General features: G+C 47.8%; 174 protein-coding genes and 1 riboswitch. Of the genes, 87 read left to right on the top strand and 87 right to left on the bottom strand.

Features of this window, described 5'->3' with window-relative positions; all coding sequences use genetic code 11:
• Window positions 1-227: 227 nt before the first annotated feature.
• Complete coding sequence (locus ACJJIN_RS08245) at window positions 228-1,100, bottom strand: M91 family zinc metallopeptidase (RefSeq protein ID WP_413662402.1); 873 nt, start codon at window positions 1,098-1,100, stop codon at window positions 228-230.
• Window positions 1,101-1,644: 544 nt separating this feature from the next.
• On the opposite strand from ACJJIN_RS08245, the gene ACJJIN_RS08240 reads away from it, so the two are divergent.
• The 4 genes from ACJJIN_RS08240 (at window position 1,645) to ACJJIN_RS08225 (ending at window position 5,857) form a co-directional block, all read left to right on the top strand.
• Complete coding sequence (locus tag ACJJIN_RS08240) at window positions 1,645-2,298, top strand: hypothetical protein (RefSeq protein WP_444897662.1); 654 nt, start codon at window positions 1,645-1,647, stop codon at window positions 2,296-2,298.
• 270 nt (window positions 2,299-2,568) lie between these two features.
• Entirely contained in the window at window positions 2,569-3,564 is a 996-nt protein-coding gene (locus ACJJIN_RS08235) for a zinc-dependent alcohol dehydrogenase family protein (RefSeq protein WP_444897661.1), read from the top strand.
• Between the two features lie 250 nt (window positions 3,565-3,814).
• Window positions 3,815-4,771, top strand: coding sequence for an antibiotic biosynthesis monooxygenase (locus tag ACJJIN_RS08230; RefSeq protein ID WP_444897660.1), 957 nt, complete (start codon window positions 3,815-3,817; stop codon window positions 4,769-4,771).
• 138 nt (window positions 4,772-4,909) lie between these two features.
• Window positions 4,910-5,857 carry a DUF5996 family protein gene (locus ACJJIN_RS08225; RefSeq protein WP_444897659.1) on the top strand — a complete coding sequence of 316 codons (948 nt, stop codon included), beginning with the start codon at window positions 4,910-4,912 and terminating at the stop codon, window positions 5,855-5,857.
• Window positions 5,858-5,875: 18 nt separating this feature from the next.
• Here ACJJIN_RS08225 and ACJJIN_RS08220 read toward each other — a convergent pair whose 3' ends face one another.
• From ACJJIN_RS08220 to ACJJIN_RS08205, 4 genes are all read right to left on the bottom strand, one after another.
• The gene (locus ACJJIN_RS08220; RefSeq protein WP_444897658.1) at window positions 5,876-6,355 is read right to left on the bottom strand and encodes a low molecular weight protein-tyrosine-phosphatase; all 480 of its coding nucleotides are present in this window, start codon (window positions 6,353-6,355) and stop codon (window positions 5,876-5,878) included.
• A gap of 41 nt (window positions 6,356-6,396) precedes the next feature.
• Window positions 6,397-7,125, bottom strand: a complete 729-nt coding sequence (locus tag ACJJIN_RS08215; protein ID WP_444897657.1) for a hypothetical protein — start codon at window positions 7,123-7,125, stop codon at window positions 6,397-6,399.
• A 24-nt stretch (window positions 7,126-7,149) separates the two neighbouring features.
• A complete protein-coding gene (locus tag ACJJIN_RS08210) occupies window positions 7,150-7,818 on the bottom strand; it encodes a class I SAM-dependent methyltransferase (protein ID WP_444897656.1) in 669 nt (222 codons plus the stop codon).
• A 212-nt stretch (window positions 7,819-8,030) separates the two neighbouring features.
• A complete protein-coding gene (locus tag ACJJIN_RS08205; RefSeq protein ID WP_444893545.1) occupies window positions 8,031-8,942 on the bottom strand; it encodes a LysR family transcriptional regulator in 912 nt (303 codons plus the stop codon).
• Window positions 8,943-9,048: 106 nt separating this feature from the next.
• Between ACJJIN_RS08205 and ACJJIN_RS08200 the strand changes: the two genes are divergently transcribed.
• Window positions 9,049-9,348 carry a GFA family protein gene (locus tag ACJJIN_RS08200; RefSeq protein WP_444897655.1) on the top strand — a complete coding sequence of 100 codons (300 nt, stop codon included), beginning with the start codon at window positions 9,049-9,051 and terminating at the stop codon, window positions 9,346-9,348.
• Window positions 9,349-9,415: 67 nt separating this feature from the next.
• On the opposite strand, the gene ACJJIN_RS08195 is transcribed toward ACJJIN_RS08200, so the two are convergent.
• The 6 genes from ACJJIN_RS08195 to ACJJIN_RS08170 form a co-directional block, all read right to left on the bottom strand.
• On the bottom strand, window positions 9,416-9,859 hold the full coding sequence (locus ACJJIN_RS08195; RefSeq protein WP_444893547.1) for a YtoQ family protein: 444 nt from the start codon (window positions 9,857-9,859) through the stop codon (window positions 9,416-9,418).
• A 156-nt stretch (window positions 9,860-10,015) separates the two neighbouring features.
• Window positions 10,016-10,483, bottom strand: a complete 468-nt coding sequence (locus tag ACJJIN_RS08190) for a nuclear transport factor 2 family protein (protein ID WP_444897654.1) — start codon at window positions 10,481-10,483, stop codon at window positions 10,016-10,018.
• A 165-nt stretch (window positions 10,484-10,648) separates the two neighbouring features.
• Window positions 10,649-11,530, bottom strand: coding sequence for a phosphotransferase (locus ACJJIN_RS08185; protein ID WP_444897653.1), 882 nt, complete (start codon window positions 11,528-11,530; stop codon window positions 10,649-10,651).
• A gap of 12 nt (window positions 11,531-11,542) precedes the next feature.
• The gene (gene pnuC / locus ACJJIN_RS08180; RefSeq protein ID WP_444897652.1) at window positions 11,543-12,193 is read right to left on the bottom strand and encodes a nicotinamide riboside transporter PnuC; all 651 of its coding nucleotides are present in this window, start codon (window positions 12,191-12,193) and stop codon (window positions 11,543-11,545) included.
• Complete coding sequence (locus tag ACJJIN_RS08175) at window positions 12,186-12,449, bottom strand: hypothetical protein (protein WP_444897651.1); 264 nt, start codon at window positions 12,447-12,449, stop codon at window positions 12,186-12,188. The genes pnuC and ACJJIN_RS08175 overlap by 8 nt, the downstream gene beginning before the upstream one ends.
• A gap of 61 nt (window positions 12,450-12,510) precedes the next feature.
• Window positions 12,511-14,652 (bottom strand): TonB-dependent receptor, encoded by a 2,142-nt coding sequence (locus tag ACJJIN_RS08170; protein ID WP_444897650.1) that lies wholly within the window; start codon window positions 14,650-14,652, stop codon window positions 12,511-12,513.
• Window positions 14,653-14,707: 55 nt separating this feature from the next.
• Window positions 14,708-14,823, bottom strand: a riboswitch (TPP riboswitch).
• A 61-nt stretch (window positions 14,824-14,884) separates the two neighbouring features.
• Here ACJJIN_RS08170 and ACJJIN_RS08165 point away from each other — a divergent pair.
• A complete protein-coding gene (locus ACJJIN_RS08165) occupies window positions 14,885-15,721 on the top strand; it encodes an SDR family NAD(P)-dependent oxidoreductase (RefSeq protein WP_444897649.1) in 837 nt (278 codons plus the stop codon).
• Between the two features lie 407 nt (window positions 15,722-16,128).
• Here the strand turns inward: ACJJIN_RS08165 and trmA are convergent, their stop codons facing one another.
• Window positions 16,129-17,217 (bottom strand): tRNA (uridine(54)-C5)-methyltransferase TrmA, encoded by a 1,089-nt coding sequence (gene trmA, locus ACJJIN_RS08160; protein ID WP_444897648.1) that lies wholly within the window; start codon window positions 17,215-17,217, stop codon window positions 16,129-16,131.
• Window positions 17,218-17,270: 53 nt separating this feature from the next.
• On the opposite strand from trmA, the gene ACJJIN_RS08155 reads away from it, so the two are divergent.
• Complete coding sequence (locus ACJJIN_RS08155; RefSeq protein ID WP_444897647.1) at window positions 17,271-17,675, top strand: secondary thiamine-phosphate synthase enzyme YjbQ; 405 nt, start codon at window positions 17,271-17,273, stop codon at window positions 17,673-17,675.
• A gap of 308 nt (window positions 17,676-17,983) precedes the next feature.
• Here ACJJIN_RS08155 and ACJJIN_RS08150 read toward each other — a convergent pair whose 3' ends face one another.
• From ACJJIN_RS08150 to rimK, 5 genes are read right to left on the bottom strand one after another with little or no spacing between them, the layout of a single operon-like run.
• Window positions 17,984-18,478, bottom strand: coding sequence for a DUF1003 domain-containing protein (locus ACJJIN_RS08150; RefSeq protein ID WP_444897646.1), 495 nt, complete (start codon window positions 18,476-18,478; stop codon window positions 17,984-17,986).
• Complete coding sequence (locus ACJJIN_RS08145; protein WP_444897645.1) at window positions 18,450-18,938, bottom strand: ATP-dependent zinc protease family protein; 489 nt, start codon at window positions 18,936-18,938, stop codon at window positions 18,450-18,452. Before ACJJIN_RS08145 ends, ACJJIN_RS08150 begins: the two co-directional genes overlap by 29 nt.
• Window positions 18,922-19,449, bottom strand: coding sequence for a mechanosensitive ion channel domain-containing protein (locus ACJJIN_RS08140; RefSeq protein WP_444897644.1), 528 nt, complete (start codon window positions 19,447-19,449; stop codon window positions 18,922-18,924). Before ACJJIN_RS08140 ends, ACJJIN_RS08145 begins: the two co-directional genes overlap by 17 nt.
• Window positions 19,450-19,478: 29 nt before the next feature.
• On the bottom strand, window positions 19,479-20,531 hold the full coding sequence (locus ACJJIN_RS08135) for a succinylglutamate desuccinylase/aspartoacylase family protein (protein ID WP_444897643.1): 1,053 nt from the start codon (window positions 20,529-20,531) through the stop codon (window positions 19,479-19,481).
• Window positions 20,531-21,436, bottom strand: a complete 906-nt coding sequence (gene rimK, locus ACJJIN_RS08130; RefSeq protein ID WP_444897642.1) for a 30S ribosomal protein S6--L-glutamate ligase — start codon at window positions 21,434-21,436, stop codon at window positions 20,531-20,533. The genes ACJJIN_RS08135 and rimK overlap by 1 nt, the downstream gene beginning before the upstream one ends.
• A gap of 208 nt (window positions 21,437-21,644) precedes the next feature.
• On the opposite strand from rimK, the gene ACJJIN_RS08125 reads away from it, so the two are divergent.
• Complete coding sequence (locus ACJJIN_RS08125; RefSeq protein WP_444897641.1) at window positions 21,645-22,508, top strand: LysR family transcriptional regulator; 864 nt, start codon at window positions 21,645-21,647, stop codon at window positions 22,506-22,508.
• A 167-nt stretch (window positions 22,509-22,675) separates the two neighbouring features.
• On the opposite strand, the gene ACJJIN_RS08120 is transcribed toward ACJJIN_RS08125, so the two are convergent.
• The 10 genes from ACJJIN_RS08120 to ACJJIN_RS08075 form a co-directional block, all read right to left on the bottom strand.
• Complete coding sequence (locus ACJJIN_RS08120; RefSeq protein WP_444897640.1) at window positions 22,676-23,701, bottom strand: Gfo/Idh/MocA family protein; 1,026 nt, start codon at window positions 23,699-23,701, stop codon at window positions 22,676-22,678.
• A 150-nt stretch (window positions 23,702-23,851) separates the two neighbouring features.
• Window positions 23,852-24,187: a TusE/DsrC/DsvC family sulfur relay protein gene (locus tag ACJJIN_RS08115; RefSeq protein ID WP_444897639.1), complete on the bottom strand. Its 336-nt coding sequence runs from the start codon at window positions 24,185-24,187 to the stop codon at window positions 23,852-23,854.
• Between the two features lie 6 nt (window positions 24,188-24,193).
• Window positions 24,194-24,487, bottom strand: a complete 294-nt coding sequence (gene tusB, locus ACJJIN_RS08110) for a sulfurtransferase complex subunit TusB (RefSeq protein WP_444897638.1) — start codon at window positions 24,485-24,487, stop codon at window positions 24,194-24,196.
• A 1-nt stretch (window position 24,488) separates the two neighbouring features.
• The gene (tusC, locus tag ACJJIN_RS08105; protein ID WP_444897637.1) at window positions 24,489-24,851 is read right to left on the bottom strand and encodes a sulfurtransferase complex subunit TusC; all 363 of its coding nucleotides are present in this window, start codon (window positions 24,849-24,851) and stop codon (window positions 24,489-24,491) included.
• Window positions 24,852-24,853: 2 nt separating this feature from the next.
• The gene (gene tusD, locus ACJJIN_RS08100) at window positions 24,854-25,246 is read right to left on the bottom strand and encodes a sulfurtransferase complex subunit TusD (RefSeq protein ID WP_444897636.1); all 393 of its coding nucleotides are present in this window, start codon (window positions 25,244-25,246) and stop codon (window positions 24,854-24,856) included.
• Between the two features lie 65 nt (window positions 25,247-25,311).
• Window positions 25,312-25,995, bottom strand: a complete 684-nt coding sequence (locus ACJJIN_RS08095; protein WP_444897635.1) for a Bax inhibitor-1/YccA family protein — start codon at window positions 25,993-25,995, stop codon at window positions 25,312-25,314.
• Window positions 25,996-26,234: 239 nt separating this feature from the next.
• Window positions 26,235-28,664 (bottom strand): endonuclease/exonuclease/phosphatase family protein, encoded by a 2,430-nt coding sequence (locus ACJJIN_RS08090; protein ID WP_444897634.1) that lies wholly within the window; start codon window positions 28,662-28,664, stop codon window positions 26,235-26,237.
• Between the two features lie 10 nt (window positions 28,665-28,674).
• Entirely contained in the window at window positions 28,675-29,949 is a 1,275-nt protein-coding gene (locus ACJJIN_RS08085) for a glycosyltransferase (RefSeq protein WP_444897633.1), read from the bottom strand.
• Window positions 29,946-32,189 carry a glucosidase family protein gene (locus tag ACJJIN_RS08080; protein ID WP_444897632.1) on the bottom strand — a complete coding sequence of 748 codons (2,244 nt, stop codon included), beginning with the start codon at window positions 32,187-32,189 and terminating at the stop codon, window positions 29,946-29,948. The genes ACJJIN_RS08085 and ACJJIN_RS08080 overlap by 4 nt, the downstream gene beginning before the upstream one ends.
• On the bottom strand, window positions 32,189-32,896 hold the full coding sequence (locus ACJJIN_RS08075) for a TVP38/TMEM64 family protein (protein ID WP_444897631.1): 708 nt from the start codon (window positions 32,894-32,896) through the stop codon (window positions 32,189-32,191). The genes ACJJIN_RS08080 and ACJJIN_RS08075 overlap by 1 nt, the downstream gene beginning before the upstream one ends.
• Window positions 32,897-33,263: 367 nt before the next feature.
• Here ACJJIN_RS08075 and ACJJIN_RS08070 point away from each other — a divergent pair, with 367 nt between their 5' ends.
• The 7 genes from ACJJIN_RS08070 to ACJJIN_RS08040 all read left to right on the top strand — a co-directional run bounded on the left by ACJJIN_RS08070 (window position 33,264) and on the right by ACJJIN_RS08040 (window position 42,722).
• On the top strand, window positions 33,264-34,586 hold the full coding sequence (locus tag ACJJIN_RS08070; protein WP_444897630.1) for a TolC family protein: 1,323 nt from the start codon (window positions 33,264-33,266) through the stop codon (window positions 34,584-34,586).
• A 3-nt stretch (window positions 34,587-34,589) separates the two neighbouring features.
• Window positions 34,590-35,699, top strand: coding sequence for an efflux RND transporter periplasmic adaptor subunit (locus ACJJIN_RS08065; RefSeq protein WP_444897629.1), 1,110 nt, complete (start codon window positions 34,590-34,592; stop codon window positions 35,697-35,699).
• A gap of 10 nt (window positions 35,700-35,709) precedes the next feature.
• Complete coding sequence (locus tag ACJJIN_RS08060; protein ID WP_444897628.1) at window positions 35,710-39,390, top strand: efflux RND transporter permease subunit; 3,681 nt, start codon at window positions 35,710-35,712, stop codon at window positions 39,388-39,390.
• Between the two features lie 222 nt (window positions 39,391-39,612).
• A complete protein-coding gene (locus ACJJIN_RS08055; protein WP_444897627.1) occupies window positions 39,613-39,879 on the top strand; it encodes a hypothetical protein in 267 nt (88 codons plus the stop codon).
• 193 nt (window positions 39,880-40,072) lie between these two features.
• Entirely contained in the window at window positions 40,073-40,963 is an 891-nt protein-coding gene (locus ACJJIN_RS08050; protein ID WP_444897626.1) for an AEC family transporter, read from the top strand.
• A gap of 138 nt (window positions 40,964-41,101) precedes the next feature.
• On the top strand, window positions 41,102-41,626 hold the full coding sequence (locus ACJJIN_RS08045) for a hypothetical protein (RefSeq protein ID WP_444897625.1): 525 nt from the start codon (window positions 41,102-41,104) through the stop codon (window positions 41,624-41,626).
• Window positions 41,627-41,753: 127 nt separating this feature from the next.
• Window positions 41,754-42,722 (top strand): UDP-glucose 4-epimerase family protein, encoded by a 969-nt coding sequence (locus ACJJIN_RS08040; protein ID WP_444897624.1) that lies wholly within the window; start codon window positions 41,754-41,756, stop codon window positions 42,720-42,722.
• Window positions 42,723-42,752: 30 nt separating this feature from the next.
• Here the strand turns inward: ACJJIN_RS08040 and ACJJIN_RS08035 are convergent, their stop codons facing one another.
• From ACJJIN_RS08035 to ACJJIN_RS08025, 3 genes are all read right to left on the bottom strand, one after another.
• Window positions 42,753-43,304, bottom strand: a complete 552-nt coding sequence (locus ACJJIN_RS08035; protein ID WP_444897623.1) for a hypothetical protein — start codon at window positions 43,302-43,304, stop codon at window positions 42,753-42,755.
• Window positions 43,305-43,578: 274 nt separating this feature from the next.
• The gene (locus ACJJIN_RS08030; protein ID WP_444897622.1) at window positions 43,579-44,244 is read right to left on the bottom strand and encodes a class I SAM-dependent methyltransferase; all 666 of its coding nucleotides are present in this window, start codon (window positions 44,242-44,244) and stop codon (window positions 43,579-43,581) included.
• 649 nt (window positions 44,245-44,893) lie between these two features.
• Window positions 44,894-45,196, bottom strand: a complete 303-nt coding sequence (locus tag ACJJIN_RS08025) for a hypothetical protein (RefSeq protein WP_444897621.1) — start codon at window positions 45,194-45,196, stop codon at window positions 44,894-44,896.
• 455 nt (window positions 45,197-45,651) lie between these two features.
• Here ACJJIN_RS08025 and ACJJIN_RS08020 point away from each other — a divergent pair, with 455 nt between their 5' ends.
• From ACJJIN_RS08020 to ACJJIN_RS07995, 6 genes are all read left to right on the top strand, one after another.
• On the top strand, window positions 45,652-46,017 hold the full coding sequence (locus ACJJIN_RS08020; protein WP_444897620.1) for a hypothetical protein: 366 nt from the start codon (window positions 45,652-45,654) through the stop codon (window positions 46,015-46,017).
• 117 nt (window positions 46,018-46,134) lie between these two features.
• Window positions 46,135-46,278 carry a hypothetical protein gene (locus ACJJIN_RS08015; RefSeq protein ID WP_444897619.1) on the top strand — a complete coding sequence of 48 codons (144 nt, stop codon included), beginning with the start codon at window positions 46,135-46,137 and terminating at the stop codon, window positions 46,276-46,278.
• A 78-nt stretch (window positions 46,279-46,356) separates the two neighbouring features.
• Complete coding sequence (locus ACJJIN_RS08010) at window positions 46,357-46,524, top strand: hypothetical protein (protein ID WP_444897618.1); 168 nt, start codon at window positions 46,357-46,359, stop codon at window positions 46,522-46,524.
• A complete protein-coding gene (locus ACJJIN_RS08005) occupies window positions 46,488-46,751 on the top strand; it encodes a hypothetical protein (protein ID WP_444897617.1) in 264 nt (87 codons plus the stop codon). Before ACJJIN_RS08010 ends, ACJJIN_RS08005 begins: the two co-directional genes overlap by 37 nt.
• Window positions 46,752-48,191: 1,440 nt before the next feature.
• A complete protein-coding gene (locus ACJJIN_RS08000) occupies window positions 48,192-49,691 on the top strand; it encodes a vanadium-dependent haloperoxidase (RefSeq protein ID WP_444897616.1) in 1,500 nt (499 codons plus the stop codon).
• Window positions 49,692-50,189: 498 nt separating this feature from the next.
• The gene (locus ACJJIN_RS07995) at window positions 50,190-51,587 is read left to right on the top strand and encodes a tryptophanase (protein WP_444897615.1); all 1,398 of its coding nucleotides are present in this window, start codon (window positions 50,190-50,192) and stop codon (window positions 51,585-51,587) included.
• A gap of 258 nt (window positions 51,588-51,845) precedes the next feature.
• Here the strand turns inward: ACJJIN_RS07995 and ACJJIN_RS07990 are convergent, their stop codons facing one another.
• A complete protein-coding gene (locus tag ACJJIN_RS07990; protein WP_444897614.1) occupies window positions 51,846-53,585 on the bottom strand; it encodes a beta propeller repeat protein in 1,740 nt (579 codons plus the stop codon).
• 111 nt (window positions 53,586-53,696) lie between these two features.
• On the opposite strand from ACJJIN_RS07990, the gene ACJJIN_RS07985 reads away from it, so the two are divergent.
• Complete coding sequence (locus ACJJIN_RS07985) at window positions 53,697-54,359, top strand: hypothetical protein (RefSeq protein ID WP_444897613.1); 663 nt, start codon at window positions 53,697-53,699, stop codon at window positions 54,357-54,359.
• Window positions 54,356-56,326, top strand: coding sequence for an alpha/beta hydrolase family protein (locus tag ACJJIN_RS07980; protein ID WP_444897612.1), 1,971 nt, complete (start codon window positions 54,356-54,358; stop codon window positions 56,324-56,326). The genes ACJJIN_RS07985 and ACJJIN_RS07980 overlap by 4 nt, the downstream gene beginning before the upstream one ends.
• Before the next feature lie 68 nt (window positions 56,327-56,394).
• Here the strand turns inward: ACJJIN_RS07980 and ACJJIN_RS07975 are convergent, their stop codons facing one another.
• On the bottom strand, window positions 56,395-57,171 hold the full coding sequence (locus ACJJIN_RS07975; RefSeq protein ID WP_444897611.1) for a LytR/AlgR family response regulator transcription factor: 777 nt from the start codon (window positions 57,169-57,171) through the stop codon (window positions 56,395-56,397).
• A gap of 7 nt (window positions 57,172-57,178) precedes the next feature.
• Complete coding sequence (locus ACJJIN_RS07970; protein WP_444897610.1) at window positions 57,179-58,204, bottom strand: sensor histidine kinase; 1,026 nt, start codon at window positions 58,202-58,204, stop codon at window positions 57,179-57,181.
• Between the two features lie 394 nt (window positions 58,205-58,598).
• Here ACJJIN_RS07970 and ACJJIN_RS07965 point away from each other — a divergent pair, with 394 nt between their 5' ends.
• From ACJJIN_RS07965 to ACJJIN_RS07955, 3 genes are all read left to right on the top strand, one after another.
• The gene (locus tag ACJJIN_RS07965; protein ID WP_444897609.1) at window positions 58,599-59,780 is read left to right on the top strand and encodes a haloalkane dehalogenase; all 1,182 of its coding nucleotides are present in this window, start codon (window positions 58,599-58,601) and stop codon (window positions 59,778-59,780) included.
• 7 nt (window positions 59,781-59,787) lie between these two features.
• Window positions 59,788-60,417 carry a hypothetical protein gene (locus ACJJIN_RS07960; protein WP_444897608.1) on the top strand — a complete coding sequence of 210 codons (630 nt, stop codon included), beginning with the start codon at window positions 59,788-59,790 and terminating at the stop codon, window positions 60,415-60,417.
• A gap of 350 nt (window positions 60,418-60,767) precedes the next feature.
• Window positions 60,768-62,537, top strand: a complete 1,770-nt coding sequence (locus tag ACJJIN_RS07955; RefSeq protein ID WP_444897607.1) for a DUF885 domain-containing protein — start codon at window positions 60,768-60,770, stop codon at window positions 62,535-62,537.
• 583 nt (window positions 62,538-63,120) lie between these two features.
• Here ACJJIN_RS07955 and ACJJIN_RS07950 read toward each other — a convergent pair.
• The 6 genes from ACJJIN_RS07950 to ACJJIN_RS07925 form a co-directional block, all read right to left on the bottom strand.
• The gene (locus tag ACJJIN_RS07950; protein ID WP_444897606.1) at window positions 63,121-64,284 is read right to left on the bottom strand and encodes an acyl-CoA dehydrogenase family protein; all 1,164 of its coding nucleotides are present in this window, start codon (window positions 64,282-64,284) and stop codon (window positions 63,121-63,123) included.
• Window positions 64,285-64,295: 11 nt separating this feature from the next.
• Entirely contained in the window at window positions 64,296-66,320 is a 2,025-nt protein-coding gene (locus tag ACJJIN_RS07945; RefSeq protein ID WP_444897605.1) for an acetyl/propionyl/methylcrotonyl-CoA carboxylase subunit alpha, read from the bottom strand.
• Window positions 66,320-67,123, bottom strand: coding sequence for an enoyl-CoA hydratase/isomerase family protein (locus tag ACJJIN_RS07940; protein WP_444897604.1), 804 nt, complete (start codon window positions 67,121-67,123; stop codon window positions 66,320-66,322). The genes ACJJIN_RS07945 and ACJJIN_RS07940 overlap by 1 nt, the downstream gene beginning before the upstream one ends.
• A 9-nt stretch (window positions 67,124-67,132) precedes the next feature.
• Complete coding sequence (locus tag ACJJIN_RS07935) at window positions 67,133-68,299, bottom strand: acyl-CoA dehydrogenase family protein (RefSeq protein WP_444897603.1); 1,167 nt, start codon at window positions 68,297-68,299, stop codon at window positions 67,133-67,135.
• Window positions 68,300-68,380: 81 nt separating this feature from the next.
• On the bottom strand, window positions 68,381-69,988 hold the full coding sequence (locus ACJJIN_RS07930; protein ID WP_444897602.1) for an acyl-CoA carboxylase subunit beta: 1,608 nt from the start codon (window positions 69,986-69,988) through the stop codon (window positions 68,381-68,383).
• On the bottom strand, window positions 69,988-70,881 hold the full coding sequence (locus ACJJIN_RS07925) for an SDR family oxidoreductase (protein ID WP_444897601.1): 894 nt from the start codon (window positions 70,879-70,881) through the stop codon (window positions 69,988-69,990). Before ACJJIN_RS07925 ends, ACJJIN_RS07930 begins: the two co-directional genes overlap by 1 nt.
• A gap of 202 nt (window positions 70,882-71,083) precedes the next feature.
• Between ACJJIN_RS07925 and ACJJIN_RS07920 the strand changes: the two genes are divergently transcribed.
• The gene (locus ACJJIN_RS07920) at window positions 71,084-71,728 is read left to right on the top strand and encodes a TetR/AcrR family transcriptional regulator (RefSeq protein ID WP_444897600.1); all 645 of its coding nucleotides are present in this window, start codon (window positions 71,084-71,086) and stop codon (window positions 71,726-71,728) included.
• Between the two features lie 183 nt (window positions 71,729-71,911).
• Window positions 71,912-74,455, top strand: a complete 2,544-nt coding sequence (locus ACJJIN_RS07915) for a mevalonate kinase (protein WP_444897599.1) — start codon at window positions 71,912-71,914, stop codon at window positions 74,453-74,455.
• On the opposite strand, the gene yciH is transcribed toward ACJJIN_RS07915, so the two are convergent.
• A complete protein-coding gene (yciH, locus tag ACJJIN_RS07910; protein ID WP_282933173.1) occupies window positions 74,452-74,775 on the bottom strand; it encodes a stress response translation initiation inhibitor YciH in 324 nt (107 codons plus the stop codon). The two genes, ACJJIN_RS07915 and yciH, sit on opposite strands and share 4 nt — an antisense overlap.
• A 166-nt stretch (window positions 74,776-74,941) precedes the next feature.
• Here yciH and ACJJIN_RS07905 point away from each other — a divergent pair, with 166 nt between their 5' ends.
• Entirely contained in the window at window positions 74,942-75,775 is an 834-nt protein-coding gene (locus tag ACJJIN_RS07905) for an ion transporter (protein WP_444897598.1), read from the top strand.
• Between the two features lie 63 nt (window positions 75,776-75,838).
• On the opposite strand, the gene ACJJIN_RS07900 is transcribed toward ACJJIN_RS07905, so the two are convergent.
• On the bottom strand, window positions 75,839-76,303 hold the full coding sequence (locus ACJJIN_RS07900) for a PaaI family thioesterase (protein ID WP_444897597.1): 465 nt from the start codon (window positions 76,301-76,303) through the stop codon (window positions 75,839-75,841).
• 110 nt (window positions 76,304-76,413) lie between these two features.
• Here ACJJIN_RS07900 and ACJJIN_RS07895 point away from each other — a divergent pair, with 110 nt between their 5' ends.
• The 3 genes from ACJJIN_RS07895 (at window position 76,414) to ACJJIN_RS07885 (ending at window position 79,047) form a co-directional block, all read left to right on the top strand.
• Window positions 76,414-77,556, top strand: coding sequence for a serine hydrolase domain-containing protein (locus ACJJIN_RS07895; protein ID WP_413665481.1), 1,143 nt, complete (start codon window positions 76,414-76,416; stop codon window positions 77,554-77,556).
• Complete coding sequence (locus tag ACJJIN_RS07890; RefSeq protein WP_444897596.1) at window positions 77,556-77,783, top strand: SlyX family protein; 228 nt, start codon at window positions 77,556-77,558, stop codon at window positions 77,781-77,783. Before ACJJIN_RS07895 ends, ACJJIN_RS07890 begins: the two co-directional genes overlap by 1 nt.
• A 616-nt stretch (window positions 77,784-78,399) precedes the next feature.
• Window positions 78,400-79,047 (top strand): YiaD family glycine zipper/OmpA-like lipoprotein, encoded by a 648-nt coding sequence (locus tag ACJJIN_RS07885; protein WP_444897594.1) that lies wholly within the window; start codon window positions 78,400-78,402, stop codon window positions 79,045-79,047.
• A gap of 172 nt (window positions 79,048-79,219) precedes the next feature.
• Here ACJJIN_RS07885 and ACJJIN_RS07880 read toward each other — a convergent pair whose 3' ends face one another.
• Window positions 79,220-79,576 carry a hypothetical protein gene (locus tag ACJJIN_RS07880; RefSeq protein WP_444897593.1) on the bottom strand — a complete coding sequence of 119 codons (357 nt, stop codon included), beginning with the start codon at window positions 79,574-79,576 and terminating at the stop codon, window positions 79,220-79,222.
• Window positions 79,573-80,148 carry a tetratricopeptide repeat protein gene (locus ACJJIN_RS07875; protein WP_444897592.1) on the bottom strand — a complete coding sequence of 192 codons (576 nt, stop codon included), beginning with the start codon at window positions 80,146-80,148 and terminating at the stop codon, window positions 79,573-79,575. The genes ACJJIN_RS07880 and ACJJIN_RS07875 overlap by 4 nt, the downstream gene beginning before the upstream one ends.
• A 363-nt stretch (window positions 80,149-80,511) precedes the next feature.
• On the opposite strand from ACJJIN_RS07875, the gene ACJJIN_RS07870 reads away from it, so the two are divergent.
• The 10 genes from ACJJIN_RS07870 (at window position 80,512) to gad (ending at window position 115,664) form a co-directional block, all read left to right on the top strand.
• The gene (locus tag ACJJIN_RS07870; protein ID WP_444897591.1) at window positions 80,512-102,651 is read left to right on the top strand and encodes a hypothetical protein; all 22,140 of its coding nucleotides are present in this window, start codon (window positions 80,512-80,514) and stop codon (window positions 102,649-102,651) included.
• 2,013 nt (window positions 102,652-104,664) lie between these two features.
• The gene (locus tag ACJJIN_RS07865) at window positions 104,665-106,407 is read left to right on the top strand and encodes a hypothetical protein (RefSeq protein ID WP_444897590.1); all 1,743 of its coding nucleotides are present in this window, start codon (window positions 104,665-104,667) and stop codon (window positions 106,405-106,407) included.
• A gap of 1,039 nt (window positions 106,408-107,446) precedes the next feature.
• Window positions 107,447-108,469: a GlxA family transcriptional regulator gene (locus tag ACJJIN_RS07860; protein ID WP_444897589.1), complete on the top strand. Its 1,023-nt coding sequence runs from the start codon at window positions 107,447-107,449 to the stop codon at window positions 108,467-108,469.
• A 150-nt stretch (window positions 108,470-108,619) separates the two neighbouring features.
• Window positions 108,620-109,705 carry a PQQ-dependent sugar dehydrogenase gene (locus ACJJIN_RS07855; RefSeq protein WP_444897588.1) on the top strand — a complete coding sequence of 362 codons (1,086 nt, stop codon included), beginning with the start codon at window positions 108,620-108,622 and terminating at the stop codon, window positions 109,703-109,705.
• A gap of 199 nt (window positions 109,706-109,904) precedes the next feature.
• Entirely contained in the window at window positions 109,905-110,369 is a 465-nt protein-coding gene (locus tag ACJJIN_RS07850) for a netrin-like domain-containing protein (RefSeq protein WP_444897587.1), read from the top strand.
• Between the two features lie 309 nt (window positions 110,370-110,678).
• Window positions 110,679-111,245, top strand: coding sequence for a hypothetical protein (locus ACJJIN_RS07845; protein ID WP_444897586.1), 567 nt, complete (start codon window positions 110,679-110,681; stop codon window positions 111,243-111,245).
• 81 nt (window positions 111,246-111,326) lie between these two features.
• Window positions 111,327-111,695: a SpoIIAA family protein gene (locus ACJJIN_RS07840; RefSeq protein WP_413665487.1), complete on the top strand. Its 369-nt coding sequence runs from the start codon at window positions 111,327-111,329 to the stop codon at window positions 111,693-111,695.
• Window positions 111,696-111,731: 36 nt separating this feature from the next.
• On the top strand, window positions 111,732-112,535 hold the full coding sequence (locus tag ACJJIN_RS07835) for a class I SAM-dependent methyltransferase (protein ID WP_444897585.1): 804 nt from the start codon (window positions 111,732-111,734) through the stop codon (window positions 112,533-112,535).
• A gap of 220 nt (window positions 112,536-112,755) precedes the next feature.
• The gene (locus tag ACJJIN_RS07830) at window positions 112,756-114,276 is read left to right on the top strand and encodes an amino acid permease (protein WP_444897584.1); all 1,521 of its coding nucleotides are present in this window, start codon (window positions 112,756-112,758) and stop codon (window positions 114,274-114,276) included.
• A gap of 14 nt (window positions 114,277-114,290) precedes the next feature.
• Window positions 114,291-115,664: a glutamate decarboxylase gene (gad, locus tag ACJJIN_RS07825; RefSeq protein ID WP_444897583.1), complete on the top strand. Its 1,374-nt coding sequence runs from the start codon at window positions 114,291-114,293 to the stop codon at window positions 115,662-115,664.
• A gap of 53 nt (window positions 115,665-115,717) precedes the next feature.
• Here the strand turns inward: gad and ACJJIN_RS07820 are convergent, their stop codons facing one another.
• Together ACJJIN_RS07820 and ACJJIN_RS07815 are read right to left on the bottom strand one after the other, a co-directional pair.
• A complete protein-coding gene (locus ACJJIN_RS07820; RefSeq protein WP_444897582.1) occupies window positions 115,718-117,286 on the bottom strand; it encodes a multicopper oxidase family protein in 1,569 nt (522 codons plus the stop codon).
• Between the two features lie 129 nt (window positions 117,287-117,415).
• Entirely contained in the window at window positions 117,416-118,102 is a 687-nt protein-coding gene (locus ACJJIN_RS07815; RefSeq protein WP_444897581.1) for an alpha/beta fold hydrolase, read from the bottom strand.
• A 369-nt stretch (window positions 118,103-118,471) separates the two neighbouring features.
• Between ACJJIN_RS07815 and ACJJIN_RS07810 the strand changes: the two genes are divergently transcribed.
• Entirely contained in the window at window positions 118,472-120,436 is a 1,965-nt protein-coding gene (locus ACJJIN_RS07810; protein ID WP_444897580.1) for an aconitate hydratase, read from the top strand.
• A 312-nt stretch (window positions 120,437-120,748) separates the two neighbouring features.
• On the opposite strand, the gene ACJJIN_RS07805 is transcribed toward ACJJIN_RS07810, so the two are convergent.
• On the bottom strand, window positions 120,749-121,762 hold the full coding sequence (locus tag ACJJIN_RS07805; protein WP_444897579.1) for an ELM1/GtrOC1 family putative glycosyltransferase: 1,014 nt from the start codon (window positions 121,760-121,762) through the stop codon (window positions 120,749-120,751).
• Window positions 121,763-122,410: 648 nt separating this feature from the next.
• Between ACJJIN_RS07805 and ACJJIN_RS07800 the strand changes: the two genes are divergently transcribed.
• Window positions 122,411-123,160 carry a sporulation protein gene (locus ACJJIN_RS07800; RefSeq protein WP_413665495.1) on the top strand — a complete coding sequence of 250 codons (750 nt, stop codon included), beginning with the start codon at window positions 122,411-122,413 and terminating at the stop codon, window positions 123,158-123,160.
• A 295-nt stretch (window positions 123,161-123,455) separates the two neighbouring features.
• On the opposite strand, the gene ACJJIN_RS07795 is transcribed toward ACJJIN_RS07800, so the two are convergent.
• Entirely contained in the window at window positions 123,456-123,815 is a 360-nt protein-coding gene (locus tag ACJJIN_RS07795) for a winged helix-turn-helix transcriptional regulator (protein ID WP_444897578.1), read from the bottom strand.
• Window positions 123,816-123,925: 110 nt separating this feature from the next.
• Between ACJJIN_RS07795 and ACJJIN_RS07790 the strand changes: the two genes are divergently transcribed.
• Window positions 123,926-124,336, top strand: coding sequence for a GFA family protein (locus ACJJIN_RS07790; RefSeq protein ID WP_444894122.1), 411 nt, complete (start codon window positions 123,926-123,928; stop codon window positions 124,334-124,336).
• A 413-nt stretch (window positions 124,337-124,749) separates the two neighbouring features.
• On the opposite strand, the gene ACJJIN_RS07785 is transcribed toward ACJJIN_RS07790, so the two are convergent.
• Window positions 124,750-125,022: a winged helix-turn-helix transcriptional regulator gene (locus ACJJIN_RS07785; protein WP_444898234.1), complete on the bottom strand. Its 273-nt coding sequence runs from the start codon at window positions 125,020-125,022 to the stop codon at window positions 124,750-124,752.
• 138 nt (window positions 125,023-125,160) lie between these two features.
• Between ACJJIN_RS07785 and ACJJIN_RS07780 the strand changes: the two genes are divergently transcribed.
• On the top strand, window positions 125,161-125,466 hold the full coding sequence (locus ACJJIN_RS07780; protein WP_444897577.1) for a YciI family protein: 306 nt from the start codon (window positions 125,161-125,163) through the stop codon (window positions 125,464-125,466).
• 337 nt (window positions 125,467-125,803) lie between these two features.
• The gene (locus ACJJIN_RS07775; RefSeq protein ID WP_444897576.1) at window positions 125,804-126,097 is read left to right on the top strand and encodes a YciI family protein; all 294 of its coding nucleotides are present in this window, start codon (window positions 125,804-125,806) and stop codon (window positions 126,095-126,097) included.
• Between the two features lie 54 nt (window positions 126,098-126,151).
• On the opposite strand, the gene ACJJIN_RS07770 is transcribed toward ACJJIN_RS07775, so the two are convergent.
• Window positions 126,152-126,886 carry an SDR family oxidoreductase gene (locus tag ACJJIN_RS07770; RefSeq protein ID WP_444897575.1) on the bottom strand — a complete coding sequence of 245 codons (735 nt, stop codon included), beginning with the start codon at window positions 126,884-126,886 and terminating at the stop codon, window positions 126,152-126,154.
• A gap of 108 nt (window positions 126,887-126,994) precedes the next feature.
• Between ACJJIN_RS07770 and ACJJIN_RS07765 the strand changes: the two genes are divergently transcribed.
• Window positions 126,995-127,597: a TetR/AcrR family transcriptional regulator gene (locus ACJJIN_RS07765; protein WP_444897574.1), complete on the top strand. Its 603-nt coding sequence runs from the start codon at window positions 126,995-126,997 to the stop codon at window positions 127,595-127,597.
• A gap of 49 nt (window positions 127,598-127,646) precedes the next feature.
• Here ACJJIN_RS07765 and ACJJIN_RS07760 read toward each other — a convergent pair whose 3' ends face one another.
• Window positions 127,647-128,195 carry a DUF934 domain-containing protein gene (locus ACJJIN_RS07760; RefSeq protein ID WP_444897573.1) on the bottom strand — a complete coding sequence of 183 codons (549 nt, stop codon included), beginning with the start codon at window positions 128,193-128,195 and terminating at the stop codon, window positions 127,647-127,649.
• A complete protein-coding gene (locus ACJJIN_RS07755) occupies window positions 128,179-129,840 on the bottom strand; it encodes a nitrite/sulfite reductase (protein WP_444897572.1) in 1,662 nt (553 codons plus the stop codon). The genes ACJJIN_RS07760 and ACJJIN_RS07755 overlap by 17 nt, the downstream gene beginning before the upstream one ends.
• A gap of 1,510 nt (window positions 129,841-131,350) precedes the next feature.
• On the opposite strand from ACJJIN_RS07755, the gene ACJJIN_RS07750 reads away from it, so the two are divergent.
• Window positions 131,351-132,313: a hypothetical protein gene (locus tag ACJJIN_RS07750; protein ID WP_444897571.1), complete on the top strand. Its 963-nt coding sequence runs from the start codon at window positions 131,351-131,353 to the stop codon at window positions 132,311-132,313.
• A 618-nt stretch (window positions 132,314-132,931) separates the two neighbouring features.
• On the opposite strand, the gene ACJJIN_RS07745 is transcribed toward ACJJIN_RS07750, so the two are convergent.
• Complete coding sequence (locus tag ACJJIN_RS07745; RefSeq protein WP_413665506.1) at window positions 132,932-133,150, bottom strand: DUF2970 domain-containing protein; 219 nt, start codon at window positions 133,148-133,150, stop codon at window positions 132,932-132,934.
• Window positions 133,151-133,154: 4 nt separating this feature from the next.
• A complete protein-coding gene (metH, locus tag ACJJIN_RS07740; RefSeq protein WP_444897570.1) occupies window positions 133,155-136,850 on the bottom strand; it encodes a methionine synthase in 3,696 nt (1,231 codons plus the stop codon).
• Between the two features lie 220 nt (window positions 136,851-137,070).
• Between metH and ACJJIN_RS07735 the strand changes: the two genes are divergently transcribed.
• From ACJJIN_RS07735 to ACJJIN_RS07700, 8 genes are all read left to right on the top strand, one after another.
• Window positions 137,071-137,661, top strand: coding sequence for a TetR/AcrR family transcriptional regulator (locus ACJJIN_RS07735; protein ID WP_444897569.1), 591 nt, complete (start codon window positions 137,071-137,073; stop codon window positions 137,659-137,661).
• A 119-nt stretch (window positions 137,662-137,780) separates the two neighbouring features.
• Window positions 137,781-138,812, top strand: a complete 1,032-nt coding sequence (gene curA / locus ACJJIN_RS07730) for an NADPH-dependent curcumin/dihydrocurcumin reductase (RefSeq protein ID WP_444897568.1) — start codon at window positions 137,781-137,783, stop codon at window positions 138,810-138,812.
• A 33-nt stretch (window positions 138,813-138,845) separates the two neighbouring features.
• Window positions 138,846-139,526: a type 1 glutamine amidotransferase domain-containing protein gene (locus ACJJIN_RS07725; RefSeq protein WP_444897567.1), complete on the top strand. Its 681-nt coding sequence runs from the start codon at window positions 138,846-138,848 to the stop codon at window positions 139,524-139,526.
• A gap of 108 nt (window positions 139,527-139,634) precedes the next feature.
• On the top strand, window positions 139,635-140,225 hold the full coding sequence (gene nfuA / locus ACJJIN_RS07720; RefSeq protein ID WP_282933143.1) for a Fe-S biogenesis protein NfuA: 591 nt from the start codon (window positions 139,635-139,637) through the stop codon (window positions 140,223-140,225).
• Between the two features lie 256 nt (window positions 140,226-140,481).
• Entirely contained in the window at window positions 140,482-141,354 is an 873-nt protein-coding gene (locus ACJJIN_RS07715) for a patatin-like phospholipase family protein (RefSeq protein WP_444897566.1), read from the top strand.
• A 316-nt stretch (window positions 141,355-141,670) separates the two neighbouring features.
• Window positions 141,671-142,540, top strand: coding sequence for a patatin-like phospholipase family protein (locus tag ACJJIN_RS07710; protein WP_444897565.1), 870 nt, complete (start codon window positions 141,671-141,673; stop codon window positions 142,538-142,540).
• A gap of 239 nt (window positions 142,541-142,779) precedes the next feature.
• Entirely contained in the window at window positions 142,780-143,655 is an 876-nt protein-coding gene (locus tag ACJJIN_RS07705) for a patatin-like phospholipase family protein (protein WP_444897564.1), read from the top strand.
• On the top strand, window positions 143,639-144,073 hold the full coding sequence (locus tag ACJJIN_RS07700) for a nuclear transport factor 2 family protein (RefSeq protein WP_413665513.1): 435 nt from the start codon (window positions 143,639-143,641) through the stop codon (window positions 144,071-144,073). Before ACJJIN_RS07705 ends, ACJJIN_RS07700 begins: the two co-directional genes overlap by 17 nt.
• Window positions 144,074-144,106: 33 nt before the next feature.
• Here the strand turns inward: ACJJIN_RS07700 and ACJJIN_RS07695 are convergent, their stop codons facing one another.
• Window positions 144,107-145,102 carry an endo alpha-1,4 polygalactosaminidase gene (locus ACJJIN_RS07695; RefSeq protein ID WP_444897563.1) on the bottom strand — a complete coding sequence of 332 codons (996 nt, stop codon included), beginning with the start codon at window positions 145,100-145,102 and terminating at the stop codon, window positions 144,107-144,109.
• Between the two features lie 202 nt (window positions 145,103-145,304).
• Window positions 145,305-147,869: an ATP-dependent helicase HrpB gene (gene hrpB, locus ACJJIN_RS07690; protein ID WP_444897562.1), complete on the bottom strand. Its 2,565-nt coding sequence runs from the start codon at window positions 147,867-147,869 to the stop codon at window positions 145,305-145,307.
• A 125-nt stretch (window positions 147,870-147,994) separates the two neighbouring features.
• On the opposite strand from hrpB, the gene ACJJIN_RS07685 reads away from it, so the two are divergent.
• Complete coding sequence (locus tag ACJJIN_RS07685; RefSeq protein WP_444897561.1) at window positions 147,995-148,459, top strand: cupin domain-containing protein; 465 nt, start codon at window positions 147,995-147,997, stop codon at window positions 148,457-148,459.
• Window positions 148,460-148,659: 200 nt separating this feature from the next.
• Window positions 148,660-149,610 (top strand): D-alanine--D-alanine ligase family protein, encoded by a 951-nt coding sequence (locus tag ACJJIN_RS07680; protein WP_444897560.1) that lies wholly within the window; start codon window positions 148,660-148,662, stop codon window positions 149,608-149,610.
• Window positions 149,611-149,762: 152 nt separating this feature from the next.
• On the opposite strand, the gene ACJJIN_RS07675 is transcribed toward ACJJIN_RS07680, so the two are convergent.
• On the bottom strand, window positions 149,763-150,881 hold the full coding sequence (locus ACJJIN_RS07675; RefSeq protein ID WP_444897559.1) for a KamA family radical SAM protein: 1,119 nt from the start codon (window positions 150,879-150,881) through the stop codon (window positions 149,763-149,765).
• 996 nt (window positions 150,882-151,877) lie between these two features.
• Between ACJJIN_RS07675 and ACJJIN_RS07670 the strand changes: the two genes are divergently transcribed.
• From ACJJIN_RS07670 to ACJJIN_RS07655, 4 genes are all read left to right on the top strand, one after another.
• A complete protein-coding gene (locus tag ACJJIN_RS07670) occupies window positions 151,878-152,207 on the top strand; it encodes a DMT family transporter (RefSeq protein WP_413665519.1) in 330 nt (109 codons plus the stop codon).
• Window positions 152,208-152,522: 315 nt separating this feature from the next.
• A complete protein-coding gene (locus ACJJIN_RS07665) occupies window positions 152,523-153,029 on the top strand; it encodes a DoxX family protein (RefSeq protein ID WP_444897558.1) in 507 nt (168 codons plus the stop codon).
• A gap of 95 nt (window positions 153,030-153,124) precedes the next feature.
• Window positions 153,125-153,562, top strand: coding sequence for a cupin domain-containing protein (locus ACJJIN_RS07660; protein ID WP_444897557.1), 438 nt, complete (start codon window positions 153,125-153,127; stop codon window positions 153,560-153,562).
• 174 nt (window positions 153,563-153,736) lie between these two features.
• Window positions 153,737-154,483: a putative adhesin gene (locus tag ACJJIN_RS07655; RefSeq protein WP_413665522.1), complete on the top strand. Its 747-nt coding sequence runs from the start codon at window positions 153,737-153,739 to the stop codon at window positions 154,481-154,483.
• A gap of 175 nt (window positions 154,484-154,658) precedes the next feature.
• Here the strand turns inward: ACJJIN_RS07655 and pcp are convergent, their stop codons facing one another.
• Both pcp and ACJJIN_RS07645 read right to left on the bottom strand, forming a co-directional pair.
• The gene (pcp, locus tag ACJJIN_RS07650) at window positions 154,659-155,327 is read right to left on the bottom strand and encodes a pyroglutamyl-peptidase I (protein ID WP_413665523.1); all 669 of its coding nucleotides are present in this window, start codon (window positions 155,325-155,327) and stop codon (window positions 154,659-154,661) included.
• A gap of 95 nt (window positions 155,328-155,422) precedes the next feature.
• Window positions 155,423-155,842: an ester cyclase gene (locus ACJJIN_RS07645; RefSeq protein ID WP_282933128.1), complete on the bottom strand. Its 420-nt coding sequence runs from the start codon at window positions 155,840-155,842 to the stop codon at window positions 155,423-155,425.
• Between the two features lie 273 nt (window positions 155,843-156,115).
• Here ACJJIN_RS07645 and ACJJIN_RS07640 point away from each other — a divergent pair, with 273 nt between their 5' ends.
• From ACJJIN_RS07640 to ACJJIN_RS07630, 3 genes are all read left to right on the top strand, one after another.
• Window positions 156,116-157,483, top strand: a complete 1,368-nt coding sequence (locus tag ACJJIN_RS07640; protein ID WP_444897556.1) for an efflux RND transporter periplasmic adaptor subunit — start codon at window positions 156,116-156,118, stop codon at window positions 157,481-157,483.
• Window positions 157,480-160,605, top strand: a complete 3,126-nt coding sequence (locus ACJJIN_RS07635; protein WP_444897555.1) for an efflux RND transporter permease subunit — start codon at window positions 157,480-157,482, stop codon at window positions 160,603-160,605. The genes ACJJIN_RS07640 and ACJJIN_RS07635 overlap by 4 nt, the downstream gene beginning before the upstream one ends.
• Before the next feature lie 304 nt (window positions 160,606-160,909).
• Window positions 160,910-161,356, top strand: a complete 447-nt coding sequence (locus ACJJIN_RS07630; protein WP_444897554.1) for a GNAT family N-acetyltransferase — start codon at window positions 160,910-160,912, stop codon at window positions 161,354-161,356.
• A 28-nt stretch (window positions 161,357-161,384) separates the two neighbouring features.
• On the opposite strand, the gene ACJJIN_RS07625 is transcribed toward ACJJIN_RS07630, so the two are convergent.
• Window positions 161,385-162,281, bottom strand: a complete 897-nt coding sequence (locus tag ACJJIN_RS07625) for a LysR family transcriptional regulator (RefSeq protein WP_444897553.1) — start codon at window positions 162,279-162,281, stop codon at window positions 161,385-161,387.
• A gap of 117 nt (window positions 162,282-162,398) precedes the next feature.
• Here ACJJIN_RS07625 and ACJJIN_RS07620 point away from each other — a divergent pair, with 117 nt between their 5' ends.
• Both ACJJIN_RS07620 and ACJJIN_RS07615 read left to right on the top strand, forming a co-directional pair.
• Window positions 162,399-163,340, top strand: a complete 942-nt coding sequence (locus tag ACJJIN_RS07620) for a peptidyl-alpha-hydroxyglycine alpha-amidating lyase family protein (protein WP_444897552.1) — start codon at window positions 162,399-162,401, stop codon at window positions 163,338-163,340.
• Between the two features lie 31 nt (window positions 163,341-163,371).
• Window positions 163,372-163,728: a 5-carboxymethyl-2-hydroxymuconate Delta-isomerase gene (locus ACJJIN_RS07615; protein WP_444894103.1), complete on the top strand. Its 357-nt coding sequence runs from the start codon at window positions 163,372-163,374 to the stop codon at window positions 163,726-163,728.
• A 111-nt stretch (window positions 163,729-163,839) separates the two neighbouring features.
• Here the strand turns inward: ACJJIN_RS07615 and ACJJIN_RS07610 are convergent, their stop codons facing one another.
• Entirely contained in the window at window positions 163,840-164,604 is a 765-nt protein-coding gene (locus ACJJIN_RS07610; protein ID WP_444897551.1) for an SDR family NAD(P)-dependent oxidoreductase, read from the bottom strand.
• A gap of 139 nt (window positions 164,605-164,743) precedes the next feature.
• Between ACJJIN_RS07610 and ACJJIN_RS07605 the strand changes: the two genes are divergently transcribed.
• A complete protein-coding gene (locus ACJJIN_RS07605; RefSeq protein ID WP_444897550.1) occupies window positions 164,744-165,664 on the top strand; it encodes a LysR family transcriptional regulator in 921 nt (306 codons plus the stop codon).
• A gap of 244 nt (window positions 165,665-165,908) precedes the next feature.
• Here ACJJIN_RS07605 and ACJJIN_RS07600 read toward each other — a convergent pair whose 3' ends face one another.
• The gene (locus ACJJIN_RS07600) at window positions 165,909-166,607 is read right to left on the bottom strand and encodes a hypothetical protein (RefSeq protein WP_444897549.1); all 699 of its coding nucleotides are present in this window, start codon (window positions 166,605-166,607) and stop codon (window positions 165,909-165,911) included.
• A gap of 170 nt (window positions 166,608-166,777) precedes the next feature.
• On the opposite strand from ACJJIN_RS07600, the gene ACJJIN_RS07595 reads away from it, so the two are divergent.
• A complete protein-coding gene (locus ACJJIN_RS07595; RefSeq protein WP_444897548.1) occupies window positions 166,778-168,091 on the top strand; it encodes a metallophosphoesterase in 1,314 nt (437 codons plus the stop codon).
• Window positions 168,092-168,333: 242 nt separating this feature from the next.
• A complete protein-coding gene (locus ACJJIN_RS07590) occupies window positions 168,334-169,047 on the top strand; it encodes an ion transporter (protein WP_444897547.1) in 714 nt (237 codons plus the stop codon).
• A 54-nt stretch (window positions 169,048-169,101) separates the two neighbouring features.
• On the opposite strand, the gene ACJJIN_RS07585 is transcribed toward ACJJIN_RS07590, so the two are convergent.
• The 3 genes from ACJJIN_RS07585 to ACJJIN_RS07575 form a co-directional block, all read right to left on the bottom strand.
• Complete coding sequence (locus ACJJIN_RS07585; protein ID WP_444897546.1) at window positions 169,102-169,710, bottom strand: OsmC-related (seleno)protein; 609 nt, start codon at window positions 169,708-169,710, stop codon at window positions 169,102-169,104.
• 150 nt (window positions 169,711-169,860) lie between these two features.
• Window positions 169,861-170,316 carry a hypothetical protein gene (locus ACJJIN_RS07580; protein WP_444897545.1) on the bottom strand — a complete coding sequence of 152 codons (456 nt, stop codon included), beginning with the start codon at window positions 170,314-170,316 and terminating at the stop codon, window positions 169,861-169,863.
• Window positions 170,317-170,564: 248 nt separating this feature from the next.
• Window positions 170,565-171,638: a 3-deoxy-7-phosphoheptulonate synthase gene (locus ACJJIN_RS07575; RefSeq protein WP_413665536.1), complete on the bottom strand. Its 1,074-nt coding sequence runs from the start codon at window positions 171,636-171,638 to the stop codon at window positions 170,565-170,567.
• 1,636 nt (window positions 171,639-173,274) lie between these two features.
• On the opposite strand from ACJJIN_RS07575, the gene ACJJIN_RS07570 reads away from it, so the two are divergent.
• Both ACJJIN_RS07570 and ACJJIN_RS07565 read left to right on the top strand, forming a co-directional pair.
• A complete protein-coding gene (locus ACJJIN_RS07570) occupies window positions 173,275-176,847 on the top strand; it encodes a sialate O-acetylesterase (protein WP_444897544.1) in 3,573 nt (1,190 codons plus the stop codon).
• 774 nt (window positions 176,848-177,621) lie between these two features.
• Window positions 177,622-178,923 (top strand): MFS transporter, encoded by a 1,302-nt coding sequence (locus ACJJIN_RS07565; RefSeq protein ID WP_444897543.1) that lies wholly within the window; start codon window positions 177,622-177,624, stop codon window positions 178,921-178,923.
• Window positions 178,924-179,357: 434 nt separating this feature from the next.
• On the opposite strand, the gene ACJJIN_RS07560 is transcribed toward ACJJIN_RS07565, so the two are convergent.
• On the bottom strand, window positions 179,358-179,651 hold the full coding sequence (locus ACJJIN_RS07560) for a hypothetical protein (protein ID WP_444897542.1): 294 nt from the start codon (window positions 179,649-179,651) through the stop codon (window positions 179,358-179,360).
• Window positions 179,612-180,181, bottom strand: coding sequence for a nitrogen fixation protein NifB (locus tag ACJJIN_RS07555; protein ID WP_444897541.1), 570 nt, complete (start codon window positions 180,179-180,181; stop codon window positions 179,612-179,614). Before ACJJIN_RS07555 ends, ACJJIN_RS07560 begins: the two co-directional genes overlap by 40 nt.
• Before the next feature lie 804 nt (window positions 180,182-180,985).
• On the opposite strand from ACJJIN_RS07555, the gene ACJJIN_RS07550 reads away from it, so the two are divergent.
• Window positions 180,986-181,702, top strand: coding sequence for an aspartate/glutamate racemase family protein (locus tag ACJJIN_RS07550; protein WP_444897540.1), 717 nt, complete (start codon window positions 180,986-180,988; stop codon window positions 181,700-181,702).
• 196 nt (window positions 181,703-181,898) lie between these two features.
• Here the strand turns inward: ACJJIN_RS07550 and ACJJIN_RS07545 are convergent, their stop codons facing one another.
• Entirely contained in the window at window positions 181,899-182,795 is an 897-nt protein-coding gene (locus tag ACJJIN_RS07545) for a fatty acid desaturase family protein (protein WP_444897539.1), read from the bottom strand.
• 23 nt (window positions 182,796-182,818) lie between these two features.
• Complete coding sequence (locus ACJJIN_RS07540; protein ID WP_444897538.1) at window positions 182,819-183,622, bottom strand: hypothetical protein; 804 nt, start codon at window positions 183,620-183,622, stop codon at window positions 182,819-182,821.
• Window positions 183,623-184,234: 612 nt separating this feature from the next.
• Here ACJJIN_RS07540 and ACJJIN_RS07535 point away from each other — a divergent pair.
• Window positions 184,235-184,705, top strand: a complete 471-nt coding sequence (locus ACJJIN_RS07535) for a hypothetical protein (RefSeq protein WP_444897537.1) — start codon at window positions 184,235-184,237, stop codon at window positions 184,703-184,705.
• 609 nt (window positions 184,706-185,314) lie between these two features.
• Here ACJJIN_RS07535 and ACJJIN_RS07530 read toward each other — a convergent pair.
• From ACJJIN_RS07530 to ACJJIN_RS07510, 5 genes are all read right to left on the bottom strand, one after another.
• Window positions 185,315-185,764 carry a PaaI family thioesterase gene (locus ACJJIN_RS07530; protein ID WP_444897536.1) on the bottom strand — a complete coding sequence of 150 codons (450 nt, stop codon included), beginning with the start codon at window positions 185,762-185,764 and terminating at the stop codon, window positions 185,315-185,317.
• A 24-nt stretch (window positions 185,765-185,788) separates the two neighbouring features.
• Window positions 185,789-186,718 carry a DMT family transporter gene (locus tag ACJJIN_RS07525; RefSeq protein ID WP_444897535.1) on the bottom strand — a complete coding sequence of 310 codons (930 nt, stop codon included), beginning with the start codon at window positions 186,716-186,718 and terminating at the stop codon, window positions 185,789-185,791.
• An 82-nt stretch (window positions 186,719-186,800) separates the two neighbouring features.
• Entirely contained in the window at window positions 186,801-188,903 is a 2,103-nt protein-coding gene (locus ACJJIN_RS07520; RefSeq protein WP_444897534.1) for a 3-hydroxyacyl-CoA dehydrogenase NAD-binding domain-containing protein, read from the bottom strand.
• 62 nt (window positions 188,904-188,965) lie between these two features.
• Window positions 188,966-190,168 (bottom strand): 3-oxoadipyl-CoA thiolase, encoded by a 1,203-nt coding sequence (locus ACJJIN_RS07515; protein WP_444897533.1) that lies wholly within the window; start codon window positions 190,166-190,168, stop codon window positions 188,966-188,968.
• 55 nt (window positions 190,169-190,223) lie between these two features.
• On the bottom strand, window positions 190,224-192,101 hold the full coding sequence (locus ACJJIN_RS07510; RefSeq protein WP_444897532.1) for an acyl-CoA synthetase: 1,878 nt from the start codon (window positions 192,099-192,101) through the stop codon (window positions 190,224-190,226).
• Between the two features lie 468 nt (window positions 192,102-192,569).
• Between ACJJIN_RS07510 and ACJJIN_RS07505 the strand changes: the two genes are divergently transcribed.
• From ACJJIN_RS07505 to ACJJIN_RS07495, 3 genes are all read left to right on the top strand, one after another.
• Window positions 192,570-193,769 carry an acyl-CoA dehydrogenase family protein gene (locus ACJJIN_RS07505; RefSeq protein ID WP_444897531.1) on the top strand — a complete coding sequence of 400 codons (1,200 nt, stop codon included), beginning with the start codon at window positions 192,570-192,572 and terminating at the stop codon, window positions 193,767-193,769.
• Window positions 193,770-193,796: 27 nt separating this feature from the next.
• Window positions 193,797-194,924 carry an acyl-CoA dehydrogenase family protein gene (locus ACJJIN_RS07500; protein WP_444897530.1) on the top strand — a complete coding sequence of 376 codons (1,128 nt, stop codon included), beginning with the start codon at window positions 193,797-193,799 and terminating at the stop codon, window positions 194,922-194,924.
• Window positions 194,925-194,988: 64 nt separating this feature from the next.
• Window positions 194,989-196,419 carry a coniferyl aldehyde dehydrogenase gene (locus tag ACJJIN_RS07495; protein WP_444897529.1) on the top strand — a complete coding sequence of 477 codons (1,431 nt, stop codon included), beginning with the start codon at window positions 194,989-194,991 and terminating at the stop codon, window positions 196,417-196,419.
• A gap of 35 nt (window positions 196,420-196,454) precedes the next feature.
• On the opposite strand, the gene ACJJIN_RS07490 is transcribed toward ACJJIN_RS07495, so the two are convergent.
• Window positions 196,455-197,255 (bottom strand): IclR family transcriptional regulator, encoded by an 801-nt coding sequence (locus ACJJIN_RS07490; RefSeq protein ID WP_444897528.1) that lies wholly within the window; start codon window positions 197,253-197,255, stop codon window positions 196,455-196,457.
• Between the two features lie 1,534 nt (window positions 197,256-198,789).
• Here ACJJIN_RS07490 and ACJJIN_RS07485 point away from each other — a divergent pair.
• The 3 genes from ACJJIN_RS07485 (at window position 198,790) to ACJJIN_RS07475 (ending at window position 212,023) form a co-directional block, all read left to right on the top strand.
• Window positions 198,790-208,962, top strand: a complete 10,173-nt coding sequence (locus ACJJIN_RS07485) for an RHS repeat-associated core domain-containing protein (protein ID WP_444897527.1) — start codon at window positions 198,790-198,792, stop codon at window positions 208,960-208,962.
• Window positions 208,959-209,435 (top strand): hypothetical protein, encoded by a 477-nt coding sequence (locus ACJJIN_RS07480; RefSeq protein ID WP_444897526.1) that lies wholly within the window; start codon window positions 208,959-208,961, stop codon window positions 209,433-209,435. The genes ACJJIN_RS07485 and ACJJIN_RS07480 overlap by 4 nt, the downstream gene beginning before the upstream one ends.
• A gap of 674 nt (window positions 209,436-210,109) precedes the next feature.
• Entirely contained in the window at window positions 210,110-212,023 is a 1,914-nt protein-coding gene (locus tag ACJJIN_RS07475) for a BamB-related PQQ repeat family beta-propellar protein (RefSeq protein WP_444897525.1), read from the top strand.
• A 235-nt stretch (window positions 212,024-212,258) separates the two neighbouring features.
• Here the strand turns inward: ACJJIN_RS07475 and ACJJIN_RS07470 are convergent, their stop codons facing one another.
• On the bottom strand, window positions 212,259-213,215 hold the full coding sequence (locus tag ACJJIN_RS07470; RefSeq protein WP_444897524.1) for an MBL fold metallo-hydrolase: 957 nt from the start codon (window positions 213,213-213,215) through the stop codon (window positions 212,259-212,261).
• A 192-nt stretch (window positions 213,216-213,407) separates the two neighbouring features.
• Here ACJJIN_RS07470 and ACJJIN_RS07465 point away from each other — a divergent pair, with 192 nt between their 5' ends.
• Window positions 213,408-214,253, top strand: a complete 846-nt coding sequence (locus ACJJIN_RS07465; RefSeq protein ID WP_444897523.1) for an arylamine N-acetyltransferase family protein — start codon at window positions 213,408-213,410, stop codon at window positions 214,251-214,253.
• A complete protein-coding gene (locus ACJJIN_RS07460) occupies window positions 214,250-214,837 on the top strand; it encodes a flavodoxin family protein (protein WP_444897522.1) in 588 nt (195 codons plus the stop codon). The genes ACJJIN_RS07465 and ACJJIN_RS07460 overlap by 4 nt, the downstream gene beginning before the upstream one ends.
• Here the strand turns inward: ACJJIN_RS07460 and ACJJIN_RS07455 are convergent.
• Window positions 214,799-216,127 carry an MFS transporter gene (locus tag ACJJIN_RS07455; RefSeq protein ID WP_444897521.1) on the bottom strand — a complete coding sequence of 443 codons (1,329 nt, stop codon included), beginning with the start codon at window positions 216,125-216,127 and terminating at the stop codon, window positions 214,799-214,801. The genes ACJJIN_RS07460 and ACJJIN_RS07455 overlap by 39 nt on opposite strands.
• Window positions 216,128-216,589: 462 nt before the next feature.
• Here ACJJIN_RS07455 and ACJJIN_RS07450 point away from each other — a divergent pair, with 462 nt between their 5' ends.
• The gene (locus ACJJIN_RS07450) at window positions 216,590-217,195 is read left to right on the top strand and encodes a TMEM175 family protein (protein ID WP_444897520.1); all 606 of its coding nucleotides are present in this window, start codon (window positions 216,590-216,592) and stop codon (window positions 217,193-217,195) included.
• Window positions 217,196-217,244: 49 nt separating this feature from the next.
• On the opposite strand, the gene ACJJIN_RS07445 is transcribed toward ACJJIN_RS07450, so the two are convergent.
• From ACJJIN_RS07445 to ACJJIN_RS07420, 6 genes are all read right to left on the bottom strand, one after another.
• Window positions 217,245-217,667 (bottom strand): GNAT family N-acetyltransferase, encoded by a 423-nt coding sequence (locus ACJJIN_RS07445; protein ID WP_444897519.1) that lies wholly within the window; start codon window positions 217,665-217,667, stop codon window positions 217,245-217,247.
• Window position 217,668: 1 nt separating this feature from the next.
• The gene (locus ACJJIN_RS07440; protein ID WP_444897518.1) at window positions 217,669-218,823 is read right to left on the bottom strand and encodes a JmjC domain-containing protein; all 1,155 of its coding nucleotides are present in this window, start codon (window positions 218,821-218,823) and stop codon (window positions 217,669-217,671) included.
• A gap of 128 nt (window positions 218,824-218,951) precedes the next feature.
• Window positions 218,952-220,325, bottom strand: a complete 1,374-nt coding sequence (gene purB, locus ACJJIN_RS07435; RefSeq protein ID WP_444897517.1) for an adenylosuccinate lyase — start codon at window positions 220,323-220,325, stop codon at window positions 218,952-218,954.
• A 15-nt stretch (window positions 220,326-220,340) separates the two neighbouring features.
• Window positions 220,341-220,979 carry a high frequency lysogenization protein HflD gene (gene hflD / locus ACJJIN_RS07430; RefSeq protein WP_444898233.1) on the bottom strand — a complete coding sequence of 213 codons (639 nt, stop codon included), beginning with the start codon at window positions 220,977-220,979 and terminating at the stop codon, window positions 220,341-220,343.
• Window positions 220,980-220,985: 6 nt separating this feature from the next.
• A complete protein-coding gene (mnmA, locus tag ACJJIN_RS07425) occupies window positions 220,986-222,131 on the bottom strand; it encodes a tRNA 2-thiouridine(34) synthase MnmA (protein WP_444897516.1) in 1,146 nt (381 codons plus the stop codon).
• A 97-nt stretch (window positions 222,132-222,228) separates the two neighbouring features.
• Window positions 222,229-222,831, bottom strand: coding sequence for a pseudouridine synthase (locus tag ACJJIN_RS07420; RefSeq protein ID WP_444897515.1), 603 nt, complete (start codon window positions 222,829-222,831; stop codon window positions 222,229-222,231).
• 149 nt (window positions 222,832-222,980) lie between these two features.
• On the opposite strand from ACJJIN_RS07420, the gene icd reads away from it, so the two are divergent.
• Complete coding sequence (gene icd, locus ACJJIN_RS07415; protein ID WP_020415259.1) at window positions 222,981-224,231, top strand: NADP-dependent isocitrate dehydrogenase; 1,251 nt, start codon at window positions 222,981-222,983, stop codon at window positions 224,229-224,231.
• A 104-nt stretch (window positions 224,232-224,335) separates the two neighbouring features.
• Here the strand turns inward: icd and cspD are convergent, their stop codons facing one another.
• Complete coding sequence (gene cspD / locus ACJJIN_RS07410; RefSeq protein ID WP_444897514.1) at window positions 224,336-224,635, bottom strand: cold shock domain-containing protein CspD; 300 nt, start codon at window positions 224,633-224,635, stop codon at window positions 224,336-224,338.
• 265 nt (window positions 224,636-224,900) lie between these two features.
• On the opposite strand from cspD, the gene clpS reads away from it, so the two are divergent.
• Together clpS and clpA are read left to right on the top strand one after the other, a co-directional pair.
• Window positions 224,901-225,281, top strand: a complete 381-nt coding sequence (clpS, locus tag ACJJIN_RS07405) for an ATP-dependent Clp protease adapter ClpS (protein ID WP_413662224.1) — start codon at window positions 224,901-224,903, stop codon at window positions 225,279-225,281.
• Window positions 225,282-225,415: 134 nt separating this feature from the next.
• Window positions 225,416-227,695 carry an ATP-dependent Clp protease ATP-binding subunit ClpA gene (gene clpA / locus ACJJIN_RS07400; RefSeq protein WP_413662223.1) on the top strand — a complete coding sequence of 760 codons (2,280 nt, stop codon included), beginning with the start codon at window positions 225,416-225,418 and terminating at the stop codon, window positions 227,693-227,695.
• A 96-nt stretch (window positions 227,696-227,791) separates the two neighbouring features.
• Here clpA and infA read toward each other — a convergent pair whose 3' ends face one another.
• The 4 genes from infA to trxB all read right to left on the bottom strand — a co-directional run bounded on the left by infA (window position 227,792) and on the right by trxB (window position 230,576).
• Complete coding sequence (gene infA / locus ACJJIN_RS07395) at window positions 227,792-228,010, bottom strand: translation initiation factor IF-1 (protein ID WP_010130378.1); 219 nt, start codon at window positions 228,008-228,010, stop codon at window positions 227,792-227,794.
• A 125-nt stretch (window positions 228,011-228,135) separates the two neighbouring features.
• On the bottom strand, window positions 228,136-228,855 hold the full coding sequence (locus ACJJIN_RS07390; protein ID WP_413662222.1) for an arginyltransferase: 720 nt from the start codon (window positions 228,853-228,855) through the stop codon (window positions 228,136-228,138).
• Complete coding sequence (aat, locus tag ACJJIN_RS07385; RefSeq protein WP_444894753.1) at window positions 228,848-229,540, bottom strand: leucyl/phenylalanyl-tRNA--protein transferase; 693 nt, start codon at window positions 229,538-229,540, stop codon at window positions 228,848-228,850. Before aat ends, ACJJIN_RS07390 begins: the two co-directional genes overlap by 8 nt.
• A gap of 88 nt (window positions 229,541-229,628) precedes the next feature.
• Window positions 229,629-230,576 (bottom strand): thioredoxin-disulfide reductase, encoded by a 948-nt coding sequence (gene trxB / locus ACJJIN_RS07380; RefSeq protein WP_282933072.1) that lies wholly within the window; start codon window positions 230,574-230,576, stop codon window positions 229,629-229,631.
• Window positions 230,577-230,686: the final 110 nt, after the last annotated feature.

Here is a 230,686-nt window from a genome sequence, read left to right as displayed (position 1 = left end):
GGTGTTCCGTGTGCCTTCCAGACAAAGGGAAGGTGTGATTCTAGCCGCCAAAGCATAACGACATGCTGTGGTCGGATGCAATATGCAAAGCGGGGAAGGCAAGAAACTTACTGCTAGCGATATCTTATAAGTTAATACCGCTAGCAGTAGGTACAGATCATATCTGTCAGTTTGCTTTGGTGGGCCGGCCTCAGGTTTTGGTGCCGGTGAGGCGCATATGCACGAGATTAGTTCAGGTTTCTGATCTGGCCATACTTCATCCGCTGCGCTACGCCATGTTCAGCCCGAATCATATTTTCGTTAATGGCTAGCGGGTCAGTAGGTACATTACCGTCATCGTCACTGAGCCCGACAGTGGCGATCTCCTCACGCAATTCCATGGAGCCACCTACCCAAATCCAGCCGCTAGTTCTGGTTGAGATCAGGTTGTTGCGGTTCGGGATAGTTATATTGTTATAAACAATATTTAGACCGCCATTGGCAATGCGGGCCATGGTTAAGGGGGCATTTTGCTGGCGGAGCACTCTACCCATGGGGGCCTGGCGTTCATCCGCCAGGAAAGTGGAATTAGCACTGCCCGATAGGTATCGCCCACGATTACAGCGGTCAGCGTGAACCAATTCATGGGCCAGGGTGATATAGCTTGGGCAATTCCCCATTGCTACGGTGCCGTTGTTGGCCAGGTTGGCGGTTTGCAGGGCTGTATTGTTCCACATTACTACGCCGCTGGAGCCACTGCTCATCACTTTGGCCATAAAGCCTCTGTCTGGGCTTACTAGTGGGAGGTAGCTCTTAAAGCCGCTCCATACCTGATCCATCAGCCACTGGTCGGGACGAAATCCGAGAGCGTGGTGCTCAGTAATTCTGGTGTCGTGGCGGCTGGTAATTAGTCGGCGTAGCAGAGTGGTGCTGTTTGCCCTCAAACCAGCTGCAGTCAAAATACCAACTCCCTCTGTAATTCGCAGCACATGTCGCCCCCCGGTTCGGTATCGCTCCTGTGTATAGGTAAGCGCGGTACCGACACCGCCGACAAGAGTATTCAGGGCAGCCCTTACTTGTGTGATAAACGTGATATTACTGGAGTCAATGCAGAGTCCCATTGTTATTCTCCCGTCCTGCTCGCAATACGAATTATCGTGGCTGAGAAAAGCTGTGACTTTTTGAAGTTTCTTAAATGGAAATTAATACGTAAGCAGCATAAAGCTAAAGGTATTAATCGATATGATTTTGATAATAGTGTTCTGTACTTGCCTAGAATTTCTGAACTGAAAAGTTCTCTTTGGTCAGGTTGTATGTTTTGTAAGCGAGGCAGGATGAATTCCTGGAAAATTAAATTTTTTTTTGTAATTTTTTTGAAATACATCTTGTAACTATCTAAATGATTATTTTAGGGATGCCTCTGCGACTCTACTCCCAACTGGTACGTTTTGCTATATATTTTATTTTCCATGATGATTATTTTAATAAATTTAAATAATTGCTTGTTGAGCAGTGTTGGAGTGCACTATTTGGTAACTAATGTGCTTGTCTGCTTTTGGGTGCTGCGAATTGCTAAGTTTGGCTTGCATTGTGTGTTTTCTTGGTTCTGCTTGGGTCTCAAGGGGTGTAACCGTGATGTATTAAGGAAGGTATTTGGGGGGAGATGTGGGATTAACTTTTAAATTAGCGCTGGTGTTAGTTGTTCTTGCGGTTTTGATTCTGGTATATGCAACTGTTTCCTATAAAAAATATAAGTGGATAGCGGTTGAGTATCCTGTTGATGATACAAAAAAGGGGAGAAGTGAATTTAACTTCCGATCGCAACTAAGTGTGCCCTACGAGCTGGAGTTGCAGACAGAAAGGGTACTTGATTTTCGCGAGCAAAATTGTCGGTTGGGTATTCAATTTCTTGATAAGGAAAATAGTAAAGATCACCCTGAAGCGCTGGCTATCGATTGGGCAATTTTAGAGGAGGGGGTCGAGGTTGCAGTGGGTAAGAGCGGTGACAAGGCCTCAGGATTTTGGGGGTCAACAATGGGAAGAACACTGCATGTATTCGAAACAATAAAGGGCAGGAATTATACCATTCTAGCTTCTGTGATAGAGCCTGACCCTGCACTTGCTGTTACGGACCCGGTGCTTAAGGTGGTAATTGATCGGATAGAACATAAAAGTGCCGTTATTTACTTCGGCCTGCTTAATTTAACTTCTTTTCTGCTTATTGTTATCGCTGCTGCAATTTGCTTCATTGGACTTACTACTGGGGTGGAAGGAAAGAATACACCGCACTCGAGACACGCTGTGAATACATCCCTGTAAGCTCCTAATCGGCATCCATGCCTCATAGGGTCCCAAGCGCGGTGTATTCTTCCCTTCTCCCTTTTTAGTATCTTCAAGTGGCTGACTTGAAATTGCTAGCTTGAACCACACATAAGTAGATCCAAATGGCGATTTGTAAATGGGTTTGATTTATCAGGAGGAATCTAAATGGCCCCACTGTTAATAAGCGTCAAACTCTAGTGTTCATGGTACATTTTGTACAGCGTGAAGGTCGTTGTTCATAATCAATCGAAAAAAGGATACGGCGATATGTTAAAGGCGGAATATCAAGAGCGCGGACCAGTGCCGCAGGATGTTATTGAGGCGGTGTCCTTTGATACCCCTGAACTTCAAGAGGGGCAGGTGTTGCTGGAGATGCTGGCAGCACCAATTAACCCTTCAGATGTTCTGACCCTGACGGGCGATTATGGGATGTTGCCTCCTCTTCCTGCGGTTGGAGGCAATGAAGGTGTTGCCAAGGTCGTCAAACATGGACCTAATGTTACCGCGCCAGCCATTGGCCAGGTCGTTCTCCTGCCGGTAGGAAGCGGCACCTGGGCTACACATATGGTGGCCAATGCCCAGGGGCTGATTCCGCTCCCGAATAATGTAGACCCTCTACAGCTTTCCATGATAACGATTAATCCGCCAACAGCTTACTTGCTGTTGAGCGAATTTGTAGATCTCAAGGAGGGGGATTGGGTTATTCAGAATGCCGCAAATTCAGGTGTGGGGTCTTATCTGACAACCCTGGCCAAGTTGCGGGGCCTGAAAGTGATCAATGTTGTCCGCCGTGAGTCTTTGATTGAGCCGATGAAGGCCGCAGGCGCTGATGTGGTTCTCGTGGATGGTGAGCACCTGGGTAAGCGAGTGGCTGAGGCTACTGGTGGTGCTGAGATCAAGCTAGGCATTGATGCAGTTGGTGGAATGGCAACTGCTCGCATGGGCGAAGCTCTGTCAAATGGCGCAACCTTAGTGAATTATGGCGCACTTAGCGGGGAACCCTGCGTTATCGCACCGGGGATGATCATCTTTAAAGATATCACCGTGCGCGGGTTCTGGCTGGCCAAGTGGTTTGGCTCCGCATCCCCAGAGCGGCAACAGGAAGTTTTTGGCACTATCACAAAGCTTGTAGCGGAAGGTAAGTTATCTGCACCAGTTCATGGCACATACCCTCTGTCTGAAATCAAAGAGGCGGTACGAATAGCTGCGGCAGGTGGACGTGACGGCAAAGTGCTGGTTGTTAGTGAAAGCCTGACTAGCTGATTGCGCGCGCATTTATTTTTCTAGCGGAAGTGTCACCCAGATAGGCGACACTTCTGCAGATCGCTTCGTCATTCGTACGGAGCGTTACTTCCCAAATGCTACCCTTGATGTCAGTCCTGACATTTCGTCTAAGTTTGTTTGTTGCGATAGTTTTCAGCAAAAGCATTCGTTCGCAAAAATGAACACAAATACATTCTGCTTGAATAATACTTTGATCTCTAGTTCATCCGCCGGAGGCTGTTGCCAGATAATGGAAGAGGGTTCCAGTGCTTGTCTTGTATTGTCTCAAGAGGTGCCAAAGTACCTGGGGGATGAGTATCGATCATGGCATCAGAAGCTGGTGGATGTTGCGCTAGATTGTGATGGGCTGCTCGAGGTGAATTTGTTAGAGCCCGTTTCTAATATCCAAAATGAGTGGGTTCAAATATTTCAATTTGATACGGTTGCTCACCTTGAAACGTTTCTTGGAAATAACTTACTTAAAGACCTAATTGCTTTTTTAGAGAAGAAATTCTCGGTTGAAGTAGTATCTCAAGTTATCGCTGGTGCAGATCAACTAACAGTGCCCGTAACGATTGTGATATCCAAAAAAGTGAAGCCTGAATTTTTTCGCGAATATATGCAGTGGCAGAAAGAGATTGATAAAGCACTTAAAAAATATCCAGGCTTCTTGGGCGCTGGTCTAACTAAGCCAATAAAGGGTATTCAAGAGGAATGGGTTGCAATATTTCGATTTGACTCCAACAAGCATTTAAACAACTGGCTTAATTCTGATGAACATAAGCGATTGGTAAAGCGTGGTGAAGGATTTTTTGAAGATGTAAAAATAAAGCGGATAGGGCATGGCTTTGAGGATTGGTTTTCTCGGGCTCGTGGCCGAGCTCAAGACACTGCGCCCTCGCAGTGGAAAATGGCCATGCTCATTTTATTGATGTTATATCCGATAGTTATGGTTATTACGATGTGGTTGTTACCTTTGGTAGAGAGTTGGCCCTTTGCGACGACTAACTTCTTTATCAACTTATTAATTGTTACGTCGCTTACTTGGGTGGCGATGCCGCTGATAACTAGAGCTTTTAATACTTGGTTGTCTGACAAGTCAGGAAAGCTAACAAAAATCAACACTATCGGAACCCTTATCATTATTGTTCTTTATGGGGTCTCGATAATGCTTGTTGCTTGGCTGTCGAGTCTGAATTTAAGGTAGTCTTTCATGATGATCAAAATAGAGCTGTTTATCTGTTTTTAGTTTTTTTCGGATGGGGTATTTTTAGTGGTCTAAGCTTGGCGGTTAACAGAAGGCACTAGGTATCGAGCGAGTCAAAGGATAGATGGAGCACGTAAAGTGAGCAACTTAAAGAATCGGTCTGAGAGTAAAGACTGGCCAGAGTTACCCTACGCTGAGTCGGTAAATACGATTGCCACCCTGCATATGTGGATGCAGGTTATTGGCAAGATTCGCCTGGTACAAACTCCTTGGATCAATCACTCCTGGCATGTTCCTTTATATATTACCGCCAGAGGGCTGGAGACATCCCTTATCCCATACGGAGGGCGGTCGTTTTCTATTGGCTTTGATTTCTATCATCACGTACTGAAGCTGTTGACCACTGAGGGGGGAGAATGGGTATTACCCTTGGAGTCCCGCACAGTCTCTGATTTCTACTGGGAAGTAATGGCTGCACTCAAGCAGCTAGGTATACCGATTGAGATTAACACCATGCCATCCGAAGTGGCGGACGCGATACCCTTTGAGAGGGATCAGGATAACTACGAGTATGATCCTGAATATGCTCAACAACTATGGCAGGCGTTGGTGCAAATTCATCGGGTTTTCACTGAGTTTCGCAGTCGCTTTATTGGCAAGTGCAGCCCAATTCATTTTTTTTGGGGAAGTTTTGATTTAGCACTTACCCGTTTTTCTGGCAGGGAGGCGCCTCCGCACCCTGGAGGCGTTCCACACTTTCCCGATTGGGTGGCCAGGGAAGCCTACTCTCATGAAGTTAGCAGTGCCGGTTTTTGGCCTGGTGGCGGTGGTGTAGATGGTGCTTGCTTCTATTCATATACTTACCCAGAGCCCCAAGGATTTCCCGAAGCAAGGGTCGCGCCCGCCTCAGCTTACTATTCCAAAGATCTGGGTGAGTTCTTGCTGCCCTATGATGCGGTGAGAGCTTCACGTTCCCCTGATGAGACGCTGTTTGATTTTTTGCAGAGTACTTATGAAGCCGCAGCCGATAAGGGAATGTGGGATAGGTCTGCCTTGGAGGAAAGTTTCCCCCCACAAGCCCGGTAGAATTTGTGGGGGCTTTGCTTACTCTCTGCTTTTAAGCTGCTCGATAAATGCATCAGATGCTTGTTCTATAAGCTGGAGAATATGTTGAAACCCTTCAATACCACCATAGTAAGGATCGGGTACTTCAGCTAAATCACTATCTTGCAACACGGATAAAAATAACCCTAGTTGGGCGCCTGATGAATCAGGCTGTAAGGATTGCAGTGCTTCCAGGTTATCTTTGTCCATCGCAAAGATGTGATCATATTTTGTAAAGTCGGTGGTGGCTACCTGGCGAGCGTAGCTATTTTCAAATGAATAGCCATTTTCTTCACCAATAGCCAAAGTTCGCGGATCTGGTCGCTTACCCGCGTGGTAGCTGATAATGCCCGCAGAGTCGACGGAAACAGGAATATCCGCCTGCTGTGCCTTGGTGCGGAAAACGGCTTCCGCTAAGGGGGAGCGACAAATATTACCGAGGCAGACAAATAATATCGAGAGATCTGAATTGGCTGTCAAAATAGCTCCAAGATACTTCGGGTACATTAAAGAGGCGCATTTCAATCAAAATATCGAATGTTTACACGCTGGCTATCAAGGGTAATAGAAAGTACAGCTTTAGTTTCAATATAAAATGGCTGATTTTCATTTGAAACATAGTTGGGATTAAGCTGCTTTTTTGTGAAAGAGACTGCATTCTCTGTTGTCCAGTAAGCTTGCTCTGGTCCCCAGTTTTCAGGCTTTAGCTCGTATAGTAAGTCCAAAGTATTTTCAGATAGCTTGTAAACCTGTAAGGCATTTTCATTAAAACCGGCGTCCAGGTCTTGTTCGGCAACAAAAAGGTAGCCGCCTTGTGGAGACAGCAAAGGGTAGCCGGCAAGAGAATATTCATGGCCGTTTCTCAGGTCGAGCAAAATATAGGAATGTGCTTCCCAGAGCTGTTGATGAATCAGTAGCAGGTTATCAGTTATTTGCTCAATTGCAGAGTAGGCTATATGTTCTACGGGATTATTAGCGGGAAGGATGTCTGTGTACGTCAGTGATTTTCCGCTATTCAGGGCTATAGTCAGGTGCCCTGGTTGCGTCCGCTGGATATGGTTGACCTGATTACTCAATCCACTTTCGATTGACCGTGCACAGTTTAGAGAATTGTGAATATCAATGCACTCAAATTTATCTTCAAACACACTGAAATGCAGGCCCAGGCAATAAGTGGGAGCTACTGCTAAAGCTGACAAGGGAAGGAATATCAGTGGACTATTCAGCCCCAACTTAAACGAGAACTTCATCCTCATAAGTGCCCTATAGATACTCTAGCCAGTGATTTTGTACCGCGCACTGAATAGTGCTACACACCCGCGAACCTCTATTTTGTACTCCTTAAATCGACTGGCAAGGAATGTATTGAGGTCCTCTTCACAATCCTGAGTATTAGAAAATATTCCTTTCTTATTGTAGATAGCCATTAATTTCTTGGCAGCTCCACTTTTCGGTACTCCTTCAGACAGGATGGTGGAACCAAATACAGTGCCTGATTCCGATAGCAGGGTTGCGACATTGTCTAGCGCAACCAATTTTTCTGACAGCTTGCCGGGGAGGCAGTGAAATAGGTAATTTAAGGAAATTGAATCAAAAACTTCAGTCTCTAAAGTGATTTTATCCAGGACATTGCAGCGGAACTGTGTTGGATTATACCGGGCCACTCTTTGCGCTGAGATATCCAAGCTGTTTTGGTTCAGGTCCATCAGGGCGAGGCGGACTTTGTTGGAGGGGAAATGGCACTTGTCCATAAAGTAGCCCGTTCCAACACCTACATCCAAGTGATTGGAGGATATATTTCGATTGAAGTGCTCTAATATTCCAGGAGTTGGGCACTTCCAAATAAAACGGTTTGATATGCCCAGAACCCACATGTCATAAAGCCAAAGTACGGGTTTGGAATAGACAGCTTGGCCCTGTTCGACCTCTTTAGTGATTGTCACTTCAATCTCCAATGTATGACTCTTGTGCGGCTTTACCAATAAAGGAGAGGGGATGTATCTACAGTGTATTTCGAGAGTATTGTTTTCACTCTCTTCAGCCCCAGTAGCAAGTCGCTTATTATTGTTCTATGGTACCACCTAATGTGGTGCTAAACAGCTGAGTGTTTCACAGAGAATCTCTAATCGCTGCAGAGTTCTTTAGTGGCACATTCTCACTCATCAAACAGGCTAAAGTCATACTCCTGCAAGCGCTCTTGTGCAAAGTTCAAAAACACGTCAATTTTCTTTGAATCTTTTCGCTTTACTTTATAGATAGCACCTACAGTTTTATCTTTTCGCTCCAAGTCAGGGAGTACCTCTACCAGTCGCCCCTTTTTGATATCCCGTTGGCAAAAATAGGAGGGGAGCTTGGCAATGCCATTCCCGTTTAATGCTGCTGCTCGGGTATGGAAGGTTTTATTGGAGATTAAATTTCCATTGAATTGGTAGAACTTCCCATCAATTGACCAGCCATCTTCCAGGCCGTCAAGGCGGGTTAGCATGATGTTGTGTTGGCTGAGCTCGGCAATGGATTTGGGGCAGCCGTGTTCTTCCAGATAGGTCGGCGCGGCAATAAAAATAGGGCGGATACTAAATAGGGGCTGGGCGTAAAACTGGCAATCGGGCAGGGTTTCCCAGACTCGAAAAGCAATGTCGATATCGTCCTCGATTAAATCCAGGTGGTAGGGGCTGAAGATAAGCTCCAAGCTGAAATCGGGGAATGCTTTCTGGAAGTCATTGCAGATATGACTGAATACTTTTAAGCCGAGGGTTTCCGGAAAAGTAATTTTTAATTTTCCTCGGGTGAGCGTTGCCGCCTCTGCAATCTGGTCTTCCAGTTCGGTGAATGAGCTGATTATTTTTTGCCCTTTCTGGTAAGCAATCCTTCCGGCGTCTGTGACAGCGATTGCCCGGGTGGTGCGATTGAGTAATACCTGGCCAAGGGCCTGCTCAAGTTGGGCGAGAGTCTTGCTTACGGTGGGCGTAGACAGGCCCAAGTGCTTGGCAGCTTTGCTTAAGGAACCGTGATCAACAACACTGCAAAAAACGTTGATCAAGTGGTATTTGTCGTACTCTCTGCGCACAGACTGTTTCCTTAAAGCTAAAAGATCTTTTCAATATATCCCCTTTGTTAAATTAAAGTAAATAGTAAACTGCTTCCCCATACTAATCGACCAGGGAGATAAGGCTATGAATCCATTAACTTGTCATTGTGGAGCGATTCATTTCAACAAGCTTATAGATGCCCTGTTTGTACCAGCGGGCCAAAGGGGGCACGCTGATACTGAAGTCGCTATCCATATCAGCGATCCTGAAAAGTCACTGCGCAAATATCACTTTAAAGAGGGGGCTTTACGGGAGAAGGCATTCTGCAAGCACTGCGGTGCGGAAATCTATGCGATCAATCGTAGCGGCGAGGTAGTGCACAACCCGTTAGCAGAGGCAGCCTCTCGGCCGAACTATGCCGGTGTCCTTAATTACGGCTTTTAACTGGCAGCACCTACTGATTGTGCAGTTTTGTCAGTAGATGCCTGCCGGCTTGCTATCCAGAAGCTCTTTAGGCCTGAGTGGTTAAGTACTTCAGGATATCGACAACCTGTGCGGGGGTCTGTGCCCAGGCCTGGGCGGCACCGTCCACCTCCTTGAGTGCGTGCACCAAGGATTCATCGTGAAGTGTGATATAGGACTTGCCTAAGGCTGCACAAAAGCCGGCATCAAATGCGGCGTTCCATTGTTTGTATTTTTCGCCAAATCGAATCACCGCCAAATCACAGTTTTCAATCAGGTGCTTGATTCGGATTGCGTTAACTTTGGCTGATTTGTGATCCCGCCAGAAAGCGTTCTGCTCCTCACCCAGGCCATCACCAGCGGCATCGCTGGCATCGTGATTGGTGACTGCGGAAGAGAAGGAGATATCCAGCCCTTCTTTTTGGCAACCTTCGATAATTTGCGCACGCCAATCGGAGTGGATTTCGCCGGAGAGGTAAACTTTAAGCTTCATTGAGTGGCCCTTTAGAACTGGAGACTAATATGCAATTTAGAGTCACATACTAGCACTTGGAAGCTTTGAAATCCGGTAGTTGTTCTAGTTGGGAGGGGACAGAGAGCGATCAAATGGACACAGGCCCTGTGCGGGCAGGGCCTGTAAGGCACTTTATTATAGGACCTGTTGCTCGAACTGGACGTCTTTGGGGAATTTCTCTGCGGGCAGGCGGGTTGAGTGCAATTGGGCTACTAGCCACTTGCCATCGATTTTCTTAACAATGGCGCTTTCCAACCACACCGCTTCTTTATTGCCATCCTTGGATTTAAAAATGGACTTGGTCCAGTAGTTGATGGTCAGCAGGTTCTCACGCTCTTCAAAATTGATAATGCTGAAGTAGTTGATTCTTTCCAGCTTTGAGGGTTTGGGTTTCATTACGGCGATAAGGTCTTCAATATCCCAGACTTCACCGTGCTCAAGGAGTATAAAATCGTCGCTGACGCCGTCTCGCATAGCCTGGTGGTCCAGGTTTGAAAGCGCAGCAAACAGCCCGTCTATCGTTTTAAAACCCTCGGGTTTCTCTGCCGCTTGTGCGTTGATTGCGATCAAGGTAAGTAGTATTGCAAAAAATGATCTGATCACAGGAGTACCTCTGTGGTTATTTTTGGGGTGTGAAAAAGGGGGGTATTTTAGCCGAGTCGGGCCCTAGTTGAATTACCTCGACAGCAACTTCGAAAGCAACTTGGATTGCGCCGCAGTGACTGAAAGTCGCTTCTTGGGGATTGGGCCTATTCTAGCAGGGATTACTCAGCTGAGGCTGTGAGCCGATAGGCCTTTCAATAACTGTTGGGCTTTTTTCCCGATAAATCTCCCTTGCTCCGGGGACCTTAGGGTTTGGTTACTCCATTGTACCCCGTGCCAGAGAACACAGAGGTAGCCGTAGATCAGCTGCCATAACTCCAAGCGTTGATTGTCTTCAGGTGACACGGTGCGATTAAGATAGCACTCCAGTAATAGATTTTGCTCTCGCTGATTCAAGTTGTGTTCCTCTACCAAAACAGCGAGGTCATAGAATTTATCCCCCATTGCCGCGTATTCCCAGTCGATAGCGTATAGCTTGTCAGAGGGAGCCCAGATCAGGTTGCCGCCGGTTAGATCGTTGTGGCACAGGCAAATTTCGTCGCCCATCCGATAAGCGGCGCCAATTAATTGCGGAAGTTTCTCTTGCAGTGTGTCGAGCAAGTGGAAATAACTGGCTCGCTTGTCGATAAACTGCCTGTAACATGGGATTTTCTCACCGATGTTTAATTGGGCATCAATTGCAGGGGAGCCGTGTATACGGCGCAGCAGATCGGCAAGTTTTTCCAAACTGTGGGCGACATTTTTATCCCAGGAAGTGCCTTCGATATAGCGGGTCACCAAATATCGGTAATGCGAGTCACAGTAAACCAAAGGGGCACAACTGTCGGAATATGTGGCAGCTTGCAGGGCCTGCTGTTCAGCAGCCCTGTCGAGATTGAGCTGATCGCTGATGCTGGAGTTTATCCGCAGCACCATCAGCTGATCGGCGGACTCAACCAGAAAGGCGTTATTGGTTAGCCCCCCAGCCAGGGCCCTGACCACCGTTGGTCGGGCCTTGCTCCAATGATGCCAATCGTTGGGGATGATGTTGCTCAAGTCCTGGCTCATATCAGTTGGTCACTATGCCGCTGCTATTGTTTGAGGAGCGCTATCGGGTTGTTGTTTCTCTTTTCGGAAAATGGCTAACCACTGGAAATAGCCAATCACAACCAGCACCAGGTACAGCATAAACAATACGGCAGTAAGGTAGAGTTCTCTGTCCAGGTAGAGATAGATTGAAGCACCGTCTACAACAATCCAGTAAAGCCAGTTTTCCAGTACCTTCCGGGTAACCATATAGGTGGTGACGATTGCCCCCAGAGTCGTGAATGAATCCAGGTAGGGGAGGGCGGCACTGGTGTTGCGATCCAGCAGGTAGCCGATCAGTAAAGTCAGTATCAGGGTAGCGCCAATAACTATTGAGTGGGTTTTTCCGCTCCAGCGATGGATTTTTAAATCGTCTTGCCGGTTGCGGTGATTTCTCCATTGCCACCAGCCATAAACTGCCATCAGCAGATAGAAAACCTGTAGTGCAGACTCCATTAACAGGCTGACATCCCAAAACAGAAACAAGTAGATCGTCGTACTGACAAAGGCGGCATACCAGCAGCTGATTTTCTCTCTCATGGCCAGAAGTAAATAAGCCAGAGCCAGTATTACAGCGGCTACCTCCCAGAGGGACATGGCCGCAATCGAAGCGCTGATTGCGGTGCTGATATCCTGGTCAAACATGCGCTTCTCCCGGGGCCAGGTCGCCGTCAATAAACTTGCATACAAAAATGGCGCGGCCAAACTGTTCGTAGGATTTGCGCATTTCCAACTTGAGCATATCCATCAGCAGATCGTAATCGCCAAACACCTGAGTACTCATTGTATTGGTGATTACCTTGAGTTCTGGGTGGCTGTTTAACTGTGCGATAAACGCTTGAATAGCCGGGATGTACTCATCCTTTAACGGATACATACTGATTTCGACAGAGAGCTGCATAATTTCCCTCTTGATAGAGAGTTCTGGAGCAGCGAAGCGCTGCCCCAAAGTCACTGAGTGATTAGAAGGTGTAGGTGCCTGTTACCCCGGCAATTCGGGGCTCACCATACTGATAGTAGGGCTCGGGTGCGTAGCCATTAGCCGGGTTGTTGCCATACTGGTTACTGAAGTAAAACCCGCGCACATAGTAATCTTCGTCAGTCAGGTTTCTTCCCCACAGGGCAACATCCCAGTTATCTCCCTGGTAGGTCAGACGAGCATTGACCAGTTCGTAGGCTGTGGATTTTTCGTCGTGGCTGTTTGAGAAGTAGAATTCGTCTTTACCCTCAAGCTCCAATCGCAAGATCAGGTTGGGAAGCAGATCGATTTCTGTACCGGTGAAGAACTGGTAGTTGGGGGCGTGAGCGATATCGCGGCCATCCAGATCAACCGCTGCCAACACTGTTCCTGCGTAGTCATCGCGGGCATCGACGTGGGAACTGCTTTCGTAGTCTTTAAATTCCGCATTCAGCCAGCCAGCAGAGGCGAAAAAGCGCAGGGCTTCGGTAGCCTGATAGTTCAGTTCCACCTCCAAACCAGTAGTACTTCCGCCGGCTGCGTTGGCAAGGTAGTCACTAAACGAGTAGTCGGCAGGGTTAAAGATAGAAACCTTGGCCTGAACGTCATCCCGGTCCTGGTAGAAAGCCGCAACCTGGGCTTGCAAACGATTCTCCAGCCAGCTGCCCTTAATACCTAATTCATAGTTGAGCATATGTTCGGTATCGAACTCGAACATGTCACTGTTGATGTCAGTATTGCTTGTTGATTCTGAGATGATTCTGCCGTTTACACCGCCGGCTTTATAGCCCCGGGAAACCGTAGCGTAGAGCAGGGTGTTGTCGGTGTAATGGTATTGCAGGGAGATATTGCCGCCCCACAGGTTTTCTCCATTATCTGCATCGATGCTATAGGAATCAGAGTAATCGGCCTCGCGTCTTTCCAATCTCAGGCCGGTGATCAAGTTGATCGCTGGGGTGATTTCCGTAGAGAGCTGGCCGTAGATGGCAGAGTTTTCAGTATCAAAAGTGCTGCGGAAGCTCTGGTTGCGATTTAGGTCCTCGCGCTCCGTGCGGCCATAAAGGCCCACAACCCAGTGGCTGCGATCCCAGAATAACTTGGACTCTTCGGTAGAGAGTACGCGAAGGTCAATACTGATATTGTCTTTATCGCGCTGGTAATTATCCGTTGAGCTGTATTCCCAGGAATGAAAGCCGACATAGCTCCAATCCTCATCGTAGCCATATTCAGTATCTGAATCGGCGAGGCTGAGGGTGCCTTCAAGGGTAAAGTTCTCGTTACCAGACCATTGAGCAGTCAATGCGCCGGCAAAGGTTTCCTGGCGATCCCAGCCGGGCTGGTCAGATTGGGTTTCACGGGTATTATAGAGAGAGAAAGCATCGTAGCCGTTATCAACGTCGATATAGAAGAGGGTAACGCCCAGCTTTAAATCGTCGGACGGGGAGTAGGCCAGCTTACCGCGCAGTACAGACTCATCAATATTGCTGGTGTCATCGCGGTTGAGGTACACATTCTCGGTATAGCCGTCGGATTTGCGTTTGCTGGCAGCCAGTCGATAGCCAAGAGCATCGCTCAAAGAACCACTGGTAGCTGCGGACAGACTCTGTCCATTGTACTCACTCAGCTCGGCGGACACCTTGGTGGTCGACTCACTGGTGGGCGCTGCACTGGTCATGTTGATCAGGCCGGCCAGGGCATTAGCGCCGTACACCGTGCCCTGTGGGCCCCGCAGGATTTCCACTTGATCGATATCCAGGGTGCTGGCTGCGAGCCCCAGGCCAGTAAAGTCGATACCGTCGATGATCAGGCCAACTGAGGGGTTTACTGGATCGATAAACTGGCTGCGCTCACCAATGCCGCGAATCTGTACAAATCGTCCCCTGGAGGCGCCAGACGAAAAATTCACATTGGGCGCCATGTTCAAAAGCTGGTCCAGGTTGGCCGCGCCCCGCGCATCGATCGCGCTTTCATCCAGTACGGTAACACTGGAAGGTAGCTCCAAAAGGTTGGTTTCCCGTAGCTGTGCCGTAACCACCACTTCCTCAAGCCCGGTTTCTGCGGTATTAGCGGTGGCGATACCGGCGAACAGGCTGCTGGCAAGGCTGACAGACCAGGCAATAGGGTGGGTGGGAAACTGTTTTTTCATGGTTCTCTCTCGAATAACGGCAGTGAAAGAGACCCGGAGTGCGACGTGGGGAGGTTTTGCTTTGTCTACCTATTCCTACGCCGGTATTAACCGGATCAGGTTCAAGGGTTTGTCACGACAGACCAATTTGATCCCCGGACATCTCAGGCAAGGCCACCCCTTAGGTTTTGCGGGCGCGATGATAGCAGAAACTGGGGTATAAAGTGGTAAAAGCAAGGAAGGGAAAGCGCTTATGGATCAGGTATCTTACTTCAGTGGCAAGACGGCACTGATTACCGGTGGTGCTTCTGGAATCGGTGCGGCCTTGGCCTGTCGACTGGCAGCATTTGGGGCTCAAGTCATTATCGCGGATATCCAGCAGGACCTCGCTACGCAGGTTGTCAGCCAAATACAGGAGTCCGGTGGGAGAGCATCGTTTGTTCACTTGGATGTTCGTAACTATGATCAATTTTTTCAGGTCATTAGTGAAGTATCTCCGTTAGATTTCCTTTTTAACAATGCTGGCGTAGGAGTTGGAGGATATTTTTCCGATCATAATGTTGAAGATTGGAAAGCGGCGATTGATATCAATTTGTTTGGCGTTATTCATGGGCTCCAATGTGGTTTCCAGGCCATGAAGCGCCAGGGCTCTGGCCATATTATCAATACTGCCTCGATGGCGGCTTTAGTTCCGTCGCCAGCAATGGCTGCCTACTCAGCTTCCAAGAGTGCTGTGGTAGCAATATCAAAGGCTATTCGCCCTGAGGCCGAGTCCTGCGGTGTACGAGTGAGTGTTTTGTGTCCCGGGGCAGTATCAACGCCGATTTTGCAGGGAGGTGGCGTCAATGGGCGGATGCCAACTCCCATTCCTCCTCAACAGCAGGCAGAAATGTTCGAGCCTCTGGGGCCAATATCTGCTGATGCTTTTGCAGAAAAGGCTTTGTCTCAAATTGCAAAGAACAAAGAAATCATTGTTGTGCCAGCAAAACTTAAGTTGCTGTGGTGGCTGGAAAGATTGTTTCCCTCTTTGCTGTGTCGCCTTTCCTTTAAACAGATGGAAAAAATACTTCAGCCGTTGGGACTAAAATAATTGTATCTTTGGAAAGGCGGAGTAAATTGGGAAATGATAATTTCCTGTGACCACTGTGGTGAAGTTTGGGAGTTTTCTGCTAAGACCCTGTCGAATATTCAAGGAATAGCACGGGATTTTCCTGAGGGGCGCATTACTGCAAGCTTAGTAAAGGCGCTGAGAAGGGAACTTAAGCTGCCCATGCTCTACAGCAAAAATTTTGCTAATCATTTGACTATGAGAGAGGGGTGCTGTTTTTTCTGCCAGGAGCCCTTGGGGATAGCGGAAACTTTTATAAAACACTGTCGGGGCTGTGGTGCCTTGAATTTGGATCGCAGATTCGCCTAATAGGGAGTAGCTAATTTAGAAGCTCCCAGCGCGCCGAAATAACAGCACGCCGGGGTGGGGTAGAGGAATAACGGAAGCGATTACTTCTTCACCAACAATAAACCTGTTTCAGTATGGTCGGTATAGGGGAACTGATCGAAGAGCGCGAAGCGCTCGATGCGATGGGTTTTGGTCAGCGATTCCAGGTTTTCCAATTGGGTTTCCGGGTTGCAGGAGATGTACAGGATTCTCGGGAAGCGGGCGACCATCGCACAGGTGTCTTCATCCAAGCCCGCTCGGGGGGGATCAACCAGGACGGTGGAGAAGTCGTAGCTATCCAGATCTATATCCTTAAGGCGGCGAAAGGGGCGTACCTTATCGATGGCCTGGGTAAACTCTTCACTGGATAGACGTACGATATCCAGATTGGTGATCTGGTTGTTGGCGATATTCTCCTGGGCCGAATTTACCGATACCTTGGAGATTTCAGTGGCCAGGACCTTGCGGAATTTCTCGCTGAGCGGGATGGTGAAATTGCCATTGCCACAGTAGAGCTCCAGCAGATCGCTATCACTGTCTCCGCAGGCACTTCTCGCCCACTGGATCATGGAACGACAGATCGCTCCATTGGGTTGGGTAAAGCTGCCTTCCACCTGTTTGTACTGGTAAGTTTTCCCATCGATATCCAGTTTTTCGGTAACGAAGTCACGCTCCAAAACCACTTTTTGCTTGCGCGAGCGCCCCAAAATCGGGAATCCCAGCTGTGCCTGGAGTGCTTTGGCTTCCTGCTCCCAGGTCTCATCCAGTTTCTTGTGGTAGATCAGCGTAATCAGCGCATCACCATTCAGCGTGGTAAGAAACTCGGCGGAGAACAGGCGTTTGCGTAGGACTTCGCTATTATTGACAGCAGCCAGCACCTTCGGCATCAACTGGTTCATCAGCTCAGAGCCGACGGTAAACTCATCGATGATAAAGGGCTTCTTGTACTCACCCTGGCGGTACATGGCGTAATTGGCTACACCTCCCTCATGCCACACCTTGAATTCGGCGCGCAGACGGTAGTGAATGGGCGGGGAGGGGAAGAGTTCCGGCTCCAGGTCAGTGAACTTGCTGTAAGCCTCTTGCAGGCGCTCGGCCTTGTTTTGAAGCTGTTGTGGGTAGTCGTCAGTATTAACGCGGTACAGTGCCATATTACAATGCGGTGTCAGTACAAAAAGCGGGCGCGAATTATATAGGAAACCGTATGGCAATAGGTGAGATAAAAATTCCGGTTCATGGACAGGGGCTTCACGAGTTTACCGGCAGTGTAGTTGATTGGGTCAGTGATCAGGCCCTCGATGAGGGTCTGTGTACACTTTTTATACAGCACACCTCTGCAAGTTTACTGATTCAGGAAAATGCCGACCCCAGTGCGCGCCGTGACCTTGAGAACTGGCTCAATCGACTGGTGCCGGAAAATGACTCGCTTTATACCCATACCCTTGAAGGGCCAGATGATATGCCGGCTCATATCAAATGCAGCCTTACCGCGACCAGCTTGTCCATTCCAGTGCAAAAGGGGCGCTTGATGCTGGGTACCTGGCAGGGGATCTATCTTTGGGAGCACCGCCATCACCACGGGGCTCGGCACGTTATCCTGCATATTTGATTCAATACCGCGCGTTGGTGGCGATAGCTAGATGGCTACGCCAACTGCTTGGCAGTACTGTCTCTCCAGTCGGGTGCAAAGTCGTCTAGCTGGATCAGGCCACATTCAAAACTGCGCTGCTAGATGCGACAGAGATCATCACTTATGACGCCTGTAGCGGGGAACGACTCTGTGAAAGTCTCTGGCCCCCCACTACTTGGATGCGCCCGAAGCGCTAGTGGGCGATTGCAGTTCATCTCCGGCCAATAAGCGCTGATCCATACCAGAATTTGGAGGTGCGCTTTATAGGGGGAGTGAACTTTTAATCACTAATCAATGGAAACGGCGATACCGTTTTTTAAAGAATCAAGCTTCTCATGTAGTCGCATGACTTCAATTTCCAGCTTTAGATTGATCTGGAACGCGGCTTCTTGCTTGAGTCGGTCTTTCTCTGCTTGGCGATTTTGAGACATCATAATTATAGGAGCTTGGAAAGCTGCAAGTGTTGATAGTCCTAAATTCAGCAATATATAGGGGTATGGATCAAAGGCGTTATCGGCCATAAAAAAATAACTGTTGGTAATAATCCATACCGCGATAATCAAAAAGAATAGGCAGATAAAGCTCCAAGACCCTCCGAAACGTGAAACTCTATCAGCAACTCGCTCACCGAAAGTGAGTGACTCAACATAAGTATCATTGACATTCTCTGCCAAGGTCGTTTGATCGGCGATACTGTTGATGACTCGCTTTTCGGAAGTGCCAAGCTCTTTGATATCCTTTCCCATCAGGGCCTTAGTTAAATTCTGAAAATATTTTTTCATCTCTTCCGCTCCTTTCAGTCAATGGGGAGTCTGTGATCATAAAGTTTTCTGAGGGGTCAATCAGAACCCGGCTGCCCATACCCTCACGCCCCAGTAGCATGAGGTAAGACATATCAGATCTGTCTGTCAGCGTAATTTCAATCGGCCATTGCTGGCCAGCCAAATCAAGCTGGGTTTTGACCACATAGCGTTCCTCAGATTTTCCATTAGATGACTTGATGCGTCGAACATCAAAAAGTGGTGATTCACAAGCAACTACCTTATCAACATTATGGATATCTGGGTGGATATCAAAGGTGACCCAAGCACGACCATTTTTTTTCAAACGCCGGATGTTATCCACGTGCAGAGAAGATGTTTTAGCACCAGTGTCCACCCTTACATGTAAATCGGAGATGCTTAATTCTGGTAAATTACAGACCTCTATTGCACCGATTGTAATTTTATTTGTTGATTTCATCTTCAACATCCTTTTTCACTGGCTTATTGCGAGTGATTCTTACGGCCTTTTGAAATACCAATGAATTCGGATAGGTGACTATCGCATTAGCTTCATCATGCATAATGACATGAAACAGAGTTATCTCTTTGACTTGTCCAATAACCGTATTGTCTCCATCAATAATCTCCACCCAATTTCCCACTCGATAAGGGAAGAAAAAAAATACAATAATACTGGCAGTGGCATTACTTAGCAGGGACCATTGGGCAAACAGTGCAACACCTAAAAAAGCCAGAGACGATCCGACCAGTACGCCCACGTCCTCAACACTGCTACCCGTCAGCGCAATGCCAGCTACGACACCAATAAATACCCAAACCAGCTGTATGGATTTGATGACATAATCGATACGGCTTTCATCAATATGGCGTTCAGCACCTACTCGATTAACTAGTATTTTTATTGCCCGATTACCTAGGATTAAGCCGATAACTACAGTTAGCAATATCCCGGCTGTGTATAGACCCATAAATTTCTCCTATTACTGCATCTGTCTAATCAATCTACTATTGACTCAATATCAGGCGAAGACAGCTCAGGGCTTTCTTCAAGTACCACCTGCATTTTTTCAATGATGGAGGCAATGTTTTCGTCACTTTCCGAAAAATAAGCTATATGGAACATGGCATCACCTTCCTGCGCCAATGGGATGTTCTGCTTACCGATGATAATGCCGGACTTATTTGCAGTGACCTTGGCTAAACTATCTCCGAAAGGTGTACCTATGTCTGCCAGAATATCGCCTTTGGTAACCTGATCGCCCAGCTCTTTTAGAGTGTTCACGAACCCACTGGCAGAAGCGCGTATCCAAGTACTGTTGTTGGCCACAAAGGGCATCACTTTTTTTCGCCTGATCTTGCGCTTTAGCATGCCCAGCTTGCTCAATACATTGATAACACCACGAACTCCGGCCCGAATCGATATTTCATCAAAACGTAATGCTTGACCTGCTTCATAAAGTAAAATCTTTGTCTCCCATTCCACTGCGGCTTGACGCAGTGAACCATCCCTCAGGTTGGCATTGAGAAGTACTGGTACACCAAATGCCTCTGCTAATGCTCGGGTTTCTGGATCTGACAAATTCGCTCGAACTTGTGGCAGGTTAGAGCGATGGATGGCGCCAGTATGTAAATCAATGCCATAGTCGCAGTGCTGAACGACCTCCTCCAGAAAAATAGAAGCGACCCTTGCAGCCAATGAGCCTTTTTCAGAGCCCGGAAAACAGCGGTTCAGATCGCGCCTGTCGGGCATGTAGCGGCTCTGGTTGAGCACGCCATAGACATTCACCATTGGCACCAGAATCAAACTCCTTATCTTTAGATTCAGGTATTTTGAGTTAATCAGGCGGCGAATGATCTCTATGCCATTCAGCTCATCGCCATGCACTGCGGCTGAAACGAACAGCGTTGGCCCCGGTTTTTTTGCACGCACGACGTGAATAGGGATAAAAATATCCGTATCGGTGTACAGATTTGCTACCGGTATTTCCAAGCGCCTTGATTGGCCGGGGAGGATGTCCACTCCGGCAATCGTCAACTTATTGTCTTGCATCAGCCTTTCCCCCGGGTGCGGGTGTGATTGGGCTTGGCTTTGGCTTCGATAAACTCATAGATCATACCGGCGACATCCTTGTTGGTTGCTGTTTCTATACCCTCCAGCCCAGGAGAAGAGTTGACTTCCATCACCACCGGCCCGTTCTTGGATTGCAAAATGTCTACGCCACACACACTTAAGCCCATAACTTTGGCGGCATTTACCGCCGTAGTGCGCTCTTCTTTGGTCAGGCGCACCAGCTTTGCTGAGCCTCCGCGATGCAGGTTAGATCGGAATTCCCCCTCCGCTCCTTGCCGCTTCATGGCTGCAGCTACCTTGCCCCCAACAACCAAGCAGCGGATATCGGCGCCTCCGGCCTCCTTGATAAACTCTTGCACCAATATGTTGGCTTTTAGCCCCATAAAGGCTTCGACAATGCTTTCGGCAGCCTTGTTGGTTTCAGCCAGCACCACCCCGATACCTTGGGTACCTTCCAGTAGTTTGATCACAACAGGAGCACCCCCCACATTTCTGATCAAATCCTTAATATTGTCGGGTTTGCTTGCGAATCCAGTTCTGGGCAAGCCCACATCCTTGCGAGACAACAGTTGCAGCGAGCGAAGTTTGTCTCGAGAGCGGCTAATAGCCACAGATTCATTGACACAGAAAGTGCCCATCATCTCGAACTGACGTACAACAGCCGTGCCATAGAACGTGATTGAAGCGCCTATTCGGGGAATGACGGCATCGTAATACGGCAATTCTTCACCGTGATAGCGAACGGTCGGGCGGCTTCGGGTAATGTCCATGTAGCAGTGCAGTGTGTCGATAATGTCTACCTGATGGCCACGAGCCTCTCCGGCTTCTTTCAAGCGGCGAGTGGAATACAACCCTGGGCCCCGGGACAAAATTGCGATTCTCATATGAAGTTCTCCTAGGGCTAAAATGGGCGCATTTAGCCAAATTTTTCAACTTTGATAAATATTACTGGTTGTTGATTTTGTTGCTTAAATCGGCTTATATCCTATAAATACAGAGCCTCAGATCTGGCGGCGATCTTACGTCCTCCCAGAACCCTGGGTAAAACGAGTTATTTTTTTGTTTTTGATAAAATATTTTGATTGAAGTGGTATGAATACAGACCTTTTGCGCACTTTTTTGGAGGTTGCGAAGACCCGTCACTTTGGTCGGGCTGCTGAGAACCTGTTTTTGACCCAATCAGCGGTCAGTTTTCGGATCAAACAACTGGAAGGTGTAGTTGGGGTGAAACTGTTTACCCGCGAGCGCAACAATATACTGCTCACCCCAAGTGGTGAGCGGTTGTTACCTCACGCGGAAAACTTACTAGCGGGCTGGCAGGCCGCGCTACAGGATGTAGGTGTAGCCGACCAGAAGTGCTTGCAAATATCGATTGGAGGGACATCAAATTTGTGGGATACCTTCTTGCAGTCCCTTCTTCCGCAAATGGCTGGGGCATTTCCGGGCCTCTATTTGCGTACCGAGATTAACCCTCAGCGAGAATTGACAAGGGCACTCCTCAGTGGTCGATTAGATATTGCGGTACTTTTCGATCCACCCAAGGTATCGGAGCTGAGAACCAGCCCAATAGGTGAGATGGAACTGATGTTTGTCTCTAGCGAAAATGTCTCCTGTGCGGAGGATATTGAGCGCCTAGGTTATATCTTTGTAGACTGGGGGACAGCGTTTAACTTACAGCATGCCAAGTTCTTTGATCAGGCTATTGCGCCAGTACTGCACACAGGACAGAGCCACATAGCACTAGAGTTCTTGTTAACGCATGGTGGAGCTGCATTCCTGCCCAGCAATCTAATTGAACCTCTGCTTGCAGAGCGCAAGCTGTTTGAAGTGAAGCATGTTCATCGTGCCAGCCGCAGTATTTTTGCAGTCTTTAATGAGGAAAGTGAAAACAATAAGGCCTTTATGCCAGTGGTTGAGTTTTTAACCCAGCGTGCGGCCAAAACGTTATCAGTCTAGGTAAAAAATTTTCGTCAGGCTGAGTTCTTTTCGTTTTACAGCAGGGAGAGTTTCCCCAGTATTTGTTTGCCAGCATATATGGTACGACGGTTAGTTATGACCACAGATTTCAATATTGTGGCCGACATGGCCAAGAGAGCAATCTCGATAGGCATTAATGGCGATAGCTAGACGGCTACGCCAACTGCCTGGCAGTACTGGTCGATCAATGACTGGGTTGCGCGGGCCCTCTCGATAGCCTGGATACGATCAACTTTATTATCTGGGGTTGTTAAGTGGCAGAAGTCTTCGATCATCTGTACCGCCTGCGATCGCTCTATTGGCACTTGCTGGTGCTCGAACTCGTCTGGGGATGCCTCCCCCCGGCGAATCACAAATTCTGGCGTATATTCAGGGTTGTAAAAGACTGCGCTGTCTCTCCAGTCGAGCACAAAGTTATCCAGTTGGATCAGGCCGTTTTCACCCAGAATATCCAGGTCCATTTGCCAAACGCCTGAGTCATAGCCGAAGTCAAAAGTTGAAGTTTGTCCGCTGGCAAATTCAATCAGGCCCGCACCGCTAATAATGGTCCCTGTTTGCGAGTCCCGCTTTATCGCTCCTGAAATTGTCTTTATTGCTCCTGTAGGGCGCATATATTCGACGATTGCACGCATGTTGTACCAGCCGATATCCCCGATTGCGCCAGTGGGTTCTTTTTGTGAATTGAAGCGAATATTGTCGCGGTCCATCATTGGGATAAAAAAGGCGCTGTGAACTCTATTAACTTGGCCCAGATAATTTTTTTGCCGCTGAATAATCTTGGCAGTGCGGGGGTGATGGGTGAAATGTGTGGCATCCATAAATGCCAATCCTTCAGACTGAGCCTTGGCGGCAATTTTGTCGACCGAGGCAGTATTGAGAAAAGGTTTTTCGCAGAGAAGATGCTTATGGTTGGCCAGTGCCGCGAGGCAGATTTCCTCGCGGCTGGTGGTGGGGCTAGCCACGTAAATGGCATCCGAATCTTGCGCTTCTAGCAGGGATTTCCAATCCTCGTAGGTATTGGGAATTTGTTGCTCACGGGCAAACTCCTTGGCTTGCGAATACCGTCTGCTGGCAACGGATGAGAGGCAGGCACTGTTAGCTCGACTGATTGCCTTGCAGGTAAAGTTGGCAATCGCGCCACTGCCGACTATTCCAAAGCGCAGCTTTGGCATTGGATGACTCCTGGTGAGATTTAAAATTGAGAGCGATAGATTGCGCTTCTACCAGAGTCTAGAGCAGGTGATTGATGGGGGCGGTCAGCCGGATATTTAGAGGGGAAACTGACCAGGCTGTATCAAAGTGCGCCTGGCCGGTGGAGAAATTTATAGGCAATTGGTTGGTTTGGGTAAGCCGGCAATTTTACTGGCCACTTTAGCTGGGCTTGGGGGGAAGAGCTGCATCAAGTAAATACTGCGGCCCTTTTCTGCGCCGAGATGCTGGCCAATATATTTCACCAGCGGGCGCATAGCGGGGGAGAGTTCAAACTCGCGGTAGAATTCTTGCAACAGTTCAATAATTTGCCAATGTTCTTCGGTTAGCTTGATGTCCTCAGCACTGGCTAACTGAAGGGCGGCGTCCCGGCTCCAGTCGCTGAGGTTGCGCAGGTAGCCCTCCTTGTCCAAAGGGATTTCCTGGCCATTGATTACTAGGTTGCTCATTTTTTGTTACCGAAACCAGCTGACTATGGGTTGATGCTCGGTACAGAGCTGTACCCAGCGCGCATCATCGATCATTTCCACTCTATCCATGTTTACTGCAAGTTGCTGATGGCCTCGGGCAGTAGCGTCTGCTTCAAGGCAGAAAATTTGGGTACTTGGCACCGTTTCCAGAGCCTCATGCCTCAGCGCATAGACACCATCTTCAATAAGCAGGAGCGAGTCATCCTGAGCAAAAGCACCCAGGCATTCCTTAAGGGCGCTGCTGGTATAAGGGGATTTACTGACAATATGCAAAGTCATATCAGAAACTCAATACGGTGGGGTAGGCGGCGATCAGTGAGCCAGTATCTTTTACGGTTTTAGTTTCTACGCCGGCAACCTGGATCTGTTCCAGGGTGATATTGCGTTCAGCGAGGCTTTTCTCACAAACGAAAAACTGCTCAATGCCAAACATCGGCAGAGCCTGCAAATTGCGTCGTAGGCTTTTCTGGCCGATATCCGCAGGTGATTGCTGGTCCAGCAATTGGAATACCCCATCGCCGAGAAATAGCAGGTCCATGTCCTGTTCCATCGCCGCCGCTGCCAGTACGGCTTCGATACCTTCCCGCGCCAGGGCATTGCCGTAGGGGGCGGTGCGGCATAGGGCCAATGATTTAGTACTCATGCTCAGCCTCCAAAGGTAATCAGGCGATCGGAGTTGGCGACAGCGTCGGTTAGTTGGCCGAGTCCAGCCAGCTCAAAGCCCTCTGCCAAGTTGGCGGCGGGTCTTTCCAGGCGCTTGGCCTCTCTCTGATTCAGCACACCGCGCCGTTGCGCAGCGGCAATACAAACTACCAGGTCCAATTGGTGCTGGTGGCCCAGTGCCTGCCACTCTGAAGTCAGGTCAGTTTCGTCCTGGGGTGGGGCGGCAATGGCATTGCTGTTTTGCACGCCGTCGCAGTAGAAAAACACTCGATAAATTTCGTGGCCTTGCTCTAGAAGGGCTTTGGCAAACCGGAGTGCACTGGATGAAGACTGGGTGCTGTGGGGGGCTGAGTAGATGGCTAGGGAAAACTTCATAGGGGGCCAAATAGTAAAATGCCCCGCGGTGCGGGGCATTGTGACTTGCTCAACAAAGCTGATGCTTAGTCGTCAGAGGATGCGAATCCAAGGATGTGCAGCAGGCTGGTGAACAGGTTGAAGATGTTCAGGTACAGGGAGGCAGTCGCCATCAGGTAGTTGGTCTCGCCACCGTTGATGATGCGGCTGGTGTCGTACAGGATGAAGCCAGACATCAGCAGGGCAACAACGCCGCTCAGGGCTACGCTAAACAGCGGCATGTGGATGCCGAAGAAGCCAGCGATGATAACGCCCAGGAAACATACCAGCACTGCGATCAGGCCAACGGCCAGGAAGCCGCCCATAAAGCTGAAGTCTTTGCGGGTAGTCAGTACGTAGGCAGACAGGGCAAAGAAGATCAGGGCAGTGGTGCCCAGGGCTTGCATAACGATCTGACCGCCGCCAGCCATGCCCAGGTAGTGGTTAAGCAATGGGCCAATGGAGGCACCCAGCAAGCCGGTAAATGCGAATACAACACCAACGCCTGCGGCGGAGTTTGCTGTGCGCGGTAATACGAACCAGATGAGGGCCAGGGCTCCCAGGGAGCAGACCAGGCTCATGCCACGACCCATGCCAATAGACATGGAAATACCGGCGGTAATGGCACTGAAGAGAACGGTCATTGCCAGTAGGGCATAGGTATTGCGCAACACCTTCGCCGATTCCGAGCGATCCAGTGCGCGGGTTTGAGTATAAGCTTGCGGTTGCATTTAGCGACTCCTGCTATTAAGTGATAGAAGAATCATATAGCTCGCAGTGGGGACCTTCAAGTCGGGAAAACCCTTTTAGAGTCCGTCTGCCAGTCTCTATGAATTCACAAAAACCCTATATTTTTAAAGGATTTATTCAAATATTCTCCGCTTATTGTGGGGGCTGTGGGGCATTTTTCAAGTGTTATCGCTCGGGTTGGAGGGTGCGAAGAGTGTGGGGCTCGATAAACCGAGATCGATTACTTTCCACCCTTGATGGGTAGGTCGATATCCACGATCAATGGCAGGTGATCTGAGGCTTGGCGGGTCAGCGATGTCCTGGGCACCCGTACCCGTTTCACATTGAGTCCCGCACTTAGGAACATGTGATCAATACGGACCTTTAGGAAGGTCCCTTTGGGGTTGTGGCGGGGCGCCTGTTCCTGGGCATCCCTGAGATAGCCTCCGAGTCGCTTGCACTCGGCAGAGTTGGGTAGCGCGTTGAAGTCTCCCAGTAGCACTCGCTCTCCGGTGCAGCGGGGATTGCTGAGCCATTCGGGGCCGAGAAGGGCATCCACCTGGCGCAGCCGCTCTGCACGGGATAACCCCAGGTGGGTGTTGATAATCTGGATAGGTTTGCCATTGGCCTCGATTTCCACCCAAACAGCTCCACGCGGTTCGTCTGCGGCGGGGTTAAAAAGCCCCCCTTTGCCGGAGGGAGGGCCGGGCAAAATCCCTTTCTTGATGAGCCGGGCGGGGAGATGGGTGAGGATCGCATCACCGTAGCGCTCCTCTTTCATATTTATGGTGGGCTGGAAGTGCAGGTCCATTGCCAGCAGGCGGGCAAGTCTCTCGGCCTGGTCGAGGCCTCCGGTGCGTTTGCGCATGACATCCAGTTCTTGTAATGCCACCACATCCGGGCGATAGCGGGCAATTACCCGGGCAATTCGCTGTGGGGAGAGCTTGCCATCCAGCCCTCGGCAACTGTGCACGTTGTAGGTCATGATGCGCAAAACAGTTTTTGGCATCCTATGGTTATCTACCTTCATGGGGCGGGCGCCACGGAGGTAGGCGCGGGCTGTGGAGCGCAGATCCTGAGGGCGCCAGTAGCCCCGACTGGGGTCTGGGGGCTGGATATCCTCTGGCATCAGGGCGAAGGCATGGGTCTCATTGGGGCCAGAGCCGCCGTGACTGCCATTTTCCATGGCGAAAGTCATGGGTTGCCGCATACCGGCACACCAGCCGTACATCATAAAGTCGCCAGAGTCCGGGTGCCGGCACAGGCTGGCCATATCCTCTGCGGCTTCAACCGGGTAGGGGTGTTCGTCCCCCATCAATTTGCGGCCGTCTTCAGGAAGCTTGATGGGGCCATCTTTCCACCACCCATGCACTGGTGAGGAAGCGGGGGAGGATGGGTCTTCCAGATAGAGTACTAGGGGCACTTTGGCTTGCTCCACCATCCTTTTGGCGGCATCTGCCCGGCTGGTACCGTTCAGATCAATGTTGTACAGCATCGCGATTGGGCCCAGGGCCGCTATGGCAGTAGGCGTTCTATCGCCCTCTTGCGTGGACTCCTCCTCGATGCTGCTTTTGTCCATCCACTCACTGCCGAACAGGCGAGCTCTTTCGAAGCGGACTTTTTTGGGGATAGTGGTAGATTTGATCTTCGGCGCTGAAGGTAAATTGGATAGAGCTTCCGAGAGGGCATCGCCAAGACTGCGCCCGTTGACCTCTTCATAGGCCACTGTTTGTTCCTGGCCGTGGTCTGAAAAAATCCATACGTCGTAGTGCCGTCGCTCAGAGCCGTGAGCGGCCTTCCAGATTTTGGCTATCGCACTGTCTATCCCCTTCAATACCCAGTGGGCAAAGGCCGATTGCGGCCCGCGCCGGTGGGACTGCTCATCGTAACCGAGCAGGTTGATATATATAATCGGCAGGCCGCGGGTGATATCAACTTTCACCCCCATGGTGCACAGCTCTCTAGTGAGAATGGTGATGCCGACCCTTGTGGGGATAAACATCAATTCCTTAAGTAGGTTTTGGCCGCCGATTATCCCGCGCACGCAATCGACTAGAGATAAAACCAGCTCGATCAAAATTAACGCGGTAGTGCGAACAAGGCTCCAAATATTGGTGACAATCAGAATGGCGATTGCCATGGGGCTGGCTTCGCGCAGGGCCGGGCCCCATCCCTGGTCGGCGGGGCAGAAGTGCGCTTCACCGGTTTTTGTGCCGGCTTTAAATAGGCTGAGATAACAGCTGCCCCCACGCAACAGTGGATCGCGGTGTTGAGTCTTAATTCTTTTTTCGACCAGGGCGGCAACCTCAGGATCGTACATCCGTCCGAGTTTTTGCGTTTCGTGGACGAGGAAGCCAAATGCAGGTACGGCCTGGCGTACTCCATAAAAAAGTTCGGCTTGAACCGCAGGGGTTGTCGATGGGACTCCTGGGTACATATGCTCAAGGCGATAGTGCTCTTTTCTGATTAGCCGCTTCAGAAATGGCATTCGCCCTCGGGCCAGTGCTTTGAGAAGTTCGGGGTAGGCCAGTCCGTCAATCTGGATCAAAATTAGCCCCGGGGCATGGGGGCTATTTGGGTTGGTGGATAGTCCGAGTAAGCGAGTAATCCACTCACTGCGACTGAGTCGGCGGCGCCAGCGTCTGATTGATAGTCCGATACGGCTTAACATAGTTTCTGGACTAACGCTTAGGTGGTTGATTCAAGGCTGCGCCTGCGGCTTCTGTGAAGCCCTCAAAAATCTCCCACTGTATGGTGATTAATTTTCCAGTGCGTATACATCGCGCATAAATAGAGTTATCAAGCGGCCAGTTGTAGTGCACGAGGGGTTGATAGAGATCCAGTGCTCGCTGGGCGCAACTATTCATGGAAAAATCCTGGGCCGTAATTCTGGCTTCCCTAATCATCTGCTGGCGGCGGTCATCAGGCAGGTTGTGGAACCAACGTATCGCGGCGACAAAATCATTGAGCGATTCTTTGGTTACCAGGCAGCCGTTAATACCTTGCTTCAATATATCTCTCGATCCATTGGCTTCCAGGGCGATCACGGGAACTCCAGAGGCCATTGCCTCAGACAGCACTAGACCTTGGGTTTCAGTGGTGGAAGTAAATAGAAAGGTGTCCATTGCGCTGTAAATATCCCGGCGGGCATCACCAATGACTTTCCCTGGCATATGTACACGTTGCATTAATTTTTTGTCGGTAAAAAACTGCTGAAGCTGGTCTTCCAGTGGGCCGCTGCCAGCGAGAAGAAAGTGTGCGAATGGATATTCCTGTAAAAATTTGGCGACGGCCTGACAAAGAAAAACCAGGTTTTTTTCCTTCCCAAAGCGGCCCAAGTGTCCCAACAAGAATGCTGATGCGGGTATTTTCAGTTTTTTCCTGAGCTTACTTCCCTCTCCATGGGCGTATTGCTCTGGGTGTACTCCCGTAGGGACTTCCGCGATTGGAGTTTGTACCCCTCGCTCCCGGAGAAGTCTCACAACACTCAGGCTTGGGGCCAGGACCAGATTAGCTTTATTGGCGAAGCGGGTGGCAACTTCCATTACAAAGCGTTTGAGTGCTTGTGAATCTCCCATCAAGTTGTGGGTGTAGTGTTCGTACAATGTGTGATGGGTAAAAACGAGCGGTAGCTCGCGCTCTCGCGAAAGACGTAGGGCTGTCAGTCCCAGGAGAAAAGGGTGGTGGGCATGAAGGATATCCGGACGGAATTTATCCAGCGCATCATTCAAGACGCCTGAGAATGGCAGTGCCATGGAAAAGTCGGTGCCATTAAAATTCTGGATTGAGTGAATTCTCAGAACATGTTCTTCATCGTCAGACTTTTGCGGGAACTCGGGTGCGATGACCAGTACTTTGTGCCCACGTTTGCGATATTCCTCACTGAACGCGGCGACGGAGTGCGCAACGCCGCCCACGTGAGGCAAGTAGGTGTTGGTGAGCATCACGATATTCACTTGGGGCTCAACTCCACACTCTGTGATTCGTCGGTGATCAGCACTGGCCGGAAGCCGATGGCCTTAATGGCGATAGGTGGGGGCTTACCATGCCAATCGGCAGCCCAAGAGACCGTTGGCGTGGAGCCTGGTTGAATCTCCAGGGTGACCGAGCCAAACCGGGTTGGCGCGGGCCCAAAGCGGATGGGCTGATCTGAGTCAGTACCTTTGAGCCACTCGGGGGGAAGCCCGGAGATGAGAACCAGAGCGTCCTGCTCTTCGCGGACAAAGCAATTGCGTTGCATCGCCACCCACTCAGCCGCTGCCCAGGCGTGCTGTCCATCCCCCATGCATCCGCCGAGAGAATGGGGGTGGATGGCTTCCGGCCATTGCCCTGTTGGCGATGCCAGTTCTGCCACACTGCGCATAAGGTCAATACAACGGGCATCTCCAGCGCGAAGCAGTACCTGGGCAATGTGGAGAGTGAGGTAGGCGTTAATGCCGGAATGGATCATGTCCTGGAAAAACCCGCCGCTCACAAAGCACTTTTCCATCAGGTATTCCGCCAGGTCTACCAACCTCGGGTCCTCTGGTGGGTAGAGTTGCAAGGGATAGCCTGCGGCGATCGACCCTACGGCACCGGCATCCAGGCGCCGGTTTGGTGAGGCTGGCATCGCGGGGCGGCCCAGACGGTCCTGTGCATCCTGCAAGCTTTGATCAATAGTGCTCTGGAAGTCGCTGGCCGCGGTATTGAAGCGATGGGCGTTGTCATCCATACCTTCGCGCGTGCAAATACTGGCGGCACTCTGCAGACCGGCGACGCCCCAGAAGTCGTCCCAGTAGTAGCAGTCGTTGGGCCCCAGGTGTTCTGCACTGAATCCCGCAGGGAGCAGGCCCCCACAGGGGCTGCCATCATTCGGAAGGCGCTTGTTGATAATCCATTTGGCACCCCTGACGACAGGTTCACACCACGGCTGCTTTAAGGGTTTGCCGGTTAATTCACAATAGAGGTTGAAGATCCACAGGGCTTCACCATTGGAGTCCCACTCGCCGTCCTGGGAGTGAAAAAAACCATCCCGCTTTTGCCGGTGGGGAAATTGCTCCAGAGCTCTTTCTGCGCGGTTTGTCAGTCCGGCATAAAGCAGCGATTGAATCATAAATGCCGCGTCCCGAAACCAAAACCGCTTGTAGGTGTAAGGCCCCGGGTAGACATCTTTGGGAGAGTGGAGAATAAGGGTGCGTATTGCCGAGTCGTAGAGAAACTGAAATTTTTCGTCGGGAACAGTCAGGGCGCAGTGACCTTCCAGGACGTGTTCCCAGCACAGGGGAGAGCGCTGTTTACTCTCCTCTGTAACCAGTGGAATAGCAACTTCAACCTTGCGGGATTTTCGGTCTTCGATACGAAACATAGCGGCCGCAGAGGCCATGCCAATATCGCAGAGCCCCTCGCGATTGCTTTCCTTGTCCCGGAGATGGAGGTAGATATCGCCCCGCTTGTAATTGGATGCCAGGTGTTTGTCTACCGGCTGGCTGAACTCTACGGCGGCCTTGTCTTCAATAAGCCAATTGCGCCCGCTATCGCCCAGGCGAACCTTGTGAACAAAGCTGACGCCCTCAGGATTGCAGGGGCGCAAGACCACCATTAGCCAGCCGCCTCCCGGGCATTGGGCATTGAGTTCAAGCACACAGCGGGGATGGCCTTGGAGCAGGCTTGCTGAGGCCCTATTGTGCAACTTCAGACCCCGACGATGGGATTCGGTGACTATCGCAATATCATCTCCCAGCTCCTGGTGCTGGTTGCAGAAGCCGAGGGTGGAAGGCGTTAGCTCTTCACCGCTATCACTGATGACCCAGACATCAATAGACCAGCCATCGTAGTGAGGTGTAAGCAGGCCTCGGGGGTCGACAATCGGCAGTTCTTCGCAGTCGGGTATACCTACAGCGGTCCAATTGCGGTGGCTCAAATTGCAGTGGCTAATGGAAAAAGCCCGAGGGATAAACGACTTGTCATAGGGGTCGAACTGGCGCTGAATCCAGTAGGGCCACACCCAGTCCAGGTTGTGTTGTATGACTTTACTGTTGATCAGTGCTCGAGCGTGAAATACCGCCCCTGCGCGTAGCAGCTCGATGGGTTCACTCACCTCTGAAGGCTCGGCAAAGCGCTGTAAGTGCGCCATCAAAGTGAGTGGATCAAGGAAACCGTGAGCGGTGGCAAAGCGGCGTACGAAGAAGCGCCAGGGTAGCCATTTCATCCAAGGCATCAGAGGTCCTCTTCTTTAATAATTCTTTTCAAAGCTCGGCGAGCCATTCGGGTGAGCCCGATGAGTGCAATGACTGCCAGGGCGAATCCGGCAATATAAAATCCCCATTGAACGGGAGTCCGTTCCTCAACCTTGCCCAGGGAAGTGAGGTCTGCAGCGATGGAGCCGATGTAAACGTTGTGCAATGTAAGGGGGATAATTCCAAGGAAATTTCCGATCACAAAGTCACGCAGTCGAACTGGAGTCAGTCCAAAGAAGTAGTTCGACAACTTGAAGGGAAATAGGGGAACCAGTCGGGTCAACATAATCATTTGCCAGCCCTCGCGACGAATCACTTCGCCAACAGTCGCGGGCTTGATATGAGACATAACCCACCGAGAAGGCTTCTCGCCGAGAAGGTAGCGGGCAATAAGAAATGCGAGGGTTGCCCCAAGTACGGTGCCGGCAATAACCAGTAGAGTTCCTTTTATAACGCCAAATACGAACCCCGCCCCCATGGTAAAAATGACGCCAGGAAGTAAAAAGACGATTGCTGCGGCCACAATTAAGATAAATAGCAAACTTGTCTGCCAGCCCTGCTCATTGAGCCACTGCATCAGCTCAATAATCTGATCATCCAGGTCAAAATAAACCAATAAGCTCAACACCCCAGCCACGGCGATAGTGCAAACCGCGAGAATCAATAGAGGAATAAACTTCACCGCCATAGGGTTTTCCACGGAACCAAAGAAATACGGTTTTGATTGCCGCCATTAACTAGCCTAGCTAAAGGATCGCGACAGGTGATGCTTCTTTATGGCGTCTACACAGTTTCTGTTCGTAAAAATGATGGGAGGGGGCTGCCCGCTCTAAGAGGTGCTGGTGTTTTCGAAAATGAATCTCTAGTCGCCAGTCGGTGGAATATAAACTTACTAAGTTATTAAAAATATGAATATTGTCCAAGGGGATAAATAGGAATCCGCCAGTCTGGGGCCAGCAGTCCGGCCAGTGGCTGTCAACAGATATACTTACTCGATCCTAAATTTATTTGCGCAGTGAGCAGATTTAAATTGTTGCTGGAAATAGAGGTGGCCGTTGTTCGAGTGCGCGCTCGCAATACTGCTGACTGGCGGCGGAGCCTGGAGCTATGCCAGCGAGCCGGTTTTGACCCTGGAAGATGCCGTCGATTTGGCAGTGACAGCTAATTTACGGGTTCAGGCGGCTGCGCTTGAAGTTAATGAGGTTTGGGATGACGTCGAGGCATTAAAAACAAAGCGCTATCCCCGGCTGGAAATGAATGCAGGGATAATCGACAACCTAACACGCCAGAGGTACACCTTTGATCGTGGCGTTTTTGTGCAGAATTCTCCGATAGGCCCTATCCCCCCTAGGGATATAGAGATCACATCAGAGGAAGGTGTGACCAAGACCTTCTCCGTCAGCGCGACTCAACCTATCACACAGTTGTACACCATAGAGCTAGAGATTTGTGAGGGCTACGTTGTCACTGAAATGGCAGAGCAAAAGGTTCGCTTGGTGCAGCAGGATATAGGCTACCTCACCAAGATCCAGTATTTTGAAATTGGCAGAATCCTTGGTGATTTACAGGCCGTAGATGAAGCCATTATCTTCCTTACCTCATTGAGTGAACTTGTAGGGAATTATGTTGCACAACAAGTTGCCCTCGAGTATGAACTTTTGGATGTGCGAGCACGCCTGGCCCAGCGCAGGCTGGAGCGCCAGCGCCTTACCGATGAGATGGCGACAGCGAAGGAGCGTCTCAATGCGTTGATGGCCCGGGATGTTGAGACCCCCTTCAATATTCAGAGCCTTCCAAACCCACATCATTTAGCGTTCGATGTCGAAACCTCTTTAGGGCTTGCCTTTGAGCAGCGTCCAGATCTCGCGGAATCAGAGTTGTCGATTGAGCGGGCTGAATATAGCTACGATGTGAAAAAGTCCGAGTACATCCCCGATATCGATTTGAATATTGAGTACCTAAAGCTCTATGACGTCAGGTTGATACCCGATGCCGAAGCTTTTATTGCCCTGGAAATGCGCTGGGAGTTTTTTGATTGGGGGCGGAAACGGGATGAACTGTCCAGTCGTGCCAATAAAATTCTTGAAGCGGAAAAAAAGTCTGAAGAGGTTCGAAATCGAATAGAAATAGAGGTTCGTGAGAGTTTGCGTCGCTTGCGTACTTCTCAGGAGTCTGTGGGGGTTGCGCGGGAATTACAGGCAGCTTATAGGGAGAAAGTGCGGGTAATGACAAATCGTTACCGCGAGCAAGCTGCCGTCCTGAGTGATGTCCTGGAGGCGGAGAAGCAGCTTTTTCGTGCGAATAGCGACTACAACCGCGCGGTACTGTCTGTATGGGGAACCCTGGCTGAATATGAAAGGTCGGTGGGGGAGGTGTGATAAATGCGCGTTATCAGCCTCTGTATTATCGCTATATTTGTGGTGGTTGGTGGTTGCCACCGCCAACCACCGGAAAGAAAGCCTACGCCGGTGGAAGTTTTTGTTGCCCGCTCGCAAGACGCTGCAGCTGGTTATCCCTACTCTGCAGTCGTCAATCCTTATACGCAAGTTGATGTAGCATTTCGTACAGAGGGCTATGTACGTGTAATACCCTCGCGAAAGGCACTCGGGCAGACTCGTTTGCTGCAAGGAGGGGATTACGTTAAACGCCATGAAGTATTGGCGAAGATTGATGACGAGCAATATAGAGATCGCGTGGTGGAATCCGCTGCAAATGTGAGTAAAGCAGAAGCAGAGAGGCGTAAAGCTGACCTAAATTACAAACGGGCAACTGCGCTTTTTGCCACTGCTAGTATTACCGCGCCTGATTATGATTCAGCCAGGGAAGAGTATGAAATTGCGCAGGCGGCAGTAGTTGGCAGTAAGGCCCATTTGGACAGGGCAGAGGAAGAGTTACGAGATACCGTACTGCGCTCTCCGCTGACTGGAATTATCCTGCAGCGTAACATAGAGGTGGGCACATTGGTTCACTCGCAGTCGGTTGGCTTCGTTGTGGCTGATATTTCCCGCGTTAAGGTTGTATTTTCCGTACCGGACATCGTGTTGAGTTATGCTCCACTGGGCAGTGTGGTGTCATTGCGTACAGAGTCTTTACCAGACCTTACATTCAAGGGCATGATCACTGAAGTTTCGCCCATGGCTGATCCCCGCACCAGAGTTTTCGCAATTACGGTCACTGTTGACAATCCAAAAGCGCAATTACGGGTAGGAATGATTATGTCTTTGGCCCTGGATAAAATACCGATACCTCCAGATAGGGTCGTCATACCGCTCTCATGTTTAGTAGCTCATCCTGGTAAATCTAAAGGATTCGCTGTATTTGTGCTGGAAAGAGACAAGGAATTATTGCGAGCAAAACTAAGAAAAGTGCTCCCGGGGCAAGTGGTTGGCAATGATATTGTCATTATCCAGGGGTTAACTGAGGGCGAGGAGGTTGTATCAACTGGTGCTGCCCAGCTCAGAGATGGGGAAGCTATAATTGTCGTGCCTTGAGGGCTAGGGAATGACAGATCAGGAAGAAAAAAGACAGGCAGAAATTATTGAGGCGGAAAGTCACCACCGTTTCAATACTGCTCGTTTTTTTGTAGACAACCCGAGTATTTCCGCTGCATTGCTGGTCACTATCCTGGTATGGGGGGTAGTTGCTTATCTCTTTATGCCGAAAAGCAAAGATCCAGATATTCCTGTGCGTATTGCTGTAGCAACAACTCATTGGCGTGGACAATCTGCAGTAAGAGTTGAAGAGTTGGTAACTCGAAAAGTTGAAGAGGCGATAGCGCAGAGTGAATATCTCCACGAGCCGGATTCACGGACCTTTGCAATAAAGTCCCTTACATTAAATGGTGTCTCTATAGTACAAGCGCAGTTAGCACCGAAAACCGATGTCACCAAGGCATTTAATGATCTAAATCTGAAGCTGATTGATGCTCAGCAGCAATTACCATCTGGAGCTAGCAAAATTTCTCTGAACTCGGAGTTTGGTGATACTGCAGCTATATTACTCAGTGTTGCTAGTCCCCGTGCAGGGCCAACTGAAATTACATTGCGTGCGGAGGATATTAGGGAAGGTATTTCAGAGGTTCGAGGGCAAGAGTCAAATAGTAAGGGACGGGTGAGTATTGTTGTTGCCCTTCCTTTGTCTTTAGCAGATACGTACTCTGCTACAGGCCTATGGATTTTTGCTAACTGGCTGGAGGCCCAAGGATACGGAACGAATTTTGAAGTATTAAATGGGGCTGGCTACCTTGGGGTGGATTTTTTATCTGATAAAAGTAACAGTGAAATACTAGCGGCTACAAAGCTCTACCTATCCGATAGGCTAAGTGCCCAGCGCTTTTTTCCCGATGCTTGGGACCCTTTCGTAGTTCGTAACCTGGCCAATACTCGTGACAATTTAATGAAAGTGGCAGGTGCGAAATATAGCTATCGTCAACTTGATGATTTCTCTGATCTTATTGCAGCAAATATAAGAGCCATTCCTGAAGTGAAAAGGGTGTTAAGAACTGGCGTACTCACCCAAGAAGTGAAGCTGCTGTATTCGCAGGAGAGGTTGGCCTCCTATGGGCTGCGACCGGATATGATTGCCCCTATTCTAAATTCCCGCAATACAACTATTCCCGGCGGCACCATTATTTCGGATGATTTGGGTATCGCGATTATGCCCAGTGGTGAATTTAATAACCATGAAGAAATTGCCAATGTCCCGGTAGCTTTGAGTGATACAGGAACGCCGGTGTATTTGCGAGGAATTGTCGATATTATTATGGGGTATCAAGCACCACCGCCCCTGTTAAATTACTATGTAAATAAAGATGAAAATGGAGAGTGGCAGCGTAGCCGCAGCATAAATCTCTCTGTGCAGATGTTGGATGGTAAACAAATAGGCGAGCTTGGTCGCAATGTTAGCACAGTCTTGGAAAAGGTTAAGGTTGATTTACCAAAAGACCTTATTATTGAAAGAGTTTCTGATCAGCCGCGTCAAGTGCGAGAGAGTGTAAGCCTCTTTCTAGAAGCTTTGATAGAGGCAATTATTTTAGTGGTGATAATTGCGTTTATCGGGTTTTCAGATTGGAGATCTGCTGTACTGTTAATGATATCTATACCAGTAACACTGACAATGACCTTTGGATTTATGCAACTGCTGGGGATTGATATTCAACAGGTGTCAATTGCTGCGTTAATAATAGCTCTGGGCCTTTTGGTAGATGATCCAGTAGTTGCGAGTGACGCGATTAAACGACAAATGGCATCCGGTAAACCCTCTATTATTGCTGCTTGGTTGGGCCCAACTTTGCTGGCTAAGGCGATTTTCTTTGCGACATTGACAAATATTGTTGCGTATTTGCCGTTTTTATTGCTAACGGGTAACCAGGGGGATTTTCTGCATAGTCTTCCTATTGTGATGGTTTGTGCTTTGGTTGCATCCCGCATTGTTTCCATGACATTTATCCCTTTTCTTGGGAATACGTTATTACGCCCGCCGGACCAAACGGAGCGCAGCTTGGAGGTGCGGCGGAAAGAGGGGCTTACCGGGCACTACTACCGAACAGCAGATTGGGCTATAAGTAACAGAAAGATTGTTATATTAATTGCTTTAGGCATCCTTGTATTGGGTGTTGTTATAAAAAGCCAGTTGAGGAATGCATTCTTTCCCGCTGATGTTCAGTATTTATTTTATGTTGATGTCTGGTTGCAAAATGATGCGAGTATTGATGCAACGGATAATGTAGCAAAGGTCGCAGAGGAAATAATTAGAGAAACTATCGAAGAGTATCAGCGGGAGTATGTAAAAAATAGTGATGGACCCATATTGGAGGGGATTAGCAGCACTTTAGGTGGCGGGGCGCCACGTTTTTGGTACACCTCTAATCCTCAACAAAAGCAATCCAATTATGGGCAGATTATCGTTCGATTAAGTGATAAGTATCTGACACCTATTCTAGTTCCAATTATCCAGGCTGCTCTTTCTGAACGAATCCCTGGAGCGGAGTTAGATGTTCGCCAGCTACAAACAAGTACTGTTGATCACCCTGTTGAGATAAGAGTTTCTGGGCGAGTTGCTGTTGGGTCTTTGGAGGAGGAGAAGGATATAGCACTTCTGCGAGAATATGCTGCAAAAGTTAAAGAAATTATTGAGAAATCTCCTTATGCTCGTGTGGTTCGCGCTGATTGGGCAGGAAAAAGTCTAGTAATGAATATGAATGTGCTAGAAGATCGAGCTGAGATGTCGGGCGTAACCAATGCTGATATCGCTCTGGCATCGTCTTCTGGTTTCACCGGGTCCACGGTGGATACCCTGCGTCAGGGAGACAAGGAAATACCTATTGTTGCCCAGCTTCGATTGGCGGAGCGTGGGCAGTTGGAGGATGTTAATAATTTATATGTGTTTGCATCTGATAGCGATATTCATATCCCTTTGCGACAAGTTGCAACTACGTCCATTCTCTTTTCGACAGAACGAATATATAGGTTGGAAAAATTCCGAACGATTACAGTATATGCATTTCCATATTCCGGGTTCATTTCATCAGATATTATGTCTGGTATTCAAAAAGAGTTAAAAGAACTCTCAAATTCTTTGCCTGCTGGATATCAATTGCAGATATCTGGAGATGCAGCCAGTACTCGTCATGGATTCTTGCAATTACTAATGATCATGGCTGTTTCCTCCAGTGCAATATACCTAGCTTTGGTATTCCAATTTAGTAGTTTGATAAAGCCTCTGGTAGTGTTCGCCACGGTTCCATTAGGTATGGTGGGTGCACTAGTAGCGTTGTTTATATCTGGTCAGCCATTTGGATTTATGGCGTTTTTAGGGATAGTGAGTCTAATAGGCGTCATTGTCAGTCATATTATTGTCCTATTTGATTTTATTGAGATGCGTCATACTGCAGGAGATTCGCTTCGTCAGGCATTACTTGATGCAGGTATTCTTAGACTGCGCCCCATTTTAATCACTATTGCGGCAACTACCTTCGCCTTGATCCCCTTAGCTATTCACGGAGGTCCCCTCTGGCGGCCATTATGTTTTGCGCAAATTGGCGGCCTTATCTTGGCCACTTTTGGAACACTATTTTTGGTGCCGGTCATCTATACAACTATGGTAGAGGACTTAAAATGGATTAAGTGGATTGAGCGTAAGCCAAAGAAAGGGAGCGATCCCAGTGACTTGGTGACTACCTAAGTCATGTTTTCCCTTCCCTGGGGAATGCTGTAGAGATTCGATGACGCCTTCAGGTAGTAATACTATTGGCAAGAAGGAAATGGCTACTTACTGAATATCGGTTGTAAATTACCACTGATATACTCCGAGAATTGTCGCTTAATACAGCGCAGCTGGACAGTGAAAAGACTATGTTTTGATCCTGCAACCTCGACAACTGCTAGGATCAAAATGCGTCTATTAATGAAAATCCTGATACCGGCAAAGGCCGGCAACAAGTCCATTGCTGATGATAGTATGTCTGTGGCGATGAATGATTTTATCGCTTCAGCCAATCCTGAGGCTTCCTACTTCTTTTTGGAGCAAGGAAAGCGTGCAGCAATTTTTATCTTTGAAGAGAACTGTCAAGATCAGCTGATGACCTATAATGAAAAATTTTTTGCGGCCTTTGATGCTGAAATATGGATCACTCCGACCTTAAACCTTAAGGAGTTGCAGTTGAATTTATAGGCATTTTTTATGGTTGCAGTTTCTGACTTGAAAATCTGTCAGAACATCGCAATTTTGCCTGCTTAATTCTGTGGGATATTAGAAGGTAAATATATTATCGATTTTTTTGTGTGTTCTGGTGGAGCTGTCAGCGTATTAAAGGGGTGCTTGTTACGCAGTGCTGAGAAGTAGGGCAGAGGGAGTTTGATGTTCGATGAGAACCCTATTTGAGAACGTATTTGAAGTTATTATTCCCGTATTTATCTGCGTTCTTATTGGATACCTGTTTGCAGCAAGTAAGCAAGAATTAAATTCCAAAATGGTATCCAAATTAATGGCCCATATTGGTTATCCGGCGCTGATATTGGATCATATGCTGGGCCAGCAGATCGTATTGGGTAGATTTCTATGGATGCTGTTGGCCGCCTTCCTGATGTACTCGTTGATGTCAGTGCTAGCCCTTCTATTCTTATCTTTATTTAGGCAAAATATACGTACTTACTTTTCTTGTCTAAGTATGAACAATGTAGGCAACATTGGCCTCGCAGTATGTGCGTTAGCATTTGGACATGCGGGAGTTCTATACGGAATTGCTTTTGTTGTTGTGGGAATGATTTTTTTCTTTGTGGTTGCTCCTGGAGTAACATCGGGTAGCTGGTCGGCCAAGGAAATTATGCTTAGCCCAGCAATTTACAGTGTGGTTTTTTCTATAGTCGCATTGATTTTCAATATAAGTTTACCAAAGCCCGTTATGTCATCTCTTAATATTTTGGGCGGTATGGCAATCCCTCTAATGTTGTTGACCCTCGGACATAGCTTGGCCCAAATTAAGCTGGGTGATACTAAGATTGGATTGGTCTTTGCTATTGGGCACATAATTCTCGGTGGCGCCGTCGCGCTTATTTTGACAAATCTGTTTAACTTTACGGGTGCTATGCGAGGGGTGCTTATTCTGCAATCCCTTATGCCATGCGCTGTTAGTACTTACCTCTGGATATCTATTTATCGCCCCCAAGATACCCCGAAGATATCCGGTATTATTTTCCTCTCAACTATTATGAGCATTTTTATTTTGCCTGTTGTGTTGACTTATTGGGTACAGTAGTTCATAGCTAGTGCCTGAGCTTCAGGCTATTTGGGAGTGATAAGGTGGTTCACTAAACTTCTGTGTGTTGTTCATTTGGCCTTCACAGTACGGAATTCACAGCCGTAGGTAGATTATTTAGGGAGGCTCCAGACTTCAATGCCAACACAGATTTTGACTGGGCGGCCACTCTTGTTGCTGTTGACGTTGCTACTTTTCATGCTGGCTGTGCCACTTCTTGTTATTGCAACTCCCCATCCTCCAGGGCTATTAACCAGCTCCAATGATGATCAATATGCTAATGAGGAGCTATTGGGAGTTACATTTTTTCGAATGCTCCATCTGGATAGTACTATGGATAAGCAGGTGCGCCCGGATAGAAAAATCCAAACACCACCGATCCGCCACTTTGAAGGTGCTACTGCCAAGAACTTTCAGGAAAAGATAGCCCATAAAAAATACCACCAGATTTGTGATCGTCAGTCACCCAAAGGGTTGTCTCTTTGCGAGGAGGCGAACTGGAAGTACAAGCAAGCGAAAGCCTGTTTACAAGCCAGGGAAGCCTGGGAGGCCCGCTGGGGCAGGCCGGATACTCAAGCTCCACATGGGAGAGCCCTGAAGAATGTCCGGGCTCGGCTTAAAAATGCTATTACTGACAAAGAACGCCTTTGTGGTATTGAATAGAGTTCTAATAGCCAGCGATGCTTTGATAGCTTGTCATGTTCGCTATGTAGTTGACGAGATAAAGGTGTGTCGAAAAAGTGGTCCGTGTAAACTAACGTGAATTCTACAGCTGAGAAATAGGCCTCCATTGAAAGGACGTATATTACTAACCGGCGCTAGTGGCTTTGTGGGAACCGCACTCTTGCCGCAGCTCCGCAAAGACGGTTACCAGGTTTTGCCGGTGTATCGCAGCGATGTTGAGGGCGGCTTTCAGATCGGTGACCTGTCAAGCAATACGGATTGGGCTCAGGCGCTTGTTGATATAGATACAGTCATTCACACCGCAGCACGTGTCCATGTAATGACGGAGACCTCCGCTAACCCTCTGGAGGAATTCCGTCGGGTGAATGTTGGAGGCACTATCAAGCTGGCACAGCAGGCGGCTTCATCCGGTGCTAGACGTTTTATTTATCTTAGTTCTATTAAGGTTAACGGGGAGTCAACCGACAACCGCTTACCATTTAATGCGGATGAACAATGTGATCCTACGGATCCCTATGGGATTTCAAAGAAGGAGGCCGAAGACGCACTGCTTGAGCTGGCTGAGTCTACGGAGATGGAAGTTGTTATTATCCGACCACCTCTGGTCTATGGGCCTGGGGTCAAGGCGAACTTCCAAGCGATGATGCGTTGGCTTACCAAGGGGATCCCGCTGCCACTAGGGGCTATTCATAATCGCCGAAGCTTGGTATCTATCGGCAATTTGATCGACCTGATCCGCGTTTGTATTTCTCATCCCAATGCGGCAAACCAGGTATTTCTGGTATCCGATGATATGGATGTATCGGTAACAGATTTGTTGCGTGGTTTATCCCATGCCATGGGATGTGATGCTCGACTATTGCCTCTTCCCCAATTCGCACTCACCAGTGCGCTGAAGCTAATAGGAAAGGGGGCAGTTGCCAAGCGCTTGTGCGGTTCACTACAAGTGGATATCACTAAAACCAAAGAGTTGCTTGACTGGACCCCCCCGGTGGCCTTAGGTGAAGGTCTGGCGGAGACTGCACAGGCATATTGCCAGGCAGGAAGCTCTCAGACCCCACAAAAGAGCACTTAGTCAACATTTATTGCCTACGGAGAGGGGTAGTCACCCCTCGTAATTGGCAACCGCAGCGTAAAAACCAAGCAAGTAGGTTGCTGGAACCTCAATGGTAGAGCTGTGCCCGGATCTTGCTCTCAGTTTAAGTTTGAGTTTATCTCGATTGCGCACCGAAGCCTGTATTTGTTCCTCAGTGAGAGCAATATCCAGAATCTCTTCAAGCATACATTCATTACCACTTACGCATTGAAGGACATTTTTGTTAATAGGGGCCGTCTCTACTGGTTGTCCGCTATTTAACTCCGCAGACTCATAGTGACGCCACGCCTTGCGATAGGTGATATGGATCTGTAGGTGGTACTTCGTTGGCTCGTTAGCAGCGGGTTCAAATGCGCGGAGGTTGTAGTAGTAGAGGTTTAGGTCGGAGCCATCAGTAGTGGCCTGTAATTTCGGCCCTGAGAACTGAGTACCAGAATTTTCCCCACTAGCTTGGATAGATACCGCCTGTCTGATTTCCCCTGCCGTTTTTTCCGAGAGCTGAGTGACTGAACTACAGCCAGCCAATAAAACCGCTACCAGAGTTAGTGTGAATTTAGTCATGGGTCTTCCCTGTTTTCTTTTCACTTCTTTTGGGGCGAAAGTATCGCATAGTTGGGGTGCTGGCTGAAATTTTACGTAAATCTTTATGCTCTAGGAGGGCAGTGGCATCAATTGACAACTTCGGAGGGAGCTTTTTAGTTGAGAATAATAGGGCGTATCAGAGGGTAATTGGCCGTCTATTCAGTATTCTAGATTTTGAAAATAGGAACATCAAAAGGCGGTATCTACCTTGCGATACTTTACGAGATACCGCCTTTGCAGTTGAGCTTGTATTTCACGCTGTGTAGATGGATTTTTTCCCAACAATGATAACCGAATCAGCTGGTACAGTTGTATTTTCAAAAGGAATTTGTTCTTCGTCAAAGTAATAGGACTCTACGGTATCAAAGCCCGCATTTTTCATAAGAGATTTAATTTCTTCCGTAGAGCGTATATGAAATTTAAATTGGGTGAAGGGTATTTTTTTGAGCGATTTATCTGAACGAATCCCGAAAACTGCTCGCCCTCCAGGTGAAAGCCAGCTGCTAATATGACTGAAAAAGCTTAATAAATCGTCGATAAAGTACAGAATATTAACTCCGATAACACCATCAACGCTTCCATCTTTAAGTTGGACTTCCAGGCAATCACCACAAATTACTTCCGCTGCACACTGGCTGTCTCTCAGTGTTTCTCGAAGCTCGCTGGCCATAACTTCTGACATTTCAATACCTAAATAGTGCCCATTAATGCCTAATCCGCTCAATATCGGTAGCGACAGCGATCCATTACCTGGTCCGATTTCGACGATTGACTCATCTTCTTGCGGTGATAGTTTTTGAATAGCTTGATTGGTAATAATCTGATTGAAAGCACTCATTTTGTTGCCCATTTCAATGCCAGCCTTTCCCTCAGGGCATGAAAGCTGGTTTGCGATAGATTCTAGATCAAGGTTTTCCATTAGTAATGTCTTTGTTGTCAATTACAGTTATATTGCTTGGAGTATAACCATGAAGCTGAAATAATGTTTCTTTTTCTTAGTAGGGCTTTAGATTCACAAGTGAGAAGACTGAGGGGCGGAGTATAGCTCTGGCGCTCCAGCTGATAACTGAGAGGTGTCACAGACATGGGGGCACTTTCTTTTCTGTAACACTTTGTGGGGAAGTACTATTTAACAGCTTGGGATGTGGTTTCTACGCTGCTTTTCTCTGTACGTTTATTGATCTGGTAGTGCAGCCTAGATTGCCAATACAAGTGACACACGCCAGCCCGGTAGAGATTCTAGTGAGCTCAACTAATTTAGAATCTCTTTTGGATGCGAGTTTATTCGGAACACTGCATCGTCAATACGGATTTTGGGTATCTTGCCAGTTTTCACACCTTTCGGGAAGAAACGTCTCTGTAGACCATTCGTATTTTCGTTTAATCCATTTTCCCAGGAGTGATAAAGCTCTTCAATATATATTTTATACCCCAGTTTCTGTGCAATTGATTGCCCGACTTACTGTCTTCTTACTCTTGTTGGACACCCGACGAGTGAGCAACAACTTAGAGACTTGTTCAACTAAAGTCACAAGACGGCCATCTTGGCCGTAAACCGTATAGCCCTTCTAGTGGCCGAGCTCGGTGTTTCCATCAACAATCGTAGGCCGTTCTTCAATATCAATACGCTCCGGAATGAGCTTTGCTCCTGCCTCAGAACCTGTACGCTTTCGGTAGACTTTGCCTTTTCGTGGAAGTCGCGGTCTCCAGCGAAGCTGAGCTATCCAGCGACAAATAGTAGAATAACCGACCGTTTTATTACATTTCTCAAGCTTCATCCGACCAGCAACTTGTTCGGGGCTAGCGTTTTTTAGCTGATAGTCAATTTGCACCTTCATGGCGAACAAATTTGGTGTACTTACGAGCCCCATATCGTCTCTGCAACACCTGGCGATGAGCGCTTTCAGCACAAAAAGGGTGAAAGCGATTAAGTTCTAATGAGATAGTTTTGTTGGAGCGATTGAGATGTAGTGCAACGCCTCGAGCCGAATAGCTCTGTCCATTGAGGACTTCGATCTGCTATCGTTCATTCAAGGTCAGTTGGTTGGTATAGATTCTCATGAGGTTCCTGGCTTGTTTGTGTGGAAGCTAACCAGCCTACAGCCAGCTGGCCTCCTTCACTATCGCCACTTGTGTCAGTTATTGCGGGGATCTAGGCAGAATCTTGCCTGAAACATTACTCAGAAAAGAATGTTGATTATAGTGGATTTTGGTGGGCGCTTAAGAGTCGTTATTAAGTTATCAGGAGTAAATATAGGTCACAAATAGGTCGAGATATATATTTAAATGTAGAAACAAGTTTTGGTCATAAAGAGCCTTTTCGGATGTGGCGTATATGCGAGTTTTTGCCGAGGAATGTAGGGTTGATATTGCGCGAAATAGAGAGCTATTCGGGCTGCTTTATTCAAATAAAGGGTTGCCAAATATATTGTCTGACAAGGTTTGTCGGGAGTTCTATAACTATGTACGAGAGTCGGATGAAGATTTAAGAACACTGGGTTATGTCGATAGAAAAGATGCAGATAAAATTATTGCAGAGGGACGAGGGTGCTTTTGTCGGCATGACCATTTTATTGATGATTGGAAACAGAAATCCCTAGCCCATCAAACCTACAAAACTAATGTCAAAAGGGCTAAGCGGCACATGATAGACATAACTACCCTCTCTCCAAGCTTCAGCATTGCTGCTTAAAGAAAATAGCAGGTAATGAATAAATGACAGGGCCGTAATTACATAGTGAAAATTAGGGAGGGTGTTAGAGTGGATGGATTATTTGGAATTGTGGAATATCTTTAATGCCCGCTTGATATGCGGTTCGCTTTGATTGTGCATGAAGTGATGCTCGAGGAACAGCGCGGCGAGATTGACATCACTTTATCCCACAGTTACCTGGGATTCACGGCGGTTGACATGGTGCTATTTCAGGAGGGTGCTGCCGTATTGATAAAGTGAATATTGATCGAGTCGAGCAAAAATATGAACTGATTCACGACCGCAAAAGCGTCTACCAAAGCCAGCCTTTAGGGGGGCATGGCCGTACCGGATCAGGTTACCTTGATTGCGAACTCAACCTATACCGATTTTATTAATGCGCCAATACTATCCAGCGGCGACGATACCTATCTGGGTTATTACATCACCATCGCAGGCAGTAATAGCGCATGGAGCGACGCCACTACCCCGGCCTCTGGGCAATAGGTTACCTGCTTCATGTACGCCTGGGTACCGAAGCAACCCAGCGCTCATCGGGTATGGGCTTTGTCCTGTTGGATCGTAGCACGTTGAGCTATATCCCCACCGAGCGCTACAACGCAAACCAGACACTAACCTTCCACGCCACCAGTAGCGGCAGCTGTGTAATGACCACTACCAGCGCCAGCCATATTGAGTTGGCACCCACCAGCCCGATTTGCGGAATCTCATGAGAGCCACAGAATCCGTCGGTCACTGAAGTTGCTACGTAAAGAAGGCTTTGAAATTGGGCGCTATAGAGTTTGCAAGCTAATGAAAAACTTGGTTTGGCAGTAAAACATAAGAAGCAATTTACTCTAACCACAAATTTCAACTTACAGTTGCTGAGGATTTTCTGAATAGGGGTTTCTCATCGAGTACTAAAAATCAAGTTTGGACTACGGATATCACATATATCTGGACTTTGTAGGGCTGACTATACCTCGCGGTAGTAATTGATCTTTATTCATGCCGGATTGTTAGTTGGTGCTAAGATCGTTAGATAATGACGGCCCAGGTAAGTCATGCACTGAAACAGATATGAGGGCCTATATTGCTTATTGCAATCCACGCAGAATGCATACAACACAGGGGGACATAGCCCCATCGAATTTGAAAGACGTGCTTGAGAAAGCGTCCGGTTATAGTTGACCGCAGCATCTGACCGCACTCAAAAGAAAATGCTTTTGATAATGCTGAACCTAATCCATTGTTGGTTGGCTTATTTCTGAAAGCTACTATAACTGATTTTTCCAGAGCCTTTCAGATGTGTATGTAATACTTTCACGTTTAGACCTTCGCTTATTGGTGCATTGTACTAGCAAGAATGGCACTAAAGTATAAAGTTATCGTTCATAAAGTTCTTCTTGCTAACTATTTTTACTCTTTTTGAGAAGGAGTCTTTTGTTTCGATCGATCGAGAGTGACTGTTTAAGAGATATCGTGTAAGCACCTGTAACTCCCTAGTTAACATAATTCTAGTATAATAAAATCGAACGGTGGATGCTGTTATATATGGCTACAACGACAGTCCCACGTTATTCATTTTCGGGTTAATTGTGCTGTAAGTATTTGGGTGCTCATAAAATAAGATCAATATATCTAATATCAGTAGAAAGTATAATTTAGACAATTTAATGGAAATGTGCTGGATTTACAGTGTTAAGTGCTGCTGTGTTAGTGTTTTTACTGCTATCTGTGTTGGGCTGGCTAATGTTTGTTGAAAATATGTGGTTAGCCAGCAACCCATTTAATCCGAAAAACATTTACTAAAACATAACCTTTTGACTTTGCAGTTTGCTAAGAGAAAACACTGGTTTCCGATATTTGAAAAAACTTGCCAATAATTTGAACCTCAAAAATTACTGTTTCCGTGAACTGGCATCTTTACAAGTAATTACTTTGTAAGTAGTTTCAAGGGCCTGCCTTACTTGTTGGTTTAAATTTTAGGGCCTGATAATTCAGGTGGCATTGACATTAGAAGAATATCGAGAATTATGGTCATTTACTATTGAAATGGGGGAGGGTATAGAGAACAGTCTATTTTAAAGTGTTTTTAGGTGTTTATCATTAAAAAGTGATCGGTAGTTAGGATGCTACATTGGTCACATGGATATAGCAAAAAGGAAAATCCAATGCTAAAAGATGTAACTTATAAAAAAGCTTTAAAAAGTATTATAGGATTAGTATTTGTGTCAGCAAGTTGGCAAGCGCAGGCCATCAGTTGTCCTCAGTTAGAGGATGTTTCATTGCCTCCAAAATGTAGCTCTGAAGAGCTAGGAACTTGTAATGTTGCGGTACAAAATATAATCCCAGCTGCAGCCTGTGCAATCTTCGAAGTGTCTCCGGCTGCAAATGATGCGACGTTGGTACTCCGTTTTACAACGCTTATCACTAACTCCTGGTTTGATGCAACAGCACCTTATCATCCGACAGCAAAGGGCGTTTACTCAGATATTAGTCGAATGACAGAGCCGACAGATAATACTGAGTTAAATATTGCATTGACCTATGCTTCCCACAAAGTACTAAGTGGTTTATTTCCCCATTTGGTATCTGAATGGGATGACATGCTAATTGAGCTAGGGCTAGATCCTGAAAATATTTCAGAAGATACGACGACACCAATTGGTATAGGAAATTATGCTGGTAGAAAAGTTCTGGAAGGACGTGTCAATGATGGGATGAATCAGTTAGGTAATGAAGGTAACCAGCTTTATCATCGCTTGCCTTATGCTGATTATACTGACTTTAAACCTGCTAATTCTGCCTACAAGCTGCGTTTTCCATCAAAATGGCAGCCGGCAGTTTTAATGGAGCGACCAGGCGTATTTCGTGTTCAGCAGTTCGTAACTCCTCAAATTGCATTGACTACGCCCTACAGCTACGAATCTCCTGATGAGTTTAGTTCACCGATACCAATTAAATCCAAAATTTGGAACTACCCCAGTTACGTAGCGCAAGTAAATGATGTATTGGCTACATCAGCGAATTTAACTGATGAGCAGAAGATGAAAGCTGAGCTATTTGATATGAAGATATTCAGCTTAGGCTTCGCTGCCGTTTTTGCATCTGAATCTCAAGGTTTATCCCTGATGGATTTCATACACTATGATTTCCTGACTAATATGGCAGCTTTTGATACTGCTATTGCTATCTGGAAAGAAAAGCGTCGCCATAATTCAGTAAGACCTTTTTCTGCTGTTCGGTATATTTATAAGGATGAACCTGTAACGGCTTGGGGTGGTGCTGGAAAGGGAACTGTGGATGATTTGCCCGCCAGCCAGTGGACTAGCTATCTGCCTGTAGCTGATCATCCCGAGTATCCCTCCGCATCAGCTAGCTTTTGTGCTGCGCATGCCGAGACAAGCCGCTTGTTTTTACCTCAAGGCGATACTTTGGGATATTCTGTAACTGCGCTGTCTGGCAGCTCTCAGATTGAACCTGGTGTAACACCACAAACTGACTTGAATCTATATTTCCCCACCTGGACTTCATTTGAAGAGGACTGTGGTAACAGTCGTGTATGGGGAGGTGTACACTTTGAGCCTTCAGTACCTGCAGGGCAGGCGATAGGTCATCAAGTGGCACATCGTGCTTTTCAGTTTTACCTCTCAAAATTAGAAGGTAACTAAGAGAGATGACGTGGGGCAGAAGAATCACTAATTGATAAGCTCTAATCCAATTAGTATCTTCTGCCTCATTTATAAGTTAGATGTTTCTATTCTGGGACCTCTGTTCATCAATGTTTAAAATGTGAGCTAAGTTGTCATTAGATAATCTTTTATCTCGATACTTGGGAAATCTAGAGTGGCTTCCGGTCACAAGAAATGTGAACCTAAGAACCCGATAATAAGTTCACTCAAGTGACTGAAAAGGCCATATAGATAATGCAGCCTATTGTACCATAAGTTAAGAAGTGAAATACTTGACAATCATTTTTGACAGAGGAGTCTGAATCTCAGTAGGGGACAATATCCCGTTGAAGTATTTCTGCAGTTTTTAGATGTTTTACAGGGCTTAACTTTAATTAAAATATAATTCGGTCCTGTTTCTCTTATACTAATTACTTTACTTATAATAATTGGATTGTTATTGCCTGCAGTATGGCAGGTATTGTTAGGATAATTGTGATGAAGCGAATCCCTGAACCCTTCCGTATAAAAATGGTTGAGCCGATCAAGATGACAACCTATAAAGATAGGGAGGTTGCACTCAATAAGGCTGGATTAAATCCGTTTTTACTGCGCAGTGATGATGTCTATATTGACCTATTGACAGATTCAGGCACTGGTGCAATGAGTGATAATCAATGGGCGGGTTTGATGCTTGGTGATGAGTCCTATGCCGGTAGCCGAAACTACTACAATTTGTGCAATGCAGTAGAGCATTTTTTCGGGTATAAATTGGTTGTTCCTACACATCAGGGGCGTGGAGCAGAACAAATTTTGTTTCCTGCTCTGATTGAGCGTATGCGTCAAGTGCGTGGAGGGACGGAGCCTGTATTTATTTCAAATTATCACTTTGATACTACTGCAGGGCATATAGAGTTAAATGGCGGAAAAGCAATTAATGTGGTAGATAAACGTGCTTTTGATACCACGACAGCATACGACTGGAAAGGTAACTTTGATTTACAACGCCTGGTTTCCACTATTGAGGAGCACGGAAGCCACAATGTCTGTGCGATTATAACTACTGTGACCTGTAACAGTTCTGGTGGTCAGCCTGTGTCCATGAAAAATATGCAGGCAGTTTATGAAATTGCTACTAAGTATGATATCCCAGTGGTAATTGATTCGGCTCGATATTGTGAGAATGCTTACTTTATAAAGCAAAGGGAAGAGGGGTATCAAGAAAAATCGATTTTAGAAATTATTCGCGAGATGTATCAATATGGGGACATGATGACAATGTCCGCAAAAAAAGACCCTATGGTAAATATTGGTGGCCTTTGTTGTATTAGAAACAATGAGGAACTTTTTCAAGCCGTACAAACCCGCTGCGTCCCTATGGAGGGTTTTGTGACCTACGGAGGGATGGCTGGTCGCGATATGGAAGCGCTGGCCCGGGGGCTCTATGAGGCTGCCGATGAGAGCTATTTGAACTACCGAATTGGCCAAGTGGCCTATCTGGGAGAGCGATTGAGATCTGCTGGAGTACCCATTCAATATCCCACAGGTGGGCATGCGGTTTTTGTAGATGCATCGAAGATTCTTCCCCATATTCCATCAGAGCAGTTTCCGGCACAGGTGTTAACCAATGCGCTGTATCTAGAAGCGGGAATCAGGGCTGTGGAAATTGGCTCTTTACTTCTTGGGCGGGACCCGGATACCGGTGAACAAAAGAAAGCAGATCTAGAATTGATGCGGCTTACTATTCCGCGTCGTGTCTATACAAATGATCATATGGACTATGTTGCAGATGCTATTATAGAGCTGAGTTCACGAGCTAGGGAATTGCGGGGTTTAACTTTTGAATATGAACCTCAGGTTCTTAGGCATTTCACCGCTAGATTTAGATTGATTTAAGTTATTAGATCATCAATGTGGCCTAATAACTTAGCTAAAGAAGGTAGCTTGCCATGCTTAGATTTTTCATAGATACCTTTGTGGTATTAGATAGCCTGAGAAGTGCCTGTTTTTCGACGATATAATAGACAGTTCACTAGAGGGGAATTTTTATTTTTAGAGATAGACTAAAAAACTTAATTGCGGACTTTACATACTGCTTGTAACTTTTTGTAAAAAAAGTGGACACTTAAAGAAGAAAGTGTCCACCAACAATCATTAGAAGTTTTCCTGTCGCCTCACTTGATGCCAGCTATCACCAAAATCATTAGACTCGTAGAAGTCTCCGCTAGCACCATCACAGGATACCAATAGACGGTCAGCAACTTGCGGAACTAACGAGGTGCAATAGTTTGTGGGTGGTTCGCTATCTGTGATCCCCCAGCTCCTTCCTCCATCAGAGGTTTTCAGAAGTTTGATTTCAACTTCTTGATTTCTATGAGAAGCCCGATTTCCGGTAAAGCTGGCAATAGCAATGGCATCATTAGGACTTGAAAACCTGGGTGCAGACTGCAATGTAAACTCTCTTACACGGCAATAACTTTTTGATGATTTGTTCTCGGGACAGTTTTCTAAATAGGTGACAATTTCGTTTTGAATGCCATTTTCATCAATCCTATAGTAGGTTGGTTTTCCGGTTAAAGACCAAATTCCAGCTTCTTCGATTCCCAGTTTAACTGCACCTACATCAACGATATTGCTTATATTGAATTCATCAATTGATTTCTCAATTATCCAGTTTTCAGGGTTGTATATAAAGCTCTCGCTACTAGTAGGTGTAAATACAACGCTTCCATAGATAGATTGCTTGCGGATCGTTATGTAATGCAGTCCATTTAATTTAAAAATGGTGGTGCTGTATATATATTGCGTATTCTTAGACTTGGCCTGCCGGTTAACTGCTCTAGGCTCATCGATGTACTCCCATCCTTTGCCAGAGCTAGAGGAGTATCGATTCAATAGCTCCCACTGCACACCTGTATTAACTATAGTTCCTTTTAAAATGTTTACTTCAAAATCACGAGAAACCACCAGTTCGATCTCACCCGTATCTAAGAGGGCGAGATGCTCAATGTGAGAGTCATGCTCTAAAGATATATCGAGCCAATTCCCATTTGCAGGACGCCAAAATAGAGTGCCTTCACTACCGCCAACAACTAGGTCACCATGGTGGTTTTGGGAAAATGCATTGAGCTCATGGTTTGTATCAACAGCCTCTAGCTCCCACTCTCCTGCGGCTGTGCGCTTTAGGAATACCCCAATTTTCCCGAGAAAGTAAATGGAATTATCTGAAGAAATATGTTGTATTTTGTAAGTTAAAGGATTTTGTGCAACGGATATATAGGCTGACTCACGTTCCTCATCTTTCTCATCAATGTGCCAGCTATTAATTAATGCTGAATCATAATCTAGAAACTGAAAATGCTTGGTAAGCACTTCGCCTTTTACCAGGTCTGGTGCTCTCACTAGTAGATCAAGATATTTATCTCCTTGTGGATTGGGGTAGTAGATTAGGGTTCCAAGATCTGTTATCTCCCCTTGGATAACAGAGAATGTTCCAAGCTTCTCATCGGCACCTACAAAGCGGCTGTACCATCCATTGCCATTAGAGTGAAAGGCACGGATACTGCTGAGCGAGTAATTTCCTGCTTTCACTGCTGAGGCGAAAACAGTCGTGCCATCTAGTTTAGGCCTTGCAGCTAATAAACGTTTTGGCTTGATTGATTCAGCCTCATTTAGGTTTTCAGGGTTGATAGTGAGCTGATTGAAAGGTAGGGAGCTGCCAGAGGCATTGATGATCCGGGCTACGACAATCCCTTCTTGTTCGCCAATCTGAGTATCTTTTTGTAGTGCTGGTAACATAGTTACTTGACCTGTGCAACCTTGTAAAATTGCCGTGCAGCTCAATAAAAAAATTATGTAAATTCTCATGTATCTAAAAGATGTCGTCCCGAGCATAAAACTCTCCATAATGTAGCCATAGCATAGCGATTGTATTGCGACTGGCTCTAAGATAATATTTGTAAGTGTATCATTTCTTTTTAAAATCAAAAATATGGAATTGCTATTTTGATGCTAAATGCGATGTGCAATAAAACGGCGAGAAGTGGATTTAATCTGTTTTCCATGTCCTTTATGAGTGTATTTTGTGCAACATATTTTTTTGTTGGCGTAGCAAATGCTAAAACATTGTCGTTAGTTCCTTATGAGAACCCTCCAGAGTTAAGAAGTAGACAAGGTTACGTCTTAGTAAAGTTGAATGTCGGGGGCACAGCGCCCTCTATTGAGTTTGGTAAATTATTTACCAGTGGAAATAAATACCTAGGTGAGAGGCAAAAGGCTAGAGTTCGAAAAGGTAGTCAATATAATGTTAGCCTTAAAGGTAAACCTGAAGGGTTTTATTTGATGGTCGTTCCTCCTGGTCTTTATCAAATTACGCAGATAAAAGCACCATACTATAACCTTCCTTATAAGTTCGATACGGCGAATAGACGTACGTGGCGCTTTCGTGTTGAAGAAGGAAGGACTAGCTATATTGGCAATCTGTTTATAGGTAAACAGAGAAAGTCAAACACAATAGAGGTTTATTTAAAAAATCGTATCGCATCAGAAATAAATGAAATACAAGAGTCTATGGGTTCTTTGTTCGAATTGTATCCCCTGGCATCTGGTGCGGGAGTGCAAGATGAATTCTTGCAAAGTTGGTTAAGTCCTTTGGAGATAAACCAATGATTGTTTTTTTTCGAGGGACTTTATTGGTTTTGTTATGCATTCTGGTGAAAATTGGTCCAGTAGTAGCAATGCCAGCAGAAAGCTACTTTAAAACGATTGATACTATAACAGCACAAGTCAGTCCAGATGGAAGATTGGTTGCGTCCATTAAGCAGAGTGATACTAGTCAAAAGTTAGATATTTGGAGTCGTGAAGGTGGATCTAGTCATACCCTGATTGATCTCGAAACATTGACCTCCAGGGATGCATCAATTCAATTTATCCGTTGGGTTGGCCCAAAGTATCTTGTTGCCCAGTTTAAGGAAGTCAAGAAGGGTGTTAAGAATTTACTAGATACCAAGCCAGCATATCGACTATTAGTGCTTGATGTCTCAGGCTCCGAAGGCCAGCTTCCAGAAATATTTGAGGTAAAAACGCCGGGTTGGTTGGTCCATGCGTTGCCAAACAGGCCGGGCCATTTTCTGTATGCAAAAAGTGGGATTTACTCCAAGGTATACAGTATTGACGTATCTAAGCTTAACCGATTTAAACAGAAAGCAAGTAAACTTTTACGAAAAGATGGAGGCCAGTTTACAGTTCAGAATGAAGTGGCTTCGGTTGAAGGGTATGCGATACGCTGGTTTTTTGATCCATCAGGCCAGCCAAAGTCCGTTTTGTTTTTCAATGACAGCAAGCTTCATCTGAGTAAAGTTGTTGATGGAAACTCTACCGCCCCAATAAAGAGTTGGTCTGAAGAAGAGTTGGAAGAGGAGCCTGCCCCCGGAGCAGAGCATGGAGTCCTTATTCCGGTGTCTATAAGTCCAGAGCTTGGAACTTACTTTTGTTTAGATACTAATTCGGAGAAAGATCGGGTAGTTTACCGCTGCAATTTCACTAGTGGAGAACAGAGCATAGCTTATCGATCTGATAGCTACGATATTATCGATCTGGTAATAGAGCAATCGACAGGGGAGTTGATTGGTGTAAAAGTCGTTCATAATGGACGGTTAGAATATCAATATATTGATGAGGATAGACAAGAAAAAAATGGCATGGCGAGTCTACTAAAAACAACAGTAGGAAGAAGCCTCGATAGTACTATAGAACTTTACTATAGTGAGAGCCACGGCCAGCCAGGACGTTATTTCATTAGCAGGAAAAACCAGAAAATTGACCAGCTAGTGGCCTCAAAATTTCCACATTTAAATGATCAGCTTGAGAGTCGCCAATACCACGAGCAGGTTAAAGTGGAGGGATTGGATATTCCCTATATATTGACCATGCCAAAAGGTAACGGGCCATTCCCTCTTATAGTTATGCCACATGGTGGTCCTCTTGGCGTTTTTGACCATCAGTATTTTGACTACTATACACAGTTCTTTGTGGCGAATAATTATGCCGTTTTAAGGGTGAATTATCGAGGATCGAGTGGTTATTCAACTGAGCTGGAGGAAGCGGGTGTTCACCAGTGGGGTAACTTAATGCTTGAAGATATATTTCAAGCAACAAAGGTGGTAAGTGACCGAAGCGATATTTTGTCTTCGGAAATTTGTTCTGTTGGAATGAGTTATGGTGGATATGCTGCACTAATGATGGCTATCAAACACCAGCAATTGTTCCGCTGTGCAGTCAGTGTGGCCGGTGTCACAGATGTTAACCTCTACCTGAACTCACCCTATGCAACTGAGGCTCAAAGTAAGTGGATGCAGGAGAATGTTGGAGATACTGTTAAAGACTATGGCAAACTGAAGGACATTTCACCGGTATATCTGGCACAAAACCTTCAAAGGCCTGTATTTATTATTCATGGTGAGAAGGATGAAACTGTTGATGTTGAACATATGTACCGCATGAATATGATGTTAAGTAAGTTTGATAAGGACTATGAGTGGAAACTATATCCAGATATGGCTCATGGCCCTACTGATAGTGAGCACCATAGAGCTATTTTTGGGTCGATCATCAGTTTCCTTAAAAAGAACATGTAGGTTTCTGGGATTATGGAGGCTCGGAGTAATTTCATAGCAGTATTTGTGGGATTACTTAGAGCCATCTATTACCCAATTAGAGAGCTAGCTGAGACTTTAATACTCTCCTTTAAGATGGAAAGAAAACTGCGAGATACTGGGATAAGTGTATCTGTTCCGGAAAGTCGGACAAAATGGCGTCGTGACTGTAACTTTAATTCAAGAATTCTATGGCTGTTAATGATGTAGCTTCGATGTAATCGGTAAAAAGTTTCCTTAGGTAGCTGCTCACTGAAACTGTCAAGTGTCATATCTGAAATAATGGTATTTGTATTGTGGGATTTAACTCCTGTCTCGGTAAGGTGGATGCGACGATAACGACCGATACTGTCGATATAGTTAATTTGGTCATATTCAAATATCTTCATTTGATTGTAATCACTCAAAACCAATCGGTTTCCGCTTGTCGAAGACGTCTGTTGCCCTAAGGCATACATCTCTTGCCGTAATATCTTGCGAATGCTTTTCTTTATTAATTCTGGATGAGCAGGCTTTGTCAAATAGTCGATTGCATTTGTGTCGAACGCACGCAGGGCATAGTGCTGATAGGCTGTTAGAAAGACAAGTTGATAGTTTATATGTTGAGTTGCATTGGCCACATCAAAGCCATTCACCTCTGGCATTTCAATATCAAGGAAAACGATATCAGGGCTTTTGGTTATGATCTGCTTTATTGCTAACTTTCCATCAGTTACTTGCGCCACAACTTTCAATTTATCGAAGGTGTTGATTACTTCTATTAGATTGGATCTTGCTGCAGGTTCATCATCGACAATAATTACTTTTTTAGTATTCATTTTCGCCATTTTCAACCTACGGGGTTATGGATGAATTTACTTGTGGGAAGCGAATTTTCAAACTTGCTCCTTCACCGCTTGAATTTAACTTGAGGGCGTGGTTGTCACTGAAGTTGACTCTTAATGTTTGAGTTAGAATACGTAATCCTTCACCATAGGTAATGTTCTTGTCATCAAAGCATGCCCCTGTATCCTGAACTTCCACTTCTATGTAGCTATTATTTAGTTCGACATTTACACTCACATGACCACTTTTAGCGTAGGGTGCAATACCGTACTTTATGGCATTTTCCACAGCTGGCATTAGTAGTAATGACGGTATATTCATTCCATTCAAATTTTGTGGGCAGTCAATATCAAAGGTGAATCGATCCTCAAAGCGCTTTTGCTGCAGCAAGAGGTATAACTCGATTAATCTTAGTTCTTCCTCAATAGTTATCCATTGGATTTTGGTTAAGTTGATTGTGTCGCGCAATAAATCGGAAAGGCTGTAAATGAGCTCTTTAGCTTTTGATGGGTGCTGAATGACTTCTGATGCAATCAAATTTAGGGTGTTAAATAGAAAGTGAGGATTAGATTGCATTTTAAGTATTTGTAGCTCTGCCTGTTGTGCATGAAGCTGCGAGCGATAGAAGAAACTTTGCTGTTGAAATATATATATGGCAAAAATATAAACTGTGGATTCAAGTAGTATTATCGCCAATGGTAATATTTTAATATCAGGTACTTTAAAAGTTAATGGGGGTTCTACGATCGGTGCAATGCTTATAAATAGAGAAATGACTACAATTGGTCTAAGTAAGTAGGTGTGTTTTTCTTTTAATAATCGTAGAGGGCTGTTGGGAAGATTTTCAATAAAAATGAAAAGAAGGTGACAAAAAATAAATGTTCCCCATATTTTAGCTGTAGCCAACAGGAAGAGGTGGGGGGTTAGTGACTCAAGTGAATAAAGTGTAGCAGAGACGATAAAGATATTCACCCATGGCCAAATTAGAAGAAATATCCATGCTTGGATCTTATTTATTTTGCGAAATTCAAACAAGGTTCCTTGCCTATATTGCATTCAATATCGATTTTTATATATCAGAATATCAACAGTGAATGATATAGGTAATCTCATATGAAAGAAACTTGCCATTTGCTCCATTGAGCTTGAAATATGCACCGTTCATACAAAACATTCTCGATTGCAAGCAAATTTTTAAGTATCTAAGTATAAGTTTATGTATCACAGGTTCTTAAATTGGCGGAAGTTAGTCATGTGCTTTTTTTCGAGTTTTCCCTGTTTAATTAATGATAAAACTTCTAACAGTTCTGGTCGTGCGGAGATTTTCACCATCCGTACAATTCTGTCATAGGTGGATGCTCTGATGGTGATATGAATATCCTCTTCAGTTAAAGGAATTTTAATTTAATGTAAAAGGAAGGTTTGTATTATGAATTATTCTTTTGTCTCTATATCTAAAACTCCCCAATATATCTCTCTATTCCGGTGTCTGTTCGGTATCTGCTTTTTGGGTTCCCTATTGGTTGCTTGCGACTCGGATGACTCTGAAGATGTCTCAGGGACTGAGACTCCCTTAGTTACAGGTCCTAATAGTGACGCTTGTAAATTTTCTGAAAGTGAAATACACGCAACCGCTACGGGTTTGGAATATATTGTTACTCCCGATGCCTGTTTTGACTCCCTTTCCGGATATGAGTTTGAGCCAAGTTACGTAGAAATTGACGGCTTAAATATGCATTACGTGGATGTTGGGCCTGATAATGGCGAAGTTATACTGTTACTACATGGCCAACCCAGCTGGTCCTATTTATACCGAAAAATGATCCCGATCCTTGCTGATGCCGGTTACCGAGTGATTGCACCAGATAATATTGGAATGGGAAGGTCAGACAAGCCGATCGACGTCACAGTTCATCAATATGAACAACATGTTGCTTGGACTAAGGCGTTTATTGATAAGTTAAATTTAACTGATATTAATCTATTTGTACAAGATTGGGGAAGTGTTATTGGTCTTCGTATTGCAGGTGATATGCCACAAGTTATCGGAAGGCTAGTTGTCGCGAATGGTGACCTTCCGGTGATTCCATTGGGGGGAAATCCTTATATATACCCGACTTTTGAGATTGATGAATCACTGGGTGATGCAGAAACATTCTTTACGTCAAAATCGACTGATAGGGTGGAAGGATTCCAACAATGGATTAACTATGCCTCTAGTGTACCGGAATTAATTGCTGGAGATGTGGTACAAACATTGACTATTAACCTGCTAAGTGATGAGCAAGTAATTGCGTATAACGCCCCCTACCCAAATATTGAGTATAAAGCGGCAATACGAGCATTTCCTGCGATGATGGTAGGTATTGAAATGCAGAATTTTTCTGCCTGGAAAACACTTGGAGCTTTTCACAACCCTTTTATGTTTAATGCCGGTGAGTATGATATCAACTTGGGGAGTATTGAAACGCAACAGAAGTGGGTGGAGCATGTACCAGGTTCGGATGATGGTGATCATAGGCAGCTTTGCTGCAGGCCACTTTATTCAAGACGATGTAGGCGAGGAATTGGCCATACATTTTTTAGACTTCTTGCGAAATACTACGGTTGAGGAACCATTGCAAGCTGGTGGCCCACTCTTTAATTTTCGCTATTGTGAGATATTACTTTCTTATCTAGACGGGGCTGAGGAGTCAACAGAGATTTGGGGTACCCCGGGTGTTAATTTTTGTCCCCAAAATCAGTGGGATGCTATCAACTTCAGTGATATAGAAATTGAGTATGGTGCGCTTTTTGCAATCCCTAATGGGCCGCGTTTTTTTGTGGTGGATGAAATTTTAGGTGGCGATATTGTCTCACCTAGTCCGGATGATGAACATCGTTTTTTCGGTGACTTAGAAATGCGCTTATTGACTACCATGAATTATAGTTCTGATCTCGGAGAGAGTGTTTCCTATATTCCTGGACAGGTACTAAGGAATAATACTTGGTTGTTTTATGAAGGCCGTCGTGTTTATGAGCTAACTGATATCAATGGGCAGGTGTATATTATGCAATCATTTAGTCGTATTGAGGTCTCTGATCTTCAGTTTGACGATTTAAAAGACCTGGGAAGTCGCCTCAATCTGCCAGAAGGCTGGACATTTAGAAGTCGCATTCTAAGTGAGCCATTAGAAGTCTCCGCCATCGATGGTATTGCTGAGGTGGTACAAGACGACTTAGGTAATAGCTACCAGTTAGTGCCGTAATATAAATGAAGTAACATTCATCGGTGTTATAAGGAATTACTGTTCTTTAAGAAGCCCATTTTTATTAAAGTGGGCTTCTTATGCATCGCCATACCCTTCAAGTGCATAGGTTAATGGAGGCTTAGGTGGTCTCTATGTCAAGTTGCTAGCGCTTGTTACTTGTGACTCTGCCAATTAAACGAGTTCCACGCTCTATCCCTGGGATTTATCTATAAATATCCTCGCTTCGCCGATATTCCGCATTTGAGGTGTTGAAACTCATTTTGTTACAGTGCCTACTATAAAACAGGAAATTGAAGTTTTCTTTATAGAAACCTTTTTATTGAGTTTTATGTTGCGGTCTTATAAGAATGATTAATGTAAAAAGAGCGGGTTTAGGTGTATTGGTAGTTTCATCGGTCCTAATGGGGTGCTCAGTTACTGATAACCAAACTGATGTGGCCGGTAGGGAAGCTATTGACAACTCGGCGCTACTCTATGATCTAGCGGATCAATATGCTGAAGCTTATTTAGAAAACTTCCAGCCGTACGCTTACTTCTCAGATATGGAGCTGGACAGGCACAACCTTTTTTTAAGTAACTCCCCCAGTAACACTGCTTCTCTAGCTGCATCTGAGGACAGAATACTCAATAAATTGGCAGAGATAGATCTTAATGGTCTAAAAAGTGATCAAGAGAAGGTATTCTACTTCAAACTTAAGGAGCGATTAGAGTCCAATGTTGGCCTAAGGGTGTGTAAGACTGAACTCTGGTCTGTTGATCATATGTTTGGCCCTCATATCATTCTTGGCTTTTTGACCGAGGTACAGCCGGTTGAAACAGCCCAAGAAAAGGCAGATGCGATTGAACGTTGGCTTGACGTGGCTCGTTATTATGAGCAAGAAATAGCCAATCTCCGCCGGGGATTAGAGCAAGGTTACTCCGCACCTCAGAGTGTGGTTAAGCGAGTCATTCAGCAAGTTGGTGGCTTGACCCAAGTAGCTATTGATGAACACCCCTTCTTGGGGTTAGCGAAGAAAGCTGGGGACCCTGAGTTTGAAGCTGCATTCAAGCAAGTGCTTTCAGATCACGTTATCCCTTCAATGGAAAATTACAAGAATTTTCTAGAATCTGCCTATTTACCTGAAGCCAGAGCCGAGCTTGGCATCCATGCGATTCCTAATGGCCGTGAATGTTATATGGCTCAGTATCGTTCTTATACGACATTGCAGAGAACACCTGAAGAAGTTTTTGAACTTGGTTTAAGCACTGTAAACGCTAATAAGAGTGAAGTGATTCGTTTAGGTAAGGAACTTTACCAGGTCGATTCCTATTCTGAGTCGGTGGCAAATGCCAGTGAGGATAAAACTCAGAAATTTAATAGCGCTGATGAAATGCATAAGTTTTATGAGCGCCTGGTAGATAAGTCTAGAGATTTAACTGTTGACTTCTTCCATGAAATGCCTTTGATCGAAATGGAAGTAAAAGCTATCCCTGAGCATGAACAGGGCTCAGGTCGCAGTGCACACTATATTCCGGGCACCAAGGAGCGCAAGGCGAGATTTGGATATGATCCGACAACTTACAAGGATGAGTCTTACGCTTCTGCAGAGAAGGTTACTATCCACGAAGGGTACCCGGGCCATCATATGCAAATTGCTCTCGTACAAGAGCAAGAAAAGTTTCACAAAATAGAAGATGCTTTGTCTAACTCTGCATTTGCTGAAGGTTGGGGTAGGTACTCTGAACATCTAGCGGAAGAAGCGGGAATGTATCAGTATGGGTCAACCAAGATCCTAAGGAGAGCATGGCCTGCGCGAGGTATGGTAGCGGACACCGCAATGCATGTACTCGGTTGGAGTGATGAAAAGGTTGCGGAGTTTTTGCAGGATTCTGGCGCTTCATTTGCAAAAGGCCCGAGGACTCTGATGGACCGAATGGCGGTTATGCCTGCGCAGCTTACCTCTTATGATTCTGGTGCCCTCGAGATTTTCGCCTTGCGAGAACTGATGCAAAATGAACTTGGTGAAGACTTCGATATTAAGGACTTCCATGAAATCATTCTGAGAAATGGCAATGTTCCTATGGCCGTACTAAGTGAGCAGGTAAGGGATTTCATTCAGGATAAGAAGCAAGGGTAGCTGCGTTTAAGTCTGATCTCGGGCTCGTGTTATTGCGAGCCTGAGCTACACAGTTGGGTGCCAATTAATTTTTGACTAAGTGTCAGCGCTATATAAGTTGGGTTCCCGAATTGGGCTATGTTTAATTTTTTTACTATAGTGGTTTTTTCCTTCCCAGTTACGATTTTAATCAGTCACCTAAAGTTATCTGATCTGATTAAGTACCAATTTGAGAGGTACCATGAAAAATGGCTTAGGGATGGAAGTCCGATGGCTTTGTTTTTCAAGCCGAGGGGCTCTTCCTCTTATGCCTTTCATGCTGTATGTAACAGGTTGGCTCGAGGGGAGAGGCCGGATTGGATCTTTGGTGATCCTTATGCAGAAATACTCTTTGGGAAAGTGAATTTTTGGGATGAATTTTCTAAATATCACACAATTCTCTTCGCTATCTCTATATTTTTATTCCTCTGGTAGTTGTTAAGATGGTTATAAAGTGGGTAGTTAATTGTTCTCTTAAGAAGTTGCTGCTGCCTGAGTCAAAGTAACTACCCCAAATAAAGCTTCGTAATTATTAATATGATGTTTTTAGGGGGCCTTACACTTACTAAATCCCCATTTGCCTGGACGCCAGATCCCGCATAATTTCTTCAGATCCGCCACCAATCGCATTCACCCGCACTTCACGATATATACGCTCAACACGGCAGCCGCGCATATAGCCTGCGCCGCCCAACACCTGCATAGCCTCCCGAGCGCAGAACTCAAGGGTTTCTGTGGCTTGGACTTTGAGTAGTGCGATATCCGCTACTTTGAGCTGATGTTGTTGCTCTGCCCAGGCACAGAGGTCCAGATAGGCTTGGGTGGCATTGATACGTTGAAGCATCTGGGCAAATTTGTGTCGAATCACCTGGTGATTGGCGAGAGGCTTTCCGAAAGTCTGGCGCTCCTGGGCCCACTCAATGGCGTCCTGCAAACAGACCCGGCTGAACTCTACACAAGAGGCGGCAATGCCCAGGCGCTCGCGATTGAAGTTGTGCACTATGGGTAAGAAACCTTGGTTCTCACCGCCAATTAGATTGCTCGCGGGGACGCGCACCTGCTCAAAAAAGATACTGGCCGTATCAGAGCACCACCAGCCCTGCTTTTTATCGAGTAGCTGCCGGCTAACGCCTTCGGCATTCGCAGGGATTAAGAGCAGGGAGATACCGCCGAAGCCTTCCTCGCCAGTGCGCACGGCAGTAGTAAACCAGTTAGCGCGCATACCGCCGGTGATATAGGTCTTTTCGCCGGTAACGATATAGTCATCCCCATCACGCTCTGCGCGGCACTGGAGATTGGCTACATCGGAGCCGGCGCCTGGTTCGGTAATTGCCAAGGAAATATGCTTTTCGCCACGTAATACCGAGGGAATAACCTGATCTTTTAGGGCCTCACTGCCATAGTGCAGTAATGGGGGCAGGGCAATGCCGTGGACCATCAGACTGGCGTAGAGGCCACCAGCGCCGGGGCGGGCTAACTCCTCTGCGGCAACAATCATATGGAAGACATCGGTTTCGATGCCGCCGTAGTTTTCCGGATAACTCATCTGCAGAAGTCCAACTTCTGCGGCTTTTTTCCAAAGCTCGGCGGGTAGTTGGCCGTCTTCGTCCCATTGAGTAATGTAGGGAGTAATCTCGCGGTCGACAAAGCGGCGCAACTGGGTGCGCCATTCTTGATGGCCTTCGTCACAGAAGGGGCTTGCCATACGGGAGGCATCAATATCGTACATGCTGATCTCCTTTAGGAAGTAGCGTCGCTGGGGATTTTGGCGGTTTCCGTGGGAGCGGCTTCGATCTGAACTAACAGCTGGCCACCGCGTACCTGGTCTCCTTCACGGGCGCCCAGTTTAATTACGGTACCGTCGCGGTCTGCGCGCAGGGCGTGCTCCATTTTCATGGCTTCCATTAAGGCAATAGTGTCTCCCCGCTGAACGCTTTGATTGGGCTCAACCAATACCTGCACCAGGCAACCGTCCATAGGAGCCGTGATGCGGCCACTGCCTTCGTTAAGGCTCGATTTGGCTGGGGCGTGGGTGATATCGACAAAATGAAATTGCCTACCGTCTAACAGGAGATGCAGATTGCTTTGGTTGGCTAGGAACAATCTCTTTTGGCTAACGCCATCCAGCAGGAGTTCAGCACTGTAAAGTCCACTTTCTTTGTGTGATTTCTCAAAATGGACCCACTGAATCAGGAACTGCTGTTCGCCTACCAAGATTTGATAAGAATTATCTACTAACGCCAGCAGCTCACAGTTTAGGGTTTGTCCTGAAATTTCCAGTCGGTAGTTGATCGGCACGCTGTTGTCGCCACTGCGCCAGTCACTGCGGCCGCTACGCCGATCTTGAGGGTTGGCTTGGTGCAAGTGATTCAGTAATGCGGCTTGGGCTGCAATTACTGCTGGAACTGGTTCTGCGGATGTCAGTGTACTGTTTTGGTCGAGAAAACTGGTATCGGCATCGCCAGCGATAAACTGTGATTCGGCCAGGATCTTCTGCAGGAAATGGATATTGTTTTTAGGACCGATAAATTCCAGCTGGCTTAGGGATTGGGTTAGCTTGCGCCGAGCTTCTTCTCGATCCTGCCCCCAGGCAATTAATTTGCCGAGCATGGGGTCGTAAAATGGCGTAATTTCGCAACCATTTTTCAAAGCGTGGTCGATACGGATTCCTTGCCCCTTTGGCGCTACCCAGTGGAGTACTTTTCCGGCCTGGGGCAGGAATTGTTGTTCCGGGTCTTCGGCATACAGGCGGACTTCAATGGCGTGCCCCTGCTGGGTGACTCTCTGCTGGGAAACGCACAGGGCTTCGCCGCGTGCTACTGCCAGTTGCCAAGCTACCAAGTCAAAACCGGTTACCATTTCTGTTACCGGGTGCTCCACTTGCAACCGGGTGTTCATTTCCAGGAAATAGAACTCGCCGTTGGGGCAGAGTAGAAACTCTACGGTGCCCGCGCCTAAATAACCGCAGGCTCGCGCGGCGTCGACAGCGGCTTGCCCCATTCTTTCTCGCAGCTGGGTGTCGACCGCTGGGGAAGGGCACTCTTCGACCACTTTTTGATGGCGTCGTTGTACGGAGCAATCCCGCTCCCCTAGGTGAATACAGTTGCCATGACGATCCGCAAAAACCTGGATTTCGATATGGCGAGCGTTGACCAGTGCCTTTTCCAGAATTAGCTCGTCGCTGCCGAATGCACTCATGGATTCACTGCGGGCGGCGCGCAACTGGGAGGCCAGCTCGTTGCTTTCGTGAGCCAGGCGCATGCCGCGTCCACCACCGCCTGCGGCGGCTTTGATCATTAACGGGAATCCAATGCGCCTCGCCTCGGTGATCAGGGTGTCGTCGTCCTGGGCACCCTGGAAGCCGGGAATACAGGGTACGCCGGCAGCGGCAACAAACTCCTTGGCTTTGCGTTTGTTGCCCATCAATTCTATGACTTCGGCATTCGGGCCAACAAAACTCAGTCCATTCTCTTCGCAAGCGCTGGCAAATTCCGCATTCTCAGCGAGAAAGCCGTAGCCAGGGTGGACGGCAGTGGCTCCGGATTTTTTAGCTGCGGCGAGAATTTTTTGGATATCCAGATAGGACTCCGCCGAAGTCTGCCCGCCAATGGCTACGGCGATATCGGCAGTCTGTGCGTGAAGTGCATCGCAGTCCGCATCGCTGTAGACGGCGACTGTGCGATAGCCTTCCGCCCGAGCAGTTCGCATAATTCGCAGTGCGATCTCGCCTCGATTGGCGATTAACAGGGTCTCTGTTGTCGACATCAGTGCTGCCACTCCGGTGATCGTTTTTCCAGAAATGCACGGGCGCCTTCGCGCCCTTCATGGCCTTGAATTGCACGGGAAAACTGCTGTGCAGCGCCGTCGAGCAGTTGGCCGAGGGCAGTCTCATCGCTTACCTGTGCAGCATCCAGCAAGATCTGTTTGGTCGTTGCCAGGGCGCCGGGAGCGCAGGCATTGATCGCGCCCAGGTGTTCCTGCAGCGCGCCTTCGAGGGCTTCGGAATTATCGAGCAACTGGTGGATTAACCCAATTTCCAAGGCCTGCTGTGCATTGACTTTTGCTCCGCTGAGGGCCAGGCGCCGGGACTGGGAGAGGCCGACCCGTGCCACGACAAAGGGAGCAATTTGTGCAGGCGGTAAACCCAGGCGGGTTTCCGGAAGGGCAAAGCGGCAACTGCGATCGGCGATGGCAATATCGGCACTGCAAGCGAGCCCGAAACCACCGCCCATTACGGCACCTTCCAGTACGGCAATGACTATTAAAGGGGTGCGATTAAATCGTTCCATCAGTTCACCGAAACGACGGTTTAGGTGAAAAAATACATCACTATTTCCATCGCTCGCGCCCTGCTGAGCATTGAGCATATCGGCAATATCGCCACCGGCGCAGAAGTTGTGTTCTGCACCCCGCAGTACCAACGCTCGCACCTGCGGATCTTCTTCCGCTTCTGCGAGTTTTTGCAGAAGCTCATCTACCATTTGCAAACTGATGGCGTTGCGCTGTTGCGGGCGATTTAGCGTGAGATGACGGGCGATGCCGATGGTTTCATCAATAATTGTCTCCATGGCCTGACCTCACGCGGTGGGTTTGCGTTTGCTGGGCAGTATGCCCATCAGCTTACAGATAATGCCGAGCATTACTTCATCTGCACCGCCGCCGATAGCGGTGAGACGGCTATCCCGGTAAGCGCGGTTGATTACAGTCTCCTCGATATAGCCCATGCCACCCCAGAACTGAAGGCACTGATCGGGAATAGAGCGGGACAGGCGACCAGCCTTGAGCTTGGCCATTGAAGCAAGGGTGGTGACATCTTCACCTGCCACATAAGCTTCCACCGCGCGCCAGGTTAGAGATCGCAGGCACTCCACTTCGGTCTGCATTTCTGCGAGGGCAAAGTGGATAGTTTGATTGTCGATCAATGGTGCTTTAAAGGCATGGCGTTCGCGCACATAGTCGATGGTGCTGGTTACACAGTGCTCCAGGCCTTTTAAGTTCAGCGCGGCGCCGGCGAGGCGTTCTTCCTGGAACTGAAGCATCTGCAATAGGAATCCAGCACCTTCATCGCCGATACGGAAATGTTTGGGCACCCGTACATTGTCAAAAAAGATGGGAGCGGTTTCCGATGAGCGCATGCCTAATTTGTCGAGTTTTTCGCCGATGCGTACACCAGGCGTTTTCGCCGGAATAATGACCAGGGATTTGTTGCTATGGGCTTTGCCCTCACTGGTATTGACCAGGGTGCAGAAAAAATCGGCGCAGGGGGCGTTGGTGATCCACATCTTGCTGCCGTTAATCACATAGTCGTCGCCATCGCTCTTGGCGGTGGTCTTAATCGAAGCAACATCGGAACCGGCGCCGGGTTCGGAAACGGCAATTGCACCGATCATCTCGCCACTCACAGCGGGAATCAGGAACTGCTCTTTCAAATCCTGGCTGCCAAAATTAGCCAGAGCCGGGGTGCACATGGAGGTTTGCACTGAAATTGACAGGGGTACACCGCCACAGTGAGCGCTGCCCAGCTCTTCCAGGAAAACGGTTTCGTAACTGAAGTCGAGACCCAGGCCACCGAAGTCCGTGGACTTGCTGATGCCCAGCAGGCCCAGGCTGGCCAGTTGTTGGAAAATTTCGTGGATAGGAAAGCGGCCGGCCTTTTCCCATTCCGCCACATTGGGATTGATTTCCTGCTGTACAAAGTTTTGTACAGTGCGCTGCAGTTCCCGGTGTTGATCGCTAAATATCATTATTGTTTTCCCTGCCTTGAAGTGTGAACCCGGTGATTGTGTTAATGGGCAACCGCACTTCCTTGTTACCCCGGTTTTTCGTTAGAACCTAGCTACGCCAAAGGTATTTTTATTGAGTTTTCTCTGCTCGGCCTCATTGCAAATTTCTAGCAACATGCCTAAAAGTTTGCGTGTATCGCGGGGATCGATAATGCCGTCATCCCAGAGGCGTGCACTGCAGGCGAGAGCATCGGAATTGCCATGCATAAATGCGCTGGTGTCATTTTCCAATTTGTCCAATACCGTCTCATCCACATTGCCACTGCGTTGCATTTTTTGTTGTGTGACGATGCGCATTACCTTGCCGGCCTGGGCTGCACCCATAACTGCGGTGCGGGAATTGGGCCAGGCAAAAATAAAGCGGGGATCGAATCCGCGACCGCACATGGCGTAGTTGCCGGCCCCGTAGGAACCGCCCACGACAATACTGAGTTTTGGTACGCTGGCATTGGCCACGGCCTGAATCATTTTGGCCCCGTGCTTGATGATGCCGTTGCGCTCCACCTCGGTACCCACCATAAAGCCGGTGGTGTTATGTAAAAACAGCAGTGGCGTGCCACTCTGTCCGCACAACTGAATAAACTGCGCGGCCTTGTTGGCCCCCTTGGGGGTGATCGGGCCGTTATTCCCAATAATTCCCACAGGGAAGCCTTCGATACGAATATGGCCACATACGGTTTGTCGATCGAATTCCGGCTTGAAATCCAGCATGGCAGAGCCGTCGGCGACACGAGCGAGAATTTCGCGCACGTCGTAGGGCTTTTTACTGTCTGCTGGAATCAGGCCGAGCAGGTCGTCGATAGGATGCAATGGGTCTCGGTAGTCTTTTTGTACTGAGCTTTTAATGGGTGAGGGTAGGGTGGCAATAATTTCCCTTGCTATGCGGATACCATCGGCGTCGTTCTCAGCTAAGTAATCGCCACTGCCGGATTCGGTACAGTGCATTTCCGCTCCACCGAGGCTTTCCGCATCGGCAATTTCACCGGTGGCTGCTTTCAGTAGCGGCGGCCCAGCCAGATACATGCCGGTTTGCCCGCGCACCATGACCACATAATCTGACAGGCCTGGCTGGTAAGCACCGCCGGCAGTAGCGCCGCCATGTACCACAGTTACTTGCGGAATACCGGCAGCGGACATTCGCGCCTGGTTAGCAAACCCCCGCCCGCCGGGAGCGAAAGTGTCGCTGGCATACATCAAGTTGGCACCACCACTTTGTGCCAGGGCGACAATCGGCAAATGATTCTCCAGAGCGATCCTCTGCATTCGCAGGGCTTTATCCATCCCGGCTGGTGAGATGGTGCCACCTTTTACGGCATAGTTATCCACCCGAACCATGCAACGGTGTCCGCTGACCTGGCCAATGCCGCAAATGGCTCCGCCACCCGCACCGGTACCATCCTGGTCGTCAAAAAGTTTATAGCCAGCAAGGGAGCACAACTCAACAAAAGGTGCGCCGGGGTCGAGCAATAAATTAAGGCGCTCCCTTGGCAGCAGCCAGCCCCTGTCACGATAGCGCGCAGCCTTACTTTTCTCTGCCTGTACCGGACGTTGCTCAGCTTCACGAAAATGGTTGATCTGTTCCAGCATGGCAGCTTGGTTGTCATTGAACTCTGCCGAGCGGTTGTCGAGCTGGGAATCAATCGGCTGCATTAGAGCTTGCCCTCCGCTTCCAATTCTTCCACTACCTGCGGCCGGCGTTTGCGATGGAATCCGTTGAAGCGCTTAGAGTTACGGGCCGCCTGTGGCTGCCAAAGGGGAGAGTGATGTTTGAGACTCGAGCCACCATCGATACGCAGCGTTTGTCCGGTGATATAGCTGGCGGCATCGGAAAGCAGGAAGCACACGGCCCCACTAATTTCCGCTTCCTCTCCCAATCGATAGAGGGGAATACTGTCTCGGAAGCCCGGTAATAGCTCGCGCAGGAATTTGGGGTCGTAAGTATCAAAGCCGCTGGAGAGAATATAGCCTGGCGCTACAGCATTAACTCGAACCCCAAAAGGTGCCCACTCTAATGCGGAGGTTTCGGTAATATTTTCCATGCCTGCTCGAGCGGCACCGGAATGGCCCATCATTGGCATACCGCCGGCGTTATCTGCGGTGATATTTACGATACTGCCGCCGTGCTGTTTCATAGATTGAACAAAAACTTCTCGGGACATTAAAAAGCCACCGAGCAGGTTACTGCGTACAACAGCATCGAACCCTTTTGTGTTGATCTGCTCAAGGGGTGAGGGGAACTGGCCACCGGCATTGTTCACTAATCCGTGAATTTGGCCCCGGGCCTGGACTATTTGCCCCACTGTCTCCTGCACCCCTTCTTCATCGCGGATGTCCAGGCTGAATAAGCTGCACTCGCCAGCATCGTTGTGGATCTCGCCGGCAACCCTTTCCAGCTTGTCCAGTTTGCGCCCGATCAATACTACATGGGCGCCGAGGCTGGCCAGTTCGTGGGCAATGCAGCGTCCAATACCGCTTCCGCCACCGGTGACGATATAGGTTTGCTCGCTAAAGCTGCCGGAGCGCAGCTGGCTTTGATAGCGCATGAAAGTTTCCTTTTTTACGGCCTTACGGCTTATTCAGTTTTTATTGTTCTTGTCGGCGCTTGCGCCTGCGTGTGGGAAAACGCAGAATAGCTTAACGCTACCAAGCAAGCGCTTGGTATTCAATACTTGGCGCCTATTTGATTAAAAATTCTCAGGGCCGTTAAGATGTTTGACTCAAATTGATCAATACGGGGAGTGGTTCGTGATTGAAAGTGGGCAGGATTTAGTGAGAGTTCCCGAAGAGTTATCGCCGCAGCAGCTGGTAGGTGCTTTGGTGGCAGAGGGAGTGCTAACAGATCCTGAATCTGCCCGTGGACGTTTGCTGAATGCTGCAGCGCGGTTGTTTGAGCAAAAAGGGTTTGCCCGGACAACAGTGCGGGATCTCGCTGCTGAAGTGGGTATTTTGTCTGGCAGTATTTTTCATCATTTCTCCAGTAAGGAGCAGATTCTCTGTGAAGTAATGCGGGAGGTGACGATATTTGCCGGTGCGCGAATGCGAACCGCGGCGGAACAGAGTCGAACACCGCAAGAGAGGCTTCAGGCCTGTATTCAGTGTGAATTAGAGGCTATTCATGGGTTGGCAGTACCGGGTTTTTCTATCCTGGTAGTGGAATGGAGAAGCCTATCCGAAGAAAGTCAGCAGGAGGTTTTGCGCCTAAGGGAGGAGTATGAGCAGATATGGCTGGACGCTATTGAGGCCGCCGAATGTCCCGGTGGTGATCCCGCACTGGTAAGGCGTTTGCTGGTCGGTGCCTTGAGTCACACATACAGTTGGTATAAGCCGAGAGATAAGGGGTTGTCTATTCCAGATCTGGCGGCGCGTGTTCTAGCGATATTCACTCCCTGATTTCTTTCTAAATTGGCAAAGCGTGCCAGAAAAACTGTGAACTTTGCCTTCTTTCCTGCCATTTTTGTTTTTGAACTGGCTTGGTGAGAACTGGTGCGCAACTGATTTTCTCTGAATCTTTTACTCTCCGCGCAAGATGTAATAAATGTGACAATTTGCGTCACTTGGTGACAGGAGAGGGAGATGGCGGGCCAGGATTTGTACCAGGTGGTTTCCACGGGAAGGACGCTTCACGCCAAAGAACCGGGTCCGGTTATCCGGGATGTGGCGAAGTTGTTCTCTATCTCGGAGCCCCAGGCGCGCAGGCTGCTACTAAAAGGCTGGGTAATTAAAGATCGGTTGGTTTCTGACCAGGCGCTGGAGTTTCGCACCAGTCTGCAGAAAATTGGCCTGCGAGTGGAGGTTTGTCCGGCGGGACGATTTGATAACCGCGAGCTGATTGCAAAGATAAAAGTCGCCCAGCGGCGCAAGGCCCAGGTCAATGCTGCATCGGTGGATGCGCCGGATAAGTCGCGCGCTGGTACTGACCCTTTTGTTCCTGTTAGCCAGAAAACTCTCGAAGCAAACGAGCCCCAGAAAGTCGTTTCATCCACTCCTGCCGCAGGCAATCCAGTAATAAAGCCGGAAGGCTCCCAGGATTCGGTTGAGTGGTATTTATCTGATGCAGGCCGATTACAGGCTGACAGTGTCACGAGTCAGGGCAAGGCAGTTTGGGGAGTGGTCAAAGCAGTAATCGTGCCTTCAATATTCTGGTTGGTACTGTTCGCTTGTGTTTTCTCCAGTGGATATGCCCTATGGCAAATCCCTATGGCTGTTTGGCAGGGAGAACTTACTTGGGTGGGGGTGTCGCTGAGTATTTTAACCGTACTTCTCGCCCTGCTTGTTGGTCTGCTGTTTGTCTGGCCATTTTTCTGCTTATCCTCCCGTTTGCGAGAATCATCGGAGCCCCGTCAGCTGTTGCCCTCTGAAGGTAAGGAGGCCTTGAAGTTAATTAATTCATTGGTCGATAAGTTAGGGCTGCCAAAGATCAGCCAGGTCTTTGTAAGTGCAGACTCCCATATTCTTTCCCTGCCGGGATTTCTCCAGGTTTTTAGGCAGAATTTACCACTTACGGTAGGGCTTGCCAGCGTCGCCTCATTGAACGGAAAGGAGGTCCTGGCACTCGTGGGCCGGGGGCTCGCCTTTTATCGCGGCCGTTTGCTCGGCGCACTTGGTTGGTTGACTTACGGCACCGTGCAGCGATTGGAACTGATGCAGTGGGCTTTTGAAAATGAGCGCAGTGTTGTTAGCCCGGATAATGCTCCGGGAGCATTGGCCGCGCCATTTCACCGTATGCTAGTGACAGGTGGATATATTTTGCTCCCTATCTTGCAGCGCCTGGAGGCACTGCATTGCCGCTTAACCGCAGGCAGTGCCGTAATGCTACAGGAGAGGGCTGACGGTGTTGCGGCGCAGATAATGGGTAGTGATGCGTTGGCAGACTTCGCTAGGAAGTGGCATCGGTTAGTGCACGCAGATCTTTTAGTGACAGAAATTAATCGCGAAGCCCAGGCGCTGGGACGCAGTTGTGCAAATATTCCCGATGCCGTCCGTTGGATGCAGGAGAATCTGGATGTTGATACCTGCGATGTAGTTGAGGCTGCTATGACGCAGGCCAGGGACCCCTGGGATATTCAGCAGGCGATCGACAGTGAATGTGTAACGGTGTTGATTGAGCGGGAATTTGTGGGGCAGGTTAGATCTGCGATACCCCTGCAATCCATGTTTGTGGACTTTGCCGGGCTGGCAACCGCTGTGACGTCTGAAGTTGCTGGCAAAGACTGTGAGATGGTCGAAAACCGACTTTTACTGAGTTTAAGTAAGGAGTCAGAGGAGTCTGCTGAGGTACTGGACGAGTATTTCAATCGCCTGGCGCCCTTGACCCTGATGCCTCTGCGCAGGCCATCCTCTGCGGAAATGCAGGCGCTGGGTCTGCAGGGCACTATCGATTGGCTGCGCAGTAAACAGGTGGAGTTGCGTGATTTGCGTGGACGCCGTGAGGACTTGCAGATCAGGGTTTTTACAATGCAGCTGGGAGCGGCGCTGATACGCGGTAAAATCCCTTTTACCGCTGAAGACTATTGCTTGAAGGGGGCCAGCCTTGCAGGAGCTCAAGAGCAGATCGCTGTTAAGCGCGCTGAACTGGAGGAGTCACACAAGCAATTACAGCAGATTTATGGTGTTTTCTATCAGCGCCTGTGTCTATCCCTGGTAACTATGCCCACGGATCAGCGTCAGACAGCCAGGAACCAGCTGCGCCATTTGGCCGCCTACGATAGCTTGGCACCACATCTGGATCGGCTCGCCGGTTATAGCCACTCGCTGGCAATATTTGCCCAGCACCTATCACCAGAGTTGAATGAAAGGGAACTGCTGCAAAAATATACGGCGCTGTCTTTGCGAGAGATAGATGCCATAGTAGCGGCAGTGGAGAGTTCGGCTCTATTAAAAGAGCAAGGCGTGGCGGCGGCAATAAATTTGAAAGCTCAGGAGGAGCCTTTCAGGCAGCTGCCACAAGGGCGACAGGAAGTGCTGGATTCTCTGCAGGTTATGGAATCGCGTTGCAAACACATTCGCGCTGTGGTTCTGGAGCAATATCATATCCAGCTAGCCGCCTTGCTGAGTCAGTGTTTGGAGCGGGAAAAGCAGTTGCAGTTAAAGCCACTGCGACTGCTTAAGGCCGGCTAACCGCCGGCCAGTTTTACCGTGTGGTTGCGAGATTCCAGGAATGTTTTGATCTCAGTACGCTTGTCACCCTGAATCTCAATCACCCCATCTTTGAGGGCGCCACCGCAGCCGCAGCGCTTCTTGAGCTCTGCCAGGAGCAGCTTGAGTTCGCTGTCAGTGCCTGGCAGCCCGCGCACGCAAGTCACCCCTTTTCCTTTGCGGCCCTTGGTTTCCCTTTGGATTCGAACTATGCCATCTCCATCACGGCGCTTCTCTGTCTTGGATTCCTCTTTAATTCGACCGAGGTCAGTTGAATAGACGAGACGATTCTCCTTAGCCATGGCTGGGAATACTCCGTTGGTATTTGCTGAAAATGTCGGGAATTGTGCCCGAGGTGCGCAGGATGTTAAAGCCGCTGTAAACGATGTTGAAAATGGGGCGACCCCTGGGGCTTGAGAGGTTAGAATTTTGCCGCAATATGAAACAGCAGCGTAGTTGAGGTGATAGATGGCGTTGACGGGACGTCGCAAACTGCTCAATGAGGTAATTTTCGGAACCAAGACCCGGGCAGGGCGGAATTTTGATGTTTTTTTGATCTGGGCGATCCTGATTAGCGTGGGTTTGGTGCTCCTGACCTCCATAGGTACGGTGCGCGATCGCTATGAGCACTTACTCATCGGCCTGGAATGGGTATTTACTGGCCTCTTCACCATTGAATATATCGCCCGGATATATTGCACGGTGAATCGCCGCAAATATATTTTCAGTTTCTATGGGATTGTGGACCTGCTCGCAATTCTCCCCAGTTACTTGGCGCTTCTCTATACTGGTGCCACCTATCTTTTGGTGATTCGCCTGTTGCGGGTGCTGCGGATCTTCCGAATCCTGAAGCTGGTTCGCTACTTACGTGATGCCAACGTCTTGTTGCGAGCCCTCGGGCTGGCCCGGCGCAAAATCCTGGTCTTTTACTCCAGTGTTTTGGTTATGTGCATTATTTTCGGTTCCCTGATGTTTGTGGTGGAGGGGCCAGGCCACGGATTTACCAGTATTCCCACGAGTGTTTATTGGGCTATTGTGACCATCACAACCGTTGGTTATGGCGATATCTCTCCGCAAACGCCTTTGGGGCAGGGCATTGCTGCAATGACCATGCTGATTGGTTACTCAATTATTGCAGTGCCTACCGGCATTCTAACGGCGGAATTGGCTGGAGAAATGCATCGGGAGCGAGTGCAACAGCGCTGTGATAACTGCAGCCGTAGTGCCCATGACCCAGATGCGGAATACTGCAAATTCTGCGGCCATCGCCTGGAGGATATGGAAGAGAGCGAAGCGCTGTAAGTTATTCGCACTTTGTCACTGCCGGCCAAAACAGGGCCGGCAGCCATTTATCAGCTTATGGTTTTACCATTCATCCGGGACGCGGACTGCTATGACTTCTGCCTTGGCGCAGAGGCGTCCATTACTGGTGAGGTTGCAGTGCAGAATGGTTTTCTTGGCGGAGCGCTGAACAATGGTGGCTTCGAGAATGACCGGTTTATCGATGGCAGCCGGTGCCAGATAGCTAATATCCAGTTTGCCGGTGGCATACCAGATCTTGTCACCAGTGCCGACAGCTCGTCCGGCTTGCAGGTAACCATCGGCGATGGCTGTGCATACGGTATGGCAGTCGATAACCGTAGCGATAATTCCACCGTTTAAATATTGAGCAGGTCCAGCATTGTGATGGGAGCTGGGAAGGAACTCGCAGCGGGTTTGATCCTTCTCTGTCCAGTAGCTTTTAATACGCAGGCCCTGGTCATTGTCTGGGCCACAGCCGAAGCAATGATTGCCCTGGATCTGATCTTGAATTGCGCTTTCCTGAGTCATATTTATCCCTCGCTATGAGCGCGCAATACTACCGATTTGCGCCGCAGAGTGGAAGAAACTACCCTTGCGGGCTTGCAACAGAGTTATCCGAATTATCTGGACGTAAATACATGGACATATACGGCTTTTGTGCCCCTGGTTTAGAGGCTCTTTACGATGCTTTTGCCAGAAATTTTCGCGAGTGCGGTGATACAGGAGCGGCCTTTGCCGTGCGCCAGCACGGAGAATTAATCTGTTCCTTATGGGCGGGAAGTGCAGATCGGGGTGCAGAGAGGCCATTTACTGAAGACACATTGGCCAATGTCTTCTCATCTTCTAAAGGCGTTCTTGCAGTTTTGGCGATGCAGCAAGTTGCCGCAGGCAAACTGGATTTGGATCGCCCGGTAGCGGATTACTGGCCTGAATTTGCCCCAGGCAAAGAAACTGTCACCGCACGCCAATTGCTGTGCCACCGCAGCGGACTTGTCGCTTTCCGTGAGCGGGTAAAAGACAGTTTGATTTACGATTGGCAGGCGGCTTGCGACCAGGTGGCTGGCAGCGAGCCTTGGTGGAAGCCCGGAAGTGCACAGGGTTACGCCCCATTTTTATACGGCTGGAGCTTGGGTGGGTTAATTGAAAGGGTTGCTGAAAAACCCTTGTTGGAACTTTATCGGGAATTGCTAGCCAAACCCCTCAATCTTGATGGGGGCTTTGGGGCAAACGGACATCGTTCGCAGAGAATTGCCGATGTCAGCCCGCTGAAACAACCCTTACCAGAGCTTCGGGAAAATGCCATTGGCCGCGCCATAAAAGAAGACCGCAAAGGGCCTGTTGCGATGGCATTTAGCAACCCGGTGAGCTTGATGATGGGTACCAATAGCTCCGAGTGGCGCGGTGCCTTAATTCCTGCAGCCAATGGCCACTTCAGTGCGAGAGATCTGGCAGCGGTTTACGGTGAACTCACCTGTGACGAGCCGACTATTTTGCCCAAGCGGTTGATAGATGAAGCGGCAAAGGAGCAGAGTCATGGCCACGATAAAGTATTGCAGGCTGAGGTGAGTTTTGGTTGTGGCTTTATTCGCAGCAGTTCCGCGGCGGACTTGCGCTTTGGGGGTAGCCAGGGCTTTGGCCATCCGGGAGCGGGTGGTAGTGTCGGCTTTGCTGACCCGGAAAGAGGGCTGGGCTTCGGATACGTGACAACTCGTTTGGGGCAGAGCTTATTTATGGATCGTCGAGCGGTCGGTCTGGTAGATGTTCTTTACGGGTTGTTGTGATGACTGAAGAAATAAAGGCTCTGGTAGAGCGGGTTGATGAACTGGAGAGCCGTTTGGCTTTTCAGGAGGACACTATAAGCCAATTAAATGATGTGATTACTCGTCAGGATACGGATATTCGCACTCTACTCGCACATATGCGCGAGTTGGGCGAAAAGTATCGGACGATTGCTTTTGAGGTGCAGGGGGCCGGCAAGCCGCTGGATGAAAAACCTCCGCACTACTAATTCAGTGGTTACAGAAGGGTTTTTATAGAAGTCCATAGGGGCTGGCACGAAAATTTTTTTTGTTACTAAGTGACAGACATAGAGGTATTCGCTGCCTCTTGGGGGCGACTTTAAAAACTAAAGCGTCTTAAAAAATTGCCTCAGTGGAACGTGGGGCTATTGACAAACTTTTCCACATGCGCAGTTGGTAAAATTTTCCCTCAAACAAGAAGATATCCACCGTTATTTTACGTCAAGGCAAATTTTTAACTTGTTGTTTTTTAAAGGAAAACTGAAGAGTTTAAAAAATGTGCAAAACGCTGTAGGCGAGAGTTTACGCCGGTTGGCGCCACGGATAGCTTATTAGTACACAGTTTTATCCACAGATTTTGTGGAAGACCGAGAAGCTGATCACTTCTTGCTCGCTACTTTGTCCGTCATTGGTACGTAGTTATGAATAGTTAGTACGTAATGGGGACTAGTCAGTAGAACTGACAATAGATTCGCTTTAGTCTATGGAGAATTTCATTGGGTTGGTTCAGCCGCCAGTCAGATAGTGTGTTGAACAATATAGAGATTGCACAAGACACGTGTAGCTCATTACCCGTTACTTAAAAATGCGTTAGGAGAGCCAATAATGAAATATTGGGTAGCAGCCCTGGCACTGGGTTCAATGGTTGGTTGTTCCACGTTGGACCCCTACACAGGTGAAAGTAAAACCAGTAATGCCGCCAAGGGGGCTGGAATTGGAGCTGTAACTGGGGCGATCGTTGGTGTCGCTACTGCCAGTAAGAAAGACCGTGGTAAGGGAGCCTTGACTGGTGCCCTGGGTGGCGCGGCGATCGGTGGTGGCATTGGTTACTATATGGATCGTCAGGAAATGTTGTTGCGTCAGCGCTTGGAAGGTACCGGCGTACGTGTGGAGCGTGAAGGTGATAATATTCGCCTGATCATGCCAGGTAACATAACCTTCGGTACTAACCGCGCTGATATTCGTACTGATTTCTATGACACTCTGGAATCGGTCACTGTTGTATTGCAGGAGTTCGATAAAACTGCAATTCGAGTCAGCGGCCATACCGATAGCACTGGTTCAGATGTGTACAATCAGAGCCTGAGTGAACAGCGCGCTAATTCCGTTGCTGGCTTCTTCAGCGGTCAGGGCGTTTCTGCAGGTCGGGTGCAGGCGGTAGGTTACGGTGAGCGTTATCCTATTGCGAGCAACGATTCCGAGTCAGGCCGCCAGGCTAACCGCCGGGTTGAGTTGGAGTTGCTACCACTTTAATTAGTTAGTTTTGTAAATTAAGCCGTTGTTAGTGCTCAAGGTGCTGATCTTGGGCGCTATACAGCTTGATTATTTTTCGGTGGGCTATTTATTGCCTCAATTTTCTGTATCTTGGTCACTACTTACTGACCGTGTCTTAAAATTTAATGTGGCTTTAATTAGAGGCGACAAATTACTGTGTAATTTCTAATATGAGCTTCTCCAGCTTATATTGATAGGCTTCATTTTTTCCGGCTTTGTTAAATGCAGAGTGGATCATATCTTGCAAAACTTCTGACGGTACCCTGTGAGAAAACTCTCTAGTTAAAATGATACTGATCATGGTCTCTTTTTGCTTTTGCAAGTCTCCCCCCAATCGCTGAAGCTCAATAATTTCTTGCGTTGTAAATGCTTTTACTCCCTGAGGGGCCTCAGTGGGGTTGCCGCTAACGTTTTCTATGTTTGCTTTTTGTTGTGGTGCCGGCCTGCTGGGTGTCGAAGATCTCCCCGCGAGGTAAGCTCGGTTGTTGAACCTGTTGTCAAGCTTCATATTGGCTGGCCGGCTCCATATTGTGATAGGAGCATTTTATTTATTGCATCGCTATCCTTGGCAACACTTTTTTCTTCTTTGGCTGTTTCCGTTACTACCTGGATAATTTGTTCGACATCAGAATTTAGGGCCGGGTTCTCTGTGTTGGACTGTATTCCTTGCCTTAGCAGATCAAGACCACTTTGAGTTTGCTCTTCTATTATTGCCAGCAACCCATTAGAAAATAGTTGAAAGTACTTAGGAGTATTCGGCGTGATAACCAAGTGTTGCCAGATGTTCTTAGCTTTCTCAATTTGCTGAGTGACTAAATAAACTTGGCTCAGTTGAAAATGAGCTACCCATAAAGTGGGGGCCATTTCTATACTCATCTGCATTTCTTCGATGGCGCGATCAAAAAATTTTATCTGAGCATATTCTGCGGCAAGGAGTAAATGTGTTGCCGGTTGCTTCTCGAGTAAAAGGCAACGCTTAAGTAGCTCAATTGCTTTGTCATGGTCTTTTGTACGACTTGCTTCCAAGGCGCAGTGTAAGAGCTCGGCAGTATCTAAGTGGCTATGGATCTCTTGTCGCATGTCTCGATTCCTCACTTTCAAGCCTATTTTACATGTTCACATGAAAATATTCTGGGAGCATTCTCTGAATGACAATTAGGTATGTAAATTTGTCTTAAATCCTCCTTTTCTGGTGCTTCGTATTAGTTCCATTCTCATTCTTTGAGATGTATGTGATTAAAATCACTGCTTGTGGAGGTTGTCCGTTAAGTTAGCTAGCAAGTCATGAAATCAATGTATTTTGAGCTTTTAAGAATAAAATAAAAAAATATCTGCACGATTCCCCCAATCTGATGGATATGTATTTAAAGCGACGCGGATAAAGTGGCCCACAGTGGTAGATGCCGCGACAGAGTCAAATGGAATAGTTTTTGGGGAATCTCTATGGTTGCTATTATCAGCGGAGACGTACTGGGTCTTTTCAATAGTACAAAGACCGGTATCGGTTCAGCGAGTTTTGGTCAGGGGCGTGAGTCTGTTTATGTGAACGCCTCAACCGGCAACCTGGTTTTGCGCCAACAGGATGAATTTGTAGCGGCAGCTGGCCTCGACTTGTCCATGTTGCGCACCTACAACAGCCAAGGGCAGATGGATGGTGATAACAACGACGGTTTTCGCTTCAATTTTTCCAACCAGCTGATCAACCTGATTGGCAGTCCCGGGCAGACGGGTAGCCAGGTTACCCGTATCGGTGGTGATGGCTCAGAAACAATTTACCAGTTTGATGCCCATCAACAGGCCTATGTTTCAAGTGACGGCGCCGGTGCCCACGACCAAATCATTTATGACAGTGGCAGCAATCAATGGGTCTGGCGTGAGGGCTCAAGTCGCAGTGAAGAAGTATACGGTCAGGTTAATGGCGAGTGGAAAATGGTGGCCCGTGTGGATGCCGAGGGCCGGCAACTGGTTTTTGGTCATAACAGCAGCGGCTTGGTCGATAGCATCACCGATGCGGCTGGGCAGAGTTTCACCATTAGCTACAGCGGCAGTAAAGTTACCGGTGTTAGTGTTAGCACCGATGGCGCTGCTCAGCAGCGGCTGTATTACAGCTACGACAGTCAGGGGCGGCTGGACTCAGTAACCGTTGACTTAACCCCACAAGATAACAGCATTGCCGATGGCAATGTATACCGTACCGAATACACCTATGACGGCAGCAGTAATCGCGTTCACACGATTGAGCAAAGCGATGGCAGCTACATGGTGTTTATGTACGTCGATGTCGACGGCCTGGGAGATTATCGGGTCAGTGAAGTGCGCAGTGGTCGCCACTCTAATTCCGGTCTTGCAGAAGAGTTGGATGGCAGCGATCGGCGTATCACCACCTATAGCTATGACCTGGAAAATAACACCACCAAAATTACTCAAGTGGTTAACCCCGAATCCGATGCCAGCAGCTGGATCGGGCCGCAAACGGAATTGGTTTTTGATGGCGCCGGACGGGTTATCGAATTAAAAGCCCCTGCAGACCAAAATGGCGTGCGCGAGAGTACCCAGTACAGTTATGACGACGAAGGTAATTTAACCTCAAAAACTGATCACAGCGGCAATACCACGGTTTACGAATATGACAGTCGCGGCAATCAAACCCTGCTGCGCGACGGGCAGGGCAATACGCTCGAGCGGGAATACGACAGTTATAACCAGCTGATTAAGGAAACGGTCTACTTGCAACCGGACCCCGATGGCGATGGCGAGGAAATGCCAGCAGACCCCCGGGTAACCCACTATGTTTACGACGACATGCAGCGCCTGCGCTATGTGGTAGGCCACGACGGCACGGTACAAGAGACCCGCTACGACGACGCAACCGCTACCGCGCGCGCTATCAGCAGTATCACCTACTTGCACCACGGCTACTTTGATCAGTTCTTGGTGGATACCTACACCCAGGCAAGCGTCAGTTACGATATCGATTTTAGTCTCAGTGCCCTGAATACCTGGGCGCAGGAAACCCAGGCGGACATACTCAGTAGCGAACTAGAGAATGCCACGCGCAGAAGCGATACCCGTTTGGACTTCCGCGGTCAGGTCTATAGCGTTACTGATTACAGTACCGTGGATGTGAATGGGGACGGCGTTCTCGATGGTACTGAATCCACCAGCTATACCGTTTATGATGCCCGTGGCCAACTGCTGCACACCGTGGACCCCCGCGGCACAGGTGCAGATTCCTCCAGTTATAAAACCAGCTATGTCTATGACGGGCTCGGTCGTTTGCTCAGTAGTACCGATGCCAAGGGTTACACCAGCACCAGTATTTACAATGACGCTCAGTCGCAGATTATCAGTACCGATGCCAATGGTTTACAGGTAACCCGCACCTACGCCACCAACGGCAGTCTGATTAGTGAGGTCTATCACGATACCCGCGACGGCCTCAGTGCTCGCGGGCAGGTCCAGTATTTCTACGATCACCTTGGGCGCATTCGGGCCACTCAGGATGCCGCCGGAGCCGTCAGCCACAGCCTTTACGATGATAAAGGGCAGATGGTGGCGGTGATCAGTGCCTCGGGCGCAATTACGGAATTCCACTACGATGCCGAGGGGCGGCAAATACAAACCACGCACTACAGCACCCCGGTGAGTGGCACCCAGCTGCAGAGCCTGCTGATTAAAGACGGCGATGCCCTGGTCGGTATTGAGGAGAGTGTCAGCCTGGAGGATTTGCGTCCGGCGGCCAATAGCAGCGCCGACCGCGCCACTTATCAATACTATGATGATGCCGACCGGGTGCGCTTCTTTGTCGATGCGGAGGGCTACCTGAGTGAAACCCTGTACACCGCCCAGGGCGAGGTGCTGAGCAGCACCCGATATAATCTTTATATTGAAGACCCCGCTGCAGAAACGACGGATTCGCTAGAGGCAAAATATGCCTCCAACGATGCCAGTCTCACAGTTGCCAGCCGCAGTGCCACTCACTGGGTGGAGCCGGTGCAGAGCTATGCCCAGGCAGATAGTCCAGGGTTTAACCAGCGCGACACCGCCAGTTATATAGGCAGTGTCGACCTGGATAGCAGTCCCAGCACGCGCACCGCCCGTAACGATTACACGTTGTACGGCACTGTTTACCAGCGAGTGGAAAATACCCAGACAGAATCGGTCAGTGGCAGCGCAATTACCACCGCCTATACCCGTGCACCGGTACAGCCCTATACCTATGCCAGCAGCGCGATTGTGGCCGAGGAATATACGGCTATTGAAAATCGCAGAGTTGATATTTACAACAACCATACAAGCCGCGCGGCTGAACCTCCGGCCGGGATGGCTTTTTCCAGCACTGCGGTGCGCAATGTTGACGGCGCAGTGACTCAAAGCAAAAATGTGACGATCGAACCTCAAAGCAGTGCAGTTGAGTCCACGTCGAGTAGCACCAAATTAACTGCGGGAACTTTTTCTTCAGTAACTGCAAAACCAAATTCAACTAGTGGAACCGGCGACCTATTTGCATTCTTTACTGTGAAAGTTACAGTAACAGGAATTAATGGTACCGGGTTACCTTCGGGCTATGAGCGGACCTTTGAATATAATTATTCGAATAGCATATATGACGGTTCTGCAGATTTAACAAAGTTCTATGGGGACAACCTGCCCTTTGGTGACTATCGGGTTAAAGTCAGTTTAGAAGAGTGGCGAAAGAGTAACCTCGATGGCGTTCCCGGTGAACCGGGCTATGTAATGTGGAAATACAAAGACCACGCTGCGCAGACAAAAGACGTTAATGTTGGCTCTCGTATTAAATGGGATGACCCTACTACTGGCCGAGGGAACTCTACCACCTTTAAATTTAAATCGGGTATCTCTTGGATAAGTAGTACTATCAGCTCTAGTGGCAACAATAACACGGTCATTCTAGACTACCACCCCAGTGGTGACGTTCACTTTAAAATACAGTATTACGCGGCGGATATCTCGGATACTAGTTTGGAGCAGGATGAAATACAGCTCTCTTCGAGTAGTAGGCTGAAACAGGAAGCTAATGGCACGTTTACCGGAGGGGGTAGTTCCAATCAGGTAAAATCGACCAGCTTTAAGGCGAAGACGGAATTTGTATCCAATTCTTCAGCTTTAACCGGTTATTCGACCAGGACAGACATTAAGCAAATAAAAGCAGAGTCCGTAAATTGGGTGACGGGGGATATAGAAACAACTTATACCTACCCACAAGATATGTCCTCGTGGGGTGGCTGGGTAAATTTGAGTATCGGTAATGAACTCCCCGATGGGGTTTACACGGTGACGCTAACAATTACTAAAACAGATAATTCATCTGATACGGATACATTTACCTACGAACAGGGCACCCAGCACTTTTATGATCCAACTAAAATTCGTTGGGATTGGTGGCCATCGGATGAACTGGATGATGAAAGTGGCAGTGGAGCTGTAAAATTCTATTACCGACGTCAGGGAGATAGTAGTGCTAGCTGGATACCTGAGGGTGCTTCACCAGTTGAGCAGGAAGGAAGTAAGTACTACGAGTCCTCTATCAGTGCAGAGCTGGACAATGGTTATTATGATTTTAAGATCGAATACTCCAATGGTGGACAGGTCATAAAAACTGCGTACGATACTTTTAGAATTAATAAAAGTGGTACTTCCGATAATAACAGCTCTGTGGATGCTGATTTTGAGTTTTACTCCACCCGTTATATCACTCAGACAAACGCTTCAGGTGTTGCCGACTACTTTACTCGTAATGATGCCGCGACAATTAAGCGTGCTGAGGTGCGAGTGCGGGATAAGGTCAGTGGCGATCTAGTATCCAGTAGCACCGCTGTTCCCGCAGATTATGTGGCTTGGGTTGAAGAAAATGATGGTACCTTTAGCGGTTTTCTTAACCTGTCCGAAGACGGTGAGCTGGAGAATGGTCGCTATGAAGTAGAAGTCACCACTTATGATTTGAGTGGAGATGAAATCGACACGAATACTTTTGACTACGAGATAGGGGATCAAACTGAGTATCACCCCACCGAATTCCGCTGGCCCGCGAGTTCGCGCCCCGAGGGCACCAGTGTTATTTTTGAATATGAACATAGCCCCGGCGACTGGCGCAGTGTCTTGGTCAATGACGAAGGGAGCGATTTAAAAGTCGTACTCGGCGATGTGGATGAGGGTAGTATCACTGAGGGGAACTACCATTTCCGAATTCGCTACGAGAAAGACGGGCAAACAGTAAAGCAAACGATTGGCGATCCGACACTCACCGTAGATAAAGGGGTTGCGAAAACCAGTGATTTTGATTTCCAGTACACCACCGTTTCTCTACAGGAAGACACGGGGGTAGGGATTATTGGTTACCCGGTGACAATCGGTTCCAGTCCGGCCTTGCAAAAAATCGTTGCCGAAGTGCGCGATCAAAATAACCAGTTGATCTCCAGCGCAGAGACCTGGCCCCAGTTGTATGGCAGTTATAATGGCGAAGTAAATTTATCGGTCGGCAGTGACTTGCCCCCGGGCCAGGCTTATCGTGTCACCTTAACCCTGTATTACGACGATGACAGCACCGTCGGCAAAGAGCCCTTTACTGTCGAGATCGGTGAGCAACCGGCCCAAGACCGGGTGATACACTGGTCTGACCCCAATCTGAGTTCCCACAGTTACTCCCGTCATACCTTTAACAGTGAGGATAGTTTTAATATCAATCACTGGAGTGTCTATGACGCTAGTCCCGCAGGGGCGACTGTTACACAAGTTTATGACTCGCAGTTGCAGCGTTCGGTGGTGGAGGTATCCGGCACTGGTACAGATAATGGATTTAAACTGGGAATAAATGAAGCCGGGGATTCCTGGAATATTACCGATGGCCGCGTGGTTCGCACTGAAATTCAATTTTCCAGTGAAGAGCATACGCGCCTCTATTATACAGTGACTAGTAGTAAGGCAAGCAACGGGGTTGCCTATGTCTCCTATTCCTCAAGCGTTAGCAGTCCCTCTATATCGATAAGCGCTACCAGCGGTTCGATCTTTTATAACTTCCCTTTGGAGGCCCAGTACCGGGATGGCAACTGGCATACCTTTGAGCGGGATATTGTTGCGGATGTGGCCTCTCTGGACCCCGATGAACAAATACAAAGTATTAATAACCTTCTTGTGCGCGGTAGTGGTCGTATCGGTCGGGTAGATATTGTCAATTGGTCCGATGCGGGGCTGAGCGCACAGAGTTTTTCCCGCTACCGTTATAACACGGCTGATAATTTCGACTTGGGACAATGGCAGGTAGGTGATAATGATCCTGCTGGAGCTACGCTCACACAAGTTTATGACCCACAATTACAGCGTTCGGTAGTGGAATTCTCAGGCAATGGTACGGATAACCGTTTTGACCTGAGTAAAAATGCGGCTGGAGAAAGTTGGAATATTACCGATGGTGGTGTGGTTCGCACAGAGATCCAACACTCAGGTGAAGGAGACCTTGCTCTCTTTTACAAGTTAGGTAGTAGTCTTGCTAGCAATGGGGTTGCCTATGCGACATATCACTCTGGGATTACAGAACCTGAAGCTGCGGTATCTTCTAGCGGTACAATTTATTATAAATTTCCATTGGAAGATCAGTACTTAGATGGTAACTGGCACACCTTTGAGCGGGATATCCGTGCGGATGTCAATTCCCTCGATGCAAATGAATATATTCAGGCTATTGATAAGTTATTGGTGCGCGGCAGTGGCCGTATCGGCACTGTAGAAATTGACTCGGTTTTTTCCGCTCAGTCAGGTGGGCTCAATATTCCTCGCCATGTATTGAATAGCGGTGAAAACCTGGATGTTAATAGCTGGGAGATTTACGACAGCACTCCAGCCGGTGCAACCATTGATCGGGTTTACGATGAGTTCTTGCAGCGGGATGTCGTCGCTTTCTCCGGTACGGGGACAAGTAATGGGTTTAAGTTACATAAAAATGCCGCGCACGAAGCATGGAATATTAGTGACAGCGCTCAGGCCCGTATTGAAGTTAACTTGCAGGGGGATACTTACTTATATTTTGGGGTTGAGACTTCGGAGGGGGGCGCCTACTTAAAATATAACCCCTTTATCTCCAGTCCTTTTATTGAAGTTTCTGAATCGGGGACTATTTATTATAACCTCCCTCTAGACAGCCAATACCTGGATGGCAACTGGCATGCTTTCGAGCGTGACTTGCGCCAGGATCTCGCTACTTTGGCCCCGGATGTTGAGTTGTTAGAGGTCGATCGTTTCCTGGTGCGCGGCAGTGGCCGTATCGGTGCGATTACCCTCGGTGAAGCCGATGAAGTCACCTACCTGGAGTACCGCCGGGTTGGGGGGAGTGATGTTGTACGTCACTCCTATAACAACGGCGATAACCTAGATATGAAACAGTGGCGGGTTTCTGACTCTAGCCCGGCGGGAGCCACCGTGACGGAGGTGTACGACACCCAGTTACAGCGCAAGGTGGTGGAGACTTCCGGTGATAGTGCCAATAATGCCTTTTCGCTCAGTAAAAATGTCGATAGGGATTCTTGGGATATTGCCGATGGGGTCAATGCCAGCGTTGAGATGCAATATGCTGGTGAAGGTGAATATCGAATTTACTACAAGCTGGACAGCAGTAAGGCCGCCAGCGGTATCGCCTATGCCAAGTACGATTCAGAAGCCACAGAACCCTATATTCAAGTGGTTTCCGGCTATATTTATTATACCTTCCCCCTTGATGATAAATACCTGGATGGCAACTGGCACACCTTCGAGCGGGATATCCTCGCCGATATTGCCTATTTGGACCCCACTGAAGAAATACAGGCTTTCCGCGAATTTACTCTGCGTGGCAACGGCCGTATCGGCACCGTAGAAATTACGACCGATACCCCTGTCAGTGGCGAGAATCCCTGGCAGCGGGTTGCGGTGCAGCAAAACGGCGACCACTTCAGCGCTAATTTGGGGAATGACCTCAACGGCGATTACGAATATCGGGTTGTCACTTACCGGGACGGTGTTACCGACTATGCCGGTTATACCTATAACAGCGCCGACAACCTCAATCTGGACCACTGGAAAATCTATAAAGACGACTCTGATAATGCGTCTTTAGGGAAAGTCTATGACACCATTTTGCAGAGGGAAGTCATCGAGTTTTCCGGGGAGGGGATTGATGCCGGCGTTAGAATCTATAACGACAGTGACCATGATTCCTTGAATATCGGTGATGGGGTGGTCGCGCGCGCGCAGATTAATCTAACCGGCCCTATTAAACTCTATTACCACATAGAGACCTCTATTGGGTGGGCTTATGTGGAGTATGGTTCAGAGATTTCCGCTCCGGGAGTTTACCTTGCCCCTGATGGTGTCACTCGCTATTACAAGTTTCCTCTAGAAGCAAAGTATCTAGACGGTAACTGGCATACTTTCGAGCGGAACATTCTTGCCGATGTAGCCCTGCTGGATTCCGATGTTCAGGTAGAAAAAATACATGGATTCCTGGTGCGCGGCAGTGGCCGTATCGGCACCATTGAGATTGGCACCCATCGCCTGGACAGCAATCGCTACGGAGACAACGATCGCCTGCTGCGCAGTTTGTCTGGGACTTTCGCCGCCAACGACAGCGGTATTACCCCGGCCACCTGGGAAATGCCCACCTACCACCGCAGCACTGCGGAGGGCTATGCCGTTGAGGGCTACCTGAGTGCCGAGGAGGCGGCGGCGATCGCCTATATGGAAGCGGTGGTGATCGACAATGCCACCGGCACGGCCATCGGCGCCCCCGTGCAAACCTGGATCGATCCCGCCACCCTGCGCGATGGCTCCTTTGCCGGCCGCCTCAACCTGCTGATGGGCGCCACGCTGCCCGACGGCGATTACACCGTGCAGGTGACCCGTTACTACAACGATGGCACCAGCCTGGTGGATGACCCCTTCCAACAGCAGGTGGGGCGGCAGCTGCAAATGGTGGAAAACCCCCGTCTAACCCTGGCCCTGGACCCGTCCTACAGCGCCAGTGGGATGGAGCTATCCATTCGCTCACTGCCCGAGGGTGAGTGGGTCACTCTGCCGGTGGATGCAGAAAATGGCACGGTGGAGCTGGACAAGGACTTTTATGGCAGCGGTGTCTACGAATACCGCCTGTCTTACACCCTGGATGTGGATAGTGTTACTGTGAGCAAGAGCGGCGAGGGCCGCTTTACCCTCGCTCCCGGCGACAGCTATACCCAATATCTCAGCGCCACGGCCAGTGGAGTGGACCTGGCCGATGCCCGTATCAGCCGCACTTTTTACGATGAGGCGGGACGGGTCAGCGGCACAATGGACCAGGAGGGCTATCTCACTGAGTATCGCTACAATCGCGCAGGCCAGCTGGTGGCAACCACCCGCTATGCCAACCGGGTGGCCAGCTATAGCGAGAGCGCACACTGGCTGAACAGCGGTACCCTGAAGACCCTGCGCCCGGTGGTGGACGCGCAGAATGACCGCACCAGCTACTGGATTTACGACGCCCAGGGTCGCGAAGTTGCCGAGATTGATGCAGAGGGTTACCTCTCCGAGCACCAGTACGATGTCGCCGGCAACCGGGTTAAAACCATTCGTTACGCCAGCGCACTCAACGGCCTCGACAACGCACTCGATGCGGTGAACGGCGATGCTTCGCGCCTCACCCTCAAGGGCCTCAATTTTATCCAACACCGTTTTAACGAAGACAATTTGGATCTGGGTAGTTGGGATATCTACGCCCAGAACTCCGGCAGTGCCACGATAGAGAAGGTGTACGATATTCGTATGCAGCGGGAAGTGGTGGAGCTTTCCGGTTCGGGCACTAACGACGGCTTCAAACTGTATAAGAACGCGGCGCACGAGCAGTGGAATATCGAGGGTAGTGCCAGTGTGCGTCTCGAGATGAACCTCAGTGCCCCCAGCCGGATCTTCTTTTCGGTGGAGACCTCGAAGGGTTATGCCTTTATCGAGTACAGCTCGCAGGTGACCAGCCCGGGGATCTATTACTCCTCCTCGGGAACTCCCTACTACCAGTTCCCCCTGGATGCCAGCTACCTGGATGGCAACTGGCACGCCTTCGAGCGAGATTTACAGGCGGATCTGGCCTCCCTGGACCCGGATGTGGAGCTGCTCAATATCGGCGTGTTCCTGGTGCGCGGCAGCGGTCGTATCGGCACCCTGGAAGTTACCACCGAGACCACTGGGCGCCTGGTCAGCAGTGATGACGACCAGGTGAGCGAGTGGCGCTACGACAGCCGCAACCAGGTGACCCACAGCACCGACGTCTACGGCAATACCAGTCACTTCACCTATACCGCCGACGGCCAGCTGCAGAGCAGCCGCAGTGGTCTCGCGATAACTTCCGGCTCGATCCTGGATAATTACCTGGACAACTACCAGGGCGATGCGACCTTTAGCGCCAATGACAGCGCCGCTCGCGACGCCCACTGGGAGTACGATGTACACGGACGGGTGACCGGTGAGTGGGATCACCTGGGGCGGCAGGTCAAAGGGTACAGCTACGATGCCGCCGGGCGGCGCTTGTCCAGTACCGATGCCAACGGTTACACCACCTATTATGCCTACACCGAAGACGGGCAACTGAAATATACCATTGCGCCGGTGTTCAAACCGGGCTCGGAGACCCTGGAGTGGCAGGTCAGCCAGCTGGCTTACAGTGTGTTTGGCGAGCTGACCCGCAGCCGTCAGTACGCCAATCGCCTCAGCGACAGCCTGCTGCACAGCTTGAACCTGAATGGCAATGCAGCGCAGTTGGACAGCTTGGTCGAGGGGCTCGCCAGTGATGGGGACACCGTCACCAGCAGCGAGTACAACCAGCGCGGCCTGCTGATGAGCAGCACAGACGGCGAGGGTTTTACCAGCACCTCTACCTACAACGCCTTCGGCGAGCGCACCCACCTCAGCCAGGCCATCGACCGGGCCAACAGCCGCTTTGCGCAGACGGACTTCAGTTATAGCCGCCGCGGTGAAGTGCTGACCAGTAGTACGCACCTGAGTTACGGCGCCTATACGGCGGTGACCACGAGCAGTGAGTACAACGCCTTCGGCCAGGTACAGGCGACTGCGGATGCGCGGGGCAACCAGCGCGCGTATTTCTATGATCGCCTGGGGCAGGTGGTCGAGGAGCGCGATGCGCTGGGGCAGAGCACCCAGCTGAGCTATGACGCCTACGGCCGCGTCCTGACCCGCACCGACGCGCTCAATCGCACCACTATTTATAGCTATGACGATGTGCGCCGTTCACAGAAAATGACCACTCCACAGGGGGTGCACACCGAAACGCTGTTTACCATTCACGGTGAAACCCTCGAGGTCTCCCTTTACGCCAATGGCAGCTGGCACCGCCAGGCGCGCTATGAGTACGACACCCAGGGCAACTTGGTCAGTACCGAGAATGGGCTGGGTGAGGCGCGTCGCAGTGAATACGACGCTGCAGGTCAGCTCACCGCCACTTTGGATGAGCGCGGCGTGCGCACCGAGATACGTTACGACCTCCAGGGGCGGGTATTGACCCGCACCGAGGATGTGGGTGGACTCAACCTCACCACGACCCAACGCTACGGCCACCGCTTTGAAGAGACGGTGGATGCCAATGGCAGCATGACTCGCACGGAATTCGATCACAACGGCCGCGTGGTGCGGGTGATCGTGGATGCCAGCAGCGATAACTCGGGCCTCAACCTGCTCACTGAGTTTGACTACGACGGCCAGGGCAACCTGTTGCAGATGCGCGAGGGTTATCTCAGCGGCGGCGTGGCGGGCACCGCCAGTTACACCCGCACCCGAGTGTACAGTTACGACGAACTGGGACGAGTGCAAAGTGAAACGGTCGACCCGGATGGGCTGGCCATCGCAACTCACTACCAGTACGACCGGGATGGCAATCGCACCGCCGTGACCAATGCCCTCGGCCATACCAGCTATACGGTATACGACGCCGAAGGCCGCGCGGTATACACCCTCTCCGCCAGTGGCAACCCGGACAACCCGCAGTACACCCTGGTGCAGAGCCAGTACAACGCGGCCGGCGAATTGGTTGGCAAGGTGCAGTACGGCGCGTTCCTAGACAGCGCAGACCTGCCGGCGAACATCGCCAGTGGCGCCGCCCCCGAGGCGATTGCCGCACTGCTCGACAGTGGCGTGGCCCAGCGCAGCACCCGCTATATCTACAATGGCGACGGCCAGCTCACCTACACCATTGACTCACTGGGTCAGGTGAGCGAGACCCGCTACGATGTTGCCGGGCGCGTCAGTGCGGAGATCCGCTATGCGCACAAAATCAATCCGTCTACCGAGAGTGTCGACGACCTGGTGCGCGATACCAGCCTGGATCGGGAGACCCGCTACCAATACGACGCCGCCGGTCGCCAGACCCACCGCTTGCAGGTCTTTGAGCGGGATGGGGCCCAGTACGCTTATGTGACCGAGACCCTGTACACCGCCCGTGGCGAAGTGGCCGGAGAGATCACCTACGCCCGGGCCATTGCCCTGGCCAGTGAGACCACCGCAGACCTGGACCCCAATGCCGCGAACAATCGCCGCAGCCTCTTTATTTACGATGCCAGCGGGCGCCGCACCCACAGTGTCGACAGCCTCGGTTATGTGACCGAGACTCGCTATAGCGACAGCGATAACCGCGAGACGGTTATCCGCTATGCCAACCGAATTAGCGTACCCGCTGTCGCCGATTGGGGTAGCTTGCGCGCTGGAGACCTGTCTATTGGTAGCAGCAGCGCCACCGACCAAGTGTTCGTTACCCAGTACGACAGCGCTGGACGCAAAACCAGCATCACTGAGCAAGTTTGGAATGGCAGCGGACTCAGCAGCTTTACCGAGTACTACGGCTACGACGCTCTGGGCAACCGCACTGAGATCACCGATCAGCTCGGCTACAAGTCCTACCTCAGCTACGATGCCGCCGGTCGACTGACCCATCAACTGGTACCGCGCAATGGCTCACAGGGCTATCTGTCCACCTGGAACTACGACGCCCTGGGCCAGGTGCTGACCGAGACCCATTACAGCCAGGCGATCCCGCTGAATAGCGAACCCAGTAGTATCGATACCGGTGCCCTGGCACACGCCCAGGATCGCTCGACCCGCTACACCTATTCGGCCCGTGGTGAAGTGGTCCTCACCATTGACAGCGCCGATGTGATTACTGAACAGCGCTACACCGCCTTCGGTGAAACCTGGCTCACGATCGAGGCCAAGGGACTGCCCGAGCAGCGGGTGACCTACCGCGGCTTCGACGCCCTGGGGCGGCTGGTAGAGGAGACTGCGGGTCTGCCGGACGCCGAGAGTGACACCATTGCCAATCGCGCCACCCTCGGTGAAGCTGATCTCGGTCGGCACGAGCGCATCGCCACGACCTACTTCAGCTACAACCACTTCGATGAGTTGGCGACCCTGGTCAGCCCGAGAGGCGAGATCTATGTCAGCGCCCAGGAGCACGACCAACTGGGGCGCAAAGTGGCTGAGGTGGATGCCCGCGGTGGCAGTACCCACTCGGTACTCGATGCCTTTGGCAATATCGTCGCCACCACCGACCCCAACGGCAATGTCGGCATTTTTATCTACGATGCCAACAATCGTCTCACCCACCAGGTATTGCCCAATGGCGGCGTAACGACCTATGAATACGACGCCTTTGGCCAAGCCACGGCGGTGCGCAGCTACGCCGAGAAGCTTGCTGGCGATGTGGATATTGCCGCACTGGATGCCGCCGCACTCGACGCACTGCTCAGTGGCAAACAGGATGTGGTGCGCGACCGCTATATCACCAACAGTTATGACAACCGGGGTCAGCTACTTTCGACGACGCAATACGGTTACGACTTGATTGCATCCCAGGCAATCGCCAGTGAGACCCGCTATGAATACGACGCCGCCGGCAACCGCACTGCGGCCATCGACGCCCTCGGCGCCCGCACCGACTACCAGTTTGATGCCCAGGGGCGCATTACCCAGGAAACTGGACCGCAGTTTGCCGCAGCGCTGAGCGCCCACAGCACCGCGACAAGAGAAGTGCGCGCCATTACCGAATATGTCTACAACGCCTTTGACCGGGTGGAGATGACTCAGGGGCGCTACTGGGATGTGAGTGCCGCCAGTGAGAAAACCGATTCCCAGGGTCTGCGCACCACAGAGATGGCTTACGACCACCGCAGCCGGATGATCACCTCTATCGGACCGGAGTTTGCCGCTGCCAGCAACAGTGCATTGAGCACCCCGGACTTTGATGGCGCGATCGGCCAGGTCACCCTGCGCCAGGTTACCGAAGTGCGCTACGACGCCCTGGGCCGCCAGGTCTACGAAGGCCAGCGCGGCCTGAGTGGAGCCGCACTCAACAGCGACGGCAGTGTCTCCGGCACCCAGCACGGCCAGATCCAAGCTGTCGCCTCGGTTTACAACCGCCTGGATCAGCAGGTACTGGTTTTGGATGCCGATGGCGGCCTCACGTTTAACGTGTATACCGCCGCCGGGAACCTCACCACGGAGGTCCGCTACGACCAGCGCCTGCACATCGACGGCAGCACCTGGGACGGCAGTGCAGCCGCACTGGATCTCGACAGTGCCTCCGGGCACTGGCGCCACGATGCCCTGGCGCTACAGGATCACGAACTTACCACCGGGCGCAGCACGCACTTCTACTACAACGCCAACAACCTGTTGGTGAGAACGGAAAGCGACGAGGGCATCTTCTTTGACCTCAACAACCTGGTCGACCCGGATTCCACCAGCGGTGACCAGGGCGAGCTGCAAGAGGGCTTCAGCCACGGCAGCACCCAGGGGTATCAGGTAAGTTACGATGCCAATGGCAACAGCATTATCCAGATCGACGGCAAAGACCAACCCAGCTTTGCCCTCTTTGATGCCGCCGGCAACCAAGTGCTGATGGTAGACCGCCTCGGCTATGTCACTGAATCTGTTTACGATGGTCTCGGCCAAGTAATCGCGCAAACCCGCTATGCCATGGCCCTCAACTTTGATGGCCTCGGGGCCCCCGCCGACAATGAGGCGCGCCACGCCTGGCTGGAGTCTCTTTACAATGACAATCGCGATGGTTTGATTGCCAACCTCACTTCTGAGGAATATGACGAAGAGCTGCGCACCACCGAGTATGTCTACAGCGGCCGCGGCTTGCTATTGGAGGAGCGCCTCAAAGGCGAATCCTTCTCCCGTATCAGCAACTCGGGCACCGCCCTGAGTCGCAGCCAGGTAAGCAGCGATTTGGTGACCCGCTACGGCTATAACGAAACCGGCCTGCAAGACACTGCGGTGCGCTACGACGGGGATGAAAATGCCAGCGACAGCCGCACGGAGAGTGTGTCTTACAACGCCCTCGGCCAGCAGGCACAAACTCAGGGCGCGGAGTACACTGACTACAGCGGCGACCGCGTGCGCGCCACGGTGAGTTATCACTATGACCTGTATGGCAACCGCACCGCAGAGACAGTGCACAACGACGGCGACCAGGTGACCAGCCACCGCTACAACGCCCTGGGCGTGCGCACCGAGACTCGCGATGCGCGGGAGAATCGCGGCGATGCCAACTACCAAGGCACCACGGAGTTTGTCTTCGATGCCTTCGGCCATGCGGTCTACCAGACCAGCTACCAAACCGATATCGACAACCAACAGACCCAGGTGGTGACCTGGCTGCAATACGACGCCCAGGGCCGCGAGACCGCTCGAGTGAGCAGTGCCGACCAGGCCGTAGGTGGCGGTCTAGTGCAGCACGATATCGCCTACAACACCCACGGGCAGATTGTTGGCAAGGGTATCAACACCGCCAACCGCATAGGCTTCGCAGAGCACCAGTACCAGGAGTACTTTGTCTACGACGAACTGGGTCGCCTGTTTAAAACCAACAGCGGCAATGGCACCCCGCGCATCTACTTGTATGACCAAAACGGCAACACCACGCTGGAAATCTCCGCCATCAATAACGATGGTCTGGAAGATGTCACCACCGTGCAGCAGGCGCTGAACGAGACCACCCAGAGTGAGACCCAGTGGAAATACAGCCTTTACGACCAGGAAGATCAGCTGATCACCGTAGTGGAGGCACCGCTGGATACCCCGGATGACAACCCGAACCTGGATGTGGGGTGGAATGTCGACAACGACGGCAGCGAAACCCAAAACGAGGTTAGCTATGGCGAGAGCAGTGGCAGTGTACCGACCGTAGGTGTCCGCAATCGGGAGACCACCCAATCCAGTAGTAGCTCCGTGTGGGTGGACCTGGGCAGCGGGGACATGCCGGCAAGCACCGCTGTGGCTGCCAGTCATGAAATGAGTCTTCCCCCTGAACGGCCGATGGCAACCGAACGTTACTACAATATTCATTTTGTCGACGATGAGGGGCGCGGTTACACCAGCAACCCCGGTGATGCCGAGGCGGTGGACAGCTCGCGGTCTTGGGTGGAGCACTCCGATGAACTCACTTATTTAAGTGAGAATGATGACAGGCTTCGCCTTGAGGAGCTGGACCTTACCACTGAGCAGCGGCAGGGCCTTAGCGGTTTACTCGATAGTGATGAATTTCTTTTAGACGACACAAATAAACAAGCTCGTCAGGGGTACCTGGAGCGGACTTTCCATGAGTATGTTACCAGCCGCGAGGTAACTCTCGACAGCGGTCGCACGATCACCGTGGAGACTACTCACTACGAAGAAATTGAGCAGTTGCATATTTTGGTACCGCTATCCCACGATGGCGTCGAGTACGGCTGGCGCGAAGTAGTGATTACTACTCGTGATTACAACTACAACGTCACCAGTAATTTCCTTCAGGCCGGCGATGATGAGGCCGCTGATATCCTGGATGACGCTCAGAATAACCCCCTGGCGCTGATGCCCAGCCTGGATTGGACCCTGGCAGATAACACCCTCAGTCTCACCAGCGCGGATGTAGCCGATGTTTTTGGCAGCACCGCCAAGGTGCAGGTGCTGGCAAAGAATGCCGAGGGCGCAGTGGTAATGGATAACACCCAGTACGACTGGAGCGACGGCATGGAAATTGCTCTCGCGCCCGGGGTGCACTCGCTGTCGCTGACTTTCCTGTCCCCAGATGGCCTGGTGCTGCACGCGGTGAACCTCTATAGCAACGGCGCCACTACCCAAGAGGGCAGTATTGGCCTTCCGGGGGAGGGTGTGGGCCTGGAACATCTGCCGGAGGTAAATACCTTCTGGCTGTCGGCGGGTTATAAATCCTCAAGACGGGGTGGAGGTAAAGATATCGACTTGCGTTACGCCGACTCGCTAGCTACCAATGAGACAACCTATGGACTGCCTCCGGGCAGCGTCGCTGCCAGTTACCCGGGGCAGGTAGAGGCTTATGGTGACGTGTCGGTTACCTATGACTCGGTGCAAAGTGTTGTTCTGGGTTCTGAGCCGACTGGCAACGGTGATCTCAGAATGTACGAAATGCAGGCTGAGATCACTTTTACGGTCTCGGGGTTGCGGGATGCGACAGGCGCTGAGCTGAATCTATCCATAGGTGGCAATTTGGCAACGGTTATCGTCACCGGTAATGGCACTTTTACGATCGCTGCCGGTTTCTACCGAGCGGTTACAGAGAGCCAGCCAAACCCTGCCATCTCCGTGTCTATGAAGACTAACGGCCAGAGCTGGGGGCATTACGCCGGCGACGGTGGTGCGACTTATACCTCGCCTGAACGCGTCAAGGTCTACGCTTTGCCGCCGGGCACTGAGTCCATCACGTTTGCGGCCGATGGCGAGACGAGGAAGGTCGATGTACCTACCGGGCAGGATTGGGTTTATGTCGACACTTCAGATATGGACAACAGTGCTACTGCTCTCGACTTCGAGCTCTGGGCCTACAGCGGCAACAACCAGACCGGGACCTTGCTCAATCACGCCAAAGGCCAATTTAATAACGACAGTGGCGGCTCGGTGAGCAATATCACCAACGAGGTGCTGAAAACTGTTGACACAAATACTTATACCCGCAGTGCGAGTTCCGATGGTGACGCGAATAGCTCGGTGTTCTATTCCCAGGTGGGCATGTATAACCGCCAGGCAGTCCGCAATATTGCTTTGCAACTGACTGGTGCCGCCAATGACGAGACACTGATTGCCCACCACGCTAGTTATAACGCCTTTGGCGAAACCGTGGCCTCTATCGACAACAATGGCAATGCCACCCTGTACCAGTACGACAAGCGCGGCAATGTGGTGCAGGAGTTGAAACCAGAGGCGGATGTCTACACGGAGCAGATGACCCATTTCCGCGCCCACACCGCCACTGTGTACGGCGTTAACGCTTACGGCGAGACGGTGATGGAAAAAGTGGCTGCGCAAGCCGCCGCAGGCGCCAGCAGCGCCACCCGCACCGCTGTCGACAACTACAACATTAAGCACGAGCAGGTGAGCTTGCAGGACTATGCTGCGGGCTTGTTGGTTGCCAGCCAGGACGCGGTGGGAGACTACGATACCCAGGCCTTCGACCAGGCCGGCAACCTCAAGGGGACCAGCCAACTGGCCTACCGGGCCGGCGAGCGCGGTAGCGGTACCGGTGCGCTCTACTATCAGGTGGCCTACCACTACGACGCCAATAACCAGCTGGTGCGGATGAATCGCTTCCAGGACAGCAGCCGGGCGATCGACTACAACTACGGCGCCTCCGCCTACTACGATGAGTGGGACTACGACGAGTTTGGCAATCGCACCCGCCATCGCAACGCCCTCTACGGCGACACCCGCTATGTGCTCAATTCCAGCTTTGACAATACGGGCGATGCCAGTGCCAGCGGCACAGTTGGACAGGAGACCTATCGCTACGACGGTCTCGGCCGGGTATTGGAGTACACAAGTTACAGCGGCCAGGTGACCGATTATGCCTACGCCTGGAGTGACTATGTTACGCGCAGTGTGCTCGCCGCCAGCGGCGAGCAGGCCCAGGATGACGCCATCCAGGTGCGCCTGGGGGGCTATATCACCTCGGTGGCCAGAGCCGGTATGGGCGGTACCGTCGCGGTCAATTGGAGCCAGAGCTCCCGCGAAGACGTGATTACTGATGTCAGCGACTACTTTGGCAAAGCGGTCTGGCACGACGACTTAGGTGGCCACCGCATCGAATACTCCTATAACTATGCCGGCTGGCTGTCGCGTCAGACAGGCAATACCGGTATGAGCGGCGACGCCCTGTGGGAGGACCGGAACAGCCAGGATATTCGCTACACCTATTACCACAACGGCAACCTGTTCCGCACCTTCGACTACGGCAACAACGGCCTGGTCGATGGGGACCAGGCCGCAGTCGGGGATACGGTGGCGCCGGCGGTGACCGAGTATCGCTATGACAAGGCGGGCAACCGCACCGGTGAGCTCTATTACCGCTCTAACGACTTGTATAACAACAGCGGACGCGTGGTGTATCAGCACAGCAACGCTGAATACGATGAGCAGGGCCGTATTGTCAGCATTGAGGGCTATGACGAATACGGAAATGCCTACCAGATCGACTACACCTTCGATGCCTTTAGTAATCGCCGCAGTGTCAGCAGTGTTTACAACGGCCGCTATGTGGATAACTTAGACGGCACTATCGAAGGGGAAACCCAATCGTTCTATTACACCTACGACAAGAACAACCGCTTTACCCTGACCCTGGGCGAATTCCAGGACGGCCAGATAGTGATGGGAGAGAGTGGAACCGCGATCAGTTACAACGGCCTGGATCAGCGTTATCAAGCTGTGCGCGCCAGTGATGGCAGCATTCGCGAGCAGTACGCCTACGATGCCAATGGCCGTGTCACCACCGTACATATCGACCAGGGCAGCGGCTTTGTCTTGCGCGCCCAACGAGTCAATAACCATGCAGGGCAGGTGACCGCCTCTTACGAGTACGACTCGGATGGCACCCTGTTTAGTGTGACCGAGAATCATCACAATGCCGATGGCACCCTGTTGGGTTACCAGACGACCCGCTATGACGACAGCGGTCGGGCGACCGATGAGGTTACGCGGATGCGCAACACCTTCCTCGGTGATGGCGCAACAGTGGATACCTCGATTACCAGGGCATATCCCGAAGGCGGTGCGGCGCCGACGGTCACCACTTTGCACAACAGTTACGAGAAGTGGGATACCTACAAAACTAAGTCGGTAGTGATCAACGCCGATAACGCTGATCTCACCCCGGAGCAGCGCGCCCAGTGGGAGAGCGGTGAGGCCTACTATACCTATGACAGCAACGGCCATATACGCCGGGTCTACGATGTGGCCAATGAAAGTGCCAGGGCTTACGTAACCGATAAAGAGGGCCGCACTCTGGTGCGCGAAGAGATTCGCGATAGCGGGGAAACTACACTCGGTCGCGAGATGCGTCACTTCTATTACTTCAATGGCCACGCCGTGGGGGATGTGGGTAATGACCGGGTACCGAGCCGCTACGACTATGTGAAAGCGCTGGCGGAAACTGACGGTAGCGGCAACCGCCACCTAAACGACAACGGCGACCATGTACAGGCGGTGCAATCGGCAGACTTTGACCAGAACTTCCAGCCGATCAATCCCAGTTACCCGGCCGCCAGCTATACCAGTTACGAGGCCCAGGGCGGTGAAAGCCTGCAAACTATTGCGGCCACGATCTGGGGAGACTCCAGCCTGTGGTACCTGCTGGCGGATGCCAACGGTCTGCGAGGGGATGAAGTACTGACCCGGGGACAGCGCCTGGAGCTGCCCAACGTAGTCACCAATATCCATAACAATGCCGATACCTTCCGTCCTGTAGACGGCAGCCTACAGTTGGGCGATATCAGTCCAACCCTGCCAGATGTACCGCCACCACCACCGGTTGATTCCGATGGTTGTGGTTTGGCCCAGGTAGTTGTGCTGGTGGTTGCTGTGGTGGCCTCGATGTATCTGGGGCCTTGGGTGATGGGTATGGTATCGGGTGCACTTGCTGGTGCTGGTGCTTTCGTTGCCGGAGCGGTGGGTGCCTTTGCCGCTGGAGCCGCCGTTGCCGCTACCACGCAGGTGGCCAGCATGGCTGTTGGTTTACAGAGTGGCTTCGACTGGAGTGGGGTTGCTCAGGCCGGCGTCACAGCAATGGCGACTGCTGGAGTAATGTATGGGCTGGAAAGCCTCGCTGGCAGTGAGAGTGCCGTTGCTGGTACGTCTGACTTCTTCAGCTCCAATACCGTTGGCTCTGCGATTACAACCAATGTAGTTGATCAGGGAGTCAATATGGCATTCGGTGATCAGCACAGCTTTAACTGGGGCGCGGTGGCCGTTGCAGGGGTTAATGGTGCAATTCAAAGAGGGATGGAAGGAAGCTTTGAGTATGAGACGAGCTATGCGGAACGTACTTACAGCACTGCAAACCTGAATAATGCCGAGGACTTTTTAACCCAGGCCTCTGATGGTTGGCAGCTGACCAAGACACTTCTATCCACTTCTATTAATGAAGCGCTAAATGCAAGCGTATGGGATCAGAAATTCAGCTTCGCGTCAGTGGCACAAAATGCTGCGGTTTCCCACCTGGGATACGCTCTGTCTGCACCGGTGCGCCAATCGCCGATCGCCGTTGAGCCCGGTGCAGATAGGGCTGTCGGCCAAGCAACAGAGCCTACGCCTCAGCACGCTGTCGAGGTAGCTCAAACGGCCCAGCAAACTAAAACCGAAACGCAACTCGTCTTGCAATCCCAACCCGCCGCTGTGCACACGGCCGAGACCGATAGCCGTGTCGAAGTAGTTGCAGAGTCCCTTAATAATCAGCGTACGGAGATAGGTTTCTGTCCAGCGCCGATGGATGAGGTGAATTATGGAGAGGCGTTGGTGGGTAGTGTTGAAGCGATAATCGTTAATGGTGGAGTTAAGCAAGGGCGGGCAGCATTAGGGGAGGAATTGCCAGAAGGTTCTAAAGATGCCCATGACAGTTTTGATTTAGCAGGAATGGACTCCCATGAGCTGCTATCGGAGATTTTGCTAGGGGAGTTGCCGGTTCCATATGAGTTAGCGATTGTGGATGGAAATGGTGATGTTGTGCCAAGTCCGGGTAGTGTACTTTCCTTCGCGATAGATACAAAGCTAGGACTGGAGCTTAGAAATGGCAAGCTAACAGGCACCGTCATTTGGGGGTGTATTGGCAGTGAAGAGTTATGCCAGAAAGCTATACAATCCTTCAATGAAGTCGTAGCTTTCAATGATGATTTTTTAGATATATCTAATCAACTTGTTGAACCCGAAGGGCCAATTCAGAATGAAGTTGACGCTAGAATTATTTTTGGAGAAATAAAAACCGATAATGGAGACAATACTTTAGGAACCTGGAATACGAAAGAAAAATTAATGAAAATTGATCCAGGTGTTGGTAGGTTGGAGCGTGTTCTTCACCATGAATATGGTCATGCCCTAGGTCTTTCCCATCGTGAAAATCTATCCCAAAATTTTATGAGTTACTTCGGGACGAGAGATGGACTTGAAAAGTATGTGTTTCCAGAAGTGGATGCTTTTCAGGAAGCCTACCTGAAGGAGGCCTATAAGCCCTCTCTATTGAAGGGGGTTAAGGGTTTTTTCCTAGATGATTAGCCTGGTTAGGGTTAGTGAAAAGTGTTCTGAGTATAAATGTAAGAGGGTCTCTACAAGTTTAGTTTTTATATTTTAAATGGATTTTAGGGGGCAGGTTTGGAGGGGGTGTAGTTTTTAGAGGCAGCTCTTAAATGATTTTTTTGCCAGGAATGAGTGGTGTAATATATGGCTGAGTGTATCTGGCTCGTCGAAGTGGATGGGAAGGAGTGAGGGTTACGGAACACATTTAAATAAGCCTTGACAGGTCGCAGTAACGCTGCGGCCTGGATACTAACTAATTAAAGGTATGAGTATTAGAAGACTTCGAAAAAAGGCTGGGATAGAGAAATTTCAGACAAAATAATTATACCACAATTTAGGGAGCCTCTGAATAACTCCGTAATGCCTCTGTGGGTCTTGAAGGCTGCAGATGTTAGGCGCACTCGCCGCGAATGGCCGCAGCCCTTGGCAAGACTGCAACGCAGCAACTGTGGCCTTCAAGGCCCGCCCTTCGGGGCTTGCAGAGCGATTCACACTCCGCGTTGCGACTTCTTGAAAGGTCTAGACATTCCTGCAAAGCCGCGCCTTGATTGTGAACCGCTCTGCAAGCCAGAGGTATCACGGAGTTATTCAGAGGCTCCTTAGACTGATTTATATGGGGCAGCCTTGCGCTGCCCCTGTTGGGTGATGGAGAAGGCAGCAGAAGTAGATGCATTTTGTGAGTATCTACCTCAGTTTTCATGGTTGGCGCATGTACTGATATTTTTTATGCTGAACTTGGGAGATCCTTTAGGTGATTCGTGTATCTGTCGCACGGAGCGGGGCCGATGAAGTCAGTTAGGGAAAGAGTGAGTGATTAAAAAAAGTTTCCATCAATTATTGGGCGTACAAAATAATATCTATTGATGAAGTAGACTGGATTTAGTTGCGGCCGCTTAAAAAATAGCGCTGACGCTTGTATTGCTCTTGAGACCAAGGTTTATAATGTGCTGGGTGCAGGCAAAGCGTGCTTTCTCAATGGATTCCTCCAAGCGTTTAAAGCGGCTTTCAAAGACATGGTTGAAATAGAGCCGGTACTTTGATGATATATTTTGCCATTCTAGAATTTGTGGGATACCTTCGGCAATAGCGCTGCTTTTTCAAGGTGCAGTTATCGGCCATTCCAGTCAAATAGTGATGTATGGGGTTAATTCGCTAGCACTTTTTATACTGGCTCAATTAAAGCAGTAATTTTCGCGGCGCTTTTGGTCCAATTGAAAGGTTTCGCCGGCGCTCAATTGTGGACCTTAATGAACGCCTTAATTTTATCCTCCAGCCCCCTCATACTGGAAAAGTCACCCCGTAGAGTGCTTTGCGTTCCAGCTGTGCAACCCTCCCTGTTACAGTATTCAGTCACGATAAAATAGATGGAGTAAAGCTAAAGTGTACTCGTGGATTCAGAAAAACCCAAGATGTAATAATTAATGTTTTGTGAAGCTCTGATTGTATCTATTTTCTTGACGTTTTTGATTCAAATAAAGATCGTAGTGTGACACATTTAATAGTTTGAGCTTAGTGTTACATCTATTTAATTGCAGTTATATAAAATTAAAATGGATTCCGATGAGGAGTGAATTAATTTATTGCCCAGTATTCAGTTTGGCAATCTAAGGTATCAATTGTCGGATACTTTTTGAAGTAAATATTTACATACTTTATCTCAGGTATGGCGCGGTGTTAATTTCTTATGACTGTGAACTAAGATGGTGCCAAATACCAAAAAGTAGAGCTTTTGCAGGAAGCTTGTCCTTTGTAATAAAAGTCAGGAAATCTAAGATGAAGTCTCGTGACAATTACCCTTTTTTGTCACCTAACTTATCTGTGAGGTTTTAAATGAGACTTAGGTCTAATTTTAAGTGTTTTGCCTGGATGTTGATGATGCTTCCGGCGGCTGGCTTTTCAAAGACAATCTATATGTCCTCTGAGGGAGATGACTCCAATACCGGTATCAATATTGAGGAGCCGGTAAAGACTTTATCCCGGGCGCAGGAGCTAGTGGATTTTAGTGATGGTGATACCACGATTGCTATTCGTGGCGGTACTTATTACGCTGAAAGTGTGAAATGGACTGAGACTGATAAGGTATATCGGTTAATTATTAAGCCTTACGCTGATGAGGAGCCGGTATTTGAGGGGCAGGGAAGCCAGTCATTTTTTAATCTGAGCGCTCAAGATGGTCAGTGCACCAATGTTGAGATCAGTGGCTTAACATTGCGCAACTATGCCACCTACGGAATAATCTTTAATGGTGGTAGGCAGAATAGAGCGTCGAGCTGGAATGGCTGTAATAAAATCCACGATAATAAGTTTGTGGAAATGGGCACATTATTTGATGTTAGTAACTGCCCAGAAGGTTGCGCTGGGTATGGTGTGGTTGACGTTGTAAATTCAAAATATAACGTGATTTATAATAATGTTTTTCATAAGGCGGAGAATATCCCTGAGCAATCATCGTTAATGCATGCAGTATATCTTGCTCATAATAGCAGTGAGAATGAGGTGTATGGGAACTACTTTTACACTATATCAGGTGACCCTGTTCGGGTAAGGGATGCTAGTAATTTTAACAATATACACAGTAACTATTCAGATCGCTCTGGAAAGATAGCCTTTCTTTCTAGCTGGCGTAATGTAGCCGGTGGGGAGCAGCCTTCGTTTGGTAATTTAGTGAAAAACAACATAATTACTTTCCCCTATCGTGATCGTAGTAAAATAGAAGTTACAGCTACTCTTGCGTCTGACGATGTTGGTACTTTTATTGAAAGAGAGCAAAAGTTCTATCATGGAGATCAAATAGTTAAGGAAAGCATTGGAGGCACCATCGCTGGTGACTTTAATGGAGATGGCCTGGATGAAATATTGGTAGCATTAAACTATAACGACTTTACAAAAGTTGTTTTGGCTACTGGTGGTGAAGGGAAATACCTTAAGGACGTTGTCTATATCGGTTCGGATTATAAAGTCTCTAATTTGGAGAGCGGTAATTACGGTGGTGGTGAGTCGGACCAGGCTATTACTGTACTTTCAAATAGGGAGAGTGATGAGACAATAGTTTACCGTGGTAACGGCACTAGAAGCTTATTTGATCAAGGGCAACTTTTTAATAGCGTTGATATGGGCATTGACGCAATAGTATCGGGTGACTTTGATGGCGATGGCGCTTCTGAAATTGTCACGGCTATGACCGCACCATCAGGTGAAACGATCATCTACCGTGGAGACGGTATTGAAGGCTTGACAAATATGGGGGTTCTACACCGCAGTGACTACTGGGAAGTCCCCGCGTTGGCATCTGGCGATTTCTTGGGGGCAGGACACGATCAGCTAACAGTGGCCTTCCAGTCGGATGATGAAACCCGAATTTATCGTGGAGATGGTATTACTTCAGCAACCGGGTACGGATACTTTTATTCAAGCCCTGATTTCACAATTACTGCAATGGAAGCTAATGACTTTAGCGGATCTTCACTCCCTTCATTAGTTACAGCCTTCAAGCGTAAAACAGCAGGTGATGTTTCCCTCTATAGTGGGGATGGTATGAACACGGCAATGGACAGGCAGTTTTATAGTAGCATTTACTGGGATATTACTGCGTTAACCTCTGGGTCTTTTAGTCGCGATGGCAGTGTGAATTTGGTGGAGTCATTTACCAACCTTAGTCAAAGCCAGATCTGGGCAGGGAATGGGGTTAGCAGTATTTCATCTGGAGGCCTTATCCATAAACTGGAAAAGTTGTAACTGTCATTAAGTGTAATATGGCCGGTACCGCCTAATTGAGTACTGTATAGAGTCCCTTTCTACTCTTTGGCTGGGGGCTCTTACAAGAAGGTGCCTACAAGAGGTCGATTCCCTTCTATTGCTTAAAGGCTGCCTGTTTATTTCTTTTAAAGTTAAGGTTGTGAGCTATATGGGGGATAGGTGTGTAGATATGGTCTCACTCTACACCATACATACATAATAGCAGCCTGATATATAGTTCTTACGGCTTGTCGGGAATTATGGGGTCAAAGCTTTACATGGAAAAATGGGCAGAGGTTGTTCTTTATGTGTGTGAAATTTTAATCCAAAATGTCATTTAATTACCCTGCATGTGTTTTATTTTATTCTCTTTCATTAGATTTTTATTGTGTTCCTTGTTTGACGATATTGGGGCTAGTAAATCTCGGCTAGCTGTGAGGGAAAACGCACCAAAGACCTATTGATTTCAAAGAAATATAACCTGCAATCCTTGGGTGCGAGGTCAAATATTACTGAAAAAAGACAATGCCTGAAAAATTTAATTGTTGCCTCATTCCAAATAATTACTTTTTACGTAATGCTATTACGGGAGGTGTAGTGAGTTTGTTTTACTATTGAAACTATTTGGTGGAGCTAATTGGTACAAAACATGTTATTTCAAATAATGGTCTTTTAAGAGAGGGCCTTCTATTTTCTGCTAAATAGCATGCAAAAAGCGCCAATTTTATAAGGGTGAAAAATGCTAGCTCTTACCGCCTAACAAATAATTATTGGTTCAATGGTGCCAAATAAAGAGATAAAAAATATTTGGGTGGCTTGTAAAGATAAATAGGGTTGAATTTGACCAGCTAAGGAGCCCCAAATAATAGATGACCCGTTATTCCGAAAAGCAATAATAATATCTCTTTACAGAATATAGGATGCTGGTACATTCTCACTTAAAGTCACTGAATCCAAAATAGTCATTTTGTCTTTTTGCGACAGGTTAACTTTGCAAGACAACATAAAAAATCCTTTAAGTTTGATAAGTTAGTTTTAGGTGTTCAAAGTGAAATGTAGTACCCCATCGCCCTACCTGGGTCTTAAGGAAAGAAATAAAAGAACGGTATCCATTGTTATTTGCTCCGGCGCTCAATGCTTGGATATTGCTGGCCCAGCAGAGGTTTTTTCATTTGCAAATAAGCAAATGGCCGATTTCGGTTACGGTGAAAACCAGCTTTACAACATCGAATTTTTGGCTGCGTCCAAAGAGCCCAAGGAAATATCAACAGGTCTAAAAGTACATCCTGACAAGTCTTTTGAAGAGGCAGGCTCCATCCATACTCTTTTAGTTGGTGGTGGTACTGCGAAAAGTTGTCTTGACTTAACGAATGACAGTCAGTTTCTTGAGTGGTTGAAAGTTAAGGCAAAGGAAGTTGAGAGGATAGGGGTTAGCGGAAGTGGTACATTGGTGCTTGCCAAGGCTGGAGTTTTATCAGGGCATCGGGCTACAACCCATGAAAAATACATCGGTGATCTAAAAAAATATAAAGATATTGAAGTAGATGACAAAGCGATTTTTGTGAGAGATAAGAAAATCTACAGTTCTGTAGGGCGAAGTGCAGGGATAGACTTGGCCTTAGCTATGGTTGAGGAGGACTTCGGTCGAAAACTGGCCCTTTTAGTTGCTCGGGAAATGATTTTGTACCTGAAGCGTGATGGTGATCAGAGTCAGTACAGTAGTTATTTGCAGGCACAATTAAAAAATAATAGGTTCTCCCCGTTGTTGGAATGGATAAACCTTAACTTAGAGCAGTCTCTCAGCGTTGATTTTTTGGCCAAAAAACAAGCAATGAGCCCCCGAAATTTTTCTCGCTGCTTCACAAGCGAAATAGGTGTAACTCCGGCTCGGTATTTGGAGCAGGTTAGAGTTGAGAAGGCCTGTCAGTTAATATTGGAGGCAGGGATTAGCCAGGATGTAGTGGCAACCCAGTGTGGCTTTTCGTCGCAGGAACAAATGAGAAGGGCGTTTCTCCGGCAGAAAGGTATTCTTCCCAGTAAATACCGCAAACAGTTCGCTTGAAAATACTGGATTTCGTTGATTTTTGGCTTATCTTCGACATGGGGGGCGGCTTTTCAGGGTTTAAGCATGAATGCTCATGTATGTCTGAACCTCTGAGTTGATCAACATCTTCACTTTTAGTTAATATTTATATTTTGCAAGAATATAAATATGAAATACTTACTTTTGACCAGTTTGCTATTTGCAGCTTCTGCAAGTGCTGAGATAGACCTTGATTACCTCAAGGTACCCGAGGGCTTTAAGCTCAGCTACTTTGCAGAAGATGTTGAGACGGCTCGTCAATTGGCACGTTCTGAGTCGGGTACAGTATTTTCTGGTTCTTTCAGCGCGAAAAAAGTTTATGCTTTCAAGGACACAGATAATGATGGTGTAGCTGATCAGCGTTGGCTATTGATGGATGATTTAAAAGCGCCGACAGGTATTGCCTATAAAAATGGCGATTTATATGTGGCTGATGTCAATAAGATTATTCGCTTCCCCCAGATTGATAAAAATCTTGACAAACCGAAGTCTGAGGTTGTTTACGATCAGTTTCCAGCGGACAGGCATCATGGTTGGAAATTTTTGCGTTTTGATAGTGAAGGGCAGCTGATAGTGCCTGTCGGCGCACCTTGTAATATCTGTGATGCCAACGAAAATTACTCAAAAATATTTTCGCTGGACCTGCAATCTAAGAAAACAAAAGTGATTGCAAATGGGGTGAGAAACTCCGTTGGCTTTGATTTTCATCCGCAAACCAATGAATTGTGGTTTTCAGACAATGGTCGGGACATGATGGGGGATGATATCCCACCCTGTGAAATCAATAAGGTAAGCTTTGCAGGAGAGCATTTTGGCTATCCTTATTTCCACGGTGACGATATTGCAGATCCGGAATTTGGTCAGGGTAAGAAGGCCGCTGATTATTCCAAGCCGGTATTAAATTTAGATGCCCATGTGGCGCCTCTTGGAATTCACTTTTATCGCGGTGGGCAGTTCCCCAAGGAATACCAACAGAACTTGTTGGTTGCTGAGCACGGGTCCTGGAATCGAAGCAAAAAATCAGGTTACCGAGTAATGATGGCGACAGTTAAAGATGGTGAGGTCACGGATTACAAGCCGCTGGTCACTGGTTTTATGCGGGATGAAACCACCTATGGGCGCCCTGTTGCATTTTTAGAAATGCCTGATGGCAGCGTATTAATTTCTGATGATTTTGCCCATAAAATTTATCGCTTAACCTATACCGGTATTTAAATGGCCGATTTTATAGCTATCAGGGCTGCTCATTGAGCAGCCCGCTTGGTTATCCACTGTATTGGTTTTCACGCTAGAGGAATTTCTGCCAAATTTCCTCACCTCTTAGCTATCCTTCAGACTCTGTAAAAAAGAGTAAGCCGATCCTAATTACTTGTGCTATGTCTACTGCGATAAGAGCATAAGTAAGGAGAGGGTTGTGACGCAAAAAATATCTTGTGAGACATTTTCCAAAATCGTGAGTGTTATTTTATATCTCCTAGTGAGTAGCACGGCGCATGCGGCTGAGGACATAGCTTCGGCATCTACTGCTCATTTGGAATTACGTTTTGCCCAAGCTGAGGTTGTGGCGCAAGTAGAAATTATTGATGTTCACAGGGATGTGGATAGCGCACTGTCTGAGGAGGGAATTACAGCCATATCAGGCTATATCTACTCTGCCGTTCCCAGCCAGGTTTGGAAGGGGCCAATGGGTGGAGAGATCACCTTCCGCCTGGGATTTGAATCCTGCGATTTAAAGCTGGAGCAAGGTGAAAACTATCTGATTTTTGCGAATTTGGATAGCTACGGAAGGTTACACCTGAGGAGTTGTGAGGCGGTTATTGCTGAGTCAGACGCCACCGCGATACTTGCCCAACTTAATAAGTTTATTAAACAGGGCTAATAAGTTGCTTTCTTGCAGACCTGTTAGAACTATCAGTTGTAACTGGTTCTTTCTTTACAGCAATCCAACCTGCTACGAAGTGGCTCTCCCCCTTGAAGAACCCCAAAGGAGGGTTATTCTTATCAGTATTGGCGCGACCTTCTTTTACAGGCGCTGCATCTCATTAAGTTGCGCACCGTTGTAAACAGGCTGGAGTGTCAGGGTTTGGGATTGTTATCGAGAAAGTACACCGACCAGCACTGTGTAACCGGCTCGATTTTAATGATTAATGTCTTCTTTTGAGTTTGCCTGGGGTCGAGAGGTCCAGATATGAAGAAGTTACTGATTCCCCTGATCATTTTATTACTGATCATCGGTTATTTTATGTCGCGCAGCGGCGAGCATAAGGCTAAAGAAGCCTATAACTCGATGGAGCAGGAGCAGAAGAGTGAACAGATGAGGGGATCCTCTACCCCCTCTAGTGGAGGAAGTAGCGGTGGCTCAATGGCCCCAGCAGATACCTCGGATTCCCCTGATGGTATGGGCAATCCCGATTCCCAAATGCCCCAGGACTCTGACTCAACCGATCCCGCTCCTCCGGGGTCTTCAGATAACGGGAGCTCACCTGACGCTACTATGTCTGGGTCAGACAATATGGGTGCAGATGGCAACATGAGCCCGGATGCTAATGATTCTAGCGCCATGCCAGACGCGAGCAATAACTCGGGCGGCGACCTAAATCAGCAAGCGGATAAGGTCGTAGATGATGCTACGAAGGAAGCCAATGATGCTGTAGAGGGAGCGACTAACGATATGGATGCCTCTGCCGATGGCACTGAAACAGATACAGAGGCAGATACCGGTCAGGATGAGGGAATGGAAAGTAATGATAACTGACCAATAGTAATGACTCAGCTACATCGAACTAAGCGAAAAGCAGGGCCGCACAGAAGTGTGGCCCTGCCGCATTCTCAAAATATGATTGAGCATATCTGGCATCAGGGTGATCGAATACTCGAGGTTAGACCAGTTGGGAAGTTAACCGTTGAGGACTTCCAGTTGCTAGCCGCGCAAGTTGATCCGATCATCAGTAAGCGGGGACGTATAGAAGGGTTGCTAGTCAATGCGGGAGATTTCGCTGGCTGGGAGAGCTTCGTCGCAATGATCTCTCATTTTCGCTTTATTCGAGAGCATCAAAGGCATATCCGCCGGATAGCCGTGGTTACCGATAATCCTATCCTCCGCTTTATGCCCAACCTTGCCTGTCACTTCATCAGTGCTGAGGTGCGTCCCTTTCCCGAAGAGGAGTCCGCTCAAGCTCTGGAATGGTTACAAAAACCGGGTTAGCATCGCCTCCCTTTTTCAATGTTACCTGGAGGGCAGGTGAGTCCATCGTTGGCTATTGTCGCTGCGGCGCCAGAATATGTTTCCGCAGCGGAAGAACTATCCGCTCAGTTAGATTACCCCCTCCTTGGAGCTATTTCTCCTGCTGATGTGGTCGACTTTCCCCAAGTGTTGTGTCTCGGAGAGCAACTGCAGTTGTGTGCGACCGGGCGTAAAGCAGCCGGGCCAGTATGGGTGGATTTTGTTGCTGGAACACTTGCTCATCGCCGCAAGTATGGCGGCGGTAAAGCTCAACCAGTAGCAAAAGCTGTTGGTCTGCGTTCTGGCTTCCATCCCAAAGTCCTCGATGCCACCGCTGGTTTGGGTAGAGATGCCTTTGTTCTGGCGGCGCTGGGATGTGAGGTGCAGATGCTGGAGCGCAACCCGGTTGTTTTCCAATTGCTGAAAGATGGAATACGCCGGCTGCGACAGGCGTCTATCGGGGATGCTGAGTTGGCTGCAATTTCTGAGCGAATGAGCTTGGTGGATTGCTGTACGGCGGCGTCAGAGTGGCTCGGGCTGCAATCGGAGGAATCCATCCCTGTTATTTATCTGGATCCGATGTTCCCTGCGCGGGGGAAAGCTGCCAAGGTCAAAAAGGAAATGGCGGCCTTCCATCATTTGGTTGGGACTGATGAGGATGCGGATAGCTTATTGAGCCCTGCCTTGGCGGCCTGCTACTACCGCACAGTAGTTAAGCGCCCTAAGCTTGCCCCCTATTTGGCTGATATGAAGCCCAACCTTTCCTTGGAGGGGAAATCCGGCCGCTTCGATATCTACACCAAACATGGGGTTCCAGGCTAACTGCCACATACCGCTGCCCTAGCCGATTGCTCCTTGGGTGAAAGATGGTGTGGGCACCGACTTGCTATGAATTCTACGTTTCCATAAGTCCGTTGCTAAAAGGGCGGCTTATGCCTTGGTAGCGGCACCTCTGTTATCCCATCTATCCCGCAGACTCCCACGATAGGCTTTGCTTCTTTGTACTGCCGCAAAAATATTGCACTCCAGGGAGGTCCCATCAGTGCGACCAAAAGGGAGCAGTGCATCGAGCACCCCGGATATTGCCAACAGAAAGATGTTTTCTGTGGCTGCTCTCGGGCTCCTAACTGCCGCAACGGTCGTTACCAGCTTGCGCACCCTGCCGATGATGGCGCAGGAAGAACTGACGATGTTTTTCTATATCGGCTTTGCGGCATTGTTATTCTTGATTCCTGCAGGGCTCGTGTCGGCAGAACTTGGCAGCGCCTTTTCAGAGCGCACTGGGGGTGTCTATACCTGGGTTGGTGAAGCTTTTACCCCGAAGGTGGGTTTTGTCGCTATATGGTTGCAGTGGATCGAGTGCATTGTTTGGTATCCCACGGAGTTGGGTTTTGCCGCTGCGGCGGTGGCTTATGCGGTGGGCGATAATACCATCGCCCAGAATACCTATTATATCGGTGGGTTTTGTATTCTTGCTTATTTGCTAGCGACACTGATTGCCCTTACCGGAACCCGCTTTCTGGTAAAAGTGGCACAGTTTGGATTTCTGGTGGGTATCGTATTTCCCTGCTTGATTTTGATTATCCTGGCTGTTTGGTGGGTGGTGAGTGGTAATCCTATTGGCTGGGAGACCTTGACCGACCCGGAAGTAGCAGTGCGTCGGGATGGTTATGATCACCCGCGCTGGTTTCCCCATATTAACGGTTTGGGGGCGATTGCTTTTCTCGGGGGTATTTTACTTGCCTTTGCTGGGGTGGAAGCACAGGCCACGCATGTGTCGGAACTACGTGATACCCGTCGAGGATATCCAGCTGTAATCGCCATCGCCGCCGTTATTTCCATCCTGGTGTTCACTCTCGGCGCACTCTCTATTGCTGCAATTTTGCCCTATAAAGAGATATCTGTAGAAACTGGCTTATTTACAGCTTACGAAAGAGCTTTTGGGCAGCTACTTGGGATTCAATGGCCCGTGCAAGCACTTTCCTGGCTAATTGGCTATGGTGCACTAAGTGGTGCCTTGGCATGGTTGGCTGGACCCAGTCGAGGGCTACTGGCTACGGCCCAGGATGGGATGTTGCCGCCCTGGTTTCAGCGAGAAAACCGGGTGGGTGTACAAAAAAATATTCTCCTCGCACAGTTTGTAGTGGTAGCGGCAATCTCGTCCATTTATATTTTAATGGATAATGTATCTACAGCTTTTGTTTTAATTTCAGTGATGGCTATTAGCTTATATATCATTATGTACATAATGATGTTTGCTGCGGTTATTCGATTGCGGATCACGCAACCAGACTTACCCAGAAGTTTTCGTATCCCGGGAGGGCTGCCAGGGGTTTGTATTGTTGCCGGAATAGGTTTAATTTCCGTTGTTTTTGCCTTGGTAGTTTCATTTTTCCCGCCAGAACAGCTCACGATAAAAAACCCTGTAACTTATGTTGCTCTCAACCTGGGTGGAATTGCTATAGCGATCACCGTTCCCTTGTTAATTTTCTATTTTCACAATCCCTCCTGGCGGGGGGAGGGTGGCCATCAACAGCAGTCATTTTCTGATATTGATGAGTGAGCCGGAGGTAGATAGTGAAAGAGCAATCTCCATTTGACAGGTTCTTTGACGAATACAATGAAGATATTCCAGAAAAGCACTTTCCCCGGTGTAGTATTTCAGCAGAGGCTGCCGAGGCTATTGTAACCAGTGAAACCTGGGCTGACGCAAAGCCTGCGATGAACTTATCTTCGTTTGTCACAACTTTTACTGAGTCAGAAGCATTTGAGGTCGCTAAGAAACATTATCTGAAGAACTATATTGATCACGACATGTATCCACAGCTGTTTGCGATGGAAGCGCGAATGGTTCGCTGGTTACACAACCTCTGGAATGGACCTGAGGGAGTAGAGCCATACGGCGCAGCGACCATAGGCTCGTCAGAGGCCTGCATGTTGGCTGGTTTGGCGCACAAGTGGAATTGGCGTAAGAAGAGGCAGCAAGCCGGCAAAGACGGCTCAAAACCTAACCTGGTTACCGGAGCCAATGTGCAGATCGTTTGGGACAAATTTATGCGCTACTTTGATGTGGAGCCGCGCATAGCACCGTTAAAGCCTGGTCATTACCGCTTTACCAGTGAACATCTGGATGAATTGGTCGATGAGAATACCATCGCTGTTGTCGCTATCGCCGGGCAAACCTTTACCGGTGAGGATGATGCATTTAGGGCGATTCAAAACTGGTTGGATAAGTATGAAGAGAGAACAGGAAACGATATCCCTATGCATATTGATGGGGCGTCGGGAGGATTTGTTAATCCATTTCTCTATCCGAATTACAAATGGGATTTTCGTTTGCCAAGAGTGAAATCTATCAATGCCTCCGGGCACAAGTTTGGCTTGGTGCCGCCGGGATTGGGGTGGATAATTTTTCGTGAAAGAGCAGTTTTTGATGAAGACTTGATGTTCTATGTTAATTACCTGGGTGGGGAGATGCCTACAGCCACATTGAACTTCAGCCGAAATGCATCGCCGGTTGCCTACCAGTATTACAACTTTATACGTCTAGGCTATGAGGGTTACAGGCAGATTATGCAGCACACCTTGGAAAATGCGCAGACTCTTCGTCAACTTCTGGTGGCCAGTGGGTACTTTGAAATAATGAATAAAACCCAGAGAATCCCGGTTGTTGCCATGACCCTGAATAAAAAATATAAGAATTTTAATGAATATGATATATCCAATAAAGTACGTGAGCGGGGATGGGTTCTTTCTGCCTATTCGATGCCGCCAAACGCTCAGTCTGTAAACTCTCTGAGAATTGTTGTTCGCCCTCATCTCAATCAGAATGCAATCAGTGGCCTTGCAAAGGATATTATCCATGCTTGCGATTGGCTGAGTGAGCATTGTGGTAATGCAACTCCGCCCAAGTTGCATGACCCGCAAAAAGTGGCCCCCAGTAAGTGTTAATTCATACGGGACTTTAACGATCCTTGCATTCAATGACTGGGTAGATAAGTGGGCTATTTTGGTATCTCAGAGGCATCTTTGACAACTCTAACATGCTGCATCATGCTCCCATCCTCATGATAAAGTAAGTGGCAATGCAGAGGATACTTTCCGGTAAAATCCTTGAAACGAGTACGGAATTTGACATGTCCATGGGGCGGTACTTGAAAGGTGTCGCACCAAAACGGTAGTTTGAGTGTGTGGTGCATGGGGTCTTCTCCAACCACCTCGATAACATAATACGGATTAACATGAATATGGATTGGGTGTGGGAATTCACTCTCATTAACCAAGGTCCACTCCTCTACTGCATCAAGCTCTACGTAATGATTAACCACTTCACATCCTTCGAATGGTGAATGGTCAATACTGACATTCAGCCCGCGATAATATTTTTGGGGGTCATCAAGCGTGTTGGCCTGGAAAGTGAGTCGACGTGTATTGGTGATCTCATCATCTGTAATAGGTTTCAGTAAGTCCACTTTAAAACTGCTGGGGAAGGGTGGGGGTGCACATCTGGCGGGTGGTTTGCTGGGAGCATAGATTGCCGTTCCGATTTCCTCTCCCTGGGCAATAGCGATAACAAAAAGTGGACTGTTGTTATGGTACTTATAATGCGGCATTTGTTGGAACTCAATCGCATTATTGTAAATGTAAAAATGAGCTCCCGGAGTGGCAGCTTCACTGATTTTTAAGAAAAGGGAAGCTCGATTAGCGGGGCCCAGGCTTACTCCGTCTTGTAGGCGGTAGTCATCAGTAGGGTTTCCATCAAACCCGTAGATGTACATTTGCGCGAACCAAGGGCAATCGATATCTATCGATGTCCTGGTGGTAGCATTGAGAAGTCTCAGATTGAGAAGCTCACCCACCGTTGCATGAATGATAGGGCAGTATTGTCCGTTAACGGTAATACAGTATTCACTATCTGGGAACTTAGCGACCTGGTGTTGATCCTCTACTTTTCCGTGCTCATCTACGGCAATATTCTGGAAGACAAGAATATGTTCCTTAACTCCCATTGCCTCAAGTTCATCGTCAAATTCATCCCTTACGATTAGGGCACCTGCCATCCCGCTGCCGACTTGTATAGCGACAGAGCCGTGCTTATGGGGGTGGTACCAGTAGAGTCCTGGGGGTTGGTCCTTGGGAATGTCGTATTTGTAGGTATAACTTTCCCCTGGTTTGATCTTCATGCAGACATTGTCGGCCGGAGATTCTGGGGAGACGTGGAGCCCGTGAGTATGTAAGTTGTAGGTATTGAACTCATGGGGGAAGTTTATTGTAGCGGGTGTATTAAGGGGGTCTTCCTCTGGCAGCAGGTTGTTTGTCTGGATAGTAAGGTGGCTATCAGCGCGAATTTCAATGGTAGGGCCTGTAAGTGTGAAACCTGCTTCTTGAGTGATTGATGATGAAAATACACGGGTCCAGGTTGGTGTGTCATGGGTTTTGTTAAAACTGAAAATGTTATTCTTTTCGTACTGTACATCAAGTTTAAGTTCTAATTTTCTATTTTCTTTATCCATTGAGTAAGCAGGCGGATTTTTTATTGGTTCTAGAAAGGAAATATGCTCTCTATTGCTCACTGTTAACTCCGAGGATTTTGTGGGAAGCGAGATTGGTAAGAGGTACTTTATGAACGAATATCAGTTTAGATTCTAAGGCGAGATTATTTGTGGAATTGCTCGCCATATGATCGTTAATTGAGAGGCAAGTTAGGGTAGCAATAATCCTTCTGCAAAATTCATAATAATTCTCGCGACTTTGTTGGGGTGTGCCTGAGCAATAAAGTGCCCACCAGGAATATCAATGACATTGAGGTTGATGTATATCGCAGATATATCGATGACAGCTTTTTTACTTACAAGTCGATCTCTATCCGGGCGGATGTAGACGGCAGGGATTTCCAATCTTTGGGATGGTTGGGAAATCGAGGCGATATTGTGAAGCCTTTGCTTTAGTTTGCCTCTGTTGGTGTTTAGTAGGGCGTTATAGGTGCTGTCAATGAGTATGTCACTGCCTTTGCCATTGAAACCAAAAAAATTTAGTGTGATTTTGGTTAAAGATGGGCAGTCTATAAGCGAGATTGGAGCTAGTTGTGCTGCCTTGGATAGCAGCGAAGGAGAGCTTATAAAGCTAGCTATAAAGGTAATGCTTAAAATTTTCTCGGGAGCTAAGAGGGATAACTCATATGCAATTCGTCCTGAATAGGACTCAGCAATAATGTGAGTCTTCTCATTGAGAAAGCTCTTGGCGATTGATTGAGCTTGAGTCAGGTAACTATCCCCTGGGAGCTTGGAAAGGCAGATAGTTTCGGTTGTCCATTGCTTTGGTAGTGCCTTACTCAAACCTGAAAACAGTGTTCCTGTTCCATCAAGTCCTGGTAGAAGTAAAACTTTCAATTCCGAATATCCTGCTGGAATTTCCTATTAATTGAATATTAACATGCTTATGTTGAGTATTTCTCTATATATGACATTCAGCCAGGGTAATTCTTCTTGATGTTTGTACGGGACAAGCAATCTGGTAGTGCCGAAAGGTGAAGTTTTCTATCGTATGAGGCGGTTTGAGTTGCTGTGAAGGCTGTTGGGTGTGCATGTTTTAGATAAAAATAGTTTCTTTGATTTGAGCTTCTAAATATATTTAATTATTCTAATGGATATTTATTTATACTAATACGTTATTTCTAGTTATGTCGATAACGAAAACAGAATTGCTAGGCCAATAAGTTGTCTGGGTGGGTAAGTATTAGAGTTCATTAGTGTAACTTAATGACAGGCCTAAACGTAGCTAGAAAGTTAATTGAAAGTCATTTGGTCAAAGGGAATATGGCTCCCCAAAGTGTAATCGAGCTTAAAATTGACCAAGTCCTCAGTGAGGATGCCACCGGCACGTTAGTGATGTTGGAGCTTGAAGCTTTGGGGGCGAGGCAGGTGAAAGCAGAAATATGCGCTCAGTATGTGGATCACAATGTATTGAGGGCAGACCATAAGAATGGTGATGACCACGTGTTCCTGCAAAGTTCCTGTCGAAACTACGGGATATGGTACTCACGACCAGGAAATGGTATTAGTCATCCTGTCCATATGGCTTGTTTTGGTATCCCCGGTAAAACCCTTTTAGGTGGGGATAGCCACTCATGTGCTGCTGGCTCGTTAGGTATGTTAGGAATAGGAGCCGGAGGAATTGAGGTTGCACTTGCAATGATGGGATTTCCGCTTTCTCTGGTAATGCCAACTATTTTGGGGGTGCGTTTAGAGGGGGAGCTACAGCCATGGGTAAGCGCTAAAGATGTTATTTTGGAGCTTGTACGTAGATATACATTGAGAGGTTGCTGGAACAAGATTGTTGAATATCACGGCCCTGGATTGGCAAACCTTACAGCAATGGATCGTCACGTAATCGCCAATATGGGGCAGGAAATGGGGGCCGTAACAAGTGTCTTTCCTGCTGATGATCAAGTGAGGCTTTTCTTGCGGCAGCAGTCGCGCGAGAACGACTTTGTCGAGTTGCTTGCCGATAAGGATGCAACCTATGATGAGGTTGCAACTTTAGATCTATCGAAAATTGAACCAATGATCGCTTGCCCCTCGCGGCCGGATAAGGTTGTTAAAGTTCGTGAAGTTGAGGGTAGGCCAGTTTCTCAGAGCTATATCGGCTCTTCGGCTAACCCTGGGTTGCGTGATTTTTCTATTCCCGCCCGGATGGTAAATGGTCTCTTTGTACCGCACGAGATTTCTTTAGATATTAATCCCGCGTCGCGCCAACTACTTCATGAGCTGACTCATAATGGTGACCTTGAAAAACTGCTTGGTGCAGGGGCTTACTTGCATGAAACCGGCTGTGGTGGCTGTATCGGTATGGGGCAAGCCCCAGCTAGCGGGCACAATAGTCTTAGAACTGTGCCGAGAAATTTCCCTGGGCGTTCGGGAACTAAAGAAGATAGCGTCTATTTATGCAGCCCAGAGACTGCGACGGCCAGCGCCCTGAAAGGAAAAATAACTGACCCCAGAAATTTAGACATGGATTATCCGGTATTTGAAGAGCCTGAACATCTAATGGATATGCGATCACTATTGGAGCCACCGCAGGAAATACCAGTGAAAGTTGAGGTGAGAAAGGGCCCCAACATCAAGCCTTTGCCAGTTCTGGAAAAAATGTTAAGTGTGATCGAAGGCCCAGCTCTTTTAAAGCTGGAGGATAATGTCTCAACCGATGATATTATTCCCGGAGGTGCGGATGCTTTGCCTTATTGGTCAAATGTCCCAGAGTTAAGCCGCTTTGCTTTTTCAAATGTAGATGAATCTTTTTATCAGCGGGCTTTGAGCACCAAGGAGGATATATTTCTTATTGCCGGCAACAGTTTAGGTCATGGGGCGAGCCGGGAGCATGCCTCAATTACACTACGATACTTGGGAGTGCGCTGCGTCATAGCCAAAAGTGTAGCTGGACTCTATCGCAAGAATCTTATTGACCACGGAATTCTCATTTTAACATTTTGTAATCCAAGCGATTTTGACGCCTTTAGTAAAGATGATCAACTTCAATTTTATGATCTCTCAAGCTGTACAGGGGGTAACAAGATACTAGAGCTGAGAAATGTGACTAAAGGTATTAAGATTTGGTTGGAAAATGACCTTTCTCAAGAAGAAATTGAAATAATTAAATTTGGAGGCCGCATCAACTATATTAAGGGGTTGTTGAGAAGGTCTCTGGAAGATATGGGCTCATTTTAACAGTGTGCAGGGTGGTGTGGGGTTGGCTCTCCACGCAAAATACTTGCTTGTATTTTTTAGAGCGGTATTTTTAATTGTGAGTTGGCAGTTGATGTATAGATTAAAATTTAGGTTGGCTTTTGATGAAGTTCTACTCGCTTGGTGAGGCTAGAGAGAATATTATTTTCTGCTAGTAGTTTTTGCTACTGCAATTGACTAGTTTGAATGTGCAGGATCTCTTGTCGTTAAAAGTTTGTCTCAGGTTATATATCAATAGATCTTTGTGTTAAAGTCCCTGTCGTCATGATGGTCAATTTAAGGGGTTGAGATCGCTCACCTACCATTGCTGCTGATGTCAAGCGCAGAGATAATTTCATCGTATCTTGCTTTAGAATGGTATCCATAATCTAAGTTGAAATCTTTTGATAGAGAATCATTAAAGGTCTTGGCCAGTTCGAAAATCTCCATCCTCTTTATATAAGTTTCACTGTAAAGTTTATTGATGAGAGTTTTGTGGGCTCCGTAGATGTTATTCTCTTGGGGGACTAAAGTATATATAGGTTTAGATAGGGCAAGGGCCTCAGAAATCATTGATGAACTGTCTTCGGTTATAAAGACAGCTTCACTTGCACCGAGTATTTCTTCGAGGCTGGCATTGGGGGCCTCATAATCTAGCAAGTTAAAGCATGTATCAAATGGCATGTTGCTTTCAATTAGCTCGGCCACATATTTAGGGGTTCTTCTTGAGGTGCTAATTAGCCATGATATGTTTTGAGAAGTCGCTATTTTTTTTAGCTCTTCTATCAAGTCTATATAATCCTTCCGTGTGTATTTATAGCCGCTTCCATTGCCTCCGATAAGTAAAGTATAAAAGGGTTTGTGGTGTTTCTTCTTTAAGTTGTCGCCCAATGCTTTGCATAAATTTACATCTATGCGGCTAAATGGAAGGTATTGCCTAGATTTCTTAATGTCCTCTTTGGTAGATAGGGTTAGAGAGAAGTCGGTTTTCCTGAAGCTGTAAATATTTCCTATGGCAATATTCATGCATTGTGTTTTTTGGGTTAGTGCAACGTTCGCAGCAACGCTATTCCCACCAAAGGAAATAATTAGATCTGGTTTTCTTTTGAAGGAGGGGTTTCTGTGAAAGAGCATGATAAATTTGTGTGCGTTTCTGGCGAGATGTCGAGTCAATAGTCTTATTGGTTTATTTAGGGCCTTTAAAACTGGTTTACTGGTGGTGATTTCATAAGAATATTTGCCCTTGGAGTGGCGGGAGAGTAGCTGGTATAGCCCCAGAGAAGGACTGAGATGGCCCGGTTTTCCATCGTAAATAATTAAAATGTGCATAACCTTGCTTAATGGTTTGAGAAATGTTTCTAGGGGGCTCTAAGTGAATAGGAGTACCCTAAATTGATTATTCTCAATTTTCTGTAGATGGAGTTTCTATACGTAGTGGCTGAGATGGAGAGTCTCAATTTGCAGATTTAAACTTACAATCTACCTTTGGCTTGTTATCGACTTCTGATGCTGCAGATAGTGGTCTAGCCCTTGCAGCATGATGTAGGTGTGAGAAGGTGTGATTTTGAAATTATTTATGATCATATTTTTACTTCTTCGGTATAAATAGGGCTCAGATACTATGGTACTGCTGGAATTTTCTTAACAACAGTTAGGATTTTGCCGATATTCCAACGAAAAATGACACATTCAGAAAAAGTAAGTGGTCTTATTCAAGCATTAAATTTTTTACTGTTGGGGGAAATATGTAATAAAAATATCTCTTTTTAATCAGGCAAGCTCTCCCTGAACCTGGTAGAGGTAGGTGTAGGTGTTATCAATTATTTATGTAGAAGTTCAAGATATAAATGAACTTATTGGGCCTGGTATTACCTAAATTGGATTTGTGTTAATGTTGGACTCTATTTATTGGGCTAAGAAATAGGTTAAAGTCCATATTTTAAGGCTAGGTTGTTTGGTTAGGTGAGTACCCCAAGTATGTCTATGTTTCAAAAACTCAAAGCGTCAATAGGTATTGGTGCAGCTAAAGTTGATACAGTTCTACAAAACTCTGAGCAAGTTCAGGGTGGAATCATTGAAGGGGCTATCCATATCATTGGTGGTGATATCGACCAGCAGGTGGATGCTATAAGTTTAAAGCTCTGCACCGAGATCAAGGTGGAGACCGATGAAGGGGTAAGCCATGAGCGTTTTGTACTGAATGAATTACAGGTACAGGACCCTTTCACTATTGGCGCTGGAGAGAGCCGGGAAGTTCCTTTTCAGTTGGCGTTGCATGAAGAGACGCCAGTTACTGTTTTAAACACCCGTAGAAATAAAAGCTATGTGTGGCTGGAAACTTCCCTGGATATTGATTTTGCGCTGGATCCGAAAGACAGGGATCCCTTGCGGATAAGACCTTTACCCGTTGTAGAGAAGGTACTTTCCATGATCGAGGAAAGTGGCTTTAAAATGGTAAAAGCGGATGTTGAAAAGGGGCATTTGCGTGGAAGCAATTTTGTCTCCCTGTCTGGATGCTACCAGGAGATAGAGTTTAAGAGTAGTGGCTTGTTGAATTCAAAAGAGATTGAACTCTCCTTTATCGTTGATGGTGAACAGGTGCACTGTTTGGCTGAAATTGATCGCAGATTTGGTCTGCGGGGCGATGAATATCATTCGTTTTCATTAGCACATGATGCGAGTGATAATGAGGTTGTCGCAGCGGTTCAGTCTATTTTGTCTCTATAGTTGAGCTGATCCATAGAGTCTGGCGGCACTGAGCTGCCGGGCCCTTAGGGGCAAAAGTGTTCCAGTAAAAAAGTATATTCTTAGTATCAACTGCCGCCAGGTTCGTTAGTGATTCAGGAGGGTTTCTTAATGAGATTGGGGGGGGGCATAACAGGCAAAGTCAATATCATAAGCTTCTGGCCATTTATGGAGAGCAATTTCGGAGTAAAAATGCATAAAAGTTGCTGTTATTGCTAAATTTTCAGCTTAGCTTTGTCCTGCGGAATTGTTGCGCTTCTGGCCCCGAATCAAAGGGTTAGGTTTCCATAAACCACTTCGGGGGAATCCATGAGCCTTCAAAATATGTATTTCCCCATTTGGCGATTGCCTGAAGAATCGGTAAGACATCCTTGCCTTTCTGTGTTAGCAGGTACTTATATCGCTTAGGCTTTGATTGATATTGTTCCCTCACCAGTATTCCCTCTGCTTCTAGCATTTTTAATCTTTCTGCTAGTCTATTGGTTGGTATTTTCTCTGGTGAGTCAGCTAGCTCGCTATAGGTCTCTTTACCACACAGTAAGTCTCTTAGAATAACTAATGTCCATTTATCGCCGAATACGTCCAGTCCGTTCACGATAGGGCATCCCGAACGCATAAATTGATTATCAGGACTCATGCTCACACTCTTACTGCCAGAAAATGAAATACTAGCCTAGTTACTTGCGAAATTGAAGTTATTGATTTAGGTTAAGGTTACTTCAACTTCGTAAGTAACGGGAGAAATTTATGTCCAAAATATCTGGAGAATGCCTGTGCGGTTATATTAGTTATTCTTGTTCCGAAGAGCCGGTAATGGCGGGGCATTGTCAATGTACAGATTGTCAGAAAATTAGTGGGGCTGGACACATCGCTAACATTGCTATTCCTCGCGGAAGCTTAACCATTAGTGGCGATCTTGCATTTCATGAGAAGCAGACAGATAGCGGCAATACAGTAAGGAGAGGTTTTTGCCCTCGCTGCGGTTCGCATATTTATGCGGAAAATAGCGGTATGCCGCAGTTTGAATTTATCCGCGCTGGAAGTCTTCATGACCTGGAGCAATTCAACCCGACAATGGTGGTATATGCTGGTAGTGGTGCATCTTGGGACTATATGGACCCGGAATTACAAAAATTTGAAAAAATGCCAGAAATGTGACCTTAACAATCAAAAGTAGGGGATGCAGCGCATAGCTGTTTTTGGGCTAAGGAAACTTCTGAAAATCACATTTCTCTCAATTTATCTCCCTGCAATCCCCATGACTCGCTACTTACGGGCACAAAAAGGTAACTCATAATGGTGCCCTTAAGAGCAGTGGTTTGGTGACTTCTAAAGAGATTGACCCCTCCTTTACCCTTGATGGTTAGCAGGTGCATTGTTTGGCAGAATTATTCGTAGATTTGATTTGCGCGGCGATTAATATTATTCGTTTTCGCTAGCGCATGTTGCGAGTGATAATGAGACTGCCCCATCGGTTCAGTCCATTTTGTCGCGATAGTTGGCCTGCCTCTAAGAACCCAGCGGCATCTAGGCTGCAAAGCTCTTGGGTTTTGGCTTTTACAGAGTGTCTATTAGGCCTTGAGGGATTCCTCCCAGTTATTAGCCCATTCCCTCAGCGGATCAAGGGTTTCCATTAACGAAACTCCCAGATCTGTCAGTTGATATCCATTCGTACACTTATTAATCAATTTAGCTTCGCTCAACTGTTTGATTCTTGTATTTAGTACCGAAGGGGACATGGCATCACACTGGGCTTGGAGTTCCCTGAAGCTCCGGGGTGTGCTCCTCAGTTCCCACAGTATTCTCATACTCCATTTTCGCCCGAGCAGATCGAATACAGCCATGATGGCTATGCCGCTAGTCGAGCCTCGGACAGTTTTTTTCGGTAGAGGAGTTGCCATGGTTCTTGCGCTTCTAAATTAGTAGCGTTACAGTTGCTACGAAATCAGTAGCAATTTTATGGTATTTTTAGAGAAGAGGGAATGGGTGTGTTTTTAGTGGATATGCATTTTAAGGATTTGGAAAAGCTAACCCCAGAGCTGACTGCGAAGCATAGGCTTTATCTGGAGGGGGAGTACAAGTCTGGAAGTTTACTCTTTGGAGGAAGGAAAAATCCCAGGACTGGTGGGATTATTGTTTCTCGTCACAACACTGAAGAAGCATTACAGAGAGTGCTTGATGAGGACCCTTTTATAAAAAGTGGAGTGGCAGTTTATTCGCTAATCGAATTTGAGCCTGTTATGGCCTCTGAACAGTTTTTACACCTTCTAAAAATGAGTTCGCATTAATCACCAAACGTTTTGAGGGGAGTTTGGTATGTGGCTTTGAGGGGGATACCATAGCCTGGAGGGCAGATGAAGCTCTTCAGGCCACATGTAACTTGATTAATCTTAAGTATCGTCTATTTACACTATTGCCTAAAGAAAGGTACTTGATGGCACCATTAAATTAAATGATGCCCGATCATCAATCTCCGATGGTTTTCATTTAAGCTACTACTTGGGGATTATCCTCTATCGCCAAGGTGGAAAGATTTGCTATCTATTAGATTGGTGGAGGCTATTTCTGCAAGCTTAAAGTGGTGTAAAGAGTTGATATATAGCCCCTAAGGAGGGGGGAGACGTTATGTTTTTAGTGAACTTGAATTTCCCGGATATTAAAAAACTGACCCCAGAGTTAATGGCGGAGCATGTGAGCTACCTGGAGGGACACTATAAATCGGGAGACCTGCTTTTTGGGGGGGCGAAAGAGCCTAGAACTGGCGCGATAATTATTTCACGTCATCCCTCTGAGGAAGTGCTGCGAAAGGTTCTGGAAGAAGACCCTTTCACAAAACATGGGGCGTCGACATTTACGATTACAGAGTTTGTACCCGTTATGGCTTCAGAGGAATTTTCCAGCCTCTTGAAAGAACCCTAGATCGGGTTCCTTCGAGGCTTGTGTTACTTCTTACTCAGACAATCTTCGGTCGTGTTATTCGCTAAGGTCTGCGGTGATCACCGAATCAGAGAAGCTCTGATAAGCGGCTTCAAAAGTCTGCGACATGGCATCCGGGAAGAGGTGAAAATCCCCATTTTTTAGCGCGCCAACAATTTCCTCAGCCACTGCACTGGGGGATTCTCCGTCCTCCAGCCCAGCCTGTTTGGCCATATCTGTTTTGATGGGGCCGGGGTGAACACTCAATACTTGTACGCCTCGCTCCTGAAGCGTTTCTCGAAGTGCCTGGGTAATTGCGTAGCTGGCGGCTTTGGATGCGGAGTAGGTGCTAACGTGTGGGAAGGTACGCAAGGATACTACCGAATTCATTTGTACCAGGGCGCCTTTGCTCTTTTCCAAATGGGGGGTGAATGCTTTGGCTACACGGACAAGCCCAAAGGTATTCACTTCCAGTTCCTGCTTAAGAGAGTCCTCTACATGGTCGCTAAGCGGGTCTGCGGGCGCAAGTACCCCGGCATTGTTCACCAGAATATCCAATTCCTGAATCGCCTTTGCCGCCGCCCCTACACTTTGGGCTTTTGCCACATCGAGTTCCAATGTGATTACTTTGTCGCCATATTTTTCTGTCAGCTCTGTCGTTGTCTCTGGGTTGCGAACGGCCAGATAGACTTTTTTTGCGCCACCGTCGAGAAAGCGCTCGACAATTGCCTTGCCAATTCCGCGGTTTGCTCCAGTTACAAGGGCAGTTTTTCCTTCGATTGAAATGCTCAATTCTGTTCTCCTGTGAAGGGTTGATCAATATTGTACCGATCGGTAAGGTTTGAGCTAAGTCTTACCGATCGGTACAATATTGTCAAAACAATTTTTGGGAGATTGCCAATGGCGGGACGCAAGCCGGAGTTTGATAAGGCGCATGCGTTGGAATCAGCAACGAAAGTCTTTTGGAAAAAGGGCTATGTGGGCGCCTCAATGGCGGACCTGACCAAGGCTATGGGGATTAACAAGCCAAGTCTGTATTCTTCCTTTGGCAATAAAGAGAAACTGTTTGTTCTTTCATTGGGGCAATACCTGGATAGATATGCCAAAGATCGTATGCAGTTCCTGACGGAAGAGGGAGTGCCGTTACGGCAGCGATTGCATAGTTATTTGTTGGCTACCGTTAAAGGGCAAGCGGGGGAGGGAACCCCGAGGGGTTGTTATCTGGCGTTTGGATTATCGGAAACTGCCGGTGATGTTTTGCCTTCTGATGCCATTGACGCTTTAAAAGCTGCTGACGCAGAAGCGGTAAAGCAACTGGTTGACTTGTTTCGTTTTGATAAAGAGTCCCAGGCTATAGGGCTGGATCGGCGTGCCGAGGAGTGCGCTATGTACCTGATTACCTTGTTGCATGGCACAGCATCGGTATTGCGATCCGGGCGGGAACTCAAGGAGGTGGAACCCTCTTTGGAGTTTGCACTTAATGGATTGGGGTTGGAGGCGTGATGGAAGTGAAAATTTAGACCCCTGAGTATTCAGAGGTCTAAATTGAGCTTTAGAAGCGGCGGCGGAACATGGGTAGCGGTTGGTCTACCCCTGTTTGGTAGCTATCGCCAAAATCGCTCATCGAGTCTTTAAGACTTGCCAGAGGCTGTTCGCCTTCAAATGCGTAGGCATTGAAGCCGCAGCGCTGTAAATAGGTCAGCTGGTCTCGCATAAACCCGCCTACTGCGCGTAACTCTCCGGTAAAGCTGTAGCGCTCGCGCAGCATACGGCCTGCGGTAAAGCCTCGACCGTCGGCAAATGCTGGGAAGTGCACGGCAATTACCGGCAATTTGGGAGCTTCTTCCGCAATCTGCTCGGCACCTTCTTCACTGTCCAGCCAAACACCGACTTCGTCACTGCGGGATGACAGCGCATCGCGATGCGCCAGCCACTGTCGCAGTGGCAGGATAATTTTGCCGGAGGGCAGGGTGCTTGGGTCCAACTCCTCTCCCGCTTCCAGTTGGGGTACCAGCTGCCATTCGTTGGTCTTTACTTCACCATCGATGATCAGTTCTGCGGGGTTGCCCGGCTGTGGGCCCAGTTTAGCTGGCTTTGGCATAAACTCTCTCCTTGAAGGGCTGAAGGCCGATGCGGCTGTAGGTGTCGATAAAGGGCTCTTCCGTTTGGCGTTGCTCGACATAGAGGTCGAGGATTTTGCTGATCACGTCTGGCACTTCAGCGCGGGAGAAACTGGGGCCCAATACTTTGGCCAGGCTGGCCTCGTTGGATGCACTGCCGCCCAGCTGAATCTGGTAGAACTCTTCGCCTTTTTTGTCGACGCCGAGGATGCCGATATGTCCCACGTGGTGGTGGCCACAGGCATTCATACAGCCAGAGATATTGAGGTTGAGATCACCCAGGTCGTACAGGTAGTCCATATCATCAAAGCGACGCTGGATGGCTTCGGCTACCGGGATGGACTTGGCATTGGCAAGTGAGCAGTAGTCACCGCCGGGGCAGCAAATCATATCGGTCAGGGTGCCGATATTCGGTGTGGCGAAGCCGTGCTTGCGGGCTTGTTGCCAGAGTTCAAACAGTTTGTCCTGTTCGACGTCTGCGAGTACCACATTCTGGTCGTGAGTTACCCGGGCTTCACCAAAGCTAAAAGTATCGGCGAGATCGGCAATAGCCTCTAATTGGGCATCGGTTACATCGCCTGGGGGTACACCAGTGGGTTTGGTGGACAACTTAATCGCGCGATAACCGGGTACCCGGTGCGGGTAGGTGTTGCGTTCAAGCCAGCGGGCAAAGGCTTTGTCGCTGTCAGCTTGTTGATACAGTGCAGCTTCAGCAGCTGATCCGTCAAACTCGCGATATTCCGGGGCTGTGAAGAAGGATTTAGCCCAATCCAATGCTTCCTGGGTTAACTTTTCAGCGCCGTCTTTAATGTGTTGCCACTCTTCTTCCACGCGGCGGCCGAACTCTTCCGGGCCGAGGGCCTTGACCAGAATTTTAATGCGCGCTTTGTACTTGTTGTCGCGACGACCCAGCTGGTTGTAAACGCGGACAATCGCTTCAAGGTAAGAGAGCAGGTCTTCTTCCGGCAGGAAGTCGCGGATGGTCTCGGCAATAACCGGTGTGCGGCCCTGACCGCCACCTACCAATACCTGGAAGCCAATCTCTTCACCGCGCTTGACGATCTGTACACCGATATCGTGTACACGGATGGCGGCGCGGTCCTGTTCTGAACCACTGACGGCGATCTTGAACTTGCGCGGCAAGAAAGCGAATTCCGGATGGAATGTAGACCACTGGCGAATCAACTCGCAGTAGGGGCGCGGGTCGGCAATCTCGTCGAGCGCAATGCCGGCGTAGGGGTCCGAGGTGGTATTTCGGATACAGTTGCCGCTGGTTTGTACCGCGTGCATTTCCACCTCCGCCAGCTCATCGAGAATAGCGGGTACATCTTCCAGCTGCGGCCAGTTGTACTGGAGGTTCTGGCGCGTAGTGAAGTGGGCGTAGCCTTTATCGTAGTCGCGGCTTACGCGGGCGAGACGGCGTAACTGGGCACTGTTGAGCAGGCCGTAGGGAACGGCAATACGCAACATGGGGGCCAGTCGCTGAATATAGAGGCCATTTTGCAGGCGCAGCGGCAGGAATTGCTCCTCGCTCAACTCGCCGGCAAGGTAACGTTCCGTTTGGCCGCGGAACTGGGCTACGCGATCGTTGATGATGGCGCGGTCCCGGTCGTCGTATCGATACATAACAGCTTGATTCCATTGCCTTTGTGCGCTGATGGTGGAGAAAGGGGCAGGCCCCGGACGATTCTCCGCTGGCGCATAACATACCAGCGCTCTTATGCAATAAATAACAATATTTTCCGCTATATCTGTAACCAATAGTTATAAGGGGTACTTTTTGTGGTGCTAGTTTGTGGTGCCGGGTGTTCAGAGGTGGCCGCCTTTTGCTCAATTTAATTTTGATCACAGGTCTGTATGTTGACTATAGCGGCTTTGTTTTTCGGTGCTGTGAGTTGTGAGCCCTTAGTTTGTCTTGGCAACTGTCGAGATGTACTCGTAGCGATGAGCTGACTAAGGTTCTCATCTGAGAGCTTACTGATGGTGTTTGTATACTAACAACTGGGGTCTCTGGTGTAGGCAAAAGTGATTTCTCTGAGCTGGACATCACTTACAGCGCAATTTTAGTTGCTTAGCCTTCATGCTCTTCGTGGCTTGGTCCAAAACTTGTGGGCTTTGGGTCTTTCTTTGTTAAGTCACATGAGTGACTATGAAGCCTACTTAACTCTTGATGGAAATAGGACCTGGCTAGAACCAGATGCCCGTTTCAATATTACGGAGAAGCGCCGTAATTAGGGGCTGAATTAACTGCTACCTCCGATGATGAGCCTCAATTAAAAAAGAATAGTTTTATTCAGATAATTAAGAACCACGCCGCTTTCGACAGCGTAAGGTTGACCCTTTGCTAATTGTTGATACTATGGTGCTTTACAAGCCTGCTGGGTCCTACATCGCTAAACTAGATTTTTATTTGAGCAAATGGAAGCTTGTCAAATTATTTGATGTTATTTTTGCTCTTTGTTGCCACTGTCCTCTTACGAGAGAAAGCGCCACTTGCCCATGGAAGTTTATTGCCTATTGAAATCCATATTTCAATTATATGTCGCACTTTAACATTTCCTTTGGTCGTTTTAAGTGATTATGCCTGCCAGCACAAAAGTTTGTAATGCTCTACTCTCGCTACGAGTTATCATTGAAATTTAGATGAATCTTCTAGTTTTTAATTGATTCCCTCTCTTTAAGCGTAAAACTTCGCTGTCAAACCTGTGCGCAATTGATTTCCTGTGTGTTAGGTGCTGCGATTTGATCTTTGTGTGAATATAAATGATAGTCATCTGAGGGTGTGAACTTTAAGTATATTTACCCATGGCTAGGGCTAATAGGTGCATATCCCATGTGCGCTTGAAAATATGAGCAGTATTTTTGCAAGGATTAAACTGTGAAAGAAGTACTTACAATGGAGGCTGGTTTGCAGTGATTGGTTTCTTGCTTCGGTCAAAATTAGGAGGTTAAGTGGTGCCGGTGTACAAGTTGCATCTAGTTGCTTTCCATGTTATTTATTCGCAAAACTTGGTCTTGGAGCGTTATATTAAAAAAGAGTTCTTAGGTGATCTCAATGTGTTTTTGGGTTTCAAAATTGAGAAAGGCAGTTGTCTCAAAAAATAGTCGTATAGATATTGTTATTGTGGTTGTTTGAATGATGTATAAGAAAAAATTATTAATTTTGCTGTGTTTTCTTGTGCCGTCTATGGGGTTGGCTAGTGGAGATGGCGAGAAGTTTAATAATGGGTACGTGGTTAATAACCTGGCGGATGATTTTTACGATTTATACAATTCATCAGAAGGGATGGATGATGAAGCTAGAGCATTTTTAATTGCTAAAGAACTGAGCGATCGATTTCCTGAGTACTATAAAGATGGTGGTGAGATAGAGGAGGGGGGTAAATACTCTCTTAAAAATAGAGTTTTTAGTGCAGTTTCAAATTTTCCAGACATCGAAATAAAGTATCTTTCAAAGGAGAGATCCCTAAATATAAGTCTGGAGGATAACTTGAAATCTTTCTCCAATACCTTTTCAGATATGGCTATGGATGTTCCTATCTATATGCTTCACTCTTTTGGGGAATTTAATGGTACTTATCGCAAGCTGGATGGGCAGGGATATTTAATGTTCGGGCTGGATATGATGGCTGAGTATCATTCGTGGGAGGTGGATTCCTCCTTTTTTCATCATGAGTTGTTCCATGTTTACCATGAAAAATATTTTTCGGGTTGTGAGCAGTTATGGTGCGATATTTGGACTGAAGGATTGGCTACTTATATTTCTCACGAACTAAATCCAAGTGCTGATTATAATGAGCTAATGCTTAACATACCTGCAGGCATGGTGCCTGATATAGATGCCCGATTGCTGTTTGCATTGAATGATCTAAAAGTAAAGTTTCACTCTGAAGACCCTGCAATAAAATCTTCATTTAATAACTTCGCAGCTGATGATACAGGTTTGCCTGTTCGGAGGGGTTATTATTTGGGTTATATTTTGTCCAAAAGTCTGGGGGAAAAATACTCATATGTTGAGCTGGCTAGGATGAGTAATGGTCAGGTTGAGAGGCTTTTACTGTCTGAGCTAAATAAGTTGATACAGGCTTACAGCTCTTAAATATTAGAAAATTACTATTGATCTGATGGTGCCGCTCCTCCACTGGCTGTTCTATCAGATCAACTTCAGTTTCATAATCTCTAAGTATTACATAGTTACAGTACTTCTCACTATGTCGGACGTGAGTGCATTGCGATAAGATGTTGGCAAAGTGTAAAAGTCACTTTCTGTTATCGCGGTTTATGATGCAGGATAGGATGTAACCCTAGTTGAATTTGTTCGTATGCTCGGGATCTGTGACAGCGGAGCAGTGGTGTATTGCAAAAAAGACTTGGTCGCTAACTCTACCGCCGTTTTAGAGCCAGTCTTGCAACTGCGGGCTCAATTTGCTCTACTTGGGTTGCCGCATCCAGCGGCCCAACTACTTTAAATAACAATAAAGAACGATCGGAGAGATTCGATGAATGATGAAGTAGCTGTAATTTCTGAAGACGATAATGTAGTGGATGCAATTGCTGCTGTAGCACTGGTCGCAATTTTCGTAGCCACCTGTGTTTTTTGGGTGGCCACGCGCTAGCCCGCTGCTGGCCCGGAGTTGTGTAGTCCCGGGCATTAGCGATAGACATTTCGCTCGGCTTATTTGTGTAGCTGCTAGCTGATGGAAAGCACTCTGTGCTCTTAGCCCATATTGCCGAGTACTATTTTCACAATTAGAGCCAATCCGATTACAAATACGGCGGTAAAAACAACGCCGGCAATAACGTACGTCATAATACTGCCACTTTGAAAATCCCTTTCGCGGTTTTTATCACTCTGCACGCCAATCGCGGCGGCCAGGGTACTGACTACCACCTGGCCGAAATTGGGCTTTTTCGCTTTCTTATTATTATCTTCCACAGGCTCACTCCTCGAGGTTGGGACGTAGCCAGCGCTCCAATTCCGGTTCGCTGACCCCTTTTCGTTTAGCCAGGCTTTGCAGCTGATCCCTGCCGATCTTGCCCACATTGAAGTACTTTGCCTGGGGGTGGGCGAAGTACCAACCGCTCACCGCAGCTGCGGGCATCATGGCAAAGTGCTCGGTAAGGCTGACGCCTGCATTTTGCTCCGCTTGTAGCAATTTGAACAGGGTAGCTTTTTCCGAATGATCGGGGCAGGCGGGATAGCCCGGGGCTGGGCGGATGCCCTGGTAGGCTTCCTTGATCAGCTCCTCATTGCTCAGAGTTTCGTCTTCGGCATAGCCCCAATATTCTTTTCGCACCAAACGGTGCAGTGTCTCAGCAAAGGACTCTGCCATACGGTCTGCCAGGGCCTTTACCATAATGGCGTTGTAATCGTCGTGCTTGGCTTCGTAGGTGTCTGCCAACTCGTCTGCGCCGATGCCAGTGGTTACTGCGAAGCCGCCCACATAGTCTATTTGGCCTGACTCCAGCGGCGCGACGAAATCTGCCAGGGAGCGGCACAGGCCATCGCCACCGCGTTTCTGTACCTGCTGGCGCATATGGTGAAGGCGAGCCAGCTCCTCACTGCGGCTTTCATCCTTGTAGACGATGATATCGTCGCCGACGCTATTGGCGGGCCATAGGCCGAATACGGCCCGTGCGCGCAATAGCTTTTTATCGATAATCTCTTTCAACATACGCTGGGCGTTGTCGTAGAGATCGGTAGCGGCTTCTCCCACAATTTCGTCTTCAAGGATTGCCGGGAATTTACCCGCCAAATCCCAGGAAATAAAGAAAGGCGTCCAGTCCATAGTGTCGAGCAGTTTCTCCAGAGGGAAATCGTCGATCACGGTAAGGCCCAGCTTGTTGGGGCGTGCTGGCTGGTAGTTTTTCCAATCAAATTCCGGGGCAGTATCCCGCGCTTCCTCGTAGGTTAAGCGGGTGTCATTGCGCTTGCGGTTGGCGGTGCGGGTGCGCACCTTTTCATACTCGGCCTGGATTTTTTCCACAAAGGCTGGGCGCAGCTCATTGGAAATCAGGCTGCTGGCCACGCCTACGGCGCGAGATGCATCGGCTACATACACCACCTGGTTGCGGTGGAATTGGGGATCAATTTTTACGGCGGTATGGGCTTTGGAGGTGGTGGCTCCGCCGATCAATAATGGGATATCAAATCCCTGGCGCTCCATCTCGGCGGCTACGTGAACCATTTCATCCAGGGATGGGGTGATCAGGCCGGACAGGCCGATAATGTCACACTCCTTTTCCTTTGCAGTTTGCAAAATGGTTTCCGCTGGCACCATCACGCCGAGGTCGATTACTTCATAGTTGTTGCAGGCCAGCACCACGCCCACAATATTTTTGCCAATATCGTGCACATCCCCTTTAACAGTGGCCATCAGGATACGGCCGTTGGAGCGGCTGTCTTCGGTTTTTTCCGCTTCAATATAGGGTTGCAGGTAGGCTACCGCCTGTTTCATAACCCGGGCGGATTTCACTACCTGGGGCAAGAACATTTTCCCTTCGCCAAACAGGTCGCCGACGATATTCATACCGTCCATCAGTGGACCTTCAATCACATCCAGTGGGCGTGAGGAACTTGCGCGGGCCTCTTCGGTATCTTCCTCGATATAGTTATTAATGCCTTTCACAAGGGAGTGTGCCAAGCGCTCCGTCACGGGCAATTGGCGCCAGCTCAGGTCCTCTTTGCGCACGGCTCCACTGCCATCCCCCTGGTATTTGGGGGCAATGTCCAACAGGGCTTCAGTGGCATCCGGGCTGCGGTTGAGGATCACATCCTCAACTTTTTCCCGCAGCTCCTCTGGGAGTTCGTCGTAAACCGCCAGCTGTCCGGCGTTCACGATACCCATATTCAGGCCGGCTTTAATAGCGTGAAACAGGAATACTGAATGAATGGCTTCACGTACCGGATTGTTGCCCCGGAAAGAGAAGGAAACATTGGAGACGCCGCCACTGATCTGGGCGCCGGGCAGGTTTGCGCGAATCCAGCGGCACGCCTCGATAAAGTCCACCGCGTAATTATTGTGTTCTTCAATACCGGTGGCGACAGCAAAAATATTCGGGTCGAAAATAATATCGGTGGGATCGAAGCCGACTTCATCGACCAGCACATCGTAGCTGCGCTTGCAGATCTCAATTTTGCGCTCGAAAGTATCCGCCTGGCCATCTTCATCAAAAGCCATCACCACCACAGCCGCACCGTAGCGCAGGCACAGTTGGGCCTTTTCGATAAACTCCTCTTTGCCTTCCTTGAGGCTGATGGAGTTCACAATGGGCTTGCCCTGGATGCATTGCAGGCCGGCCTCGATCACCTCCCACTTGGAGGAGTCCACCATAAATGGCACCTTGGCGATATCCGGTTCGGTAGCGGCAAGGTTGAGGAAGCGGCGCATAGCGGCGAGTGCATCCAGCATCGCCTCATCCATATTGAAGTCGATTACCTGCGCCCCATCCTCTACCTGGGCGGCAGCCACTTGCAGGGCGGTGTCGTAGTCCTCTTCAAGGATCAGGCGCTTAAATCGGGCGGAGCCAGTGACGTTGCAACGCTCGCCCACATTGACGAATAAGGCGTTTTCATCGGCGACAAATGGCTCCAGTCCGGACAGGCGCAGAGCAGGTTTTATTTCCGGCTGCTGTCGTGGGGGTATATCGGCCACTGCGTCGGCAATTGCACGAATATGATCGGGGGTGGTGCCACAACAGCCGCCGAGGATATTAATAAATCCGCTGCGGGCAAATTCCGCTACGATTGCGGCGGTCTGCTCAGGGGTTTCGTCGTATTCGCCAAACTCATTGGGCAATCCCGCGTTGGGGTGGGCGGAGACATTAGAGGTACAGGCGCCCGATAAGGCTTCCACATAAGGGCGCAATTCGGTGGCGCCCAGGGCACAGTTGAGCCCCACAGAAATTGGCTTTGCGTGGGCAACGGAATTGTAAAAAGCTTCAGTCGTTTGGCCGGAAAGGGTGCGGCCAGAGGCATCGGTAATGGTGCCGGAAATCATAATTGGCAATTCGAAACCCAGCTCCTCAAAGAGCTGCTGCATGGCATAGATAGCGGCCTTGGCATTGAGGGTGTCAAAAATGGTTTCGATTAAGATCAGGTCGCTGCCGCCTTCGACCAAAGCGCGGCCCGCTTCTACATAGTTTTCTACCAGTTCATCGAAAGTGACATTGCGTGCCCCTGGATCATTGACGTCTGGTGAAATACTGGCGGTGCGGGAAGTGGGGCCGATGACCCCGGCTACCCAGCGCGGGCGCTCTGGGGTAGAGAGTGCATCTGCTGCACGGCGCGCGATCTCTGCGGAGGCCCGGTTGATCTCTACTACCAAGTGTTCCATATCGTAATCAGATTGGGACAGCTGGGTCGCGTTAAAAGTATTGGTTTCGATAATGTCCGCGCCCGCCTCAAGGTACTCCCGATGAATCTTTTCGATTAGCTCCGGGCGGGTCAGGCTGAGCAGGTCGTTATTGCCTTTCAAGTCGCGTGGGAAGTCGGCGAAGCGCTCACCCCGGTAATCGGCCTCTTCCAGCTTCTCCCTCTGGATCATAGTCCCCATAGCGCCATCCAGGATCAGGATACGCTGCGCAAGCGCGGCATTAATTTGCTCGAGACGTTGGTCGCGGGACTGCTGGGACATTTACCAATCCTTATATTGTCGATCTTTTGCCGATGGTGGGAATGGCGCCAATCTTAGCACAGTCACGCCCACTCACTGGCTGCGACTTACGCCTTTTTGGTTGATCCACCACAATAACAGAGCAGTTTTGATTAAAGTTGAGCAATTTATAGATACTTCACAGCGCCTGATCACTATAAATCCCTAGACGACCGGTCTAGTTTTGCGTAGAGTGCTAGGCATGAAAAGCAGCTATGAAGATACTCGCCAACATTTGTTGGATACCGGTTATACCGTGATGGCCGTAAAAGGTTTCTCCGGTGTGGGTTTGAGTGAAATTCTCAAAACCGCCGGTGTGCCAAAGGGATCCTTTTATCACTACTTTAAGTCCAAGGAGCAATTTGGCGAGGCTCTGCTGGAAGATTATTTTCGCAGCTACCTGGAACAGATGGACGTTGGCTTTTCCTCCCAGGATCAATCTGCCGCCGATAATTTATTGGCCTATTTTGATGCTTGGCAGAAGAGTAGTGGGGAGCGTTACGATGCACACCGCTGCCTGGTGGTTAAGCTTAGCGCTGAGGTGGCAGACCTGTCTGAATCGATGCGGGTTATCCTCAGAGATGGGACTGAGCATATTATTCAGAAGCTCCAGAATTGTATCGAGCTGGCAGGGGAAGACGGTTCTCTGCCTAGCACCCTCAATGCCCGTGCCACCGCAGCTTCCTTGTACCAGCTGTGGCTGGGAGCCAGCCTGTTGGCCAAGTTAAACCGCAACGATACGCCAATGGCAGAGGCGATGCTGGCGACCCAGGAGATACTGGGGAAACACTGAGTTTTTTACTGAGCCCGCGAGGGGAAAACCGTTGCGGGTATTTTTATGGCGCCTTTCTAGACGACCGGTCTAATTTGGTGACTTTGACTTCCGTTTTACGAAGTTATGGAGAATAGAGAATGCAATCGAGCGATATAAACCGCCGCCTGGTATTGGCATCCCGCCCTGAAGGTGCCCCGACGACAGATAACTTCCGCCTGGAGCATGCCCCTGTGGTCAAGCCGGAGGTCGGCGAGGTGCTGTTGCGCACAGTATTCCTATCGCTCGATCCCTATATGAGGGGGCGAATGAGTGATGCGAAGTCCTACGCAGAGCCTGTTTCACTGGGAGAGACCATGGTTGGAGGGACGGTGAGCCGTGTGGTTGAGTCCCGATTGAATGGCTTCGAGGAGGGGGATTGGATACTCGGTTATAGCGGCTGGCAGGACTACGCCATTTCTGATGGTACCGGGTTGATTAATTTGGGTAAAAATCCGGATTACCCCTCCTTCTCCCTGGGAGTGCTGGGTATGCCGGGAATCACCGCCTACTTTGGCTTGCTGGAAATTGGGGAGCCAAAAGAAGGGGAGACTCTGGTAGTTGCAGCTGCTACCGGTCCTGTGGGGGCAACAGTTGGACAAATCGGCAAGTTGCAAGGGTGCCGGGTAATCGGTGTTGCTGGAGGTGAGGAAAAGTGTCGCTATGCGGTAGAGGAGTTGGGCTTCGACCTGTGCCTGGATCACCGCGCCGAAGATTTTGTCGATCAATTGGCTGCGGCTTGCCCTGACGGTATCGATATCTATTTTGAAAGTGTTGGTGGCAAGGTCTTTGATGCGGTGCAACCGCTATTAAATGATTTTGCGCGGATTCCTGTATGTGGGCTTATCTCTCAGTACAACGCAACCTCATTGCCGCAAGGCCCGGATCGCACCAGTTTGTTAATGCGGGATGTACTGACCAAACGCTTGAAAATCCAAGGCTTTATTATTTTCGATTACTACGAACGTTTTCATGAAGCGGTGCGTACATTAAGCCAGTGGGTTGCGGAAGGCAGTATTAAATATCTTGAGGATATGGTCGAAGGGTTGGAGGAAACACCCAATGCATTTATCGGGCTTCTGGAAGGAAAGAACTTCGGCAAGTTAGTTGTGCGCATAGGAAATGATGATTGAAGCAAAGCTGACAAAGTTTATAAGGACAGAAATATGAAAATACTGATGGTTCTGACTTCCCACGATGAACTGGGGAATACCGGTAAGAAAACGGGGTTTTGGCTGGAGGAGTTTGCCGCACCTTACTACATCTTCAAGGACGCCGGTGCTGAAGTGACCCTGGCCTCTCCAAAAGGCGGGCAGCCGCCTCTCGATCCCAAGAGTGATGAGCCAGATTTTCAGACGGAGGCGACTCATCGCTTTCAGGCTGACGCCGATGCTCAGCAGGTTCTGGCCAATACCCACAAATTGGCTGATATGAATGAGTCTGATTTTGATGCAGTCTTTTATCCCGGTGGCCATGGTCCCTTGTGGGACCTTGCGGAAGACCCGGTCTCAATTGCACTGATTGAGAACTTTTTTGCCGCAGACAAGCCGATCGGTGCTGTGTGCCATGCTCCGGGCATTTTCCGTCATACCCGCCGCCAGGATGGCGCTTACCTGGTGTCGGGAAAAGGTGTGACTGGATTTGCCAACTCGGAAGAGGCTGCGGTTGAACTGGTGGATGTCGTGCCTTTCCTGGTTGAGGATATGCTCAAGAGTAATGGTGGAAACTACTCCAAAAGTGGTGATTGGGCACCCTACGTAGTGGTAGACGGCAAACTGGTAACTGGTCAAAATCCGGCCTCTTCAGAGGAAACCGCCCAGACTCTTATGGGATTTATCCCCACCTAGGAGAGTGGTGAGGCCGGTCGGTCGAAAGGGTTCCAACTGACCGGTTTCCCTTGAGTCTTTCTGAGAGTAGAATACCCGACAAAGAAGCTTGGTTATTTGAGAGCCTATATGTCTGATTTGAATGTCACTATTACTGAACCCGCTCAGGAATACCTGAAAGAGCTGTTGGCCAAACAGGACTGTGAGGGAATTGCCATTCGCATGTTTGTTTCCAGTCCCGGCACGCCTAACGCCGAGACCTGTATCGCCTACTGCCGCCCGGGAGAGGAGGAAGAAGGTGATGTGATGTTGGAAATGAACGGTCTCAAAGCTTACTTCGAAGGGCGCAGCGTTCCCTATCTGGATGATGCTCGGGTCGATTACTCTTCGGACAAGATGGGCGGGCAGTTGACGATTCGCGCGCCCAACTCCCGTATGCCGAAAATTACTGACGACAGCCCTATCCAGGATCGTATTAACTATGTTTTGTACAACGAGGTTAATCCGGGCCTGGCAGCTCACGGTGGCCAGGTAAGCCTGGTAGAAGTGACCGAGGATATGTTTGCTGTGTTGAAGTTTGGTGGCGGCTGTCAGGGTTGTGGCATGGTTGATATGACCTTAAAGGAAGGCGTGGAAAAGACTCTCAAAGAGAAAATCCCCGAATTAGCAGGCGTGAAAGATATTACTGACCACACCGACAAGTCCCAGGCTTACTACTGAGTTCCTGAGACCATTCTGAGTCGGCCAAGTGGCTCAAAAGAAAAAGGCGAACCTTGTGTTCGCCTTTTTTATTGCAGTGAACCTCTCAGGTTAGATCCCGCGTAAGCCTCCCTACGAACTACTCCCACACTGTATATATTTGAAATATTCCTCGGTGCTTTTGAGGCGCTGGGGCAATGTAAAGTGCCGGTGCAGCGATCCAGTGATTGGTCATGCTAGTGATTGCTTGTGCGCCAACTCCAGGGAAGAACAATCTATGTTTGACCAAGTGGTGTTTGCCGGTGGCGGCGTGCGCTGTACCTGGCAGATCGGCTTTTGGGAGTCGGTTGCAAAGGAAATTGATCTGGCACCTCGGGTGGTCAGTGCAGTATCCGCTGGCTCCCTGGTTGCCAGCCTGGTTCTGATGGACAGGTCACTCGACGGGGTGGATTACTTCGTTTCGGCATTTAAGTCCAATGGGAAAAATATCCATTGGGGCAATATGTTTCGCAAGGACCCAGTATTCCCGCACTATACAATTTATCGGCGAGCATTAAGCGACTTATTTTCTGGAGGCTTTGATCAACTTAGGGAAGCCGCAGACCTACGTATAGGAGTCAGTACTTCGCCGAAATGGCTGCCTGGTCCAATCGCATTAATGATTGGAGCTGCGATTGATTACTCTGATACTTATATTTTCCCGAACCTTCACCCCACTACTGCACTTAAATTGGGCTTCCGCCAATCTTTTTATAAAGTTCGTCACTGTTCAGATCCGTCCCAGTTAGAGAAGCTGGTTATTACTTCATCCTGCACGCCACCTCTGACACCGCGTCTGAAGCAGGGCGGTGCAGAGGTATTGGATGGAGGGGTTGTAGATAGTGTGCCTATTGGTGGGCTGGATACTGGTGAAGGACGGGTGCTTATTTTGCTAACCCGACGTTTCCCGCAGCTGCCGGACCGTTTTACGGTACAAAAATTTAACCAGGAATGGACATATGTTCAGCCCTCTGGACATGTTCCACTTAATGTTTGGGATTTTGCCAGTCCGGAAGAGGTGAAAGATACTTTCCGTATGGGGATTGCAGATGGCCGTGCATTTTTAGCGGCACTGAGTGGCGAAGGGCGGTTAATTGAGAGTCCTCCCTGATGTGACTGGGGATATCTTGAATTACTGATTGGAAGGTTACGATCTTAAAGTTACTCATAGGTTTGCACTGAGTGTTGAGATAAAGACACCTTTAGTCTCAATGCCTAGTTGGTTTGAAAAGTGAAGCCTTTTTTATATCTATTTGTATCAAGGTGGTTGGCAGGTTCGCTGATTGTGATGCGTAATAGTTGGGAGAGAGCCATTAACTGTGATCTCGCTTTAACGCTTGGTGGCGATAGAGACAAAAACTCCTGCCTAAAATTAAAATCAAAAATACCCGTATCTATTTCGATAGCCTTTTTTAGAGGGTGTCGTCATGTTTGATCAAATGGTTTTTGGTGGCGGTGGAAGCCGTTGCACTTGGCAGCTTGGTTTTTTGTTATCCCTAAGTCGCGAATTACCGATCCGGCCGAAAGTTGTTTGTGCTGCATCCGGAGGCAGCATGGTAGCGGCACTCATGCTTACGGATCGCTGCCGTGAGGGTGTTAATTACTTTCACTCTGTTTGCAAAAAAAATGAAAGGAATTTCTACTGGAATAATTCATTCCGCAAAGAACCAATTTTTCCGCACTTTGAGATCTATCGCAAAGGGGTACATGAATTTTTTCACGATAGTCTTGAGTCTCTGCGTCAATCTGCCGACCTCAGAATTGCAGTGACTTATCCCCCGGAATGGTTGCCTGTGCCTCTCGCTCTAACGCTGGGGCTGGCAATTTTCTACTCTAACAAACACATCTTTCACGACTTGCATCCAAATACAGCGTTACATCTTGGGTTCCGCCAAATGTTTCACCCCGTGAGTAAATGCAAAGATGGGACAGATCTTGAGCAGCTTATTTTGAGTTCCTGCTGTGCCCCCCCCATATCCCCAAGGTTGTCGCTTGATGGTGCAGAGGTGCTGGATGGAGCTCTGGTAGGTAATGCTCCGGTCGCCGGCTTGGATGCTAGCAAAGGGCGGGTTCTGATTTTGGATACAGGGAGCTTTCCACACCTACCGAACAGTTTCAGTGTGCAAAGGGGGGATCAGGTGTGGACTTATGTTCAGCCTTCCAGTCCGTTGCCCATCGGGATGTGGAATTTTGCTGACCCCAGTGCGATGAGGCACACCTTGAAAATTGGGGTTGCAGACGGTTATGCCTTTCTTGATGCGCTTGTGTCCGGTAAGGAACGCCTGGTGGAAATTTGAGTATTCAGTGAGTTCAGGATCAAGACGATCAGTTGCACAATGCTTGTGATTCGATTAGCTTATGCAATTAGTTGCATATTGTTGTCGTCATCAATATGTCATCATGAAGGCTGAAACTAATTGGTCAAAAGTGTTGGCGGTAACGCAAAGAGCGGCCTGAAACTGCACTTGAGAGGATGTAAAACACAGAATGGACTCAGGAAGTTCCAGTCGGAAGGCTGCTGCAGGGAAGCGCGATCATGTTTGACCAAGTTGTTTTTGCCGGTGGTGGTGGGCGGTGTACCTGGCAGATTGGCTTTTGGGAGTCCATAGCCAACGAAATTAGTCTTTCTCCGAAGGTGGTTACTGCGGTTTCGGCAGGGGGCCTAATGTCGAGCCTGGTGCTGATGGGTAAGACGGAGGAGGCTCGAGAGCATTTCTGGACTGCGTTCGAGACTAATGAAAAAAATGCTTATTGGGGAAACCTTTTTGGTAAAGAACCTGTGTTCCCCCAATATGGAATCTACCGCAATGCGATGTTAGAGCTGTTTCGCGATGGACTGGAGACCCTTCAGCAGGGCGCAGAGTTGCGAATTGCGGTTGTTCACCCACCAAAAGGCCTATCTGGGGGTTTGGCTTTTGGAGTGGGGGCCATGGCCTACTATGCCGATAAGCATTTTTTACGCAGCCTTCACCCCAAGATCGCCCAGCGCTTAGGTTTTAAGCAGCAATTTTATCGAGCCCGGGATTGTTCCAGTATTGAGGAGTTGGTGGACCTGATTTTGTGCTCCTCCTGTACGCCGCCATTCACCCCAAGACTTAAGTTGCGGGGGCGAACAGCACTCGATGGTGGGGTGGTAGATAACATCCCTGTGGCAGGGCTGGATAATGGAAAGGGAAGGGTGCTGGTGTTGTTGACCCGTCGTTACGATCAGTTCCCGGACATATTTACACAGCGCAAAGGCGATCAGGATTGGACTTATGTCCAGCCCTCGAAACCGCCATTCATCAGTGTTTGGGATTACACAAATCCTGAGCTAGCCCAAAAAACTTACGAGTTGGGGTGTGCTGATGGGAGAGAATTTTTACAAAAACAAGTGAGTGAAGAGGAAGTCTCCAATGAACAATTCCAATAATAAAATAGCGGAATCTATTGCCCTATGGCACGAGATGGTCGCTGCGCGGGATCTGAGTCGCTTACCAGCGATCGTTGCAGAAGATGCTGTTTTCCGTTCACCGGCATTTTTTAAGCCCTACCACAGCTCCGCTGCTGTGTGTCTGATTCTCAATACAGTGATGCAGGTTTTTGAGAGCTTTGAATACGACCGTGAATTTACTACCGAATCGGGACACGATCTGGCTCTTGAATTCGCAGCCTCCATCGGTGATAAGAGCCTGAAGGGATTGGATATTATCCGCTTTAATGATGAAGGCAAGATTATTGAGTTTGAGGTGATGATACGCCCGCTCAACGCCCTGCAAAAATTGGCAGAGGAAATGTCCGGGCGGCTTTCCCAGTATGTGACTCAATATAAGGAAACTCAGCAGGCCTGATGCCTGCTAAGTTAAAGCGTTGGGGCCTTGTGATTACTCATCGTCGGAATCGAAGTATTCAAATGCATCGATTCCATCCATATAGGCCCCATCGAATCCTGCATCAACGATCATATAAATATAAGAATCATCGTTGCCGAAGATAATTTTTTGCCAGCCCTCCTGCCAGTACTTCACGTAGTAATTACCTGGCTCGTCGGATATTTCCCCCAATAGCCATTCGGGAGGGGTGTTGTACCAATAGGATTTCCAGTAATAGCGATCGTCTTGTGCCTCGCCGACATTGACATAGGCCAGCACTAGGCGGCGCCCACCATTTTCTTTTACCCTGAGCTGCTCAATTTGTTCTTCTGTGTAAGGTTCACCGTCAAAGAAAAAGTCGATTATCAATATGTCGTAATCGGTTTCACTCAGTTTATCGATGAAATCTTGAGGCGTAGAGTAGTTGCTGGTATTGGTGATATTGATAAAGTTTTTGGCTTCCTCAAGGTCATCAATGTCCAGAGAGTTAACATTGAAGGGCTCATCGGGATATAGCGGTACATCGTTCAGGAGTTCGCTATCTGCGGCAAAAGAAATATACCCAGCTTCTTCGTTATTCTCATATGACTCTTGAATATCCCGCTCAATATTGGTGAAGTCCGTGATTAGGATTGTATTCCCTTCATCTTTCGCCAAATCAAGGTATGTTTGCAGGCGCTTGGTTTCTGACTCGCTGGTGGGCTCGTTGACAACACCATTTGCGCCAAAGAAGAGGGCCTCCTGTGCAATGCCGTCTGTGGCATCAAGGTAGGCTTCATCGACGGGGCCAGTGGTAGTGGTTGTCGTAGTAATCAACTCAACCCCATTCTGGGGTACGATGAGAAAGTGACGGTTGATGCCCTTGGCGTAGGCGCTGATATCTTCTACCAGGTAACGCATTTCCTTATCGTACTTGATAGTTGACTGATTCAAATCATCGGGAAGATCATCGAGGCTACAGCCAAATATCAGTAATGGGCTGAGAGCGGCTAAGAGTATTCGGCGCAAAATACATCTCCATTGCTACGAGTTAGAGTTTGTTCTGGTTTTGGGGCGTCGCTGCGGGCCAAAATAATTCAGACTATCTCTATTGGCGCGAGTTCCTATCCCTTGCGGCAGCTTATGCTATCCGGTTGTTGCTGAATGTTAACTTAACCGCCGCCCAGAAAGTAATTTTGCTGCCTCAGGGGCAGTGAATCTAAAAAAAGAACTACCGTCCCATGTCCATTCTCTTCTTCGTTTTAGTAGTAGCCTCAGCCGTCAGGGGATCATCGGGCCAGTAGTGTTTCTGGTATTTGATACGCAACTCCTTCTTTACCTCTTGGTAAGTATTGGCCCAGAAATTCACCAGGTCACGGGTAATTTGAACGGGGCGCCGTGCCGGAGATAGCAAATGAATCATCAATGGATAGCGGTTTTTTAGAATTGCTGGAGTTTGTGCCAATCCAAATAGCTCCTGCAGGCGCACAGCCAAAACAGGTGGGGTTTCTCCGTAGTCGATTCTTATCCGGGAGCCACTGGGAACCAGGTAGTGACTGGGGGCCAAGTCATCGAGTTTTTGTTGCAAGTCCCACTCAAGCTGTCCGCGCAAGATGCTTTGCAAGTCAAGCTGCCCTAGCTGCTCAAGTTTGCTGAACCCCTGCAAATGAGGCAGCAGCCAATCCTCCATGGTCTCCAATAGAGCCTCATCACTCCAGTTTGGTACTCGAGTGTCGCCGAGCAAATCCCCGCACTCTTCATTTTGGCGTAAAAATTCCACTCGAAAACGTAACTGGTTAGCTTCTGTGTTCCAGGGGAGGGAGGAGAGGCCTTTCTTTCGTACGGCTTCTAATAATGCGTGACTGAGGGTCTCCGGTGGAATATCTGCTGCAGGCCGCTGGTGTAAAACCAGCGCCCCCAATTGCGTTTGCTGTAGGGCGACAGCGCGGCCGGTAGTCTCGTCCCAGCGAACTGAAATTTCTTCTTTGATCTGGGCGGCGAAATGCGACTTCAACGCGGGCAGAGAAATCTCTGCTGCCAGCTGGATACTTGCATCTCGGCCCTGGCCATCCAGTTCGGCAATGACCAGGTATTCGCTTAAAGCTAGTGCGTCATCATGGGAGAAATGTGCGCCTCGGCCACTGGAGAGTAGAAACCGGCGGCCGGTATCACTGCGCGATTTCGCAACACGGTCTGGGTAGGCGAGTCCAAGCAGGGCACCAGTTTCATCGGAGTGATCGATACTCTGTGGTGCAGGACTTGAACTTGACTCAAATTTTTTTAATTGAGAGAGCCAGGTTTTAGACTGCTGGCGTATTCTGTGAGCAGTACCGCGATCTACCCGCCGATCGTTGCCTTGGGACTGCAGAGCCTGAATCCGTTTGCTAATGTCCCGATCCCATCGTGCTTCGCCACGGAAAATATCCCGTTCAGATAGTAGCGCTGCCAGCAGGCAGGCCTGTTCCTGCAATCCCCAGCCGATACTGGCAACTAACATATGTGCGAGGCGAGGGTGGGCGCCAAAGGCCAGCATGGTATTCCCGTGAGGGGTAATACGCAGTTTGTCATCCAGTGCCCCCAGTTGCTGCAAGAGCTGTTGGGCCTGGGCCATAGGTCCTGGGGGTGGTGTGTCGAGCCAGTTGAGCTCGCTGACATCGGTAACCCCCCATTTAGCTAATTCAAGTGCCAGGGGAGCCAGATCACTGCGAGTGATTTCCGCTGTATTTTTGGCGCTCAATGACCGCTGTCGGCCCTCACTCCAGAGTCGCAGACAATAGCCGGCGCTGAGACGCCCGGCGCGCCCTGTGCGCTGGGTAGCTGAGGCCTGGGAAATCGAGCTTGTCACCAAACGATTCATGCCACAGTTGGGATTAAAGCGCGATTCACGCATTAATCCTGAGTCGATAACTATTCGGATGCCCTCAATCGTCAGGCTGGTCTCGGCCACATTTGTAGCCAGTACGATTTTTCTCGTGCCTGGTGCCGTTGGTGCTATCGCCTGATCCTGCTGCTCACGGCTCAGATCCCCAAAAAGCGGTGCAATAATAATGCGGCCCTTTTCGGTTTCCTCAGATAGTCGCTCCTCCAATAAGCTCTCAACCTGTTTGATTTCGGCGACACCAGGAAGGAAGGCGAGAACACTACCTTCTTGTTTGCCTAAGGATGAGACAACTTTACTTGCCATCAAAGCCGGGATTTGTCGTTTGTCCTCGGGCTCTTCTCGTTGGTTTAAGTATTCAATATCGACGGGATAGCTGCGTCCTTCACTGGATATGATGGGTGCGTTATTTAGTAGTGAGGAGATGCCGCTGGTATCCAGGGTGGCAGACATCACCAGAATCTTGAGGTCCTCGCGAAGATATTCCTGGGACTGAAGACATAAGGCGAGGGAGAGGTCGGCTTGCAGACTGCGCTCATGAAATTCATCGAATATGACCAGAGCGCTGGATGCCAATTCAGGGTCAGCCTGTAAGAGGCGTGTGAGAATTCCCTCGGTTACAACCAGGATGCGAGTCTTCTTGCTTGACTTTCGCTCGCCCCGGACCTGAAATCCAACGGTATCACCAACTTTCTCACCCAGCTGGTTAGCCATGCGCGCCGCTGCCGTTCTAGCGGCCAAACGTCGCGGCTCCAGCATAATAATATTCTTTCCGCTCAACCAAGGCTCATCTATTAATGCCAGTGGTACGGCGGTCGTTTTACCCGCTCCAGGGGGCGCCTGGAGCACGACATTACTATGCCCTCTCAAGGCCTGAAGCAGTTCGGGGAGGATACTTTGAATAGGTAACTCAGACATAGGCGCGATTATAGTGATTTCGCAACATCGGTGATACCAGCACTGTCCAGTAAGCTGGCTAGCTGCTGGCTGAACTATATTCTCCCGTAACTAGATGGTTGCTTCCCAGGAGAAAGGAGAGTGTGATGAGTGTGAATGTCCGGCGAGTTGTTACAGGGCACGACCCAGAGGGGAAGCCAGTAGTGCTCATAGATGATCAGGGTTTGCATACCAGTAGTTGGCGGCCTCATATGGTTCAGCAGCAGTTATGGACTACCCAGGACTTGCCCGTAGAGCTTTGTGAAGATGGTAGAGACAACGGCGGGAGAAAATTTGATGGAACTACGATTCCGGGAGGCTCGGTTTTTAAGGTCGTAGAATTTGGGCCGGGAGTTACGCCACGATCTCACCAAACTGACAGCATTGATTATGCGGTGGTGATGTCTGGGAATATCGAGATGGAAATGGGAGATGAGGTTGTTGTGAAGCTGTCTGCGGGAGATGCACTTGTTCAGCGGGGGACAGTTCATAATTGGGTCAATCGAGGTGAAGAACCTTGCGTGATAGCTTTTGTGCTAATTAGCTCTACGGGCAATACGGCATTTGGTTAGTTGTTTTTAATAATGGTTACTTCGCAAGTACTTTCGACTTCAACCCTATCAAAACTCAGGACTAATGAAGGTTATTAACTTCTTTTTTACGTTCACTTTTCCTGGTAGGGGCTGGGGGGCGTTAAAGTGAAAATCAGTTGCGTAGCTAATATTCCAGTCCGGCATTCGATAGATTGTGTAGTGGCAGCGGAGCATGATTGATGCGTATCGGTATAGTCTACGACCTTCGTGATGATTATCTCGGGATGGGGTTTAGTGAAGAGGACGTCGCTGAACTTGATTACCTGGAGACGATAGATGCGATTCACGATGCGCTTACCTGCGCAGGCCACTATATCGAACGGGTCGGCAATATTTACAGGTTGGCGCAGCAACTGGTTGAAGGTAACACCTGGGATCTAGTGTTCAATGTTGCTGAGGGGATGTATGGAACGGGGCGCGAAGCACAGGTTCCCGCTTTGTTGGACGCCTGGAAGATACCGTACACATTTTCTGATCCATTTGCCAACACAGTGACTCTTAATAAGGAGATGACCAAACGCATATTGCGGGATATGGGTATACCAACGGCACAGTTTGCAGTTGTTCGAAGCGTTACAGATGTCAATCGAGTGGAGCTTGAATACCCTTTGATGACAAAGCCGCTCAGGGAGGGAACCAGTAAGGGGGTATCGCCTGAGTCCAAAGTTATCGACAAGACAGCTTTGAAAAACCGCTGTGAATACCTTTTGAGTCGATTTAATCAGCCAGTACTGGTTGAAACATTCCTACCTGGCCGAGAGTTTACTGTGGGCTTTTTGGGGACGGGTGCAACTGCCGAGTGCATTGGCGTGATGGAAAAGTTATTGGGCGATGAACCTGTGTATTACAAGTATGATGGAGCTTTCCCCGGCCGGCTGGTTGACGATGATCAGGCGCTAAAGGTTCGAGCAATTGCCCAGAAGACTTGGGAAGTACTTGAGTGTCGTGATGGCGGTCGAGTTGATATTCGCTATGATGCACAGGGAGCCCCCATGGTTATGGAGGTCAATGTCCTACCCGGTTTGCGGCCTGAAGTTTCTGAGCTGCCCGTGATGTGTGAATTGGCGGGTATTCAGTATGGAGCCATGATCAACCGCATTGTGGAATCAGCTATAAGCAGTCATTTATAGTTATCCTGGATCCTGTAAAACTCTACGATATATTGTGGTGCATACTACCGTTGCCAAACACTTGGTGTTTTGGATATCTCAGGAACATCCAAAAGGCATCAGCGCAGTAAATTTATGACTTATGATTGCCTTCTCTGGTAGTTAGCACTTTGTTACTCCAGATATATACCCGTTTGCCCTCTGAAATTTCGAATGTGCCATTCGCCTTCGATATCGCCTTGTTTTACATACTCGTAGGGCATGACCGGGTTTTTGCCCAGCTCGGTAGTAAGTACATATTGAGGGACCGCAAAACCCGTGATGTGCCCCTGCAATGATTCATAAATCGCCTGTCCTTCCTTCAGGCTTGTCATAAAGTGAGAGACACCGACCACATTATCGCAGTGATAGAGGTAATAGGGCCTAACTCGTATTTTTACCAGAGCGAGCATCAATTGGCGCATAACATCCGGTGAGTTATTCACGCCTTTTAAAAGCACTGTTTGATTTCCTACCGGAATGCCTGCTCTCAACAAGTGGTCGCATGCAGCGGCGGCTTCTTCAGTGACTTCTTTGGGGTGATTAAAGTGTGTGTTCAGCCACACCGGATGAAATGATGCGAGCATTTCGCACAATTCGTCGGTGATACGTTGGGGGGCCAGTACGGGAAAGCGTGAGCCAATACGAATAATTTCCACATGATTTATTGCCCTCAGCTTCTCCAATAGTCTGGCCAAGCGGTCGTTGGAATACATTAGTGGGTCGCCGCCGGTGAGTAATACATCGCGAATCTGTGGATGTGATTCTATGTAAGCAATATCCTCATCCCAGCTGGTTGCTTCGCCTTGTTCGAAATAACTTTCCGGGCCCACCGTTGTGGTGTGAAATTTCCTTGTGCAATGACGGCAATAAACGGGGCAAACAGACGTTACCAGAAAGATGACGCGATCCGGGTACTTATGTACGACGCGGTTGGTTTTACGAAAGTACTGATCACCTACAGGGTCAACGTCTGCACTGTCGGGTACGATGGTTTCCTCTAGTGAGGGAACTGCCTGCAATCTAATTGGACAATTAGGGTCGTCAGGGTCCATTAAAGAGGCGTAGTAGGGTGTAATACTCCACCGATAAATTCCCCTGAGCTGTTCGATAGCGTCGGATTCAGAAGTAGAAACATTGATCCATCGCTTCAGGCCATCTAATGTACTGATGCGATTGCGCATCTGCCAACGCCAATCAGACCAGGCGTCGTCAGAGTTTCCCGTTACGGAACGGACTATAATATTGCGCATAAGTATTGCCGCTTTGTTGTGCATTCATTTGTTGCTGATGGTCTGCCTCGATATCCGAGATTGTCTGTAAGGGGCTTGAACATGGATTGCCTGTGAAGCAATCATTATGTGTAATGAAATCTGTGGAAGGATTTGATGTTCGTAATGCCTCAAATCTCTGTAGGACTTTCTGCGATATTTTGAGCAGCCAACTTCTGAGCAACCAATTCCAGTGCATTTTGAGCCCATACTACTTAGTTTCTTAAATACCCTTGTGAAGTAGGGGGGCGTATTTTATCTACCGCCTTTCTAATAAAAATAGAAGATACGATTTTCAGCTGGTAGGTGCTAAGAATACTGCTCTGTCGATAGCTTAGTAGAAAAGTGTTTTGCGCTCTAAACGCTAAATCGAGAAATTTGTAATTATCGTGATTGTATGCCTGTAGTAACACAGGTCTAAAAAGGGGTACGTCATTGGCGATATAGGGTGTAACCACAAAAATTATACCAAGTATCGGTTTCACGATATTTCAATCCTATATCCCAAATATCGTTTAGTTGTTGCTCGATGCAACTTGCCTGCTACGTGAGGTAGATGTTATTTGGTCCGCACTCCTCTGTTTAATAAATATTTGCACACATTGAGTATTTTTCAACAAGTCAGTAATCGCAGGTAAGGGGCCAATATGAGTGTAAAATTAGTCACGATTGTTTCTGGAGGAGTATAAGAAACAGCTGTAATACTACAATTAGATCTATTGGTATCGATAGGCTAGGTAGTTGTCGGGGCTGAAATCTAGCTCTTCTTTTATTGCTGATTTGTCAATGGGAAGACATGAGTTATCTTGGGTAGCCAGAGGGCTGACTGTTGACTGTAAAGTCCAGCATTGTATTTCGTACAGCCGCATAGTAAATAGCAGAATCCCCGCTATTTTCCAATAGCGCTATTCGTCATAAATTTGATAGTATCTAGCTGATCAAGTGATTTGACTACAATAAATTCTAATGGAGTAGAACTTGACCTATTTGTTTTTATTTTTTGCGATCATTACCGAAGTTACAGCTACCCTACTACTTAAGGCCTCCAACGGTTGGGAAAAGTGGTGGCTGGGAATGGCCTCTATCTTTTTTTATTCTCTGGCGAGTCTATTTCTTGCGTTTGTACTAAAAAATATGAATGTGGGAATGACTTATGCCATCTGGTCTGGCGTCGGTATTGCTCTTGTTTGTGCAGCTTCTGTGGTTATTTGGCAGCAAAAGTTTGACGTATACGCTGTGAGTGGAGTTGCTTTGATATTTATGGGTACGGCTCTAATTACTATAAAATCCACTGTGTTTGAGCAGTAGCTTTTTCCTACAGCTTTTATAGGGCGGCTTTACTCAGAGAAAGGCCGGTGAATTTGGTTTTACGGTGTAAGTGCATCGATGAGCTGCTGGCCTCCTCCAGAGAATAGGTTTGGGGCATTCTTTGAAGGGTCTCTCTTGTCATTTAGGTAAATCTGAATTACCGCAATAATATATACGGCGTTGCAAATTAGGCAATTTTTGCGGTTCAACAGGGTGGGCTTGGCCTATTATTATAGATGACTGTAAACCCTTATATGATATCTCTTAAAAGGGAAGGTATGGCTGTGGTTGAGTTGTGTGTTAAGGAAGTGTTATATGAAGCAGAGCACACACGAAAGTTATGAGACTGCAGCTGATTTACAGTTGGCCTTGATTCGGATTTATATCGGTCTCAATTTTACCCATCATTTTGCTGAGAAGTTTGGTCTGCTGGGCGCAGACGCTTACAATTTTGTTGTTCATTATTTTGAGGGGATTGGATACTCATCCTTTATGGTGATTATCTCTGGTATTTGTTCTTTCTCTGCATTTGTTGGATTTACTTTCGGTTTGTTTACGCGAATTGCCGCTGTTGGAACTGCTCTCTATTTGATAATTGCGTTATTTGAAGGGCGGCATTATCTCGCGGGTTTTTCATGGGCAAGCCATGTCAGTGGTATAGATATTAGTGGAAATATACAAACCGTTTATGGGGGGTGGGAATACCCTCTTTTTTGGGCTTTCATTTGTTTGTCCTTTGTGTTAACCGGCGGCAGAAGGTGGTCTGTAGATCAATACTTGAGGAAGACAAATTCTTCGGTGTTACACTTTCTAAGTAGGTGAACTGGATTGTCTGAAACTAGGGATAACCTATGGCTAATTAGTGATTTATTGATGAAGCAATTTTTAGCTTTTGCTGATGAGGTGAGATACTCGTAGTGCAAGAAGAAATCGTTCTCCAAGACTTTTATCATCTTTGGTATGATAAAAGAGGAAGGTCAAGAACCACTGTAGGACATTTTTCAGATTTTGAATTGATTCAATACTCCAATCCTGTGCCCGAATATCACTATCGTGATTTGCCTAAAGTTATTCGAAGTGAGTTTGCAATTTTGCCTCCTGGGTGGAAAAGCGATTTTCACTCTACTCCGAACCCTCAGTGGGTTATTACATTATTTGGCTGTTGGCGTACGACAACTCGGGACGGTGTTGAGGTGACATATAGGCCTGGAGATGTTCATTTTGGGGGAGATACGCCTGTTAATGGTATAGCTATTGACCAGCAGGGGCATTGTACGATTAATCCCTCCAAAACAGATCCCGCGAAATTACTTATATTATCTGTCGACTCTTTGCTTCCTGCTCCTGAAGAGTAAGTATCTAATGGTTTGCCTGATAGACTTCGGATCATATTTCCTGTAGCTATTGAAAGCTATTTTTGATTAAAAAATCGCATATTTTAAACATTTACTTTGGTTGTTGGGTGGAATACGATTTTTCTCGAGATAATTCTATTTGTTAACTTAGGCTTTGAAAGCTGGGGAGGGTTTATGCCTGCAAAGGAGTTTTTCAGTAATGTAAAAAGCGCGTTAAAGGATTATTTTGGTAATAAGGCAACAGCACTTTGGCATACCTTTGATGATTCTGAAGTGGCGGTGGCAGGGAACTATCAGTGTATAGATCTTGATGGTCGTGCTTGGTTGTGGACTCCTCGTGGAATGACAACGAACCGGTTAATAGTAACTGCTCACGGGTATCGCAGAACTACATCCAGTTTCAAAATAGAGCACAATGTTAACCTGCATTTTTACTCGCGTGATAAATTCAGTGTGAATGATCCTGGACTTGGGAGGTTTTATGATCGGGGGGCCAATTCTGTTGAAGATTTAGGTTTAAATGATACTTGTTTTAACTACATCCTGACGAAGTATACCAGTAGCGCTACTAATAGACACAATACTAACAATGAAACTTATACTTCGATTAATGCGATTATGTCTCACAATGATAGTGATAGTCGAAGACGCAGAATTCAGAATGCTAATAATATCGGAATGGTTGCCAAGGCAAATAGCATTCAGTCCTTTCAGCCGCCCAGTATTCTAACCATAAGAAATAGACAGTTTATGGCAGCGGTAAACCTGAAGTGGGTTTTGGATACCTTGGCGAAAAAGGGGCATCACTTTAATGACATTGATTGTCTCTTCTGTAGAAATACTCTTTGGACTGGCACAGTAGCTGTGATGTCGGGTCTGTCTGGAGGGGATAAATATAGTGATGATGTTGCTATAAATTAGTAGTACTAGAAGGGTTTGATTTATAGTGTCGATATGGCCTTTTTTTGTGCGGCAAGAGCATTTATTGATCTACTTGGTACTTTGAAATATCTCGTTGATATTTCCTTCTGTGTATGTTGATTGCATAAAAATTACTAGTAGGGAGAATATGACCTTACTAAACTGTTCAATTTGATTAGATTTGTAAGTGAGAAGGGATCGGATCGTCAGTGTCCCGCGGGTTAGCTAGTGCGGCTTCAATGGCAGCCTGTATCCCAAGGGCGGCAGTTTCTTTTGACATGCTGGGATTGCCGATATTTTCGGGTAGTGCGGCAATCTGGGGTAGTTGAGGAAGGTGTATCCAGCCGGCGGGGATATTTAGTTGATTAGTCGCGATATAGTGAAGCGCGCCATACATCATATGGTTGCAACAAAAAGTACCCGCAGTATCAGAAATATCGGCAGGAACACCAATATTGCGCATTGCCATAACCATTGCGCGGATAGGGAGTGTGCTGTGATAAGCGACAGGACCATTTTGTATAGTCGGCTCACCCTGCATTTCAACTCCCCGGTTATCTTTCAGGTTATATCTGGTGGAGTCATTATAATTTTGTGCAATTCTCTCAGCTGTAATGATTGCACGGCCACTGTACTCTCCTAACATCACCACTAATTGCGGTTCTATTTCTTCAATAGCATCCGTGACAACTTCAATGCTTTCAAAGAAGTTGTTGGGTATCAAAAGACCATGAATATCACCATTGGCTATTTGTGTTCCGTCCAGCATACGCATAACTGACTCGGCTGGATTTATCGGTGTGTTACCAAAGGGCTCAAAGCCAGTCAATAAAACTTTTTCCATAGAGATGTTATCGTAAATAGATACAGAAAGATTGATATATTGTTAGTTGTCAAAGGTAGCGTTGCGCAGGCTACCTTTGACTGGTTCGTGGTCGGCTATTCAACTAAACCTAATTGCTCCAGGAAAGTGTATTTATCCCAGTCCACCCAGCTTTCCACCATTTTTCCATCTTTATATCTATCGGTATGTACGCCAGTCCAACTGCTGGTTTTTCCTGTTGCGTCATACTGTAGGAATTTTCCCGTATGGGTGGCGGTAATCCTCCAGCGGGTACAAACATAATCACCCTCGGCAACTTGTACCAGAATTTCTAATTTTGTGTTGGAGAATCCCTGGTGAAATTCAGCGACTAAATCCAGGCAGTCTTTTATCGATAAAACCGACGTGGAACCGCCAGCATAGGGCATTTGGTGATTTTTATAATCCGGTGATAAATAATCTGTCGCTTTGTCGGGGAAGTTGTCCCCCCACAATTCCAGTATCGCTTTTGATGTCTCTTTGTGATTGTTCGCCATTTTTGTCCCACTGTCAGTTAGGTCGGAATTTGGTAGCCCAAGCATAGTTCAGTGAATTTAAGGGGGGAGCGAATCGAAGTGGGATTGGATTCAATATTGATAGTCGATTGATATGAGTTGGCGCAGATTACAAGGTAAATATATTGAGTAACTACTTTAAGCTTTACAGGGTGTTGTGCGTTCTGCGAACTTTAATAGAGTATTCAACTGCTGGGTTTTAGTGGCACTAGGCTTTTTAAGGTCTGGTTCGGCCAGTTCTTTATGGGTAAAACTATGACAAGTAGCGCAATCAAAGCCTTACTAAAGCGTCGTCGAATGCTACCCGTTTTGATACTTGGTGGAATTTTAATGGCTATGTCGCTGGTGGCCAGTCGACAGAAACCACAAAGATACGAAGGGCAAGTTCCGGAACTGCTGGTGGAAGCCATCGAAGTGAAGCGAATGCCTATTCGAGCTGAAACTGTTGCTTTTGGAGAGGTGATGCCGAGCCTTATCCTTGAGGCAAACTCTGAAGTTGGTGGTCGTGTGGTTTCAGTGTCGGCTGATTTGGAACCTGGCGCAATAATATCTGCCGGGGCACCAATCCTAAATATTGACGAAACCAGCTATCAATTGGCCGTTGCTCAAGCGGAGAGTGACTTGGCTGTTTATCGCGCAAAATTACAAGAACTGGAGGTTGAAAAGGCTAATAGCCAGCGTTCGTTGGAAATAGCTCAGAGGACACTGGAATTAGGGGAACAGGAATTACAGCGAAAAGAGCAGTTGGCGGTTAAGGGGATTGTTTCTCGCTCAGCGGCTGATGCGGAGGAGCAACGGGTATTGAAGTTGCGACAAGAAGTTGAACTTCAAAAGGGTAATCTCTCCCTCTTTCCCACTCGTAGGCAGGTGATAAAGGCCCAGATAAGTCGTGCTGAAGCGCTGCTTGGTGAAAGTCGCTACCAGTTATCGCGAACCCGGATAAGCCTGCCCTATAACGTGCGGATCGGTGATGTCTATGTGGAGGCTGGCCAGTCTGTTGCCCATGGGACTCCGCTTTTTGTCGCTTATGGTATGGATCAGGTGGAGGTTTCAGCCGAACTGACGATGGCTCAAATAGTGCCTCTTTTTCGGAGTATTGAATCTCCCAGTGATCAAACTCTCTCGCCTGACGACTTCTCAGATGCCTTATTGGGATTGGAGGCCAGGGTTGGACTGGTAGGTGGTATTGAACCGGTGGAATGGCGGGGCAGGGTAGTGAGAGTTGGAGGTACCATGGATACCACAAGCAGAACTCTCTCCGTAGTGGTTGCAGTGGATAACCCTTATCGAAATATAGTAGCCGAGGGTCGGCCGCCCCTATTTCGTGGTATGTATGCCCGGATTAAGCTTATTGCACCTCCTTCGCCAGCTTTAGTTATCCCTCGCAGAGCCATGCATGAAGGGCGGGTCTACTTGGCTGAAAATAATCAATTGAAGATTCGCACCATAACGGTGGACTACTACCAGGGTGATCTAGCTGTTGTTCGCTCTGGCTTGGTGCCTGGAGATCAGGTGATAACTACTGATGTTATCCCAGCAATCAGTGGGACGGCAGTATCTGTCATCGATGTCAAAATGGGAGTTTCAGACCTGGCCGTGGCAGCAGAGGAAGTTGGCGAGTGATTCGCTTTTTTGCGATCCACCCAACTGCTGCCAATTTGCTTATGGTGGGTTTAATGCTGGCTGGCTTTTTCGTATTGCCGACGATGAAGCGAGAGACTATGCCGGAAATCGACAAGTTCGAAGTACAAGTCTCGGTATTTTATCCTGGTGCAGCTACCGCTGAGGTCGAAGACAGTATCTGCCTCCCCCTCGAAGAGGCAACGGATGGCATCCCATTTATTGATGAGCGCCGCTGTGAAGCTGCAGACAATCTTGGCGTGATGAAACTGAAAATGCAGGAAGCAGGTGATATGGGGCAGTTTCTTGCCGACATTGAATCTGCAGTAGATGCGATAGACTCCCTTCCTGCTGAGAGCGAAAGGCCAGTAATAGAAGAGCTGGGACGTACCCAGCCGGTGGTGAGTGTTGCCCTAAGCGCAGATTTGCCTTTGATCCAGCTCAACCAATTGGCCGAGCACTATCGCCGAGAGTTACTTCGTCATCCGTTGGTGCCCATTGTCAAAATTTCCGGTTTTTCAGACCATCAATTGCAAGTGGAAATTTCAGATTACAATTTGCGACAGTATGGACTGAGTGTTGCCGATCTTGCCGCAATTATCGATAAGCAGGCAATTGATATGCCCGCCGGTAAGGTAACTGCACCTGATCGGGAGTATCAGGTTCGTTTTACCGAAAAGCGGCGCACCGCAGCAGAGCTTGAAGAACTTATTGTTGTCAAAGGAATGGATGGCGCAGAGGTGCGATTGGGCGATATTGCCACTATCCACGACAGTTTTGAAAAGGAGGAGGACAAAATCACTTTTGATGGGCAGCGAGCCGCATTGCTTGTTGTTCAGAAAAACAGCGTGGATGACAGTTTGAGGGTGTTGGAAGCGGTTCGCGAATTTGTCCAGGCGGAAAATGCCCATTTGCCGGAAGAACTGCGGTTGATTCTTACTCAGGATAGCGCCTCAATTGTTGCTGATCGTTTAAGGATGATTATTACCAACGCCTGGCAAGGGCTTATTCTTGTTGCGCTGACCCTTTATTTGTTTTTTAGCGGGCGATATGTGTTTTGGGTGGTTATGGGCCTGCCCGTTTCATTTCTCGGCGCCTTTGCTGTGATTACTACTTTGGGTATATCCATCAATATGATCAGCTTGGTGGGGCTGCTGATTGCAATTGGAATCTTGATGGATGATGCCATTGTGCTTTCGGAAAGTATCGCCACCGAATACCGGGATGGCCGTACACCTCTTCAGGCGGTGGTTATCGGAACCAAGCGTGTTGCAAGGGGGGTTATCTCCTCATTTGTTACTACCGTGATCGTTTTTTCTGGATTAGCTTTTATCAAAGGGGACATGGGGCAGGTCCTCAAAGTTTTACCAATTGTTTTAATCTCTGTACTAGTGGTTAGCCTGATTGAAGCCTTTCTTATTCTCCCCGCTCATTTGCGTCATGCCCTTTCGCACAAGGAAAACCCACCAGCCTGGAAAATCGCTTTTGCTCAGCGGTTTGAGTTGTGGAGAGAGTATGTCGGGCGTGTCGCTGATAAAGCGGTTGAATACAGATATGCTTTTGTCGGCGGCGTAGTGGGACTATTTTTTGTTACGGTGAGTTTACTTCCTGCGGGGTTAGTTAAATTCCAAGGGTTTCCTACATTGGAGGGAGATTTACTACAGGCCCGAATTCTAATGCCCCAAGGAACCTCCCTCGTAGAAATGGAAAAGCTGGTGGCATATCAGAAGAAGGCCCTGTATTTAGCTGCTGAAAACCTCTCAGGGAAAGAGGTAGCGCCTCTTATCGAGCACATTAGTGTTACTTACGGGGTGAATGGCGATGCTTTTGAGAGTGGAGCTCATGTAGCCACAATAAATGTCGACCTACTGGCTGCAGAAGTTCGCCATACAAGTATCAGTGAGTTACGTCAGGCCTGGAGTAAGGCTGCTGGTGATATCCCTGGTGCGATCGCGATTTTGTATAAGGAGCCATCGCCTGGTCCAGCTGGACGAGCTATTTACCTTCGCTTGGCCGGGCTGGATATTGATCAGCTAAAAGGAATATCTATACGTCTACAAAACTGGCTGCGCAGTTACGAAGGAGTGGTGAATGTACTAGATGACCTGCGTCCTGGTAAGCCACAGCTGACGGTCCGAATGCGGGAGGGGGTTTATGCTTCTGGTATTGATGCCAGTGTTGTGGCCACTCAACTGAGAGCTGCCTATCAGGGCACAGAGATTGATGAAGTGCAGTATCAGGGAGAGACTTACGAAATTCGTGTTCGAATGGATGAGCCATCTCGCAGTGCGCTGTCACGATTTGACGAGCTTGTCATTATCCACCCTGAAACAAGGCAGCGTGTACCCTTGATGGCAATTGCCGATATTGAAATGCACCGGGACTATGCGCGTATCCAGAGAATAAATGGTGAGCGTGTTGTTACGGTCTTTGCAGATGTTTTTACAGAGAGGGCCAATGCCAGTGAAATTCTGCTGGATACCCAACAGAACTTTTTTGCACCATTGGAGCAGGAATTTCCGGGCCTAAGGGTAACCATGAAAGGAGAGATTGAGAATAGTCTCATTACAGGTCTATCGATGGGTAAGGCCTTGTTGATCGGGGCAATAGGAATCTATTTACTACTCTCGCTTCAATTTCGTAGTTATACCGAACCTGTAATTGTGATGATGGCGATTCCCCTGGCTTTAATAGGTGTAGTCTGGGGACATATTATTATGGGGCAGAATATGACGATGCCCAGCATGATGGGATTTGTCTCTCTCACTGGAATTGTGGTGAATGATTCAATCCTGTTAGTAGAGTTTGTGAAGCTTCGCGTCCGAAAGGGAATGGACGTTCACACGGCGGCGAGTCAAGCCAGTCGCGACCGGTTCAGGGCTATTTTCCTTACCTCACTGACAACAGTAGCCGGCTTGCTGCCACTGATGTTCGAAACCAGCCTTCAAGCTCAGATACTGATTCCACTGGTAACCAGTATTGTATTTGGGATAAGTAGTTCAACCGTTTTGATTCTGTTAGTCCTGCCAGCCCTTTATGGCATTCTCAAGGACTTTGGCTTAACTGAGCGAATTCAGGAGCCGCTAGATCGATTACCTGAAGATATCGCTGCTTCTACGACCTAAAGCACACGGATAATCTTGATTGTTGAAGTGAAAAAATAGCTGGAATGAGTGGTAGAAGAAGGAAGATAAAAGAGAAAGCAGTGGTAATACTTTGAGCTCCGGGAAGAATTATTCATCAATTCTTAATTAGCGCACTTGTACGAGTATCCAACATAGGGTTTCGGAGTTGTTTTAATAAGTAGTCGAATGTTTCATGTACGTCACGGAATAAGTAGCGAATAGTCCTTGTTGTCCCCCGTACTTCAACTGATAATCAGGAAGATAAATTTGAACTTGCCTTCTTTTGTACAGATTCACTCTCAAAATGATTAGAAAATACAATAAAAATGACTATCCAAGTGTGCTGGATATATATGCCCGTTCAAAACTCGATGAGCTACGGTTTGAAAACCGGAGTTTCAATCTGCTGCCGCTGGATAAAGATCAAAAACGTTTGGCCCAGCTGATGGAGTCGGATATTTATGTGTACGAAAAAGGTGATGTTCTTGGCTATGGTGCGCGATATAAGAATGAGATTCGTGCACTGTTTGTACATCCTTCGTTTAGAGGTCAGGGGGTAGGGCGGGAGTTGCTGGAGTACCTGTTAGGGGAAATCAGTGGCGCTGTACACCTGCAGGTTGCCAAAACCAACGACCCGGTGAAAAACCTGTATCGCAAATATGGTTTTGTGGTGACCAGGGAGCTGCAAACTACCTACAGTGGGGTCCCTGTACTTGCCAATGAGATGGTTCGCCCCCCCAGCGCCAACTAAATACACAAACACCTATGCTACAGGAGTGTCAGCAGGCGTTGTTCTCAAAACATTCCTCCAGAAACCTCCAAAAGGCATCCAGCTTGGCGGAGGCGGCTCTTCTCTGCTGATACACCGCAAAAAGTGGTCTGCTTGATTGCTGCCAATCCGGCAGAACCTGAACCAAGTTACCCGCCGTAATATCCCGCTCTACCAAATAATCGTAAAGGCAAGCTATACCGGCGCCAGACTGGGCTGCTTGGTAGAGGGAATAGTAGTTATTACTTGAAAAGTAGGGCTTGGGGGCAATCGTGATCGATTCCTGCCCCTTTTGAAAGGTCCAGGAAAGTGGATCGCGGCTGTATTTGTAACACAGTAGTTGGAATTTATTGAGTTGGTCCGGGGAGGAAAAAGACTTAATCCTTGCCAGGTACTCAGGAGATGCTACCAGGAGCCGATCGTGCCGGCCGATTTGATGAGAGTAGAGCGTTGATTGGGGCTGCGCAGGTTGGGAGCGCAATGCCAGGTCAAACCCTTCACCGGTAAGATCCCGAAGCTGATCATCCAAAATCAGATCCAAACGGATATCTGGGTGCTCAGTTGTAAACTTCGGGAGCCTAGGTGCCAGCCAGAACTGCCCCAGAGCCGTTGGGGCGGTAATCCGCAACAGTCCAGAGGGCTGCCCCTTGGAGCTGGTTAGGCGCTCTTCCACTTCCCTAAGATCATTAAGGACACGCTCTGTGGTTTCCAGGTAGTCCCGCCCCGCATCCGTAAGGCTTTGGGATCGGGTAGTACGGTGAATTAGCCGAGTACCCAGTCGCTGCTCAAGCTGTTGGATGGCCTTGCTCACAGCGGACACCGTGGACCCCAATTCCCGGGCGGCACGGGTAAATGACCCCAATCGCGCCACCGTAGTGAACACCTGAATTAAGTGGAACCGGTCCAAAGGAACCTCCAATAATTTCCTGGCAGGAAAAAGTGAATATCAAAATTATGCTATTAACGCATTTATAGGAAAAAGTCACAATATCTTGGCAGATCGACAAGTTAAGAAGGGTTTCTGATGAAAGTGATTGTATTGCTATGCCTGATTTTGGTTCCCAGCGCCTTTACGCTGGCCGAGGCACCGCCAAACAGCCAGCCATTTCACGTCAAGGGGGGTGATTTTAAGTTGCCAGTGGGTTGGCACTTTGGGGAGGTTGCGGGGGTGGTCCGCAGGGAGAATGGCCACTTTGTTGTGTTTCACCGAGGGTCTCATTCGCTGTTGGAGTTCGATGGGCAGCGGCGTTTTGTTCGCGAAATTGGCGCGGGACTGTTTGAAAATCCGCATGGTCTTCGTATAGACCATAAGGGCAATATTTGGACTACCGATACTGCCACGCACCTGGTATTGAAATTTGCACCTGATGGCGAAGTAGCCATGGTATTGGGGAAGCGAGGAGCAGCCAGTGAAGGCTGGTTTGATCGCGACTACAACTTGGTGCTGTTCGATCAGCCCCAAGATGTTGCGGTGGATAGAAATGGATTTATTTATGTGGTGGATAAAGGCAACAGCCGCATCGTAAAGCTGGATAAGAATGGCCTTTTGGTAACCACCTGGGGTGGTCAGGGGGAGGCCCCTGGAGAGTTTAATTTCCCTCACTCCATTGTGATTGATTCTGAGGGGCAGTTATATATTGCCGATCGTGAAAATCGCAGGGTACAGATCTTTGATTCAAAGGGTAAATATTTAACTCAATGGAGAGGAATAGGTTACCCCTATGTCCTGTTTCTCAAAGGTGATGCTTTGTGGATGACAGATGCGCGGGCCGAGGAAGTGCGACAGTACGACCTGTCTGGTGATCTCAAGATGCGTTATCAAGGCCAGCCTGGGCGGGGACAGAAGCAATTTGGCTTTGTACATGGGATCTATGTGGATGACGACGGACTTTGGGTGTCCCATATCTTGAATTGGAGCATCAATCGCTTACTGCCAGCGGATACACTACCCGCTCCGGTCATGTAGCTTTTCTTTCAAAATTTACCTGGGAGTATTTATGCCTCACTGTGTTATCCAGTGTCCTTCTAACCTACTTGAGTCGGTAGATGTTGATAGCTTACTGACTTCTATCCATGCCGCTGCAGATCAGTCTGCACTCTTTGAGCCGGGGGATATTAAAGTTCGTTTGTTACCTGTCGAGCACTATTTGGTTGGACCTGAACCAGCACCGTTTGTACACCTGGAGTGCAGTCTGCTTTCAGGTAGAAGTATTGAGCAGCGACAAAGCTTGGCTCATTTACTAGCCAAGGCCCTATGTGCAGCCGTGCCCGATGTGGAGATGGTTTCTGTAGAGGTCCGCGAGATCGTGCGAGCTACATATTGTAATCGCGCTGCATTGGGGCTCGTTGCGTAGCTTATTTCCCATTTTTAAGTGTGCCGGGTTGAACTACAAGAAAGCTTCGGCAAAAGGTACTCATTCGCACAAGTGGAGGGCTTGGCCCCCACTTGCGCACTTTCAGGCCGGTTAGAGGCAGTAGCCCCCATCAACCTTCAGGTGTGCATTTCGCATACCGACTGAGTGATCTGTGGCCAGGTAGTGGATTGCTGGCACTATGTCATCTACCTCAAGGGCCCGGCCCAGTGGCGTTACCACCATACTCTCTGAGAGACTTTGAATGTCTGATTGGCTCATGCCGGCTTTTTCCTGGATTTCGGTCAGGGTGATTCCGGGGCGTACGCTATTTATACGAATTCCCCTCACCGCTAACTCCGCATTCAGGACCTGGGCATAACCTTCAATGGCAGACTTACTCGCACTATAAGCGGAAGTTCCCGAAAAAGTTTTCTCTACGGCAATACTCGAAAGCAAAACCACGCTGGAGGGGTTATTCATCACCGGTAGTAATTTTTGCAGCGTGAAAAAAGGCCCCTTCACATTGATATCAAAAGTGTGATCGAAGAGGGCTTCATCGGTTTCCTCAAATATCCCAGGCTTGAAAATACCGGCATTCAAGATAAGGGCATCCAGTTTAACCTCATCGTTTTGTAATTTGTTTCCCAGTTGCTCAATTTGGTCGAGTTTTCCACTATCACATAGGTGGCATGTCAGTTGGCCGCTACTCCCAAAGAGGCCCGCGATATCCTCGGCTGTTTGTTCCAGTTTTTCAGCGTTTCGGCCCGTGATGATGACTTGCCAGCCCTCGGATAAAAAGTGCTTAGCTGTTGCGAGTCCAATACCGGCAGTGCCACCAGTGATTGCGATGGTTTTTGTTCTCTGCTGGTGTCCCATAGATCCTCTCTTGCGATTGTAATGGTGCAATGAATGGCAGTTGCCAAGATTAGGCTTAGGAGGATATGTTGTTAGACTGGTATCAATAAGGCACCGTTAGGGCAACACTTTGGTTCTAATTTGGAAGCAATGAGGCAGAATGCAGCATCTACATCAATACTTGGGACATTTGTACGTCTTCCGGTTGGTCATTGAGCAAGGCAGTTTTCAGGGGGCTGCTAATCAGCTGGACTTACCTCGCTCATCAGTCAGCAAGAAGCTGGCACAGCTGGAGGGGTTTGTTGATCAGCGTCTATTGCACAGAAGTACGCGGCAATTGCGCCTTACGGATGCCGGTGCTGCTTTGTTGGAAGCAACGGAGACTATGGCTCAGCTAATGAGCAATACCGAACACCTGATCCTCTCCCAACAGGATGAAGCTGTTGGTAGAGTTAAGATAAGTTGCTCTACCTTAATGGGGCAGCGGTACTTATTGCCATCCATACCACTACTAAAGCAACGCTACCCAAAAATTACTTTTCAAGTGAACTTAAGCGATAGGGTTGTGAACTTACTGGATGAAGGCGTTGATATTGCCATTCGCACGGGACACTTGCCGGACTCTTCATTGGTAGCGCGCCGAATAGGTGAAAAGCGTTGGGGGTGGTTTGCCAGCCCGGATTATTTGGCGAGTTGGGGGGAGCCTAATTCTCCAGATGATTTAAGCCAGCATCAATGCTTAGTGTTTAGTAACCAAACAACAACCATTGACCACTGGCACTTTTCTAACGATGGTAACGAAATAATGACCATTGCCATTGATCCGGCGATGGTGGTCGATGATGGCCGTACATTAGTTGAATTAGCTACAATGGGCCAAGGTATAGTTATGATTGATCCTCTTCTGGTGCGCAGGGAATTAGCGGAGGGCAAGTTGATATCTATCTTTCAGCAATGGAGAAGCCCTGAGTTGCAACCGATCCATCTAGTGTGCTTGGGAAGGTCTATAAGAAGTAAAGCGGTAGAGGTAGTTTGGCAGGCATTGGTTGAGGGCTTGCAAAGGGATTTAATCCAGCCTTAAAAGCAAATATGGCAGGGTTTTACGTATTATCTCTTTTTTTCTTTTGAATTTTCTGAAGCTTCTTTCTTTTTAATTCTCTCTTCTTTTGGTAGTAGCGCTTATCGACATATCTAAGCAGTAGCCATAAGACAAGCGCAGCAACAATGCCAATCAGGTATCCTTTCCCATACATGCTATGTGTGACCTGCTGCTGGCCAGATTTATACTCTATTCAACCAATCTGGCCTTTTTAATAAACTGATTATTAGTAGGCAAAATAGGGCAGGTAAGAACTCCAGGCGGTCCATACGAGCTGCTGGACAGTTCTATTCACACCATTGGTTTGCATGTAAAAGTTCCATTGCCCTGTTTCCTTAACACCTATTACATTTTTATTTTGCAGATTAATGGCCGCAAAGTTTGATTGAATCAAAATATAACGATTCGGGTCCAGGCCACCAACTTTAGAGACATCGATTAGCTGAGTGACGTCTGTTCGTAAGTAGCTTCTCTGCGTGCTGGCAAATACACTGAGAGGCGTATTATCGATAATAGTTTGATTTACCTGGTTGTAACTATTAAATGGATGGGGCTGCAAGTGCCCCATAGAGAGCTGACCACCACCCCAGTCAAGAATGATTAAGCTACAGCCAGTTTGACGCTCGGTTACCCAAAAATCCGCATTTGCCGTATTGGGCCGTAATAGTGCGGTATACCGATTCAAAGAACTGTGTCCCCGCGTTGGGGTTGTGAGAGCCTGAATATAGATTCTACTGTCGTTATTTGGTGCACCTGGGCCGATATTGATATTTCCCAAGTTGAGTGAGAATGGAACTCGAGCCAGCTGCGTTTGATGTCCAGGTTGGAGGCCGACTTGCAACCGATAATTTTGTAGTGCAGTTTGCGGGTCAGCTTTCAGTTCTCTCAAAGCATTACGAGAATTTAGTTGATCTTGCAGCGGCATAGCTTTGAACTCCATTTCATTTATGCTTGGCATAATACCGCATATTTTTGGCTGTTTTCACCGTATTTTTCTTTTCAAATTTACTCGATTTGTATTTGGCTGATAGAGAGTTTCTATTGAATTAATTTGTACTGGGGTACAGGTTAAATTTTGCCATAAGTTGAATGATTTTGACTCAAGAAATCTTTGTCTTGATAATGTTCGAATTGATTCAGGTTATGTTAAAGGGATTTTTTGTGGTCGGAACGGTTGTTAAGCGAGCTATCACCTTATTTTTTGTCCTATTTATTTTGGGGGTAGCAGGTATAACCTACCTGCTAAGTGGTAGTAAGGTTATTAAAACTACAGGACAAGTCTTTCAAGGAATTAAGATTCCTATTGGTGATGCGGCTATTAGGTGGCGCGCCGACTTGAGTAAAATTGCTGAAAACCCGCTTCTAGAAAGGATGCAGGGGCCGGTGATCATTCAAAGCACAGATGGTTATATTTCACGGTGGTTCTGTGACGATAAAGTTAAAGAGCAGAGGTCCATTTCTAAGGAAATTGTATTGGAGTGTGGGGGCGATCAAAGAACTTATTCTTTGAGGGATGGTGAAGTTGAGTTTGTCCCCTATGACGGGATAAGCCCTATTGCTGTGGTGAGTGACTTGGAAGGAGATCTAGACTTCTTTAAAAATTGGGCGAGAAACCTGGGTATTATTGATGTCGATGAAAAATGGTCTTATGGCTCAGGCCAATTAGTGATTGTAGGTGATGTCTTTGACCGGGGGCGATATGTTTATGATTTGCTCTGGTTTATCTATCATCTTGAGGAGGAAGCGGCCAATAGTGGTGGAGCTGTACATCTTCTACTAGGAAATCATGAACAGTATGCATTTACTTATAGAATTAAATCTGTAGAGGCTGAACATTTATGGGCTATAGAGCAGTTGAGGCCATATGATCAAGCTTTGGCAGAAGATACAGTTTTAGGGGCTTGGCTAAGAAGTAAAGATGTAACACTGAAGCTTGAGTCAGTACTTTTTACCCATGGAGGTATAAGCCCTCAGGTGCTCAAGCAGGGGCTGAGCACCAGCGAATTTAATGATGCCCATAGAGCCTATTTATCAGGGGCCAAGATAGATAATAGCCTGTTAGTCGGGCCACACTCTCCAACGCAATATCGTGGCTATGCCTATGCGATGGATCAATATCCGGAGGCCGATCAGCAGTTAGTTAATGCTACTATGGAGCACTTTGACGTAAGCTATATTGTGGTAGGTCATAGCCATCAGGAAGAATTGGCTTCCAAGTTCCAGGGTAAGGTGTACTTGGTGGATAGCACTTTGTATGTACCAAAAGCACTGGTCTTTGAGTCGGGCAAACCAGTAATTCGTAATACTGGCGTAGTGCGTAAAAGTTTTATTGACAAAGATACAAAGGAAGAGCCATTTGATGTTCTAAATACTGTACATTGGATGGCTTTTTTGGGGATATTTTTTTAAGTATGTCTGTATAAAAAAGAGCGTTTGAGGTCGTTGTTGGGAGCTGAAATAGAGTGTTTAGGCCGACTTATTGGTGTTGGCATGTTTCAGCTGCATTACTCGAATCGCCTCTCTAATCATGATTTTTATTGTTTGGTGTATCGCTTACAACTTACAAAATGATAAAGCCAAATATGCATGTACATTAGCAGGTAGTGTTAAAATGCGGTATATATTCAATATGATACGAGCTGGGTGATTGTGTGGAGCAGGGAATTAGAAAGCTGGTTGATAATTATGAGAGCAAAGAGGGGCGATTTTTTTCCATATTTATTCAGTGTCTGATAGTTGTATCGCTAATTTCTTTTTCTGTGGGTACTATCCCTGATTTAACACCAGAACAGAGAGCTGTATTGGATCACTTCGAGTTGTTCTCAGTGATTGTGTTTACTTTGGAATATATATGTCGCGTGTATGCGGCGAAAAATAGATTGGGCTTTATCTTCAGTTTTTATGGTTTGATTGATCTTATGGCGTTCTTGCCATTTTATATAGCTTCAGGAATGGATTTAAGGGCGCTTAGAATTGTTCGCTTATTTCAAGTGTTTAGGGTTTTAAAGCTGTTGCGCTATAGTAAGGCAGTTGCTCGATTTAGCCGTGCATTTAGTATGGTTAAAGAGGAACTGGTATTGTTTGGAGTAACAGCTCTGATCTTGCTTTATTTGTCATCTGTAGGTATCTATTATTTTGAGAGCGCTGCTCAGCCGGAACAATTTAAATCTATCTTTCACAGTTTGTGGTGGGCAGTTACAACCTTAACCACTGTGGGTTATGGTGACATGTATCCAGTTACTCTCGGTGGGAGAATATTTACTTTCTTTGTGCTTTTGATTGGTTTGGGGGTGGTTGCAATTCCGACAGGTCTTGTCGCTTCTGCCTTATCTAAAGCCCGGATTGAGGATGTAGAAAACGATTAGTAACAAGCGCTAATAGGCTATGGCCTCTTCGTCTGTGAGGCCATCCCAGGGTATTTAATTGAACTCAATCGCTTTACTATTGATAAAGAGCTGGGTATCAACGGGTGTAGCACTGGAAACGGTTTGAAGTGACATACAGGCCTGCCGGCAACAATGCATAAATTTTACAAGTTTTTCTTCTGGCTCATCACTTTCAACAATCAAATGTATTTCCACTCTATCCCCCTTGCCAAAGACTTCTTCCGGTTTGATACCCCCAAAATTCAAAGTGGTTGAGAACTCAGTTTTTTGCTCTAGCCTTACACTTTTTAATTTGATCCCGCCAAGTTTAGCCAGCATTTCGATGTGAGACATCATGCAAAGGGCTAGTCCTGCAGAGAAGTACATAATTGGAGATGGGGCGCTGCCTCTACCGCCGACGGCTGTGCCTTCATCACAGATAAGCTCCCATGTTCCACCATTAGGAACGTTGGAAAATATGGTGGCTTTTTTTAGGTGATGCCCCTCAGGCATTTGTTCGACATTAATATGAGCGTGAAACTTCAGCAGCTCGCCTTGTTTCACCTTATCGAGGTGAGGGGGAGGGAAGGTTACTTGGTGTGCATTCTCGTCCAACTTGCGAACGATGGTAGAACTTGACATTTCCCACTGAATTGGGTGCATTTCGAGGCTCCTCTGTTTTTGTGTCTCGACTGGAGGGTCGAGTAGAGTTGATTTGTGCACCCCTGCGGAGTTGGGTGGCAACAGCTTTAACAAAGGAGGTTAGGGTGAGAAGGGCCATATCCCCACTTGTGCCTTAAGGGTACTGGCTCTTTAGTCCAGTAGGGGGAGCGCGGTAAAGAGCGCGAGTTCATGCGCGTAGGCCAGCGCATCATTCTTGGAGTGGAAGGCCTGCGCCTGGATACTATTGCTACCGTTACTTTGGCGGGGGACCAATATTACCTGCCAGCTGGAGTGGCTACTTTTACGGTCTGTGGTATGGGGTGAGTAGGAGACAACCTTTATCCCCTTGAACGCCGCTAGCGATTGCCTCTCGGTCCAGCTATGCCATAGGGCTTGTCTCTTGGAAACATAGCTTTTTGATTCTCCATCAATGTAATGTGTTGCCCGAAAGGAGAATGTGATTACTGCAAGAAGAGTGCAGAGAGCGGTGGCCAGCCAGGAGATGGTGGAGCCCCCATCGAGAGCAAAACTTAGGCTGACAAGTAGCCAGGTTAGAGTGAACCCACCAAAGATATAGATTGGTACTTTGTTGGACTGCAGTTCCATATGTGCTGCTTTCCTATTTCCCATAAATGTAAAATTAGGTGCCAGATTTCAACCTCAGTTAGTAAGCCGCTTATTTTTATTTAGCTGATTGAAGGAAACATACGACAGCTATCTGTTACGGCAGGGCAAAAGTACTCTTTTTGTAGGGTCTTTATCAAGTGGATAGCGTAATTTGTAGGGAGATCAAGCTGTGGCGGTTATCTTTTCGGAAGGAAAGAGGCCCGCTATGGGCCTCTCCAGGGGGAGATCTAAGAGGAGCGTGCTTTAAGGGGTTCGCGTAGCTGTTCGGCCATGCCTAATAGCAGGGACTCAGTAGTTTCCCAATCGATACATTTATCGGTTACCGAAACGCCATACTCCATATCGCTCAGGTTTGGCAGAATTTTCTGGTTGCCGGCTTTCAGGTTACTTTCCACCATAATGCCAATAATCGACTGATTGCCATCGAGGATTTGGTGAGTCACATTGTCGACCACCAGGGGCTGTAATTCGTGGTTTTTATTGGAGTTGGCATGACTGCAATCGACCATAATGTTTGGCACGATATTAGACTTACGCAGCTCCTGCTCGCACATTGCAACACTCACTGAATCGTAATTTGGCTTGTCATTGCCCCCGCGAAGTACAACGTGACCGTATGGGTTGCCCGCGGTGTGGATAATCGCAACTTGACCGTGCTTATTGATGCCGAGGAAACGATGGGGGTTGGCGACCGATTGTAGGGCATTGATAGCCACCTCCAGGCCACCATCGGTACCATTCTTGAAGCCCACGGCAGAGGAGAGGCCGCTGGCCATTTCCCGGTGGGTCTGTGACTCTGTGGTTCGCGCGCCAATGGCAGACCATGAAATTAGGTCCTGCAGGTACTGAGGGGAGATTGGGTCTAGAGCTTCTGTTGCAGTAGGCAACCCTAGCTCGGCAACATCCAATAGCAGCTTGCGGCCAATATGCAGCCCCTCCTCAATCTTGAAGGAGTCGTTCAAGTGAGGGTCGTTGATCAAGCCCTTCCAGCCAACAGTGGTGCGGGGCTTCTCAAAATAGACGCGCATTACAATTAGCAGGGTATCGGAAACCTTGTCCGCAATCGCCTTCAAGCGCTTGGCATAATCCATTGCGGCGTTCACATCGTGAACGGAGCATGGCCCGATTACCACCATTAGCCGGTGGTCTTTACGATCTAGGATGTCGCGCACGGCGGCGCGTCCTCCAGCGACAGTCGCCTCGGCGGCATCGCTAATGGGGAGTTCTGCTTTCAGCGTCTCCGGGCTGATCAGTACTTCCTGGGAGACAACATTTAAGTCGTCGAACTGCTGTGTGGTCATGGCGTCTTCTGGTTTCTCTATTCCTTAGTGCCGCGCTGCACCTGCAGGCGGTGTACCTATCCTACTTTGCCATCAAGAATAGGGCGAGGGTTTCATTTGCAACCAAATAATTGGCCTTCTTTAGGGATGGCCATTTGCTAGGGTCCCTTAGACAGGTTGGCGCAATCCGTTAGTAGAGAGTGCCCATTGCCGCCATCTTTAGCAGCCAAATGGTGGCAGATGGCATTAGCGCTTCTATGGAGTATGCAGTCAGAAGCGCAGTATTCAGAGGGCTCCTTACAGAGTAATAGCTGAAAACAATTCGCGAGTGCCAGGAGTGGGAGGCACTCGAGACAAGCCGCGGATAATTTTGATTAAGGATGCTCGATAGTTAACGTCACCGGGCGGTATTTGATTTAGCTAAATTAGCGATCTAAATCATTGAATAAGCTACACGGGCGCTGAAATTGGCGGGCAAGCTGTCTGTGAATCCCTGGATTATATCTGTGTAGTTTGCGAAGCTAGTGCTCGAGAATAGAGCCGGCTATTGCCTCCTATATGAGTCTCAAAGTTTCCCCATAAAACGAAATAATAAACTGATCAGCTATGTCTTGCATTTCAAAAAGGGCTCGTAAGTCTTTTCAACTAATTTTGAAGTGATCGCAAGCATCAATGTGAACAGCAATTGTCATTTCTGAGCATTACAGATTCTAATTTGATGAGAATCTTCTCTGCTAGACATAAAGGTGTGCTTATATCAAATTGGGCTTTTTGTAAGAGCTACAACGTAGTCAAGTTGATGATTGTTGCGAATAAATTTTCTTTTTTCGGTGCGGATCGTTTCCTACAAAATGTAGAAAACTGGCTCGCCTTTTCTTTGTAAGGGGTTAGGGTTTCGTATTGTGCAAAAATAGGAGTATTAACTTTTGTGGACACTCACCTCTATCCACGTGATCAATAATTACTTTTTGATTGCGAGTGAAAAGAGCATAATTATATTTTCAATCTTTTGAAGCTGGGGTTGTGTCTTTTTCCTGTATTGGTTAAGCAAAATTTATACCTTCTTACTTTTAATTGATTAGGCTGTGTTGTGAATAACCAGAGAAGTTATGCCCAAAGCTTTGCAAACGATTTACTGTAAGAGCCTTGTTTATAATGCTGTGATATGGTTTGCAAAACCTGAGAGATAAAGAAGCGTTTTTTTAAGTGCGACTTGGTTAACCGCCTAACCTGTCTTGTCGTACTCTTTCTGATATCAAATATATTTCCAACATTGGCAGCAAGCTTAGGGTCCAGCGTCCTGGTAGGTGTTGAAGTACTCAAGGTATGCCTTAATTACTTGATGAATGAGCATGGGAAGCTAATTCAAGGGAAAGCTAAATTAAGTGCACTTATAACGCCTTGCTTTCGTTATATAGCTAGTTATCAAACCTCAAGAGAAGACTGATAATTTTCTATGTTCTATAAATAGCCAATAGATTTGCAAGTCTTGGTAGTCAAAAAGAGCCGTCGTGGAAAAGTTAAGTAAGTCAATAAATTTTAGTGGTAGCTTTAATTTTAAGTCAGGGTGACTCAATCAAAGAACTGGTTCACGGTACCCGCGAGGAGATACGGATAAGCTTCGTTTGTTAATTTCAGTATTTCTAAATGACAAGTAATGTTTATACGTATCAACAAAACAAATCGCTCCGAAAAGGCATTTAAGGCCCCCCTCGTATTATTATTAAGCGCACTACTTTTTGGCTGTGGTGGCGGAGGTAGTAGTAACGATGAGACGACACCGCAAGAGAACACTGGCGGTGATAACTCGGGTGGTGGAAATTCAGGCGGTGGAAATTCGGGTGGGGGAGTTGTAGATACCCCGGATGAAGGTGATGATTCTAACACGCTGCCCATTGCCAATGATCAGTTGGTAGAGATGGCCGCACACGGCCGACTTGCAAAATCTATATTTCTTGCTGCGTATGATGAAGATCTGGATTCTCTAGAATATTCTATTCAGTCGGAGCCGGCGCATGGCACTTTAACAGGAAGTGGGCGTCGCTGGGAGTACCTCCCTGCAACAGACTTTACGGGTACTGATAGCTTCTCATATCTAGCGTCAGATAGTAGTGGTGCTAGTAATATTGCGACAGTTACTATTGAAGTTGCGGCAAATGATTGTGCCAGCGATTTCCTGGATGGACCAGCTGACAGCCTTCTGGTGCATGTCCCGTCTCACTTGGAATTCCGTGATGTAGCGGGTGGAAATTCTGTGATTGTTGAGGGTACTGCGCTAACAGAAAGTGCATCTTCGGATCCAGATGTAGAAGGGCGCACAATGTTTGTCAGTCGCAACGACTTTAATAATGCAGACATGACGGTGGCTCTTCCTGAGAAAGATGGCCTCGCGCATTTTAGCTTGTCTTTTAAGTTCATCCCGGATAGTACTGAAGACGATGAAGTGATGGTGAGATCAATTGCCGATACTAATGGTGATAATAACTCCGGCAGCTTTTATATAGGCATCAGTGATGATGTTGTTGTAGGGCAATTGGGCGGCCAAGACAGCCAGCAGTTTTCTAACGCAGAAAGTACTTTAAAGACCCGTAGCTGTAATCATGTCGCAGTTACGGTCGACAATGGCACGCTAACCGTGTACGTAAACGGTGAGGCTTCTTCTTCGATATCTGTTGATGGTGATAGCTATCCTTACTTGGGCGACATGCTGCAATTTGGGCCCTTCGCGGGAAAAATCTGGGATGCGCGACTCTATGAGCGTGTGCTGACATACGATGAAGTCATGGACCTGGGTGGCAGTAAGTGCAATGAATCGATGATTGCTACCAGCCCCTATGATGGTTACAACAACTATCTTTGTTCAACGTACCAGTGCCAATGGTGGTCGGATGATACCGACAAAACAATGGCTAATTTTGAGCATTATATTGTGGCTCAAGAGCGGGTATGGGAAAGGAATATCTTTGAAGCCGGCATGTATGGAAAAGGCGAGCTTTGCACTTACTTCAGTGATGAAGGTTCCACCCGTGATTTAGAACTCAATGACTCAATCAGTAATACGTTCGTTAAGAATTACACCCTGGAGGATAATCCGCTTACGCAGTCTAATGCCCAGCACTGGATGCATGAGAACTTCCACTCCTATCAGGGTAAGCTAAACAGGGTCACAGGTGAGTCCAGTGGTAAGTACACCCTGGAATCCTCCGCAAGCTGGGGCGCGGATCACAATATCCCGGGCGTTAAAGACAGCTTGCTGGGTTACTACACCCTCCACCCGCATATTACACTTTGGGCCATTCAAGACTCTCCCGTCGATCACCAATATGGTTATGACTTTAAAGGCGGGCATCAGTACGGTGCATATATTTTCTGGTCTTGGCTGACTAATTATGCTGTGAGTAAGGATCTGATGGGAGGTGTATTCCGTGACTCCAGGGATGGGCTCAACGACCTGGAAGCAGCGGATGCCTATCTAACAGCACAAGGGCACGATATGAAGGCCCTGTTTGCAGATTTTGCAGCACAAATCACGACCTGGGATATGGTTGAGAGTGAGGCCTACCAGGTGTCGGAGGCAGCCTCTTTGAGTCGGATGTTGAGTGAGCACCCTGATGCCAGCACCCACGATAATAAGTACACCCAAACATTTGACCAGGAAGGGACGGGTAACAGCTGGACTGATATGGATACCGGTTTTGTACCTGGCTCTTGGGCTTTTAATGCCTTTAAGGTAGAGGGTATTACTGAAGACAGTAACTACACCATTGCGGTTAGGGTTGATGCTGAAAATAACCCAGCTCATGCGGACTTCCGTGGTCGTGCAGTGGTTTACAACCCATCTACTGGCTCTCGTAGCTATTATCCATTTGATATTGATAGCTCCGGGGAAGATTCAAGTACCGTAGTACCGGTACCTGCCAATCATGAACTCTATGCTCTCGTAGTCACAACTCCTGACACCTTCAGGGATTTTGAGTTTTATGATTATGATTTTGCTATCTATCCATCTGGTGGTGACGTAAATACCGATCCAGTGGGTGATACTTCAGATGAGGATGTTGTAAAAGTTGTGGTTATGGCAGGCCAGTCCAATATGGAAGGCAACAACACCCGGTTAGATCGCTTGCAAGAGCTGATTTGTCATGCCAATGCAGATTACACCTACGGCGATGTCGACTGTGGTTCTACGGCGATTAGTGATGACCAGATAACAGAGCAGTTTATCAATAATAGTGATTCGCTAGCCGATTATAACCAGAGACTTAGCGATGATAACGAAGATCCTGTGGTGCAGAAGCTCGGGCAATTCCTCTGCCGTGCAGGCAGTCTCGACTCTCATACAGGTGAAACCTGTGATAGCCGTAACTTTGATCTGACTGACCGACTCTTTGCCACCATCAGTAGATATTACTTCTCCTCTAGCGATGGCTCCTATGGGTACAACTACGATGCCTGGATGCAAATGAGTACTGCTATGGAGGTAGCTGAAATTTATACTGATGGTCACCTGGACGCAGCTCTTGAAGGTACACGAGACGATATTACTGTACTGCAGTATCAGGGTTCATTGAATGATACCGGTTCTCTCTCCTTCTCTGAGCGCCATGGTGAATTGTTCCCCAATTACGGCGTGTCTACTAACCGCTATGGACCAGAGCTCACTTTAGGGCACTATCTCGGTGAAGAGACTGAGAACGATCTGTTACTTTTAAAAGTGGTTCAGGGTGGTACTGACCTGAGAGTTGACTGGAAGGTCCCTGGCTGCCATGACTCCGCCGCTAATGAGTGGACCCAAGATGAGGAAAATCAGGAGTCTCTTTACACTGCGATGTTGGAGAAGATTGAGGCCTTGCGCGACCCTGAAGTCTTGGCTGGTTACTTTCCGCAGTATGAAAATAAGTCGATTGAAATCGATAGTTTTATCTGGTTCCAGGGTTGGAATGATGGAGGGCAAAGTGTAAATGAAAACAACTATGAGGCGAATTTGACCTGTCTGGTGAATGGCCTACGGGAAGCGCTAAATGATTATGACTTGCCCATTGTTATTGCTAAAAGCCACTATGGTGATGCCAGTGGAGCTATCCAGTCTGCCCAACAGTCTGTTGCAGACAACCTCTATAATGTTGAGGCTCATGAAACAGATGATCTCTCAGGTTATTACCATTTTGATCCAGCGGCGCATTTAGCGATAGGTAAGAGAATGAAAGAAGAGATGGATAACTTACATTGATTTAGGACTCATTTACAGGGGTTAAGTAGTGGATAAAACCATCATTCTTAAGGTTTTATCCGCTCTGGCTTTGCCTTAAAGGCTTACAAGTTAACTCCAATATACTCTCAGGTTGCCTTGCTTTGGTATATCGCTTTGCCTAGGCCAAGCGAGGTACCTAAGACCTAATTTAAGTCGTTCATTCCTCACATTATTACAATTCCTTCAACTCATCGCTGCCTTTTTCTGGACCGGGAAAGGTGGTAGTGCTACCAGTAGAATTTTCCCTGATTAATGGCACTTACTACTCGTAGCGAAGCAAAACAAGCTTTACTTTATTTTGTGAAAACGCACAGCCCGACTAGAGTTTAATCTTTATATATGCGGCTAATTATTTACTTCTACAACTGGAGGCGAATGACATATGGGAATTTTGTTAAAAATTTTCGAATTACTCACCCTCTTCAGATATTCAAGTTGATACTGTGAGCGTTGGAGTATTGAATCACAAGGGGCAAATTGATCTTTAACATCTCGTGAGTTGTATTTTAGGAATCCTCACTTCCTAGGTGTGAAGAGTTAATAGTTTCTATCCTAATAGAAAGTTATGAATATCATTTGTGAATTGATCTAATCGCAACCCTTAATACCTAACATGGATTCGTGAGGTTGTAATTGTACTTGTATGTAATCGTGCTGACCCATCACAGTAGGTTAGAGTATGAATTTTAGCTAGGCATAGCCATAATTTATTGCTATGCGATGGCGGCGTTTCAACCAGGAATGGTGATAAAGATGAGCAGGTCGGTACATGCTTTAATAATTAAGTTTGGTCTTGTTCAGGCTGGAATATCAGCTATAAGTGGGATGATTGCTCCGATTATATTCTTGTTGTTTATGAGTAAAGGAATCGAGCTTCATGAAATGGGTATATTGTTGGCAGTAGCAACAATATCCACTGTTGCTTTAGAGGTCCCGTTTGGAGCGCTTGCTGATAGATACGGGAGAAAAAAGACCTTTATAGCTGGCGAGCTGGTTCTACTGTTTGTAGTGATAGGTTTTTGGTGGTCGTCTAGCTTTGCGGAATTGATTGTATTTATGATTCTTAATGGATTGTCTATAGCTCTTTTCTCTGGAACTATTGATGCACTTTTTGTTGAGCAGTTTAAAGTGGTTTCTAGAGATGGTGAAACAAACTTGATGGAAGCCCAAGCTTCAGTAAATATTTTCCAGATGATTGGCTTAGCTGTTGGGGCAGTATTTTCAGGACTTATCCCAGTATGGTTTTCATTTGTAAGTGATAGCTACGATTTTATAGGGTTTTATGAGGTGGGTTTTGTCTTTCTTGTTCCTTTAATATTAATACATATGCTTTGTACTTTCTATTTTGTTGGTGAATCAGATTCTATGGGGGAGCCAGTTGGTTCGAATTTTTTCCGCGAGGTTCACAGTACCATTAAGAGTGCTTTTGATGTGATTGTTGAGAATCCAGTCTTTAAACCACTTTTATTAATTGACTTCATAAGCGGGGTCGCGTTCATTAGTTTAGAGCAACTTTGGCAGCCAATGCTTTCTACTTTAGTCGACAGCAAGGAAAGTCTTTGGTTGTTTGGTATTCTATTTGCGTTAAATTATGTTTGTATGGCGGTAGGGCAGGGATGCTCCATTCCCTTGTCAAGAGTTTTTAAAAATAATTATTCGAATATGCTATTGGTGCTTGAGTTCTGTACAGGACTACTATTTTTTATATTTGCAATTCAAAGTGATTTGTATGGTTTTATAGTTGTATATTTACTATTGCATGTTGTTGTTGGGATTTCGATGGCTCCAGGATCGGCAATGTTTCACGAGAAAATTCCAGAATCTAGAAGATCAACAATGCTATCGGTGAAATCTTTAATTGCACAAGGGGGTGCGACGGCAGGGGCTTTAGTGGCAGGGTATACAGCTCACTATTTTAGTATTTCTATTGCGTGGTCTATTGCTGGATTTGTGTTTATTATTTCCTCTTTCCTTTATCTATTGCCGTCTATCTCGAACTTGTCAAAAGATATGGCTATTGTGCTAAACAAGAGGTTTCAGCCACAACCCGAGTAGTACTTTCTGCGCTCAATAAAAATCTGAGTTGATGGTATGTAAATAGCTATCAATATTTTATTGATATGTGGGCTCTGAAATCTGGAATGTGCATTAATTGATGATGAGAATCTTCCTATATCCAAGTTGTATATCTCGTGCGTATAGCAGTTCATTGAATCTAGTGAGTCTCTGAATAATTCCTCAAATTAATCCAGGAATTAGAAATTAATCCAGAGAAATTAATCCAGGACATCCAAAGAACATCCAAAGAATGGAGAGTCGGAAGCTAGACAAGAATTTTTTCGCCACCACTTGGTAGCCGGTATATCTGTCTCAAAATAGATGGCAATTTGACGTTAAAAGATCATTTTGGGAGTCCATAGGGAATCAGGTGGGGTGTAGAGTCGGGAGCGATGGAATCTAGGGGCAGCTGATAAGCGGATTTCTGTAATCTAGCAGGGGGCGGGGCAAAGAAAGCGCTGGCAATCGGGCAGCCCGTGTACCCAGCGTTTATTTTGCTGCGCACAGACCTGGCGTACCGCTTCCGCCGAGCCCACCAAGCGTTTAAAGCGGCTTTCAAAATTGCGGTTTAGGTAGAGCCAGTGTTTTGGCGAAATACCCAGCCGATTTAAAATAGGTGGGATGTTTTCGGGAATAGCGCCGCGCTTTTTAGGGTGCAGCTGCCGGCCACTCCAGTCTACCAGCTCTAAATAGTGATCCAGCTGAAAAGGCAAGCCTTTAGGCATATCCCGGCGCTCTCCGCCCACCAGCGGCAGTAGGCTTTTGGGCTGCTGGCCTGAGATGGCTGTGTGGATGCGTTGCTGGATCGAAGTGTAATCGGATTAGCGATACTAGCACGGATAGGGTTGAGGTCCACGTAAGCCAGGCAGGCGGCAAGGGCTCTTTCATCCAGCAAGGCCTGAGACTTGAAAAGCCCTTCCCAGAAACGACCGGTGCAGCTGTCCTCGGCATTGGCCTGGCGGGCGATGGACTCGTTCAGGCAGCGCATAAACCAGCTGATATCGACCAGGCGTTCGCGCCAAAGGGATGTCACCTCCTGAAGTTTTTCCAGCTCGACGGCATCCAGGGCTTCACCGCGAAGATAACGTTTGCTTAGCGCAGAACCTTTGAAAAGTTGTTGCCAGCGTTCAATTATCTCGATAGTGGACCATGAGTTTGCTGTGTAGGTATCGATATAGAGCACAATATGGGTGTGATTACTCATTACCGCATAGGCAGCGATATCGAGAGCAAAGATTGAGGCCAGCTTATGCATCCTGGCCTCAATCCACCGGCGTCGGTGCTCATAGTCTTTTTCGGATTAGCATCCCTACCGCAAAGGAACGCTCTACGCACACAGCGGGAGACACAGTGATAATAGGGTGTCGCATCGAGAGAGATTTGCGTGCTGCGCGGAAGAGTCATGGATTTTTATCTTTGACTCCAGTATTTTGATCATTCTGCCTGTGTTGTGTCAATTGACTTGACGCTTTAAGCTTCTACTTTGGTGGGTGTCCAGAATTGTCTCGATACCACCTACAATGTTGAGGCTCATGAAACAGATGATCTCTCAGGTTATTACCATTTTGATCCAGCGACGCATTTAGCGATAGGTAAGCGCATGAAGGAAGAGAGAGATAACTTGCGCTGATTAAAAATCATACTCGATAGCAAGTGCGTAGATAAGGCCTCCCTGCTGAAAGTCTTATCTACGCTCACCTAGCCCACAAAGCCAAAAAACCAGTATTATCCCTTCCGTTTATCTTGTCAGATTTTTTCAAACCATACTGTATCTCGCTCTAATAGCGTGATATCAATAGCGCTATACTCAAGTAATTAATTTGCCCCATCAAAAGGTGCGTACTTTAGCGTTTGAGATAGGCGTTACATTGATTAGCTGTGTCTTCAAAATTACTTTTGCTGAAAAGTTATGTGAAGGGAATATTGATATCGGTAGAGATATAGCCTTTGGGTTTTAAGTTTAGTTACTCTAAAGTGAGTATCGATAGTAGTGCGTATCATAAGGGACCGCCGCAATTCTAAGTGGCGGATTAATTCTAATAGATAGAAGTTTAGTAATATGAAAACCTTGCCTAAACATATAGGTATAGTTGGATGCTCCGCAGAAGGGGCCGCCCTTTGCTATAGAACAATATGTACTGAAAGCCCCAAAATTTTGGGGGAGTATGCACACCCGGAAATCTCCATGCATACTCACTCTTTGGCAGACTATGTGGATCGATTGAATAACAGCGATTTGTTGGGTGTTGGTGACCTAATGCTTTCTTCAGCTAAAAAGCTCAAAGCGCAGGGTGCTGATTTCTTAATTTGTCCAGATAATACCATTCATCAGGCGTTTGAGTATGTAAAAGAGTTATCACCGCTACCTTGGCTCCATATTGCTGAAGCTGTAGCAGAGAGTGCGAAATCTCGCGGTTATCAAAAGCTTGGTATTTTAGGCACCAAATGGCTGGTGGAAAGTGATGTTTACCCAAAGAAAATTGAAGGGCAGAACCTTGCTTGGCTGCGACCTACAAATGAGCAGGTACACAATATAGACCGCTTAATTATGGAAGAATTGGTCTGTGGTGTCTCGATGCCAGATTCAGTAACTTACTTTCAAGAGGTTATTCAAAGTTTAAAGGCTAATGGCTGTGATGCCGTTATACTTGGGTGTACAGAAATACCACTAATAATTAGTGACTCCAACTCCCCTCTGCCTACCTTGAACTCCAATCATTTATTGGCGGAGGCAGCAATTAGGTTGGCTGTTGGATGTGCAGAATATTCCTGGTAAGCGCAATAGTGGGTGCTCGATCGGCATTTATCATATGTAAAGCGAAGCTCTAATGTATGGATTTGGATTGCAGCAAAGCAAAAAACCATTTCACGGATAGGTTAGTATGGCTTTTGCTGCTGCCTGTATGGAAAATACGGTGGAAGTATCATACTTATCTTAAGCTGTTTTGCCGCGAAGTATTCAGTTTCAGTTGCTATCTTAACACCTGCCTTAACACGCCAAGGTAGTTATCAGCCAGCTCTACATCATCATAGTACCCGCGGGCCTTAAGAAACTTATGGAGTGCCCTTAAGTTATAGGTGGGCACACCCATAAAAGCGTGATGCTCACAATGGTAGCTTAATCCATCGGTGGGGCTGACAAAGAGTAATCCTAAAATTCCCCTTGGAACCGATCGTGTATTATATTTTGGTTCCAGATGATAGAGATCTTTAACCCCGGCATGCTCAGCGATTTGACGCATTCGAATGATGGCCATATAGACTGTAAAGTAGGCTATTACCCATAGGATATACAACTGCGGAAAGCCAGAGGCCCACAACGCCGCAAACATGATACCGTTAACAAACAGGCCCCGTGTCAACTGATAATTAACTCTCTTATTTCTGCTCAACAAATCTCGACCGCTTAAAAAAAGATATAGGTTTGCCTTTAAACCAGTGATTCCCAAAAAATCTCTAATGAATTTTCTCGCTAGACTCCTTTTACTTACAGGGTAGTCTTTGTAGTTCTTCAGATCCGGATCTTTATCTGTACCAGCATTTCGATGATGTTTTAGATGGCTCTTAATATAGGTCTCACCATCCATCAATAAAAATGGTGAAGATAACCACTTGGCAACGAATTTATTATAGGCCCGGGTTGCGAAAAGCGTTTTATGACTGGCTTCATGCATGATTGCAGCTAAGGCCTGTTGACGCCCAGCAAGCAAGAATACTGCTGCAATATATACGTACCAATACGGTAATAGTGCTGAAATAACAAAAATACTAACGATGCCAATCCAAGCGCTTGCTACTATCCACCAAGCTCTGGCATCACTACGCTGTAGAAAAGGTTTGAGTTCTTCTTTGCTAATTGGGATATTCATTGAGGAGTACCTTGTTGTGATTATTAGTCAACACCTAACTTCTTCAACTGTTCCAGCCAAATGTTACGGCCAACACGATCGTACTTACGCACGATATTCTTCAATTCTTGGTACTTCTCTTGCGGTCTTATTATCTTTGGGAGTAGAGGATCAATCGCTAGGCGATGAATGGCCTCACCACCCAACCGGCATGTTTCTGATAATGTTGTATAAATAGGTTTATTTGACAGAGTCTTAAGGCTGTTCTCAAGGGACCGTACGAGATCGTCATATTCGCTATCAAGCCTTCCGATATCCCATAGCTGGTGAGCCCATTGAGAGACTAATGAATCGGGAACCTCATGCAATACAAAACAGTTCGCCCCTACCTCAAGTCCAAGAGTATCTAATGAAGCGATTATTTCAGAATGGGCGAGTTTTAGATTGTTGGGTCGTACCCACAGGTGGTCGAGGCCTACGGAAAAACCATACCATTGGAGAACCGATAATGACTTTCTACGAACCGTACGTGATATTCCTTTAGGTAAGTGACAAGTAAGCCAACTACCGTCCCAAGTTTCATAATGAAAAGTATCATGTTGCCAGCGGTTGATAAAAGCACGTTTGGCGATCGCTTTTTCTGTTAAACGGTACACCCCCCGCCCATCATGGCTGACCAATTCGGTACTTACTAATCTATTTAATGTTACTCGTAGACTATTGATAGAAATGTCAAATGCATCAGATATAAAGCTGAGCTGACTGGTTCCAAGCTCGTGTCGCTTGTTAACGCCCATCAGGTCCAGTAGGACATTTTTAGGGGTAGGCTCATACGTAAACTGATACATAATGATATTTCTGACAATAATCCTGGTATTTGTTCTACGTGATATTACAGAGTAGAGCACAACTTGCAAGACATTGTAATCTTTGGGTTAAACAAATAGACGCTTAAATCCACGGTAATGCCATCTACTGCTACCCGATATCCCTATCATCGTGATAGAAATCTATGGGGGAGGATTATATTCAAGTGCTTCTAGGTGCTCGGCAGGCTCTTCGCGTGAGGATGAGCTTGATAATCTTAAACTTGGTGGTAAGGCAATTTACGCAGTAGAGCATCGGCTTTAGGAGTTATACTCTCGTGGGCCTAGCGATCAATAGACTCCTGAAAAGTAGTTAATGCTATAAATAATTTTGATGAATCTTATCGTAATAAATCTATCTCAGCGATAAATAGAATTAATCACGGATTACCTTCTTAACCTGGAGATGTTCCGAAGAGTGCAGCACAAAGTGCGCTTCTTAGTGCAGTAGCGAATACTGCAGTAGTAAGTTCTGTGAAGTCATACGATACGATTAAGAGTGGAGCTAATTTAACGACTATTGCGAAACAAATTGGGGTGAGAATAGAGAATTCTGGTGGTCCCTATGTTATGACGTATAAAGGCAATTAACTTATGAAATATTCTTTGTTTTTAATGGCAATGTTGGTTTTGATTGGGCCAGTTTATGCAGAAGATAAGGAGTTTCGAGATTTGATAACCTCACATGAAAACAATCTCGCTTTTATGTACGACCTGCTTGAAAAAGGAATAGGTCCAAATAGAGAGGCTCAGTTATACACTAACTTACTGGTTGGTTGGGTTACTTTTTCATCTGTTGCTGTTAAATACAACATTAAATCAGATATGCTAACACCTCGCAGAGTGTGCGAAATGGCTCAGCTGATGGATGTGACGTATCCAAAGTTATTGAATTCCCCCAAAGGCGTATATCCGATACAAATGGTTTCTTACGCACATAAATCCGCTATTTCTGCGATGAAGTTGATCGCTTTAGAATACCGAATCGATTGCGAGGAGTACTTCAAAGCAAAAAAAGATTTTAAAGGACGATTGGGAGATCTTAAAGAGCATGGAGATTCTTGATTGGGCTTTAATCCGAATAACGTGCAAAAAAGGGAAATTTAAGAGAAATAGAAGCACAGAGAGAGCTTCGTTTGGCTGGTGATGTTGAGCGTTACTACAAAGCACGAGCTGCTGCCGCCTATGCAGCCAGAGTGTTAATGCTGTACAAAATGAGTATGGATGTTGTTCAGCGGAGGAGCTAGACAAAAGTGTAATGGCTTTAGCTAATTTTGGCTTACATGGAAGGGCTCTTATTAACGTTGTTGAAGTTTCTACACGGGATGCACAGCTGCGGTTAATGAATGCCCATTCAGGCTTTACTGCTAACGACAATTAAAGTGTCCAAGGTCTTCTTAATCCTCGACAAATTGCAGTGTATCACCATCAGGTTTTTGGGCAGCTGGGATAGGTTACGCCTTCAACTATAGCAATTGGAGCTCCCTGTAGAACAGAGGCCTGATTGGGGCAAAATCTACCTACTGAACGATAGCCTGAAATAGATCACCATTCATTGCTTTAGCCGCACAGGCCGTAAAAGCCGCTGTAAATATCGGTGACGCTGAAGAATAGAGTTAAATCAAGAAGAGAGTGGTGTGAAATTAGATTTGATCGCAACAATGCTTTCAATACCTACTCAGAAACTTCGAAAGCGTTTTCATCAATCAGCTCACCATCCAATGTTTCACTGCCACCACGATAGCGCATGGTCATTTGGCCGGTAGCAATTAAAGTTCCTTCACTGTCGTATACCTCTGTATATGAATAGAATATCTTTCGTCCAGTACTCGTTAGCTTACCTATCGCAGTGAGTTGATTAGTTTTTGCCTGACCGGTGAAATTTGCTGTTAAAGAAAGTGTAAAGGCTCTACGACGGCGGTTGGGGTGGGGGCAGTAGAGGCCGCAGTAAGAGCCAGCGATATCGATTAATGTTGTAATAAAACCACCGTGGGGTACACCGTGGGTATTCAGGTGTTCCGGCTGTACTTCTACGCTGATTGCAACATGGCCTTCCTGCCAATTATCTATGGTTACACCTAGATGGTCATTGAACGGGGGTTGTTTCTTGTTCTGCCAATTCATCCAATTTTACCTTAGAAAGTAAGTTTATGATGGGCCGTTACAGTCTGTTTTCTGAGTTGAAAGGTAGACTGTGAGCAATCCTGCACTGATAACAATCAGCGTCCCCACCAGTGCAATAGTGTTAGGTAAGTGCTGCCAAATGAGCCAACCTAGAAGTCCGGAAATAACCACACCAAAGTAACTGATTGGCGATACCACGCTGGGTTTTGCATAGCTATATGCTTTAGTGTACAGCCAGATAGCCAAGAGTACTGAGACGCCGTTAAAAATAAGATAGGGGAGTGTCCATAAAGGTATTGGTTCCCAATAATAGATACCCAGGGGCAGGCTGCATGCAAACGAGATTAATACGTAGTAAAACAATATAAGGCTGGGCCGGTCGGTATGGGACAAAATTCGTGTTCCGACCATAGAGGCAGCCAGGGTAAGCCCGGAAATCAGACCGAAGGCATGACCGCTACTAATACCGTCTACGTTGGGTTGAAGAATCAAGGTGATCCCCAGTAAGCCCAGTAAGATTGGTAGCCAGTGGGTTATGGGGATCTGTGCTCGAGCCCAAAGCCAGGCAATAAGGGGAACAAAAATGGGAGCTGCATTACGCAATAACCCTGCTTCCATTAGTGAAATTTTGCTTAGGGCAGAAAAATATGTGAAAAAGCATAACCACCCAGCAAAACCGCGTATTAGGTGGGTTCTCCAGTGTTGGGTGGTAAGGTGTCGAGGTGTTTGTCGCACTAGCCATGGGGTTAGCAGTATCAGGCAGATACTGTATTGGCTGAGCGTAATTAATGGCACGGGGACCGCGGTAGACACCCATTTGCTGGCTGCGGCCGCTGTACTTGCTACCAGCGCGGTAGCCAATGCAAAACCAATGCCCTTCCAGTTTTGGATATCCGTGCGGAGTGGCTGACTTAATGGGGATTGTACTTCGACTAAGGCATCAGGCCTACTCATGGTGACACAACTTCTTTATTTGGCTGCAGCGGGTAAAGTGGGAAGCCAGTAGTCATACTGACTTCCCCTATAGTTTACAAGCTTAGATTTTGCCATCAGCCCATTGCGCAAATGTTTTTCCCTCTTGGGCTAACCGTTCCAGTAAAGGGGCTGGAGTCCAGTAGGTATCTCCATGCTGCTGGCGGAAAGTACATATTTTTTCGTAGATTTCCTTCAAGCCGATACTGTCGGCATAGTGCATAGGTCCTCCACGATGGGGCGGAAAGCCATAACCGTAAACATATACAACGTCTATATCACTCGGACGTTGGGCTATGCCTTCCTCCAGGATTTTGGCTCCTTCATTAATCAGCGCGAAAGTTAGGCGGTTTAGAATCTCCTCGTCGGAAATTTCCCGCCTTACAACTCCTTGGCTTTTAGCTTGGGCTTCAATGACTTCCAGCACTTCAGGGTCGCTGCTGCGAGCGCGAGTTTCGGGATCGTAGCGATAGTAGCCGGCTCCACTTTTCTGCCCCAGGCGGCCCATTTCAACCAGGGCATCTGCAATACAGTAGGTTTTTGGCTCTCCTCTTTCTGATTCGCTCAGGCCCTGGCGGGCCTTGTAACCGATATCCAGTCCCGCTAGATCTCCAACGGCGATAGGGCCCATAGCCATCCCCCAAGACTGCATAACCGAATCAATCTGCTCCGGGGTTGAGCCCTCGATTAAACAAAGCTGCGACTCTCTGCCATAGGGGCGCAACATACGATTGCCAATAAAGCCGTAACAGTTTCCCGCTAGTACGGGAACTTTCTTGATCGTTTTAGCGAGTTGCATGGCAGTGGCAATTACATCGTCAGCACTTTGCGAGCCGCGAACCACCTCGAGTAGTTTCATTACATTGGCAGGGCTAAAAAAATGCATCCCTATAACGTCTTGAGGCCTGTTAGTTGCAGCTGCGATTTGATCAATATCCTGGTAAGAAGTGTTGGTTGCAAGGATGGTACCGGGTTTGCAGGAGCGATCCAATTTGGCAAAAATTTCCTGTTTGAGCTCCATATTTTCAAATACGGCCTCAATGACCAGGTCTACGTCAGCTAGGTCTGCGTAGTCAGTTGTGCCGGAAATCAACGAGAGACAATGAGTTTTTTGACCTTCTGTGAGTTTCCCTTTCTGCATGCTGATGGTGTAATTCTTGTCGATCACTGCTAACCCTCGATTTATCGCAGCTTGATCGATTTCTACCAGTTTGACTGGAATACCGACATTGGCAAAATTCATGGCGATGCCTCCGCCCATAGTGCCTCCACCGATAATGCCCACGCTCTTTATCTCCCTGGTGGGTAGGTCTTTTGGTAAGCCCGTGACTTTGGTTGCAGTGCGCTCGGCAAAAAACAAATGCCTGAGGGCGGCTGATTGGCTGGAGAGCAAGCATTCGATAAACAGGTCGAGCTCTTTCGCGAGACCTTGATCAAAAGGCTGGTGAACTGCGGCCTCTATACAGGTAACAATATGTTGCGGTGCAAGCTGACCTCGTGATCTCTTTTCAAGGCGCTTGCGGAAATCATCAAATAACCCCTCAGGAATGCTGTCAGGATCTATTGCGATGTCTCTGACTCGGCGCAGAGGAGCTTCATTTGTTATCAATTCACAGGTAAAGGCGAGGGCTCCCTCTAACAAGTCATCATCGATAACCCGGTCTATTAACTTCAGACTTCTGGCTTTAGAGGCCGGTATTGGACTGCCTTTTGTGATTAATTCCAGTGCAGCGGCAACACCAGACAAGCGTGGGGTGCGCTGGGTGCCACCGGCTCCTGGCAGTAATCCCAGTTTGACTTCTGGCAGTCCCACTTTGGCCGATGCTATTGCACAGCGGTAATGGCAGGCTAGAGCCACTTCGAATCCACCGCCGAGTGCCGTACCGTGAATGGCGGCGATCACTGGTTTACAGGAGTTTTCTATTTCCGCAATCACTTCTGATAGGGCGGGTGCCTGTGGTGGCTTGCCAAATTCCGTAATGTCCGCACCAGCGATAAAAGTTCGGCCTTCACACACTAGCACCAGGGCTTTTGATGCATCGCCTTGAGCGTTCTTAATCGCCCCCCAAATGCCCTCACGCAAGCCGTGAGAGAGGGCGTTCACAGGAGGGTTGTTCAATCGAATTACACCGATATCGCCAATGAGTTCATAACTTACACTAGACATTGCTATCTCCAGATCTTAAGTGACAACTGTTCGGTCTCGGTTTTATTTACATCTAATCAGGTTTAAATGCGTTCTATGATTACAGCGATGCCCTGGCCAATCCCGATACACATGGTGGCCAGTGCATAGCGCCCGCCGGTACGTTCCAGCTGGCGCAATGCTGTTAGCAAAATACGGGCACCACTGGCCCCCAGGGGGTGACCAACGGCGATGGCACCACCATTGGGATTTACCCGTGGGTCCGCATAATCAATTTCGAGCATTTTGAGGCAGCCCATAGCCTGTACCGCAAAAGCTTCGTTGAACTCCATTACATCCATATCCCCAAGCTCCAAGCCCGCCCGGGCAAGGGCTTTACGGGTAGCCGGTACCGGGCCCAACCCCATCACTCGCGGCTCTACTCCTGCAATGGCGCTGGCGAGAATACGTGCCCTTGGCTTTAGATCTGCTGCTTGGCCTGCTTCGGCGCTACCAACAATGAGTGCCGCCGCGCCATCGTTGATGCCGGAAGCGTTGCCGGCAGTAACCACTCCATCTTCGAAAAGCGCGGGTAGGGCTTGAAGTCGCTCCAATGTTGCATTGGGACGGGGATGTTCATCCGTATCGATAAGAAGGGCTGGCTTCTTGCGACCTTGGGGTACTTCGATGGGAATAATTTCATCGACAAAGAAGCCATCGGTACGTGCCGACTCGTATTTAGTTTGTGATGCCAATGCAAATGTATCGCACTCTTCCCGGCAAATATTCAGGTCTGATGCAATATTGTCTGCGGTCTGAGGCATGGTGTGGCTTCCATACTCAGCAACAATGCCTGGGTTGGTGAAGCGGGGGCCTAGGGTCGTATCTGCCAATACCTGATTGCGATCAAAAGCACTGTTGGCTTTGGAGAGAACCAGGGGGGCGCGACTCATTGATTCGACACCTCCCGCGATAAATAGCTCTCCTTCTGCGGCGCGAATGCAGCGAGCGGCATCTGCTATAGCGGATAAGCCGGAACCACAAAGGCGATTTACCGTTATGCCGCCTGTGGATATGGGCAATCCTGCTAGCAGGCCTGAAAATCGGGCAATGTTGCGACTGTCTTCTCCCGCCTGATTGGTATTGCCCGCAATAACGTCCTCAAAATGTTGAGGGTTAAAATTGTTTCTTTCAGTCAGGGTCCTGATGACATGGGCAAGCAGGTTGTCGGGCCGGATACTGGAAAGGCTGCCCCCGTGGCGGCCAAAAACACTGCGGCCGCCGTCATAAATATAGGCATGTGACATAGTGAGATTTCCGATATTGGAATTCTAAGTGCATTGAGTAATGCGGTAATTTCTTTTATTCAAACTCCAAAGCCACGGGTAAATTTTCCAGGGCTTCCTCTACAGCGGCTTTGCTGGAGGCTTGTTCAAGTTGAACTTTTGCTACCTGGCCAAGGGATGCATCAAAGTGGGCGGAAAACTTAGCGGTAATACTTTTTTCCTCTAATGCCTGGCCTACGACATATTCGGTAGCGCGATTGCGCAGAGCCGGTTTGAATACTTTGGCTACAGCAGTGAGTGGAATCTCATCAATAATTTCCACGCGCTTAGGAATGGCTGCACGCTCAGAAATTTGGCTGCGGCAATAGTCAATGAGTTGTTCTTCTGTGGGCGGGTTAGTGGATGGAAACAGGGTAACGTAAGCTACTGGAACTTCTCCGGCATAAGCATCTGGTTGACCAACTGCAACGGCAATAGCAACGGCAGGGTGACGGGATAATGGTTCTTCGATCAGAGCCGGATCTATATTGTGGCCGCCGCGAATAATTAAATCCTTGGCCCGCCCAGTTAAGAACAGGTTACCATCTCCATCGAGATATCCCATATCGCCGGTATTAAACCAGGACTTATCGACCCAGGCTTTAGCATTATCCTCTTCTGATAAGTAGCCAGAAAAAATATGTGGCCCGCGCGCGAGTACTATGCCCACCTCTCCTGTATTGCAGGTTCTAACCAGTCGGGTACCGTCTACTTCGGCAATTTTCATTTCCATATAAGGCAATCGCCGGCCGACGCTGCCTTCAGGGGCTTGCATATCGGTAGGAGGGCGAGCTAAAAGGCAGCTGGACTCCGTCATGCCGTAGCCATTACTGACAAGGACATTGAACTTCTCCTCAAAGGTATTCTTCAAACCCGTTGGCAGGGTGGAGGCTCCACAGCCAATATCTGTTAGACAGCTGATGTCATTGTCACCCACGGGAATTTGCAGCAATACACCGAGGATGGTTGGGACGGCGGCAAAGCCCTTCACCTGAAATCGCGCAACATGATGCCACCAATTTGGTAGGACATTGGGTGAGCGAAAACCAGAGGGTGTCATGATAACAATTGTGCGTCCGGCCAATAGGGTGCCAATACCCGCAACAACCGTACCGAAAATATGAAACAGTGGAAGTCCGCTTAGGGTAGCGAAGCGCCCTTTACTGGATGACGTATCAGCACTTAATTGAGCGACGAAGGCAATATTGCTGTGAGTTAAGCGGGCTATTTTAGGTCTTCCAGTAGTGCCCCCGGTGTGGAAATAACTAGCGGTTTCACTCCCCTGGATATAACGTTCACTCTTTAGATGATCGTCCGGCTGTTGGGATATAGCCGAGACAAAATTATCTGCGTGAATACCCGCTGGAACTGGAGTATTGCTAATTGGCTTTTTACTGATTAGTAACAGAGTTTTTAATGTGGGAACTTGCTCGAGAATTTGCGTTACTTTATCCCATATTTCCTCGCTAAGATCTTGGCCAAGTGTGACCAGGACTTTAGCCCTGGTGGTATTCATAATTTCGATTATATGTTCGGGTTCCAGCAACGGATTAATAGGACTGGTAATACCTGCTGCCTGGCCTCCCCAAAGTGCAAAATGAGTTTCTGGCAAATTGGGTAGTAATAGAGTCACTGTATCGGTTGGTTCAACACCGATGGAGTGAAGAAGATTGGCAGTCTGGTGCACTCGCTGGGATAACTCGAAGAAACTTACTTTAACCGTGTCTTCGTCAGGTGCGGCCGTTGGCAGGAATTCGATGGCTGAGTCATGTTGGTAGAGGCGGGCAGATTGCCGGATTAAGTCAAAAGTGCTTTCCCAGGGGTATCGCTGCGAAAGGGGGACTTTTTCATACTCCTGAATTTCAGCAAGTGACTGCAACATTATATCGGAGGATTGAATGGGCGTGATCGACATGGGGGCTTCTCTCACTTTGGTTATTATAGTGACGACCATAGCAAAATTGAATACAGCATTCCACTCTGCGGAATAAGGTGTTAGTGTTTTACCTATTAAGAAGTGCCTAATGCATTTTTTAATGGAAAATGGCGCAAAAAAACTTATAAAAAATATAAAGGCGCCATGTTGTTGAAGTTTTTCCTGTTTTATTTTCCGAGTGGTTGATTTGTGTGCCTATCTGGAGTTGATTGGCGCTAGAAATGCTCCGTTTTTTATTTCGCTAAAGGCATTTTGCGCCAATAATTTAAATCGTTGGGATCGATTCAAAGGCAATTAAGTAACTTGTCGAGGTGAATCTGTTAAACACTAGTTCCGCCTGTACCGGGGATCTTTCAAAAGATTGCGTATTTTTGCTGCGCAAGATTGTGATAGAAGCAGTTTGTAGGAGCTGCTGTTCAATGCGCCGACTAATAAAGGAGCAGGCGAATGAATATAGATTTTTCTCCCGAAGAGTTAGCTTTTCAGCAGGAGGTCCAGCAGTTTCTCCAAGAGAAACTTCCTGAAGATATTAGAGAGAAAACCCTGAAGGAAATCCCCCTGGAGAAAGAGGATTTTGTTCGCTGGCAAAAAATACTCTATGAGCAAGGGTGGGCAGCTACGAATTGGCCGGTTGAATATGGAGGTACCGGTTGGACACCTACTCAGAAACACATTTGGGCAGACGAATGTGCTAACTATGGTGTACCGGAATTGATTCCTTTCGGCTTAAAAATGGTTGCTCCAGTGATCTTTACCTATGGTAGTGAAGAACAAAAGCAACGATTTCTGCCTGACATCCTGGCAAGTAATGTCTGGTGGTGTCAGGGGTATTCGGAACCAAATGCTGGCTCAGATTTAGCTTCCTTAAAAACAACAGCTGTCCGTGATCGCGATGAGTATATTGTCAACGGCACCAAGACCTGGAATACATTGGGTCACTTTGCAGACTGGATATTTTGTTTGGTTCGTACTGGTGGGCCTCAAGTAAAGAACCAGGCTGCTATCAGCTTCTTGCTAATTGATATGAAACACCCCGGTATTACGGTTTCGCCAATTATGACCTTGGGTGGTCACCATGAAGTAAATGAAGTCCATTTCAATAATGTGAGGGTACCGGTAGAAAACCGCATTGGCGAGGAGGGGCAAGGGTGGACTTACGCCAAGGTTTTGCTAACCCACGAACGCACCGGTATTGCGCGGGTGGCAAAATCCAAGAAACGCTTACAAACGTTAAAGGATTTAGCCAAAGAGACCTGCGATGGAGAAAATAGTCTGCTTGAGAACCCGGCTTTTGCCCAAAAACTGGCCGAAGTTGAAATTGATCTCTTGGCCCTGGAGTTTACTGAACTACGTACGCTTGCGGCGGTAAGTACGGGTGGTGCCCCAGGAGCGGAATCCTCCATCCTTAAAATCAAAGGAACCGAAGTCGCTCAACTTATCGATGAACTGTATATGGAGACTGCGGGTTACTACGGAATGCCGTTTGTGAGAGAGCAGTTTAGGAGCGGGTTTGACGGAGAATGGGTGGGTCCCGGTGTTATTGCCAGCAGTGTGCCTCGTTACTTAAACAATCGTAAATCCTCAATTTATGGCGGAAGTAATGAGATTCAGAAAAATATTATCAGTAAATGGGTACTTGGCCTGTAAGTGCAGCATCTAAAGAGGACTTGAGCGATGGATTTTTCCTACAGCGAAGAGCAGCGGATGCTGCAAAGCAGTGTGAGCAAGTTTATCCAGCAGGATTATGACTTTGACCGTCGTTGTAAAATAGTGAGTAACGATATTGGCTTCAGTAAGGAAAATTGGAAGCTATTTGCGGAACTCGGCTGGTTAATGGTGCCATTTGGAAAGGATGATGGAGGCCTAGGAGGCTCCGCCGTAGACTTGATGGTGGTTATGGAGGAGTTCGGCCGAGGTTTAGTGGTTGAGCCTTTCCTGGCCAGTGTTGTTCTCAGTGGTGGTCTTATCGCTGACTGCGCCAGTGAGGTGCAAAAGCGAGAACTCCTGGGAATGTTAATGGAAGGCCAATTGCAATTGGCATTCGCTTTTACTGAGTCACAGAGTCGCTATAACCTTACCGATATAGCCATGACTGCGGTAAAGGATGGAGACAATTACCTCCTGAATGGACATAAAGCTGTCGTTCTAAATGGTGACGTAGCAGATAAATTCTTAGTTGCTGTGCGGACGAGCGGAGCACAGCGAGATCGTGAGGGGATCACCTTACTACTTGTCGATCCCAATACAGAAGGGCTTCAGCGGCATGGATATGCCACTGTGGATGGACACCGTGCCGCCGAAATTAAATTCAATAACGTGAAAGTACCCATAGCTAATCTGATAGGGGAAGAGGGGGCGGCTTTAGGAGCTATAGAAAAGGCTGTTGATAGAGCGACGTTGGCATTGTGTGCAGAAGCTGTTGGAGCTATGGAAAGGATCTATAAGAAGACAGTTGAATACACTAAGACGCGGGAGCAGTTTGGTGTTCCTATTGGCAAGTTCCAGGCACTACAGCACCGCATGGTGGATATGTTTACTGAGTATGAGCAAGCGCGCTCAATATTGTTGATGGCTGCGCTACAGCTTGATAGCAATAACGGAGTTGCGCCTAAGGCGATATCCGCTGCAAAAAGCCGTATTGGTAAAGCTGCGCGGTTTATCGGCCAAGAGGCGATACAGTTACATGGCGGTATAGGGGTTACTGAGGAGTTGGATGTAAGTCACTACTTTAAACGTCTAACAACAACTCAGTACCTATTTGGCAGTACTGATTACCACACTTTACGATTTGCCAAGCTGTAAATTATAAAGTACTTACTATACGGCCAAACTCACTCTCTACTTGCCACTTTGCGAGGGCACACACATGGAAAAAGTTGTCGAGCACACCAGATCTGTGAGCATAGGTAAAGTAGAGAGTGTTTTTAAACTTCAAAAGGATGCATTTAATAGGAACCCCTACCCGAGTCTTCAGGAGCGCCTGGAAAGTTTAAAAAAATTAGAGCAATTGATCCTGGAAAACCAGAAATCCATAGCAAAGGCAATAAGCGAGGATTTTGGTAATCGTGCCATCCAGGAAACTAAAATTGCAGAGATCTATGGGTGTATCGAGGAGATTCGTTACACTCGTAAGCGCTTAAGAAAGTGGATGAAAATTCAGAAGCGCCATGTGCCTTTGCTACTTCGAGGAGTAAAAAATCGCGTATTACCTCAACCAAAAGGGGTGGTTGCTATTGTTACCCCCTGGAATTACCCACTACTTCTGTCTGTCGGGCCCTTGGTGAGTGCGATATCCGCAGGGAATCGCTGTATGATCAAAATGGCTGCTAACTCGCGCTCCCTTTCTACATTATTACATCAGCTATTTAATAGGTTCTTTTCAGAGGATCTGGTAGCTATTCTTCCGGAAGTTAGCGCCACGGAGTTTACAGCCCTGGCATATGATCACATGATCTTTACTGGATCTAGCAAGGTAGGAAAAATGGTAATGCGGAGGGCTGCGGATCACCTAACTCCTGTGACACTAGAGCTGGGGGGCAAATCGCCAGCCATAATATGTGGAGACTTTGATGAAAATATTGCTGCGGAACGTATTTTGAGCTCAAAATTCTTCAATGCGGGCCAAACTTGTGTAGCTCCAGATTATTTATTGATTCCTGAAGAAAAACTTTCAGGATTCTTAGAGTCGGCTAAGAGACTTGTGCCCAAATGGTATCCATCTTTAAATTCAGAAGATTATACTTCGATTATTGATGAAAAGGCGTTTAATAGGCTGACTACTTGTCTAAAGGATGCTCTGGAGAAGCGGGCTACAGTTCTGCCGTTATTAGATGTTGAAAACAGTAAAGGTTTGCAAAAAATTGCTCCCACCTTAGTGTTAAACCCGACAGAAGATATGAGCCTGCTACGTGAGGAGGTATTTGGCCCTATTTTACCTATTCTTACGTATAGGAATCTGTCTGATATGATAGATTACATAAATAGTAAAGATAGGCCTTTAGCATTATATATTTTTAGTTCTAGCGGGAAGATTCAGGAAAATATTATCAAAAGCACAATGTCTGGAGGTGTTTGTATCAATGACTGCGCGATGCATGTCTCCCAGGCAGACTTGCCCTTTGGTGGTATTGGGGCGAGTGGCATGGGGCAATATCACGCTTATGAGGGTTTTTTGGAATTCTCAAAATTACGACCGATCTTTACACAAGCCAAAAAGTCAGCGGCGGTGTCTTTACGACCACCTTATGGCCAAAGATTTGATAAAATTTTCAACTTTCTACTGCGTTTCAAGCTGTAGCTGTACTGATTGAGAAGACCTGGCGTTTGAGTCGACTAATATCGGATTAACATAGCTTCTATATTACCTACTAAATTTTTCAATAGAGGAGCTACCTCATTTTCTAAAAATTCCGGGTTAAGCCTAAAAGCAGGTCCGCCAGCATTAAAAGTGTAAATATGACCTTGGCTTAAAGAGAGAGGTACTGCGATACCGTTGACATCGCGATTCCACTCGCCAAAAGAGCAGCAGAAGCCGCGCTGCTGGTAGCTGGTGACCGCTTCTTCAATACCGGCTTTGATTGCTGGCCATTGATCACCAGCTTTTTTCTCCAGGTAGCCATAAAAATATTCTCGTTCTTCTTGAGGGAGTGCTGCCAAAAAAGCTCGCCCGGAGCCGCTGGAAGCTATGGGTACGCGATTTCCGATTTCATGGCGAAAAGTTGTGACATTTGCTGGAGCGCAGAACTCGACAAAAATCATATCCAGCCGGTCCCGATCAGAGAGACCAACAGCGGTACCAGTAGAATTGGCGAGATCCTGCATTAAAGGCTTGGCTACCTGCCTGACTGTGAGATTTGAGACAAAAGCATAACCAAGAGCCAGGACGCCACTACCCAGCTGATATTTTTCCATTCGATCAGAGTAGGTCAGATAGCCTAATTTGGTCAGGGTATAAGTCAGCCTGGAAACACTGGATCTGGGCAGGCCAGTGCGCTGGGCGATCTCCAAATTACTCAGAAAGCCATCGCCAGGTTGAAAAGCTCGGAGCACATCCAACCCACGAGCTAAAGCCTCAATAAATTTCCGATCTGGTTCGGTATCTTTTTTTCTGGGGAAGTCACTTAGGGAGACCATTGGTTTAGTCCTTCATGTTGATGGTAAGTATACAATTTGTACTCCAAAATCTGAAGTAGGGAGTCAATATTTTAACTTCTATTCAGTTGAATACATAGATGCGACAAGCTTGATCTGACTTTAATAGTAAAATCAAGCTAAGCCTGGAGTTGCAATGGTACCTATGTCTAGAGAGGGTTAGGTAATGATGGCTACATATATGATCTATTGGCTACATTGAACAAGTTGGTTTTGCTAAGTGGAAAGGTCACGTTGACTAAAATATTGGTATCAAAATAAAGGTACAAACTGATTCCATACGATCCTTATAGGTAAACCTTTGGCAATGTTCAAGGTGTTTTTATTGTGGTATTAATGTTTAGGATTGAGCTTTGATTGCAGAATGCGAGACACGCAATCGATATTTATTTCTTCAAGTGTTTAGGTCAAGAACGTTCTTTTATCCTTATAGTGTGAGTGTTAAGTATAAACAAGACTTACTAAGCCCATTTGTGTCGACTTAATTTTTTGCTTAAATCAATTGGTTGCTTATTTTTCAAGGTCAAGTAAAAATATCCGGACAAATAATGCTGATTGTGGCGAGGTAATAATTTATCGGATCAGAGCTAATGAGCTAGCACCAAAGTATGATTTAAGAGGTGGCAAATATACTGTATCTGTCAAATGAAATTCAAAGATTACTCTCGGAATTTTAAATCTAGTGCATGTGCTGCTCCCTATTTAATAAATACTGCAGGCCGGTTGTTAAATTTGATCGGTATGTAACTTGTTTCGTTAAATTATAAATAATGATTTTGTTTTCTAGTCTGCTTTAGTTTCCTGTCTTTGTGATTGGGTATCAGGCCTTGCCTTTCAGAAGTGGAGAGCACAATAAAATATTTCCTGGGGTGTGATAAAGCATGACCGTAGTTGCTGCGCCAATATAATTTCAGTGAGGCTATGGTTTCCCTGTAAATCATTAGCGTGATAAGTCGGATTTCAAGCAGGTCAGGTGAGTCAGGCTGGTCAGTTTCAATCGTGTTTGTTGGCGTCTACATGCTATATATTAGCTGCACAGACGGCCGCTAATTTTTAATAAAAATTTAGGGGTGTTTTATTTGAGTTGGCTTGTAAATGTTCTACCACCTTTGGTGGTGTATGTTTATGCTGTTTAGGTTATATCTTTGATTATTATACAAAAATTAATTGATTGGCTGGTGTTTTTGGTCTTTAAAAATTGATAGTTTGGACGGTCGTGCAGTATATGTTTTTAAGGCTGTAGAAAATTAATTGTAAATAAATATTTTGTTGTGTTAGGTTTTGTTGGTTCTGTGTTTGTAAATAGGTTATGGCTCTGTTTTTTGATAGATGCTCTTGTGATCGAGAAGGTTAGTGCTTTATGGTGTTAAGTTCTTGTCTCGTGGTTGGGGTTTTATCGTGAGGCTGGATGAGTTTTACTTAAATAAATTTGGCTGTTTATTTGTTGGGCGGGTGTATTTTAGGTTGCTCTGTTTCTGTGTGCGAAAAACTATTTGGTTGAGCTGAGAAAATAAGAATGAAGCATTCCGTTTTAGCTAAAGGTTATTTACATTTTTTTCTATGTTTATTTTTTCTGTTTTTTATTGGATCTTCCCGTTATAGCTATGCGTGGGATCCTAGCGGGATGAATTGGTACGACTGGGGAGATAAGGTCAACTTGTCTGTTTCTCCCTCAGGTATAAGCACTAGTGGGAATTTTACGGTCAAGGGAACGTCAAATAGTGATGTTGGATGGGTAGGTATAGGCATGCCAATGCCACCACCACTCGGTCCAGGGAATTGCTTTTTTTATGAAAGTCTGAATCAGGGTGTTTCCTGGAATTTGATATCTAGCAATGAATGTAATTCTAATGTGGGCCGGATAGGTTCTCTTGAGTTTTTTAATAAATCTCTAACGAGGGGCAATGGCAGCTACCAATATAAGTTGGAAATTATAACTGGGTGCAATTCCTATGGGGGATGTGGTGGCTGGCGTCAAACAGTGTCAATTACAGTTAATACTCTGGTTAAGCCAGCGAAAGCAATAATATCTGATGTTCCAACCGAAAAAGAAGCAGCCAGTGGAATATATACGTTAGGATGGAGTAAGCCTTCTGGAGATGTAAGTAAATATATTTTAGAGGAAAAAGTTGGTAGTTCTGGAACTTACAACTCCGTAGCTCTTGATACGCCGACTGCACTTTCATATACAACGAACACGGCCAGAGCTAAAGGGAAGACTTATTATTATAAGCTAAAAGCTTGCAATGAAATAGAATGTGCCGATAGCTGGAGTAGTGAGGTTTTCGTCAAAGTTCGTACAAATGAAAATCCTACTATTTCTCTATTAGATTCTCCACACGGTGAAACCCATCGACCAGACCAGCTGCCTACCCTTTATGCACAAGCTTCTGATTATAATGGAATTAAAGAAGTAAATTTTTATAGGGATAATGGGAGTGGCTCTGGGGAATATTGGGTGGGTAAAGCTACCAAAGATAATAATAAGTGCTCTGATTGCTTTAGGGTAAATTGGAATTCAAGCCCTAAAAGTAATTCGGTAAAACTTTGGGCGGAAGCGGAAGATAGTTTAGGAGCAAAAAAAACTACACCCAAAATATCTGTAGCAGTTTTAGATAATACAGCCCCATCAGCTTGGTTAGATTCTCCTCCTTCAACCATCGTACAGTTTGATAATGTGACCTTAACTGCACATGCTCTGGATGATGATGGAACAGTAGATTCAGTGGAGTTCTTGCTCGATGATGCTATTTTAGGGTTAGATAAAACAGCTCCTTATGAGTTAGTGGGTTGGACGCCTGACTACTCTGGAAATTTTCAGTTGCAAGTAAGAGTGACTGATAATGAGGGCTTAAGCGCGAAATCGAACGGAAGCCCATTAACGATCCTAGCTTTAGCCCCTCCGCAAGCTCCTTCAATGTTAACAGTTGACGAAGAAATTGCGCCTATTCCAGATAATACTACAGGCAACTTTGAACTAGAGTGGAATCTGCCGGAAGGTGCAGAGTACTTTCGTTTACAACAATTACAGCAAGGTATTGATAGCGATTTTCAAGAAGTCTCCCTTTCTAACAATAAACTCCCCGGACATTATTTTTCAAACATGGCTGCCGGTGATTATAGGTTTCGGGTTTTTGCATGTAATAGAGCGGATTGCAGTGACCAAGCAAGTCCTGAAATTAGTGTATCTGTTGTTAAAGAAGAGCCGCGCTCACCTGCTGGATTAATTGCTACTCCTTACAAAGGAGCGCAAGTTTTTACAGGCAATTACGAGTTAAGTTGGAATGTATGGGATTCTAGTGGTGGCGATATACAGCCAAAGTATTATCTGCTTCAGGAAAAAAATGGAGGTCCAGAAGATCCAACTGACTGGGTAACAGTGAGTAATAACAGCATAAATAATAATTATACGGTGATAGATAAACAGCCGGGTGTATATAGCTACAGAGTAAAAGCATGTAATGCGGTTGGATGTAGTGATTCCAGTCAGATAGTTTCTTTGGCCGTGTTGTCCCCAAGGTTGACTGGAGCTGCCCTCTCTTGTGATGATTCTTGTATAGAAATCTTAGGACTAGGGATTGACCCTGAAGCATCGCTTGTGCTTTCTGGTATCCATAATCCAAGTATTGAGCAGACGTTATCTTTCTCTGATTTCGATAGTATTTCTTCTTCTAGAGTTAAAGTGGAACTATCTCCAAACAGTGACATTTACAAAGCTCTTTTTGAATTGGGTGTGAGGGCGTCAATAGTAAATCCAAACAGTAGCCGTGCCGGTATCACTATCTATGGGAATAGAGCCACGGAAATCATTGGGGAAACACAATCAGCCCCAGCACTTGGGAAAGATGGAACCCTTTATGTTGGTGCGGAAAATAATCTATTTGCCTTAAGTTCGATAGACGGCAGTGTTCTGCCTGCATGGCCATTTGAGACCGGTGGAATTATTAAGGCAACACCACGGGTTGATGGTATTGATGGAACTATTTACGTCGGATCGCTTGATCATAGCTTATACGCGATAACTCCTGATGCTAATCAGAAATGGAGATTAGGTACTGGAGGTGAAGTCATTTCATCAGTAGTAATTGATGAAGAAAGAAATCTGTACTTTGGGTCAATGGATGGATTTCTATACGCAGTTAATGCCCCGAATGGCTCGATTAAATGGACCTATCCAGCAGGTTCAGGAATTGCTGAAACCCCCGTTCTCGCGGGTGGAGATTTGATATATTTTACTACAGTTGATGACAGTCAGATCTATGCGCTTCCGCGTAATAACTCAGGTACGGGAAAAATTATTTGGGAAAGTGTTGATGATAGCTTGCTATGGGAGGAAATCGGAGATTGGTATCCAGACTTTTCAAAGAAAGCAGAATTCCTGGCTGTTGCTAGATTGTATCGTGGGCTGTTACAACCCCCTTTGCCGTTAGACAAGAAGGTATTAACTTTTTGGACTTATCAGCTAGTAGGTAAATCTGTCAGCAAAGTTGATATCGCGGAAGCGTTTCTTAATTCCAATACTGGTAAGAGTAATTTCCCTCAAACGCAAAGCAATGAACGTTTCTTAGAATCGTTATATGAACGGATATTTCCCGGTCAATCTCAACCGAACTTCTTGTGGGGGGGGATCTCTTACAGTCAACAAATGCTCCTTGATATGTTAGCAAGTGGGTACTCAAGGGGACAGGTAGCGACTTTATTTACTCAGTCAACGGAATATACCGCCCAAACCAGCCAATTTTTGGGGCTGAGCTTTGATTATTTATATGATCAAGACTATAGCTGGGCAGTAACTGAATGTGATGATGGAGATGAGTATACACGGGATTGTGATGGCGATGGATTACCGGATTGGTGGGAAATCCTTTTCCTTGGCACCACGGAATATGATCCTAGTGATGATCCAGATGGAGATTTCGTAACAATTGGTGACGCGTTTGACCGAAACCTAAGCCCCTGCGCAGCCGGTTGTTACAATGGTATTCCTGATGAGCCACCGTTGCCTGCTGAGGCTCCCGCAATCAGTACTGTCGAGTTGAGAGACTCACAATCAATAGGATTTCTTGCTGGCGATTTTAAAGTCAGTGAGACTGGCGCATCTACTTACTCTATCCCCATAGAGCTTCCCGTTGGAACCGCCGGTGTGACCCCTGAATTGGCACTCTCTTATTCCAGCCAACGAGGCAACGGTTTAGTAGGACAAGGCTGGAATATTGATGGCCTGTCATCAATTACTCGTTGCCGACAAACATTGTCTCAAGATCAGAAAAATAGTGGGATATCCTGGGGACAAGATGATCGATTTTGTTTAGATGGAGCAAGATTAATACTTGTTTCAGATCATACTTATGGAGAGCCTAAATCCCAATATAGAACTGAGATTGATACCTATGTATTGATAACGGCCCATGGGGGTATTACTGGAAGCCCTCTTTACTTCACTGTTGAGGGTAAAGATGGGTCTATAAGATATTATGGGCATGGAAATAAATCTCATCAAGAATATAGTGGACTTGGAACGTTGAGTTGGATGGTGAGTCGTTTTGAGGATAGCGCTGGGAATGGGATTGATTACATATATGCTACAGATAAAGGCCATCGTATTCGTGAAATACAGTATGCTTTTGCAGGAGGAGGGTTGCCTGAAGCACGAGTAGCATTTGAATATGAAGATAGAATGGATGTGGTTAATGGGTATTACGCTGGAGCATACTTTTCCAGTGAAAAACGTTTAACTGAAATTAGTATATTGGGATCTAATGGGGAATCTTTATTTAGTTATGAATTAGACTATTTAGATACAGGACATGATTATTTAAGTAGAGTGGAACGAATTAGGAAGTGTTCGAGTGGGTTTTGCCTGCCGGATACTGTTTTTGATTGGCACCTATTAAATAGGGACTTTGACCCAGATTATTCAAGAGCAATCACACTAAGTAGCCAACGAGATCGTACGGCACTATCACCTCGCCCATCCGATATAAACGGTGATGGGAATATGGATATAATTTGGCAGGAGCCAGACTGGGATGATGATGGAAGAATTCACGATCAGTATTTTAAATATGTTCTTAGTGATGGTAATGGATATGGAAGTGAGAAGTTAGCCTTCAAGTATGGAGAGGATCTATCTAGCCCATATCAGTGGGAGATGATTGATTACAACGCAGATGGCCGTTCGGATTTGGCTATCTATGTTCGAGAGCGCGGTCATTGGGTACTCCATATCAGCCAGGCCGACTCGATAAGTGGTGAATGGAGCTTACCTCCTTCGTCATTGCAGCCATTAGAACTTCCTATAACGGAGGAAAATACTCGCTTTATTGACATTAATGGAGATGGATTGGTTGATGCGGTTAGCGCAAGTGGATATCGGCTTTTACAGCGGGACACAAGTGCATCGGAGTCATCAAGAATCTTCTATCATTTCGGCGATCATGTTGACTGGAGCATAGTTGGCCTCGAATCTTGGTCAGGGATTGATGAAACTCGAGAAAGCACTTCACTTTATTTGGATCCGCAGGCATTGGGTGACTTTGATGCAGACGGACAAGTAGATCTGGTGCTGGTTAATACCAAACAAAAGTGGGATTCGGTAATTGACCCGATTACACGAGAAGCACCAGGCCTAGAGTCGGTGCATGCTCGTTTCTACCTGGCGCTAGTTAAAGATAGCAAATTAATACTGAATCAAAAGTTATTTGATTTTCAGCAGTCTGATGGTTTTAAAGGGGATAGTAGAAAGTTTGAGGCTTTGCCAAATGAAAGGCATGGGTATCTTAATAAATCCATGCAAACTGTCGATATTAATTCAGATGGGATCGTTGATTTATTTATTCGGGACGAAAATCAAGTTTCGTATCAACTAAATACCGGTATTGATTTTGGGGGATACGTCAGCTTAGGGAGTTATGAGCAAGAGGATGATTTTAATTGGTTTGATTTTGAGGGCGACGGAGATCTGGATTTAATTATCAGGCAGCCAGGAAAATATATGGGGAGCTTATATTTGAGGCGCTGGGAGGAAAGGTCAAACAAGTATTTAAGCCCAGAGACATTTAAACATTCATATATATTTCCGGAAGGAAAGGATTTCTTCGTAGATATGAATGGTGATGGCGTTACTGATCATGCCGAGTTCTTGGGTAACATTCTTCATTTGTACTTATCGCCAAATAGTAAGGTGGCACCAAATGTTATTAATGAGATCACCAATGGACTTGGAGCAAAAACCACGATTGAATATAGCTCTACATCTTCGAGTGCACACTATGCTCAGTTAGCAATTGGAACTCAGTTAGATAATTACTGCGATGAAGAAAGTAATAATTCTACTATTACTAAGGACTGGTGTTTAACGTATAAAGCATCAGATCTCAACGGTTTTTACACGGCTACTAACGGCGATTGGACTGAAGATAATACACTTGGGAGATCTTCTGTGGTTATGGATATGAAGGGCCCCCAATTCCTAGTCACTCGTGTAGAAAGTACGGCTCCAGCCGCAGATAGTAGTCCGGGTCTGGTCGATATTACAGCAACTAGCGCTGTTAGCTATTTTTATGGTCGGGGGCGAATGCAAGCGGGTGGGCGAGGCTATCTTGGCTTTGAAAAAGTGCAAACGCTAGATGAGCAGTCTGGTGTTACGACTACAACGACTTATCGTCAGGACTTCCCGTATATCGGTTATCCGGTTTTTACGGAGCAGCGTACGCGGGAAGGTATGTTGATGAGTGAAGCAAAAAATAACTGGAATCTTAATGGATGGCAGTCAAATTGGCCGCAGATTTCAATATCCAATGGCACAGCTGCTCTTGGAGCCTTACAGCCTTATATTTCTGAAAGTATAGAAAAGGTTTATGAGTTCAAAAACAACGGTCAGGTACAAGGGCAGCTTCTAAAAACAGTTACTACCGTAAATGAACAGGATGAGCATGGCAATGCCAAGCGTATCTATGTTGTTATCGATGCACCTAACGGGGATAATTTTTCAACAGAAACATTAAATGAGTATGGTGAAGGCCAGGAGGTTAGCTTTAATAACCCTGATCACAACCTTAGTGGTTATGCTGAATTAGGGCGTTTGACCAAGACAGAAGTTATTCATAGTCGAGTTGAAGCTGGTGAATCTCATCAGGCGACGCGTAAGAGTATTTTTACTTACTATGATAGCGGTAGTGAGGCTGGGCTATTGCGAAGCGAAGTAGTTGAGCCAGATAATGGTGGTTTTGATTCACTGGATTTACAATTAACTAAAAATTACAAGTATGATCATTATGGTAATAAAATCCTGGTCGAGCAAATCGCAGATAACGAAGAGAGCCGCCTGCAACGGTGGATTTACGATAATGGACGTTTTATAGATCGAGAAGAAAATAGTTACGGTCAGACGATCATGGCTGTGCTTGAACGTAATAGTATTGGTCAACCAACGCTGATTACAGATATCACTGGAATGGACACGTTTCTTTCCTATGATGCTTTTGGGCGTCAAATTCTAGAATACAATACAACGGGTGCCCACAAAATCAACCTGCTTGCTCCAGCGGGGGCGCAGTGCCCGACTAGCGCCGTCTATCAGGCTATTGAGCGTGTAGCGGGTGGTGGGCAATCTATTGTATGTTTCGATAGTCTCACTCGAGAAGTACGCAAAGCTAATATTGGTTTTAATGGTGCCTGGAACTATATAGATACTGAGTACGACAAGCTGGGGCGTGTCCAGCATAAATCAGAGCCCTACCAATCTGGTAGTACGAGTTACTGGACAACGCAGTTTTATGACTTATCCGGAAAGGTGATAGGTTCAAATCTGCCAGGCATTAGTAGTTCAAATGGCACAACTTATGACTTGGCAATGCTATATGATGGCTATACCGCGATTACTATAAATCCTAAAGGCCAGGTTCACCGAGCGACAAGTAATGCGGTTGGAGAAACCGTTCGAGTAGAAGACAATCTTGGGCATGTACAAGTATTCAAGCATGACGCCCAAGGTAACCAGCGATTTGTAGTAAACCATGGTAATAGTTCGCGAAATATAGTCACGGAGATTGAGTATGACCTGCTAGGTCGTAAGGTATTAATGTCCGACCCGGATAAAGGTATCTGGTCCTATCGTTATAATGCGTTTGGTGATTTGGTTCAGCAGACAAATGCAGAAGATCAAGGGGTGGTAAATCACTATGATCGTCTTGGACGCTTGATCGAACGAGTTGATATAGATGCTAACGGAAATCCAGTCGAAACCACTCAGTGGCGCTACAATAATAATTTACAAGCAGATGAATACGGTACTCCACCGGCAGCAATGAGGGAAGTAGAAGCTTTTAATTCTGGCTACATCAAGTTATATGGCTACGATAATCTAGGTCGACCTAACGAGACAATAACTAGTTTTGCGGAAGGAGATGATTATTTCGAGAAAAGTAATTACGACCAATATGGTCGAGCTTTCCAGATATTTGATGCTGGCGGTGTTGGCAACTGGGAAAGTAGTGCAATTCAGCATAAGTATAACGAGTACGGTTATCTCGAACAGGTTGTAGATGCTGAGCAGTTAAATCTTGCCACTGCTGAAGAGTTTTATACGGTACTTAAAATGGATGCTCGGGGAAATGTGACCGAGTACGTGACAGGTAATGGAGTTATTACAGAGAAGACGTTTGCCCCAGACACTGGGCGTCTTACCAACCAAGTTGCGCATATTCTCGGGGTTCAAACTATTCAGGACCTCACATACTTTTGGGATGATTTAGGCAACCTTAAATACCGTGAGGACCGTAGTGGCGATAAAAATCTGCGTGAAGATTTTGTTTACGATGAATTGAATAGACTGAAACAATCCCAAGTCAGTGGGCGGGATACGCTGGAAATGGAATATGACGATTTGGGAAATATTATCTATAAGTCAGATGTTGGCGAGTATCGTTACGGCAATGAATGTGCTCAAGCTTTTGGACCTAACGCAGTATGTGAAACTACGGATGGGGTCAGCTACGAATATAATCGAAATGGTAGCATGATCAGTGACTCTAGTGGACGTTCATTAAGATACACCACTTTTGATAAGCCTTCGGAAATCACCAAGGATGGTCATAAAACTGAGTTTTTGTATGGTCCAGAGCGTAAGCGTTACCTTCGCAAGGATATCGCTAAGAATGGGCAAATTACTGAAACCCGTTATATCGGTAATGTTGAGAAAGTCACTCAAGGAGGTAATACCGAAATCAAGCGTTATTTGCCTGGCGGTGCACTGGTAACGATATCTTCTACGGGACGCCAGAGTCGCTACATTCACAAGGATCACCTTGGGTCTCTCGATGTAATTACGGATAGCTTGGGACAGATTGCAGAGGATGAAAATGGAAACAGACAGCAATTTAGTTTTGACGCCTGGGGCCAGCGCCGCAGCGCATTGGATTGGGGAACTCTATTGAGTTCTGAGCTTACTGGTTTTGCTACAGAGATAACGACTCGCGGTTTTACCGGCCATGAAATGCTAGATCAAGTTGGTCTAATCCATATGAATGGCCGTATATACGATCCACGTTTAGCAAAGTTTCTACAAGCAGATTCATTTGTGCAAGAGCCGAAGTATAGCCAATCCCATAATCGTTACGCTTATACTTGGAATAATCCGCTAAATGCGACCGACCCAAGTGGATATATAGTGCAAATGTTTGCGGCATTTATGTTGGTTGCTCTAGAGGTAAAATCTCTTTGGGTTATTGCCGTTGTGATGGGGGCAGCTGCATTTACAGATGCCATGCTGCAGGGGGCAAGTTTTAAAGATGCTGCGAAAAGTGGACTTGTTGCAGGGGTTTCTGCGGCTGCATTTGCAGGTATTGGCCAGGGTCTTAACGCAAATTATGGGAAATTCGCTGCCGGTTTCGCGAAGGAAGGCTTAGCAATAAAAGTTACGCTTCATGGCTTGACTGGTGGAGTGATGGCTGAACTCCAAGGTGGGAAATTTGGTCATGGATTTGTTGCCGCAGGCATCACAGCTCTAGCAAGTACTTTTAATAGCTCGCAATTTGTCGGCGGTGGCATCTTTAGCTGGTGGAGGGTCGCTATTGAAGCTGTGATTGGCGGTACAGTATCCAAACTTTCAGGTGGTAAGTTTGCAAATGGGGCGGCTACGGCGGCGTTTAAGGTGGTGATGAATTCTATTAGACAGAGTGACAGTGGTGTACAAGAGGTTAGTTCTACGGCTGGGGAAGGATCGCCTGAAAATGCTGAAGCTCTTCAAAAGGAGTTGGATGCGCTAGTTGCAGATAAAACCTTAAATAGGTATCGTAGTTTCACTAGTCCGGACGCTGCCGCTACAGAAGTTTTGGATGCGACAGCGCCGTTAACGGAAAAGTACGGACTTGAAGTTTCTGGCAATATTTGGAAGTCTAAGAATGGATGGCATTACACTATACCGAAAATTGGCGGGCCTGGCTCTGCGGATCTGAATACAGGATTTATTGGTTATCATACTCACCCTCATGGTAGGTTGATGTTTTCTAACAGGATGAATAACTACTCTGGGGACTTTAATGGCGGAGATTCCAGTTGGGTTTCCAGTGCGAAAAAACCCCTGTACCTTGGTGTGGTGGTGAAAGGAACTGTAAAAATTGGTGTTTGTGACCCTGGCTGTTCGCATGTGGGGATATATGGGACTCCCCCAAGTCGAGTGATTAAATGAAGAAAATATCTATATTTCTAATAATTTTTCTCTTCTCGGTGAAGTTACATGCAATAGGTGACTATTCGCAACTTTCTGAGCGAGGAGTGAAAGCAATAGACTTGTGTCTAGTAGAGTATACAAGGATTAAGGGTAACGTTTTTCCTGAGGATATTGATCGAGCCTACGTTTATGTAGGAAAAAATATGATGGGGGTTTTGTTTACTCGCGGGGAAATTGGAACTTTTGGAAAAAGAAGCACATCATATCAGGCATTTGTATCTTGCGGGGTCTCATTGCACCCAAGGCTACAAGTTCGAGATCTCATGGACGGGTATTCTGTCTTAAAAGGGGCTGATATAACTACAGAGGAGCCGGACTTGCGGAATGAGCATGTTGATGAATTGCTATATTTCAGAAATGGCATGGCGTTTAGTTTTAGTAAAGGTCAGACTTTTTCTCCAAAAAAAATAGACAAATTACAACTTCCGTAGAGTTTAGAAAGGCTATCTATATGGTTTCTGGTTTTAGTTGAAATATGGTTGGTGCGGCCACGCTCCACTATTTAAATAGGGCGGTTTTTGGGGTGATGCCGATACTGGAAAGATTTGAATATATCTCAGAAATTTTAAGGGTGAGTTTGCAGGTTGCAGATTAAGGTGTTACCTCTATATTCTTTATGAGTATAATTTTTTATATGGGGGGAGATAAATTGGTCAGAAGTTTAGATGGTTTAAATAAGTCTTAGTTCGTATGGGTTAATAGGTTATAATGGAAGATTTAATAAAAATCTTCTCAATTGACAGTTGTGAATTATTGGGGTGGTGAGAGATTGTAAGTTTACCTTTCGGGGTTTTGAAGGTATCTTATTTAGCTTTCCTTGAGTGTTGTTTATTGGTGCTTTGTGGTGAGTGGAAGTTTTTATTCCGGAGGGATAAATATTCTCTTTAATGTGTCATTGCCTTGGTAGCCGATTTGTTTTTTTGATTTTTAGAGGGTTTTCATTTTTTTGTGTATCTTTCCCTCGAAACGTGGGTGTGGTGTTTGGGATCCCGGTTTCTATCTTTATGTTATAACGCTGTCATCTTAAAAAAATTATAATTATCTATGGTTGTAAATTGAAATGACCGATCTGTGTCTGTTTTTAATCTGGCTGTGGAGTGTAAAGGTGTTGCGAATCTTAATTTCTATTCTTTGGTTAACCTTAGCGTCTATAGTGATGGCTGAGTCAAAGCCAGCCATGCTATTCGACTCTCCACTAGATAACTCATTAGTGGCCAGCCGTTTTCCGGATTTCAGTATAAAGCTGGAGAATACCCAAGGTCTGTCTGATCTCCGTCTAAGAATTGGCAGAAATGGCTTACCTGAAAGCAACTGTTTGATCGATGAAGATTTGAGTATGGCTTTTTGCTCTTTGGCGATTAGCCTTTCTGACGGCTGGCAATCTATACAAGTCTGGTTGTTTGATGGCAGTGACCTTCTAGATGAGATTGAGATCTCCATAGCCGTAGATGAAGATAATGACAAGATCCCAAACCACGAAGATAAATGTCTAGGAACACTAGACCCACTAGCCGCAGATTTAAATGGATGTAGTCCTATCCAGATAGATAGTGATGGGGATGGTATATCTAATATAGATGAGTTTCTTCAGATATTACCGGCAATAAATATGCTTCTTGCCTCTTCCGATCAGGTGCCTGAAGTGCCTGAACCCATAGAAAATGCGATCGAGGATGGATTATTTTTTGAATCTCCAGTTCATAAGTCATTAGTTAGTACAGATAAACCGTCACTAAGATTGAGGGCTAGTTCTGGTCCGGATTTAGATGGCGCCTTATTGACAGTCTCTGTGGCGGGTAATGATGCCGCCTGTAGTTTTGACACCACAACTGGTGTCGGTAAATGTGAATTAGCTCATTCTATTGGTGATTATTGGGTAGATGTCGAAGCCAGCCTATTTAAGTCTGATGTCCTTATATCTCGTAGTGTTATTTCAATCGCGGCAGACTTTGATGAGGATGGTATTGCAAACTTTGAAGATCACTGTTCATTTACCAAACTTCAAGAGCAGGCAAATAGCTTGGGCTGTGGCCCTTCTCAAATTGATTCAGACTTTGATGGGATTTATGATTTAGAAGAAATTGCAGTTGGTAGTGATCCATTTGATATGAACAGCTATCCCGCAATAAATATTATTTTTTTCACAGCCTTGCCAGAAATAGTTTCACGGGCAGGTGATAGTGTTGGGTTGAGTTGGTCTGTTACTGGGGCCACTTCTATTTCTTTGAGTAACGATGCAAATGATTTGTCTTTTAGTCAGTTGTCTAATGAAGGGACCGCGCGTGTTGCTCCTCAGTTCGCTACAACGTATATGATTTCAGCTAAGGGACCAAGTGGTAGTGCTAGTAAAGAGGTTGAAGTTTCCGTTTCGATTTCTGTACCTGAGAACCAATGGGATGAGTCCCCCATAGATCAAGTTGAAGATGCAATTAGCGCCTCGTTAACTGTTACCGAAAATGGAACGGTATTTTTAGGAGCTTTTGATAATAATTATTATCGATTCACACCCAGTGGTGATCTAGATTGGACTTTGGAAAACCTCGGAATAGTGATGAATAAAGCTGCAACTTTTGGTGGATCCATTTATGTGGGTACAAACAATGCTTCTGGTGGGAGTGTTGTTGCATTGGGAGCTGATAAAACTACAAAGTGGAAGAATGAAATGGCAGATGGAGTGATTGCGGGTCCTGTACTTAATGACGATGGAAGTGTCCTCTATGTTGTCACTTATAATGGCTCTGTATTTGGTCTAGATACAAATAGTGGTGATGAAGTTTGGAGTTATCAGTTGCCGGAAAGCGAGACAATTAGCGCTACCCCAGCACTTAGTGAAGATGGATCTATCTTATTTGTGCACGGAAATACTCATAATGTATATGCGCTAAAGGTCGGTACAACCTCTTCGATGATGTCACAGAATTCTCAGATGATGCTTAATAGTGATTCAGCGGGTGATAACCAAATGCAAATAGATGGGCCATTAATTTGGCAAAGTGATATTGGTTTAGATGATGAATGAGTAGGATTAACTGGGTCGGTTTTAGCTAAGACTTTGTTTTGACGTTTGGGCAATGCCATCAAATCTGGCAGTTCTCTTTGTCAATAAGATGTGTAAAGTTTGAGCAAACTAATTCGTTTCATCTTTATTTATGTGTAGTTCACTTAATCGTTCTACTATCTAGGCAAGAAACAAGTGTGCCACTACATCCGAGGGAGTCAGCTAGTGCTAGCTAGCTTTCCTAGTGTATGGTTTACTAATTTTTTTGAATGAGATTCCCAGATTTTTCTAGCTTAAGGTTCATGAAGTCTTCGGCTAAATACAGCTGCCCTTTATATACGGACTGAGCTTCGTTTCTGATCGTCTCAATTGAGCAATCTGCATCGATATCTTTTTGATAGCGTGTACTAAAGTGGGTGAGAACTAAGTTAGGTATTGAACGACTTTCTGCAAATGAAGCTACTTGGGTGGAGTAGCTATGCCCCACATGCCTTGCTTTTACAGCCATTTTTTTTGCATAGGTTGATTCGTGCACTAAAACGCTGCTATTAATACAGGTATCATTTAATAACTGCGGGTTATCATTATCCCCGTAAATTGTCACTTTTCGTGGAGACCTTGGCTTCAGAATGAAGTCGGTTGCAGCGTATGTCTCACCTTGATGGATGACATCGATACCGGCCTTTAGTTTTCCCCATAGGGGCCCTTTGGGGATACCAGCAGAAATTAGTCTCTGCGTATCAAGAGTAACCTCAATATTTCTTTCAGTAAAACTATATGCATAGGAAGGAACCCTGTGAGAAAGTTGTGCAGTGTCAATAGTGAATTGCCCGATGTCTACTTGGGGTAGATCTTCTACAGGAATGAAGCCGAGCGCAAATGGGAAATAGAGTTCGGTGATTCTTTGAGTTGATAGAAGCCACTCATAAACGGCTCGAGGGGCAATAAGTGTCAGTGGTGCTGTCCTTCGTTGCATTCCCGAGCTACCAAGTAGACCAGGGAGTCCGTAGCAGTGATCGCCATGCTTATGGGTGATAAAGATTGCACTTAGCCTGTTTAGTGATAAGTTTGTATGTAGAATCTGCTGCTGGGTACCTTCCCCACAGTCGATCAAATACCAGTTCTTTCCCAGGCTTTCTATTAGCCCAATACCAGAAACATTCCTCTGCTTGGTCGGAGTGCCTGATGATGTCCCCAAAAACAGTATTTCCACTTAGTCGCTACCTGATTGTTTAGCAATATTGAAGATTACGCTGGCTAGGGGTCTTCCTGAGCTTTGGCTGTGATTAACTTCTGATTGATAAGCAGTGTAGAAGATGAAAAAAAGCTATTGACCTCAAGTTAGGTTTAGGTATTAAGCTCCCGTCTATTGTTTATGAGCCCGGATTTTGAGGAGACAATCGAGATGGGTACCCCTGGTATTAACTTGCAGCAATATTTAGACCGTATTAATTTTGATGGAGCCCCGGGTGCTAACTTGCAGTGTCTACAGCAGTTGTTGACCCAGCACGTCCGTACGATTCCATTCGAGAACGTCACTTCATTTTTGGGAAGCCCCGTGGATATTGAGTTGGAATCTATTGAGGCCAAGTTGGTACAACAAAAACGTGGAGGTTATTGTTACGAGCAAAATGCCTTATTAGGGGCAGTGTTAGGGCAAATCGGTTTTAAAGTTACGAACCTCGCCGCACGGATACTGTGGCAAATGCCGATAGGGCATCAACCCGCTCAGTCGCATATGATTCTGATGGTGGAGCTTGAGGGTACACGCTTCCTGATAGATGCGGGATTTGGAAGTAACACTTTGACTGCACCACTCAATTTAGACTCCAGTGATCGTCAGAGCACACCGCACGGTGTTTACCGCTTTACTTTAATAGATGGTGAGTACCTGTTAGAGGTTACAACCGATAGTGGTTGGCAACCTATGTACAGCTTTGACTTGAAACCTAAAACTCATGGCGATTATAAAATTGGTAGTTGGTATTGTTCAACGCACCCTAAATCCAGGTTTGTAGAGCACTTGATTGTTGCTCGGTCTTTCCCAGAGGGGCGGCATACACTTTTCAATAGACAGTTAAGCTATCAACCACTTTTAGGCTCCAAGAGTGTTGTCATGTTAGCGGATGTTGATGAGCTTCGGGCTACTTTACTGGATATCTTTGGGATAGAAGTGCCGTCTGGCAGAGAAATTGATCAAAAGTTAGGCCGGATATTTGAGTCAGACGGCATAGCGGAGCGAGTCATATGAAGAGGGTAGGTGTTGTTTACCATTCTGTATCTGGTTGCAGTAAAGTTCTTGCGGAGTCCGTGGTGGAGGGGGTTAACACGCTAGAGAATTGTATTGGTGTTGCCCTTGAGATTCAGGGAGAGAGCATTCTTCACGGACGTTATGAAGATCAGTCATTATTAGCTCAGTTGGATCAATGTGAAGCCATAGTAATGGGGTCGCCGACCTTTATGGGTACTGTCTCCGCTCAATTCAAAGCATTTATGGATGCAGCAAGTGAGCGCTATGGAGATCGGTGCTGGCTGGATAAGTTAGCTGCAGGATTTACTGTTGGTAGTAATTTTAGTGGTGATCAGCTAGGTACCATCAGGACTCTACAGGTCTTTGCTGCACAAATGGGCATGTTGTGGGTTCCTCTGGATATTCTACCGAGTCAAGATTCCCTGGGTAGAAACCGGGGTGGTTGTCAGTCGGGCTTGGTAGCTGTCGCTGAGGGAGCTGGTGAAATTCATGAGTTGGACCGACTTACAGCCGTACATTTAGGACGTCGAATCGCAGGCTTAGCACTACGAACTTCCGATTTTAGGACCACGTTTCTTGAGTAGCTTTTTGCTGTTCAAAAGTAGGCTGCTGATGCAGCCTACGATGACGACAATCCCGATTAGCTGAAATCCCGCTTGGTAATTGTAGAATTTCTGTGTTGGTTGTGGAGCAAAGTCAAAAAGTCTGGCTACTAAATCGCTGAGGGAGCGGATATAAGCGAACTCTATATCTTGATCAAGTGAGAGCCCTATGAGGGTTTGAATTACCCCTCCTAAAACAAAGCCCCCAGTTACAATAAGGGCAGAGGCAATGGCGTGCGCCTTTTCAGGAAGTTCAGATTGTACTATCGAGAGAGATAGAATTGAGCTGCTGAGGCCAAATCCTAAGAGAAAATTTGCCGTCAAAGTCCAGGAGTCGGACAAGTGAATACTCAGTAAAGCTGTGACAGCAATAATTGAGAAGAAACTAAAAGTTCTCGCTGGAATTACATAATCTCCCCGATAATGAGACCAAGCACCGACAATAAAGCTGCCGATAATGATACCCGTTGAAATCATCGCATTGAGTAGGGCACTTTCTCTGGATGTTTCACGAAAAAAATCAACTTGGAACTGTATATTCCATAAATCAGAATAGGCGATAACTACGCCGAAAAGGCAGGAGTAGAAGGTGAGGGCCAGCCAAAAAGCTCTTGATTTTAAGCATGAATTTAGCTTGTCAAATTGAGTGGCTTTTTTGGCAGAGAGTTCATGGGAAGAGTTTTGATTGCTGCCAATAAAAATAAATAGCAGCACAGCAAGGCAAATAAAAAATAGCGCTGCGATGAAGTAGGGCTCCCGGAATGAGACTTCGGTATCGAACAAACCGATAAGTAATGAGAGTGAAGCTGCTGCGAAATTAGCTAGTCCTTGGCTAACAGCGGCCATTAGTGAAAACTTATTAGGTAAATCCCGTCCGATAACATAGATAACTCCCAAAAAGCTACTGGATAATCCAAGTGCGACTAAGAGCTGCCCGGTAAGGGCTGTTCCGAAAGAATGACTGCTGGCAAAAATTACACAGCCGCTAGCGGCGAGGGTGGCTGAGATACTCAGTAAATACCGTGGACTTATAGGGCCCAATAGTGAGCCAAGTGTCAGTTGACCAATAGAATAGGCGACAAAGTAATATCCTCCCAGCATCCCTAAGCTTTGATGGTTGAGATTGAGTTCTTGAGTGAGGCTAGGTGATAGTAGGGCAAATAGGATTGAGTTGGTTACGCTGGCGCTGAAAAATATGACTGCAACTGTCCAAGTCGCGTAGCGGAAGTGTTTCTGCCCCATAGGCTTTTCTTTATCGGTGTCTATTGCCACGTCTCGGCCTTGGGCTTCATTCCTCAGCTCCTGCTTATGATTGCAGCGGCCAATAGGGAGAAAGCGCTAGGGGTTTAATGGATGTGAAACAAGTCGCATTAGATAGATCTTAGAGTAATTAATGGCCGTAGCCCGAACAGAAAGGGTTGGTAGTAAGTAGGATGGAAATCGATCGGGCGGCTAGGTTTGATCAAAGTATCGCCAACGGCTGTTGAAGTTGAATGCTATTTGCTAGGCGGTGCCGTATTGAGGAGCTTCAATAGACTCTTTATTTAAAAGAATACACTTACAAAGTCGTTACCATATGATTTCATCTCCTCAATAGAAACATTCCGTGGCTCGTTATCAGGTGGAAGGGATGTGAGTGGTGTGAACGCTGTTGGCATATTGAAACTAGAGGTGAGATCTTGCTTCGGGACTGGGCTTTAATGAGTATGCAACCCTGGCAATCGATGGTGGCCCATGCGTCGAAAGTCTTTCTTGGCTAGCCGTATTAATGCCGTCAGTGATGGTGTTTTTGCCATTGCTATGACGCTGTTGGTTTTTAATATCCAGATTCCCGATCTGGAGGATATAAAGCCCGGCGAGGATTTCCACAGCAATATCCTTCAGCAGTTGCCCCACTTTTTTTCCTGGATACTGAGCTTTGCGATTCTCTGTCGGCTATGGCTTACCCACAATCATCTAATGTCGGACCACCAATTTAAATCGGTTGCCTTTACCAGTTTTAACTTTTTGCTATTGGGGGCGGTGGCGTTTATTCCTTTTCCTGCAAGTTTGATGGGGGAGTATCCAGACCAGGTTTGGTCAGTGATCTTATTGTCAGCCAGCTACGCGGTGGCCGCTATCGCAATTGCGGGTATGTGGTGTGTCGCTGCGAACCGAACGAACGTATCCGCGCACCGTGTACTAGTGGTCAGCATGGTGATGTTGTGTACCAGTATCCTGGCGTGCTTGTTGACCCTTTTCAATCCCTATTGGGGGCTTGGGCTCTGGATAGTATATGTGTTGGGGATAGCGCCTTTGGCTCACTTTGTCGAGAAGCGCTATGCCCCAGTAGAGAGTTGAGATGGGGCTGGGCCTGCCATATGGTTGCTGGTGGCAGGCCTCAAAATGGTCAAATCAGGCTGCGCACCATTTTGAAATGGGGAATTCCCGCTTCGTAAAACACGTCGCCTTCCACCTCAAACCCAGCCTGCAAGTAAAACCCCTCAGCATGTTGCTGTGCATGTAAATGGACTTGCTGAAAGTTTTGTTCCTTCGCCCGCTCACAGATGGCCTGCAATAGCTGGGCCCCGATGCCGCACCCACGTGAAGACTTCTGCACAGCCATACGACCAATCTTTCCGCCTTGGGTGAGGCGTCCGGTGGCAACCGGAGTTGTTTCGCGGTAGGCGAGGAAGTGCTGGGATGTCTCCTCTTGATCATCCCATTCCAGGTCTGCGGGTACCTGTTGTTCCTGCACAAAAACGGCCTCGCGTATTGAGCGAATTGCGTCCCGGTCAGTGTCCCAATCGGCTAGGCGTATAGCTACTGGCATCTCAGAAATCCTTAGGAGGGTAGATCAGGGTGCCCTGTGCAACCAGCTGATCGAGAATGCCGCTGTCTTCGGCAATTTCCGGGAAGGCTTCGATATCATCCCATGATATTTCATGGGATTCAGCAAACTGCTCGGCAAATGCCAGGGGGCAGGGGAAGGCTTCACCATCAACAAATAAAGTGGCTGGCTCGCGGCAAAAGGCGGTGCGGGAAGCGGGATTTAAAACCAGTTGTGCTCCCTGGGGCATTTGTTCGCGCCAGTCTGCAGCGTCGTCAGCGTCCAGGGCGACAGTATCCGGGTATTTCGCTTCGGTCATAATCGCGCCAAACCACTGGGCGATTTTCGCCGGCTGCTGCAGCCATTCGCCGAGTTGTTGTTGCAGGCGGGCAACAGAGGCGGGGTCAATTTCCGCTGGGTTTTTCGCCACTCCAGCACGGGCATCGGTGTAACGCTGGCTGTCCGGCAAATCCATAGCAACTTCAGCGGCGAGATCTTCGAGGATCGCTGCGGCGGAAGGGGCGCGGAAACCAATAGAGATCGTGGTGCACCCACCTTCGGCTATTCCCCAATGGCTGTATTGGGGCGGCAAGTAGAGCATATCGCCGGGCTCTAGTACCCAGCTATTTTCTGCTTCGAATTCTTTCAGGATATTGAGGGGCGTTCCTTCCAGGCGGGGATTGCTTTCATCCACTTTGGGGCCTTGCTGCCACAAGCGTTTGCCTTCGGCTTGGAGAAGAAACACATCGTAGTGATCGTAGTGGGGGCCAACGCTGCCCTTATCGGCGGCGTAACTGATCATCACATCATCCAGACGCCAGTCGGGGATAAAGCGGAAGAAATCTTTTAGTTCAGCAATTTCTGACATCCACTGATCGACAGCTTGTACCAGCAGGGTCCAGTGGGTTTTAGGGAGGGAGAGAAAATCCTCTTCAGTGAATGGACCTGTGCGCAGCTCCCAGGGGCCGCTTTCACCATTTTCCAATACCAAGCGAGACTCGACCGCTTCCTCCAGGGCCATACCTGCGAGTTCTTCACCCGAGATGGGTGATTCAAAGTTGGCGAAAGCATTGCGTATCAGCAGGGGTTTCTGCTGCCAGTATTCACGCATAAAAACTTCGATGGGCATGTCGCCAAGATGGGTAAGGGGGCTGGCCACGGTAACTCTCACTGTCAGAAGGCTGGGGTTGTATCTGGATATTCTGAGGTTCGAAAACTATCCAGCGTACTTTTGTATTTCTTAAAAGATGACCAGCCGCACTGGGTGCGGCTGGTAGCTGGGCTCGGTTAAATTTTGCGAGCCTGTTCTACGGCATTACCGATATAGGATGCCGGAGTCATTTCCAGCAGATCGCTCTTGGCTTCTGCGGGAATCTCCAGGTTTTCGATAAATACTTTCAGGGTTTCACGGGTGATGCCCTGGCCACGGGTAAGGGCCTTCAGTTTTTCGTAAGGCTCTTCAATGTTGTAGCGACGCATAACCGTTTGGATCGGCTCTGCCAATACTTCCCATGAATTATCCAGGTCTTCCGCCAGGCGCTCGCGGTTGATTTCCAGTTTGCCCAGGCCTTTCATGGTGGCGGCATAGGCAATGGCGGAGTAGCCCGCACCCACCCCCATATTGCGCAGCACGGTGGAGTCTGTCAGGTCGCGCTGCCAGCGGGATACTGGAAGTTTGGCGGCCAGGTGCTGGAATACGGCGTTGGCGATACCCAGGTTGCCTTCGGAGTTTTCGAAGTCAATGGGGTTAACTTTGTGCGGCATGGTGGAGGAGCCAACTTCACCGGCTACGACTTTTTGCTTGAAGTAACCCAGGGAGATGTAGCCCCATACATCGCGGTCAAAATCGATCAGGATGGTGTTAAAGCGGGCAACAGCGTCGAACAGCTCAGCAATGTAGTCGTGGGGCTCGATCTGGGTGGTGTAGGGGTTCCAGCTAAGACCGAGAGAAGAAATGAATTCTTCAGCATTTTGCTCCCAATCGATATTGGGATAGGCGGACAGGTGAGCGTTGTAATTACCTACCGCACCGTTAATTTTACCTAGCAGCGGTACCGCTTTAATCTGGGCTACCTGGCGGCGCAGACGCGCGGCCACGTTGGCAAGTTCTTTACCAACAGTAGACGGGCTGGCAGTCTGGCCGTGAGTACGGGACAGCATGGGTACATCGGCAAAGTCCTGGGCCAGGCCTGCGATAGCGTCAATCAGGGCTTCCATCGCAGGCAACATGACGTTGTCGCGGCCGGCGCGAAGCATCAGGGCGTGGGACAGGTTATTGATGTCCTCAGAGGTGCAGGCAAAGTGTACGAATTCACTCACTTTTGCCAGCTGGGCATTGCTGCTGATTTTATCCTTGAGGAAGTATTCAACCGCTTTTACATCGTGGTTCGTGGTGCGCTCGATTTCCTTGATGCGCTCAGCATCTTCCAGGGAGAAGTCGGCCACAATGCTGTCGAGCAGCTTGTTGGCAGCTTCGTCGAACTGCTCAACTTCGGCGATCTCTTTATGTGCGGAAAGTTTTTGCAGCCAGCGTACTTCCACTTCAACGCGGGCGCGGATCAGGCCGTATTCACTGAAAATTTCACGCAGGGGGGCAGTCTTGCTCTCGTAGCGACCATCAATAGGGGATACCGCTGTGAGTGCGGAAAGCTCAACTGTCATAGTAAATCTCCGGGATTAGTGTTCTATAGATTCGATATGTGCGATCAATTCGTTGGTCGCATTCAAAAGCTTTTTGCGCTGGAACAAAAGGTGCAGGCGACGCCCACCCAGCTGTCGCCATAGGGTTGCCGAGCGGATGCCGGCAAATAGCATGGAGCGAATTTGATTGGCAATACGCTGCTGTTGCAGGTAATTGAAGTCACCCAGTACTTGAATCCGGAAACGGAAGGTACCTAGCGTATCGCTGTAGATACTGGCGAGGTTGGAAAATACATTCTCGTGAGTCAGTTCGAAGTGCTCTGCTTGAGTCTTGGCCTTATCCAATCGGCTGCCAATGATTGATAGCAGGTCATTATTCTTGCTGAGTTGTCGCTGCAGGTAGATCACCGAGAGGGCGTAGCGTAGACTGTCGGTATATTCCGGGTGTTGCCGGGTCTTTAGTATTTGCTGCGATACTTTTAAGCCGGGCAGCAGCTTGTCTGCACCGGCGAATATATCTTCAGTGCGATCAGGGTTTAGTTGGAAGAGGCTATATACCCCGGTTTCCAGCTGTTCCTGCGGTGCAGAGCCTGTTTTGGCCAGGCGCTCCACCAGTGTTGCGGATTGGAATATTCCTGCCAGTGCCAGTGCCTGATCCCGCCAGTTATTCAAAATTACTCCTTAATCTTTCTTGTATTTTTCCGGTACTGCGGCGCCAACTCCCGTGGCTTTCTCGATCACCGCACCACCGAGACAGGTTTCTCCATCGTACAGTACCAGAGATTGTCCCGGTGTGATTGCGCGTTGTGGCTCGTTGAACTCTACAACCAAATCGCCATTGTCCTGCAGGTGCACGGTGCAATCCTGATCTGGTTGGCGATAGCGGGTCTTGGCCTGGCAGCGGAAAGTTTTGCCCGGTGCTGCGCCATTAATCCAGTGGGTCTGTGTTGCTTCCAGCCCCGTTGCATAAAGCAGGGGGTGGTGTGCACCCTGGGTCACAATCAAGACATTGCGCTCCAGGTTTTTTCCGACAACATACCAGGGCTGTTCGCCTGCACCTTTGACGCCGCCAATACCGAGCCCCTGGCGCTGGCCAATGGTGTGGTACATCAGGCCCGCGTGGCGCCCCATGACTTCACCCTCTGGGGTTTCCATATCGCCGGGCTGGGCGGGCAGGTACTGCTCGAGGAAATCCTTGAAGCGGCGCTCGCCGATAAAGCAGATGCCGGTGCTGTCTTTCTTGTTGTGGGTGATAAAGCCGTTTTCTTCAGCGATACGGCGAACCTCGGGCTTCTCCAGCTCTCCTAGAGGAAAGAGTGAGCGGGCAAATTCGGCTTCTCCCACCGCATGCAGGAAGTAGCTCTGGTCTTTGTTACCGTCGAGGCCCTTCAATAAATAGGTGCGGCCATCGATATCGCGGCGACGGGTATAGTGCCCGGTGGCTATTGCATCGGCACCCAGCACTTCGGCGTACTCAAGAAAGACCTTAAATTTTATTTCCCGGTTACACAGGATGTCCGGGTTGGGAGTGCGCCCGGCTTTATACTCTGCCAGGAAGTACTCAAATACGTGATCCCAGTACTCCGCAGCAAAGTTGGCGGTGTGCAACTTGATGCCCAATTTCTCACAAACTGCCTGGGCATCAGCCAGGTCTGCCTTGGCGGTACAGTATTCTGTGCCGTCGTCTTCATCCCAGTTTTTCATAAACAGGCCTTCCACTTGATAGCCCTGCTGGATCAGCAGGTGTGCGGCTACAGAGGAATCCACACCGCCGGACATACCGACGATGACGCGCTTTGGCTGTTTGTTGTGGGTGGAATCAGGCATAAGAAGGACAGTCACTACTTCACTGGTATGAAAGGGGGGCGAATTTTACCTGCGAACGCCCCATTTGACCAAGACCGCTTTGATCTTCCGTTATAGATTATCGCTTTCGGCGCGGTCGATTGCGGTTGTTTGCCGGCTTTGTTCGGGGCTTGGGAGCACTAAAAACCTCCTCCGTTCGATACTCGCCAGGCTTTAATGAGTCGAGCTTCCAGCTGCCTATCGCCACCCGGATTAGCCGCAGGGTAGGGAAGCCTACCGCCGCAGTCATCCGTCTTACCTGGCGATTCCGCCCCTCAGAGATAGTCAGCTCCAGCCAGCTGGTTGGGATCGATTTGCGTTCGCGAATTGGCGGCGTGCGGGGCCAGGGCTCCATATCAGGCAGGCGCTTGGCCTTGGCAGGTGCGGTTCGGCCATCCTTCAGGTCGACCCCTTGCCTGAGCATATAAAGGGCATCATCAGTAATTTCACCCTCCACCTGGGCCCAATAGGTTTTGGGTATTTTCCGCTTGGGGTGACTGATTTGATGTTGTAGCGCTCCATCATCAGTCAGTAGTAGTAATCCTTCAGAATCGTAGTCCAGGCGGCCCGCCGCATAGAATCCCTTGTGCTGGATAAAGTTAGCCAAAGTGGCGCGATCCTGATCATCTGTAAATTGGCTTAATACGCCAAAAGGCTTGTTGAGGAGAATAATCTTTGCCATAAGAAAAATTGAGTATTGTAATCCAACTACAAAAATTAGCCGAGGCTGCTATAATCCCGCCGTTTTTCATCCCCGCCCTAAGGTCCCGGGGGAGCGGTGCAAGCAACGCTGGACCTAAAAAGTCATAGAATTTTGGGAGTTTACGCAATATGGGTCATATCCAAGTGCCGGCAGACGGCGAAAAAGTTACAGTCAATTCCGACGGTTCGCTGAATGTTCCGAATCGCCCGGTTATTCCTTTCATCGAGGGTGACGGCATCGGTGTGGATATCACCCCGGTAATGCGCAAGGTGATCGACGCGTCTGTAGAAAAAGCTTTCGGCGGCGAAAAGAAAATCGAGTGGATGGAAATCTACTGCGGTGAGAAAGCGGCAGAGACTTACGCTGGCGACTGGTTCCCGGCTGAAACTCTGGAAGCGATCAAAGACTACGTTGTTAGCATCAAAGGCCCCCTGACCACTCCAGTAGGCGGCGGCTTCCGTTCCCTGAACGTAGCCCTGCGTCAGGAGCTGGATCTGTACGTATGTCAGCGCCCGGTGCGCTGGTTCAGCGGTGTACCTTCTCCGGTTAAAGAGCCGAACAAGGTAGACATGGTTATCTTCCGTGAAAACTCCGAAGATATCTACGCTGGTATCGAGTGGAAAGCTGACACTGACGAAGCTAAGAAAGTTATCAAGTTCCTGCAGGACGAGATGGGTGTTAAGAAGATCCGTTTCCCTGAGAACTGTGGTATCGGTGTTAAGCCGGTTTCTGCAGAAGGTACCAAGCGTCTCGTGCGCAAGGCCATCCAGTACGCTGTGGATCAGGATCGCGATTCTGTAACCCTGGTACACAAAGGCAACATCATGAAGTTCACCGAAGGTGCCTTCGCTGATTGGGGTTACGAGCTGGCTCGCGACGAGTTTGGCGCTCAGCCGCTGGACGGCGGCCCCTGGCACAGCTTCAAGAACCCGAAGACTGGCAAGGAAATCGTTGTTAAGGACGTAATTGCTGACGCTATGCTGCAGCAGATCCTGCTGCGTCCGGCTGAGTACGACGTAATTGCTACCCTGAACCTGAACGGCGACTACCTGTCTGACGCACTGGCTGCACAGGTTGGTGGTATTGGTATCGCTCCGGGCGCAAACCTGTCCGACGACGTTGCCCTGTTCGAAGCAACCCACGGTACTGCGCCTAAGTACGCTGGCCAGGACAAGGTTAACCCGGGCTCCCTGATTCTTTCCGCTGAGATGATGCTGCGTCACCTGGGCTGGAACGAAGCTGCTGACCTGGTAATCAAGGGTATGGAAGGTGCTATCGAAGCCAAAACCGTAACCTACGATTTCGAGCGTCTGATGGACGGTGCTGAGCTGAAGTCCTGTTCTGCGTTTGGTGACGAAGTTATCAAGCACATGGCTTAAGCTGCATCCGTGAGGCCGGGCTGGCTTTAAGTTGGCCCGAGTCCCATGAAAAAAGCCCTTCACCTTGGTGAAGGGCTTTTTTATTGTCTGTTTGCTGGGCTCGCTTAGCCGACAGCTTCCGCTTCCTTCTCCCTGGAATTCTCTGTGAGCACTGCATCAGACTCGCTTTTGCTCGAAGTGTTGGGTGAAGTGGTTTCGGAGGTCAGTGCAGAGATATTTGCAGCGTGGTAGCCCTTGTCTCCTCGAATAATATCGAAGGTGACTTGCTGGCCGGCCTTCAGGGTTCGGTAGCCTTCCATCTGAATTGCGGAATAGTGCGCGAACAGATCCTCCCCTCCCTCATCTGCAAGAATAAACCCATATCCCTTAGCGTTGTTGAACCACTTTACAGTACCGGTAGGCATAACGATTCCCTCTAATTGCCTGAGTGGCCCCTGGCCACCTTACAGAGTTTTTATATTTATTTGACCTGCTGGTTAATCGGCTGCGATCCTATCTGCGACTAACGTTTGATGTAACGGTCACTACCTCTTGTAGTCAACAGCTGGAGGATTGTCAAGGTTCCCCGCTGACCGCTGTGTCAAAGGTCAAATAAGGTTACAATGTCACGTCATTGAAGGTTGCATTGGGTGCAATTTTCAGGCTCGATAGAATTCATTGATAATTGTTATGAGTACTTCGCGAATCATTAAACTAAGCTCCAGTGACTCCGATGGAGACAACCCGTACTTCGATGATTTCGATGGTGGGTTGGCCCTTGAGGAAGCGCCGCCGCAGCTGAAGCGGCCGCCGATGTATAAAGTCGTTATGCTCAATGATGACTACACCCCCATGGATTTTGTTGTTGAGACTTTGGAGTTGTTTTTTTCAGTAAACCGGGAGCGCGCCACACAGTTAATGTTGCAGGTTCACACACGGGGAAAAGCAGTGTGTGGTGTCTATACTCGGGATATAGCGGAGACAAAGGCCGCACAGGTCAATCAGTTCGCTCAAGAGAATGAGCATCCCCTGTTATGTGAAATTGAAGCGGACGAAAGCAAAGAGGATTGATTCTGACAAAAACTGCTTTGAACAAAGGGTCCCGTCACCTGAAGGGAATCAGCCAGGATATAAACGCCGGCGAAGGGTGCGCGCCTACCAGCGGAGTCGGCGGGAAATATTGGCGATTAGGGTTTGAGGTTTAGATGCTCAGCAAGGACTTAGAGGTAACGCTTAATCTAGCGTTCAAAGGTGCTCGAGCGAAACGGCATGAATTCATGACCGTTGAGCACCTATTGCTGGCGCTCTTGGATAACGAATCCGCAGCAGATGTTCTACATGCGTGCGGGGCGGATTTAAGTGCATTGCGCCGTGAACTCCTGGAGTTTGTGGACTCCACAACACCGTTGATCCCGGAGGCCGATACAGATCGAGAAACCCAGCCGACATTGGGTTTCCAAAGGGTCCTGCAGAGGGCCGTATTCCATGTCCAGTCATCCGGTAAAAAGGAAGTTACAGGGGCTAACGTCCTGGTCGCCATTTTCTGTGAGCAGGAGAGCCAGGCTGTTTACTACTTGAAGCAGCAGAGTGTTGCCCGGATAGACGTCGTCAACTACATCACCCATGGAATTTCCCGCGTTGGCTCCAGTGGTAATAATCACCATCACGGTTCCGATACTGCACCTGAGCAGGTAGATGAGGAAATTAGTGGGGGTGCTGAGCCCGGTGGTTCCGACCCCCTGGAAAGCTATGCCACCAACCTCAATCAAGAGGCAATTCTTGGTCGTATTGATCCGCTTGTGGGGCGTGCACCTGAGGTGGAGCGTGTCACGCAGGTTCTCGCTCGTCGCCGCAAGAACAATCCACTGTTGGTGGGTGAGTCCGGTGTCGGCAAGACGGCAATTGCTGAGGGCTTGGCACGGCGTATTGTCGATGAGGATATCCCCGAACCTTTGAAAGAGAGCACTATTTACTCTCTGGATCTCGGCTCCCTGCTGGCGGGAACCAAGTACCGCGGTGATTTTGAGAAGCGCTTTAAGGCGCTGCTGGCGGAGCTCAAGAAGCGTGAGCACGCCGTACTATTCATTGATGAGATCCACACCATCATCGGGGCCGGCGCCGCTTCAGGAGGCGTCATGGACGCCTCCAACCTGCTTAAGCCGCTACTTTCCAGCGGTCAATTGCGCTGCATAGGCTCCACTACTTTTACTGAATATCGCGGTATCTTTGAAAAAGATCGCGCGTTGTCGCGCCGTTTTCAAAAGATCGATGTCAGTGAGCCCTCAGTGGAAGAGACCGTGCAAATATTGCAGGGACTCAGAAGCTGCTTTGAGGATCACCACAAGGTCCGCTTTACCGATGGGGCTTTGGATGCTGCTGCGCAGCTATCCAGTCGTCACATCACCGAGCGATTCCTCCCAGATAAGGCCATTGATGTAATCGATGAGGCGGGAGCCTACCAATCTTTGCTGCCTGAAGAGGACCGCAAAGAGGTTATTGGGGTCTGTGAAATTGAGATGGTTATCGCCAAGATGGCGAGAATACCTGCCAAGAGCGTGTCTGCTTCTGACAAGGAGCAGTTATCACGCCTGGATGACAATCTCAAAATGGTGGTGTTTGGGCAGGACAGCGCGATTGATGCCCTGGGTACGGCGATTAAGCTGAGTCGCGCCGGCCTGGGTTCTGAAGAGAAACCCATCGGCTCCTTCCTGTTTTCGGGTCCCACCGGAGTCGGCAAGACAGAGCTCTGCCGCCAGTTGGCGAAGGTGATGGGTATCGAGCTGATTCGTTTCGATATGTCTGAGTATATGGAGCGCCATACGGTTTCCCGCCTGATCGGCGCGCCCCCTGGGTATGTAGGTTTTGACCAGGGTGGTTTACTGACAGACTCGGTTACCAAGCACCCCCACAGTGTTGTGCTGCTCGATGAAATTGAGAAGGCGCACCCCGAAGTATTCAATCTGCTTTTGCAGGTGATGGATCACGGCACCCTAACTGATAACAACGGCCGCAAAGCGGATTTCCGCAATGTTATTCTGATTATGACTACCAATGCGGGCGCTGAGGTGATGAGCCGTCGTTCAATCGGGTTCTCCCATCAAGATCACTCCACCGATGGAATGGAGGAGATCAAGAAGATGTTTACCCCGGAGTTCCGCAATCGCCTCGATAATATTATTCAATTCCGTTCTCTGCCTCTGGATGTCGTGAAGACGGTGGTGGATAAGTTTATTGTTGAGTTGCAGGCCCAGTTGGATGACTCCAAGGTGACACTGGTCGTTGATGATGAGGCTCGAGAGTGGCTGGCGGTGCGGGGTTATGACGAGAAGATGGGTGCGAGGCCTATGTCCCGCCTGATTCGCGACAAGCTGCGCAAGCCTTTGGCAGAAGCCGTGCTCTTTGGTGAGTTGGCAGAAGAGGGTGGGCGTGTTTGCGTCACCATTGAAGATGATGAGCTGGCGATTAAAACGGCGGTGCCCGCCTAAAGTTAATTAGCTTCAGCCAAGCAATAAAAAAGCCACCGAGAGGTGGCTTTTTTATTTCAGGTCAAATTGCCTTGCGGAACTTGGCCTCTGAGCGAATTAGCGCGCGCGGTACGTAATGCGGCCCTTGCTCAGGTCGTATGGAGTCAGCTCCACTTTCACCTTGTCGCCGGTGAGAATGCGAATGTAGTTTTTACGCATCTTTCCAGAGATATGCGCAATTACCACGTGTCCGTTTTCCAGCTTTACGCGGAAAGTGGTGTTCGGCAGGGTGTCGATCACCTCGCCTTCCATTTCAATATAATCGTCTTTTGCCATGCGGCAGCAACCTTACAATAACTTGATCAGACCTTTACCCCGGAGGCTCTTTGGCCTAGCCGCGGCTTGACGGGCGAGCATTTTGCACGAAAAGGCAAGATAGAGCAAAGGGAGAGTGTGTTGAACTAGAGCGATTTAAGGCTCCAGCGGTTTTCTTTTAACATTTCGATGGGGCGAAATTGGCTTTTATAGGCCATTTTGTGGCACTTCTCAATCCAGTACCCCAGGTAGAGATTAGGTAGTCCCAAGCGCCGGGCCCATTCGATCTGATAGAGGATGCAGTAACTGCCCAGGCTCCGTTTATCCTCATCGGGATCGAAGAAAGTATAGATGGCCGATAACCCGGCAGTCAGGATATCTGTTACCGCCACTGCCACCAACTTGCCGCGGGCTCTCAGCTCAATATAGCGAGTAGACCCCCAAGCCTGACTCAGGAAGCTGCGGTATTGTTCCCGGCTGGGCGGGTACATCTCCCCATCGGCGTGGCGCTGCTCGATATAGCGGGCGTAGAGTTCGTAATGCTCATCTGTATCGATGGACTCGATATGGAATATGTCCAGGTCCTTGTTGCGCTTCCAGCAGCGTCTCTGGTTGCGGTCGGGGACAAACAGGCTCACAGGTACGCGAGCCGGTATACAGGCGCGACAGGTCGCGCACTGGGGGCGATAGAGGTAGGCACCACTGCGCCGGAATCCCAGCTCTGACAGGCGGTTGTACAGACGCTGATCCACTTCTGTTTGTGGATCGACAAACACCGTTGTTGCCTCCCGATCCGGCAGGTAACCGCAGGGGTGGGGCAGGGTGGCCAGTAGGCGCACTGAATCCAGCTGAGAGTATTTACCCATAAGTCCACGAAAGCTTCCAGGGCTGCGGGAAAGGCGGCTGCTTAACGCCGTCTGCCAGCAGTTGTTCGAAATCCTTACGACACATTTCCACCGCCCCAAGGCTGCTGAGATGAGGATTGCTCACCTGGCAGTCGATCAGTGGGCAGCCCCACAATTCTAATTGCCGAACGAGGTGGACAAAAGCGACTTTTGAAGCGTCTGTCTCCCGGTGAAACATCGACTCCCCAAAGAACACTCGCCCCAGCGCAATACCATAGAGTCCGCCAACGAGTCGACCGTCGCGCCAAACCTCCACAGAGTGGGCAAATCCCTGATGGTGCATGTCGATATAGGCGTCGCACATCTCATCGGTGATCCATGTGCCGGTTTCATCTGCCCGGGGGGCACGGCAGGCCTCAATTACCTCGGGAAAGGCTTGGTCGAAGGTGACCGAAAAGGTTCCTCGGCGCAATACTTTGCGCAAAGTGCGGCCAATACGAAAGTTTTGCGGGATAACCACGCAGCGAGGGGAGGGGCTCCACCACAAGATCGGCTGGTCATCTGAATACCAGGGGAAGACCCCTCTTTGATAGGCTTCAACCAGCCACTCGGGAGTCAGACCTCCTCCGGCTGCCAGCAAGCCATTGGGGTCATCCAGTGCGAATTCAGTTGGGGGAAAGTCTACAACGGTGTGGTCGAGCCACATCAGGCGGCTTTGGGTGTTCCCTGCCACGATCTGACTCCTGTCGGTAGAGGGGGATACCGGGCAGAAAAGCTCTGCCCGGGGATTTGACTTACTTCTCGGCGTCGAGGAAGCGCTCGGCGTCCAGGGCGGCCATACAGCCGGTACCCGCAGAAGTTACCGCCTGGCGGTAAATATGGTCGGATACGTCACCTGCGGCAAATACACCGGGAACAGAAGTCTGGGTGGCATTGCCGTTCAGGCCGCTCTCCACAATGAGGTAACCACCATTCATTTCAAGCTGGCCTTCAAAGATACCGGTATTCGGTTTGTGACCGATAGCAATAAACACACCGGAAACGTCCAGCTCTGTAGTGGTGTCGTCCTGGGTGTTGCGTAGGCGAAGCCCAGTTACACCGTTGTCGTCACCGAGCACTTCGTCCAGGGTGTTGTGCCAGCAGACATTGATATTGCCGTTTTCCACTTTATCCATCAGACGGTCCTGAAGGATTTTTTCTGCGCGAAGCTCGTCGCGGCGGTGAATCAGGGTCACTTCACTGGCGATATTGGAGAGGTACAGGGCCTCTTCTACGGCGGTGTTGCCACCACCGACAACAGCAACTTTCTGGTCGCGATAGAAGAATCCGTCACAGGTCGCACAGGCGCTGACACCGCGCCCCTGGAAGGCTTCCTCAGAAGGTAGGCCCAGGTACTGAGCTGAGGCACCAGTGGCGATAATCAGCGAGTCACAGGTGTAAGTTTCGTTACCTTTCAAGGTGAAAGGGCGCTGTTTCAGATCAACAGATTCGATGTGATCGAAGATGATTTCTGTCTCGAAGCGCTCTGCGTGCTGCTGCATTTGCACCATCAGGTCCGGACCTTGAAGCTCCGGAATACCGCCCGGCCAGTTCTCGACTTCAGTGGTGGTGGTCAGCTGCCCACCCTGTTGCATACCCGTGATAACAACCGGGTTCAGGTTTGCCCGTGCAGCGTAGATAGCCGCGGTGTAGCCGGCAGGGCCTGAGCCGAGGATGATCAGTCGATGATGGTTATTGCTCATGAAGTACTCTTTAAAACTCTCAATTTGCGAAGTTTACCCAATGGGCTGGGAGTCCATATGCCCGTCCATTTTTTGATCAGGCGAGACTATTAAATTGGGCGATATAATAG

The sequence above is a fragment of the Microbulbifer maximicatervae (SeqCode) genome (genome assembly GCF_052467505.1).
The sequence above is the reverse complement of the archived record's forward strand: the minus strand, read 5'-3'. Positions and strand labels throughout refer to the sequence as shown.

Excerpts from the sequence above, each read along its gene's own strand:
- ACJJIN_RS07615 (WP_444894103.1), top strand. The coding sequence starts at position 163,372 with ATGCCTCACTGTGTTATCCAGTGTCCTTCTAACCTACTTGAGTCGGTA.
- cspD (WP_444897514.1), bottom strand. The coding sequence starts at position 224,635 with ATGCCTACCGGTACTGTAAAGTGGTTCAACAACGCTAAGGGATATGGG.
- ACJJIN_RS07855 (WP_444897588.1), top strand. The coding sequence starts at position 108,620 with ATGAAATACTTACTTTTGACCAGTTTGCTATTTGCAGCTTCTGCAAGT.
- pcp (WP_413665523.1), bottom strand. The coding sequence starts at position 155,327 with ATGGAAAAAGTTTTATTGACTGGCTTTGAGCCCTTTGGTAACACACCG.
- ACJJIN_RS07890 (WP_444897596.1), top strand. The coding sequence starts at position 77,556 with ATGACTGAAGAAATAAAGGCTCTGGTAGAGCGGGTTGATGAACTGGAG.
- yciH (WP_282933173.1), bottom strand. The coding sequence starts at position 74,775 with ATGGCTAAGGAGAATCGTCTCGTCTATTCAACTGACCTCGGTCGAATT.
- ACJJIN_RS07585 (WP_444897546.1), bottom strand. The coding sequence starts at position 169,710 with ATGCACCCAATTCAGTGGGAAATGTCAAGTTCTACCATCGTTCGCAAG.
- icd (WP_020415259.1), top strand. The coding sequence starts at position 222,981 with ATGGGTCATATCCAAGTGCCGGCAGACGGCGAAAAAGTTACAGTCAAT.
- ACJJIN_RS08135 (WP_444897643.1), bottom strand. The coding sequence starts at position 20,531 with ATGCAAGACAATAAGTTGACGATTGCCGGAGTGGACATCCTCCCCGGC.
- trxB (WP_282933072.1), bottom strand. The coding sequence starts at position 230,576 with ATGAGCAATAACCATCATCGACTGATCATCCTCGGCTCAGGCCCTGCC.
- ACJJIN_RS07530 (WP_444897536.1), bottom strand. The coding sequence starts at position 185,764 with ATGAATTGGCAGAACAAGAAACAACCCCCGTTCAATGACCATCTAGGT.
- ACJJIN_RS07565 (WP_444897543.1), top strand. The coding sequence starts at position 177,622 with ATGAGCAGGTCGGTACATGCTTTAATAATTAAGTTTGGTCTTGTTCAG.
- ACJJIN_RS07490 (WP_444897528.1), bottom strand. The coding sequence starts at position 197,255 with ATGGTCTCCCTAAGTGACTTCCCCAGAAAAAAAGATACCGAACCAGAT.
- infA (WP_010130378.1), bottom strand. The coding sequence starts at position 228,010 with ATGGCAAAAGACGATTATATTGAAATGGAAGGCGAGGTGATCGACACC.
- tusC (WP_444897637.1), bottom strand. The coding sequence starts at position 24,851 with ATGAGTACTAAATCATTGGCCCTATGCCGCACCGCCCCCTACGGCAAT.
- ACJJIN_RS08185 (WP_444897653.1), bottom strand. The coding sequence starts at position 11,530 with ATGAGCCAGGACTTGAGCAACATCATCCCCAACGATTGGCATCATTGG.
- ACJJIN_RS07605 (WP_444897550.1), top strand. The coding sequence starts at position 164,744 with ATGCAGCATCTACATCAATACTTGGGACATTTGTACGTCTTCCGGTTG.
- ACJJIN_RS07710 (WP_444897565.1), top strand. The coding sequence starts at position 141,671 with ATGTTTGATCAAATGGTTTTTGGTGGCGGTGGAAGCCGTTGCACTTGG.
- ACJJIN_RS08060 (WP_444897628.1), top strand. The coding sequence starts at position 35,710 with ATGACAGATCAGGAAGAAAAAAGACAGGCAGAAATTATTGAGGCGGAA.
- ACJJIN_RS07645 (WP_282933128.1), bottom strand. The coding sequence starts at position 155,842 with ATGGCGAACAATCACAAAGAGACATCAAAAGCGATACTGGAATTGTGG.
- ACJJIN_RS08235 (WP_444897661.1), top strand. The coding sequence starts at position 2,569 with ATGTTAAAGGCGGAATATCAAGAGCGCGGACCAGTGCCGCAGGATGTT.
- ACJJIN_RS08195 (WP_444893547.1), bottom strand. The coding sequence starts at position 9,859 with ATGAAGCTTAAAGTTTACCTCTCCGGCGAAATCCACTCCGATTGGCGT.
- ACJJIN_RS07485 (WP_444897527.1), top strand. The coding sequence starts at position 198,790 with ATGAAGCATTCCGTTTTAGCTAAAGGTTATTTACATTTTTTTCTATGT.
- ACJJIN_RS08010 (WP_444897618.1), top strand. The coding sequence starts at position 46,357 with ATGGCCGTACCGGATCAGGTTACCTTGATTGCGAACTCAACCTATACC.
- ACJJIN_RS07555 (WP_444897541.1), bottom strand. The coding sequence starts at position 180,181 with ATGCATAAGCTGGCCTCAATCTTTGCTCTCGATATCGCTGCCTATGCG.
- ACJJIN_RS07685 (WP_444897561.1), top strand. The coding sequence starts at position 147,995 with ATGAGTGTGAATGTCCGGCGAGTTGTTACAGGGCACGACCCAGAGGGG.
- ACJJIN_RS08075 (WP_444897631.1), bottom strand. The coding sequence starts at position 32,896 with ATGGCGGTGAAGTTTATTCCTCTATTGATTCTCGCGGTTTGCACTATC.
- ACJJIN_RS07655 (WP_413665522.1), top strand. The coding sequence starts at position 153,737 with ATGCCTGCAAAGGAGTTTTTCAGTAATGTAAAAAGCGCGTTAAAGGAT.
- pnuC (WP_444897652.1), bottom strand. The coding sequence starts at position 12,193 with ATGTTTGACCAGGATATCAGCACCGCAATCAGCGCTTCGATTGCGGCC.
- ACJJIN_RS07750 (WP_444897571.1), top strand. The coding sequence starts at position 131,351 with ATGATGTATAAGAAAAAATTATTAATTTTGCTGTGTTTTCTTGTGCCG.
- ACJJIN_RS07800 (WP_413665495.1), top strand. The coding sequence starts at position 122,411 with ATGTCTATGTTTCAAAAACTCAAAGCGTCAATAGGTATTGGTGCAGCT.
- ACJJIN_RS08230 (WP_444897660.1), top strand. The coding sequence starts at position 3,815 with ATGGAAGAGGGTTCCAGTGCTTGTCTTGTATTGTCTCAAGAGGTGCCA.
- ACJJIN_RS07700 (WP_413665513.1), top strand. The coding sequence starts at position 143,639 with ATGAACAATTCCAATAATAAAATAGCGGAATCTATTGCCCTATGGCAC.
- ACJJIN_RS08050 (WP_444897626.1), top strand. The coding sequence starts at position 40,073 with ATGAGAACCCTATTTGAGAACGTATTTGAAGTTATTATTCCCGTATTT.
- ACJJIN_RS08025 (WP_444897621.1), bottom strand. The coding sequence starts at position 45,196 with ATGGGGCTCGTAAGTACACCAAATTTGTTCGCCATGAAGGTGCAAATT.
- ACJJIN_RS07600 (WP_444897549.1), bottom strand. The coding sequence starts at position 166,607 with ATGCCGCTGCAAGATCAACTAAATTCTCGTAATGCTTTGAGAGAACTG.
- ACJJIN_RS07675 (WP_444897559.1), bottom strand. The coding sequence starts at position 150,881 with ATGCGCAATATTATAGTCCGTTCCGTAACGGGAAACTCTGACGACGCC.
- ACJJIN_RS07640 (WP_444897556.1), top strand. The coding sequence starts at position 156,116 with ATGACAAGTAGCGCAATCAAAGCCTTACTAAAGCGTCGTCGAATGCTA.
- ACJJIN_RS07760 (WP_444897573.1), bottom strand. The coding sequence starts at position 128,195 with ATGCCAAAGCCAGCTAAACTGGGCCCACAGCCGGGCAACCCCGCAGAA.
- curA (WP_444897568.1), top strand. The coding sequence starts at position 137,781 with ATGCAATCGAGCGATATAAACCGCCGCCTGGTATTGGCATCCCGCCCT.
- ACJJIN_RS08175 (WP_444897651.1), bottom strand. The coding sequence starts at position 12,449 with ATGCAGCTCTCTGTCGAAATCAGTATGTATCCGTTAAAGGATGAGTAC.
- ACJJIN_RS07545 (WP_444897539.1), bottom strand. The coding sequence starts at position 182,795 with ATGAATATCCCAATTAGCAAAGAAGAACTCAAACCTTTTCTACAGCGT.
- ACJJIN_RS08080 (WP_444897632.1), bottom strand. The coding sequence starts at position 32,189 with ATGCCTTGGATGAAATGGCTACCCTGGCGCTTCTTCGTACGCCGCTTT.
- ACJJIN_RS07575 (WP_413665536.1), bottom strand. The coding sequence starts at position 171,638 with ATGACCACACAGCAGTTCGACGACTTAAATGTTGTCTCCCAGGAAGTA.
- ACJJIN_RS07935 (WP_444897603.1), bottom strand. The coding sequence starts at position 68,299 with ATGATATTTAGCGATCAACACCGGGAACTGCAGCGCACTGTACAAAAC.
- ACJJIN_RS07785 (WP_444898234.1), bottom strand. The coding sequence starts at position 125,022 with ATGGCTGTATTCGATCTGCTCGGGCGAAAATGGAGTATGAGAATACTG.
- ACJJIN_RS07540 (WP_444897538.1), bottom strand. The coding sequence starts at position 183,622 with ATGTATCAGTTTACGTATGAGCCTACCCCTAAAAATGTCCTACTGGAC.
- ACJJIN_RS08245 (WP_413662402.1), bottom strand. The coding sequence starts at position 1,100 with ATGGGACTCTGCATTGACTCCAGTAATATCACGTTTATCACACAAGTA.
- ACJJIN_RS08145 (WP_444897645.1), bottom strand. The coding sequence starts at position 18,938 with ATGAAATCAACAAATAAAATTACAATCGGTGCAATAGAGGTCTGTAAT.
- ACJJIN_RS08125 (WP_444897641.1), top strand. The coding sequence starts at position 21,645 with ATGAATACAGACCTTTTGCGCACTTTTTTGGAGGTTGCGAAGACCCGT.
- ACJJIN_RS07905 (WP_444897598.1), top strand. The coding sequence starts at position 74,942 with ATGGCGTTGACGGGACGTCGCAAACTGCTCAATGAGGTAATTTTCGGA.
- ACJJIN_RS07715 (WP_444897566.1), top strand. The coding sequence starts at position 140,482 with ATGTTTGACCAAGTGGTGTTTGCCGGTGGCGGCGTGCGCTGTACCTGG.
- ACJJIN_RS08065 (WP_444897629.1), top strand. The coding sequence starts at position 34,590 with ATGCGCGTTATCAGCCTCTGTATTATCGCTATATTTGTGGTGGTTGGT.
- ACJJIN_RS08115 (WP_444897639.1), bottom strand. The coding sequence starts at position 24,187 with ATGAGCAACCTAGTAATCAATGGCCAGGAAATCCCTTTGGACAAGGAG.
- ACJJIN_RS08215 (WP_444897657.1), bottom strand. The coding sequence starts at position 7,125 with ATGAAGTTCTCGTTTAAGTTGGGGCTGAATAGTCCACTGATATTCCTT.
- ACJJIN_RS07500 (WP_444897530.1), top strand. The coding sequence starts at position 193,797 with ATGGATTTTTCCTACAGCGAAGAGCAGCGGATGCTGCAAAGCAGTGTG.
- ACJJIN_RS07630 (WP_444897554.1), top strand. The coding sequence starts at position 160,910 with ATGATTAGAAAATACAATAAAAATGACTATCCAAGTGTGCTGGATATA.
- ACJJIN_RS07610 (WP_444897551.1), bottom strand. The coding sequence starts at position 164,604 with ATGGGACACCAGCAGAGAACAAAAACCATCGCAATCACTGGTGGCACT.
- nfuA (WP_282933143.1), top strand. The coding sequence starts at position 139,635 with ATGTCTGATTTGAATGTCACTATTACTGAACCCGCTCAGGAATACCTG.
- hrpB (WP_444897562.1), bottom strand. The coding sequence starts at position 147,869 with ATGTCTGAGTTACCTATTCAAAGTATCCTCCCCGAACTGCTTCAGGCC.
- ACJJIN_RS07775 (WP_444897576.1), top strand. The coding sequence starts at position 125,804 with ATGTTTTTAGTGAACTTGAATTTCCCGGATATTAAAAAACTGACCCCA.
- ACJJIN_RS07795 (WP_444897578.1), bottom strand. The coding sequence starts at position 123,815 with ATGAGTCCTGATAATCAATTTATGCGTTCGGGATGCCCTATCGTGAAC.
- ACJJIN_RS08165 (WP_444897649.1), top strand. The coding sequence starts at position 14,885 with ATGGATCAGGTATCTTACTTCAGTGGCAAGACGGCACTGATTACCGGT.
- ACJJIN_RS07915 (WP_444897599.1), top strand. The coding sequence starts at position 71,912 with ATGGCGGGCCAGGATTTGTACCAGGTGGTTTCCACGGGAAGGACGCTT.
- ACJJIN_RS07535 (WP_444897537.1), top strand. The coding sequence starts at position 184,235 with ATGAAATATTCTTTGTTTTTAATGGCAATGTTGGTTTTGATTGGGCCA.
- rimK (WP_444897642.1), bottom strand. The coding sequence starts at position 21,436 with ATGAGAATCGCAATTTTGTCCCGGGGCCCAGGGTTGTATTCCACTCGC.
- ACJJIN_RS08090 (WP_444897634.1), bottom strand. The coding sequence starts at position 28,664 with ATGTTAAGCCGTATCGGACTATCAATCAGACGCTGGCGCCGCCGACTC.
- ACJJIN_RS07870 (WP_444897591.1), top strand. The coding sequence starts at position 80,512 with ATGGTTGCTATTATCAGCGGAGACGTACTGGGTCTTTTCAATAGTACA.
- clpA (WP_413662223.1), top strand. The coding sequence starts at position 225,416 with ATGCTCAGCAAGGACTTAGAGGTAACGCTTAATCTAGCGTTCAAAGGT.
- ACJJIN_RS08200 (WP_444897655.1), top strand. The coding sequence starts at position 9,049 with ATGAATCCATTAACTTGTCATTGTGGAGCGATTCATTTCAACAAGCTT.
- trmA (WP_444897648.1), bottom strand. The coding sequence starts at position 17,217 with ATGGCACTGTACCGCGTTAATACTGACGACTACCCACAACAGCTTCAA.
- ACJJIN_RS07765 (WP_444897574.1), top strand. The coding sequence starts at position 126,995 with ATGGCGGGACGCAAGCCGGAGTTTGATAAGGCGCATGCGTTGGAATCA.
- ACJJIN_RS07875 (WP_444897592.1), bottom strand. The coding sequence starts at position 80,148 with ATGCGACAAGAGATCCATAGCCACTTAGATACTGCCGAGCTCTTACAC.
- ACJJIN_RS07620 (WP_444897552.1), top strand. The coding sequence starts at position 162,399 with ATGAAAGTGATTGTATTGCTATGCCTGATTTTGGTTCCCAGCGCCTTT.
- ACJJIN_RS07680 (WP_444897560.1), top strand. The coding sequence starts at position 148,660 with ATGCGTATCGGTATAGTCTACGACCTTCGTGATGATTATCTCGGGATG.
- ACJJIN_RS07510 (WP_444897532.1), bottom strand. The coding sequence starts at position 192,101 with ATGTCGATCACGCCCATTCAATCCTCCGATATAATGTTGCAGTCACTT.
- ACJJIN_RS07705 (WP_444897564.1), top strand. The coding sequence starts at position 142,780 with ATGTTTGACCAAGTTGTTTTTGCCGGTGGTGGTGGGCGGTGTACCTGG.
- ACJJIN_RS08155 (WP_444897647.1), top strand. The coding sequence starts at position 17,271 with ATGGCAATAGGTGAGATAAAAATTCCGGTTCATGGACAGGGGCTTCAC.
- clpS (WP_413662224.1), top strand. The coding sequence starts at position 224,901 with ATGAGTACTTCGCGAATCATTAAACTAAGCTCCAGTGACTCCGATGGA.
- ACJJIN_RS07990 (WP_444897614.1), bottom strand. The coding sequence starts at position 53,585 with ATGCTCGGGACGACATCTTTTAGATACATGAGAATTTACATAATTTTT.
- ACJJIN_RS07980 (WP_444897612.1), top strand. The coding sequence starts at position 54,356 with ATGATTGTTTTTTTTCGAGGGACTTTATTGGTTTTGTTATGCATTCTG.
- ACJJIN_RS07925 (WP_444897601.1), bottom strand. The coding sequence starts at position 70,881 with ATGCGCTATCAAAGCCAGCTGCGCTCCGGCAGCTTTAGCGAGCAAACC.
- ACJJIN_RS07940 (WP_444897604.1), bottom strand. The coding sequence starts at position 67,123 with ATGGAGACAATTATTGATGAAACCATCGGCATCGCCCGTCATCTCACG.
- ACJJIN_RS08045 (WP_444897625.1), top strand. The coding sequence starts at position 41,102 with ATGCCAACACAGATTTTGACTGGGCGGCCACTCTTGTTGCTGTTGACG.
- metH (WP_444897570.1), bottom strand. The coding sequence starts at position 136,850 with ATGTCCCAGCAGTCCCGCGACCAACGTCTCGAGCAAATTAATGCCGCG.
- purB (WP_444897517.1), bottom strand. The coding sequence starts at position 220,325 with ATGACAGTTGAGCTTTCCGCACTCACAGCGGTATCCCCTATTGATGGT.
- ACJJIN_RS08035 (WP_444897623.1), bottom strand. The coding sequence starts at position 43,304 with ATGACTAAATTCACACTAACTCTGGTAGCGGTTTTATTGGCTGGCTGT.
- ACJJIN_RS08005 (WP_444897617.1), top strand. The coding sequence starts at position 46,488 with ATGGAGCGACGCCACTACCCCGGCCTCTGGGCAATAGGTTACCTGCTT.
- ACJJIN_RS08150 (WP_444897646.1), bottom strand. The coding sequence starts at position 18,478 with ATGAAAAAATATTTTCAGAATTTAACTAAGGCCCTGATGGGAAAGGAT.
- aat (WP_444894753.1), bottom strand. The coding sequence starts at position 229,540 with ATGTGGCTCGACCACACCGTTGTAGACTTTCCCCCAACTGAATTCGCA.
- ACJJIN_RS07445 (WP_444897519.1), bottom strand. The coding sequence starts at position 217,667 with ATGCCAGTAGCTATACGCCTAGCCGATTGGGACACTGACCGGGACGCA.
- tusD (WP_444897636.1), bottom strand. The coding sequence starts at position 25,246 with ATGAAGTTTTCCCTAGCCATCTACTCAGCCCCCCACAGCACCCAGTCT.
- ACJJIN_RS07520 (WP_444897534.1), bottom strand. The coding sequence starts at position 188,903 with ATGTCTAGTGTAAGTTATGAACTCATTGGCGATATCGGTGTAATTCGA.
- ACJJIN_RS07735 (WP_444897569.1), top strand. The coding sequence starts at position 137,071 with ATGAAAAGCAGCTATGAAGATACTCGCCAACATTTGTTGGATACCGGT.
- ACJJIN_RS07550 (WP_444897540.1), top strand. The coding sequence starts at position 180,986 with ATGAAAACCTTGCCTAAACATATAGGTATAGTTGGATGCTCCGCAGAA.
- ACJJIN_RS08170 (WP_444897650.1), bottom strand. The coding sequence starts at position 14,652 with ATGAAAAAACAGTTTCCCACCCACCCTATTGCCTGGTCTGTCAGCCTT.
- ACJJIN_RS07570 (WP_444897544.1), top strand. The coding sequence starts at position 173,275 with ATGTTTATACGTATCAACAAAACAAATCGCTCCGAAAAGGCATTTAAG.
- ACJJIN_RS07515 (WP_444897533.1), bottom strand. The coding sequence starts at position 190,168 with ATGTCACATGCCTATATTTATGACGGCGGCCGCAGTGTTTTTGGCCGC.
- ACJJIN_RS07955 (WP_444897607.1), top strand. The coding sequence starts at position 60,768 with ATGATTAATGTAAAAAGAGCGGGTTTAGGTGTATTGGTAGTTTCATCG.
- ACJJIN_RS08030 (WP_444897622.1), bottom strand. The coding sequence starts at position 44,244 with ATGGAAAACCTTGATCTAGAATCTATCGCAAACCAGCTTTCATGCCCT.
- ACJJIN_RS07525 (WP_444897535.1), bottom strand. The coding sequence starts at position 186,718 with ATGAGTAGGCCTGATGCCTTAGTCGAAGTACAATCCCCATTAAGTCAG.
- ACJJIN_RS08015 (WP_444897619.1), top strand. The coding sequence starts at position 46,135 with ATGCGGTTCGCTTTGATTGTGCATGAAGTGATGCTCGAGGAACAGCGC.
- ACJJIN_RS07505 (WP_444897531.1), top strand. The coding sequence starts at position 192,570 with ATGAATATAGATTTTTCTCCCGAAGAGTTAGCTTTTCAGCAGGAGGTC.
- ACJJIN_RS08000 (WP_444897616.1), top strand. The coding sequence starts at position 48,192 with ATGCTAAAAGATGTAACTTATAAAAAAGCTTTAAAAAGTATTATAGGA.
- mnmA (WP_444897516.1), bottom strand. The coding sequence starts at position 222,131 with ATGCCTGATTCCACCCACAACAAACAGCCAAAGCGCGTCATCGTCGGT.
- ACJJIN_RS07895 (WP_413665481.1), top strand. The coding sequence starts at position 76,414 with ATGGACATATACGGCTTTTGTGCCCCTGGTTTAGAGGCTCTTTACGAT.
- ACJJIN_RS07450 (WP_444897520.1), top strand. The coding sequence starts at position 216,590 with ATGCGTCGAAAGTCTTTCTTGGCTAGCCGTATTAATGCCGTCAGTGAT.
- ACJJIN_RS07465 (WP_444897523.1), top strand. The coding sequence starts at position 213,408 with ATGGGTACCCCTGGTATTAACTTGCAGCAATATTTAGACCGTATTAAT.
- ACJJIN_RS07665 (WP_444897558.1), top strand. The coding sequence starts at position 152,523 with ATGAAGCAGAGCACACACGAAAGTTATGAGACTGCAGCTGATTTACAG.
- ACJJIN_RS07495 (WP_444897529.1), top strand. The coding sequence starts at position 194,989 with ATGGAAAAAGTTGTCGAGCACACCAGATCTGTGAGCATAGGTAAAGTA.
- ACJJIN_RS08055 (WP_444897627.1), top strand. The coding sequence starts at position 39,613 with ATGAAAATCCTGATACCGGCAAAGGCCGGCAACAAGTCCATTGCTGAT.
- ACJJIN_RS08095 (WP_444897635.1), bottom strand. The coding sequence starts at position 25,995 with ATGCAACCGCAAGCTTATACTCAAACCCGCGCACTGGATCGCTCGGAA.
- ACJJIN_RS08140 (WP_444897644.1), bottom strand. The coding sequence starts at position 19,449 with ATGGGTCTATACACAGCCGGGATATTGCTAACTGTAGTTATCGGCTTA.
- ACJJIN_RS07845 (WP_444897586.1), top strand. The coding sequence starts at position 110,679 with ATGAAGAAGTTACTGATTCCCCTGATCATTTTATTACTGATCATCGGT.
- ACJJIN_RS07790 (WP_444894122.1), top strand. The coding sequence starts at position 123,926 with ATGTCCAAAATATCTGGAGAATGCCTGTGCGGTTATATTAGTTATTCT.
- ACJJIN_RS07945 (WP_444897605.1), bottom strand. The coding sequence starts at position 66,320 with ATGTCGACAACAGAGACCCTGTTAATCGCCAATCGAGGCGAGATCGCA.
- ACJJIN_RS07950 (WP_444897606.1), bottom strand. The coding sequence starts at position 64,284 with ATGTACGATATTGATGCCTCCCGTATGGCAAGCCCCTTCTGTGACGAA.
- ACJJIN_RS07725 (WP_444897567.1), top strand. The coding sequence starts at position 138,846 with ATGAAAATACTGATGGTTCTGACTTCCCACGATGAACTGGGGAATACC.
- ACJJIN_RS07460 (WP_444897522.1), top strand. The coding sequence starts at position 214,250 with ATGAAGAGGGTAGGTGTTGTTTACCATTCTGTATCTGGTTGCAGTAAA.
- ACJJIN_RS07420 (WP_444897515.1), bottom strand. The coding sequence starts at position 222,831 with ATGGCAAAGATTATTCTCCTCAACAAGCCTTTTGGCGTATTAAGCCAA.
- ACJJIN_RS07965 (WP_444897609.1), top strand. The coding sequence starts at position 58,599 with ATGAATTATTCTTTTGTCTCTATATCTAAAACTCCCCAATATATCTCT.
- ACJJIN_RS07880 (WP_444897593.1), bottom strand. The coding sequence starts at position 79,576 with ATGAAGCTTGACAACAGGTTCAACAACCGAGCTTACCTCGCGGGGAGA.
- ACJJIN_RS07580 (WP_444897545.1), bottom strand. The coding sequence starts at position 170,316 with ATGGAACTGCAGTCCAACAAAGTACCAATCTATATCTTTGGTGGGTTC.
- ACJJIN_RS08120 (WP_444897640.1), bottom strand. The coding sequence starts at position 23,701 with ATGCCAAAGCTGCGCTTTGGAATAGTCGGCAGTGGCGCGATTGCCAAC.
- ACJJIN_RS07975 (WP_444897611.1), bottom strand. The coding sequence starts at position 57,171 with ATGGCGAAAATGAATACTAAAAAAGTAATTATTGTCGATGATGAACCT.
- ACJJIN_RS07780 (WP_444897577.1), top strand. The coding sequence starts at position 125,161 with ATGGGTGTGTTTTTAGTGGATATGCATTTTAAGGATTTGGAAAAGCTA.
- ACJJIN_RS07390 (WP_413662222.1), bottom strand. The coding sequence starts at position 228,855 with ATGGGTAAATACTCTCAGCTGGATTCAGTGCGCCTACTGGCCACCCTG.
- tusB (WP_444897638.1), bottom strand. The coding sequence starts at position 24,487 with ATGACTTTGCATATTGTCAGTAAATCCCCTTATACCAGCAGCGCCCTT.
- ACJJIN_RS07810 (WP_444897580.1), top strand. The coding sequence starts at position 118,472 with ATGACAGGCCTAAACGTAGCTAGAAAGTTAATTGAAAGTCATTTGGTC.
- ACJJIN_RS07840 (WP_413665487.1), top strand. The coding sequence starts at position 111,327 with ATGATTGAGCATATCTGGCATCAGGGTGATCGAATACTCGAGGTTAGA.
- ACJJIN_RS07560 (WP_444897542.1), bottom strand. The coding sequence starts at position 179,651 with ATGCCTAAAGGCTTGCCTTTTCAGCTGGATCACTATTTAGAGCTGGTA.
- ACJJIN_RS07805 (WP_444897579.1), bottom strand. The coding sequence starts at position 121,762 with ATGCACATTTTAATTATTTACGATGGAAAACCGGGCCATCTCAGTCCT.
- ACJJIN_RS07885 (WP_444897594.1), top strand. The coding sequence starts at position 78,400 with ATGAAATATTGGGTAGCAGCCCTGGCACTGGGTTCAATGGTTGGTTGT.
- ACJJIN_RS07900 (WP_444897597.1), bottom strand. The coding sequence starts at position 76,303 with ATGACTCAGGAAAGCGCAATTCAAGATCAGATCCAGGGCAATCATTGC.
- ACJJIN_RS07995 (WP_444897615.1), top strand. The coding sequence starts at position 50,190 with ATGAAGCGAATCCCTGAACCCTTCCGTATAAAAATGGTTGAGCCGATC.
- ACJJIN_RS07755 (WP_444897572.1), bottom strand. The coding sequence starts at position 129,840 with ATGTATCGATACGACGACCGGGACCGCGCCATCATCAACGATCGCGTA.
- ACJJIN_RS07930 (WP_444897602.1), bottom strand. The coding sequence starts at position 69,988 with ATGCAGCCGATTGATTCCCAGCTCGACAACCGCTCGGCAGAGTTCAAT.
- ACJJIN_RS07480 (WP_444897526.1), top strand. The coding sequence starts at position 208,959 with ATGAAGAAAATATCTATATTTCTAATAATTTTTCTCTTCTCGGTGAAG.